The sequence below is a fragment of the Ruegeria profundi genome (genome assembly GCF_049800715.1).
GTDB classification, from domain to species: Bacteria; Pseudomonadota; Alphaproteobacteria; order Rhodobacterales; family Rhodobacteraceae; genus Ruegeria; species Ruegeria profundi_A.
Genome location: NZ_JBNAFO010000003.1, coordinates 1 through 229,907, shown reverse-complemented (window position 1 = coordinate 229,907; position 229,907 = coordinate 1). Strand labels below are relative to the sequence as shown.

Here is a 229,907-nt window from a genome sequence, read left to right as displayed (position 1 = left end):
TACGGTTCCGCTCAATGAGGGTTAGGGAAGTTTACGCCCATTTCGCGGCGCGACTAGTGTCGCTTTGCCTATGAGGTGGCATAGTCGGCTACCGCTGCCCGGCAACCATCTTGCCAGATTGTGGTCAGCCAAGCGTTGAAAGCTTCGGCAAACTGCGCGTTGCCAGCTAGCTCACCATAGTACTGGCGTTGCTCGATCCACATTTTTGGGTCGGCCTCGGAGGCCCGAGCGGTGTTCTGCAATTGCTCCCATTGGGGGTCGTTTGGCGCAATTTCCGAGCCGTCTTCGCGAACGCCTGCGCACATCCGGCACCAGAAGGCTTCGGCCAGTGCCAAACCAGTCAGAGAACGGCCGGAAGCAATGGCATCGCGCAACGAAGGCAGCAAGAACCCGGGATGTCGTGAAGACCCGTCAAATGCCACGCGACGTGTCGTGTCGCGGATGGTGCTGTTTGCAAATCGCTTTTCAACCAATCCAAGATATTCAGTTGGCGTGGTGCCGGGAACGGCTTCGACATAGGGCAAGATCTCTTCTGTCTGAACCTTCTTGAAAAACGCTACGATGTCCGGATCCTGCATGCAGTCTGAAATCGTCGGTACGTTCAGAATTTCCCCAATATTGGCAAGCAGCTGATGACCTCCGTTCAGGATGCGCAGCTTCATCATTTCATATCCGTGAACATCGTGGGTCATCGTGACCCCAGCCTGTTCGAGGGGCGGCCGTCCGGCACAGAAGTCATCCTCGACGACCCATTGCCGAAAATTCTCATGCGAGACCGGAGCGCGATCGTCAATTCCAAGCGCCCTGCATTGAGAAACGACTTGCTCGGTCGTCGCGGGTACGATGCAATCCACCATCGAGTTCGGGAATGCGCCCTCTTGGGCGATCCAGTCGGCCAGTTCCGCGTCGACCAAACGTGCCAAACTAACAATGCAGGTTTTTAGTATTGCGCCGTTGCCCTGAAGATTGTCGCAGCTCAGCGCGGTAAACGGTTCCAAACCATTCTCACGCCTTTGCCTGTATGCCTCGACCATCGCACCGAATACTGTGCGTGGCTGGTGCGGGTTCTCGGCGTCGTGCTGTATGTCTTCATGATCCAAGTTGAACATGCCGGTGTTGGCATCCAGAAAATAGCCGCCCTCGGTTACAGTCAGGGACACAATTCGGATAGATGGATCAGCCATCCGGCGGATGAGTGCTGCGTTACCTGCCTCAATCGGCAGATAGTCGATCATCGGGCCTATGACCTCTGCGGATATTCCTTGTGGATCCAACTCGATCAACGTGGTCAGGCAATCCTGCGCCAACAGCCTCTCACGCATCTCGGCGTCATAGCTGCGCACTCCGGCTCCGATAATACCCCAATCGTAGGCTTGGCCCTGCTGCAAGAGCTGATGAATGTACCAAGCCTGGTGGGCGCGGTGGAAATTTCCAAGACCGATATGAACAATGCCCTGCGTCAGCTCCGAACGCTGATAGTTAGGGGTGCCGACAGTCGCTGGGAGGTCTGCAAGCCTGTCTTGCCGCAGCTGGATCAGAGGGTTTGAGTGTGCCACAGGGTTCATCAGCTCATCCAATTTCCACCGTCGACATTGTAGGTTTGTGCAACGATGTATTTTGCCTCGTCCGAGGCGAGAAACACTGCCATCCCCGTCAGGTCTTCGGCCCGGCCCATGCGGCCATAGGGAACGGCAGCGGCCACTTCGCGTTTCTTCTGTCCCGGCAGTTTACCTTCGTGTTTGGCAAAGAACGCATCGACGCCGTCCCAATGTTCGCCGTCCACCACACCTGGCGCGATCGCGTTCACGTTGATCCCGTGCGCGATCAGGTTCAGGCCCGCAGATTGGGTCAGGGAAATGATCGCGGCCTTGCTGGCACAATAGACGGCGACCAGCGGTTCACCGCGCCGCCCGGCTTGCGACGCCATGTTAATGATCCGGCCTTTGGTGCCATGTGCGATCATATGGCGCGCAACGGCCTGCATGGTGAACAAGGCCCCGGCGACGTTGATGTCAAAAACGCGCTCGTAGTCGGCGCGCTCAATCTCGACAATCGGGGCGGCGGTGAAGATTGCCGCGTTGTTGATCAGGATGTCGATCGGGCCGAAATGCGATGCCGTGCGGGTGATGGCGTCGTCGATACTCTGCTGTTTTGTCACGTTCATTTCGACGGCCATGGCGGACGCGCCGATTTCGGCTGCGGCCTGTTGGGCGCGTTCGATGTCTATATCCGCGATGGCAACACGCGCGCCTTCCGCAACATAGGATTTGGCAAAGGCCAGCCCGATGCCGCGCGCGGCACCGGTGATCAGAGCGATTTTGCCGTTCAGACGGGTCATTCGATCCGCAGTCCTTTTTCGTCGAAGCGGTGGATGACGTCGGCCCGTGGCGTCAGGTGAATACGATCCCCGTGACGGAACCCAACCTCGCCATCGGCGCGAACCGTGATCGTCTCGGCCAGTCCGGTGTCGTGGACATGGAAGAAGGTGTCCGAGCCCAGATGTTCCGAGACACTGACAACCCCGGACCACTCGCCCTCGGTTTCCGAAACAGCGATATGTTCCGGGCGGATGCCGATGGTTTTCGCGCCATGTTTTGCGGCCTCTTCACCCTCGATGAAATTCATCTTGGGGGAGCCGATGAATCCCGCAACAAACAGGTTGCGAGGTGTGCGATACAGCTCCAGCGGGCTGCCGACCTGTTCGATCACTCCAGCCTGAAGGACGACGATCTTGTCGGCCATGGTCATGGCTTCGACCTGATCGTGGGTCACGTAGATCATCGTGGTCGCCAGGCGTTCGTGCAGCTCGCTGATCTCTAACCGCATGCCAACGCGTAGTGCCGCGTCGAGGTTTGACAGCGGCTCATCAAACAGGAACGCTGCCGGTTCGCGGACAATTGCGCGGCCAATGGCAACGCGCTGGCGTTGTCCACCCGATAGCTGGCCGGGGCGGCGGTCCAGATAGTCGGTCAGGTTTAGAACGCCGGCGGCACCTTCGACCCGCTTGTCGATCTCGGCCTGATCCAGCTTCGCCATCCGAAGGGGAAAGGCGATGTTTTTGCGCACGGTCATATGGGGGTAGAGCGCATAGGACTGGAAAACCATCGCCAGCCCTCGTTTGGCGGGTGGCACATCGGTGGCGTCCGCCCCGTCAATGTCGATGGAGCCCGAGGTGATATCCTCCAACCCCGCGATAAGACGCAACAGGGTGGACTTACCGCAGCCCGAGGGGCCGACGAAGACGGTGAACTCGCCATCTTCAATGGTCAGGTCAAGCGGTGGAATGACCTGCACGTCGCCGAAGCTTTTGGTCACGGACTTGAGTTGAATACGTCCCATGTGTCGTGTTCCTTATTTCACAGCGCCGAAGGTCAGGCCGCGGACAAGTTGTTTCTGGCTGAACCAGCCAAGGATTAGGATTGGCGCAATCGCCATGGTCGAGGCCGCGCTGAGCTTGGCAAAGAACAGACCTTCTGGGCTGGAATAGCTGGCGATGAACGCCGTTAGCGGAGCAGCGTCGACAGCGGTTAGGTTGAGGGTCCAGAACGCCTCGTTCCACGCCAAGATGAAGTTCAACAAAACGGTCGAGGCGATACCGGGGATGGCCATGGGGGTGAGGACGTAGAGGATTTCCTCTTTCAACGTTGCCCCGTCCATCCGTGCGGCTTCCAGGATCTCACCGGGAATTTCGCGGAAATAGGTGTAGAGCATCCAGACAATGATCGGCAGGTTGATGAGCATCAGCACGACGACCAGTCCTCCGCGCGTATCCAGAAGACCCAACCTAATGAACAGCAGGTAGATCGGGTAGAGAACGCCGACCGCAGGCAGCATCTTGGTGGACAGCATCCAAAGCAGAATGTCCTTGGTGCGCTTGGACGGAACGAATGCCATCGCCCATGCAGCGGGGACGGCGATGATGACGCCCAGAATGGTCGAGCCCCCGGCTATGATGACCGAATTCCACAGGAACCGCATGTAGTCCGAGCGTTCCTGCACGATGGCGTAGTTTTCCAACGTCCAGTTGAAGTTCAGGAACAGCGGCGGGCTGGCGATCGCCTGCGCCTCGGTCTTGAAGCTGGTCAGGATGGTCCAGAGGATCGGGAAAAAGATCAGCAAACCAACGGCCCAGGCGAGGGCGGTATTCAGCGATTTGCGGCGGGTTGTGACAGCGCGGGCCATGGTCCTACCTCCTCACGCGTCCAGGTTCTTGCCGACGATGCGCATCAGGAAGATCGCAACAATGTTGGCTAGGATGATTGCGTAGACACCTCCGGCTGATCCGAGGCCAACATTCTGGCTCTCCAGCACACGCTGGAAGATCAGGTAGGTGAGTGTACGGGTGCCGAATGCGCCGCCGGTGGTCACGAAAATCTCGGCGAAGATCGACAAAAGAAAGATTGTCTGGATCAGGATCACGATGGTGATCGCGCGGCTCAGATGCGGCAGGATGATGTGGTAGAAGCGCTTTAGGACTGGCGCGCCGTCCATCTCGGCGGCTTCCAACTGCTCACTATCCAGCGACTGGATTGCTGTCAGCAGGATGAGCGTCGCAAAGGGCAGCCACTGCCATGAGACGATCATGATGATCGAGGTCATAGACGCCTCGGACAGCCACGAGATCGGCTCGGCCCCGAAAAAGCGCCACAGATGGGCCAACAGGCCGTTTACCGGATCCATAAACATGTTCTTCCAGACCAGCGCAGACACGGTGGGCATGACGAAGAAGGGCGCGATCACGAGGATGCGGACAACCCCTTGGCCCCACATCGGTTGGTCCAGAAGCATCGCCAGAAGGATGCCCAGGATAACGGTGATGACCAGAACCCCACCGACGATCACAAGCGTTGCCTGAACCGCGGGCCAGAAGGAGCTGGACGATACGAACCGGACGTAGTTGTCGAAGCCGACCCAGCCCAGATCACCGCCACGCAGGGGAAGATATTTCTTGAAAGAAAAATACAGCGTCATCGTCAGGGGCACGAGCATCCAGCCAAGTAGCAGGACCACTGCGGGTGCCATCATCAGGCGCGCGACGGATCGGGAATGTTGAGTAGCCATTACGCAAACCCTCTCTGTTCAGGCGTAGCTTAGCCTGCGAGAAAAATGTGGGTTGTGGAAGGGGTGAGCGGGGGGCAGCTTACTGCCCGCCCGCGTGGGAGGATGCCTCAGTACCCTGCGGCTTCCATTTCTTCGGCGGTGAAGGCCTGTGCTTTGGCCAGCGCTTCATCCACCGTTTGCTGTCCGGCATAGACTGCCGAGAATTCCTGGCTGACCTGTGTCGCAATACCCGCGAACTCTGGGATCGCAGCGAACTGGATGCCAACATATGGGACAGGTTTGACCGTTGGGTTGTTTGGATCAGCGGACAGGATCGAGTCCAGCGTCATCTTGGCAAACGGAACCTTCTGGTATTCCGGGTTCTCATACAAAGAGGAGCGCGCGCCCGGCGGTACGTTTGCCCAACCTTCGTTTTCAGCAACTAGCTCAATATAGTCTTTAGACGTTGCCCATTCGATGAACTGCTTGGCTGCGTCTTCTTGCTGTGTACCGGCCGGAATGGCCAGTGCCCAAGCCCAAAGCCAATTGGAGCGTTTGCCCAATCCGGTGTCGGGTGCCAGCGCAAAACCAACGCTGTCCGCGACGGTCGAGTCGTCCGGGTTGGTCACGAATGACGCCGCAACAGTGGCGTCGATCCACATGCCGCACTTGCCTTGCTGGAACAATGACAGGTTCTCATTAAACCCGTTGGTAGCATAGCCTGCCGGACCGGATTCCGTCATCATTTCAACGTAGAAGTTCAGCGTGTCAGACCATTCGGGCTGATCGAACTGGGGCTTCCAATCTTCGTCGAACCAGCGCGCGCCGAAGGAGTTGGACATCGCCGTGATGAACGCGCCGCCTTCACCCCAACCGGCTTTGCCGCGCAGGCAGATTCCGTTGATGTCGGCGTCTCTGTCGGTCATCGCCGCCGCTGCCTCTTTGATGAACTGCCAGCTTGGCGCCTCAGGCATTTCCATACCCGCTTTTTCCATCAGGTCAGTACGGTACATGATCATCGAGCTTTCGCCGTAGAACGGCGCCGCATACAGCGTTCCGTCATGGCTTAGACCGCCCGACATGGCGGGCAAGATGTCACCGACGTCGTACTCTTCGGACAGACCGTCCAGCGGCACCAGCCAGCCATTTGCGCCCCAAATCGGGGTCTCGTACATACCGATGGTCATGATGTCAAACTGACCACCTTTGGTGGTGATGTCAGTGGTCACGCGCTGGCGCAGTACGTTTTCTTCCAGCGTCACCCACTCGACGTCAATGCCGGTCGCTTCGGTGAATTTATCGGTGTAGCCCTGCATCCGGATCATGTCGCCGTTGTTTACTGTGGCGATCGTGATGGATTGTGCGTGGGCCGCGGCCGTCGCGACGAACGTCAAAGCTGTCGCCGCACGAAGTGCGTGTTTCAAGTACATCCCTGTCCTCCCTGAGCTTGGATGCTGTGCAGAAAGACTAGTTCAAGAATTGTCGCGCCGTCAATAAAAACTTTACGCGCGTTAATTTTTGGTGCTATGCGGATTCCCTGAGAACCAATCGGGCCGGGAAGAGGGTTTCTGTCCGCCTCTCAAATTTCCCACCGTTTTCAATGAGTTCGAAGAGCGTTTCGACACTTCGGGCCGCCACATTGTCATAATCATGTGCTGCGGTTGTCAGTGAGGGGCATGTGAACTTTGCAAAGGGATGATCGTCGTTCGAGGCCACACGCAGTGCACAATCCTCTTTCCGCCCGACACGAATCCCCTGCTCAAAACACGCCGCCAGAAAGCCGATCGCCAATCGGTCATTGCTGCACAAAACCGAATCCGTGCGTAACTTGCGTTCATCCAACACCCTAAGCGCACCCTGTCGGCCAATCTCTTCAAAGGCCCAGCCCGTGCCTTCGATTTTGATCACGTGTGGTTCAAAACCCAAACGCTCCATCACCTCGACATAGGCGTTGCGCCGCTTGTTGGCATTGGGGTTTGCAGGGGTCCGCATTTCGAAGAACGAGGGCGGCTCGCCCGTGCGGGTCATGTATTCCACGGTCTGAGACACAAAGCTGAAATTGTCAGACCCGATAAACGCTGCGCCCAAACCATCGAGGTTACTGTCGAACAGAACCGTCGGCACACTGGCGCAGAATTTCTCGATCGCTGACTTGTCAGAGATACGCCCCAAAGGCGCCAACAACACGCCCGCAGGTTTAAGGGATTGCAAACCGTCCAGGATTTCGTTTTCCAGCTTTTGTTCACCGTGAGCGCTGAAAAGGAACGGACGATACCCGGCTGCGATACAGCTTTGTTCCAGATACCGGGCGATTTCAGCAAAGAACGGATCGGCCAGATAGGGCACGACAATGCCGATATTCTTGGTCAGTTTACGGTTCTGGTTCACCGCATAGATGTTCGGGCGATAGTCAAACCGCTCCAGCGCCTCTTCGATACGCGCTCTTGTCGTTGGGCGAACGCTATCGGGATCGTGGAAGTATTTGGACACAGTGGGCCGCGAGATTCCGCTGAGCGCCGCGAACTCTTCCATATTCTTGATTTTGGTCATGCCAGTCTGCCTGCGGATCACAGCCGCTTTGATCTTATCTTACTTTTACATATTCTTTGCGCGCGCTAAAAAGATCAATAGCCAGTCAAGTTCCGTGTATTTCTGCAGGCGCCGGGTTTGAATGTATCTCGGGATTGATAGCGGGACATCGGCGGTCAAGCTTGTTTGCGCGAATCCAGATCGAATTCTTGTGACGTCCTCAATGAGCATTGCAATGTCTTCGCAAAACCCCGGCTGGTCAGAGCAGCACCCAAACCTTTGGTAGAAGGCGACGCTTGATGCGTTGAACCAGCTTTCAGGGCCAATCACGCTATTAGTGCGGTCGAATGACCTTGTTTCAGTCATTTTCTTTGGGCACGTGGGTCGGTTTTCTACCCTCGTAGATAAACGCGTTTCAAACGCATTCGATCTGCTTGAATGTTTGCAGGAATTGGAACTCAGGGCTTTTTCACCTAAGTCGCCCCGCCTGACATTTCATTTCGATGAAATTGGCGACGAGCTGAAGACATACATGGCGGAGGACCGTAGTGAATTTTGGCAGCGAGCCCATACTGGAAGTGCTGTTGTCCAGCATTTCGCCGACGCAGAAAATTTCCGCCACCCCACCAGCCGCGTTTTAGGCAAAAAAAACAGCCATTGATTAAGAGTGCAGCGAATTTTAGGCGCTAACGTCCTGGTTGCAGAACAAGTTGCCTGATGTTGACGCGGCCAAATTCACTGCTGCATTGCTACGCTGAATAGACCGAAGCAATGCGGCACATTTCCCAAGCGCAGACGTTAAAGGACGTCAAAGTTCAACGAATATGATCTGCGTCAAGGCGGAAATGCTGAGATTATGTTAAACATCTACAACTCGGGATCGAAAATGAGGTCTCCGAGAAATGCCGCTACTTCTGGCAAATGCTTGAAAGTAAGGAGGCGTGAAATGACAGCCAGAATTCTAAACTCAGCCGCAGCAGTGCTTTTATCGAGCATTGTTTCGCAAGCCGCTGCCGAAATGGATGGCCGTACGCTTGTTGATATCTGCACAGACGGGGATGCGCTGCAACTGGGCTATTGTATGGGGTATATGGCCGGATATCGCGAAGGAAGAGACACGACTTGGCATACTGTCCGAACCACAAAAGGTTTGGGAAGCGAGCCAATTGAGAATACAGAAGAGTTTACTGATCCTCTTCGCTCTGGCAGGTGTGTTTTTCCCAGACTTCCGAACCACCAAATGCGTGAAATCGTGGTGAACTATATCTCGGATCACCCCGAGACATGGGAGGAGAGTGCTGGTTCAGCAATCTCAAAAAGCCTTTGGAGCGCGTTTCCCTGTGAAGAAAATATGTAGCCGTTTCAAAGGCTAAAGTGGTCATCGCCGTGCAGAAGCGGATAGCTCATACGTTTAGCACAAAACAAGCCGACAAACTCATTTCGACCCGCAGTCGCGAATTGCCAATTACTGCAAAGAGGTCCTCAGGCGCTTGCCGGAGTGCTTTGCGCGATTCTGCAAGACTTCTCGGAGGTTAAGAAAATAAAGTTGTCTGCGCTGGCCGAAAGTCAGCCGGACCTCAATGACAGCAGAGAATTGTCATCAACCGGTTGTGCCGATGATCCGAATGCCCGTCAGCGACTGCATGTTCCGCAACTAAGACATCCGACTCAAATGCAGCGAGCGACCAGTTTCGAGTTAAGTCAATTTGGCAGCTTTCGATGACCAATATCGGGAAATGACGCCGCATCGCGCCACTTCCGCATTTTGTGTTGTGGTCGCCGGCAAGCTTGCTGCAGCCGCTACAGGCCAGATTGACCGCATGGCTGACGACTGTCCAGAAGGCTCCACCGTATATTCCTGGGTCAGGACAGCTTGCCGTTTTGGCCCAATATTGCGCGATGGACTGTTCTGATATGTCCTAAAAACCTCTTACCGAGAGATGCGGCTGACAAGCTGGTCAAAGGTGTCAAACACAACCAAGCAGTACTCTGTTGATGAGAAGATCACGAGTGTTTTGACTGGACTCGGTGGAATGAAGAGCATTGTCGCCCTGTGCTGCTGCCACGGTATTTCCAAAAGCATGCATTTCTACTGATCGAAAGAGCTTCACGAAGCTGGGAAGAACCGTATGGCGGGTGACACAATCCGACAGGCGACCACGTCGGAGGCTAAGGAGTGGCGATCCGAAGCTCCAGCCCAGACACGCGGCGGCGGCTGCTATTTGCAATAGGCCTTTGAAGCAGGCAGGGCGTCCGAGCCTGCCTGCTTCTCCGGGTATTCAAGCGGTATTATGCGTCTGAGCGCAGGATGACAGGCGTGATCCGCGTGCCTTCGCCTTGGACATAAGCCATCTGAATGATCAACTCGGCCAGAGGTTCCAGATACCGTGCGCTCAGCATGGCTCCGCTATCGACCGGGTCATAGTTGATGGCACGAACCAGCTCAGCCACTGTTTCTTTTGCCCCCGCGTTATCCCCGGCAAGGAAGACCTGAGGGCGGATGCCGCCATAGGTCGGATCCGAGTCAACGACATCCGCGAAGATCGCGTTGAAGGCCTTTACGACCGGAACGCCCGGCAGCTTCGCCTGGCAGACCTCGCCGGCGGACGTGGAATGCCCCAGGGTCAGAGCCATGTAGTCATCGGTCAGAGGGTTGGTGCAGTCGACCACCACCTTACCTTCCAGCGAACCCAGAGCCTCTAATGTATCGTCCAGCGCCGTGAACGGCACGGCGATGAACACAACCTCGGCGTGTTGCACCAGATCCGCTGCAAGGCCACCTTTAACACCATGCCGGTCCGCAGCCTCGGCCCCCCGTCCGGCATCCCGCGAGCCGATATGAACCACATGGTCCGTTGCAGAAAACCGGCGCGCAAGCGCGTTGGCGACATTGCCGGTTCCGACGATAAGCAAATTTCTTGAGTTGGGCACGACGACGTTCTTCCCCTTGATAATGTTGCGATTCCGAGGATAGTGGAATCGGTATCATGATGATAATTGTTTTTTGCGCTCGCTTTCAGATTGCAGCGCTTCAGGCGGGCGGTTGGTGTGTTTCAGCCGTGCCGTAAGTGCCCGTTGGTAGGGTGAATGGTGAAAAAACACGATGGCAATTGATCTCGACGATTGGCTGCGCGCGCTTGGAATGGAGCGCTACATCTCGGCGTTTCATGACCATGATGTGGATGGCAGCCTGCTGCCGACGATTACTGCAGAAGACCTCAGGGATATGGGGATCGCGTCGGTTGGCCATCGCCGTCAATTGCTGAATGCGATTGCCTTGCTGCGCAGCGGGCAGGCATCGGACCTGGCAAACGGCCCTTTTGCGGAAAAGGCGGATCGTAGCCACTCGGTCGCGCCGCAACAGCGGCGGCAGCTGTCAGTGGTGTTTACGGATCTTGTCGGCTCGACCCAACTGTCCGAACAATTGGATGCCGAAGAGCTTTCGACCCTATTGACCAGCTACAAAAGCGCCGTGACCGAGATTGTCGAGGAATATGGCGGCTTTGTCGCGCAGTATCTGGGCGATGGCGTTCTGGCCTATTTCGGCTGGCCGCAGGCCTATGATCATGACGCCGAACGGGCGATCCGATCGGGGCTGAGCATCGCCGACTCGATGCATTTTCTGGGCCGCCCGCATGGGGTTAAGCTGAATTGCCGTATTGGCATCGCAACGGGCAATGTCGTTGTCGGGGATCTGATCCGGAACTCATACATCGAAGAAGATCAGGCTGTCGGACGCGCGCCGAATCTGGCCGCTCGAATTCAGTTGATGGCAAAACCGGGCACCTTGGCGATCTCGGATGAAACCAAGAAGATCGTCGAAGGCAAATTCGATCTGACCGATCTGGGAAATCACAAATTGAAAGGCTTTCGCGGCGAGGTGCGTATCTGGCGCGTCGAAGGTGCAACGGACGGCCCCACCCCCGATTTCAAACGTCGGTCAAAAGAAAAGCTGCCGATCATCAACCGCAAGGTTGAACTGGGCCAGTTGGATAGCGCGTGGGAGCGGGTCGCGCAGGGCGTTCCGCGCTCGATGCTCATTTCTGGTGAGCCGGGGATCGGCAAGTCCCGACTGGTGGAAGAGTTCGTATCGCATGTGCTTGAGGCCGAGGGCGACGTTTTGCGCTTTCAATGCTCGCCCTTTCATACCAATGACGCCTTGTATCCGGTACTGAACCAAATCTGGTCTATGGTTTTGGGCGGGGGGCAGCTTTCGGCCGGGGACACAGCCCAGCGGCTGGAACAGATTTTTTCGGCTACAAACCTGGACCCGGGCAAGACAGCCTCATTGGCGGATGCCTTGATGCAGTTTCGAGAACACGGGCGCGACACCACGCTGCCGCTTGATGCGCTGGGCCGGAAAGAGATGACGTTTCAGGCGCTGATCGCTCTGTTCGAATGGTATGTGCGCGACAAGAAAGTGCTGGTTGTCTTCGAGGACCTTCACTGGATCGACCCGACCACAAAAGAGCTTTTGGGACGGCTGCTTGAGACGTTCAAAGATGAGCAGGTCATGGTGCTGCTGACCGGCAGGCCCGCGTTTCAAACCGCGTGGGAGGTCAATACGCGCATCGAACTGACCCGGCTGTCCAACGAGGAAATCGGTGAGATTGCGGCGCATGTCTACGATCTGAAACCGGTGCCGATGCCGGTGCTGGAATTGATCGCGGATCGGTCCGACGGGGTGCCGCTTTTTGCAGAGGAGCTTTCCAAGTCGTTCATTGAAACCGGGGTCTTTGACCGAACCGATGGGGGCGGCACCTCGATTGATGAGACGGCGGTACCGACCACGCTGAACGAGTTGTTGGTCGCCCGCCTTGATCGTCACCCCGAATCCCGCCGGATACTGCAGACGGCTGCGGCCATTGGTCGGGATTTTTCCTTCGACGTTCTGTCTGCCGTGATTGATGAATCCGATCATGCGCTGTCGGCTCATTTAAACACGTTGGTATCGGCGCAGATTATTGTTCCCGCCCCGGCTGCGGCTCGCAGATACTCATTCCGTCACGCCCTGATGCGCGATGCAGCGTATGAGACCATGCTGCGATCCGTGCGTGCAATGGTGCATGCGCGTATTGCGGCTGTACTTGGTGCGCGGTTTCGCAAAATCACGCCCGCCCATGTTCTGGGCAGCCATTGGGGGTTGTCCGGCAACCATGCGGAAGCAACACGGTGCTTCCAGCAAGCGGCGGAGCAGGCAAGTTCGCGCTACGCGAATACAGAGGCCACTGCCTATTTCAAATCCGCGTTGAACCATCTGGAACAGGTCACCCTTTCGGACGGGTTACACCCCGGCACACTGCCGGAGCGTGCCGATCTGCTGGAACAGCTTGGCACCGTCTTGACCTTGGTTCACGACCTTGACGGCGCGGTTGCGGCTTATCGTGAGGCCGTAGGGTTGGTTCAAGACAACCCGCGGAAAACTGCTCGGTTACACCGTCTGACCGGCAATGCCTTGCAACAGGATCGCGCGGGATCACTGGCCGAACTTGCCGCCGCCGAGGCCGCGCTGGATCAAACCGCGTGGCGGGACGACGCCGAGTTACTGCGGGAGTGGATCGACATCCAACTTAATACGCTCAACGTTCACTACTGGAGCGGAGATGGCGAGGCGATGTCTCAACTGGCGGCCGGGCTGGCGCAGGATGTGGGCAGCATGACCGCTGAACAACGCGCCGAGTATTTCGATCAACTGGTGCTGCGTGACCTAAGAATGTCGCGCTATGATCCCACCGAGGACACGATTGAAACCGCATCGAACTATGTGTCTGCGGCTGAGGAAACCGGCAATCTGGCCATTATAGCCTCGGCTCGGTTTATCCTTGGATTCGTCAATCTGCACAGCATCCGCCTGCCACAGGCACAAGAGGCGATGAGCGCAGGATTGGAGGCCGCGCGCCAATCCGGTCACCGCAAGATCGAGTTGCGCTGCATGACTTATTTGTCCCTCGTCTACCGGCGCATGCACAACCCATCCGAGGCCACGCGCCTGTCTCATGAAAGCATCGCGTTGGCGCGGGAACTGCAGATGCATGAGTATATTGCATTGGCGACCGCCAACCTGTCGTGGGAGGCTTGGCAGCGCAGCGCGGACAGTACCGCGTGCAAGCTGGCCCGCGACGCGATGGTTCAGTTCGAGAAGACTTCGATCGCTTATCCGTTTGAATGGTCCGCGCTATTGCCTTTGATCGCATCCAGTCAGACGCAGAAAGACCTCTCCGAGGTGCCAAAGCTGTGCGCGCGCCTTCTGGACAGCAGCCAGCAGAACCTGCCCGAGACGCTGCGCAATGTCGTGGCAGATATTGTCACCCTGACTGGCACGGACGACGTGCCCCTGATCAAACAGCGCATCGCCGCGTTGATCGACGCTGCACGCTATTCTGGGTTCCTCTAACACGGCTCATTTGCGCAAGATTGCTCCGGCCCGAGGGAAAGCTTGCGGCACCGGGTTCGATTTGCTGTAGTGAACGTGCCTGTATTGAGTGGAGGAGACATAATGTCCGAAAGCGATATTGAGAACTTTAGACACGACCTGATTATTGCAAGCGATGATGGCACAGTGTTGCATATCCCGCGTGAGGTCTGGGACAACAAAGCCTATCAGGTTGATCCTGAGAAGTACCAGAACGACAAGGGCTGGGCCTTGGTCCGAGAGCTTCTGGAATGTGGTGTGAACCTTGCCACCATCCCGCCCAAAGACTTCCTGCCGCCTGACAAGTTCGAACCCGAAGGCACCTGCTATCTGGTCAATATCGACGGGCTGAAACAGAGGCACAAATTCACACGCAGCTAGGATCAGCCCCGCTGAAAGACATGGGGCAGGAGGGGGAAGACCAGCACCGAGCGCCTGCCCACGCGGTTCCGTCCGTACAGGTTCTGGACCGCGTCTTGCCCCATATGAAACGCCTTGGCGTCACCCGGTTGGCCGATCTGACCGGCCTGGATTGCATCGGCATTCCCGTCTACGCCGCGCATCGTCCGAATGCGCGGTCTCTGGCCGTGACGCAAGGCAAAGGCGCGACCATCGCGGATGCAAAGGTTTCGGCCTTGATGGAGGCGGTCGAGCTCAGCTGCGCTGAAACTCCGGTTTTGCCCCTGCGTTTGGCAAGCGCCGATGACTTGGCGAAGTCGGAAAACGTGATTGATCTTGAGAGTCTGCCCCGGATTTCAGATCACCCTATTTCGCGCGGCAAATCCGTGCTTTGGGCCGAGGGCAAGGCGCTCTCAGATGATCATTCGGTCTGGGTTCCTTACGAGCTGGTCCATATGGATTACACGCTGCCCCTGCAGCCCGGGTTGGGGTGTTTTCTGATGTCGTCGACCGGCCTCGCCTCAGGCAGCAGCGTTGATGAGGCTACCTGTCAGGCTCTGGCCGAAACGCTGGAGCGTGATGCGGTGACCTTATGGAAGCGCAACCCCAGCATCATGGCGTCCTGCCGGGTCGATCTGCACTCCGTCACAGACCCGACCTGCCAAGCGCTTCTCGACAGGTTCGACGCCACAGGCGTGGCTTGCGCGATCTGGGATGTAACCTCGGACCTTGGAATTCCCGCATTCTTTGCAACGATCATCGACCGTCAGGATGACTTGAGACGTGGCTTGCAGGCGGCCTCGGGGGCAGGGTGCCACCCTGCGCGGGGCATTGCCTTGTCTCGTGCCCTGACCGAAGCGGCGCAAAGTCGGCTGACCCTCATCTCGGGAGCGCGGGACGATCGGATGCGCGACTATTACGAAGCGCGGCGCAATGCAGAAACGCTACTGTCGCAGCGCGCCGAGATCGTCGAGGGGGACACGCCACACAGGTTCGATCAGGTGCCGTTGCATCAGGTCCGCTCCCCTCGTGATAGCCTTGATTGCATGCTGGCCGCGCTTGAACGAGCCGGGCTTGAGGTGCCGGTCGCCATTGATCTTTCGGTGCCCGACCTGCCCGCGACGGTCATACGGGTCATTGCGCCGGGGCTTGAGGGTACATCCTACGCGCCAGGGTACCGCCCCGGAGCGCGCGCGCGGAAGGTGTCATGAGCCAAGGTGACATCCTCCTCTTTGTCGGCCCTTCCTTGCCGCACCCATGTGATGTGGAAGACCGGTTGCCGATCCGACGTCTTGGGCCTGCAGCGCAGGGTGATCTGCTGAAGGCGGCGCTTGCCCGCCCACGTGCCATCATCCTGCTGGATGGCTATTTCGAGGCCTTGCCCGCCGTCTACCACAAGGAAATCCTGTGGGCTTTGTCCGAAGGTATCCCCGTTTATGGCGCCGCCTCGATCGGAGCCCTGCGCGCGTGTGAGCTTGGCAGTTTTGGCATGATCGGGGTCGGAGAGATCTTTGATGCGTTCACCCAATTTCGGCTTGAAGCCGATGACGAAGTTGCCCTAATCCATGCGCCCGAAGAGGTCGGTTTTGCCAACCTTTCCGAGCCACTGGTGAACATCCGCTGGACACTGGATGCCGCCATCGCCGCGCAGGTTGTTGAGCGGCAGTTGGCGGACGCCCTTTTCGCAGCCGCCCGTCGCAGGTTCTATCCCGATCGCAGCTTTGACAGCCTCCTGGAAGACTGTGCAGCTTTGGACCCAGCCGCCGCAGACCGCCTTGAGGCATGGCTTCCCGAGGGCCGAATTGATCAGAAAAACCGCGATGCACAGGCCTGTTTGCAGCGTGTCGAGAGCGACTGGCTTAACGATACGCTTCCAGTCGCGCCAGCGTTCGAGTTCCGGCATACGGATGCGTTCGAAACCCTTCTGACAGGCGTGCTGTCTCATAACCCGCTGAATGATCCTGAGGTCCTTGCGCGATGCAAGACCGCCTCCGGTGATCGGTTCGACGCGCTGCGCCTTGCCGCAGAGATCGACGCGCTGGCTCTTGCGCTGGACCAGCACTCCGGGCAACCCGTGCCGGGCGAAGACCTTGTGCGTGCAGTATCAGAGTTTCGACAGCAACACGGCCTGCTTGATCAGCAAGCGCTGCAGCACTGGCTGAGTCGAAACGGCGTGGATATCGACGCCCTGTCCCGCAAGTTGGAGGAAAGCGCACGGATCGCACGGGCGCGGCAACAGATTGAGCCCCACCTGAACGACCGCATGCGAGACTTGCTGGTCTTTGCACAGGGGTCGTCACAACCTGCGGGCAAAGGCTAGCGCTGACGCCGTTTCCGTTCGACCTTGCGCTTGATTTTGTCCTTCTTGCGCTTGGTGCTGACGGCCTTGCGTCTGGTTGCGCGTCCCTTCGGGCCGCGTCCTCGGGGCAGGGCCTGATCGTCGATGGAGAGCAGCTCCAACTCCAAGCCGCCCGTAACCGGCGTCGCCACGGTCAGGCGCACGGTGACACGTTGGCCTATCGCTATGATCAGGCCGGTATCCGAGCCCATGAGGGTTCCCGCCTCGCGGTCGAAATGGAAGAACTCACGCCCCAGCGATCGGACAGGCACCAGCCCATCCGCGCCGGTCTCGTCCATTTTCACGAAGGCCCCGAAGCGCGCGATGCCGCTAATCCGGCCCGTGAACTCATTGCCGACACGCTCGCTGAGATAGGCCGCTAGGTAGCGGTCAGTCGTGTCGCGTTCGGCCATCATCGAGCGCCGCTCGGTGTCCGAGATATGCGTCGCGGTTTCGTCAAGCCGCGCGATTTCATCCTCGGTCAGACCGTCATCACCCCAGCCATGGCCCGAGATCAGCGCGCGGTGGACAATAAGGTCAGCATAGCGCCGAATAGGCGAGGTGAAATGTGCATAGTTCCGCAGCGCCAACCCAAAATGACCGTAGTTTTCTGGGTTGTAATAGGCCTGCGCCATCGACCGCAGGGTCGTCAGATTGATCAGCTCCGCATCCTCGGTACCCGCCGCCGCGTTCAGCAGGGCGTTCAGGTGACGGGTTTGCAATACCTGTCCTTTGGCAAGGTTTAGGCCAGCGGCTTGGGCCGTTTCACGTAAGCTTTCCAGCTTTTCAGGCGCGGGTTCTTCGTGGACGCGGAACAGCAGGGGCCGACGCTTCGCAATCAGCGTTTCAGCCGCTGCGACATTGGCGAGTATCATGAACTCTTCGATCAGTTTATGCGCGTCCAAACGATCACGGAAGGCGACGCTGGTGACCTCACCCGTGTCGGACAGAACGATCTTGCGTTCCGGTAGGTCCAGTTCCAGCGGTTGGCGCGTCGCACGCGCGGTTTTCAGCGCAGCATAGGCGGCGTAGAGCGGTTTCAGAACCGTGTCCAACAGCGGTCCGGTACGGTCGTTGGGGGTGCCGTCGATGGCCTCCTGCACCTCAGCATAGTGCAGCGACGCGGCCGAGCGCATCAGGCCGCGCACAAAGCGGTGGCCGATCTTGTTGCCCTCGGCGTCGATCTGCATCCGCACGGCGATACAGGCGCGCGGAACGCCTTCGTGCAGCGAACACAGATCACCGGACAGGCGATCGGGCAGCATCGGCACGACGCGATCTGGGAAATAGCTGGAGTTGCCGCGTTTGCGTGCCTCGCGATCCAGCGCGGTGCCGGGCTGCACATAGGCGGCAACATCGGCGATGGCCACCCAGATCACATGGCCGCCGGGGTTCTTGGGATCGTCATCGGCATGGGCATAGCAGGCGTCATCATGGTCGCGCGCATCCGAGGGGTCGATGGTCAGCAGCGGCATGTCCCGCAAGTCTTCGCGACCCTTCAGACCAACGGGTTTGGCCTTGTCGGCCTCGGCGATGACCTTGTCGGGAAAGTCGTCGGGGATGCCGTGTTGATGGATCGCGATCAGCGACACAGCCTTGGGTGCGGACGGGTCGCCCAAACGTTCGACAATGCGGGCGCGGGGCAGGCCCATGCGGGATTTGGGTCCGGCCTGTTCGGCCTCGACCAGTTCACCGTCTTTGGCCCCATGCACCGCGCCTTCGGGCACTTGCCATTCGGTCTGGCTGGCTTTGTCGATGGGCACGATCCGCCCGCCCTCGGCCCCTTTGCGGAACAGACCTACGATCTTGCGCGGGTTGGTCCCGATGCGGCGGATCAGGCGGGCTTCGTAATTGTGGTCTTCTTCCTGCACCACGGTCAGACGGGCCAGTATCCGGTCGCCTTCGCCCAAAGCGGGGTCGCTGGCGCGGGTAATCAGCAGCACGACCGGCTCAACCCCTTCGCCATGCCACTCCAGAGGCCGCGCGAACAGGTCGCCATCCTCATTGGGGGCCTTCACCTGCAGCACGCTGACCGGGGGCAGACGATCCGGGTCGCGATAGCTGCGCTTGCGCTTTTCCAGATGCCCTTCGGCCTCAAGCTCTTTGAGGATGCGTTTCAGATCAATCCGATCCGCGCCCTTGATGCCAAAGGCCTTGGCGATATCGCGTTTCGAGGTCAGGGTGGGGTTCGCCGAGATCCAATCCAGGACCTCTTGCTTGGTGGGGATGCGAGTCATGGGTTTGGCCTAGCACGGTGGTGCGACGGCGTCATGACTAAAATCGCAGCCCCCAGATCCAGTCAGGCGAAGTAGTCTTTCAGGATGCGGGTGTAGATCGCCTTGAGTTGCTCGATCTGGGCTACCTCGACGCATTCATCTACCTGATGCATGGTCCGTCCAACCAGCCCGAACTCTACCACCGGGCAGTGGTTTTTGACAAACCGCGCGTCGGATGTGCCGCCCGTGGTCGACAGCTCGGGCGTGACGCCGGTCTCGGCTTTGACGGCTTTTGACACCAGATCGGAAAGCGCGCCCGGAGGGGTCAGAAAGCTTTCGCCCGAGATCTTGATCCGGGTCTCAACCTCGACGCCGAATTGCTGCGCCACCTGATCGGCCTCCTGCAGCAACCAATCGCTAAGGGCAGCTCCGGAATGCAGGTCGTTAAAGCGGATATTCACCGCCCCGCTGCATTGCGCCGGGATCACGTTGGTCGCGGCATTGCCGGTGTCGATTGTCACAACGGCCAGCGTAGAGGCATCGAAGTGATCGCTGCCCTGATCCAACTCGTGACTGGCCAGCCGATCCATCAGCCGCGCCATCGCCGGCAGAGGGTTCTTCGCCCGATGGGGATAGGCCGAATGCCCCTGCACCCCGGTTACCGTAAACCATGCGGTCATCGAACCGCGACGACCGATTTTGATCATCTCGCCCATATGGTTTGGGCAGGTCGGCTCGCCCACCAGACAGACCGACATCCTCTCCTTCGACTGATCCATATAGTCCAGCAGGGCCGTCGTGCCGTCCAACGCGTCGGCTTCCTCATCCCCGGTGACGGTCAGGATGATGGCCCCGTCGGGAGGCGTGTCGCGGACGAAATCCACAGCTGCGGCGGCAAAGGCCGCGACTCCGGACTTCATATCCGTTGTGCCGCGTCCGAACATGACGCCGTCATGCACCTCGGCCCCGAAGGGAGGCTTGGTCCATGCGGCCTCATCGCCCACCGGAACAACGTCGGTGTGGCCGTTGAAGCCAAAACTACGCGGATGCCCCTTACCCCCCCAACGAGCGAACAGATTGCAGATGCCACCGCGATCCACCCGCGTGCAGTCAAACCCCGCGTCTGACAGCAGATTTTCCAGCAAGACCAAAGCCCCCCCTTCAACGGGTGTGACCGATGGGCAACGGATCAAATCCGCCGTCAATTGAACTGCGTCCGTCATTTCGGGCCTCGGGGTTGGGTTTTCGTTCAGGTTCCCGCACAGATTCAACGAATTGGCCGGATTGCCAACCCCAATCCGCCAATTTCCCCCGGTAATTCCCACAATGTGTCGAGTTGAGACGCCAATAAAACATGGTGCTTTAGCTTGCGGTGACCTTGCTGTTTTGACCTCAATCGCGCTACAGGGCGGCGAAACAGGTAATTTGACCATGAAACGCGCCTTTTACGCATTGATCAGCCTGACTTTCGCCGTTCTCGCACAGCAAAGCCTGGCCCAAACCTTGAACGTCACCACGGTGACCCGCCCGCCGTTTTCCTATGTCGAGGACGGTGCCGAGGCTGGTTTTTCGATGGACCTGCTGGCAGCGCTCGCCGAGTCGCTGGAGTGGGAGTACTCCGTTACCCGGGTCGAGGCCTTCGCAGACATGCTGGGGGCCGTGCAGGATGGCACGGCGGATTTGGCGATCGCAAATATCTCGATCACCGCGCTGCGTGAGACGCAGATGGATTTCAGCCAGCCGATCTTCGAGGCTGGGTTGCAGATCATGGTGCCCTCGGATTCGGCGCGCAAGCCGTCGTTGCTGCAGGCGCTACTGTCGGCCGAGCTGTTCTTTGCCATCGGCCTGGCCTTTGCCATCCTTCTGGGGGGCGGCATGCTGATGTGGGGGTTCGAACGTCGCGCGCAGCCCTATTTCGACCGAAAATTGAACGAGGCATGGTTCCCATCCTTCTGGTGGGCACTGAACTTGGTCGTCAATGGCGGCTTTGAAGAGAGGATGCCCCGTACGCCCTTTGGCCGCATTTTAGGCGTCATACTGGTGGTGTCGTCCCTGTTCATCGTCTCGGTTTTCACCGCCCGGATCACCAGTGTCATGACGGTGGATGCGATCACCGGGAATGTGAATTCGGTCAATGACCTTTACGGCAAGAATGTTGGCACGATCGAAGGATCGACTGCTGCCAGTTTTCTCAACCGGCGCGAGATCGAATACGTCGCCTACCCCGGGCTTAATGAAATGTTGGAGGCATTCAAGGCCGAAGACCTGAACGCGGTCGTGTTTGACGCCCCTGTCCTGTCCTATTTCGCGGCCCATGAGGGTCGTCGGATCGCCACGATGACCGGAGGAATCTTCCTGCGCGAAAACTACGGCATAGCCTTCCCGACGGGATCACCCTTGGTGGAAGAGGTCAATCAGGCGCTTCTGGCTTTGCGCGAAGATGGAACCTATGACGAGATTTACCGCAAATGGTTCGGATCGCGAAACTAAGAAACTGGCCTCTGGTTTCGAAGGCACAGCTAGCTCAGCGGACCAGCTGAAATGCTACAATTATCGCCTATGGATACCAGTGGTGCGGGTGGAGGGACTTGAACCCCCACGCCTTGCGGCGCCAGAACCTAAATCTGGTGCGTCTACCAATTTCGCCACACCCGCAACCGGACGCTTATGCGTCGGACTGGAGCGCTGGATAGCAAAGCTTTTCCGCAAGCGCGAGGGGTAAAATCCATTCAAAGGCAAGTTTTTGCGCTTGAACAAAACGCCGTTGCGATTCGCTGGTATTTGCCAAGCGCTGCGGTATAGTCCGCCAACGTTGCCAATTTGCAGACTATGCGGTTTGTCGCGAGATAGGTGTTTTTGAAGAAGAACCCCGTACACGTAGGGGTTGAGGCATTCTTATGAATCGCGCGCCTTAATGGCGCCACATTTGAAACGCCAAAATATCTTATTCGCGTCAAAATAACACCGCCTTGAACGGGCTTCTTGGTCGCGTAGGAGTTAATGAGTCTTTTCTGCCACTTAGGCGCCCTTACGAGTTTTATTGCTCAACTCCAGTCTCGAGGTTCTTTGCTGTGACCGATCCGAACAACTCCGCTGCCCACGAGCAGGATGCCGTCATCTTTGCACGTGAGAGTTTTCTGGGTGAACTCAAAACCCTGAACCGTGACTACCCCAATACCGGCTTTGGAATTTCACTGCGCACCCATTCGGGCCAGCACTATCTGCTGGCAAACGCGCGGATGCCGCTGCCCGCCAGCAAGTCTGACGGCTTTCCGACCGGGCGTCGTGTGGCCTGCCTGGAAAACGGCGACCGCTTCAGCTCGATCGAGGTTCTGGCAGATTCCGAAGGCTATGAAACCATTACACCACGGGCCGAGGCTGAGATTCTGGGCAATGCCCTGAACCTGATCGCCCGTATAGACACCCTGACCGGGATCCCGGCTCAAGGCGCGGATCACGCGCACCGGATCGCGGCAACAGGAACCGGAGGCTGAACATGGCGCGCAATGACCACCTTTTGTCTGTGGGCAATGAAGCTCTGATGCCGATGACGTCGGCGATGACGTCGTTGACATCGCAGATCGACCAACTGACAGAGGTGGCGGATGCGCGCTCCTCGGCGCGTCTGGCAACGCTCAAGACGCGAATGGAAAACTTCACCGCCAGCGTTACGATGGTGGGGCAGGTCAAGGCTGGCAAGTCCTCGATCGTGAACATTCTGGCAGGCCGTCCTGCGCTGCTGCCGTCTGACGTCAACCCTTGGACCTCGGTGGTTACGACGCTGAACATCAATACGCGCCCGCCGGGTGACACCAAGTCCAAGTTCACCTTCTTCGAGCAGGAAGAATGGGACAACCTGATGGTGGGCGGCGGTCGTCTGGGTGAGTTGGCCAACCGCGCCGGTGCGGATGACGAGATGGACGATATCCGCCGCCAGATCGGTGAGATGAAGGCCAAATCGGAAGAACGTCTTGGCAAGCATTTCGACCTGATCCTAGGTCAAAGCCACCAATACGACTATTTCGACGAAGAGCTGATCCAGCGCTACGTCTGTCTGGGCGATGAGGACGATCCGGATATCGATCCCAAAACCGGACGGTTCGCCGATGTAACCAAATCGGCCGAGCTTTACATGGACATCCCGCAATACCCGATTGCGCTGAAGCTCTGTGACACGCCCGGTGTGAACGATACCTTCATGGTGCGCGAGCAGATCACGCTGCGCAGCCTGCGCGGGTCCGAGGTTTGTGTTGTCGTGCTGGCTGCAAGTCAGGCGCTGACCACGATGGATATGGCGCTGATGCGGATCATCGCCCAGTTCGAAAACCGTCAGATCGTCCTGTTCGTGAACCGTATCGATGAGCTGGCTGATCCGGTGAACCAGGTGCCCGAGATCCGCGACCGGATCCAGGACACACTGAAACAGAACAACATCGACGCCAACACAAGTGTCGTGTTCGGCAGCGCCCTGTGGGCCGAGGCCGCCTTGACTGGCAACCCCGAAATCCTGACCGAGGAGTCGCGTGAGGCCCTGAACACTTTCTACCTTGCTGCAGGGTTCGGAGATCAGGCGCCGTCACTGGACAAGATCTGGGCGCTTTCGGGCCTGCCCGATCTGCTACTGGCAATGAACGAACGTATCGCCGAAGGGGCAGGGGCCAGATTGCTGGACCGTGTGCGCCACCGGGCGCGCAACATTGCCAGCCAGATTCGCGCCACCGCGGTTGCAAAGACTCTGTCTGGGGGTGAGGGCGTCGTTCGCGATCTTGACGGCGCGTCGCCTGAAGATGCGATTGCCGCCGTGTCCGCCGAGTATGACAAAAAGGCCGCTGACCTGACCGCCAAGCTACGCGACAAGGTACTGGAGCGTTTGAACTCGGCCGAAACGAGCTTTGTCAAACGGGCCACGGACTCTCTGATTTCGCATCTGGAACAGAATGGTGAACAGGGTACGTGGCAGTATGACCCTGCAGGTCTGCGGACGCTGCAAAAAGCGGCGTATTTCAGTTTTGCCCGTTCGATGCGCAAAGAAGCCGGCGCGCTTTATTCGGCTGCGGCGGCGGATGTCGAGGCGCTCTACCAGAAACTGCTTGGCAATCATCTGGGTGAATTCAACATCGAAGCCCCGATTGTGCCCCGTGTACCGCCCCCGCTGGGGATCGGTCGCACCATCGCGCTGGACTTGCAAAGCACATGGTGGCGGCGCTGGTGGCAGCGGCGCAAAGGGTTTGAAGCTTATGCATCCGACTACACCCGTCTGATCGCGTCCGAGGCGAACTCAATCACCAAGGATATCGAGGAAAATCAGGTCGCCGCTGTGCTTGAAAACGTACGGGCCGTCCTGACCGACTTCCTGCGCGAGCAAAAGGAAACCCTGCTGAATATCTCGGCCACGGCCGAGAAGGATGCAGGGCAGAACCCGGCGCTGATGGCGGGTCTGCAATTGCAGAAATCCCGTGACGAGATTCTGGGCAGCATCCTCAAAGATCTAAGCAACGAAGCGGCGTAAGTAGAAAAATGGCAAAAGACATCCAAAACCGTTTCATCACCCCCAAGGCATGGGAGCGTATCGAGCAGTGGTCGCGCCGTAAGCCGGTTTTCGCCCTCATGGGCGAGTTCAGCGCCGGTAAATCGACGCTTATGAACTTTCTGCTGCGCAAGCAGGCCTTGCCGACGCAAGTCACCGCAACCCAGCTGCCGCCGGTCTGGTTCAGCTATGGCAACCGCTCGGCTTACGTCAAACGTCATGATGGCAGCACCGAAGATATCTCGCTGGATCAGCTTGAGAGTGTGGGTGTCAACGACGCGCAGTTCATTCGAATTTTCCTTGAGGCCGATATTCTTGAGGCGGTTGATCTGATCGACACGCCTGGTATCTCGGACCCCAAAATCTCAACCGATGTTTGGCAGCGCGCTGTCGGGCAGGCTAATGGCGTTCTGTGGTGTACCCATGCGACACAGGCCTGGCGGGAAACTGAACGTGCGACATGGGTCTCTCTGCCCGAACGGTTGCAGAACAATTCGATCCTGCTGATCACGCGCGCTGATGCGCTGGGCCAGAAGGACCGCCAAAAAGTTCTGCGGCGGGTCAACCGCGAGGCGGGGCATCTGTTTAACCGTTCGATCCTGTTTTCCGCCCGCGACGCGATTACCGCGCGTGACAAAACCGGCGACCCCGAGATGTGGGCGCGCAGTGGTGGCGGCAAGATGATCGACTGCTTCCTTGGGATCACCGAGCAGATCATGGACACCCGCGCCGGCCATCTGTCGCGGTACCAAATTGACAAGAGCCAGTCTGACGGCCCGCTGGTGCGCCCGACCCGGCCCAAGCGCAAGGATGAGACCGCTGAGGTCGCGCCGCTGCAGCTGGTGGATCCGGTTCCTTCGGAGACCCCGGAGGTGGCAGATCAGGACAGTGGCGTGGTCACCAATTTCCCAGTGCGCCCGTCCCGCGTCGAACGCCGCTCGGACGAGGTAGAGCGGGAGCGGATCAATGCGGACGAGGCCGAGCGCCTGCGCGCCGAAATGGTCCCGACGCCGGACCCTCAACCCGCCGAGACGGAAGAGGACCAGTTGCGCGCCCAGTTCAGAGAAGACCCCAAAGACCCGCTGGACCTGTCCTCTTTCGCTGATACCGAGGCGGACCTGGACGTGTTTGAATTCTCGGGTGCGGAAGACGAAGATGAGAATGTCTTTGCCGAAGAGGATGAAACACCCAGCCTCTCAAATGATGTGGCTGAGGCAGCGCCTGAGGCTGAGGAATCTGAAGACCTTCTGGAATCGCTCAACAAGACCTTGTCCAACACACCAGAGGTTGCGCCGACGGAGGCCACAGAAGACCAGTCTGATGCGCCCGGGATCGAGGTTTCGGTCTCGTCGATCACGGCATTGATGGCGGAACAGTCGGGCAGCGATGAAGATGACTTTGAACCGGAGCCCGAAACCAACGGCCTGGTCGAAGTGCGACTGATGCCGCAGCCCGAACCGGAAGAGGTTGAGGAAGATGCAAACGAGGGGCTGATGGACATCCCCACAGGTGAGCTTCCCAGCGCAGCCGCAATGTGGCGAGAGCTTGCCGCCGCCGGGGATCTGCCGACCGATGCTGAGGGTCTTCAACGCGCGTTCTTGGCCTTCCTGGCTGAGTTCGACCAGATTGCCCTTGAGCATATCGAAACTCAGGCCAAAGAGGCGATCAGGTCCATTCCCAAAGCCGGGGAACACAGAGGGGCAGAATGGCATGTTCTGTAGCCGACGCCGACAAGACATGAAGAAGGTCAGGGATTAAATGTCTATTCAAGTTGCTCTGACCGCGGCGATGGAGACCATACCCGACTGCGTTGCAGCCGGGTATGTCGACATGGAAACGGGGATGTTGCTGGGTACCAGCGTCAAGGACCCTGATGCCTCGGACGTGCTGGACACGCTGGCTTTGGCCGCGGCAAACCTGTTTCAGGGGCGCGGGGTGGTGGCTTTTGAAACCATGCTGCGCGAGGCAGGCGGGGACGCGTCTGAAACACCGGGATTTGGGGAAATCGCGGTGTTTTCCGGCGACAGGTTGATCATTTTCCAGCGGACCGGGGAGTATCCCGAACATGTGGTCTGCTACATCTGCAGCAACAGCGCGAATGTAGGGTTGGCGCTTACCAAATCTCATCTCAGCTTAGGGCCGGTTGCGGCCGCAGTCTGAACGGGACCAGAGGGGGTCACGGTATGATGGATACGAACATACTCGACATGCTCGACAATATCGGGCGGTCCTCGGTTGCACGTTTGTCGCCTGCCGTCCCGGTCGAGGGCGAAACCTCTGTTGCGCGCCGTGCGGGCGTTCTGCGCGCAATTCGCGGCACCGTTCTGCCGCGCCGGTTGGAGTTTACCGCGGCTAACGGGGACGTGCTAGCGATCGAGGTCAGCAATGCCCGCGTGACCGATGTGTTCCGCGTCCGGTCGGGAATGGTGCCTGATTTTGAAACCGAACCACGCGAAGGGCTGATCGGCAAACTTGCGCAACTGGTGTCGGACATCGCCGACGCGCCCGCGCCGCTGGAGTTTGTCTCGCTGAAACCGGATGCCGAGCTTGAAGCCGATGACGTCGGTGTCACGCTTGGCGAAATCGAAACGGCCTGTGACCGGATCGAACTCCCGGCCGAGCCTATTGTCTCTGTTGTACCGGATGTTGAAGAACCCGCGCCTCAGGCACCGGATGCCACTTCTTCCGCGCGGGGGTTCTTTGACAGTGCCGAGCGTTTCGCGCAGGCGCGTGGCCTTATCGACGGGGGTGATCCTCAGTTCGAAGGGGACGCTGCATTGAGCCCGGATGCCGATCTTTTAGCGCGTTTCATGGCGGATCTGACCGGATGGAACGATGATAGCCAGTCCGAGCTGCAGCAACCTCAACTGATTGTCATGCGTCCTTCGGGGGGTAAGGGGGCCGCCGTGGCGGTGGTGCAGGATCAAGGCCAGACCGCCATTGCCGTGCATGACGCGCGCAAGCTGGGTGCCGTTGTTGGCCTGTGGACCAAACTTTCCGGGGGTGACTCATGAGCGCCTCCCGATCCTTCAAATTTTCCATCAATTCAAACCAGTGTTTCTTGTTGCCAGGGTAAAAAGTTATGAGTGAAACCAGTCGCCGCGAGCTTATTCGCATCGCCGAAGACATGAACGAGACAAGCAATGACGAAACCCGTCAGTTCATCTCGCGCATTGTCGGAGACCTTTCGGGGTTGAAACCGTCGATCGCCTTTGTCGGGCAGATTAAGGCGGGAAAATCGCGTTTGATCAACGGCTTCACGGGGCAGGCCGAATACCTGCCCTCAGATGTGAACCCGTGGACGACGGTGATTACCGATATGCATTTCGGCCATCCTTCGGGCCGGACTGACGGGGCAGAGTTCCACTTCTTCGACAATCACCAGTGGCAGGCTCTGATCGCCGAGGGTGAAGAGCTGCGCAACATGTTCCCTGATGAAGAGGACAGCTATAAGCGCGAGATGATCGAAGAGCAGGTCGAGGCGATGAAAACCCGCGCCCGTCTGCGTCTGGGCGACAGCTACGAACAGCTGTTGGGTCAGCACCACGATCTGGAAGACCTGAACTCGGACGATCTGGCCCGCTATGTCTGCGCGGGTGATGATCCGAGCGATAGCGAAACCCACGACCCCGGCTCGGATCGGGGACTCTACAGCGATATCACCCGTAAGGCCGAGGTCTATTTTGACATCGGCCATTTCCCGTTTCCGCTGACTGTTACCGATACGCCGGGTGTCAACGACCCGCTGCTGATCCGCGAGGAAATCTCGCGCCAATACCTCAAGGAATCCGATTTCTTTGTGGTGGTTCTGTCCGCGCATCAGGCTTTGTCACGGGCTGATCTGAAGCTGTTCCGCCTGATGCAAGCGCTGGAACTGGGCCAGATCGTCGTCTTCATCAACCGCGTGGATGAGCTGGGCGGCGGGGCCGAGGATGCCGGCAAGGTGCGCAGTGATGTTCTGGACGGTTTGGAACAAGCGCTGGGGAACTCGGACATTGATGTGCTGATGGGCAGTGCCCAATGGGCACATTATGCGCTGACCGGGGATGAGACCGGCGTCAATCACGATGACGTCCTAGCCTGGCTGCGCGCCCATCCCGAGCAGATGAAGCAGTATTTGGACGGTGTGGAAGAGATCAAGCAAGGCCCCGGCCCGATCAGCCGCGAAGGCGTTCTGCGCTTTGCTGCCATGATCGCCTCTGGTCTGCCGGATCTGCGGCGGCATGTGACACAGGCCTTGGCCGACGGCCCTCGCAGCGAACAGCTGCGGATGGCGTGGCAGCATCTGAACAGTTTCGCGCAGGGCGAATTTGAACGGTCGCAGGCCGAGCTGCGCGCGCTTGAATCCGAGGACGGCTCTACTGCAGTTGATCTGGACGAAAACAACAAAACGCTTGGTGAACTCAGGGCGCTAGTCGCCGAGAAGACCGAGGTGATGACGCGCGACATGGATGACGTGCTGGCCAATTTGCGCGGCGTCATGGATGACACGGTGGCCGAGGCGGTCTCGGCCGTGGTGCGTGGCCCGGATGGCAATTCGCCTCTGCTGGCCAAAGGTGCTGAGACCGAGTTGAACTTTACCCCTCTACGCGACCGGATGCGCGAGTTGATCCAGGGGGCCACGCAGGTCGTCCGCCAGCGCATGCTGAGCGAGCTTTACGCGATCGACATGCAGGCCAACGCGGCCCTGCGCGCCTTGCCCGGATGGCAGGATCCCGTCGACAACCGCATGAACACCAGCGCGGTGCGGTGGTTCCGTCCGGACACAACGGCCCTGACCCGCGGTATTACGGTGGAGTTGAGGGTGAACTGGCTGTCGCGCCTGATTTCGCGCAAAAGCGTCGTCACGCGTGCAGAGCGGATGATCGTGCAGGAATTCGAACTGATCGGGGATGATCTGATCGACACGGCGCGTGAAAACATGATGGAGCGGCTGAAAACGGTTTTGGACCACTATGTGGCGCTGTTGGGCGGCTATCTTGAACACCGGACCGGATCGGGTGAAACTAATGCTCAGGCCGAAGCGCAGTATGCGTTCGACCGGGCCCGTCGCATCGCCGATGAACTGGAAACGGTGTTCGGCCCGGTGCGCGCGGATGAAGGACAAGCAAAGGCAGCGGAATGATCGAGTTTCCCGGAACCGAAAAGGAAGTCAGACAGCTTGAACGCTTTCTGAACGCAACCGAATCCCTGCCAATGGATTCGGCGCTGGAGGATATGCGCGCGAAGGCTCTGGCCCATGCCGAGCGTCTGTCCAACGCGGTCAATATCGGTTTTGCCGGGGAATTCGGCGCGGGCAAATCCAGCCTCGCCAATATGCTGGCCGGGGCGGATATCCTGCCCACCGGCCCTCAGCATCTGAAGCTGCCCCTCGTGATCGTTGCCTTTGCGGATGCGCCTGAAACCACCGTCGGCTGGTGGGATAAGGAGCCCAAGACTTACTCGGGGATCGTGCTTGAGAAAGCGGCCGAGGATAAGCCTGATTTCATTTCGGTCGGATTGAACACGCCCGCGCTGCGCGAGATCTCGTTGTTCGATTTGCCCGGCTCGGGCGCGCTTGACGAGACATATAAACCAACGCTCGACCTGCTTCGTTTCGTGGACTGCGCCATCTGGTGTACCAACGGCACAAACGCCTGGCGCGAGACCGAGCGTCATCTCTGGGCACAGGTTCCGCAGGAATTGCGTGACAATAGTCTGCTGGCCGTCACGCATACCGATTTGCCTCACGTCCGTGATGCTCTGGACCGTGTGCTTGCCCGGTTGAACAAGGAAAAAGAGGGCCTTTTCAACGCTGTGGTTCCAATCGGTACGCCTGTCGCCGTGAAAGCCATGGCGCAAGAACCTGAACCAGATTTTGATCTGTGGGAAAACTGCGGCGGTCAGAATCTGGCCGAGAAGGTGCTCGAGGCGGCCTCCGCGCGTCGGATGCATGACCTGAACGCAGCCCGTAAAGACATTGCCGAGCTGTTTCATCCATTTCTGGAAACTCTTGCGGGTCCCGAGCCAGAGCCGGAGGCCGAAAGCCCCTCGGTCCAAGCTGCGCTTGGATCGGCCCTGCCACCGTTGAACAACCCGATTCTTGAAGACTGGCTGGCCGCGATTGCCAGCATTTATGAGGACCTGCGTGAATCCTCGGATATCGAACCGGCCGCGTTCCTGCAAAGCTGTCAGGAAATCGTCGAAGACTTTGCCGAACGTCTGGAGCAGGGCGGCGAGATCGACCCCGATGCGGACTGGATTCCCGGTGAGTTCGAAAAGGCCACCGACCTTCTGCTGCTGCTGCAATTCGAAAGCGGCGACGCACCTTTGCGTGACGCCATCAGCATTCTGGCGCAGCTGAGCGACAACCTCGCCTGGGCTGGTAGCACTGTGGCGACCGAGCAGTCCAAGACCGGAACCTGACGCTCTCCACCTGGAATTGAGCTGCACTGCGGCGATTCGAGGCCTGTCCAAAACGATTCCCTATTGTTTCGAATTCGTAGACCAACCGCTTGTTTTGGTCGGTTCAGTTTTCGAATTATACATGTGAATTTACCATATCTATGATTGCAAAATGGGCCCAACACTATATGTTGATTTAGGGGAAATACGATCCATAGTGAAGCCATGAGGCGGCCCCAATAAAGTCAAATTTGAAACGTCTAACCGGACTTAAGTGTCCTGCGGTTGTTTTTGGTTATGAGTTCGCGGGCTGATTGCCCAGTTTTCTGTACCGCGATTTGAGAAATACGGGCGGATTGAAATGAGCCATAACCAGGCTGTCGGTGCATCGCACGACGAACCAAAAATTGAAGGTTTGCAACCCGGAGCCAAGCTCCTGCGGGGGCAGTATGAAATCCTGAGCTATCTCAGCAATGGTGGCTTCGGAATCACCTATCTGGCCCGTGACAGCCTGGAGCGGGACGTGGTTATCAAAGAATGTTTCCCCGGCGCGCTCTGCCGTCGCGATGGAGACCTGGTCGAAGCCGCTGATCCCTCCTACTCCGAAGACCTACGCGCGATCGTGGACCTTTTCATCCAGGAAGCGCGCAACCACGCGCGGCTGGTGCATCCAAACATCGTCGATGTCCATCAGGTGTTCGAGGACAACAACACCGCCTATATCGCCATGGACCTGATCCGCGGGTGCGACCTGCTGGACTACATGGATAAGCCCGAGAACGAAAGCGGCCCTGACTTCATCGTTCAGGTGACCGAAAAGATGCTGTCGGCGGTCTCGTTCATCCACCAGAGCGGTATGCTGCATCGAGACATTTCCCCCGACAACATCCTGATCGACGAGAATGGCGATCCGGTTCTGATCGACTTTGGCGCTGCGCGCGAGCAGGCCGCGAACAAGTCGGCGGCGCTGTTGACGCTGCGGGTGATCAAGGATGGCTACTCGCCCCATGAATTCTATGTGCGCGGTGCCGAGCAAGGCCCCAGCAGCGACCTGTATGTACTGGCGGCAACGCTGTATCACGCGATCAGTGGTGAGCGTCCGATTGATGGTCAAAGTCGCCTGAACGCGTTCAACAACGGTCAGGAAGATCCCTATTCCCCGCTGACCGGACGGTTTGCGGGTTATCCCGAAGGGTTCCTGGAAGCGATCGACAAGGCGATGGAGGTTCACGCCACCGACCGCTTGCAATCGGCGCTGGACTGGTTGCGCATGTTCCGCGGGCCGGGGGTGATGTTCGATACATTCGCCTATCGTCCGGTCTCGGTCATCGTTGGTATGGACCGCGAAGACAAAGAAGCCGAGAAAGCCCGGATCAAGGCTGAAAGCGAAAATGCCGAGGCGGTTGTGACCGCTTTGTTGGCGGGCAATTCCGACATTGTCATGGGCAATGAAGACAAGGCCGAAGAGGATCTGTCCAAGCTCTCACCCCGCGAGGAACCGGCGGTTGCCGTCGATACAGTTGTCAAAAGCGGATCGAGCGGCAATGGCAAGCTGCTGGCTGGCGTGGCAGTTGTGGCCATCGCTCTGGCCGCAGGTGGGTATGTGATGATGTCCGGTGATGCGGACAAGGTCGAGACAGCGGCGGTGGCCCCTGCGACGGAAGCGGCGGAACCCGCAACCGCAGCGGTGGAAACTGAAACGGCGGCGGTCGAACCGGCCCAAACTGAAGAGCCTTCACAGGAACTGGAACAAGTCAGCGCTGCAGTGCAGCCTGTCGAGCAGGAGCCGGTTGAAACTGCGGAGACGGTTGCCACAGAAGCAGCCCCCGCAGAAACGGTGACCGAAGAAGCACCGCCTGAAGAAACAGCAGTCGCGAACGAAGAAACCGCAGCTGTACCCGAAGAAACCACAGTCGCGCCCGAAGTGACTGCGCCTGAGGCTGAGGTCGCGGCAGCTCCGGTCAATCTGGCCGAGGCTCAGGTTGCGTTCTCGCACTGGGATGTTGAGGTTCCGTTTGACACGTCCCGCCGTCGCGCCTCGACCGGCAACATGTTCTCAATCACGGGTGTAGATGCCAATCAGGACATGTCGGTGATCGGCGATTGGGTTCAGCGCGGAGCTACCATCTTTACTTTGAACGGCAAGCCGGTACGCGATGATGCCTCGTTTGCGGCACAGGTGCTTGAGAACCTGCAGGTGGATCCCGACGGGTATCTTCGCGTGGCTGCGCGCTACCGTCCTCTGGGGGAGACACGGGCGCAGAACGGATTGCTCGCTTTGCCTGCATTCCGCACGATTGGTTTGGAAAACGGCTACGGCTTTAGCGTCAACGGCAATGGGGTCGGTGGCTGGCAGACAGTTGTGACAGAGGTGCCCGAGGGCGCGTCGGGCAGCTTGCAAACAGGGGATGTGCTGGTCAGCGAGGCCGAAACAGGGCTTGCATTCGAAGGGCCGGAAAGCCTCGATGCGGTGTTGGCGCAACTGGTCTCGGGCGAACAGCCTCAGGCGCGGTTTGCGGTATTGCGCAACGGTGCCGATGCTGACGCAACCATGCCCCTTGCGCAGGAGTGATCAGACCGGTTCGAACGTAATCTGCCAGCGTGTGTTTGCTGAGGGTGGCCCTCGAAAGACAGCCACCCTGACGGGACCCGGCCCGGCGCAGAAAGGTAAAAAGTTTCCTGGTTTCACGATTGAAGACCGCAGCGCGGACGGTCGCGGTGCGGGTAGCGAAACGGCACAGAATTGCGTGCCAACAAGTTGAAGGTGTCGACGCCATGTTCAAATACAAAAGCCCTCTCAGCCGGCTTCTAGAAGGTGCCGGCAAAGCCAAAGAAGAAGAAACGACTGAGGCAGCAGCCCCGGCCGAGGAAAAGCCCGAACCGATTGCGGATTTCAACGCGCTACGCGCGGCGCTGGGCGGCGGCAATCTGGCCTCTGAGGCGTATGAAGAGACGTATGACGAAGAAGATGAGCTGACCGTCGAAGGCGAGATGCCCGAGTTTTCGGATGCTGAGGACGCGGCAGAGGACGCCGAGGAAGAGGCGTCGATCTTCGCAGAAGAGGCTCCTGTGACCGAAGAGGTGGCCGAAGAAACACCGATTGCCGAGCCGGAAGCTGACGACCAGATCGTGACCCTCCATCTGTCCGAAGACGAGCGGGTCGAAGCGCCGGTTCAGGATGAGGTCGAAGTGGCGGAGCCCGAAGTGATCGAACCTGTCGCAGTCGAACCTACTCCGGAACCGACCCCCGCTCCGGTCGAGCCTGAGGTCGAAGTTCAGGAGCCGGCGGCGGAAGCCCCCGCACCGCAGCCTGAACCGCAGCCCGAACCCGAGGTGCAGGCAACAGCGGTTGAGCCGACACCGACACCAGCGCCAACTCCGGCCCCAGCCGAGGACCGCCGTTCGCGTGTAAAGACCACTTTCCTGGGCTTCGAACGCGCAGATACCCACGTTCAGGATCTGATCGAAACCGCCGAGCCGGTTGCCAAAACCGAAGCCGCGCAAGAGACCTTCCCGGTGGGTTGGCTGGTTGTTACCCAAGGCCCCGGCCGTGGGTCCAGCATCACCCTGACCGAAGGTCTGATGCAGATCGGACGCAATGATGATCAGGCCATCCAGCTGGATTTCGGCGACACTGGCATCTCGCGCAGCAACCACGCCGTGATTGCCTACGACCCGGAAGATCGCAAATGCTATTTGGGTCATGGCGGCAAGGCCAATCTGGTGCGCCTGAATGGCAAGCCGGTTCTCAGCACCGTGGCGCTGTCCAATGGCGATCTGATCCGCATCAGCGAAACCTCGATCCGTTTCATGGCCTTCTGCGACGAAGGTTTTGATTGGCGGGATTCCTGATAGATGCTCGCGACTCCGGCATATGACGTCGCGCTGATCCTGAATCAGGGTCAGCGGGACACGCAGGAGGATGCCATCGCTGCGCGTATGTTCGACGCAGCGGATGCAGGCTATGTGGTGATTGCCGACGGTATGGGCGGGCATGAGGCCGGTGAGGTCGCCTCAAGCCTCGTGGTTGCCGCCTGGCGAGAGGCGCTGGACGCTGAGCTGGAAAGCGACACTCTGTCGGAACGCGCGGCGATAGATGCGCTGCCTTTGGCGGCCATGCAGGCCAACGCGCTGATTTCGAACCGCAATGAAGAACAGGGCGATGGCTGCAACATGGGGTCCACCTTGCTGGGCACCTTGCTGTTGGGGCAGCGTTTGTTCTGGATTTCGATTGGCGACAGCCCGCTCTACCTGTTTCGGGACGGCGGGCTGATGCAGATCAATGAAGACCATTCAATGGCGCCGATGATCGACGCGCAGGTTGCCGACGGCACGCTGACCGAAGCGCAGGCGCGGTCTCATCCGGACCGCAATCAGCTGACCTCGGTCATTATGGGCGGTGCAATTCCCAAAGTGGATTGCCCGGAAGATCCGCTGGCAATGACGGCTGCAGATATCCTCATCCTCGGCAGTGATGGCCTGCAGACCCTGACGGATGACGAGCTTCAGGCGGTCGTAGGCAGCCACGCGCAGGCATTGGCGCAAGAAATCGCAGAGGCACTGCAGCAGGCGGTGCTGGCGAAGAACAACCCTGATCAAGACAACCTCTCAATCGCAGTCGTGAAACTTGCGAAACAATAATAAGGCAAAGCAACGGGACCCATGAAAAACACATTGATCATATCGAGCCTGGCCCTGGCGGCGGCTACAGGTGCAGCATCCGCACAAGAGGCGTGCTCGAACTACGAGATTCAGCGCGGCGACAGTCTGAGAGAGCTGGCGATTCAGGTCTATGCGACGGAAGACTTCCGCATCATTTTTGACGCCAACCGCGATGTGATTGGATCCAATCCGAACATCATTCGGGTCGGTGACGTGCTGGCAATGCCCTGCCTTGAAGATATCGGTCGCACTCCGGTTCTGGCTGATACCGAGGCTGAGCGTCTGGCCGCCGAAATGGCTGCCGAGCTAGTCAAAGCTGCCGAAGAGCGTGCAGAACAGGCGATCGCCGAGGCCGAAGCCCGTGTGGCCGCCGCCGAAGCTGAGGCCAAGCAGGTCAGTGAACAGGCCGTGGTTGAAGCAAAGGCCGCCGCGCGTGAGGAAATTGAGGCCGCACGCGCCGAAGGCGCCGCCCTGATCCGCGACGCCGGTACGGGCGAACGCCCTGAGGTGCGCGACCGTCAGGTGCTATTGATCACCGGCGGCGACTATCAACCCTTCACCGACGAAGCACTGCCGCACCGTGGCCTCTATACGCATCTGGTGGAAACCGCGATGCTGCGCGCCGCGCCCGAGCAGGCCTACAAGATTCAGTTCGTCAACGACTGGAACTCGCATCTGGATCTTCTGATGCCGACGCTTGCGTTTGACGGCACGTTCCCCTGGTCGCGTCCGAATTGCGAAGAACCCGCGGCGCTGTCCGAAAACGACCGCAACCGCTGTGAGACCTACAACTTCTCGAACCCGTTCTACGAAGTGGTCGACACGTTCTTCGCCCGCGAAGGCACAAGCTATGTCGAAGCGCTCAGCTACGCTGATTTCGCCGGAACGACGATCTGCCGCCCCGAAGGTTGGTCGCTGTCACATATGGATGCGGTCAGTCTGTACGAGCCGATCATCACCTTGCTGCGTCCGGAATCGCCGGACGAGTGCTTTGAAGCCGTGATGACGGGCGAGGCCGACATTGTCGCAATCGAAGCGCACCTGGCCGACGGGGCCATCGGTCGGCTTGGCTACGAACATCGCATTGTCGAGAACCCGAATTTGGCGGCGATCAAGTCGCTGAATGTCATGACGCACAAGGACAACCCGGACGGAGAAGCGATTCTGGAAACGCTCAACAAGGGTCTGGCGATCATGCAGCAATCCGGCGAATGGCGAGACATCGTCTCATCCGCTCTTCGCTATCAAATGGAAAACGGCTGAGAAAACTGAAAAGCCATCTCAAATTTTATCTGGAGAAAACACCGAATGCCCAACTTAACGCTCCATAGTGTTGCGCTGACAACCGCTGCCGTATTGACGGTCAGTGCCGGAGCCGCTGCCGCCCAACAAGCCTGTACGAATTATACCGTACAGGACGGCGATACCATGGCGTCCATCGCTTTGACCGCGTATGGCACGTCCAACTACCAGCCGATCTTCAACGCGAACCGCGATGCGATCAGCAACCCCAACGCGCTGGATCCCGGGCTGTCTCTGGTCCTGCCTTGTGAGGACGGAAACCTGCCAAACGGTCAGAGCGCAAGCGACATCATCGCGGCACAGCAGGAACGTTTTGCAAACTCTGCGCAGAGCAGTGCGTTCAAACGGCCGATCAAACTGGTGACCGGCAATGGCTGGGCTCCGTTCGCGGATGAAACCCTGAACGGTGGCGGGTTCATCACCCGTCTGGGCACCACAACACTGCAGCGTGGTGGCAATAACGAGCAATTCTCGATCAGCTTCGTAGATGACTGGAACTCGCATATCGAAACCCTGCTGCCGCTGGGTGCGTTCGACGTGTCTATGGCCTGGAACATCCCCGACTGCACCAACCGCAGCTATGAATGGTCATGGGAGACCGAGGTCCGCTGCACGCAGTTCCACGCCTCGGCTCCGGTCTATGACATCGTGTTCGGTTTCTACAGCGTGCCCGACGGCAAATACGCCGGAGCCACCAGCTTTGACGACCTGCACGGCGCCACGATCTGCCGTATGGAAGGCTGGCCTCTGCACGATCTGGAGCAAGAAGGTTTGCTGCGCGACGATACCATGACGGTTGTGCAGCCCGCCACCGCACGGGAATGCCTGGATGCGGTCATCACCGGAACGGCTGACATCGCCACGTTCGAATTGCAGCTGTTCGCAGACGCCATGAGCGAAATGGGCCTGAATGCCAACGACCTGGTCGAGAACCCCTATGTCTCGACGTTGTCGTCCCTTCGCTTCATTACTCACCGGTCCAATCCTCAGGGTCAAAGATACCTTGCCCTGATGAACAAGGGCCTCAACGAAATGCGTGAAACCGGGGAATGGTACGCCATCATCTCGGATAGCCTGAATGAGCATAACGAAAGACTGCTAGACGCAATCAACTGAAACCTCATCTCCACATTCCAACTTATGGGAGGAATAAAAAATGCTAAGAGAAAAACTCAATACCAAAGTGATGACGGCAACCGCCGTCCTCACACTCTCCGCAGGTGCTGCAGCAGCGCAGGAAGCCTGTTCAAACTACACCGTGCAGGACGGCGACACGATGGCAACCATCGCGATCGCAGCCTATGGCACATCGAACTATCAGCCGATCTTCAACGCGAACCGCAACGAGATCACCAACCCCAATTCGCTAGAGCCCGGCCTGGTCCTGGCTCTGCCGTGTGAGGATGGCAGCCTGCCCAACGGTCAGTCGGCGCAGGAAATCATCGCAGCGGAAGAACAGCGTGCGGCCAGCGTGAAACGGTCGAACGTCTATGCACCGCCGATCAAACTGGTTGCGGGCAACGGCTGGGAGCCGTTCACGACAGAATCCCTGAGCGGCGGCGGCATCATGACCCGTCTGGCAACGACCAGCCTGCAGCGCGCCGGCAACAGCCGCGACTTCTCGGTCAGCTTCGTGGATGACTGGTCTTCGCACCTGGACACTTTGCTGCCGCTGGGCGCGTTTGACATCTCGATCGCCTGGACGCTGCCGGATTGCACCAACCGGTCCTATGAGTGGTCCGAAGCAACCGAAGCCCGCTGCACGCAGTTCGTGGCGTCTGTTCCGATCTACGACGTTGTTGGTGGCTTCTTCACGCTGCCCGAAAGCGAATACGCCGCCGCAACAGAGTTTTCGGATCTCGAAGGTGCAACCCTTTGCCGTATGGCGGGTTGGAGCATGGTTGTTCTGGAAGAAGTTGGCCTGAACGGCAAAAATCTGAACCTGATTCATCCCAACTCAGCGCGTGAGTGCCTGGACGCCGTTCTCACCGGCACAGCAGACGTTGCTGCATTCGAGGTTGAGCTGTTTGCCTCAACCATGAATGACATGGGTTTGACATCGGACGATATCGTCGAAAACCCCTATGTTTCGACACTCTCGTCGATGAGCTTCATGGCCCACCGTTCGAACCCGTTTGCCCGCGAATACATCGCCATGATGAACAAAGGTCTGAACGAGATGCGCCAGTCCGGCGAATGGTACGCAATCATCTCGGACACGCTGCGTGAGCAGAACGAAAAGCTGAACGCCGGTTCGAACTGATCCCTCGGTTCAACTGACGCAGAAGGGCCGGTTGTTTCAACCGGCCCTTTTTCTTGTCATGGGGACAAAACCGGTGTTTGAATTCGATCTGTTCGGCACGTCTGTGCATGCTGTCCGAACGCATCGACTTTCCACAGGACTGACCCATGATCCAAGACAACCCCGCGCTTATTGATGCCATTCGTGACAGGTTCGCTCATGTCGACACGTGCCCGTTTCAGGGCGAACGCATTTTCTTTGAGAATGCAGGCGGCGCCCTGACGTTGAAATCGGTGGCTGAGACCTCGGCTTTTTATGCGGCGATCCCGGACAATCCGGGCCGTATCAACCCTGCGGGGCAGGGCACGCAGAATGTGATCAACCAGGCCAAACAGGATCTGGGCGTGTTCATGAACGCCTCAAGCGGCCAGTTCTTTGCTGGCGAAAGCGGGACCGAGCTGTTGTTCCGCTTGATCCGTACCGCGAGTTTGGCCGCACCCAAAGGGGCCAAAGTGATCGGGTCCTCCATCGAACACCCGGCCACCCGCAGCGCCGCGCGCCGCTGGGCCGAGATTGCAGGGCTCGACTACGTGAACGTGCCCCATGACAACGATACCGGTCTGGTCACGGCTGAGGACTACACCGCGCTGATGACCCCGGATGTGGCGGTTGCGACGATCCTGCATGCCTCACCTGTGACAGGCATGGGCATGGATGTGGCCGCGATCTCGGCCGCGATCCGGGCGGTTGCGCCGGATTGCATGATCATTGTCGACGGCATCCAGCACGCGGCCCATGGGCAGCTCGATCTGGATGCCTACAACGTCGATGGCTATGCGATCTCACCTTACAAAGTGTTCTCGCGCCACGGATACGGGATTGCTTGGATCTCTGACCGTCTAACCCATACGCCCCATGACATGCTGATCGACGCCCCCGCGACAGGGTGGGAGTTCGGCACCCGCGATACCGGTTCCTACGCGACGGTGTCGGATGTGGTGTCCTATTTCGACTGGCTGGGTGGGGAAGTATCGGACGAGACCGACCCGCGCGCGCGGATCGAGGCTGCGGGTCGTGCCATTCATGACTACGAGACGCACCTGACCGATACAGCAATCAACGGCAGCGGCAACCTGCCCGGTCTGCGCGATATGGACCACGTCACCATTCTGGCCGGGGCTGACAACCCAGCGCGTGAGGGGCTGGTGTCGATTGTGGTCAAAGGCAAGGCATCCGAAGATGTGGTCGAGACGCTGAATCAGCAGGGCATACGAACCCATACGCGCAAGGCCGACCATTACTCGGGCAATGTGCTGGGGCCATTGGGGCTATCGGACTGCATCCGCATTTCCTTCTGTCACTACAACACGGAACAGGAAATCGCCCGGCTCTTGGCCGCCGTCAAAGAGCTTGGGGAAGACGCGTAGCGCTAAAGTCTCTGCCCGTCCTCGCCAAAGGCGAGGACGTTGGCCTGATCGAATGCGATCCCGGTCTGCGCGCCCGGCTCAACCCTGTGTTGACCGAAGGCGCGGATGGTGAAGGGTTTTCCGGTTCCGATATCGACCATGATATTCGTATCCGCACCTAGGTTTTCCACATGCACCACGGTGCCGGATAGTGCCCCGGTTTCAGAATGGGTGGCATATTCCGGGCGGATGCCGAAATAGGTGCCCTTCGGGCCGCCGATCATATCCGCTGGGACAAAATTCATGGCGGGGGAGCCGATGAACTCGGCCACAAAGCGGTTGGCGGGGTTGTTGTAGAGGTCCATTGGGCTGCCGATCTGTTCCACACGCCCGTCCCGCAGGACCACGATCTTGTCGGCGAGTGTCATCGCTTCGGTCTGATCATGGGTCACGTAGATCATGCTGGCGTCAATCTGGCGGTGCAGATTGGCGATCTCGACCCTCGTGTTCAGACGTAAGGCGGCATCCAGATTGGACAGCGGCTCGTCAAACAGGAACAGTTTCGGGTTGCGCACAATCGCACGTCCAATGGCGACGCGTTGCCGTTGGCCGCCTGAGAGTTCGGCGGGACGGCGCTCCAGATAGTCCTCAAGCGACAGCATCCGGCTGGCCTCGGAAATGCGGCGCGAGATTTCGTCCTTCGGGTGCCCGGCTTGTTTCAGCCCCAGCGCCATATTCCCACGCACCGTGAGATGCGGATAGAGCGCGTAGGACTGGAACACCATCGCAAGCCCGCGTTTCGCCGGGGGGACGGAGTTGACCTGCTCGCCGTCGATTTCGACTGTGCCCGAGGTCGCATCCTCCAATCCCGCAATTACCCGCAGCAAGGTCGATTTCCCGCAGCCCGAGGGGCCGACAAAGACCACGAATTCGTTTTCCTCGACCGTCAGGTCGATGTTCTTCAACACCTCAACTGGCCCGAAGGATTTACACACTTTGCTCAGCTTCAGGGCGGTCACGTCACGCCTCCTTCAGGTCAACCGGTTGCCCGGTTCTAATGCTTTCATCAGCCGCCAAGCAGATCCGCAGGGATTGCACCGCGTCGCTCATGTGGCGGGTCAGGTCGATATTCTCGGCGATGACGCGCAGCATGTAGGCTTGCTCTGCATCGCACAGCTCCTGATGGCCCGGTTCGCCGTCCATTTCGATCAGAGTGTCCCGATCCGGGCGATGTACTAGAATGCCGCCCACTTTGGTGTGCCCGTCCACTTCGTCCGAAGCGCCTTTGTTGCCCTCGGTGATCGAAACGGCGCCATTGGGCGAGATGATGTCTTTCACGAAGAACGCGGTTTCGGACATCATCGGGCCCCATCCGGCCTCGTACCAGCCGACTGAGCCGTCCTCGAACACCACCTGGAACTGGCCGTAATTATACATATCCGGTGCGATCTCGTCCGATAGGCGCAGGCCCATGCCGTTGACCCGAACGGGCAGGGCGTCGGTGATCTGGCACATCACATCCACGTAGTGCACGCCACAATCGACGATGGGCGAGGTGGTCTGCATCAGCGCCTTATGCGTCTCCCAAGTCGGGCCGGTGGATTGCTGGTTCAGGTTCAGGCGGAACACGTAAGGGCCGCCCAAGCCTCGCGCCTCAGTGATCAAACGCATCCACGAGGGGTGGTGGCGCAGGATATAGCCGATCACCAGCTTGCGCCCCGTTTCGACCGCTTTGGCGACAACGCGGCGCGCATCCTCGACCGTGGTGGCCAGAGGTTTCTCGACAAACACATGCGCGCCAGCCTCCATCGCGGCGCAGGCATAGTCGGCGTGACTGTCGGAATAGGTCGCGATGACCACCAGATCAGGTGCGGTCTCTGCCAGAGCGGTGTGGAAGTCCGAGAAGGCGGGATAACCCTGCAATTCGGACTGGTCGACCTGGCCCGAGCGATTGACCAACCCGACAATCTGCGCGTCGGGATGATGGTGATGCGCCAGCGCGTGGCTGAGGCCCATATTGCCCAGACCTGCGATAAGGACTCGGATCATTTGACCGCCCCCGAAGTGATGCCGCGGATCAATTGCCGCGAGAAGATGACATAGAGAACCATGACCGGCAGGATCGCCATGCTGAGCGCGGACAGAACCGCGTTCCAGTCGGTGACAAACTGCCCGATGAAGACCTGACTGCCCAGTGTGAGCGTCTTGGTTTCCTCGGCCGGGGCCAGGATCAGCGGGAACCACAGATCGTTCCAGATCGGGATCATGTTGAACACGGCAACTGTTGCCATGGCTGGGCGCACAAGCGGCAGAACCAGACGGAAGAAGATTGTGTATTCGCTGAGGCCATCAATGCGACCCGCGTTTTTCAGATCGTCGCTGACCTGCCGCATGAACTCGGACAGGATAAAGACGGCCAGAGGCAGACCCTGCGCGGTATAGACCAAGATCAGCGCCATCAGCGTGTTCACCAGCCCGGTTGCGACCATCATCTCAAGGATGGCAACGGTGCCGATGCGGATCGGGATCATGATGCCCAAGGCCAGATAGAGGCCCATCAGGGTATTGCCGCGAAAGCGGTACTCGCTCAGCGCAAAGGCGGCCATTGCGCCGAACAGCAGGATGAAGAACAGCGACACCACCGTGACGATCATCGAGTTCTGGAAGTAGAGGAAGAAATCCCCCTGTTTCATCACTGTCTGATAGCCGATCATCGAGAATGTCTCGGCATCGGGCAGGGCCAGCGGCTCACGAAAGATCGCTTTGCGGGATTTGAAGCTGTTGATCACGATCACGAAGACCGGGAACAGCGCGATCAGGGTGTACAGGATCAGCGCGCCATGCATGGCGGCGATATTGAACGGGTTTCTGCGGGCTTTGTTCATCTTGCCACCCTCAGAACTGATACCGGCGGATGCGGGTCTGGATCAGGAACAGATAGACGCAGACGCCGGTTAGGATGATCGCAAACATCCCCGTCGCAATGGCCGAGCCCATATGCGGATCGCCCAGCTGCAACTGGAACCCGAAGAAGGTGCGGTACATGAAGGTGCCCAGAATATCCGTTGAGAAATCGGGGCCGGCCAGTGCGCCTTGCGCGGCATAGATCAGGTCAAACGCGTTGAAATTCCCCACGAAGGTCAGGATCGAGATGATGCCGATAGACGGCAGGATCAGCGGCAGTTTGATCTTCCAGAAGGCGGCCATACCGGTGATGCCTTCGACCTCGGCGGCCTCAAGGATTTCTTCGGGGATCGACAGCAGGGCGGCATAGATCAGCATCATCGGGATGCCGACAAACTGCCAGACCGACACAAGCGCCAGGGTGGTCAGGGCATATTCCTCTTTCCCCAACCACGGAGCATAGAGGGATTTCAGGCCAACAGCGGCCAGCATGTCCGGCGCAATGCCCCAGATCGGCGAGAGGATCAGTTTCCAGGCAAAGCCAACGATCACGAAAGACAGGATTGTCGGAATGAAGATGGCCGAGCGGTAGAAAGCGGCAAACCTCAGCCGCGGGTGGCTGAGCATGGCGGCCAGAGCGATGCCGATCGGGTTCTGCACCAGCATGTGAATGAAGAAAAACCAGAAGTTGTTACCTAACGCATTCCAGAACGCATCCGACCATAAGGGATCGCCGAACAGGGTACGGAAATTGTCCAGCCCGACAAAGACGCGGGATTGATCGACCTCGGTAAAAAGCGCCAGCCGCAGCGTGTTGAAAAGCGGCAGGATCATCACGGCAGTGTAAACCAGCACGGCGGGCGCAAGGAACACCACTATGTGCCATTTGATCCGGCTGTTGCCCATCTTATGCCTCGACTGTTCTGGGTGGGTCCGGCCCGAAGGCCGGACCCGTTGGTTTCGTGAGTGGTTATTGGTGCGGTGCGTACCAGGAGGCGAGGCCATCCTGCAGGCGCTGACCGGCGTCTTCGGGGCTTTCTTCGCCCTTGATGACCTGAGCCGAGGCATTCCACGTCTCGTTCTCAAGGTTCGGCGTGCCGCGCGACAGGATCTGGTAGGTCGAGCGGATAGTTGAGCCACACTCGCCACGCCAGCTTACGAACTCCTGCGCCAGCGGGTCGTCCATCGCCACGTCAAAGCTCGACAGCGAGAAGAAGCCTGGCAGGGCATTGGCGTAGATGGTCGCGAACTCTTCCGAGCCGACCCAATCCAGGAAGGTGCGCGCGGCCTCTGCGTTGGGTGACGCGGCGTTCAGGCCGATGGCGATGTCGGTGTGGTCCGAGATATAGCACTCATCACCTGCATTCTGGACGGGAGGCTTAAACGCACCCATTTCGAAATCGGCCAGATTGTTGAAACCGCTGATCTCCCAGCTGCCAGCGGGATAGACGGCTGCGCGGCCCAGAGTGAACAGGTTCTGGCTGTCCGGATAAGTCTGGGCTTCGAACCCGTCGCCCATGTACTCACCCCATTTCGCCAATTGGCGATAGGGAGCGACCCATGCCTCATCCGTCAGCTTCTGTGAGCCTTCGATCAGAGCCAGACGCCCCTCTTCACCTTTCCAATAGTTCGGGCCGATATTATTGTAGCCCATGGTGGCCGCTTCCCACTGGTCATTGGTGCCCATGGCCATTGGAATATAGGTGCCGTCCTCTTTGATCTTGTCGAGCGCAGCGAAGAACTCAGCCTCGGTTGTCGGGACTTCGATACCCAGCTCGTTGAAGGCGTCCTTGTTGTAGATAAATCCATGGATCACCGAGGCCATGGGAACGCAGAAGGTCGCCGCGCCGTCATCGGTCTGCCACGCAGATTTTGCCACGTCCGAGAAATTGGCCATGCCGCCCAAATCGGACAGATCCGTCAGGTGACCGGCCTCATAAAGACCAAGCGAGGTATCGAACGGACGGCAGGTGATCAGGTCTCCGGCCGACCCGGCATCCAGTTTGGCGTTCAGGGCCGCGTTGTATTCTGCAGGGGCCGAGGGCGTGAATCGGATTTTGATATCCGGGTTCTGCGCCTCAAACGCAGGGATGATCTTTTCCTGCCACAGCGCCAGATCGTCATTGCGCCAGCTTTCGATAGTCAGAACCGTTTCGGCATAGGCGGCGCCTGCAAGGGCCGACGACGCCAGCAAAACGGCGCTTAGTGATATCTTCTTCATGGTCTTTTCTCCCTTGATATTTTGTTTGGTTTTAAAGTTGTTTTAGCGCTGGGCGCAGGTGGCCATCAGATTGCGCCAAAAGCGCCTCGGCCCGGTCCGGGCTGTCGGCGCCCGCGGCCAGCAAGATTGCCTGTTTCACGTTACCGGACGCCTGCGTAAGCGCAGCACTGGCCTGCTCTGCCGAAACCCCGGCGATTTTTCCAACGATCCCTTCGGCGCGTTGCCGCAGTTTATGGTTGTCGGCGATGACGTTGATCATCATCCCGTCATGGACGTGGCCAAGGCGAATGCCCATCAGCGTGGACATCATATTCAGAGCCACTTTCTGCGCCGTCGCGGCCCCAAGGCGCGTTGAGCCAGCGATGGGTTCGGGTGGCGTGTTCAGGTGAACGGCGCAATCCACGTAGTCGAACAGCGGGGCCTCTGCGTTGTTGGCGATCCCGATGACCTTGGCACCCTGCGCGCGCGCATGACGGGCGAATTCGACGGCATAGGGCGTGCTGCCACTGGCGGAAAGGGCGATTACAGCGTCACTCGGTTGTACCTTGGCCGCCACAGTTTGCGCCGCAGTTTCATCATCTTCTGTATGACCGGGCATCGCCGCGCCCTGTGGCACCCCGCCTGCCATGCAGATCGCCATGGACTCAGGCGAAAGGCCAAAGGTTCCGGATAATTCAGCACCGTCCGCCAGCCCCATCAGGCCCGAGGAACCGGCCGCAGCGTAGTAAATCTTGCCGCCCTGACGCACCGTATCCGTAAGAATAGCAGCCCCCTCTGAGAGGGCATCCAAGCAACCGTCAAGCCCACCCAATGCTGCCTTCTGCGCCTCAAGCAGATAGTCAAGGATGTCGACATCTGGCCGCAGGTCAAGCCCTTCGACCTCGTCGCGCAGCATTTCCGTTTGCGGCAGCATTTGATTCCTCCCCAGATGAGAGTAATACCTATATAATACCTTTTGTCTACCTCTCCTTGGAAAAATATGCTAAAACCCCCGATTTGGCCGGCAATTCTCAGTTTCTATAAGCTGAGGTCTTTTTTTTCGGCAAAAGGTATCCTAAAGGTATCTATATGGATGAGTCCTTCCAATACCTGATTGCAATCGACGGCGGTGGCACAAAATGCCGGTTCGCGATGGTCACACCTGACGGTCGGGTCGAGGTGACATTGGGTAGTGCCAATGCCTTCTCGGATCGTCAGAAAGCGCTGCGCACCCTCGATGAGGGGCTGCAGGCTTTGGCCGATAAGGCGCAATTGCCCCGAGCGCATCTGGCCGAGATTCCGACCTACGCGGGACTGGCTGGGGTGACGGATGCCGTTGCGGCGTCGGAGGTTGCGCGCAGCCTTCCCTCGCGGATAGTCGAGGTCGAAGATGATCGCAGATCGGCGGTTGTGGGCGCGTTGGGCGCGCAGGACGGTTCTGTGATCGGCGTTGGAACGGGATCCTTTCTGGCCCGTCAGGCCGATGGGCGAACGCAGTTTATTGGCGGCTACGGAGCTTTGATCGGCGATCAGGCCTCGGGCAACTGGTTAGGCGTTCAGCTGCTGCAACGCGTTCTATTGGCGATGGACGGCATTCAACCGCACAGCGCGCTGACCCGAAAAATCAGCGCGGAATATGACGACGATCCCATGCAAATCGTTGCGTTTGTTGGCCAGGCGAATCCCTCGGATTTCGCAGGCCTCGCCCCCGAGATCATCGTGGCTGCGGCTGGTGGCGATCCCGTGGCGCAGGAACTGATGCAAGGCGGGGCCGACTATCTGGCGCAAGGGCTGCGTGCACTTGGTCACACCGACGAATCGCCCGTTTGCATGATCGGCGGGGTCGCACCGCATTACGCAGACTATCTGCCGCTTCACATGCAGGCCTGCATGACCGAGGCCAAGGGCTCGCCGCTTGACGGTGCCCTGATCCTGGCGCGTCACCTGGCCGAGCGGGCAAAGGTAGGGGCGGGCTGATGAGCGACACTATCGAGACATTCCTGAAATCTGCCGACTGGCTACAGGAGGCCACAGGCCCTCTTTACGTGCGGTTGCGCAAGCGACTTGAACAAAGCATCGAGGCCGGTGTTCTGGCCGAAAGCGCCCCGCTACCTGGCGAGCGTGAGATGGCCCATCTGACCGGCCTGTCCCGTGTTACCGTCCGGCGCGCGCTGCAGGATTTGGTCGAGCGTGGCATCATCGTGCAGCGTCAGGGCTCGGGCAGTTTCGTGGCGGACGGAACGCCTCGGGTCGAACAATCGCTGTCTCTGCTGACCTCTTTTACCGAAGACATGACCCGTCGGGGGCTGGATTCGACCAGCGAGTGGCTGGACCGTGGCATCCACACACCCTCACCTGAAGAGGTCATGGCGCTGGCCCTGTCCTCGGGCGAAGAGGTAGCGCGGCTGTCTCGGCTGCGCATGGCCAATGACCGGCCGATGGCGATTGAGCACGCGGCCTTGCCGGTCGATATCCTGCCGCATCCAGAAGGCGTAACATCCTCGCTCTATGAAGTGCTGGAACGCGACGGCAACCGCCCGGTACGCGCCATGCAGCGAATTTCAGCCATCAACCTTGAGGCCAACGATGCCGCCGTTCTGGGGGTCGAGCCAGGCGTGGCCGGGCTGCGGATCGTGCGGACCTCGTTCCTGTCCAATCGACGGGTGGTGGAATTCACCCGCTCTGTCTATCGCGGTGATGCCTACGATTTCGTGGCCGAACTGCGCCTTGCAAACAGCTAGGAAAGCACATGCAACAGCAGATCACCCGGATGCGCCGGGAAATCGATGAGATACCCGACGCGGTCGAACGGCTGCTCAGCCGGGGTCAAAAGGACATCGCGTCCACCGCCGAGGTCGCCCGGACCCTTGATCCCGCCTTTCTGACGAGCGTGGCGCGGGGGTCTTCAGATCACGTCTGCACCTATCTCAAATACGCGTCGGAAATCCTGTTGGGCCTGCCGGTGGCCTCGGTCGGCCCTTCTGTCGCGTCGATCTACAACGCGCCGCTCCGGCTGCAAAACAGCCTTTGTCTGGCCGTGTCCCAGTCCGGTCAAAGCCCGGATATCCTGGCGATGGTTCGCAGCGCGGATCGTGATGGCGCGCTGACCATCGGGCTGACCAATGACGCGGCCTCTCCGCTGGCGGCATCCTGCGCCCATACGATTGATATTCAGGCGGGCCCGGAACTGAGTGTGGCCGCGACCAAGACATTTGTGTCCTCGGCCGTAGCGGGCCTTTGGGTCTTGGCTGAATGGGCGCGGGACGAGGCGCTTTTGGCGGCCATTCGCGATTTGCCAGAACGGCTGGCGGAGGCTGCGCGTATCGACTGGCCCGAGGTACGGGCTGCGATTGGGGCGAACCCGTCGCTGTTCACCTTGGGGCGCGGGCAGGTGCTCGCCATGTCCAACGAGGCCGCGTTGAAGTTCAAAGAGACCTGCCAGTTGCATGCCGAAAGCTATTCTTCGGCCGAAGTGCTGCATGGGCCGGTCTCGATTGTCGAAGAAGGGTTTCCTGTCTTCAGCTTTGCTACTGCCGATGCTGCGGAATCCGCGCTGTCCGAAGTCGCCGATGCGATCAGCGCCAAAGGGGCCCGCGTTTTTGCCACTACGACCAAGGTCAAATCTGCGTCACCGGTCGAACATGTCCGCACGCTACACCCGCTGACCGACGCGCTGAGCCTGATCGTTTCGTTCTATTCCATGGTCGAGGTTTTCGCCGCCTCGCGCGGCATTGACCCGGATGCCCCCCGGCACCTCAAGAAGGTGACGGAGACGGTATGACTGAGGCAGCCCACGCCCTCATCGGAGCGGATATTTTGACGCCGGACGGCATCGTGAAAGACCACGCGCTGTTGCATCGGGGTGGGCGGGTTGATGGCGTCGTTCCCATGTCGGAACTTGGCTCTGGGCATGTGCCAATCACGCTGGAGGGTGGACTTCTCGCGCCGGGTTTCGTTGATCTGCAGGTCAATGGCGGCGGTGGGGTGATGTTCAACAACCAGCCGGATGTTGCCGCGCTGCAGATCATGGCTGGGGCTCATGCGCAGATCGGGGCGACCTCGATCCTGCCGACCTTGATCACGGATTCGCCCGAGGTCACTGCAAACGCCATCTCGGCCGCGATTGAGGCCGTGCGGCAAGGCGTTCCGGGGATCGTTGGCCTACATCTGGAAGGCCCGCATCTGGCCGTCTCCCGCAAAGGCGCGCATGACGCTGCCTTCATCCGACTGATGGAAGATGCGGACGTCGCGGTCCTGCTTGAGGCCGCCGCCCAATTGCCGGTGCTTAAAGTGACGCTGGCACCAGAAAGCGTCACAAGCGCCCAGATTGAAACGCTGACGGCGGCAGGTGTATTGGTCGCCTTGGGGCACACGGACGCCAGCTATGAGGTTTGCGTTGCTGCCGCCAAGGCCGGTGCGCGCTGTGTGACGCATTTGTTCAACGCGCAAAGCCAGATGCAAGGACGCGCGCCGGGAACCGTTGGCGCGGCATTGGCCGAGGGGGAATTCTCGGCGGGATTGATCGCGGATATGATCCATGTGCATCCTGCCATGATCCGCAATGCATTGAACGCCAAGCAGGGGCCGGGTGAGATTTTTCTGGTCAGCGATGCCATGGCGACGGCAGGGTCGGATATCCGCGTGTTTGAGCTCAACGGCCGTGAAATCCACCGGGAGGACAACCGGCTAACGCTGGCCGACGGAACATTGGCCGGCGCGCATCTGGAATTGTTGCAGGCGGCGCGGAATCTTACCACGCAGGTCGATGTGCCGTTTGCTAAGGCCCTGCAGATGGCCAGCCTTGTGCCCGCGAACTTGATCGGCAATCGCCAGATCGGACGTCTGGTCAAAGGCGCGCTGGCACATGTCTTGCATATCGGCCCTGAGGGGGATCTGCTGGCCGTCTGGCAGAACGGCCAGAAAATCCTCGGATGACCCTATCGGCAGAACCGGTCTGCGTGCTTTGAAAACCGCCCATTTTGCGCTATTCTGCGCCAGAGCAGTAATCAGGAAAAAACGGAATGCGTAAATGCATAGGCGGCGTCATGACCGCCGCATTGTGGGCATCCATGATGCAGGCAGGTTCAGCAGAAACTTCTCAAGGGTCAGAAAATCGACTTTTGGACAATACGATACAATTGGCCTCGGCGGATGTGGTGGTCTCCCTCCGGCCGGTGCCGCGACCCCCGGCTGAGGCCGTTCGGGTGTCGGTAGAAGGCAATGCCCGCTTTCAGGCATGGCTCGGCGCGTTTCAGCGGCGGGCGGTGGAGCAGGGGATCACTCAGCAGACCTTGGATCAGGCACTGGCCGGGCTGAGTTATGATCAAAAGGTTATCAAACGGGATCGCAATCAGGCCGAATTTTCAAAGCCGATCTGGGAATATCTGGACGCGGCTGTCTCGGACACACGCATCTTAAATGGTCGCGCGGGTTTGGACCGGCATCGGAAAGTCCTTCGCCAGATCGAGGCGCAATATGGCGTTGAAAAAGAGGTCGTGACCGCCATTTGGGGCCTTGAGACTTCCTTTGGCTCCTATCGTGGCACCAATCAGACGATCCGCTCACTGGCGACATTGGCCTTTGATGCCCGTCGCGCTTCGTTTTTCGAGACCCAGTTGATTGCCGCCTTGCGGATCATTCAGGCCGGGGATGTAAGTGCGGGTCGCATGGTGGGCAGCTGGGCTGGCGCCATGGGGCATACGCAATTCATGCCGACCTCGTATCTGGATCACGCGGTTGATTTCGATGGCGACGGTCGGCGTGATATCTGGTCTGAGGATCCGACAGACGCGCTGGCCTCGGCCGCCGCCTATCTGGCCCGGCATGGGTGGACCAAAGGGCAACCCTGGGGTGTTGAGGTGCAACTGCCCGAGGGGTTCGACTATGCGACGGCCAAGCGGGATTACACTCTGATGCCGTCTGACTGGGCGGCGCGTGGTGTGGTCGGGCTGGATGGCAAACCGGTGCGCGATCATGGTCGGGCTGCGATCTTGCTGCCTGCGGGCGGGCAGGGTGTAGCGCTGATGATCTTCGACAATTTCAGCGTGATTGAGGCGTATAACGGTGCGGATGCCTATGTAATCGGGATCGGCCATTTGTCAGACCGCCTGAGTGGAGATGCTCCGTTTCAGGCCAGTTGGCCGCGTGGCGACCGGGTGCTGAGTTTTACCGAGAAAAAGGAATTGCAAACGCGGTTGACGCAGGCCGGGTTCGATACTCAGGGCATAGACGGGCGTACCGGGCCGAATACGGTGAATGCAGTGCGGGCCTATCAACTGGCGCAAGGACTACTGCCAGATGGCTACGCGTCCATTCGTTTGCTTGAGCGGTTGAGGTAGAGGGGGGGGCTCTGCCCCCGCCGCCTATCGGCGTCTCCCCCGGGATATTTTCAGCCAGATGAAGAGCGGATCAGGAGGCCGCTTTCATCAGGCCCTGCGCTATGATCTCAGCTTGGGCTTCGTCCAGGGACTTGTGGATGCGCACGAACATTTCGTCGATATCCGCTGGGGTCAGGATCAGAGGCGGAGAGATGATCATCCGGTCGCCCACATGCCGCATGATCAGGTTGTTGGCAAAGCAGCGGTCGCGGCAGATATAGCCCACCGTGCCGGGGGCCGAGGCGAATTTGGCGCGGCTGGCTTTGTCGGGGGTAAGCGCGATCGACGCCATCATGCCGACGATCTTGGCCTCGCCCACCAGCGGGTGATCGGCCAGCGCCTCCCATTTCTGTTTCAGGTAGGGGGCGGCTACGTCGCGGACATGCTCGACGATCTTTTCCTCTTCGAGGATGCGCAGGTTTTCCAGAGCAACAGCAGCCGCGACCGGGTGGCCGGAATAGGTGTAGCCGTGGTTGAATTCCGTGCCGCCGATCACCTCGGCGATCTCGTCATTGACGATGGAGCCTCCGATAGGCGCGTAGCCCGAGCTGAGGCCCTTGGCGATGGTCATGATATGCGGCTTGATGCCGACGGTCTGCGATCCGAACCAGTTGCCGGTGCGGCCAAAGCCACAGATTACTTCATCGGCGATCAGCAGGATATCGTATTTGTCGCAAATGCGCTGGATTTCGGGCCAGTAGGTATCGGGCGCAACGATCACGCCGCCTGCGCCTTGCACGGGCTCGGCGATGAAGGCCGCGACGCGATCTTCGCCGAGTTCCTGGATGGCGTCCTCCAACTCGCGTGCGCGGGCGAGGCCGAACTCTTCGGGCGACATGTCACCGCCTTCAGCCCACCAGTTGGGTTGATTGATATGGTGGATGTTCGGGATCGGAATCCCGCCCTGCGCGTGCATTCCGGCCATACCGCCCAGTGAGGCAGAGCCCACTGACGAGCCATGATAGGCATTGTGCCGGCTGATGATTATGTTCTTGTCGGGCTGGCCTTTCTCGGCCCAATAAGTGCGCACGAGACGGATGTTGGTGTCGTTCGCCTCGGACCCGCCAGCTGCGAAGAACACATGGTTCAGATCGCCCGGGGCAAGCTCGGCCAGTTTGTTGGCCAGGGCAATTGCGGGCACGTGGGTCGTTTTGAAGAAGGTGTTGTAGTACGGAAGCTCGCGCATTTGGCGCGCGGCGGCGTCAGCCAGCTCATCACGTCCGTAGCCGATATTCACGCACCACAGGCCGGCCATCGCATCCAGGATCTGTTCGCCTTCGCTGTCTGTCAGATAGACGCCATTGGCGCGGGTTATAACGCGCGCGCCCTCTTTCCCCAGCGCTCCGTTGGCGGAGAACGGGTGCATGTGGTGGGCGGCATCCAGCGCCTGCAATTCGGCGGTGGGCATGTGGTTTGTGATCGTGGACATCCGAAAGACTCCTGCAACGGTGGTTGCGAGTCACAATATGATCAAATTATTTCCTGTCAATCGAATCGGTGTTTTCTAGATGTCCGAGGCAGACTCGATCATCAGCTCCATGCCTTGCTCGATATCCTGAGCGGTCGCTTTGGCCACTTTTTCCGCGTCCCCGGCGCGCAGTCCTTTGATGATGTCCTTGTGGCGATCAGGCAGGCTTTGAGTGCCGAAGCGGCCGCAGACCACACGCAAGGATGGCCCGAATCGGAGCCACAGACGCTCGGCCAGATCGCTCAGAACGGGCGCATCGGCATGTGCATATAGCGTTTCGTGGAATCTGTGGTTGAGATGCAGGTAGCCATTAACGTCACCATCCGCGATCATCTGGTCCAATTGCTGGTCGATAGATTCCAGTTGATCAATGTCGCTGGCGGACATTTTGGCGGTGGACCGCCTTGAAAGCTCTGATTCTATGGCAATTCTGGCGAAGATCACTTGCTCAACATCACCGCTGGACAACAGGGGCACACTGACCCTGCGATTGCCCTGAAACACCAATGCGCCGTCCGAGATCAGACGTCGAATCGCCTCACGCACGGGGGTCATGCCGACGCCGAGCGAATCAGTCAGGCCCTGAATGGTGACGGGCTGACCTGGGACCAGCTCGCCGAACATGATCATGGATTTCAGGGTGTGGTAGACCTGTTCATGCGCGGGCCGTTTCCCGGCGTCAATATTGGGCTTTGGTGCCTTATTTTTGATCAAATCCAATTGGTTTGCCTTGTCTCGATGGGTGCCGACTTGCCGGGCTGTTGACCTTTTGGAACCATAGTTCAGAAAGTCGAAAAACGCAAAACTTGATCAAATCCAAAAAAACGGGACAATACCCACCATAATCGCAGGGAGAACAAAAATGATGTTCAAGACGCTGACACTGACAGCGATTCTCGCATTGGGGACTTCGGCGGCCTTCGCCGAAGAGGTGCGAGTCTATAACTGGTCGGACTATATCGACGAGGAGCTTCTAACAAAGTTCGAGGAAGAGACAGGGTTGACCCTGATCTACGACGTGTTCGACAGCAACGAGGTTCTTGAAACCAAGATGCTGGCTGGAGGTTCAGGGTATGACGTTGTCGTACCTACTGCGGACTTCATGCAAAGGCAGATTCAGGCTGGTGTTTACCAGAAACTAGACAAGTCCAAATTGCCTAATTTGGCCAACATGTGGGACGTCATCGAAGAAAGGACGTCCAGATATGATCCCGGCAATGAGTACTCGATAAACTATATGTGGGGGACCACCGGACTGGGCCTCAATGTCAACAAGGTCAAAGAGGTATTAGGCGACGATTTTCCGTTGGACACGATGGACCTCGTGCTGAAGCCTGAAAATATGGAAAAACTGGCGTCATGTGGTGTGCATTTTTTGGATGCCCCTACTGAAATAATTCCAATGGTCCTACAGTACTTGGGTGAGGATCCCGATAGTTCCGATCCAGATGTCATAGCGAAGGCCGAAGCACCATTGTTGGCGGTGCGCCCACATATTCAGAAATTCCACAGTTCGGAATATGTCAACGCCTTGGCCAATGGTGAAATCTGCGTGGCAGTCGGTTGGTCGGGCGACGTTTTACAATCTCGCGATCGAGCTATTGAGGCAGAAAACGGAGTTGAAATCGCCTACAATCCTTTCGCCGAAGGTTCGCTAATGTGGTCGGACCAGATGCTAATTCCAGCGGATTCTCCAAATCCAGACGGTGCGCATCAATTCCTTAACTTCATAATGGATGCGCAAAACATGGCGACGGCCTCGAACTATGTGTACTACGCCAACGGCAACAAGGCGTCACAAGAGTTTCTATTGGAAGATGTAATCGGCGATCCGGCGATTTATCCGACGGAGGAAACGATGAGCAATCTATATACTAAGTCGCCCTATGACTCGAAAACGCAGCGGGTTGTGACCCGTCTGTGGACCAAGATCAAATCGGGCACCTGATCCGATTTCGCGCAAGGCGGCGGGGATCGCCTTGCGCCCACTTCCAGATTGTCGAACGGGGGCCGTTTTGAACTCTGACGTCTTTGCGCCGTGGGATGACCCGCAGGCGAAACCCTTGATCCAATTCCAGAATGTCACCAAACGGTTTGGAGATTTCACGGCCATAGACAATCTGTCTCTGGACATTTTCGAGAAAGAATTCTTTGCCTTGCTCGGTCCGTCGGGTTGCGGCAAGACCACGATGATGCGCATGCTGGCGGGGTTCGAAACGCCGACCGAGGGGCACATCATTCTGGGCGGTCAGGACATCGACCCGATCCCGCCAAACAAACGCGCAGTGAACATGATGTTCCAGTCCTATGCGCTGTTTCCGCATCTCAGCATCTGGGAAAACATCGCCTTTGGTTTGCGCCGGGACAACATGCCCAAGCATGACCTTGAAGACCGGGTGGAAGAGATGCTGCGCCTGACCCGGCTCGAGCAATTCGCTCGTCGCAAGCCGCATCAGATCTCGGGCGGTCAACGGCAACGGGTCGCGCTGGCGCGGTCGCTGGCGAAGGCGCCCAAGCTGTTGCTGTTGGACGAGCCTCTGGGCGCGTTGGACAAGAAACTGCGACAGGATACGCAGTTCGAACTGATGGATATTCAGGAGAAGACCGGCACAACCTTTGTGATCGTTACCCACGATCAGGAGGAAGCCATGACCGTCGCCAGCCGCGTGGCGGTAATGGATCAAGGTCGTTTGATGCAGGTCGCCACGCCCGATCGCATCTATGAAAACCCGAACTCGGTCTATGTCGCGGATTTCATCGGTGACGTGAATATCATCGAAGGCCACGCCACCGCGAATGGTGAGCAAACCTATCGGATCGACTGGGCCGAAGGGCAGGCTCCGCTGACGGCAACCTCGGCGAACGGCTTCTCGGAGGGTCAGGCCTGCCATCTGGCGATCCGGCCCGAGAAGGTGACGATCTCAACCGACCGCCCTGCCGAGGCAATCAATGCCGTGCAGGGCAAGGTGTTGGATATCGCTTATCTGGGCAACCTCTCGACCTATCATGTCGAGCTGCCGAACGGCACGATCATCAAGGCGCAAACGGCCAATACTCGCCGCATCTCGCGTCGGTCATTCACATGGGAAGACCCGGTCTGGCTGTCCTGGACAGCGACGGCTGCGGTCCTGTTGGCAAGCTGATGCGCCGCGCGCTGCTGATCGCACTTCCTTATGTCTGGCTGTTGGCGCTGTTTTTGGTGCCGTTTTTCATTGTCCTAAAAATATCACTCTCGGACACGGAACTGGCGATCCCGCCCTACACGCCGACGTTGGACCTGTCGCAGGGTTGGGCCGGGATCAAGGATTTCTTCAGCCAGCTGGATTTTGAGAATTTCGTCTGGCTGACCGAGGATGACCTGTATTGGAAGGCCTACCTCTCCAGCCTGAAGATCGCTGTGATCTCAACCTTTCTGACGTTGCTGGTGGGATACCCGATTGCCTATGGCATGGCGCGCGCGCCGGCCGAATGGCGACCGACACTGATGATGCTGGTGATCCTTCCGTTCTGGACCTCATTCCTGATCCGCGTTTACGCGTGGATGGGGATCCTGTCGAACGAAGGGTATCTTAACCAGCTCTTGCTGTGGACGGGTATCATCTCGACCCCGCTGACGATTCTGAACACCAATACGGCTGTCTATATCGGGATCGTCTACACCTATCTGCCGTTCATGATCCTGCCGATCTATTCGTCGTTGGAGCGCATGGATGAGTCACTGATCGAAGCCGCCGAGGATCTGGGGTGTTCGCGCCTCCAGGCCTTCTGGCTGGTAACGATCCCCTTGTCGCGCCCCGGCATCATTGCGGGCTGTTTCCTTGTCATGATCCCGGTGATCGGTGAGTTCGTGATCCCCTCACTTCTGGGCGGCTCGGGCACCCTGATGATCGGTAAGGTCCTGTGGGAGGAGTTCTTCTCAAACCGTGACTGGCCGGTGGCAAGCGCGGTGGCGGTGGTTCTGCTGCTGATCCTCGTGGTGCCGATTGTGCTGTTCCAGCGCAACCAGCAGAAACAGGCGGAGGCTGAGAAATGAACAGGTTAAGCTGGTTCAACACGGTTACCCTGACACTGGGGTTCGCGTTCCTGTACATCCCGATGATCATCCTGATCATCTTCAGCTTCAATGAAAGCAAGCTGGTGACTGTCTGGGCGGGGTTCTCGACCAAATGGTACGGAGAGCTGGCCCAGAACGAAGCGTTTCTGGACGCGGCATGGGTGACGATCCGGGTGGCCGTGTTCTCATCGACGCTGGCAACCATTCTGGGTACCGCCGCGGCCTATGTCCTGGTACGCGGAGGGCGCTTCTTTGGCCGCACCCTGTTCTCGGGAATGATCTACGCGCCGCTGGTCATGCCCGAGGTGATCACCGGCCTGTCGCTCTTGCTGCTCTTCATCGGCATCGGATTGGACCGGGGGATTCTGACCATCGTTCTGGCCCATACGACCTTCTCGATGTGCTTTGTGTCGGTGGTAGTCTCCTCGCGCCTTGTGACCTTTGACCAGTCGCTGGAAGAGGCCGCCTTGGACCTTGGCTGCTCGCCCGCGCAAGCGTTTCGACTGGTGACCCTGCCGATCATCGCTCCTGCGGTTATCTCAGGCTGGCTGTTGGCGTTTACCTTGTCGCTGGATGATCTGGTGATCGCGTCCTTTACTTCGGGTCCGTCTGCCACGACTTTGCCGATCAAAATCTTTTCGGCCGTGCGGCTTGGTGTTAGCCCTGAGATTAACGCGCTGTCGACCCTCATGATTGCTGTTGTGACCATCGGCGTCATCACTGCCTCATTGGTCACCAAGCGTGCCATGATGCGGCAAAAGCAGGATGAGATGGCCGCTATGCGCGCCGAATGAAACGGATATTTCCAGACTACACCTATGGTGATGGGCCAAGGCAGGGGTGCTGGTGGGACGAAACTATTGCCGCCCCCGATTGGCCCGAACAGCAGGGTGATTTGCAGGTTGATGTAGCCGTCATCGGCGGCGGTTTCACCGGAGCTTCAGCCGCATTGCATTTGGCGGATGCCGCCGTGTCTGTCGCAGTGTGTGAGGCCGAAACACCCGGTTGGGGGGCTTCGGGACGCAATGGTGGGTTCTGCTGTTTGGGTGGATCAAAACTCAGCTACAAGGCAATGTGTCGTCGCTATGGAGAAGTCGCGGCGCAAGCGTATTCCGAGGCTGAAAGCGACGCGGTGCAACTCGTCGAAAGCCTTCTGGACCGCTACGGGATCGACGTGGATCGGCACTCCAAAGGCGAGACGCAACTGGCCCATTCCCACCGCGCGATGGAGGCGCTGAGGCGCAATGCCGATGAGAACGGCATACTGCATGAAGCTGCTGACCTGTTCGGTCTAGGCCTGAACGGGCCGTTCCATGGTGGGTACACAACTCCTGTTGGCTTCGGCCTCAACCCCCGGAAATACCTTTTTGGCTTAACCCAAGCCGCGCGGGCGCAAGGCGCAGTGTTTTTTCAGAACAGCCCCGTTCTGAGCATTGAGAAGACCGCGTCAGGCTTTGCTGTTCAAACACCAAAAGGCCAAATCCGAGCCGACAAGGTCTTGGTCTGCACCAATGGGTACTCCAGCGAAGATATCCCGTCCTGGATGTCGGCGCGTTACATGCCTGCCCAATCCACTGTGCTTGTCACCCGTCCTCTGACACAGGTCGAGAAGGCGGCGCAGGGTTGGACCTCAGATCAGATGTCATATGATACGCGTAATCTTTTGCACTACTTCCGCGTGATGCCGGATGGTCGGTTCCTGTTTGGCATGCGGGGCGGGCTGCAGTCCTCACCCAAAGCCGAGGCGGCGATCCGCATGCAGGTGCAACGCGACTTCAAGCGCATGTTTCCGGCGTGGTCCGAGGTGGACGTCACTCATATCTGGTCGGGCATGGTGTGCATGTCGCGCGATCTGGTGCCTTTTGTTGGGCCGGTTCCGGGACAGGCAGGGATGTTCGCGGGCTTCGCCTATCATGGCAACGGAGTCGCCATGGGCACCTATAGCGGTCGGGCCCTGGCGCGGTTGGCCCTGGGTCAGACCAGCGGATTGCCAAATGTCATGTCCGAGACAGCCCGCCGCTTTCCATTGGGTCGTTGGCGGCGTGCCCTGATGCCGCCCGCCTATGCCGCTATGGGACTAGCCGATCTGTAATCCGCTTCTAAAAGCCGTGCGGAAACAACCCATCGGCGCTTGAGGCCTGCGTGAAAATACTGGAACGTGTGGCAGACCCCATGAAACCCGACCGGAGGGCAGAAGATGAAGATAGGCGGTGTTCACTACCACTCGATCTGGCGCGACGCTGAAAGCGGAGAGGTCAGGATCATCGACCAGCGCTGGCTGCCGCATGATTTCCGGATCGCCACCTTGTCCTCTCTGGCCGAGTTTGAGGCCGCAATCCGCGAGATGTGGGTGCGTGGCGCGCCTCTGATCGGGGCGACCGCTGCCTATGGTATGGCGGATGCGATGTCCCGCGACCCGTCTGATCAGAGTTTTGAACATTCAGCTTCGGTTCTGAACGCGACCCGGCCAACGGCGGTGAACCTGAACTGGGCGTTGCAGCGCTGCCGGGAGGCCTTGCTGCCTCTGCCAATTGATCAACGCGCCGCCGCGGCCTGGGCGCTGGCGGATGATATCTGCGAAGAGGATATCGAGATCAATCGCCGGATCGGAGAACATGGGCTTGCTTTGATCCGCGACATCGCCGCCCGCAAACCCGCCGGTGAGCCGGTGCGCCTGCTGACCCATTGCAATGCCGGGTGGCTGGCCACCGTAGACTGGGGCACTGCGACCAGCCCGATGTATCAGGCGCAAAACGCTGGCTTGCCGATCCATGTCTGGGTTGATGAAACGCGACCCCGGAACCAGGGGGCCTTGACTGCTTGGGAGCTGGGCGAACATGGCATCAGCCATCAATACATCGTCGACAATGCCGGTGGTCATTTGATGCAGCATGGTCTGGTCGATCTGGTGATCACTGGGACGGATCGAACAACCTCAACCGGCGATGTCTGCAACAAGATCGGCACCTATCTGAAAGCCCTGGCCGCACATGACAACAACGTGCCGTTTTATGTGGCCTTGCCCTCACCCACTATCGATTGGACGCTTCGGGACGGGGTCGCCGAAATCCCAATCGAGGACCGACCGGACCGCGAAATCTCGCATGTGTTCGGCATGACGGAGGGCGGCATTGGAGAGGTCTGTGTCGTCCCTGATGGCTCGGATGTAGGTAACCCGGCCTTTGACGTCACGCCGAACCGTCTCGTCACCGGCTTGATCACCGAGAGGGGCGTATGCGACGCCAGCGCCGAAGGTCTGGCGGCCATGTTCCCTGAAAAGGTTGGCCAAGCCGCCTGAGCGCAGAACGACAAGGATACAAAAGACATGATCGAAAACATGTACAAGGCGCAGGCCGCCGCAGACTGGCGTGCGGCTGCCGGCGCCGATCCGGCTGATCAGGAATTGGCAGAGCGGGTCTACACTTCGCGCCTCATCGGTCAGAACCCGGATCTGCTGATGCATGGCGGTGGCAATACCTCGGTCAAGCTAGAGCGCCCCGATTTGTTCGGCGAGATGCGGCCGGTTCTGCACGTCAAAGGCTCGGGCTGGGATCTGGACACGATCGAAGCGCCCGGACTGCCCGGTGTCTGGCAAGAGCCACTGTTGAAGCTACGCGCACTCGATAAGTTGTCGGATGAAGACATGGTGAACTATCAGCGCTCAAGCCTGCTGAATTCGGCCTCGCCCAACCCGTCAGTGGAAACGCTGCTGCATGCCTTCCTGCCACACAAATACGTCGATCACACCCACGCGACGCCGTTTCTGATCCTCGCCGACTTGCCCAATGCCGAGGAGATCTGTCGCGAGATTTTCGGCGACCGGCTGGGGATCGTGCCTTACATCATGCCCGGTTTTAGCCTCGCGAAAGCAGCGGCGGATGTGTACGACGCCAACCCTGATGTTGAAGGGCTGCTGCTCCTTAAACATGGTCATTTCGCCTTTGGCGCCACCGCGCAGGAAAGCTATGACAAGATCGTTCAGCATACCAATGAGGTCGCGGACTATCTCGGCCTGACCGAACTTACGCCAATTGGCGAACGTCTGCCTGCCAACGGGCTGGAAATGTTGCCCGTCTTGCGCGGTGTGATCGCCGAGGTCACGGCGGATCGGGACGGCGCGATGCCCGTCTTTGATCTGAGAAATGGCCCCGCGACACATGCGTTTATGGCGCGGGGCGATGTGGATGCGCTGGCGGCTCGCGGCATGGCCTCACCGGATCACGTGCTGCGTACCAAGGGCTGGCCGCTGGTGCTGAAACAGGCGGACCTAACCGACCGAGAGAGCATCAAAGCCAAGGTCGAAGCCTTCGCTGTGGATTACCGCGCCTATTTCGACCGTCAGGCCCCTCAGGCCGCGGAACCCAAGACCATGCTGACCCCTGATCCCAAACATGCGTGGATCGAAGGGATCGGTGTGCTGGGGATTGGGGTGAACGCTAAGGCGGCCGCGGCCTCGGCTGATCTGGCTGAGCAGAACATCCGCGTGCGCGCCGTCGCAGAAGATGCGGGCGGGTTCTATCCGATTGGCGAAAAGGACATGTTCGATTGCGAATATTGGTCGTTGGAGCAAGCAAAGCTGGGTAAAGGCACCCCACCGCCGTTTCAGGGCCGGGTCGTCATGGTGACCGGCGGGGCAGGAGCGATTGGTCTGGCAACCGCCAAAGCCTTTGCCGCCAAGGGGGCGAATGTCGTTCTGGTGGATCGGGATCAAGAGGCTCTGGATGCCGCCCTATCCCAGTTGGGTCGCTGGCATGCGGCCTGCGCGCTCGACATCACGCAAGCTGACGCTGCCGATACCGCGATGGCGGCTGCGGTCGCCGCCTTCGGGGGGCTGGATATTTTGGTGTCCAATGCGGGTACGGCCACAGGGGGCGCTCTGGTCGAGCTGGAGGATGATGCCTTCCGAGCGGCTTTCGAGTTGAACTTTTTCGCGCACAAGGCTTTTGCCACCGCCGCTGCCAAGTTGATGCAGGATCAGGGGCGGGGTGGACAGATCCTATTCAATATCTCCAAACAGGCGGTCAATCCCGGTCGCAACCTGGGCGCCTATGGAACCCCCAAGGCCGCGACGATGTTCCTGATGCGGCAACTGGCGTTGGAACTGGCGGGGTCTGGTATTCGGGTCAACGGTGTGAATGCGGACAAGATACGCTCCGGCCTGCTGACGGATGCGTTCATCAAGGAACGCGCCGCCGCGCGGGGTGTCAGCGAAGAGGTCTATATGGGCGGCAATCTTCTGGGCCGTGAGGTCGAGGCGCATCATGTCGCCGAAGGGTTCGTCAATCTGGCCTTGATGGAGCGCACTACCGGTCACGTCATCACAGTCGATGGTGGTAATACCGAAGCCGAACTGCGCTAGCTTCGCCCGCTGAAAACACTTGCGCGCGACCGATGAACGGCCGCGCGCAGCAAAAACTTGTCCAATGCGGCGTTAGAAATGCGCCGATTGAGTGGCTGGGTTTTTCGCAACTGGCGGGGCGAACTTGGTCAAGTCGATCCCTTCAACCGAGGCTTTGTATTCCTCGATCGTGGGTGTCCGACCCAGAATGGCCGACAGGACAACAACCGGGGTCGAGGCCAGCAGGGACTCACCTTTCTTGTCTGGCGCATCTGCCACAACGCGGCCCTGGAAAAGGCGGGTCGAGGTGGCTAGAACCGTGTCGCCCTTGGCGGCCTTTTCCTGGTTGCCCATGCACAAGTTACAGCCGGGACGTTCTAGATACAGGATGTTCTCGTACTCAGTCCGCGCCTTTTCCTTCGGGAACAGGTCGTCGAATTCGAAGCCAGAGTATTTCTCCAGCACTTCCCAGTCGCCCTCTTCCTTCAACTCGTCGATGATGTTGTAGGTCGGGGCTGCCACGACCAGCGGGGCCTGGAACTCGACCTTGCCGGTTTCCTTTTCAAGGTTCTTCAGCATCTGGGCCACGATCTTGATGTCGCCCTTGTGCACCATACAGGACCCGACAAAGCCCAGATCCACATGCTTCTCGGCATTGTAATACGAGATCGGGCGGATCGTGTCGTGGGTATAGCGCTTTGAGACATCAGCGTTGTTGACATCCGGGTCGGCGATCATCGGTTCAACGATCTGGTCCAGATCAACGACAACTTCGGCGAAGTATTTCGCGTTGTCATCGGGGCGCAGCGCTGGCTTTTCGCCCGACTTAATCTCGGCAATGCGTGCATCGGCGATGTTGATCAGCTTTTGCAGCATGCCGTTCTCGTGCTCCATGCCTTTGTCGATCATGATCTGGATGCGGGACTTGGCCAGTTCCAGCGAGCCAATCAGGGTCTCGTCATTCGAGATACAGACCGAGGCCTTGGCCTTCATCTCGGCAGTCCAGTCGGTGAAGGTAAAGGCCTGGTCGGCCAACAGCGTGCCGATATGAACCTCGATCACGCGGCCTTGGAACACGTTGTCGCCATGCTGTTCCAACATTTGCGCCTGGGTCGCATGTACGACGTCGCGGAAATCCATATGCCCGGCCATCGTGCCCTTGAAGGTCACCTTGACCGATTCAGGGATCGGCATCGAGGCCTCACCTGTGGCCAGCGCCAAAGCAACAGTGCCCGAGTCGGCCCCGAAGGCCACGCCTTTGGACATGCGGGTGTGGCTGTCGCCGCCAATGATGACCGACCAGTCATCCACGGTGATGTCGTTCAGCACTTTGTGGATCACGTCGGTCATCGAATGATAGACGCCTTTCGGGTCACGCCCGGTGACGAGGCCGAAGTCATTCATGAACTTCATCAGGCGGGGGGTGTTGGCTTGCGCCTTAGCATCCCACACCGAGGCCGTGTGACAGCCAGACTGATACGCCCCATCGACTATGGGCGAGACAACAGTTGCCGCCATCGACTCAAGCTCTTGCATGGTCATCAGGCCGGTTGTGTCCTGTGAGCCGACGATGTTGACCTTGACGCGCACGTCCGATCCGGCATGCAGGGTTTTGCCGGGTGTGGTTCCAACGGCGTTCTTGTTGAAGATCTTTTCAACCGCTGTCAGGCCCTGGCCCTCGTGGCTGATTTCTTTCGACGGAGCAAAGACCAGCGGTGCCTCAACACCCAGTGCTTCGGCCGCGAATGTCTGCAGTTTCTTACCGAAAACGATGGCGTAGGAACCGCCTGCCTTCATGAATTCAACTTTTTGCGGCGTGAAGGACGAGTTCACTTCGACTAGCTCTTCCCCGTCTTCGCTCAGCAGTTTGTGGTCTTTGGTGTTGATCTTCAGAACCGTACCAGTGGCGACCGAGTACTTCTCTTCCAGGATCGGGTTGCCGTCATTGTTCAGGATTACGTTGCCATCCTCATCGACCTTTTTGACCCAGTTCTTCAGGTCCAGTCCGATGCCGCCGGTCACGCCGACGGTGGTCAGGAAGATCGGCGAAATGCCGTTGGTGCCTGCAACGATGGGGGCGTAGTTGACGAAGGGCACATAGGGGCTGGCTTGTTTGCCGGTCCACAGGGCCACATTGTTCACACCCGACATACGGGACGATCCCACACCCATGGTGCCTTTTTCAGCGATCAGCATGACGCGCTTGCCGGGATGCTTCAGCTTGAGCGCTTCGATCTCTTGTTGCGCGGCCTCGGAGATCAGGCATTTGCCGTGCAATTCGCGGTCCGCGCGCGAGTGTGCCTGATTGCCAGGCGACAACAGGTCAGTCGAGATGTCACCTTCGGCAGCAACATAGGTGACGACTTCGATCTCTTCGTCGATGTCGGGCAGCTTGGTGAAGAACTCGGCCTTGGCGTAGCTTTCAAGGATGTCTTTCGCGACGGAATTGCCTGCATCGAGCGCTGCTTTCAGCCGGTCGGTATCCGCGTCATAGAGGAAGACCTGAGTCTTCAGAACCTCAGCCGCTTTGCCCGCAATTGCCGCATCGTCGCCCAATGCCAGATCCAGCAGTACCTTGACCGAGGGGCCGCCTTTCATGTGAGACAGCAGCTCGAACGCGAAATCCTGCGAGATTTCTTCGACATCGGCCTGACCCAGAATGATCTCTTTCAGAAACGCCGCCTTCTCACCCGCGGCGTTGGTTGTGCCAGGCAGGGTATTGTAGATGAAGAAATGCAGCGAGTCCGCGCGGTGTTCGTTTTGAGAGTCGCGGATCTGGTCGATGATCTCTTTTGTCAGGGCACCGTCGTCGACGGGCTTGGGGTTCAACCCCTGCTCTTTGCGTGTTTCGATCTCGGCAAGGTAATCAGTATACAGGCTCATGGCTATCCCGACGTATTGGCGTTAGAAGGTGCTTGAGGTCCCGGTCTCAGACATGGATCTGACGCCCGGACATGCTCTTTGTATGCGGCGGTATACTAAATCAACAGGGATTGCAAGTCGCGACACTAGGACAGGTTGCCCCAGGCGCGATGTGTTATTCCCGGAATGCTCGCGTGAAGTAGTCGGTCAGCGGCTTGGTCAGGTAGGACAGCGGAGTGCGCTCGTCTGTTTTGATCATGGCCTCCACCGGCATACCCGGAAGCAGAGTTTGGCCGTTCAGGCGATCCAGCTGACCGTCATCAGGGACCAGCTCGGCCCGGTAGAAGGTAAAGCCTGTGCCTTCATCGGTGAATGTGTCCGCCGAGACATTGATGACATGACCGTCCAGTTCAGGCGTTTCCCGCTGGTTGAAACTGGGAAAGCGCAGGGCGACCTCTTGCCCACGAAACAGCTGGTCTACATGGATCGCATCGACCTTGGCTGCCACAAGAAGCGGCGTATCCTGAGGCACCACATACATCATCTGTTCAGCCGGTTGGATGACCGACTGCAGGGCGAAAACCTGACTGTCATAAACGGTTCCTGAAACGGGCGCGCGGATATCCAGACGCGAGAGGCGCTCGGTCAGCGATAGGCGTCGTTCAGCAAGCTCGGCAATGCGCGTTTGCGCGTCACGCAGCGTTGTGATCGCTTCTTCCCGGCGGGTCGCGTTCAGTTCCAATATCTGGATCTCAGTCGATGCGATCTGCCCTTTGAGCCGGGCGATGGTCGCCTCGAGCCGTCCGATGGCGCCGGTCAAATTGGCCTCTTCCCGTTGCAGAGCCGAGACGCGGCTGGCCTGTGTCAGGCCGCGCTGCAACAGGCTTTCCTGATCCTTGAGCTCTTCACTGATCAACTCTATTTGCTTTTGAGCGGCGGTTAGCTGCGCCTGTGTGCCGTCGATTTCGTTTTCGATCTGGGTTTTCTGACGGGTCAATTGCTCAGTCTGTTGCGTCAACGTCTCGTTGCGGGCGTCAAAAAGGCGCTGCTGACCTGCGATCAGATCGTCTGGGATGTTTTCGCGTTGCTGTACCTCTCGCAGCTTTGCCGCCAACTCCTCGGAGGTGGCCCCATCGCGTTCCGCTTCCAACCGGGCCTGACGGCTGAGCAGTTCAAACAATTGCGTCTCGACCACGGTCTTTTCCGAAGCCAGAAACGTATCGTCCAGACGCAGGAGCAGATCGCCACTTTCCACCAGATCCCCGTCGCGCACAAAGATCTCGCCGACGACACCGCCATCGGGATGCTCGACCACCTGACGGTTGCTTTGCACCTCGATCACACCTTGTGAGATGATCGCACCGGCCAGTTGGGTCCGAACGCTCCAGATGCCGATGCCCACAACGAGGATGAGCAGCGCAACAAAGCCCACAGTTGCAGGGAAGGTTATGCGCCAACTGCGGCGCGCAGGAGGGTTGCTCATTTCTCACCCACTTTATTGAGGTGTCGTTTGATCGCACCGGCATTCTGGACCATCGAGCCCAGAACCTCGTCCCGGCTGCCTGCTTTGACGATCTGGCCTTTCTCGACCACGATCAGGTCATCACATTCGGAAATCGCCTGCGGGCGGTGCGTCATTATGATTGCGGCCTTGCCGCTTTTCTTGAGGCTGCGCACCGCGCGGTTCAACGCCTCGGTGCCGTCGGCATCCAAGGCCGAGTTCGGCTCGTCCAGGATCAGCAGAACAGGATCACCATAGAGCGCCCGGGCAAGCGCGATCCGTTGTTTCTGACCGCCGGACAACTGGCTGTCATTGCCTTCCAGAAAGGTGTCATAGCCCTTCTCCAAAGACATAATCAGCTCATGTGCGTTGGCCTTTTTGGCGGCGGCGACAACAGCGGCGTCATCGGGTTGTTGCGACATCCGGGCGATGTTCTCAGTTACCGTTCCGTTGAACAGTGTGACCTGCTGCGGCAGGTAACCGATGTAGTGGCCCAGATCATCTGCGGCATATTGGTCCAGTGTCGCGCCACCCAAGCGAATCTCACCCGCTGCGGGGGTCAGCAGACCCAAAAGCGCCTTGGCCAGAGTTGTCTTGCCCGAGCCACTTTTGCCGATCACACCCAGCGCCTTGCCGGGTTCCAATAGCAGCGAGGCATTGCGCAGGGTTGGCTTTTGAACGCCGGGCGGAATGACCGTCAGCCCTTTTGCGACGAGACGCGCCTCGGGCACCGGCAGCTTGGTTTTGGCCTGCTCGGGAGGGGTTTCATCGAGGAAGGTGCCAAGACGAGACCATGCGGTTCGCGCGTTTTCGATCAGCCCCCATTGGCCCACCGCCATTTCCACAGGTGCCAAAGCGCGGCCCAGCAAGATCGAACCGGCGATCATGGCCCCGGCTGTCATCTCGTTGCGCAACACCAGCCAAGCGCCAAGCGCCAACATCGCGGATTGCAGGAACAGGCGCAGCGATTTGGTCAAAGACGTGAAACTACCGGTCCAGTCGCTGGCCGATATGCTCTGTGACAAGGCGTTGCTACGCTGTGACAACCAGCGCTGTGCGACGTCGCCCTGCATGCCTTGCGACCGCACTACCTCGGCGGCTTGCCGCGCTTGTTCCGCAAAGGCATTGGCCCGGCCCGAGGCAACCTGTGCCTCGGCCACCTTCTGTTTGGTCAAGATCTGGTTGAGCAATGCGATGACGATCAGCAAGCTACCACCAGCAACCGCCAGCCAGCCGAGCAAGGGGTGAAACAGGAAGATCGCAGCCAGGAAAACGGGCGTCCACGGGATATCCATAACGGCGAGGAAAACAGGCGACGCGCAAAGCGACCGAACGGCCTCCAGATCGCGCAAGGCCGTTGCTGGTGCCGAGCGGATCTGTGGATACAGTGCCCGCCGAATGGTTCCGTCAAAAACCCTCTCGTCCAGCGAGGATTGGAATTTGGCGCCGAACCGCGCCACGATCCGGCCGCGCGCGTAATCCAGCATGGCCATTAGGCCGTAGAGCAGCCCAACCAGCAGAAAAAGCGCCGTAAGCGTCTCGACCGAGCGCGAACTGAGAACCCGGTCATAGACCTGCAGCATGAACAGCGGCCCGGTCAGCATCAGCAGGTTGACGAAGATGCTGAATAGAAACGCGACACCCAGAAACGATACGCTCTGGTTGCGCACGCTCTGAAGCTCTCGCCTCGGGTTGGGCGGTTTGCGGTTTGTCTGTTTCAAATCAATGTCCCCGACACGATGTCCAGCCTGATGCGGCTACGTTTTTTTACCGCGAACCGAGTCTCGAAGAAAGAGTTAGGGTATGCAACTCGATCGTCAAAGGACCAGCGAAATCCGGCCAAACGGCTAAAATCTGGCAGGTTCCCCTAGGGTCCAGCACCCCAATTAGGCATTGCAAGTTTCAGAATGATTTGGATTATCAAGGGCACGTTGATCGCGCTTCGTCGATCACCCGCCATCCGTGCGGGTTAAAAAGAATTGGGGAGATTACAATGAAAGTGAAACACTTGCTGGTAGCAGCCAGTGCCATGGCCCTATTGGCTGGCACTGCCTCTGCGGAAACGCTGCGCTGGGCACGCGCAGGCGACTCGCTGACGATGGACCCGCATGCGCAAAACGAGGGTCCGACCTCAGCCATGGCGCATCAGATCATGGAAACGCTGGTGATGCGCGACCATTCCGGGGCGCTTGTGCCGTCGCTGGCGACCGAGTGGGCCCCGTCTGAGGAAAACCCGAACGTCTGGGTGTTCAAACTGCGTGAAGGCGTGACCTTCCATGACGGCGCCGAGTTCGACAGCGAAGACGTTGTCTTCTCGCTCAACCGCGCGATGACGCCGGATTCCGACTACAAAGAGTTGCTCGCCTCGGTCAAAGAGGTGCGCGCGCCGGACAAATACACGGTTGAGATCGAAACCGACGGTCCGAACCCGATCATGCCTAACAACCTGACCAACATGTTTATGATGGACAAGGCCTGGGCCGAGGCGAACAACGCCGTGAAGGTGCAGGACTATGAAGGGGGCGAGGATACATTCGCCGCCAAGAACGCAAACGGTACCGGCCCGTACAAGCTGGTCAGCCGTGAACCCGACGTGAAAACCGTTCTGACCGCGAACGAGAACTACTGGGGCAAGGATGAGTTCCCCCTAGAAGTGACCGAGATCATCTATACCCCGATCCAGAACGCCGCGACCCGGGTTGCTGCTTTGCTGTCGGGGGAGGTCGATTTCATTCAGGACGTCCCCGTTCAGGATCTGGCCCGCGTTGCGGATACCGATGGTCTGGACGTGCGGACCGCGCCTCAGAACCGGGTGATCTTCTTCGGTATGAACATGGGTGATGCCGATCTGGGCTCGGACAATGTGGACGGGAAGAACCCGTTGGCAGACGTACGCGTGCGTCAGGCGATGTCCAAAGCCATCAACCGGGATGCCATCAAGCAGGTCGTTATGCGCGGCCAGTCGGCCCCTGCTGGCATGATTGCACCGCCTTTCGTGAACGGTTGGGATGAGGGCATGGACAGCTCGTCGACGACTGATATCGAAGGGGCCAAGGCGCTGATGGCCGAGGCTGGGTATCCGGATGGGTTCTCGATCACGCTGAACTGCCCCAACGACCGCTATGTCAATGACGAAGCGATCTGTCAGGCTGCCGTTGGCATGCTTGCGCAGATTGGTGTCACGGTGAATCTGGATGCCAAACCCAAGGCGCAGCATTTCCCGTTGCTTTCGAACCTCGAGACCGACTTCTACATGCTGGGCTGGGGCGTTCCGACCTACGACTCTGAGTATATTTTCAACTTCCTGGTTCACACCAAGGGTGAGAAATACGGCTCGTGGAATGCGACCCGCTACAACAACCCGGAACTGGATGCCAAGATCCAGGGGCTGGCCTCTGAAACGGACCTTCCGAAGCGCGACGCGCAGATCGCCGAGATCTGGCAAGTGGTGCAGGACGATCAGCTGTATATCCCTATCCATCACCAAGTGCTGAACTGGGGTATGAAGTCGAATGTCGGCACAATTGTTGAGCCGGAAGATTCGCCGAAGATCAAATACTTTACCATGAACTAAGGTTCAGGATCCAAGACAGGGCAGGGCGCAGATCAGCGCCCTGTCTTTTGGTGTTTCACGACTGTTCACTCAAAACAGAGAGGTATCGCCATGACCTTCAAGGCAACGGCCATTGGTTTGGCCTTTTTGGCCGCAAGCGCCGCTCAGGCAGCCGAGTTCAAATGGGCCTCGACCACCGATCCACAGACCATGGACCCGCACGCCGTCAACTCGGCCGCTGTTCTTGGGTTCCTCAACAATGTCTACGAAGGACTGGTCCGCCGCGGCAAGGACATGAGCGTTGAGCCTGCTTTGGCCACCAGTTGGGAATCGATTGGAGACGGCGAAGGCTGGCGGTTCACCCTGCGCGAGGGCGTGACGTTCCACGATGGCAGCACATTCGACGCGCAGGATGTTCTCTTCAGTTACCAACGCGCCTCGGATGAGGTCTCGGATACCCGCAGCTGGTTTGCACCGATCAGCGAGGTCAGGGTGGTCGATGACTACACCGTCGATTTCATGACCACTGCACCCAACCCGCTGTTTCCGTCCTCCATTGCAAACTGGATGATCATGGATCAGGGCTGGGCTGAGGCCAATGAGGCCGCTCTGCCCGACAAGGAAACCGGGAACCACGCGACGCTGAATGCCAACGGCACCGGTGCGTTTCAGATCACCGCGCGCGAACCCGGTCTGCGCACCGTTCTGGAACCTTTTGAAGGTTGGTGGGGTGACGCAGAGCACAACATCACTCGCGCCGAATTCAACCCGATCCAGAACTCTGCCACCGCCGTCGCGGCCTTGCTGTCCGGCGATGTCGATATGATTGAGCCTGTCCCGATTCAGGACGTGGCGCGCCTTCAGGGCAATGATGAGGTCGAGGTCATTCAGGGGATTGAGGCCCGCGTGATCATGCTGGGCTTTGACCATCAGGCCGACGCCCTGAAATACACCGACGATGCTGGCAAACCCAACCCGTTCCAGGATGCGCGTGTGCGTCAGGCCGTGGCGCATGCGGTGAACGTCGATGCCATCCTTGCCACGATCATGCGCGGCAATGCCGAGGCGGCGTCGCAACTTGTCAGCCCTGCGATGAGCGGTTACTCGGCGGCCAATGCAGAGCGCCCCGCCTACGATGTCGAGGCCGCAAAGGCCTTGCTGGCCGAGGCCGGATACGCGGATGGATTCTCGTTCGGCCTTAAATGCCCCAATGACCGCTACTTGAATGACGAGGCTGTCTGTCAGGCGATTGTCAGCATGCTGGCACAGATCGGTCTAACGGCTGAGCTGGACGCGATGCCGGTGCGCAACTACTGGCCCGAACTGCGCGAGGACAACTACGACATGTACCTACTGGGCTGGAGCCCCGGCACGTTCGACGCCGAACACCCCGTGCGCTTTCTGGTCGCGACACCCAACGAAGAGAAAAAGCTGGGCAGTTGGAATTTTGGAGGCTTCTCGAACGCGCGTGTAGATGAACTGCTGCCGCAGATTCAATCCGAACTGGATGAAGGCGCCCGTCAGGCCATGTTGGACGAGGTCACCAACATCATTCAGGATGAGCAGGTCTATGTTCCCATGTATGTGCAACCTCTGGTCTGGGGAACGCGCGGCAATATCGGGCTGACCCAACGCCCGGACAACTTCTTCATCCTGCGGTGGGTGACCGTAAACTGAAAACGCTGTTCGAGGGGCCGAGTCGTTCTGGCCCCAGTTTCGTTAGCGGTATCTTGACCATTTGGTCAGACGCGGCTTAGACAGGCCGATCAACCGGGGATTCTGAATGTTCGCATATATTGTTCGAAGGATGTTCCAATCCGTGATCGTTTTGCTGGTCGTGGGTCTGGTCGCGTTCTCGATGTTTCGTTTTGTCGGCGATCCGATCGACAACATGCTGGGTCAGGAACGCACTCAGGCCGATATCGACCGGCTGAGGACGGAACTGGGCCTCGATCAGCCATTTATCGTGCAATACGCCAAGTTCCTGCAGGGTGCGGTTCAGGGCAATTTTGGAGTGTCCTACCGTCAGGGCCGCCCGGTCTCGACCATCATCGCTGAACGTGCGCCCGCGACGCTTGAGCTGGCCTTCGTGTCAGGCTTCCTCGCCATCACCATGGGCATCGCGTTGGGCGTATTCACCGCGATCCGACGACAAGGGGTGGCGGCGAATATCATCATGACGGTCAGTCTGATCGGGGTCTCTCTGCCCACCTTCCTGATCGGGATATTGCTGATCTACATCTTCTCGGTCGAACTTGACCTCTTACCCAGTTTCGGCAGGGGTGAGACGGTCATGATCGGAGGTTGGTCAACCGGGTTTCTGACCACCTCGGGCCTGACGGCGCTGATCCTGCCCGCGATCACGCTGGGTTTGTATCAGATGACTCTGATTATGCGTCTTGTGCGGTCCGAGATGCTCGAGGTCCTGCGCGCCGACTACGTGCGTTTCGCCCGCGCCCGAGGGCTGTCGGACAGGGTGATCAACTTCCGCCACGCGCTGAAAAACACGCTGGTGCCGGTGATTACGATCACAGGTTTGCAACTGGGCTCGATCATCGCCTTTGCCATAATCACCGAGACCGTGTTCCAATGGCCCGGTGTCGGATTGCTGTTCATCAACGCGATCCAGTTCGTCGATATTCCCGTCATGGCCGCCTATCTGATGCTGATTTCGGTCATGTTCGTGACGATCAACCTGATTGTCGATCTTCTCTACTATGCCATTGACCCGCGCCTGCGTGTCGACGCGAGGGCCACATGACCGATACGATCGAAACCCCGCAACCCGCCTCTAAGTCGCGCTTTGCAAAAGCGTGGGACAGCGATTTCGCTTGGTCATTCCGGCATTCGCCCGTGGCTGTCATCGCCTCGGCCGTTGTGCTGATCCTTGTGTTTTGTGCCATTTTCGCGCCCCTGATCGCGCCCTACAATCCGTTCGACCCGGCGACGCTGAACCTGATGAACGGCTTTACACCACCGGGCACACCGAATGCGTTTACGCAGGAAACCTTCCTGTTGGGCACAGATGACCAGGGTCGGGACGTATTCTCGACCATCCTCTACGGGCTGCGCATTTCCTTGTTCGTCGGGGCTGCCGCCGTATTGCTGGCCCTGATCATCGGAGTCGTTCTGGGGCTGGTCGCGGCCTATTTTGGCGGCTGGGTCGAGACGCTGATCATGCGGATCGCCGACGTTCAGCTGACCTTTCCGGCCATTCTGGTCGCTATGTTGATCTTTGGCATCGCCAAGGGCGTGACCCCGCCGGAATATCGCGATGAGATGGCGATCTATGTGCTGATCATCGCCATCGCTCTGTCCGATTGGGTGCAGTTTGCGCGGGTCGTCCGCGGGGCTGCGCTGGTCGAGAAGAACAAGGAATATGTGCAGGCTGCGAGGCTGATCGGTCGCGGCTCGATTCCGATCATGTTCAGACACATCCTGCCTAATGTCCTCAGCCCGGTTCTGGTCATCGCGACGATCTCCCTGGCGCTGGCCATCATCGCCGAGGCGACGCTGAGCTTCCTTGGTGTCGGCGCGCCTCCGACCCAACCTTCACTGGGCACGCTGATCCGTATCGGGCAGGGGTTCCTGTTCTCGGGAGAGTGGTGGATTCTGTTCTTCCCTGCCTGCACTCTTCTGGCCCTCGCCCTGTCCGTGAACTTGCTGGGCGACTGGCTGCGCGATGCGCTGAACCCAAAACTGCGGTGATTTAATGAGCCTTCTGACCGTCCAAGACCTCACCGTCGAATTCCCGACCCGCCGCAAGCTGTTCACTGCGGTGGATCACGCAGACCTTTCCGTCGAGCCTGGTGAAATCCACGGTTTGGTGGGCGAATCCGGTGCAGGCAAATCCACCATCGGCGCGGCTGTCATGGGTCTGCTGGAACGTCCCGGACGGATCGCCAGCGGCCAGATCAAGCTGGGTGGCGAACAGATCAGTGGCCTTGACGCCGAGGCGATGCGTGGCCTGCGTGGCAAGAAGATCTCGATGATCTTTCAGGACCCGCTGACCTCGCTGAACCCATTGTTCACGGTGCGAGAGCAGCTGACCGAAACCATCCTGGCCCATTTGGGCTGCACTGACGCCGAGGCCAATCAACGCGCCCGCGACCTGATTGACCGGGTAGGGATTCCGGACCCGGATACGCGTCTGGACCAATATCCGCACCAATTCTCGGGCGGGATGCGCCAACGTGTGGTGATCGCCTTGGCGCTGTGTACCGAACCGGACGTTATCATCGCGGATGAGCCGACCACGGCGCTGGATGTTTCGGTTCAGGCGCAAATTCTGGACCTGATCAAGGAATTGGCGCGGGAACGGCAGGTCGGCGTCATTCTGATCACCCATGACATGGGTGTCATTGCCGATACAACCGACCGCGTGACCGTCATGTATGCTGGCAAGGTTGTCGAAACCGGGACAACGGCGCAGGTGATGGGGCAGCCGCAGCACGAATACACGCGCTCGCTGATTGCGGCGGTGCCACGGCCGACGCTCAAGCTGCACCGGTTCCCTCAGATCAGCTATGGCGGGCGTGAGACGCGCTTTGCGATCGAGGATATGGCGCGCCATTGGCCGAAAGTGGACAACGACACATCGAAGCCCGTGTTTGAAATTCGCAACCTGACCAAACGCTTCCTGCAACGGCGCGGTCTTTTGCCTTGGGATCGGACCTATTTCACCGCTGTCGATGATGTGAGCTTTGATATCCGTGCGGGCGAGGTGTTCGGCGTGGTGGGTGAATCCGGATCGGGCAAGTCCACCGTGGCGCGGATGATTGCTGGCTTGTACCCGGTCGATGGCGGCTCGATCACGTTTGATGGGCAATTGGTCAGTGATTTGGGCGACAAAGCCGTGCAGGACGCGTACCGCAAGAACATCCAGATGATCTTTCAGGATCCCTATTCCTCACTGAACCCCAGAATGCGCGTGGACGAGATCGTGGCGGAACCCATCCGTCATCACCGCCTCATGAGCGGTTCAGACGTCAAGCGTCGGGTGGATGAGCTGTTGGATCAGGTCGGGCTGGGTTCGGAAGCGGGCCTGAAATACCCTCATGAGTTCTCGGGCGGGCAGCGCCAGCGTATCTCCATCGCGCGCGCATTGGCGACGCAGCCTCGGTTCCTGATCTGCGATGAGCCGACCAGTGCGCTAGACGTCTCGATCCAAGCGCAGATCCTGAACATCCTGAAAGACCTGCAAGAGCATCTGGGCCTGACGATGCTGTTCATCAGCCACGACTTGCCGGTCGTGCGGCAGATGTGCGACCGCGTTGCCGTGATGAAGGCAGGGCAGATGGTTGAGATCCAAGAGACCGATGCCCTGTTCGCCAACCCGCAGACGGACTACGCTAAGGAACTATTGCACCTGATGCCGCGACTTGATGATCTGTCGACCGAAGGACTGGACGTTTAGGTCTTGGTTTTGGGGTCCACATAAGTCCAGCGATAGGCGGGCGGGGTCGGTCCCTTGTTGCGGCCACCTTGCTCCATCTGCTCCCATGCGTGAGTCAGGATGCCGACAGAACGGGACAAGCAAAACAACCCACGCGCCAAGGGTGGGGCAAAGCCTAACTCGGCATAGATCACGGCCGTCGCGCCATCGATATTCATGGGGACGGGTTTGCCTTTGCGATGGGCCAGCTCGGCTTCAATCGCCTGCCCGATCCGCATGAAATCACCGCTGCATGCCCCTTGACCGACGGCTTCGGCGACCAGCGCCATCAGGCGCGGGGCGCGCGGATCGGTCGGGGTGTGAAAGCGATGGCCAAAACCCGGCAGGATATTTCCGTGAGTGGTGATCCAGTCGTCCAATGCGACTGGCAGATCCTGCGGGTGCTCCGCAATAAAATGATAGAGCTGCACGGCCTGCTCTCCGGCCCCGCCATGCACATCGCCCAGCATGTTGACCGCGCTGGCCATCGCGTTGTTCAGGGGCAGTCCGCAGGTCACGGCCATTCTGGCGGCAGCGATTGAGGGTGCTTGCGGGCCATGATCAACGGCCGCAACCAAAGCTGCTTCGAACAAACGAGCTTGTGATTCAGTCGGTTTCTCGCCGCGCAGCATGAACCAGATCATTTCGACGAAACTCAGATTGCCGATCAAATCCTGGATTGGCTCTCCGCGCAGGTGTATCCGGCCAGGCTCCATGTCGATGATCGAGGTTTGCCACCAATCGGATACATCGCTCATATGATGCCCTCCTTTTTCAGGGCGTTGATCTCATCCTGCGACAGTCCGAGTTCAGACCAGATTGCGGAATTGTCTGCGCCCAATTCCGGCGGCGCGGTCCCAGGATGTCTGCGCGCGCCATCCATGACAATAGGGCTGCCAGCGAGCTGTAGGTCTTCACCGTGAATGTCCAGCTTACCGATCAAACCCCGCCCAGATAATTGCGGGTCGTCGAGCGCATCGGAGACGGTTAGAACCTGCCCGGTGGGCACTCCAATATCATTCAACTCTCGAACCCATTCCTTTGCCGGTCGCGTGGTCAGCGTGTGCTCCAATTCCGCGCGCAAGGCGTGACGGTTGGTCTTGCGATCCTCTCGTGTTGTGTAGGCTGGATCGTCCAGCAGGTCGTCCCGGCCCAGATGCTGAGCAAGCGCCTGCCATTGTTCATCGCGGTTGGCGGCAATGTTGATCGGACTGTCTGCAGTAGCAAAGGTGCCCGAGGGGGCCGAGGTTGTGTTTTCGTTCCCATGCGCGGCAGGCGTAACGCCACCGATCAGGTGGTTCGAGACGACCCAACCCATCGTAGAAATCACCGCCTCGGTCATAGCAACATCCAGAAACGCGCCACGTGGGGTCGCGTTCAGGGCGGATGAGATGGCGAATGCTGCGGTCAGGCCACCGACCGTATCCGCCAGTGGGTAGCCAACGCGGTAGGGCGCCGTATCTGGCGCGCCGGTGATCGACATGACACCGCTGACCCCTTGAACGATCTGGTCATAAGCGGGATCATCGCGGCGGGGTCCGTTCTGCCCAAAGCCACTGATCGCGCAGTAGATTAGTCGCGGGTTTTCAGCTTTCAGGGTTTCATAGCCCAGACCCAATCGATCCATAACGCCGGGCCTGAAATTCTCGACCAATACATCCGCCGAGTGAACCAGACGTTTCAGCAGCGCCTTGCCCCGGTCGGATTTCATGTCCAGCGTGACGGATTTCTTCGCGGCATTCTGCGCCAGAAAACTGATCCCCATGCCCGCCTTATTGCGCTCAGGATCGGCGCCCAACACCCGGGCAAGATCGCCCGAGCCGGGGCGTTCGACCTTGATCACCTCGGCGCCCATCAATGCGAGCTGGTAGCAGCAATAGGGGCCGGCAAGCACGTTCGTCAGATCTAGAACGCGGATGCCGGCCAGAGGGTCAGTCCCCATCCGCAATCCCCGCGGCCCGTGCCCGCGCACGGCGAGCGCGGTAGCTTGGCAGCAGAACCAGAAGGACGGCGATCACCAGCAGGCCTAGGGTCATCGGGCGTTCCCAGATGAAAGCGATACCGTCATAGAGCTGCATCGAGCGGGCAAAGTTGTCCTCCATCATTCCTCCAAGGATGAACCCGATCAGAAGCGGGGCGAGGGGGTAGTCCGCGAATTTCAATGCGGTGGCGCAGATGCCGAAACCGACGAGGAGCAGTAGCTCGGTCGCGTTGTTCTGGCCGATATAGGCGCCCATCAGGGTGAAGAACAGGATGAACGGGATCAAGAAGTTGCGCGGTACGGCCAGCACTTTGGCGATGTAGGGGATCAGCGGCAGGTTCAGGATCAGCAGCACCAGGTTGCCGATGAACATCGACATGATGACGGCCCAGAAGATCTGAGGCTCATCCACCATCAGGCGCGGGCCGGGTGTCACGTTCAGCGCGATTAGAGCGCCCAGCAGGATGGCCGTTGTGCCTGACCCCGGGATGCCCAGCGTTAGCAGGGGCACGAATGACCCGGTACAGGCCGCGTTGTTGGCGGACTCCGGTGCGGCCAGACCCTTGATCGAGCCTTTGCCGAACTCTTCCTGTTCCTGCTTAGGTGCAATATTGCGTTCGACAGCATAGCCGAGGAAGCTGGCAATTGTTGCCCCCGCACCCGGTAGGACGCCGATGAAGAAACCTTGCACGGATTGGCGACCGATCACGGGCGCGATGGCTTTTGCCTCATCTTTGGTGATGCGCAGGTCCTTGATCTCTCCGTCGTCGCCTTTCAGGTCTTTGGGCTTCAGCACTAAGAACAGCGCCTCAGGCAGGGCGAACATGGCCATGGCCAGCGTGATGAAGCCAAAGCCGGACTGCAGGTCCATGATCCCCATGGTGAAACGGGGCAGGTTGAACAAAGCGCCTTCGCCCACGGTTGCCATGATCAGGCCAAGGATCGTCATGATCATTGCTTTGGCGACCTGACCCGACCCTGCAAAGGCCGCAATGGCAGACAGTCCCACGACCATCAGCGCGAAATACTCAGCCGAGTGGAACAACAGCGCGACCGAGGACAGGGCAGGGGCGAAGACCATGAGCAGAATGGCCCCCAAGGTACCGCCTGCGAAACTGGCGATGGCCGCAATGGTCAATGCCTTACCGGCTTTGCCTTGTCGCGCCATCGGATAGCCGTCGAAGCTTGAGGCGACTGTACCCGCGACCCCCGGCGCGTTCAGCAGGATGGATGAGGTCGATCCGCCGAAAATCGCGCCATAGTAGACGCCTGCCAGCAGGATCAGGGCTGCCGACGGATCGCCCATCGAAATCGCGACCGGGATCATGATGGCGATGATCGACATCGGGCCGAGGCCCGGAAGCATGCCGATGAAGGTGCCAATCAGACAGCCGGCGATGACCATCAGCAGGTTTTGGATTGAGAATGCCGTTTGCAGGCCGATCAGAAGTCCTTCAAGCATGTCAGCCTCCGAAAATGCCCGGCAGGGGGCGCATGTAGATGCCCAGGACTTCCTGAACCAGATACCAGACCGCGCCGGTGGCGATGAACGCAACCGGCAGCATGATGTGCCATTTGCGCTCGCCCAGGATGAAGGAGCCGAGGATAAGGAAGGCAGAAGTTGAGATCAGAAAGCCGACGGGACGAAGGCACAGGGCGTAGATCACCATAAGGGCCAGCAGCATCAAAGCTTGATCAAGGTGGTAGTCGCCCAGTCGGCGGTAGTCGATATCCGCCGCTTTCGGTTCGGATTTTTCGAAGCCCAGCAGGATGATCGTGCAGGCGATGATGCCCAGAACAGATAGCACTTTAGGGAAGGTGCTTGGCCAAATGGGGTTGCGCTGCATGAAGGGGGGCAGGCTGCCATCCATCGTAAACCAGGCGGCGTAGCCATAGGCCAGACAGACCCCAAGCAAAACAAGCGCGATCCAGCGATCCAGCGCCATGACATCCCCTCCCTCGTGTTTTTTGTTGATTGTGGCAGAGCGGACGGGCCACTCTGCCGTGAGTGGTGCTTAGAGGAAGCCCAGTTTTTTCATCAGATCGCTTATCTGCTGCTCTTGCTGCTCGAGGAAGGTCGAGAAATCGTCGCCCGAGTTGTGGATGTTCACCCAGCCGTTACGGGCACGCACTTCTTCCCACTCGGGGGTGTCGTACATCTTGGCGATGGCATCCTGATAGGCGGCCAGCTTGTCTTCGGGTAGGCCGGGCGCTGCGAAGAAACCGCGCCAGTTGACGAAGGTGGTGTCGATGCCTTGTTCCTTCATGGTCTGCGCGTCGGGCGCTGCGTCCACACGCTCATCCGCAGTCACGCCGATGATCTTCACCTCGCCTGCATTGGCCAGATCAACCGCTTCCGAGAAACCGGTGGACAGCGCTGCGATCTCACCCGACAGCAAGGCTGCCATGGCTTTGCCGCCTGCATCATAAGGAATGTACTTGACGCCAAGCGCGTCCTTGCCTGCTGCTTCCATCACCATGGCCGCAACCAGATGGTCCATGCCACCCGGAACCGAGCCACCGCCGATTGCTGTTGCACCTGGGTCCGCGTCATAGGCGGCCAGCAGGTCCGCCATCGAATTGATCGGGCTGTCCTTACCGACAACAATGGCCGCGTAGTCGCCGATTGTGCCCGAGACCAGCGTCAGGTCGCGGAAGTTATGCGGGAACACACCCGTCAGTGAGCGAATCACGATGGGCGTCGAGTTCACCATCAGCGTGCCATGGTTGCTGTCGGCGTTCTCGATCAGGTAGCCAATGGCTTTACCGCCGCCGCCGCCCGACATGTTCTCGTAGGAAGCGGTGCCGACAAGACCTGCCTTGGTCAGCGCCTCTCCGGTGCCGCGTGCAGTGCCGTCCCAGCCGCCGCCTGCGCCGCCGGGGATCAGGAAGTGGATGCTGTCCACGACTTCGTGCCCGTCAGCCAGAACAGGTCCCGCAAGACCAACAGCGGCCACAGCCGCGATCAGGGCGCGACGGCCCAGTTTGAAAGTTGTCATGATGTCCTCCCATTTGACAACTGGCCGCTTGGCGGCACAGATTGTGGTCAAGAAAACACATTAACCTGACATCAACCTGTCATGCGCGAAAATACTGCGAACGCCTCATGAAATTCCTGCTGGTCGAAGACAATATGGACCTCGCGAACGCTATCGGTTCGCGGATGCGACTGGACGGCCATGTCGTTGATCATGCTGCAACTTTGGACGATGCGACCGCGTTTGTCGAGGCCGAGGAATACGACCTGATCCTGCTGGATATCATGCTGCCCGATGGGGATGGGCGCGATTTCCTCAAACGCCACCGCGCCAGTCATCTGGACACACCTGTCATCGTTTTGACCGCGCGCAGTCAGGTCTCGGATCGAATCGGATCGCTGGATCTGGGGGCGGACGACTATGTCACCAAGCCCTTCGATCACGCAGAGCTTGAGGCCCGCTGCCGCGCCGTTCTACGCCGCAAATCCGGGATCGCCAAATCGACGATCGAGATCGGCGGTATCGTCTTCGACCCGGTTGCCGGTCACCTGATTGTCGGCGGTGAGACGCTGTCGCTGCGTAACCGGGAACTGCGCCTGTTGGAGTTCTTCATCAATGCGCCCGGTCAGGTGTTCTCGAAACAAAAGCTGGCGGACAGGCTGTTTTCCTACGATGACGATGTCTCGGACAATGCTATCGAGGTGTATGTCGCCCGCCTGCGCAAACATCTCGAGCGTTCGGAGTTGAAAATTACCACGTTGCGTGGCCTGGGCTACAGGCTGGATCATGTCAGCTAGCCCCGCGGTTTCAGGATCTCTTCGTAATCGTCTGGTGCTGACCCTGATTGGCGGCGCGGCCATTCTGGCGTTGCTTTTGTTCTTTACAGTGCGCAGTTATGCCGCTCGAGTCGCGCAGCAAGGGCAGGACAATATCCTTGGTGCCTCCGTCACCTCGATCCTCGATGCCGTCGCCCTTCGGGACGGAGAGCTTGAGGTCGACATCCCCTACGCCGCCTTCTCGATGCTAAGTACGCCGTCGGATGATCGGGTGTTTTACGCCATCTTTCAGGACGGAGAACTGTTGTCCGGCTACGACGATCTTTCAGCCACGAATGGTACGCCCAACGGCGAATGGACCTTTCAATCGGGCGAGGTGCGCGGAGAGACCATTCGCCAGGTCAGCGCCAGCCGCACTTTGGTAGGGCTAGGAACCCGGACCGAAGTCGAAGTGGCCCTTGGTCAAACGCAAGACGCATTGGCCGAAACCCTCAGGCAGATTTCACGAAACGCGGCGTATCTGGGGATCGGCTTTTTTACCTTGGTCGCCGGGTTATCATTCTGGGCAACGTCAGCCACCATCGGACAGTTGAACAAGCTGACGACGTCGGTGACTCGCCGGGGCCCACAAGACCTCAGCCCATTCAGAAAACCGGTGCCGCGGGAAATGGCCCCGCTAGTGTCGTCGCTGAACTCTTTGATGGGGCGTTTGGATCAGTCGCTCAGCCAGTCCGAGGATTTCATAGCCGAGGCGGCACACCGGGTCCGGACGCCATTGGCAACGGTTCGATCCTATGCGGATACAACCTTGCAACGTGTTGAAAAAGAAGAGAATAGAGAGGCTTTGCGTTCAATGGTTCGGGCGATTGACGAAAGCTCTCGGGCGGCGGGGCAATTGCTGGATCACGCAATGATCACTTTTCGCGCCGATCATCTGGAGCGGGAAGAGATTGATCTTGTCGCCCTCGTCCGCGATCTGGTTCAGCGCCTCACACCCATTGCCGAGATGAAGGACCTTTCCCTGACATTGGTCGGAGACCCCGTTGTGATCTATTCGGGCGATCCGATCCTGATCCAGAATGCGGTACGCAACATGGTCGACAACGCGCTAAAATATGCCCCTGCCGAAAGCGTGGTCGAGATCGAGGTCTCGCAAGGGACGCAAGCGCAGATCAGCGTGCGCGATCAGGGGCCGGGCTTTCCACCAAGCGAAATTGACACGCTCACCCGGCGGTTCGAGCGCGGTAAGAATGCGGCCGGGACTATTGGCTCGGGGCTTGGTCTGACCATCGTTCAGGATGTCGCGAAGGCCCATGGCGGCGATCTGATCCTGACCAACCGAAAAGGCAAAGGCGCATGCGTTACCTTATTGCTTTGATCCTCACACTTCTGGCCTCAGTCTGCGCGGCCGAGGAGTGGGAAGACCAGCGGGTGTTCAACGCTGCCGCTGATGGTCCGCGTTTGCGCATCATCTCCAGCACCGACACCGCGCTTTTCGCGCCGTTGATAGAGGGGTTCCTGACGCAAAACCCGGACGTCTCCGTAGAGTATCTAGTGACCGGAACCGCCGATCTGAATGCGCGTGTGCGGTCAGCGCCCGAGGCGTTTGATGTTGTCATTTCCAGCGCGATGGATCTGCAGCTGAAACTTGCCAATGATGGGTTCGCAATGCCGCTGGAGAATATGCCGGGTTCGGACTGGGCGCAGTGGCATGACAGCTTGTTTGCCTTTACCCAGGAACCGGCGGCCATCGTCATCAACCGTGCGGCCTTCGCAGGGCATCCCGTTCCGCAAACCCGGCAGGAACTGATCGAGGCCTTGCGCGCGCGCCCCGAAGCCTTCCGTGGGAAGGTCGGAACCTATGATATCCGCCAATCCGGCTTGGGCTATCTGTTCGCCACGCAAGATGCCCGCGCCTCTGAGACCTTTTGGCGCCTGATGGAGGTCATGGGCGGGCTGGACTTGCGTCTTTATTGCTGCTCGGGCGACATGATTGACGATCTGACAAGCGGTTCAATCGCGGTCGCTTATAACGTGCTTGGCAGCTACGCAACGGCGCGGGTCGACGGCAAAGAGGTGCTCGAGGTCATTCTGCCCAGCGATTTTCAGACCACCATGATGCGCACGGCAATGGTGACGAAAAACACGCAACACCCTGCTGCCGCCGAGGCGTTTGTCCGCCACCTGATCGTTGCAGGGCCTGAGCTGGCACCTTTGCCCTTGCTCACGTCACTGCAGGCGCAGGAGAGCGCGGTAATTACGCTGGAACCTGCTTTGCTGACCTACCTCGACACGCTCAAACGCAGGAAATTCCTGACGGCCTGGGAAGACGCCGTCATCCAGAAATAGCGTGGTCCTCAAGCGCCTCTAGCTCAAGCTGCAGGCCCTTTTCATAGTCTGTTGATCCGTTCTCAAACCGCCACAAGCAATAGGCCGCCATTCGCCATGCATACCACGGACGCAATGCTTCGTAGCGGGCAACTGTTTCGTGCTCGCCATACGCGGTTAGGAACTGCGCGTGCTCATCTGGGTTCAGTGGCGCGCCGCGATAGAGGTGCTGCATGGCAGGCGATAGGAACAGGGCCAGATCCTCGCAGGGTTCGCCAATTGCCGGGCATTGCCAGTCGATCAGGGTCAGGTTGGAGCCATCCACCAGAATGTTTCCGGCCACAGGGTCGCCGTGGATCAGACACGTTCTTTTTGTTGGCGGCACAGGGTCCTCGGGCCGCATTGCGGTGACGCGATCTCGCAAGCTGGAGGAACACAACGCCAAAAGCTCGGCCCCGTGGCGAGCCAAATCGGGGCTGCCGTTCCGTCCCGCGGGCAGCGGTAAATCGACCGTCGAGCCATGCAATTTGCGTAGCAAAGAGGCGACCTGAGCCGTGTCACTTTCCCACGGGCGACCCGGCGCGTGATCGTACAGAACCCAGGCGTCGCCCTTATGCTGCCCTGTTGCCTGCAATCTGGGCACGAACCCTTCCTGCTCAAACGCGCGCAAGCACAGCGCTTCGAGTTGGGCGTCATTGCGGAACATGGGGTTGCGCAGTTTGGTTCGGTAAAGCTTCAATACCGTGTCGCCACTCTCCCCCAGAACCTTCCACACCATATTGGTCCGACCCCCAAACAGAGGTTCGAACTGCACGGACCCCGTGATCAGCCCGCGCGTGCGCAGCTGGTCAATCAGGTCTGATGGAGGCGCGTTAACGTGGGGCAGGAGACGTACCGCTCAGCAAGGGAATCGTGATTTGCCAAGGTTTGGACTGCCAGCCCGGTCAGATCAAGCGCCTGTTCGGATCGCCGTCACCTCATCCGAGCGGACGGTGGCCCCGCTTTGCAGGGACAGATGCACGACGCCATCGGAAATTTGCGCCTCAACCACGCGGTTGTAGCTGGCGGCCAGACGCTGAGACAACAGCTCGTCATCCTTGAAACTCTCCAACGTGGCAGAATAGGTGCCCTGGCTCAGAGGATTGCCCGAAGCGTCGGTTCCGGCCCAGAGGAATTCAGTGTCTGTGTGATTGACCGGAATGCGGTCGATCACCGTATCGGTTGAGTTGCGGATCACCATGATAGCTTCATCACTTGTTGCATCGGCCTGAGCAAACAGAGTGACCGGCTGGCCTTCGAATCGAAAGGCCGAGGCTGATCGAACATCAACGCCTACCCAATTGGACAGCTCACTCAGCTTTTGTCCGCCCATCGCCGTGTTTAGGGAAGACAGCAGGTCATTGGTCTGAACCTGCTGTTCAACCATCGAGAATTGGGCCAGCTGAGATGCGTATTCCGAGGAATCCATAGGTTCCAACGGGTCCTGGTTTCGCGCTTGTGCGGTGAGCATCAGCAAAAAGGTCTCAAAATCTGAAGTCAGCTTGGACGCTTGCGATGCGGCCGAGGTCGGGGTCTGTGTTCCAGTCTGCGCTGAACTTGTTGGAGTGATCATCTGTCAAAGCCTCATATCAATGCCACGACCCGAGAGATTTCGGGGAATGATCGGAGCGTTTGGCGTGTCCGGTTCTGTCGAATGGAGAGAGCCATCGTCGCTTGCCTTCGGGTTTGCGGAATCATCCTGCGCATCGTCCTTTGTGCTCAGGTCAAACGAGATGTCGCTATATCCAAGGCTTTGGAATTCAGCCTCCAACACGGCAAGGTGCCGGCGCATCAGGTCCAATGTTTCGGGGCGCTCGGCAGCAATGGTCAAAATCATGCCATCCTCGCGACCGTTGAGCGTGACGGAAACCCGACCCAATTCCTCGGGGCTGAGCGCGATTTCGATCGTACCGGAACCAGTCCGAACCTGAATTTCCGCTGCCATCTGCCCGGCGATGGCCCGGGTGATCTCAGCCTTTGCAGACTGCGTTGCGGGCTGCGCAAGCGAAGCCGTGTCGCGGACGTTTTGAAACAGCGGTTCTTCGCGCGTGGCAATCACACCATTAGTTTCAGGAATCGTCGTGGTGGTTTCGGCATCGGCGCTCCGCACAGACGCCATCACCTGCATCTGCGCAAGAGTTGGCGTTGGTTTGGAAGGTTGAGGCGCAGTTGGAGTCGCATTTGTCTGGGGCGCAGCCCCTGTTTCAGCAGGTAGCGCCGAAACTGAGGATTGTGCACGCTCAGTTGGAACAGGCTGCCCAGCGATTGGCCTTGCGGGCAAGACCTGACCGTCCGACGCTTTGGCAGACGCCGGCTGGGCTATGCTGGATTGTGACTGAACAGGCGAACCGCGCGTGTTTTCGACCTCGGGGCGCTGCGGTGCCGCAATCGTAACCTGGTGCATTGCGCCTGTGTCGGTTTTCGGCGCCTCTGCACCCTCGAGATTTGAGGGAATAGGCGCAGTTTCAGACCCTTGCGGTACCTGCGTCGCGCTCGGTACGGGCAGTGCGGTCAGGTCCTCAAACACCCGTTCTTCAGGAGTGTCGGGCTTGATCGGCAGGGGGCCTGCGAGAACCTCTTCGAGTGCAGGATCCTCGGGCATGATGTCCTGCTCAACGGCGGCTTCATCCTCGGCTTCTGGCTGCGGCGTCTTTTCCTCCAGAACATCCTGAAAGCGCGTGGACATCTCGGATGTGGTTTCGCGCGTCCCCGGTTTCGTGGCCGCGGTTTGCGTGGGTGTCATCAGCGTAAGAGGGTTGGGCATTTTGCTCCGGCTCCGTCGTGGTTGACCGTCAAACTGCCCAAAGGAGGTTACGTTTATTTTAACCGCTTTCGTCTTTGATCAAGAAAGTTCGATGCAATTTTCGGAGAAGCCGATGAAAATCCCTCCCCTCCAGTCGATGCCGCCGCCGCCCTCAACCCATGACCGCCTGCAAGCCGCCGCAGTCGAGCTCGAGGCGGCGTTTTTGGCCGAAATGCTGAAATCCGCAGGCTTGGGAAAAGCACGCGTTTCGTTCGGTGGCGGCGCCGGAGAGGACCAGTTCTCGTCCTTTCTTGTGCAGCAACAGGCCCGGCAAATGGCGCAATCCGGTGGCGTTGGCCTGTCTGAACTTCTGTTCCAATCCTTGATGGAGAATTCCGATGACACATGAACCCAATCTTCTGATCAAATCACTGGAAGAGGTTCTTGATCTTGAGCGCGCCGCGCTTGTGGACGGTGATCTTGAGCGTCTCAATCATATGGTCCCTGAAAAAGAGAAACTGATCGGTGCGATCAACGATCTTCAGGTGCTAAGCAGCGATGATCTGCTTCGCGTCCATCAAAAGGTGGAGCGCAATCAGGCGCTGCTGAACAGCGCGGCCGAGGGGATTCGCGCGGTTGCCACCCGCATGGCCGAGCTGCGCCGTGTCCGTCAGGAATTCAGCACCTATGGAGCCGACGGGCAGCGCAACGGGTTTACCGTGCGGGGTCAGGCAAAGCTGGAAAAACGCGCATAGGACCAGAGTTGATTCAAATCTGAAATTTCGAGTTGGGCCGCTTTAGCACTCCGTTAGGGGATCAAGGTCAAAGGTGGTTCTGCACCTGAAACAGCGGGTGGCGCGAAGGGCCGGACGGCGCATCGCACAGGTCAGAAAGACACCAAAGCCCGCTGATCTAGCGGGGTGATCTTGGGCGCTGAAGCCCTAACGCAAAAGGATGGAACTATGTCCAGTATTCTGACAAATAACGGCGCGATGGTTGCGCTGCAGACCCTGAAATCGGTCAACAAAAACCTCGAGATGACCCAGAACGCGATCTCCACCGGCAAGGATGTCGCAACAGCAAAAGACAACTCGGCCGTCTGGGCGATTTCCAAAGTAATGGAATCGGACGTCAAAGGCTTCAACGCGATTAAAGACAGCCTCTCGCTGGGTGAATCGACGGTAGCCGTTGCGCGGAACGCGTCTGAAACTGTCACCGACCTTCTGACCCAGATGAAGGAAAAGATCGTTGGGGCGCAGGAAGACAACGTGGATCGTGCCAAGATCAACGCTGACGTGAGCGCGCTTAAGGATCAGATCGAATCTGTTGTTGGTGCGGCTCAGTTCAACGGTCTGAACCTGGTGAACGGGTCGTCGGGCCCGGCGTCGATACTGGCGTCTCTGGATCGTGATGCGGCGGGTGACGTGACCGCGTCTTCGATCAGCGTCGCTGCTCAGGATCTTTCGGTTGGTGGCTACACCGCAAAGGGTGTTCTGGCAGGTTCGGACAACGTGACAACTGACAACGACACTGCTGGTTTCACCATGGATAAGACTGGTGGCAGCGGTGACATCGTGATCGACAGCTCGACCGACAACTTCGAAGCGGGCGACAAGATTTCGATTGCGGTGGGTGATCAGGTTGCGACCTATACCGTTCAAGACTCTGATCTCGATCCCTCGGGCACCTATGATGCAGCCTACACGGATGCGATCGTCGCCGTGGGTCTGAAGAACAAGATCGACTCTTTAGGCATCACGGGTGTCGCGATCGACTATGACTCGGGCAGCCCGGGAACCCTGAGTTTTGTGACCGGTACCGCAACGGCTGGTGCTGATGCCGATCGTGACGTGACCATCGCGGCCCAATTCACAAATGCCGGCGCGGGGGGTCTTGGTGCTCTGGACTCGATCGACGTTTCGACCGACGCAGGGGCACTGGCTGCTTTGGGTACCATCGAGGGTCTGATCGACACGGCCATCGATGCTTCGGCCTCTTTCGGCTCGGCGCAGGGCCGGATCGAGACACAGAAAGAGTTCATCTCGAACCTGTCGGACTCGTTCAAATCGGGCATCGGCTCTCTGGTGGACGCCAATATGGAAGAAACCTCGGCCCGGTTGCAGGCGCTGCAGGTGCAACAGCAGCTGGCCACCCAGTCGCTGTCGATTGCCAACCAAGCGCCGCAGTCGATCCTGTCTCTGTTCCGTTAAATCCGGAACCTGGCCGGGGCGTGAACGCCGCGCCCCGGTCGTGACTGCCTGAAGACGGCCTATTGGAAGGATTTCAAGTGACACTGCAAAGCTACGCTCAACGCGCTTATGCGCAATCTGCCACTCCTACCCGCACGCCGCGGGATACCGAGTATGAGGCGATCTCGAAAATCACGCATCGGCTCAAAGCAGCAGCGGCCCGGAAGGCAACGGATTTTTCCGGATTTGTTCAGGCATTGCATGAAAATCGGCGGTTGTGGACAGTGCTGGCGACCGGCGTGGCGGACTCGGATAACTCGCTGCCGAAGGATTTGCGCGCGCGGATCTTCTACCTGGCCGAATTTACGGAGCAGCACAGCGCACAGGTTTTGGGAAACACCGCGACGGTAGAACCTTTGCTGGAGATCAACATGGCCGTTCTGCGTGGCCTGCGACACATGAGGGCCGCCGGATGAGTGGCCTGGTCCTGAAACTTGCCCCGAAAGAGCGGGTGTTGATAAATGGTGTGGTGATCGAGAATGGAGACCGCCGCAGCCGGTTTTCGATCATGACACCGCAAGCCAACGTTTTGCGTCTGCGAGATGCGATCCACCCAGACGAAGTCACAACGCCTGTGCGCCGCGTTTGCTATGCCGCGCAGTTGGTACTGTCCGGTGATATGGAGCCTGATCAGGCGCGTCAGCAATTGCTGCGCCGGGTTGAGGAGTTGAGCCAGGTGTTCACGGATTCAGACAGTCGCCGTGTCCTGAGCGAGGCGACCGAAGCGCTGGTGGCCGAACAATACTATAAATGCCTCAAATCACTCCGCTCCTTGCTGCCGCGGGAAGAGCGGCTGATGGCGTACCAGCAATGACGTTCCAGCCTGTCATACCCTCTGGCGGCATTGTGGGCTGGCGTTTTTTGCAGCGGACCTATGACGCGCAACTTGAGGGCTTTACGAACTCCAGCGTCAACCAGAGGGACAGGCAGTATTTTCTGGAAAACATAAGCAAGGTTCAATCCGCTGAAGATCTGGTGTCGGATCGCCGGCTGTTACAGGTGGCCTTGGGCGCCTTCGGGTTGGAAGAGGACATCAACAATCGGTTCTTTATCCAAAAGATATTGGAGGATGGAACCAGAGCCGATGATGCCCTGTCCAACCGATTGTCCGACAAGCGGTATCGCGAGTTTTCTCAAGCCTTCGGTTTTGGCCCCGGAGAGGAGCGCAAGACCGGACTGATTGCGAATATGGAGCAGATCGTCGAAGACAATCTGGTGTCCCGTTTCGAAGTTTCCGTGGGTGAGACGAATGAGACCATGCGGATTTCCCTCTATGCGCAACATGCGCTTGGCGAATTGGCTGCCGGTGACAGCAGCGCGGATACGAAATGGTTCGATTTGATGGGCTTGCCGCCCTTACGCAGCATGATGGAGACTGCACTTGGCCTGCCATCCTCGTTTGCGCAGCTCGATCTGGACAGGCAGCTTGAGGTGTTCAAGGACCGTTTGTCAGGCTTGACTGGATCGGATGATTTGGCCCAATTCACAGAGCCTGAAGCTATTCAGAAACTGACGGATACCTATCTGGCCCGCAGTCAGATATCGCAACTGCAAAGCACCATATCACCGGCGCAGACCGCTTTGATCTTGTTGGGTGCGGGCTAGAGCTGGTGCATTTTGCACCAATCCTCAGGGCGGTGAGATGGGCCCTAGCTTACATTGCGTACCATTTTGTCGAAGCAGATCAAACACAGCGAATTTTACAAACCGCCAAGGTTAAGCTGGATCACCGACCTCAACATCAGCCGCCGTACGCAAGGCAAAACACGTGACTGGCTGAGACACGTTGCGCAGTTTGATATCGCCGAGCGGGATCGCATTGCTGCAGGAAGGCTCAATGTCTTGCGAGACGACAATACGGTAGCCGGTCGATTTGCTATGCTCACCCAGACGCGCAGCGACGTTGGCGGCTTGACCGACAACGGTGAAATCCAACCGTTCGCGCGAGCCGACATTGCCGTAGGTCACCCGGCCATAGGACACGCCGATTGAGCAGTCGCAGTGGATATCAGGATCCGCTGAACGCAGTTCGGCGAGTTTTTCGACGATTTCTGTTGCCGCCTGTTGGGCATTCGCACGGGCCTGCGCGGGTTCCTCACCCGCTGGGAAAACGGCCAGAACGGCGTCGCCGATGAATTTCAGAACTTCGCCCCCGTTTTCATCCACGATACCCGAGACCGTTTCAAAGAACTCGTTCAGCAGATTGATATAGGCATCCCGGTCAAGGCTCTCCTCCAGGCTAGTCGAGTTTCGCAGATCGCAGAACATGATGGCCGCATCAATCTCATCTCCGTCGCCGCGTCGGATCTCTCCGCCCAGCACACGCGCGCCTGAGCGTTTGCCTACATAGGTTTCCAGCAGAACCTGTGCGTTTTCACGCTGCATAAACACCTCGTAAAAGCGGGCGATAACGGCAGAGCATTCGAACACCAGACCAAGGTTCTCCGTCGTGAAGCCGTCGGGATGATCGCAGCTGAGCGTTAGTACGTTAGTTCGCCCGTCCGAGAAGGGCAGCGGCATGGCGACATAGTCCGTGGCCCCTTTGGCGCGCAGATCCTCGATGATGGGAAAGCTGTTATGCGGGTTTTCGTCATTTACCCTTTGGCGCACGCCGCCCAATCCGTTCGAGACATGGCGCAAAGGGCTGTTGATGAATGCGGGGTGGTCGTAGATTTCATAGGTGGGCGCGCGGGTCAGGATCTCATCCTCACCCTTTTCCCATATGAAGTGTTTGCCTGCGATCAGGGGGTGCAAGGACCATGCCAGAATGCTGAGGCGCTGGATCGCTATCCCGTGTTCCAGCATCTTTTCGGCCAACGCCTTGGTGAACGCTTCTGGTGTATCCGACAGGGACGCCCCACGCATCAGCCAGTCGATCAGCGGACCGCTGATATTGGTGTTTTCGGTGTCGCGTAGTTGGTTCTTGCCCAGGTCGATATCCGTATAGGCACTGGGCATAAAACCAATATGCCCCCGAATTGCAGCACTCTCTGGCAGGGCGTCATCATAGGCCCATACCGAATTGGCCAAGCGATCTCCGGGCAGATTTATATCGTGATAGGTGGCGGTTCCTTTGAAAGGGCAAAAGGTCTGCAGGCCGGTTTCACCGCTCAGGTCGACGCAAACATCCGCACGCGGGACGTAGATCGTCGGCGGTAGCCGGGTTTCATACATCACCTTGGCGTTCCGGCTTTCGGCCAACAGGATGCCATCGCGAAAAATCGCGATCCTGTCGGACAGATGTTCGACCGAGATGTCATAACCGTTGGATTTTGGTGTGGTGTGGACGTTCATCGCCATCCCTCCCTTGCCCGGGGTCCCTATAGAATGGGCGTTTTGGTCGGGCATTCCAAGAGGGGCGCAGATTCTAAACCATCTGGATGACGTCTTTTTCGATCGAAAGCATATAGCCCTTTTTGGCGATATTCTTGACCAGCAACTCACTGACCATCTGATTGCCCAAGGCGTCGCGCAGCCGTTTGATGCGGGTGGCGCCTGCGGCCTCGTCACAATCGGCGGCATCTCGACCCGAGATCGTCGCCTCGATCTGCGCGCCTGACAGGACCTCATCATCCAATCGGGATTCCGCCAGAACCGAGAGGGTCTCCATGGCCGCTGGGGTCAGTTTGAAGTCCATGTTGTTCAGGTAGACGGTGTTTTCCTCGCGGCTGATCAGCAGCGATGTCACCTGGATGCCGGTGCGTTCGATCTGTGCCATGCGCCGGTTCAGTAGCGCAAGCATCACCAGAAACACAAGGGCTGAGATCATCATCGCGCAGGCAAAGACCAGCAGCACGTAAATCACCATGCGGTAGCTGGACAGCGTATCGGCAAAGGCCGTCCCCGATTGGGCCAGAATCTCAAGCAACCGGATTTCGGTTTGTGAGGTCAGATCTGCCTCGATAAACAACCGTTCGACGCGAGCGTTGAATGCGTTGGCATCGGGCAGTGTCCAGAACAGGAACAGCGCGGCGGTGATCAGGATCACGACAATGGCGGCAATGCCCAGACCGACAAGGCGCACGCCCGAGCGTCGCGCCTCAGAAACGGAGATAGAATTTTCCGGCATTGGCCTTCCTTTGATCCAACCCTTCCGGCCCGAAAACGGACTGGACATTCAGCAGGGTCCACCCCGAACCGCTGAGGCGCAGGGCGACTTCACTCGTTGCCTGCCCCTTGTCGCAGGACGACACCTGCATCACGCCGTAGTGCAGGCGCAGCGGGTTGTCCTGTTTAGCCTTGTAGTCGGCATAACATTCTGCGGCCAAAGCCACCGGGGCCACCGATATCAGCGCAGCTGCGACCAGAGAAGAGAAGATCTGTTTCATAAGCTGCATCCTGCGCACGGCTTGGGCTGATATTCAATGACCAAAGGGGTTTGCAGCGCCTGATATCCAATAACACGCGGCCGATATTGCTTGTCTGACAGGGGTGGACCCAGTGTTGAGGCATCAAAGACGCGGTCCATCACGGGGTCGCTAAAATCTCGGAAAGGACAGGCATCATGCATAAGAAATTCATCGCTCTGATCATCGCAACGGCTATGGCGATTACCGGCGTGTCGGCCTCAAAGGCGCGTGCTGCGGATACGGGAGATATTCTCGGGGGGCTGGCCGCGATCGCGATTATTGGCGCGGGGGTGCATTACTACAACAAGGAAAAGCGCAAGGATCGTGAGAAGGCCGCGCGGCAGTACAACCACGTGCAAACTGCGCCTCAGGTCAAACACCACAAGGTGAAGCCTTTGCCTAGGCACGTGGCACGCTATGACCTGCCACAACGCTGCTTGCGCCAGCATGACAATTACGGGAAACGTCCGCTGCTGGGAACAAACTGTCTCAAGAAGCACTACAAACATGCCAACAGCCTGCCGCAAGAGTGCAAGGTCGGGTTCTGGAATGGCAACAAGGTGAAGCGGGCGTATGAACCTGCATGCCTGCGCCATCACGGATACCGCGTCGTTTACAAGTAACACGGTCGAGCAGGAGCGGTGCGAAACAGCACCGCGCTGAGAGAGGGTGCGCAAGCTGCCCTCTCTTTTTTGTTGCGGCGGCTGTGAAAACGCGGTTTTCCGAAGGGATGACAAAACCGACTTATGAACTTGAACAGGGGCTGCAGGCGCAGGGCCATATCCGGATAGCAGGCGTGGATGAGGTCGGGCGCGGCCCGTTGGCTGGACCTGTGGTTGCCGCCGCTGTGATCCTGAACCCAGACGATATTCCTGACGGGCTGAACGATTCCAAGAAGCTCTCGCTCAAGCGACGCACAGCGTTGGAGGCAGAGTTGCGGGACCGGGCCGAGATCGCCGTGGCCGAGGCCTCGGTCGCGGAGATTGATGAGCTCAATATCCTGCGCGCCTCGCATCTGGCCATGTTTCGCGCGGTGCAGGCACTGGAACCAGCGCCTGATTACCTTTTGATCGACGGGAACATGATTCCCAATGACCTGCAGATCCCGTCTGAGGCCGTGATCAAGGGGGATGGCAAATCTGTGTCGATTGCGGCGGCTTCGATCATCGCGAAAAACTGGCGCGATCAGCTGATGGTGGATTTAGCGCAACAGCATCCCGGCTACGGCTGGGAGGCAAACGCCGGATATCCGACAAAACAACACCGCGAGGCGCTGCAAAATCTTGGCGTGACCCCACATCATAGGCGTTCGTTCAAGACGGTACACAATATCTTGTATCAAGAGTAAATCGTAAGTCGCTGATTCAAAAAAGAAATTGACGGCGAATCGTCTTTGACTCATCCTTGTCTCAACCAAATGAGCGCAAAAGCGCCGTGGATACTTGAGGCAGTGATATGACAACGACCACCAAAAAGGGCGCAAAAGCGCTCCCTTTAAACACGATTCTATCTGGGGACTGCATCGATGTGATGAACAGTCTGCCTGAGGCGTCGGTTGATCTGATCTTTGCGGATCCGCCTTACAATTTGCAGCTGAAAGGCCAGTTGCATCGCCCCGATAACAGCCAGGTGGATGCGGTCGACGATCACTGGGATCAATTCTCAAGCTTTGGTGCTTATGACCAGTTCACGCGTGAGTGGCTGAAGGCGGCGCATCGTCTGCTGAAACCCAATGGCGCGATCTGGGTGATTGGCTCGTACCACAACATCTTCCGCGTGGGCTCGGCCCTGCAGGATGCGGGATATTGGATTTTGAATGACGTCGTATGGCGCAAGTCGAATCCGATGCCGAATTTCCGCGGTAAGCGGTTCACCAACGCGCATGAGACGATGATCTGGGCCTCGAAGCGCGAAGGGGCGAAATACACGTTCAACTATGAAGCTCTGAAAGCGCTGAACGAGGGCGTGCAGATGCGCAGTGACTGGGTTCTGCCGATCTGCACCGGACATGAGCGCCTGAAGGACGAAAACGGCGACAAGGCGCATCCGACACAGAAGCCCGAGTCTCTGTTGCACCGCGTTCTGATTGGCTCGACCAATCCGGGCGACGTGATTTTGGATCCTTTCTTTGGCACCGGCACAACAGGCGCCGTCGCCAAGATGCTGGGCCGTGAGTTCATCGGCATCGAGCGCGAAGAAAGCTATCGCAAAGTGGCAGAGAAACGCATCTCGAAGGTGCGCAAATTCGACCGCGAAGCACTGGAGGTCAGCGCCAGCAAACGCGCCGAACCGCGTGTTCCTTTCGGTCAATTGGTCGAACGTGGGATGCTGCGCCCGGGCGAAGAGCTTTACTCGATGAACCAGCGCCACAAAGCCAAGGTTCGCGCGGATGGAACGTTGGTTGGCGACAACGTCAAAGGCTCGATCCATCAGGTTGGCGCGCATCTTGAGAACGCCCCTTCCTGCAACGGTTGGACTTATTGGTGCTTCAAACGCGATGGCAAGACCGTGCCGATCGACGTTCTGCGCCAGCAGATCCGGGCCGAGATGCACAACTGATATCACGAAAACCGCCGGTGCCTGTGGCCTGACACAAGGCACTACGCCTTGCCCCGCCGTTCTCGGCGGGGTCTTTTGTTTTGCAGTCAGAGGTGATTGCATGGGCGCGTCGCCTGCACCGCCTCAGAGGTTCCTGTCATGAGCGAGATAACTGCCAGCCCATCCAGACTGGAACGGTTCGCCGTTACGCAGCCGGATGCTGTGGATCTGGACAACAAATACACCGAAGCAGCAATGCAACGGCACAAGCAAGAGGGTCTGGAACTGGCCGTCCGCGCCCGGTGGATCGCCATGGCTTTGACCGGGGTTTTGTTGATCTTTCTGAACCCGCAATGGGAGGTACTGTGGTATCATTTCATCCTGCTTCTCATCTGCGCCAACGGCTGGTTGATCCGTCGCGCAGGGCGGGTTGGGCAATCACGGACCGAGCTGCTGCTGATCTTTGTCGATCTTCTGATCATGACGCTTGGGATGATTGTGCCGAACCCGTTCAGCGATGATGTGCGGCCTTTGGCCATGCAGTACCGGTTCGATAATTTTCAGTATTTCTTCATCATTTTGGCTGCTGGGACGCTGGCCTATTCGTGGCGCACGGTTGTCGCGATTGGCTCCTGGACAGCATTGATCTGGACGGCGGGTTGGATCATTGCCTGGTGGGTAGCCACGCCGATTCCGGGGATCAGCCAGAAGGTGGCCGCGGCTCTGCAGGGCTATCCGGACGTTGCAGAGCTGTTGGATCCCAACAGTTTCGATATCCCACAGCGCATTCAGCAGGTGATCGTGTTCGTCATGGTTGCGGTGACGCTTGGGGTTTCGATGCGACGGCTAAATCGCTTGTTGATGAGCAATGCAGGGCTGGAGCGGGAGCGGGCGAATCTGTCGCGTTACTTCTCGCCCAATGTGGTCGATGAGCTCAGCCAGAATGACGAGCCGCTAAAGCAGGTGCGCAAGGCGGACATCGCGGTGCTGTTCATAGACATTGTGGGCTTTACGAAATTTGCGGCCGGACGGGACCCCTATGAGGTGATCGAGGTGTTGCGCGGGTTTCACGCTCGGATGGAGGCTGAGGTGTTTCGCCACCATGGCACGTTGGACAAATATCTGGGTGACGGGCTGATGGCGACTTTTGGCACTCCGGTCGCAACGCCTTTGGACGCCACCAATGCGCTGAGCTGCGCGCGGGCGATGGTTGGCGTCATCGACGATTGGAACCAGGAACGGCTTCGTTCGGGAGAGCATGATATCCATGTCGGGATCGGCGTGCATTTTGGTTCGGTCGTACTGGGGGATATCGGGGCCAACCGTTTGGAATTTGCCGTGATTGGGGATGCGGTGAATGTATCGGCAAAGCTGGAGGCAATGACCCGTGATTTTAACGCCCGGATTGTGGTCAGTGATGCGTTGCGGGAGCAGGCGTTGCGCGAGAATCCGAATGGTGGAGCGTTGATGGATGGGTTCCAGAAACGTCAGGGTCAGACGGTGCGCGGTGTCGAAACCCCTATGGATATCTGGGTGTTGTGAACGGCTCCCGCCTGTTTGGGCAGCATCAAAGATGCGGACCCTCCATTTAGGCCAGGCAGCGCGCGGTGCGCGCTGCGGTCACGCCCTTGGGCCGGGGTTCAGTGCTTTGTTGTAGGGGTGCCAGTCCGTGATCTCGGGGTAGTAGTGCCGCCGCCAGGCGCGGACGCGAGGGTTCATGACGCGGCGCCATAGCGGCGGGAACATCGCAGCGATGGTCATGACCGGGTAGCCGTATGGCAGTTGTGGTGCGTCTTCTTGCGCGTGGTTCTGCAGCAGCGGGAAGCGACGATTGGGTTTGTAGTGATGGTCTGAGTGGCGCTGCAGGTTGATCAGCAGCCAGTTTGACGCTTTTTGCGAGGCATTCCACGAATGCCGGGGCAGAACGTGTTCGTATTTGCCCTCGCCCAAGTGTTTTCGGGTCAGCCCGTAGTGTTCTACGTAGTTGACCAGCTCTAACTGCCAGATCGCGATGCCCGCTTGCAGTAGGAACAGGGCGAGGCCGGGCCACCCTCCGATCAGGGCGGCGAGGGCTAGCATTCCGCCTTGCAGCGCCCAGTAGCGCCAGAACGGGTTCGAGCTGTCAGTCCAGGGGCGATCCCTGCGGGCAAGCTTATCCCGCTCGGCCCGAAAAGCTGAGATCAGGCATTGCCAAAGGGCACGGGGGTAGAAACGGTGGAAACCTTCGTTGTAGCGCGCCGTGACCGGGTCGCGCGGAGTGCCGACATGACGGTGATGGACCAGTAGATGCTCGGACCGGAAATGAGAATAGAGGACCATCGCCAGAAGGAGATCGCCCAGCCAACGCTCAGATCGGGATTTCTGGTGCATCAGCTCGTGGCTGTAGTTGATCCCGATCGTGCCTGAGATGACCCCCATGCCGAAGAACAGCCCGATCTTCGACCAACTCGACAGGTGATCGCTATGGGTTGCGTACCAGATCAGGCCAAACAGCGTGACGAATTGGACAGGCGCCCAGAGTTTGGTCAGCAGGATGTACCAATGCAGCGCGTCATCGGGGGTTTCAGGGTCGGCGTTTTGTAGGTTTAGGCCGGTCAGGCGGTCCAGAACCGCAAAGGCCCACCATGTGGAGAGCGGGATCAGCAAAACCCACCAACCCCCTGCAAAGGCCGTTGCCCAGATCAGCGGGATCAACAGGAAGGACACCCAATAGGGCAGAGCGGCTTGCCAGCGCGAAAGGGTTTGAGTCGCGATCATCCATGATGCTCCAATTAGGCAGATGCACCCTAGCCGGACGGACAGGGCTTGCCCAGCGGGCTTATTGACCCCGCCACATGTCGTAGGCTTTGCGCATCACCGTCGGCAGGTCGCCGGGTTTGAAGTCATGTTTGGGCAATAGGGTCAGCCCGTCGGGTTCGGTGCCCTCGGGCAGCGGTGCGGTCCAGATTCGCAGTACCAGATGGAAATGCGTGAACGTATGACGTACCTCGCCGTTCAGCGCGCGCCACTCTGCCGAAAACGGCGGGGCCTCGGGCGGGGTCTCGGACCAGTCCGAGCCGGGCCAGCCCAACATACCACCCAGCAGACCCTTGTCGGGGCGGCGTTCCAGCAGGAACGCTCCGTTTGGGTGTTGCGCGATGTAGACATGGCCGAATCGCGTGGGTTTGGGCTTTTTGGGCGACTTCTTCGGCAGCTCAGGTTGCGTGCCTGCAGCGCGGGCAAGGCAGGGGGTCTGCACGGGGCAGATTCCACAGGCCGGGGATTTGGGTGTGCAGATTGTGGCTCCCAGATCCATTACGGCCTGCGCGTAGTCTCCGGGGCGCAGCTCTGGTGTCAGTGCGGCTGCTCTCTCCTTCAGAACAGGTTTTGATCCGGGCAACGGGTCGTGAATATCGTAAAGCCGTGCCATCACCCGCTCGACATTGCCATCCAGCACAGTTTCGGGCCGGTCAAGCGCAATGGCCGAGATCGCGGCGGCGGTATAGGGGCCTATACCGGGCAGGTCCAACAGCGCGTCATAGGTGTCGGGGAACCGTCCGTTGTGCTTATCCGCCACTACACGGGCGCATTTCAGCAGGTTGCGGGCGCGGGCGTAGTAGCCGAGGCCCGCCCATTCTCCCATGACCTGATCATCGGGGGCGGCAGCCAGCGCCTGCACGGTCGGCCAGCGCGTGGTGAAGCGGGTGAAATAGTCCCGGACGGCGGCGACGGTTGTCTGTTGCAGCATGACCTCGGACAGCCAGACCCGGTAAGGGTCCGGCACCACGCCTGCGGCGCGATCGGCAGGGCCGACACGCCATGGCATCTCACGCGCGTGGCGGTCATACCAGTCGAGCAATTCAGCGCTCAGGTTAAATTGGGGGCTGTCACGCAAGTTTTATCTATCTCACTGTCGGGTTTCGCTGGCGCCTGCTGGCCTGCCTACTACAATAGCGGTGCAGGAGTTGGAAACCAGATGCAGCGCAGACGTTCTTCGACCCGCGGGTTCAAACGCACCGCGACATTGCTGAACGATCAGATCAGGCGCGTCGGCGAAAGCCGGGGCTTTGCCGTTTCGCGCCTTCTGACCCACTGGGCCGAGATCGTGGGCCAAGACACTGCCGCCATCGCAAGACCCGTGAATGTGGGCTATGGCAGGAACGGGATGGGGGCGACCCTGACCGTGCTGACAACCGGGCCGCAGGCCCCCATGCTGGAAATGCAGAAAGAACAACTGCGCGGCAAGGTGAACGCCGTTTACGGCTACAATGCGATCAGCCGAGTGCGCATCACTCAGACCGCTCCGACCGGATTTGCCGAGGGGCAGGCCAGTTTCGAGCATAAGCCGAAACAAGCGAAACCAGAGATCAAACCTGAAATCATGGCCGAAGCGGGCAGAGTCTCGCAGGATGTACATGATGAAGATTTACGTGCGGCCCTTGAACGTTTGGGCCGCAACGTTTTATCCAAGCAGAAACGCTGAGAAAGGGCTGAGAATGAGCCGTATTGCAACCGTAATCTGTGCGGCTGTCGCCGTAGCCGCTGGTGGCTATTGGATGACAGCTTCGAACGCGACCTCCGTCAATCCTCTGGTCGGCAGCGCCATTGCGCAAGAAGCCAATCTCGACACCTCTACGATTGTTGAGATGGTGCAGGGGGCCGAGGATGCGCCGGTCGAGATCATCGAGTATGCCTCCTATACCTGTCCGCATTGCGCCACCTTCCATCAGGGGGCGTATAAGCAGCTGAAGAAGGACTTCATCGACACCGGCAAGGTCAAGTTCATCTATCGTGAGGTCTACTTTGACCGCTATGGCCTGTGGGCGTCGATGGTTGCGCGCTGCGCAGGGCCTGAGAAGTTCTTTGGCATCACCGATCTAATCTATCAGGGTCAGTCCGAGTGGACCCGCGCCGGTGGTCCAACGGAGATCGTGGATGAACTGCGCAAGATCGGCCGTCTGGCGGGTATCGACAATGACCAGCTGGAAGCCTGCCTGCAGGACGGCACACGCGCCCAGACTCTGGTGGCGTGGTATCAGGAAAACGCCGAGCGTGATGATGTGACGGGCACCCCGTCCTTTGTTGTGAACGGCAAGAAGGTTTCGAACCAGTCCTATGAGGACTTCAAAAAGCTGATCGAAGACGAATTGGGCAGCTAGCTACCCATTGGTCGGCCTGTGCTCGGGCCGATCATTTCCGTCACTTAGGAGATGGGGCCGCTTTCAGGATCATCTCTTTGACCTGCCAGGGGTCGTTCACTTGCAGCCGGACGGGCAGGGTGACGACCTTGTTGCGGAAAGCTTGCGGCAGGCGCACTGCGTCTTTTTCCGTTGTAACCATCTGAGCGCCAAGCAGGCGCGCCTCGTTTTCAAGTCGGGTCATCAGAGCCGGGGTTAGCGGTTGATGATCGTCGAGTGCCTCAGCGCGCAAAAGCTCAGTCCCTTGCTGGCGCAGGGTCTGGAAGAACTTCTCAGGGTGGCCGATCCCGGCAAAGGCCAGAACCCGCGATCCAGCCCAGTCCATGCCGGTTTGCAATGGCGCGACAACGCCCGTTGCATGAGGCACCGTTAGCTTATGTCCCCATTGCGCCGCGAAGTCTTCTTGCGCTTGCGTATCGCCCAATGACAGAACCAGATCGGCGCGTTTCAGGCCGACCTCTACGGGTTCGCGGAGAGGACCGGCGGGTAGGCACAGGCCGTTGCCGAACCCACGCTGGGCGTCCACTACGATAATCGAGAAATCTTTAGCGACCGCCGGATTTTGGAAGCCATCATCCAGAACGATCACGCTTGCGCCCCCCTCGGCCGCAGCGCGCGCACCTGCGGCACGGTCCTTGGCGACCCAGACCTCGGCGAACATGGCCAGCAGAAGCGGCTCATCCCCGACCTGCGCGGCGCTGTGTTTGGTGGGGTCGACCCGAACCGGGCCTTCCAGCGAACCACCATGGCCGCGCGTGACGACATGCGGCTCGTGCCACGCGTTGCGCAACTGTTCCAGTACCCAGATCGCCGTGGGTGTCTTGCCGGTTCCGCCTGCATTCAGGTTGCCGATGCAGATAACTGGCACTCCTGGCTTCAGTCCGGGATCAGAGCTGACCCGGCGCGCCGTCGCCGCCGCGTAAAGCCGCCCCAATGGGCTGAGCAATCGCGCGCGCAGCGCCGGGCGCGCGGGGTCCGAGTTCCAGAAGTCAGGGGCGCGCATCGTGGTTACTCCGCTGGTCCAGAAGGTCCTGCAGCATGTCGACTAGCCGCTCGGCCTGAGGAGCCCCTTCGGTGATCGCCTGCCATCCCGCCAGCGCCATCCCCGCCGCGCGATCCGGGGCCAGAAGGGCGACGACCGCATCGCCAAGCTCGGTCGCGGTTTTGACCGGATGGGCGGCACCAGCCTCGGCAAGACGGGCATAAACCGTCTGATAGATATCGACATGAGGGCCATAGATAACCGCCGATCCCAGCGCGACAGCATCCAGCGGGTCCTGCCCGCCCGCGCCGCGTTCCAGTGAGCTGGCCATGAAGGACACAGGTGACACACGCTGCCAAAGGCCAAGATCTTCGGGCTCAGAGCTGACAATCACCTGCGTCGTGTCCTCGATAGGGCCACCGTCATCCCAATTGGAACAGCGCAAGTCCATGGTTTCAAGCCGTCGTTGCAGCGGCGCGGCCTCGGCCCGATCCGCCACGTGCAGGATCAACGCCAATCGCGGCAGAATGCGCAGCGCCTGCCGATGGGCGCTGAGAACCGAGATGAACTCTTTCGCCTGAACCCGCGCCGCCAACCAGACCGGACGTCCGGCGAGGGCGTGGTTGGTCTCGATCAATTCGTCCTCAGGCCAGGGGTGCGGGTTCGGACTGAACTGCAGTGGGGGCGCCTTGCGCACTTTGGAGGAGGCAACCCCCATTCGCCTGATCTGGCGGGCCGTTTCGTCGGTGGTGGTGAGGATATGCTCGAAGCAATCGAACGTATATCTGCTGATATCCGGCAGCCACCGCGCATTGCGGGACAAGACGACATCCAACTGCGCCTCGATCAGAAGCATCGGGATTTTGCGCTCTTCCGCGCGGGTGATGATGCTGGGCATCAATCCCCCTCCGACCCACAGACCCAGATCGGGTTTCCAATGGTCCAGAAAAGCCCGCGCCGCGCCGGTTTGTTCGGCGGGCAGGTTGACCATGGGAAAGGGGCTACCGGTCCAGCGGCTCAGGTCGATCTCTGGCGGGGCGCTCAGCAGGAGCGACAGGCCGGGTCGGGCCTGTTGCAGTCTAAGGCAAAAGTCACTGATCGCGCGCAGGCGATCGCGGGTTGCGATGTGAACCCAGACAAGTTCTCCGTCCGGGCGGGGCTGATCCGGTCGGATGCTTTGCTGCGCACCCCCCCAGGACAGGACCCGGTAGGCCGCAAGGCTCAGAGATCGCGGTTTGCTCATGGGGCGATGCCGGGGCCGTTCGGATCAAGCCGGGACGAAAGCTGGTTGTGGATATCCTGCGCCGCGGCGAGAACGCCGTTTAGCCGTGGCTGCGCGTTGTTGAACCGCAGGGGCTGGCCTGCGCGATCAGTGCAGACCCCTCCGGCCTCGCGAATGATCAGGTCGCCCGCCGCGATATCCCATTCCCAACTGGGTCGCAGGGTCAACATGCCGTCAAAACGCCCCTCACCGACCAAGGCCATGCGATACGCCAGCGACGGGCGATAGGCACGGTCAAACCCCGGCACCTCGCCACCGCGCCAATGGTGGCTGTTCATGTTGGGCTTGGCAGCAAGAATTGTGGCAGCCCCAAGCGTCGAAGCCTCCGAGGCGCGGATTGGCGCACCGTTCAGGGTGGCGCCCTGACCTTTCGCCGCCGCATAGAACAGGTCGCGAAGGGGCAGGTAGATCACAGCTGCGGTGACTTCTCCGTGCTCAGTAACGGCCAGCGAATGTGCCCAGGTGCGCGAGCCTTCGGCAAAACTGCGGGTGCCGTCAATCGGGTCGATGATGAAGGCGCGGTCCCGCGACAGGCGCTTCGGACTATCCTCGGTCTCTTCGCTGAGCCAGCCATAGTCGGGCCGCGCCGTGGGCAGCATCTGCTCCAGCATGTCGTTGACGGCCAGATCGGCCTCCGTCACCGGTCCGGCACCGTCGGGCTTGTCCCAACGCTGGGCCTGCGCGCCCGAAAAACGGGTCGCGATCTCTCCGGCCTTGCGTGCGGCGTCAATCAGGAGTGGCAGGTCAGTTGCCGGCAAGGGTCATCCCTTCGATCAGCACCGAGGGCACAACGCGCGACAGATAAGGGCGCGCATCATTTGCCGGGATGATCCGTTTCAGCATGTCGCGCAGGTTGCCCGCGATGGTGCATTCATTGACCGGATGCGTGATTTCGCCATTCTCGACCCAAAAGCCAGAGGCCCCGCGCGAGTAATCCCCGGTATTGGGATTGATCGTCGATCCGATCATCGAGGTCACCAGCAACCCGGTACCCATATCGCGCACCAGGTCGGCGCGGCTTTGGGTGCCCTGGGTCAAGCTGAGGTTCCAGTTGCTTGGCGATGGCGGCCCCGAGACACCGCGCGCTGCATTGCCGGTTGAGCTCATGCCAAGCTTACGTGCGCTGGCCAGATCCAGCGTCCAGCCGGTCAGTACTCCGTTCTCGACAATCGCCCGACGGCGCGTTGCCAGCCCTTCGGCGTCAAACGGGCGCGAACCTGAAATACGTGGGCGGTGCGGGTCTTCGATCAGCGACAGATGCTCGGGCAATACCTGTTCGCCCAGACAATCCTGCAGCCACGACGCCCCACGCGCGATCGCCGCGCCGTTGCTGGCGGCCAGTAAGTGCCCGATCAATGATGATGAAATGCGCTCGTCAAAGAGAACCGGAAAACTGCCCGTTGCGGGCTGGCGCGCGCCAACCTGTTCGACCGCGCGTTCCCCTGCCTTGCGCCCAATCTCCTCGGCGTCCCGCAGGTCGGCTTGGAAGGTGCGGCTGTCGCCGTCATAGTCCCGCTCCATCCCGGTGCCTTCGCCCGAGATCGCAACGCAGGATGTTGACCGGCTGCTGCGCGCATACCCGCCCGAGAATCCGTTGGTGGCCGCCAGATGCACCCGATGTGTGCCATAGCCCGCCGCCGCATCCGAGACTTGCGATACGCCGGATACGGCCAAAGCGGCGGCCTCAGCCGCCAGCGCATCTTGCATCAGCGCCTCGGCAGAGGGTTCCGGGGAGGGATCAAACAGCTCAAGCGCGTCGAGATCCCAGCCGTTGGTCAATTCCTCGCTGGCCGCCAGACCGGTGAAAGGGTCCTCGGGCGCTTCGCGCGCCATGGCGACGGCCCGTTCGGCCATGGCCGTCAACGTTTCGGGACGGCTGTCAGAGCTTGAAACAATGGCCTGCTGCTTTCCCAGAAACACCCGCAGCCCCAGATCGGTGCCCTCTGAGCGTTCCGCATGTTCCAGCGCGCCGCCACGTACCTCGACCGAAACGGAGGATCCGTCGATCACGATGGCATCTGCCGCCTCGGCCCCGGCGAGGTTTGCGGCGTCAAGCAATTGCTGGCTGATTTCTTCTGGTGTGCGGGTCATGCGGCCTCCGGATGTGCTGCCAAGGACCTAGCCTTGCACCGCGCCTCTCGCAAGACCCTGACGGTATTGTGTGGGAGGGCCGATCACTAGCGGCCCTCCCGGATATCATTACTTAATGCGCTGACCATTGGCCTTGATCTGACCGTCTTCAGTGAATTCGATTGTCGAATTCAGCGTGTCGGGTTCATCACCCGGAACAGCCATCATGCCCATCATCATACGCGCACCCAAGGCGTCGTTGTCGGACATCAGGCCCATGCCGATCAGCTTGTCGATCAGTGCATTGGCCCCAACCAATTGCAGGTTCGCAACGCCAGTCGGAATGGGCATCCCGAATTCGTCGAGGTTCTCGTTGTCCAACGTGAAATCACCGTCCCCGGTCAAGCGCGCGCCAACCATCGAGACCAGCAATTCGTTGATTTTCAGCGAATGCAGCTCGGCAGGGACTTCGCCTTCTTCTTCAAGCGCAGCGGCCTGTTCCGGATCGAAGATGTTCAACAGAACTTTCGCGGTGCCGGTGGTGTCCAACGCAATGGTGGCCGGATCGCGTGGTAGGTTGCCCGCCGGGTCGAAAATGCTCCAAAGGACGTCAGACATGGTGAAATCGGTCAGGTTCAGGCCGAAGGCAAAGGGCGCGGCTTCCTCCGATTCTTGCACTGGGATGTCTAGGTTCAGTCCCGCCTTAGCCATTGCTATCTCGATCGGGAAGGGCAGGTCACCGGTGGTCACTGCCAGTTTCGCGTCATTCTGTTCAAGGTCATAGGCCACACGTTCGCCATCTACGCTGGCCTCAAGTCGGCCACCTTGCGACGAGCTTGCCATGGTGAATTGCTCACCTTCGCTAACGCCGCTGATGTCTGTCTTGCCCGAGCCATAGGCGACCATGCCGGAAAAGGCGAAGCCTGCGTCATACAGTGCCTGCGGGTCGGCCAGATCAAACCCAGAAGGCAGGACACTGTCGCCGCTGGATGTCAGGCCGTTCAGTACCCCATCAATCAACCCCGATTCCCCGGTTTCAGGGTCTTTGAAGCTGAACTTATAGGCCATTTGGTCGGCGTCGAGCGTCTGCGTGATCTCGCGATTTTCGCCGATCAGCATGCGCGATGTGCCAGCCATACCTGTAAATTCGATACCACCTTCAAGCGCATCTTCAGGAATTGGCTCGTCGCCGCCTTCGATCGAATCCAACACAATCCCGAGGGCTGCCGCCGAGTAGTCATAGGTCATGTCGGACGGATCACCTGACACAACCATTTCCAAATCTGTCTGGCTGTAGGTCAGGTTTGCTGTGAACTTTTCATCTTCAACGCCGCCCGAAATGACCATCGGAAAGCTACCGGGGAAGCCGACGTTGACGGTGCCATCGCCGTTTTCGGTCAACGTGACCTCGGGCATGGTCATCTGGAACTGTCCGTCCTCTTCGGGGAAGTCCATGGACAGGGTCATATCGTTGATGGTCATGACATCGCCAGCACTGCTGGGTTCGCCCTCGACCGTGTAACCTACGGATCGGAAATACTCTTGCCAGTCGTTCCAGACGTCATTTGCAGTCAGGTCGGCATATGCACCTTGAGTTGCGACGGCATAGGCCAGAGCGGCGCCACAGCTGCGGCGGATGAAAACAGACATAAGGTAACCCTTCTTGATCAATTTGCGCGCATGGTCGGGCTTGTGGCAGGCATCGTCAAGGGGGCAAGGGCTGGACCCATTCCCCGTTTCCGCGTTACGCCTGTAGCCAAAGGTCAGCCCAAGACGTGAGGAGCGTTAAATGCAGGGAAAAACAGTACTCATAACAGGGGCCAGCCGTGGAATCGGCGCCGAGGCCGCGCGCGTGTTTGCCGCAGCGGGGGCGAATGTCGCGCTGGTGGCCCGTAGTCATGATCAAATTGATACGCTTGCGGCTGCGTTGGGCGACAATGCGATGGCACTGGCCTGCGACGTCAGCGATTTCGCGCAGGTCGAACAAGCGGTGGCCGATTGCGTCGCGCGTTTCGGCGGTTTGGACGTTCTGATCGGCAATGCCGGTGTGATCGAGCCAATCTTTCACCTGTCAAATGCCGATGTCAGCGCCTGGAGTCAGGCCATTGATATCAACCTCAAAGGTGTTTTCTACGGAATGCGTGCCGCTCTGCCAGTGATGCGGGCGGCGGGCGGCGGGACCGTTCTAACCGTTTCTTCAGGCGCAGCCTCGAACCCGGTTGAGGCCTGGAGCCACTATTGCGCCTCGAAAGCCGGGGCCAAGATGCTGACGGAATGTCTGCATCTGGAAGAGGCTCATAACGGCATCCGCGCCATGGGCCTGTCGCCAGGAACAGTGGCAACCGATATGCAGCGTGTCATCAAGGCCAGCGGCATCAACCCCGTCAGCCAGCTGGACTGGGATGTTCACATCCCGGCGGACTGGCCTGCACGGGCATTGCTCTGGATGAGTTCTTCTGACGCCGATGAATACCTGGGGGCCGAAATTTCCCTGCGCCAGGACGACATTCGCCAAAGGATCGGCCTGACGTGATCGAACTGACCAAGGAAGACGGGTTGTGGACCGTCACGATCAACAATCCGGGCAAGGCCAACGCATTGACAGGCGCGATGCTGACTGAGTTGGCCGAAATTTCTGAGGCCGCAACCGAGGCTCGCGCCCTGATCCTGACCGGCGCAGGCAAGGTCTTCAGCGCCGGTGCTGATCTGGAAGAAGCCCGCGCGGGGCTTGCGACCTCGGACGTCTGGGAGCGGTTGTCGGGTTCAATCGCGGCGCTGCCATGCTTGACCGTTGCGGCATTGAACGGAACGCTGGCGGGTGGTGCAAACGGCATGGCGTTGGCCTGCGACCTTCGAATCGCGGTGCCTTCGGCCAAGTTCTTCTATCCGGTGATGAAGCTGGGCTTTTTGCCGCAGCCCTCCGACCCCAAGCGCATGGCCGCATTGATTGGTCCGGCGCGTACCAAGTTGATTCTGATGTCGGGCCAGAAGATCTCAGCTGAGGAGGCTTATGCGTTCGGTCTGGTGGATCGCATCGTCTCGCCGGACGATCTTTTGCCGACGGCGCGCGAGCTGGTGGCCGACAGCCTGGCGGCCAAACCAGAGATCGCAGCGGGGATTGCAGAGCTATGTCGCTGAGGTTGTCCGCAGTCAGGCTGCGCGTCGCTGATCCGGCGCGTCTGGCCGGGTTTTATCGGGATGTTTTGGGTATGTCCGTGCAGGAAATCGGCGAATCCCGGCGTGTAGGATATGCCGGTGAAGATGCTGATCTGTTGCTGCTACCGGGGGGCAGGGGGTATTCCCATGATCAGGGGCATCGCTATTGGAAGATTGGGATCACTCTGCCCGATGTCGATCTGGCCGCCGAGGATCTGCGGGCCAAAGGTTATGCTGTCAGTGAGCCGCGTCAGTTCCTCGATATTGGGTATATGGCGCATCTGAGCGACCCCGAAGGCTTTGTGATTGAGCTTTTGCAGCATGATTTTGAAGGCAACCGCCCGGAAAATGCCGCCGACCCTGCGGCCCCGTTCGCCGAGGCGCGCGTGGGTCAGATCACCTTGCGCACAGGGGATATCGCCTCCGAGGATGCGTTCTGTCGTGCTCAGGGTATGAAGCTTCTGTCGATGCAGGATGTGGCGGCCTATGGGTTTGACCTGCATTTCTATGCCTTCGCGCAAGAGGCTCCGCCCGATCCTGACCTTTGGGCGGTCGAGAATCGCGAGTGGCTCTGGAAGCGGCCCTACACGACGCTCGAGTTCCAGCATGTGCAAGGAGCCCAATTCGCGCCTGTTCCAGACTATCAGGGGATCGAGGTCGAAGGGCTGCCCATCGCACTTTCGGATGCGTTTGGCGATCCGGTTCTGCCCAGCTAACGCGTTTTGCGTTTTTTTGACGCAAAGCTATCGAAATGCGCGTTCGACCGCAGGGAGAGGCAGTGTATTTCGATTCAAATCAAACGCAGAGCGATCTGATCAGCGCCCGCGCCGTTTGCCCGGAACTTTCGACCGGAAACCGGGTGGACGTTTGCGCACCCAGTTCAGGAAATTCTCAAGCCTTGGATGGGCGCGCAGGGCCTCGACCGTGTTGAAGCTGCGTGCCAGCTCGGCCTCGGACAGGGTGGCGTGGACCTCTTTGTGACAGATCTGGTGCAGCAGAACGGTTGGTCCGCCCTTGCCTCCTTTGAGTTTTGGGATCAGATGATGCAGGCTACCGCCGCCATCGGGAATGGGGCGGTCGCAAAGCGGGCAGATCGGATCACTGTTCGTCATAGTTGGGAATGATGCGCCTGCGGGCGGCGAAGGCAAGAGGGCGAGGATGGCGCAGGCAGTGGTGATCGGGGCAGGACCGGCCGGGTTGATGGCGGCCGAGCAGCTTGCCCTTGTCGGTCACTCGGTTCTTGTGGCCGAGGCCAAACCCTCGGTTGCGCGCAAGTTCCTGATGGCCGGAAAGTCGGGTCTGAACCTGACCAAGGAAGAACCCCTTGAGACCCTGATCCAATCGTATGATGAAGCCGCAGACTGGCTGCGCCCGATGCTGGCCGAGTTTGATGCGCAGGCCGTGCAGAACTGGGCGCGCAAATTGGGGCAAGAGCTTTTCACTGGCTCCACAGGCCGTGTTTTTCCGACCGTTATGAAGGCCTCACCCTTGCTGCGTGCATGGCTCGCGCGTCTGGCTGATCGCGGTGTCGAGATCCGAACCCGCTGGCGATGGACCGGGTGGGAGGGGGAAGCGCTGGTTTTTGATACCCCGGATGGTCCGCAACGGCTGCAGCCCGACGCAACCGTGCTTGCCATGGGCGGGGCCAGCTGGGCGCGGTTGGGCTCGGATGGAGCCTGGGTGCCATGGCTGGCAGATAAAGGTGTGCAGCTTGCGTCATTTGCACCCGCAAATGCTGGGCTTTTAGTCGACTGGTCGGATCACATTACCGCGCATTTCGGCGCGCCGATCAAAGGGGTCGCGCTGCAAGCCGGAACCCAGCGCACACGGGGCGAGGCGGTGATTTCGGCCCGCGGGTTGGAAGGCGGGGGTATCTACTCTATCTGCAAGCCCGTGCGAGAGGGCGCGCCCCTGACGATCGACCTGATGCCTGACCTGCCTGTCTCAGAAGTGGCCGCACGCCTGGCAAAACCGCGCGGCAAGATGAGCCTGTCCAATCACCTGCGCAAAGCTCTGAAACTCGGGCCGGTGCGAACCGCGTTGTTGATGGAATTTGCCCGGCCCCTTCCAGACGCACCCAACGATGTGGCCGCATTGATCAAAGGCCTGCCGGTACGCCACGCAGGATTGCGCCCGATGGATGAGGCGATCTCAACCGCCGGAGGCCTCACGCGCGCTTCTGTGACCGACGAATTGATGCTAACCGCGATGCCCGGAGTGTTCTGTGCCGGTGAGATGTTGGATTGGGAGGCGCCTACTGGCGGCTACCTTCTCACGGCCTGCCTGGCGACGGGGCGATGGGCAGGAAGGTCGGCGGGCGACTGGCTGAGTCGCTAACGCGACCGGGCCAGCATCGCCAGCCGGATCATCGCGCGTTCGACCAAGGCCATCGCAGGGGCCGTTTGTCCGGCCGAGCGCAGCGACAGGTCGGTATCTGTCAGTACTGTCAGCGCCGTCTGTAGCTTTGGCGCACCCCATCCTTGAGCCTGCCGCAAAATACGGTCGCGTCGTTTGCCATAGACGGGCGGGCGCAGTTTGCCGATGCCTTGTGCCGCCCCACCGGGGTCTGAGGCACAGGCGTAAAGCGTGCGGAAATGCCGGGTCGCGCCGATGCACAGCGTCACCCCATTGGTGCCCTGCGCCTGCAGGCGACGGATCAGCGGCCCGATCTCTCCGGCGCGACCTTCGGCGACCACGTTCAATACATCATCCAGCGCCGCTTCGGTCGAGCGGGGCGCGCAGGCTTCGATGTCTTCAAGGCTGAGTTCGCTCTCGTCGCCGCGTTTATACAGCGACAGCTTCTCGACCGTTTGGGTGAAATCTCCGGGGCTGAGGCTGACCGCCAACTCTCCCAGCGCCGACATCGCGTCGTGCGGGATGTTCTGCAATCCGGCTTGGGTCAGAATCCGTTCGACCTCGGCCCGAGAGGGCGGATCGTCATAGATGCCCACCGCATAAGCTGCCGGATGCGATTCGAAGGCCTTGCGGATTTTCGAGCTGGCTTTCAGCTGGCCCGCTGTCACAATGATCTGAGCATCTCCGGGGGTCCAATCCTCAAGCGCGGCAAGGATCGAGGGGGCGGCGGTATCGGTTGCCTCTTCCACGAACACTGCGCGGGGACCGGGGAAAAATCCAACCGCCTTGACCGCATCCAGCAAGAGCGCCGGGTCGCCGCGCAGATCGCTGCCGGGCATCCGGGTCAGACGCATCTCTTCTTCGGCATTTGCCCCAAGCAAGGCGATCAGCACCTGTTGGCGCTTCAAAGCCACGCGCATGGTGTCGGCGCCGTAGATCAGAAGCCCGGTTTTGTCCGCGTCCGGTCTGGCAAAATACCCGTCAGCCTCGCGCGGGCTCAACTTCATGAGGTCAGGCCCGGCGTCGCATAGAGGCGATTGACGATCTGGTCGGACAGAATCACCATCAGGCGCTCTCGGGCGTCGCGCTCATCCGCCAGGGTCGAAACGGTGGACCCTGCCGCCGAATAGCCCACGAAATCCGTAGCTTCGCCCGAGGCCAAAATCTGACCCGTTTCATTCGATTTCAGCGTGTATTCGGCGCGCCCGTCGATGGACAAACGGTTGATTTCGTTGGTGGACGTGATTGCAGCAGCCTGGACGGCGGTCTCAACACGGACATCCAGACGGTAGGCATTGCCTGAGGTCGCGCTGCGCCCCAGCTTTTGTTCGAGGTTTTGAACCAGCAGGTAACTCTCGACCGTGTTCGGGGCCGATACCTCAACCTTGCCAAAGAGTTCTGAGCCCGCCCCACCGGGCGCATAGATCGGTTCAAACCCGCAGGCGGCCCCAAGAAAACAGGCAGCCAGCGGGGCAAACAAGAAACTTCTGCGGTTACACGACGACATTCACGATCCGGCCCGGGACAACAATCACCTTCTTCGGCGCGGCTCCCTCCAACGCCTTTTGCACAGCTTCGGTGCTGAGCGCGATTTTTTCAACCTCATCCTTGGGCATATCCTTGGGAACGCTGATTTCCGCGCGGCGTTTGCCGTTGATTTGGATCGGCAGAGTGATGGTGTCATCGACCAGCATCGCCTCATCCGCGACCGGCCAAGCAGCTGTTGCCACTAGACCCTCACCACCCAGTAGCTGCCAGAGTTCCTCGGACAGGTGCGGCGTCATCGGCGACATCAACTGTGCCAAAGTCTTAGCGGCTTCGCGCTTGGCCTCGGTCCCTGCTTTCGACTTCGCCAGCGTGTTGGTGAAGGCATAAAGCTTGGCGATGGAGGCGTTGAAGCCGAAGGATTCGACACCACCCGACACATCATGGATCGCTTTGTGCATCTCGCGCAGCAGGGTTTCGTCTTCTCCTTTGGCCGGAACGTTCGATTCGGCGATCTCGGAGGCGATGCGATGCACACGGCTCAGGTGCTTGAACGCGGCCTCGGCGCCGGAAGCTGTCCATTCCACGTCCCGCTCGGGCGGCGAATCGGACAGGACGAACCAACGGGCAGTATCTGCGCCGAAGGCCGAGATGATGCTGACTGGGTCCACGACGTTTTTCTTGGATTTCGACATCTTGGCCGAAGGGATGATCTCGACCTCGGTGCCATCGGCCAATTTACCGTCGGTCACGTCCTCGGGCAGGTGATAGACCGGGCGGCCGTTAGCGTCGCGGGTCTGGTAGATCTCATGCGTGACCATGCCTTGGGTGAAGAGAGCGTTGAACGGCTCAATGGCCTTTTTTGGCAGGTGGCCGGTGATTTGCATCGCCCGGGCGAAGAACCGGGAATAGAGCAGGTGCAGAATGGCATGCTCAATGCCGCCAATATACTGGTCGACATTCATCCAGTACTCGGCTTCTGCCAGATCGGTCGGGGTTTCCGCGCGCGGAGCGGTGAAACGGGCGTAGTACCAGGACGAATCGACGAACGTGTCCATCGTATCAGTTTCACGCTTGGCCGGAGCGCCACAGGACGGGCAGGGCGTATCCCGCCAGCTAGGGTGACGGTCGAGCGGATTGCCCGGGATCGAGAAGTCGATGGCTTTGCCGTTGCCGTCATCATAGGGCAGCTCAATCGGCAGGTTCTCTTTCTTCTCGGGGACCGTGCCGCATTTTTCGCAGTGAACCACGGGAATCGGGCAGCCCCAGTAGCGCTGGCGGCTAAGACCCCAGTCGCGCAGGCGGAATTTGGTGACACCTTCGCCCCAACCGGCCTTTTCGGCAAAATCGACGGTGGCGTTGATGGCCTCTTCGCCGGTTGCCTCGGTCAGACCCGCAAAATGGTTGACCCAGCGGACTTTCTCGGTTTTTGGCGGAACGAATGCGAGCTTGTCGACCGGAGACTCATCGTCCAGCGCAAAGAACGTATCGACCACGGGCAGGCCGTATTTGCGACAGAAATCCAGATCGCGCTGGTCGTGGGCCGGGCAGGCGAAGATCGCGCCGGTGCCGTAGTCCATCAGGATGAAGTTTGCGATCCAGACCGGCAGTTCCCAATTCGGATCGAGCGGGTGCTTAACCTTGATGCCAGTATCATAGCCCAACTTCTCGGCGGTCTCGATCGCTTCTTCGGTGGTGCCACCTTTGCGGCATTCAGCAACGAATTCAGCGACTTCTGGGTTTTCAGCCTCAAGCTGTTTGGCAATCGGGTGATCTGGCGAGATGCCGACAAATGACGCGCCCAGCAGGGTGTCGGGGCGAGTCGTGTATACGGTGATCGGCTCACCACCGTCGGTGCGTTCAAAGCCAAATTGCAGGCCACGCGACTTGCCGATCCAGTTCTCTTGCATCAGGCGGACTTTAGCGGGCCAGTTTTCAAGCGTGTCCAGGGCGTCCAGTAGCTCCTCAGAATAGTCCGATATCTTGAAGAACCATTGAGTCAGCTCGCGGCGTTCGACCAAAGCGCCCGAACGCCAGCCGCGCCCGTTTTCGACCTGCTCGTTGGCCAGAACGGTCATATCGACCGGGTCCCAGTTCACGACGGCGTTCTTGCGATAAACCAGACCGGCCTCGAGCATATCGAGGAACAGCGCCTGCTGCTGGCCATAATATTCGGGGTCACAGGTGGCGAATTCGCGCGACCAGTCGATCGACAGGCCCAGAGGCTTCATCTGACCGCGCATGTCGGCGATGTTGTCATAGGTCCAGTCTTTGGGGTGGCCGCCAATTGCCATCGCGGCGTTTTCTGCCGGCATCCCGAACGCGTCCCACCCCATTGGGTGTAAGACGTTGTGGCCGGTCGCCAGCTTGTGCCGCGCGATCACGTCGCCCATCGTGTAGTTGCGCACGTGACCCATATGGATTCGGCCGGACGGGTAGGGGAACATCTCAAGCACGTAGTATTTCGGCTTGTCCGCCGTGTGGTCGGCGGTGAAGATTCCGGCCTTGTCCCAGGCCTCTTGCCATTTTGCTTCGATTTCACTGGCCGAGTAGCGCGACATCATGCGGTCCTTCGTAACTGAAAACGCCGGGTAGGAACCCGGCGTGGTCTTTAGAGCGATTTTGATCGGGTTGCTAGAACTTGTTGTCTGCAATCCGTAGCTGTCTTGCGCGCGAGAGGATCGCATCCTCAACCGCGCGGGTGGTTGCGGCGCTGACCGGAGAGCCCCCGCTGGACTGCAGCGCAACCGAAAGGGACCGCGCGGCAAGCGCCGGGTCACTTATATGCACGGTGGCGCGATACTGCCGCCCACCGCCCGGAGGGGTGCCGTAACCTGTTACGATTACTCCGGTAAAGGGATCAACCTCTTGCACGGGCAGGAAATTCAGAACATCTAGCGACGCCGCCCATAGGTAGCGGTTTACGTTGGTGGTCTGTTCGGCATTGTTGGCACTGAAAAGATCCCAAAGGGAGGTGCGTTCGGGATCGGACAGTTCGCGCTCGTCCGAGCGCGTGCCTGTAGATAGAATATCCGGATTGTTGACGACGCTCCGATTCTGCCCACATGCCGCCAGTGTCGCAGTCAGAATGATTAAACCCAAAGTCGTCGGCAAACGCATCGTCTATTGGTCCTATTTCACTAGTATTGCGGTCTTTGGGAGCTACTCCTAGCCAAGCAAACCGCGCGCAACAAGCCTATTCTTCTCGATTACCAGTGTATACATCCAATCCGCGTTGAGCAGACTGTGGCATCCTTGCACCAATCCAACCTCAATGCGGTCAGCTTCTTTAGGCTGAGCTTGCGCAAAGGGGGGTAAACAAGCGAAACGATGTCCGTGCTGAGACGCATGCCTAGGTATGTGTCGAGTAGAAAACTCTTAAATGAAACCGAGGGTAACAAGATGAAAAAAGTTCTTCTCGCAACGACAGCGCTGGTAGCGACCGCAGGCGTTGCAGCAGCTGAAGTCAGCTTCAGCGGTTTTGGCCGCTTTGGTCTTCAGTACATTGAAGACAACGCGTCCACTGAAATCGTTTCGGACACCAACACCACAAGTGGTGACACCGAGCGTACAGTCGTGACGACTGAAAACGATGATGCGTTCCTGGATTCGCGCTTCCGCCTGAACATCGACGCGAACGCAGAAACCGACGGCGGCGTAGGCTTCTCGGGTCGTGTACGTCTGCAGGCTGACGACAATGCTGACGGTTCTGCCGGTACCGCAGGCCTGAACGGCGCAGTCTTCACCACCACATACGGCGGTCTGCGTGTTGACGTTGGCAACATTGCCGGCGTTATCGACAACCTTCAAGACTACTACGGTTTTGAACCTGGCCTGACACTGTTCACTGGTCAGTACGTTGGTGCCAACTTCGCGTTTGACGCTTACACCTCGACTGGTGCTGGCGAAAACGGCGTGTACGCTGGTTACACCTTTGGCGACTTCAACGTCGCTGTTTCGTACTCGGGTGACGACGCTGGCGACGATTATGAAATCATTGCGGACGATTTTGTCTGGGAAACAGGCGATTCCGAACAGTGGGGCATCAGCGCAGCTTACGCAGGCAGCAACTGGGGTGTGGCAATCGGCTACGCACAATCTGACGACCTGAATGCAACAATCGCTGACTACGATCCCGCGACCGGTGTCATCGATGACGCAAACGCGACAACCGTAGAAGCTGACGCAGACATGGTCGTTCTGACCGGTCACGTCACGTTTGGCGATCTGACCATCACTGGTCTGGTCGGTGACGAAAGCTCGGACGGTGACCCGGACAATCTGGTATTCGACACCTTCTGGGGTCTGTCGGCTGGCTACAACCTGGGCGCAGCGACTCAGATCCTGTTCTCGTATGGTGACGGTAGCGCCGAGTTTGACACTCAGGCCTTCGGCCTTGGTGCAATCTACGACCTGGGCGGCGGTGTATCGCTGCGCGGCGGCATCGGCAGCAACAAAGTTGGTGATGGCGACACCACCACGGTTGCTGACCTGGGCGTCCAGTTCAACTTCTAAGTTGATCTGAACCACACGGTTCTAGGGCGGGTCTTCGGACCCGCCCTTTTCTTTTGCGCCGACTTGGTGTTTGTCTCGCTGCAAACCAGATTTGAGGATCATCATGTCGCTGTCAGAGATTTCCGCCCGTATCGCAAAAGCCGAAGCCAAAGCAGGGCGGGCTGCCGGGTCGGTGAAGCTGATCGCCGTATCCAAGGTACAGCCAAATGAGCGTGTGCAGGATGTGCTAGAGCAAGGCCACCGGTGCTTTGGAGAGAACCGCGTGCAGGAAGCGGCCGGTAAATGGCCCGCGTTCAAGGAGCAATTCGAAGGCGTTGATCTTCACCTCATCGGCCCGCTGCAAACCAACAAAGCCCGTCAGGCGATGGAGCTTTGCGACGCTATCCACTCGGTCGATCGCCCGAAACTGGCCAAAACTCTGGCGCGCTTGGCGCAGGAGCTGGGGTCCTGCCCAGACCTCTTCATCCAGGTCAATACGGGGGAAGAGGAACAGAAGGCCGGTATCCTCCCCGCAGATGCGGATGGGTTCATTGCAGAATGCCGGGCGCTGGACCTGCCCATACGCGGTCTGATGTGCATCCCGCCGGTCGAGGAAGAACCCGCGCTGCATTTTGCCTTGCTGGCGAAGATTGCCTCCCGAAACGGCCTCAAGGGTCTTTCAATGGGTATGAGCGGCGATTTCGAACAGGCGATTGCGCTGGGGGCCACCCATGTGCGCGTCGGCTCGGCCATCTTTGGCGAACGGGTCAGACCTCAGGAATGATCAGGCGGGTGCCGGGTGTGATCCGCTCGGCGATCCAGCGCAGATGATCGCGGCGGAAGGCGACGCAGCCTTCGGTCGGGTAACCCGGTCTCCGCCATTGGTGCAGGAAGATTGCCGAGCCCTTGTTCGGCACCGCATTCGGCCAGTTCCAATCGGTCAGCAGCACCAAGTCATAGAGAGGGTCCGCGCGACGCAACCGTTCATGACTGAACGGATAGGGGGCAGTGACCAGTTGGTTGTAACGACTGTCTTTCGAATCGTCCGACCACAGGTCTTGCGGGCCGATTGGAATGGCCCATGACGCAGGCGCCGATATCCGATCCGCGCGGTAGAGCATTCCAACCATGCGATGAACACCGACTGGCGTGGCGCCATCGCCTTCGCGTTTCGCGGTGCTCCGCCCGCCTTTTCCGATTGAGCAGGGAAAGGACCGTCCCCGGAACCGAATACCCCGGGGGGTCAGCACCAAGTCTGCGGGTGTCACAGCAAATGCCCGGATTTCGCGGCCTTGGTCTCAAGATATCCGCGGTTATGCGCGGTTTCCCCGACCTTCAGCGGAACCCGCTCTGCGACGGCGATTCCAGTGCGCTCCATCATGGCGATCTTCGCAGGATTGTTGGTCAGCAACCGGACAGAGCTGAAGCCCAGCGATTTCAGAATATCCGACCCGAGGCGGAAATCGCGCTCATCATCTTCAAACCCAAGGCGGTGGTTGGCTTCGACCGTGTCAAAGCCCTGATCCTGCAAGAAATAAGCGCGCATCTTGTTGGCCAGCCCGATTCCGCGCCCTTCCTGATTCAGGTAGAGCAAAACTCCGGCGCCCTCGGCACCCATCTGGGCTAGAGCGCCGCGCAGCTGAGGGCCGCAGTCGCATTTCAGACTGCCCATGATGTCGCCGGTAAAACAGGCCGAATGAAGCCGAGCCAAGACGGGCTTGCTGCGATCCGGTCGCCCGACCTCGACCGCATAGTGCTCTTCCCCGCCGTCTTCGGGGCGGAAAACGTGCAACCGACCGGCCTCGGACACTTCCATCGGCAAGCGCGCGGCGACAACCGGGTGTAGGGCGCTGCGATCTGCCAGATGCGGCGCGGCGCGTGTGTGATCGATGCAGGTCAATCCGTGGGTTGCCACAAAATTGCGGCCGTCTTCGACTGGAAGCACCACGGCAGCAGGCAGCAATCGGGCGGATTTGGCCAGAGCGATGGCAATGCGATGCAGATTGGCATTGCCCTGCCTTTCGGTCATCAGCGGGCCTTTCATCGGCGCATTCAGATCGTCCGATGGGTCCGCTACGGCTTGTACCCATGCCATGTCAGCATCTGCTGGGATCAACACCCGTGCCAAATCACCATCGTAAGCGCGTGCTTTTAGCGTTTCCGCCCGTCGCCCAGTGATGGCCACCACAGGTGTCCCACCCAAACTGCGCAGATCGGCCAGTCGCTGGGGCGTGATCGTCTCGGCCGAGATGGCCAGAACGCTGCCGCCATTGTCATCCAGCAGCACGATTGGCACGCCCATCCGCAGGTCAGCCCGCGCGCGCGCCAGCAATTCGGTGATATCGGGGATGAGACTCATCTATGTTACCCTATAACGTTCGACCCTTTTCCTAGCGCTTTCGGCTGGAATTGTGAAACATTTCCGCTGCGTCTGACACGAAGGCGTGAGACGGTTGCAGTAAATCTTGTTGATTGCATATTCCACACGCAAGTGATGGGAAAGGCTTTGGAGGACCCAAGAATGGCTCAGCTCAAGAAAATCCTATTGGTGGATGATGACGAGGACCTGCGCGAGGCGCTCAGCGAGCAACTTGTGATGACTGAGGATTTCGACGTGTTCGAAGCCTCTGATGGAGCGTCCGCGATGGAGCGCGCGCGCGAAGCGATCTATGACCTCGTGATTCTGGATGTGGGTCTTCCCGACACTGACGGTCGAGAACTGTGCCGCCTGATGCGCAAACAGGGTGTCAAAAGCCCGATCCTGATGCTGACGGGCCATGATAGCGATGCCGACACGATCCTGGGTCTTGATGCCGGTGCCAATGATTATGTTCCCAAGCCGTTCAAATTCCCGGTTCTGCTGGCCCGCATTCGCGCCCAGTTGCGCCAGCATGAACAGTCGGAAGACGCCGTATTTGTGCTTGGCCCCTATACGTTCAAGCCTGCCATGAAGATGTTGATCACCGAGGAAGACCGGAAAATCCGTCTGACCGAGAAGGAAACCAACATCCTCAAGTTCCTCTACCGCTCGACCGATGGCGTGGTGGCGCGCGATGTCCTGCTGCATGAGGTCTGGGGCTACAACGCGGGTGTTACGACCCACACGCTTGAGACGCACATCTACCGTCTGCGCCAGAAAATCGAGCCTGACCCGTCAAATGCGCGCCTTTTGGTCACAGAGTCAGGTGGATATCGACTGGTATCCTGATCGCCTATGGATTGATTTGGATCAAAGTGATACCCTGAAGTCATAATTAGGTTACTCCCAACCCGTGCATGTCCGGGTAATGACATGTACCTCCCTGTTGGACTGCCGGGCCAGATGGCCCGGCTTTTTTTCGTTGAGCGCGTTCGCGATCGCTCATGCCTAGGTTGCGGGCTGCCTATCACTACACGCTCAATAAATGCTTGTTTCACTCGGCAAGATGCGTCTCTTGAACCAGCGCCTGAGTTATAGGTCATTTCGTGGCCTACGCATTTCGGGGTTGCGCCAAGGTCGATGGGATGTCATTTGTTCCCGATATGTTCCATTTATTTCGTGAGGTATACTATGTCTCTTAATTACGTGATGATCGGTTCAAACGATGTGGCAAAGGCGAGGGAATACTTTGATGCCGTCCTGCCCCTGATTGGTGGAACGGTGGTCATGGAATTCATGCCCCATGGATTTTGCTATGGTCTGCGCGGTGGTGGGCGGATTTGGGTCACGCCGCCGTACAACAAGGAAGCAGCAACGCCTGGCAATGGAAATATGGTCGGTTTGCTGTGCGATAGTGAGGCTGAAGTACAGGCAGCCCATGCGGCGGCACTCTCTGCTGGCGGAACCAGTGAAGGGGAGCCGGGCCCACGCCCGCAATATGGCCCTGACTTCTACGGAGCTTATGTCCGGGATCTTGATGGCAACAAAATGAGTTTCGTCTATTTCGGCGACGTGGATTGATCGCAGCAAAAGCACGTATCACCCGCATATCGGTCATTGACGAACCCTAACCGTATGTGTCCTGTTCCCGTGGCGCCCAACGCCGTGCTACGCCAAGCCCAATCGCGACAGAGGATTCCCCAATCATGCCCTTCACACTTGCCACCTGGAACATTAACTCGGTCCGCCTGCGCGAGCCTATTGTGCTGAAATTGCTGCAGGAAGAGGCACCGGATGTGCTGTGTTTGCAGGAATGCAAATCTCCGGTCGAAAAAATTCCGACCGAAGGGTTTGCGGAACTGGGCTACACCCACATCGTGGCCCGTGGGCAGAAGGGGTACAACGGTGTCGCCATCCTGTCGCGCATCCCGATGGAGGAAGTGGGCGACAAGGATTTCGCCGGTCTCGGCCATGCTCGTCACATCGCAGCGCGGTTGGAAAATGGCGTCACTATCCAGAACTTCTACGTCCCTGCAGGCGGAGATGTGCCGGATCGTGAGGTAAACGAGAAGTTCGGGCAAAAGCTCGACTACCTCACCGACATGCGCGACTGGTTCCATGCGGAAAAGCCTGAGAAGTCCATTCTGGTGGGTGATCTGAACATCGCCCCGCGCGAGGATGATGTGTGGTCACACAAGCAACTGCTCAAGGTCGTCTCGCACACGCCGATCGAGGTTGAGGCGCTGGCCGAAACGCAAGATGCGGGCGGTTGGGTCGATATCACGCGGCAGGACATCCCTGAAGGGCAGCTTTATAGTTGGTGGTCCTACCGGGCGCGCGATTGGGACGCCGCTGACAAGGGCCGGCGACTGGATCACGTTTGGGCCACGCCGGATATCTCGAACGCGGGGCATTCCAGCCGTGTCCTGCGCGATGCGCGCGGATGGGAAAAACCAAGCGATCACGCCCCCGTTTTCGCCAGTTTCGACCTTTAGACCTGCAACTCGGCTCTTGGTTTCTGCAGCAAGGGACTGCATATAGGGCGCACGTTTGAACCGGAGAGTGAATGCCATGGACCTTCTGAGCGGCGCGGAAAGCACCTCAGCCACCGATCTGATCAAGGACAGCAGCGAAGCCACCTTCATGGAAGATGTGGTCGAGGCGTCTCAGGATGTTCCGGTGATCGTGGATTTCTGGGCACCTTGGTGTGGGCCTTGCAAGACGCTTGGGCCCGCGCTTGAAGAGGCGGTGACCGCGGCAAAAGGCGCGGTCAAAATGGTCAAAATTAACGTAGATGAGGCGCAAATGATCGCGTCTCAGATGCGCATTCAGTCGATTCCGACCGTCTATGCATTCTTCAAGGGTCAGCCGGTGGACGGCTTTCAAGGCGCGTTGCCGGGGTCCGAGATCAAGGCCTTTATTGACCGCGTGATCGAGGCGGCCGGTGGCGAAAGCCCCGGTGGTCAACTGGAGGACGCCGTGCAGGCGGCCGAGGAAATGCTGGCTGAAGGTGCAGCCGTAGATGCAGCGCAAACCTTTGCCGCGATTCTGGGCGAAGACCCCAACCATGCCGCTGCCTATGGTGGGCTGGTGCGTGCGCATATAGCCTCGGGCGATCTGGAACAGGCCGAGGCGATCCTGAACGGTGCGCCTGCCGAGATATCCAACGCTCCGGAACTCGAAGCCGCTCATGCCCAGTTGGAGCTGGCCAAGCAGGCGGCGGATGCGGGCCCGGTAGCCGAGTTGACGGCAGCGGTTGAAGCCGAGCCGGACAATCATCAGGCTCGTTTCGATCTGGCGCAGGCCTTGCACGCCAATGGCGATGTAGAAGATGCTGTGACACAGCTGTTGGAGCTGTTCCGCCGCGATCGTGAGTGGAACGAGGGTGCTGCCAAAACACAGTTGTTTACGATCTTCGATGCGCTCAAGCCCAACGATCCGATTGTTCTGAACGGGCGGCGCAAACTCAGCTCGATGATATTTGCCTAATTTCGGATCAGAGCTAGACTCGGGTCTATGATTCATCCCGCCGACTTGCCGGATACGATATCCGTGTTTCCACTGCCCGGGGCGCTGCTGCTGCCCCGCTCGCGACTGCCGTTGCACATCTTCGAGCCGCGCTACCTGCAGATGCTTGACGATGCCTTAAAAACAAAGGAACGGCTGATCGGAATGGTTCAGCCGAACCCCTCGCTGAGCGATGACACAAAGCTGCATCGGATCGGTTGCGCCGGTCGCGTCACGCAATTCTCCGAGACTGAGGATGGCCGCTATCTGATCACCCTGACCGGTGTGTCCCGGTTCCGTATCAAATCCGAACTGGACGCTTTTACGCCGTATCGCAGGTGCGAAGTGTCCTGGGAAGGGTTTGACCGCGATCTGGGCAAGGCCGAGAAGGACGACGTGTTCGACCGCAGCCGCTTTCTGAACCTGCTGGAACGCTTCTTCGACTCGCGTGATCTGTCGACCGATTGGGATTCGCTGAAAGAAGCTGATAATGAGCTCTTGGTGAATTCGCTGTCGATGCTGATGGATTTCGATCCCGAAGACAAACAGGCCTTACTAGAAGCCCCCTGTCTGCGCACAAGGCGTGAGACACTGGTGACATTGATCGAATTCGCGCTGCGGGGCGGATCAAACGAGGAAAAATTGCAATGAGCGAGCCTGAACACGCTTTTGACCGCCACATGCTTGAGGCGCTGATTTGCCCTCAGACGCATACGACGCTGCACTATGATGCGGACAAGCAGGAGTTGGTGTCGAAGGCTGCCGGTCTGGCCTTTCCGATCCGCAACGGCATCCCGGTGATGCTGGTCGATGAAGCCCGCGCGTTGGACTGAGCGTTTTTGAACGCTAAAGAACGCTCTAGATCGGCCGTCCTTGCAACAGCTTCGGCAGGTCGCCGGTCAACCCGGCGGCTTCGCGAACAAAGCCCCGGCGCAGGCCGGGCAGGGATCCGACAATGCCCATCCCGATGTCCCGCCCAAGGCGCAGCAGCGGGTTGTCGTTCGAAAACAGCTTGTTGAACATATCGGTCGCCATCGCCAGCGAGGCCGTGTCGAACCGCCGCCATTCCTGATAGCGCTCCAGCACCAGAACCGAGCCGATATCCTCGCCGCGTCGTCCGGCCAAGGTCAGCACTTCGGCCAAGGCGCCCACGTCCCGCAGCCCGGCATTCAGGCCCTGGCCTGCAATAGGGTGCATCCCGTGTGCGGCGTCGCCAACAAGGGCCAGTCGATCCGAGATGAAGGAATTGGCGATGGTCAGGTTCAACGGATAGGTGAAGCGGTCGCCCTGCAGACGAATGTCGCCCAGAAAATCTCCAAACCGGGGGCGCAAGACCTGCAGATACTCGGCCTCGGGCAGGGTGTTGATACGCTGTGCGACTTCGGTGCGTTCGCTCCAGACGATCGAGCTGCGATTGCCGGTCAGTGGCAGGATCGCAAGTGGGCCGGGAGGCATGAAGAACTGATGGGCAATGCCGTGATGCGGCAGTTCGTGTTCAATCGCGCAGACAAGGGCAGTCTGGCCGTAATCCCAACCGGTACGCTTGATCCCGGCGCGGGACGCGGTTCCGCTGCTGCGCCCGTCGCAGCCTACGATTAGATGACCCACAACACTCGCACCATCATCCAGCTTCAACGTCACGCCGGTTGCATCGACCTGTTGCGAAACGACCGTTCTGCCGTTGATCTGGGTGATCGCTTTGTCTTGCGCCATCGCCTCAAGAAACGCGCGGCGCAGGTGGCGATCTTCGACCATGTAGCCCATCGGGCCTTCCTCGATCTCGGTATGGTCGAAATGCATGAAAAAGGGCGACGGCCCGATACCCGCATGGCCGTCGGTTACCTTGATCTCAAGCATGGGCTGGGCATGGTCCTCGACCCGCTCCCACACGCCGATTGCATCGAGCAACCGCTTTGACGCCAGCGCCAGCGCATAAGACCGCCCGTCGAATGCCGCGTTTTTGCGGACCTTTTCGCCCAACGTGTCTATCACGCAAACAGAATGCCCGGTTTGCGCCAGTGCCAATGCCAGGGCCGCGCCGTTCAGGCCTCCGCCCACGATCAGGATTTTCGATGCCTGTGTCATGCCCTGCAATATGCGCGCCCTTTCGGGATTGTCCATGTGCGGTCCTGTCGCTACCGTCCCAGAAAGTCAGACGCAAGGAGGGGTGTGATGCAGGAATGGCTAACCATGACGGCCTGTGATTTGGGCCGTGGTATCGGTATGGGGCAAATCGACCCCGTTGAATTGACCGAGACCTATCTGGCCGCCATTGACGCCCATCCCCATCGCGACCGTATCTATGCGCGCGTCACCCATGACCGCGCCCGGTCTGAGGCGAAAGCCGCGAAAGAGCGCGCCGCCTTAGGCTTGCGTCGATCCTTGCTGGATGGCGTGCCGATCAGCTGGAAGGATCTGTTCGACACGGCTGGTATTGGAACCGAGGCGGGCTCGGCCCTGTTGAAAGGGCGCGTGCCGGACGCGGATGCGGTGGTTTTGCGCAACGCAACGGCCATGGGCACCGTTTGCCTTGGTAAAACCCATATGAGCGAGCTGGCGTTTTCAGGGCTTGGCCTGAACCCGATCACGGACACCCCGCCTTGTGTGGATGATGAGGACGCCGTGCCGGGCGGCTCATCCTCGGGGGCCGGGGCCTCGGTGGCCTGGGGGCTGGCGGCCTGCGGGATTGGCTCGGACACGGGTGGGTCGGTGCGCATACCGGCGGCTTGGAACAATCTGGTGGGGCTGAAAACCACGGCCGGTCGGCTCAGCCTCGAAGGGGTCGTGCCGCTCTGTCTGCGGTTCGACACGGTTGGCCCTCTGGCGCGTTCCGTCGAAGACGCCGCGCATATGCTGGCCTTGCTGGAAGGCAGCACACCTGCGGATCTGCGTGGTGCCAGCCTGAAAGGCCGCCGCTTTGCCGAGTTGCAAAACGTCGCCAAGGACGACCTGCGCGATGCGCCGCGACAGGCCTTCGACGATGCGCTGGACCGTTTGCGCGATGCCGGGGCCGAGATCGTGCCGCTGGAGGTGCCTGAACTGCACGATGCAATGGCGCTTTCGGGTGTGCTCTACACGACTGAGGCCTACGGGCTGTGGAAAGACGTCATCGAAGCCAACCCCGAGGCGATGTATCCCGAGATTCTTGAGCGGTTCCGCACCGGCAAAGATGTTTCAGGCCCCGACTATGTGGCCGCGTGGTCCAAGCTCAAGGCCTGCCGCGCGGCATGGGATGCGGCGACCGCTGAGTTTGATGCGGTTCTGGCGCCAACCGCTCCCATCCTACCGCCCAACCTAGAGCGGCTCCTCAGCGATCACGACTACTACGTAACCGAGAATCTGTTGGCCCTGCGTAATACGCGTATCGGCAATCTGATGGGGCTTGCGGCGCTGACGCTACCAACAAGAACTGCGGGTTGTGGATTGATGATGCTGGGTTATCCCGGCTCGGAAGAAGCACTGCTGCGGTTGGGTTCGGCGGCGGAAACCGCATTGGCGTGAATGCCACAATCCCCTGATTCGGAACCTCTTTGTCTGGACGGGGCGGGGTCTGATCTGTAATCTGCCATTCAAACGGGGCGAAAACGATCCCGATATTGAGGCAGTAGATATGAATTTCCCCGAGCGGTTTTCGAACCTACCGGAATACGCATTCCCGCGTCTGCGCACCCTGTTGGACCACCATCAACCGGGCGGAGACGTGATTCACATGACCATCGGCGCGCCGATGCATGACTTTCCCGCTTGGGTCACTGACGTCATCACGGAAAATGCCGCCGGGTTTCAGGGCTATCCCCCGAATGAAGGCTCGCCCGAGCTGCGCGGTTCGATCACCGACTGGATCAAGCGCCGCTATGGCGTGACGATGGACCCCGATATCAACGTGATGGCCCTGAACGGCACGCGTGAGGGGCTGTACAATGCTGCCATGGCGTTGTGCCCCGAACAGAAGAACGGGCAAGATCCCATCATTCTGTGTCCGAACCCGTTTTATCAGGTCTATATGGTCGCCTCGATCTCGGTCAGGGCGCAGCCTTATTTTGTGTCCGCCACCGCCGCGACCGGCCATTTGCCGGACTATGCCAGCTTGCCTGACGATGTGCTGAACCGAACGGTTGCCGCCTATATCTGCTCGCCTGCGAACCCGCAGGGGGCCGTCGCCTCGCGCGACTACTGGGCCGAGTTGATCGGGTTGGCCGAGAAATACGATTTCCGCATTTTCGCTGATGAATGCTATTCCGAGATCTACCGCGATGAGGCTCCGACAGGTGCTTTGACCGTCGCACAAGAGCTGGGCGCTGATCCTGAGCGGGTCTTGCTGTTCAACTCTCTGTCCAAGCGTTCGAATTTGGCCGGGCTGCGCTCGGGCCTGATTGCGGGCGGGCCGGACAGTATCAAACGGGTCAAACAGCTGCGAAATTACGCGGGTGCGCCATTGCCGCTGCCGCTGCAAGCTGCTGCCGCGCGCGTCTGGGCCGATGAGACGCATGTGATCGAGAACCGCGCGCTCTATCAGGACAAATACGCCATCGCGGATGAGGTATTCTCGGGCCTGCAGGGCTACATGCCGCCCGAGGCCGGGTTTTTCCTGTGGCTGCCAGTCGAGAACGGCGAAGAAACCGCATTGAAGCTGTGGAAGGAGACCGGCGTTCGGGTTCTGCCGGGCGCATATCTTTCTCAAGGTGATCCGGGGCAAAACCCGGGCGAGCAATTTATCCGGGCCGCTTTGGTGGCTCCAAAAAAAGAGTTGCAGCAGGGGCTGATCAAGCTTCGTGACTGCATCTATTCGTGAGGTACGAGGGCAAAATGGCATCATTGAACGCGCGCAACCGCGATCCATTACTGGACAGCACGACTCAGGCCGCGATTGAGCGGCGCACCAAGGAACTGATCGGAATCGCTCTGATCCTGTTGGGGCTGGCCGCTGCGGCAATGATCTGGTCCTACACGCCGGAAGATCCGAACTGGATGGTCTCGACCGACGCGCCGGTGCAGAACTGGATGGGGCGGATCGGTGCCTCGATCGCTGCGCCGTTGTTCATGATCGTTGGCTGGGGCAGCTGGGGGATCGCGCTGGTTCTGATCGGCTGGGGTGTGCGTTTTGCCGGTCATTTCGGCGAAGATCGCGCCGTGGCACGGCTGATCTTTGCGCCGATCTGGATTGCCATTGTCTCGGTCTACGCCGCCACTCTGGTTCCAGGCGAGGTTTGGCGCGCGACCCATAGCTATGGGTTGGGTGGCCTGTTTGGCGACACCGTCATGGGGGCTTTGCTGACGCTTCTGCCGATCTCCTCGCATTTCCTGGTTAAGCTGATGTCGCTGGCCATGGCAGTCGGAATGCTGGCGCTGGGTATTTTTGTTCTTGGCTTCACCAAAGTTGATGTAACGCGTGGAACGCGTGCTTTCCTACTGGGGCTGGTGATGTCCTACGACATGCTGATGAACCTGCTGGGTCGGGGTGCCTCGGCCACGGTACAGTCCGCGCGAGAGCGTCGTGAACAATGGAAAGAGCACCGCGCCGCGCGGGTTGAACCCGTTTTCGACGATGAGATCGCGTTTGACGACCCAATCTTCGAAGAGACCGAGGAAGAGCCCGAACCCGCCCCCAAAACCGGCCTGCTGGCCCGGATGCCAGCCCTGATCCGTCGCCCCGAGCCGCTGCCAGAACCTGAACTGGTCGAAGCTATGCCTGTTCAGGGTTTTGATGAAATGCCGGGCGAATATCGTATCCGCTCGAAGATTTCGGCCGCTGTGCGCAATCGCAAGGTGGCCACGGGTGAGATGGCCCCGGAACATGACCCCAACCTGCCCCTGACTAAGGGCCGGGGTCGTGGACCGGACCCGCTGATCTTCCATCCCAGAGGGGCGGATGAATTGCCACCCGAGCCGCCCATGACCGCTGCTGGCCTGCCACCCGAGCCTGTTTTGTCGGCTGAACCGACGTGGCAAGACACGACGCATGATTATCAGCCCGAGCCCGACTATGTGCCCGAGGCGAACTACATGCCTGAAGATGACTACGCCGCGCATGATTTCGACGATGACGCGGTGTTCGAAGACACGGCGACACCGGAACCCGTTGTGCCACAGCGCCCAGCCGTGAAGATCCCAGTGGCCGAGCCGCGCAAGCCAGTTGTTGCCCAACCTGTCCGTCGCACGCCGCCGCCGTCCCGTCGTGCACAGGCCGAGGCGCAGCCGACCCTGTCTTTCGAAGAACGGCATTCCGATTTCGAGCTGCCCCCCTTGGGCCTGTTGTCCAACCCGGCCAGCATTCAGCGTCACCACCTGAGTGACGAGGCGCTGGAAGAAAACGCGCGGATGCTTGAGAACGTGTTGGACGACTACGGCGTGAAGGGTGAGATCGTCAGCGTTCGCCCCGGTCCGGTTGTCACCATGTACGAGCTGGAGCCTGCTCCGGGCCTCAAAGCCAGCCGCGTGATTGGTTTGGCCGATGACATCGCGCGGTCTATGTCGGCGCTTTCGGCTCGTGTTTCGACCCTGCCCGGACGCTCGGTGATCGGGATCGAACTGCCCAATGAAAACCGCGAGATGGTGGTGCTGCGCGAAATACTCGCCAGCCGTGATTTCGGCGATGGCAACCATGCTCTGCCTCTGGCGCTGGGCAAGGATATCGGGGGCGAGTCCGTTGTGGCCAACCTGGCCAAGATGCCTCACCTGCTGATCGCGGGGACGACCGGCTCGGGTAAGTCGGTGGCGATCAACACCATGATCCTGTCGTTGCTTTACAAACTGAGCCCTGATGAATGCCGCCTGATCATGATCGACCCCAAGATGCTGGAATTGTCGGTCTATGACGGCATCCCTCATCTGCTCTCGCCCGTTGTGACCGACCCGAAAAAGGCGGTAGTCGCGCTGAAATGGGTCGTGGGCGAGATGGAGGATCGCTATCGCAAGATGTCCAAAATGGGTGTCCGCAACATCGCAGGCTACAACGGCCGGGTGAAGGACGCGCTGGCGAAGGGCGAGATGTTCAGCCGCACGGTCCAGACGGGCTTTGACGATGAGACCGGCGAACCCACCTTCGAGACCGAAGAGTTCGCGCCTGAAGCGATGCCCTATATCGTCGTCATCGTCGACGAGATGGCCGACCTGATGATGGTCGCAGGCAAGGAGATCGAAGCCTGCATTCAGCGTCTAGCGCAAATGGCGCGGGCTTCGGGTATCCACCTGATCATGGCCACGCAGCGCCCCTCGGTCGACGTGATTACCGGTACGATCAAGGCGAACTTCCCGACCCGGATTTCGTTCCAGGTGACATCGAAGGTCGACAGCCGCACCATCCTGGGTGAGATGGGCGCTGAACAGCTGCTGGGGCAGGGTGACATGCTGTATATGGCGGGCGGTGCCAAGATCACCCGCTGCCACGGCCCGTTTGTCTCGGACGAAGAGGTCGAAGAAATCGTCAACCACTTGAAGCAATTCGGTCCGCCCGATTACATGAGCGGTGTGGTCGATGGCCCGGCTGAGGAAAAAGCCGACAACATCGACGCCGTATTAGGCCTGAGCACCGGTGGCAACACGAACGGCGAGGATGCACTGTACGACCAAGCGGTAGCGATTGTTATCAAGGATCGCAAATGCTCCACCTCTTACATCCAGCGGAAACTTGCCATCGGCTATAACAAAGCCGCCCGGTTGGTCGAACAGATGGAGGACGAAGGCGTTGTTTCGGCGGCAAATCACGTGGGTAAGCGGGAAATCCTCGTCCCCGAGCAGTAGGATATTTAATAACAAGGGCAGAAGCCTTATCTGAGTCGTATGAAACAGATTGCTTTTGCCCTTGCTTTGACACTGGCCGCGCCTGCCGCATGGGCGGCGGACAAGCTGCCGCTGTCGGAGATCTCCAATTATCTGAACAAGATGAAAACGGTTCAGACCAGCTTTACCCAAGTGAATGATGATGGCTCGCTCAGTACCGGCAAGCTATGGATTCAACGGCCCGGTAAGATGCGGTTCGAATATGATCCGCCCGACAGTGCTGTTGTTCTTGCGCGAACTGGCAGTGTTCTGATCTTTGACCCGAAATCCAACCAGCCACCCGAACAATACCCGCTGAAACGGACGCCTCTGTCACTTGTGCTGGCTCGGAACGTGAATCTGGGGCAGGCCAATATGGTCGTCGGACACGACTTTGACGGGACCGCAACCGTTGTGACGGCACAGGATCCTAAAAACCCCGAGTCCGGGCGGATTGAGCTGATGTTTACGGACAACCCCGTCGAGCTGCGGAAATGGGTGATTCACGATAATGCAGGCACTCAAACCACGGTTCTTCTGGGGGAACTGACCGAGGGCGGACGCCTCGATCAGAGCTTGTTCTCGAACAGCAAACGGTTCGGGTCTAGCGACCGCTGACCCGCCCAAGTCAGTAGCGGCAGCTGGCCAGCTGAGCTTGATACAGGTTGGCCCGTGCATCGACATCGCTGGCCACATTCAATAGCCAGGATTTCTGGTTGTAGCTGCCGCGCGCATAGCCTGTATGACCTTCGTGATAGGCCAGATACTGGTTGCGCGTGTCGCCCAGGTTGATGCCGTTTCGCTCGTAGGTTTTGTTCATGTACCAGCCGATGAAATCGGACGCGTCGCGAATTCGGTCCCGCTTGGCGCGGCGTTTTCCGGTTTCACGCTGGTATTCTTCCCACGTGCCGTCCAGAGCCTGGCTGTAGCCAAAGGCGCTGCTCTGCCGACCCATCGGGATCACGCCCAGCACATAGCGGTGCGGGGTGCGCGCATCATGACGATAGCGGCTTTCCTGATAGATCGTCGCCATCTGAACGTGAACGGGGACACCCCATTTCCGCTCGGTTTTTTTGAAGGCTTTGATGTAGTCAGGTTTCTCGCGCGCAATGCTGCACGCGTCATTTAGTCTGCTGGGTGGCTGTTTAGACCCGCCACCACAGGATGCCAAAAGCAGCACCCCTAGGAGTACGAATAGAATTCTGCTCATGTGCCTCGTGCCTTTTTTCTGGCATTCTAGCGCAGATTGAGCGCTGAGGAAATCACAATCGTTACAGAACGATAGCCAAAACACCCGGTAACGCGGCGACAGACAGCACCGTTGAGACCATAACCATGCCTGCTACGGCGTCTGCGTCGGCCTCAAACCGCTCGGCTAGCAGGTATGAAGTGACAGCGACCGGGGTACACATTTGCAAGACCAGAACACCGAATGCGATGGTTTCAAGCCCGAAGAGGATGGCAACGCCCCATCCGAGGGTAAAGCAGACCGCCAGCTTGAGAAGTGACAGCCAAATGGCCTGGCGAAGACTGCGAGAGGTTAGGCGCGCAATCGCAACTCCAACGGTCACAAGCATCATCGGAACAGCCATTTGCCCCAGCAAATCCAAGGTGTTGGTCAGGAACAGAGGTGTTTCCCAATCCTGCCACAGGAAAAGCGCCCCCAGCAGCGTGGCCCAGACCATGGGTTGGCGGATGACCTGTCCGAACGCGCCTTTGCCCGCGACCAGATAGATCCCGTAGGTAAAGGAAAACAGCGCGGTCACGGCCAGAAAGATAACCGCATATCCCAAACCGGCCTGACCAAACGCAAAGATGCATAGGGGAAGGCCCAAATTGCCGGTGTTTCCGAAGATCAGCGGCGAAAGGTAGGTGCGTTGCTCAAGCTTTAGCACCTTTACAATGACCCAGAAAACGACCGCGAGAACCAGATTGGCCGCAATGGTGGCCAGCGTGAACCGTGACAGGTCACCCCCCGGAATTTCGGTCTGCATCAAGGCCACGAAAATCAGGCTGGGGACTGCCAGCGTCATCGCAAAACGCGTCACAAATTGTAGGCGGTATTCAAAGCCAAGCTTGACCCAGACAAAGCCGATTGCTGACAAAAGGAACACCGGTGCTGCAATTTCGAACACTGTCAGTAAGAGGTTCACAGACTGTTTCCCTTAATTTCACATCAATGATTGGCTTTTCTGCCCGGAAAGAGGTAGTAACCTCTTTGGGGGCTGAAACAATGCTAAAGACACATGCCAAGTACGGCCTGGGACAAGTTGTGCGACATAAGAAACATCCCTTCCGAGGGGTGATTTTTGACGTGGATCCAGAGTTCTCGAATACCGAGGAATGGTACGAAGCCATCCCCGAAGACAGTCGGCCGATCAAGGACCAGCCGTTCTATCACCTGTTGGCTGAGAACGATCAATCCTTCTATGTAGCTTATGTTTCTGAACAAAATCTGATCGAGGACCGTTCGGGTGAGCCGGTTGAGCATCCCGACATCCCCAACATGTTCGGCCCATTTGAAGATGGATCATACCCGCTGCACTTCCATCTGAACTGAGCGGGGCGTTGCATCTGCGCGTTGATCAATATCCCAACGCGCAACCGTCTTTTCTAGGGTCACTGGCCCCCTCCAAAACACCGTCTTCACGGATTCGTATGGCCTGTGCGCCACCCAGTGGAGTTTCTGGGACCTCCACAGTGTGACCCATTTCGCTTAATTGTTGAGCAACCGCTTCGGGGAACCCGCGCTCGAGCTTCAGGATGCCTCCGTCGGCGAAGGCACGGGGGGCGTTGATGGCCTCTTGCAGGTCAAAACCGAAATCCATCAGGTTTGACACGAACCGCGCATGTCCTGTGGGTTGATACGCCCCACCCATGACGCCGAAGGGCATCGTAACGCGGTTGTTCTCGGCCTGCATGCCGGGAATGATCGTGTGCATCGGGCGTTTGCCGCCACCCAGCTCATTTGGGTGCCCGGCTTGCAGGGTGAAGCCTGCGCCTCGGTTTTGCAGCAAGATGCCATATTTCTCGGACGCGATCCCCGAGCCGAAGCTGTGGAAGATCGAATAGATCAACGACACGGCCATCTGATCGCGGTCGACGACGGTAATGTAGACGGTGTCCTTGTGAATCGCTTCGGTCAGCGGGGCGGCGGCGGGCATGGCCCGTTTGGGGTCGATCAAAGCCGCGAGGGATGCGGCGATGTCTTTGTCCAAAAACCGTTCGGCCCGCGCCATATGGTCGGGATCTGCGATGAAACGGTTGCGTGCGTCATAGGCCAGTTTTGTCGCTTCGGCCTCGATATGCACTCGTTCCGCGCCCAATGGGTCCATGCTGGCAAGGTCAAAATGCTTGAGGATATTCAGTAGCAAAATCGCCGTTGCGCCTTGGCCGTTGGGGGGGTGCTCGACCAGATCAACGCCGTGATAAGTGCCGCGGATCGGTTCGGAGGGGGTGCATTGGGTCGATTGGAAATCCTCGGCGGTGTGGAGGCCCCCCAAGGCGGAAAGGGCGGCGATCATATCCTCCGCGATTTCACCTGAATAGAAGGCAGCCCGGCCATCCTTTGCGATCCGTCGTAGAACCTCGGCCTGTTTTGGCGCGCGGAAGACCTGACCTGTCTTGGGGACTTGCCCGTGGATCAGAAAGTGATCCCGCGCGGCCCCTTGGAGGGTCGGTTCGCCGTTGTGCCAGTCGAAAGAAACGCGTGGAGCAACCGGCACACCCTGTTCTGCATAGTGAATGGCCGGTTGCAGAATTGTATCAAGTCCCAGTCGGCCTTCGGTTTGGCTGAGATGACAGAACGCGTCGACCGCGCCCGGGATCGTAACCGCGTCTGGGCTGGTCAGAGGCACCGAGGTCAAGCCCCGATCCCGCAGCGTGCTGGCCTGCGCAGCAGCAGGTGCGCGGCCCGAGCCATTTACTGCGCGGATCCGGTTTTCCCCCGCGCGATTGTAGAGGACAAAGCAATCGCCGCCCAAACCGGTCATCTGCGGCTCGCAAATTCCCAGCAAGACCGCCCCGGCAATGGCTGCATCCATGGCATTGCCGCCGCGTTCCAGAATGTCGACGGCGGTTTTCGCGGCAAGGGGGTGCGAGGTCGCACACATCCCGTTTGTGGCCAGAACTTCGGACCGGCCCGGCTTGTGTAAATCCCGCATCATCATCCCCTTGCCTTGAACACAGCGAACCTATCGCGCAGGGAATGATTGTCCAGTTCTTCAATGAGGGGAGGGAGGTTCCTCGGCGCCGTTCACTGGGTGGGGGCTGTGACACTTGGCGCCGAGGGAAGCTATCTGAGCTACGGTGATATGTTTGACAGTCGTTTAGGGCGGCGCAATGGTTCGAAAAAGGCCTTATTGTGGCCATTTCGCGTCAAATCCCTTGGTTCATTCTGGTATTGGGACGTCAAACCGTAGCGACAACAGATTGCAACCATCGCGACGCTCATACCGAATCTCGCTTGTCAGTTCGTGAATCAGATACCACCCGAAACCCCCTTCTGGCAGGTCCTGCAGGCTGGTCTCAACCGAGGCCGGGGTCCCATCCGGAGGTTTGCAGCCGGGCAGCGGACGCCCCGTATCCGATATCAGAATGTCCAACTGGTTGTGCTCCAACCGGCAACAGACCTGCACTTTGGCGGGTTCAATGTCAGAATAGGCATGTTCGACGACGTTGTTGATCGCTTCCGCCAAGGCGATCTTCACATCGTCCGCTTTTTCAACAGGCAAGCCGTGTTTGGCCAGGCCTGCGCTCAATTTCGCAATGCCAGCGCTTGCTTCCGTTTCTATCGCTGGAAAACTCAGTTGCAGGCAGGTTTGATCACTGGACGGCGTTACACACATCTACGTTGGCCGCGTTACTCTGCTTGCGCCGACAGCGCGTCGTCGAGGGAATCGAACAACCTGAAAACGGTGTCCATTCGTGTCAGGCGAAACACTTTTTCGACCACGGGTTGCAGCCCGGCCAGATCCAGTCGGCGCTCGCTTCCGATTTGTTTCATCGAGGCGACGATGGCCCCCAATCCGCTTGAATCAATGAATTCCACGCCTGCCAGATCCAGAACGATGCGAGCTGCGTCACTTTCTGTTTCGCGGCGCATGTCTTCCTTGAACTGGATGGCGATGGCCGCATCTATCCGTTCCGAATGAACGGTGATGATCTGTGCCCCTTCGGTAGTTGTGCTGGTCAGCGCCATGATTGACCGCCCTTTTCAGCTGAAATTGCGTCGTAGAAATACGCTAGACGGCAATTCTTAACATTCGGTATTCAAGTTCCGGCAAGAGGAGGGGTTTTCGATGAAAGACGTAGTGATCGCAGGCGCGGCCCGTACACCCATGGGAGGGTTCCAGGGCATGTTTGATGGCGTTCCCGCTGCCGAACTTGGTGGAACCGCGATTCGCGCCGCCTTGCAGCAGGCGGGTGCGGAGACTGTCGACGAAGTCCTGATGGGCTGCGTGCTTCCGGCGGGGCAGGGACAGGCCCCAGCGCGTCAGGCGGGGTTTGCCGCCGGGTTGGGTGAAGAGGTGCCCGCCACGACCCTCAACAAAATGTGCGGCTCGGGTATGAAGGCCGCCATGATCGCGTTTGATCAGATCGCATTGGGCCACACAGATACCATGATCGCGGGCGGGATGGAGAGTATGACGAACGCGCCGTACATGCTGCCCAAGATGCGCGGCGGTGCGCGGATCGGGCACGGGCAGGTTGTGGATCATATGTTTCTGGATGGGCTTGAAGATGCCTATGACAAAGGCCGTCTGATGGGAACTTTTGCCGAAGACTGCGCCGAGACCTATCAGTTCACCCGCGAGGCGCAGGATGAATATGCGCTGCGATCCCTTTCGAACGCGTTGGCTGCCCAAGACAGTGGCGCGTTTGATGGGGAAATTGCCGCGGTTACGGTGCAAACCCGCAAGGGGGCGCTGGTGCTTGAGGCGGATGAGCAGCCCAAATCCGCCCGACCCGAGAAAATCCCGACGCTGAAACCAGCCTTCCGCAAAGACGGCACTGTAACGGCGGCAAATTCCTCCTCCATTTCTGACGGAGCGGCCGCTCTCGTTCTGGCCTCTGTAGACACCGCTGAGGCGAAAGGACTAACCGTCCGCGCGCGCGTTTTGGGCCACGCCAGCCATGCGCAGGCCCCGGGCCTGTTCACAACCGCTCCGGTTCCTGCGGCGCAAAAGCTGCTTGAGCGTCTGGGCTGGACCAAAGATGATGTGGACCTGTGGGAGGTGAACGAGGCCTTCGCCGTGGTTCCGATGGCTTTCATGCACGAATTGGGCCTGCCGCGCGACAAGGTCAACGTCAATGGCGGAGCCTGCGCCCTGGGTCACCCAATCGGCGCATCTGGTGCCCGGATCATGGTCACCCTTCTGAACGCTCTGGAAAAACGCGATCTGAAACGCGGGATCGCTGCGATCTGTATCGGAGGCGGAGAGGGCACGGCGATCGCCATCGAACGCATTTGACCCTCTGAGCTTTTGCAAATACTCCGGGGACTGGGGGCGTCGCCCCCCAAGACCCGGATCGGAGCAATGCCAATATGACCGTCGACTATGACACCCTTGCCAAAACCATCGCCTCGCTGACCGAAGGCGAAACCGATCGGATCTCTCTTATGGCGACCATCGCGTGCGAGGTGCACCATGCCGATGATCGCTTTGACTGGACAGGGTTCTATCGCGTCACCGAACCGGGCCTGCTGAAAATCGGCCCGTATCAAGGCGGTCACGGCTGTCTGGTCATCCCATTCGAGCGCGGCGTATGCGGCGCAGCCGCGCGCACGGGTGAGGTGCAGCTGGTTCCGGATGTGGATGCCTTTCCTGGTCATATCGCCTGCGCGTCTTCCACAAGGTCAGAGCTTGTTTTGCCCGTACGCGATGCCTCGGACGCAGTTATTGCCGTGTTTGACATCGACAGCGACCAGCCGGATGCTTTCACGGAAGTGGACGCGTCCGAATTGACCAAAATTCTTCAAAACGTGTTCTCCGCCTGGCGGCAACCCTAACTAAATCCTTGTGGTTCTTGGATTTGGTCGCTGGTCTATGATTTGTCGTGAAAAAATGCTTTGAAATTTCACGGAACTGAGGCATCGTGAAAAACATAAAAGGAATTTCACGAGAATCGGAGTCCGGCTTTGAACACGCAAACCCCTCAACGCGCGACGCTCGGAGCGGACTTGCGAGCGTTGCGCAAGGCAAGGGGTTTGACGCTGACTGAAATTGCCGACCGCCTGAACCGCTCGGTCGGGTGGCTGAGTCAGGTCGAGCGGGACATGTCCGACCCTTCAATCTCGGACCTGCGTCAGATTGCGGAATGCCTGGGCGTTCCCATGTCGATGCTGTTTTCACATTCCGCCGCCCCGGTCGAGGAGCAAGGCTATGTGGTTCGCGCTGTGTCACGACGTCCAATGGGCTCGGGTGAAGAAGGTCTGATCGAAGAACTGCTGTCGCCAGACCTGACCGATGATTTTGAGATGGTGCATTCCACCTTTGAGCCCCGATCCAAAATGCAAAAAACCGCTGACCGACCTACGCAGGAGGTCGGATATATGATCTCGGGCCAACTGGACCTGACGATCGGCGCGCGGCACTTCACGGTCGGCCCGGGCGACAGTTTCCGGATCAAGCACGAACCCTATCAATGGGCAAACCCCTATGATGAGCCCGCCGTGGCCATCTGGGTCATTGCACCACCGGTATACTGATGAGCTTTGAGGCCTGGACCATATTCGCGCTGTTCTGGGTGGTGTTCGTCACCACTCCGGGGCCGAATGCGGTCAATTGTATCTCAAACGGTATGAGCTTGCCTTTCCCAAAGGCGATGCTTGGAGTGCTTGCGATCCTGACACAGGCCAGCGCGTTTCTGATTTTGTCGGCGCTGGGTGTAACGGCCTTGATCGCAGCCTCACCTACCGCCTTCTTCATTGCCAAACTGGTCGGGGCGGGGTTCTTGATCTGGGTCGGTATTCGCGGATGGATCAACGCGAAACGGCCGGCGCCTGCCACTGAGCGCCCTGCGCGGCATGTCTATCTGCATGCGCTTGCGGTGGCGACAATCAATCCAAAAAGCGTTGCTGGCTATCTGGCGGCCTTTTCGCAATTCGTGCAGCCCGACGTGCCGATCTGGCAGCAGATGGGGGTGATCATGCCGACCGCTCTGATCATCACGACGCTCAGCTATACCGGCTTTACCCTGCTGGGCGCGCTGATGGGCAAGGCGGCATTGGGGGCTGTGTTCAATATCTGGGTCCGCCGGATCATGGCGACCTGTTTCATCATCTATGGCGTGTTGCTGGGTGCCAGCTCTGCGCCCGCAGCAAGGGGGTAGCTATATGCAGACGGGATCCTGCCTCTGCGGCAAAGTCGCGTTTACGATCGACGGAGACCTCTCGCCGCCCTCCGTCTGCCATTGCGGTCAGTGCCGCAAACAATCGGGTCATGTCTGGTCATCGACATGGACGCATCAGGACAACCTGAGCTTCACCGCCAGTGACACGCTGCGTTGGTTCCGCGCCTCAGAGACCGCACGGCGCGGATTCTGCAGCGAGTGCGGCTCATTCCTGTTCTGGCAGCACAATGAAGAAGACACGATTTCGATCTCGATGGGGGCGCTCAGCGAACCGACGGGACTGAAACTCTCAAAGCACATCTTTGTCGCGGACAAGGGTGACTACTACGACATCTCAGACGATCTGCCCCAGCGGGCACAGTAACAGAGGATCAAAACACATGAGTGATTTTCCAACCAAGGCCCGTGTGGTCATCATCGGTGGCGGCGTTGTCGGCTGCTCGTCCTTGTATCATCTGGCGAAAAAGGGCTGGACGGACTGCGTTCTGCTGGAAAAGAACGAACTGACTGCGGGGTCTACATGGCACGCGGCGGGTAACGTGCCGACCTTCTCGACTTCGTGGGCGATCATGAACATGCAGCGCTATTCGACCGAGCTGTATTCGCGTCTGGCCGAAGAAGTCGACTATCCGATGAACTACCACGTTTCGGGGTCTATCCGTTTGGCGCACAGTAAAGAGCGCATGCAGGAATTCGAACGCGCGATGTCGATGGGTCTGTACCAGGGCATCCCGATGGAGATGTGGACCCCAGAGCAGGCGAAAGAGCGCTACCCGTTCCTTGAAACCCATGATCTGGAAGGCGTGCTGTACGACCCGACCGATGGCGACATTGATCCGGCGCAGCTGACACAAGCCTTCGCCAAAGGCGCGCGTGATCTGGGCCAAAAAATCATCCGCTTCTGCCCGGCCACCGATGTAACGCAACACGATGACGGCACTTGGACCGTTCACACCGAAAAGGGCGACATTGCCTGTGACTATGTCGTCAACGCAGCCGGATATTACGCGCAGCGTGTGGGTGAGATGTTCAAACCCTATGGCGGCCGCATGGTGCCTGCCATGGTCATGAGCCACCAGTACCTGCTGACCGACGAAGTCCCCGAGGTTGAGGCATGGTCGAAGGAAAACGGTGGCAAACTGCCTCTGCTGCGCGACGTGGATATCTCATACTACCTGCGTCAGGAAAAGAACGGCTTCAACCTTGGCCCCTACGAGCCCAATTGTAAGGGCGAGTGGATGACCGAAGACGATCCGATGCCCGAGGATTTCAGCTTCCAGCTTTGGAACGACGATCTGGACCGGATTGAGGACATCATCACCGACGCGATGGAACGGGTTCCGCTGATGGCAACCTCGGGGGTTGGTCGCGTGATCAACGGCCCGATCCCTTACGCGCCGGACGGTCTGCCGATGATCGGCCCAATGCCCGGGGTGAAGAACGCGTTTGAAGCGCACAGCTTTACCTTCGGCATCGCGCAAGGTGGTGGTGCAGGCAAAGTGCTGGCCGAATGGATCGTTGATGGCCACACCGAATGGGATATGTGGGCCGTCGATCCGCGCCGCTACACCGACTACACCGATCAGGACTACTGCAACCAGAAGGGCATGGAGGTCTATGGCAACGAATACGCCATGCACTTCCCGCACCACGAATGGCCTGCTGCGCGCGACAAGAAGCTGTCGCCAGTCCATGCCAAGGTCAAAGAACTCGGCGGTGTCATGGGGGCCTATAACGGCTGGGAACGTGCCAACTGGTTTGCCAAGCCGGGCGACGACACCTCGCTGGAAGCAACGCATACATGGGGCCGCTCCGGCCCGTGGGAGCAGCGCATCAAGGAAGAGTGCGAAGCCGTACGAGACAATTGCGGCGTGCTGGACCTGCCGGGCTTCTCGCGTTTCATGGTCAAAGGTGAAGGAGCGGCAGAAGCTCTGCGTGGCCTAGTCACCGGTGGTCTGCCCAAGATTGGCCGCATCAATCTCGTCTACATTTCGGACGACCGTGGCCGTATCCTGACCGAGATGTCCTGTATCCGTCTGGGCGAGGATGAGTTCGTGATGATCACTGCTGCCACCGCGCAGTGGCACGACCGCGACATCCTGATGTCCGCCATGCCCTCCAGCGTTTCGGTCGAAGACGTCACCACCACCCGCGACACGCTGATCGTGACCGGCCCGAAATCGCGCGAGATCCTCTCGGGCCTAAGCGATGCGGATCTGTCCACCGGCTGGCTGACGCATCAGTCCGCGACGGTTGCAGGCAAACCGGCCTTCCTGATCCGCGTATCCTTCGCCGGAGAGCTGGGTTGGGAGGTTCACGCCCTCAACGAAGACATGCCCGCGATCTACGAAGCGATCCTCGACGCGGGCGCGACCCCGTTCGGCATGTACGCCCTGAACTCGCTGCGTATCGAGAAAGGCTACCGTGCGTGGAAGGGCGATCTGTCGACCGACTACTCGCTACTGGAAGGCGGGCTGGAGCGGTTCGTCAAACTGGACAAACCGCAGGACTTCCCCGGCAAGGCTGCGATCCTGAACGAAAAGCAGCAGGGCGTGAAGAAATCCTTTGTCACGCTGACAGTGGACGCAGGCGATTGCGACGCGCCTTACATGTCTTGCATCTGGCAGGGCGATCAGATCGTGGGCGAGACGACCTCGGGCGCATGGGGCTATCGTGTTGGCAAGTCTATCGCGCTGGGCATGGTCAAGACCGAGGTCGCAAACCCGGGCACAGAGCTTGAGGTTGAGATCTACGGCCAGAAGTACCGGGCTGTGGTGCAGGAAGACCAGCCGCTCTGGGATCCCGCCAACGAGCGTCTGCGCGCCTGATCCCTTTGGGGATTGCCAAATTGGCACAAAACTCCAAGCTGGGGCCCATGGCGGGCCCCAGTCTGCCTTTCACCAAAGTCCAAATCGGAAGGCTGAAATGACGATCCCTGCACATATGTCCGGCGTTTACCTCACTCATCACGGCGGGCCGGAGGCTTTGCAGTGGCGCGAGGATATTCCCGTTCCAACGCCCGGTCCCGGGCAGGTTCTGGTCCGCGTCGCAGCTGCCGGGGTCAACAACACCGATATCAATACGCGGGTCGGGTGGTACTCTTCGGACGTGACCGGGGCCACCGATGACGTCGATCAGGATATCGATGCCGGAGGGTGGGGCGGCGCGCTTCAATTCCCTCGAATTCAAGGCGGCGACCTGTGCGGCATTGTCGAAGCAGCCGGTCCGGGTTCAGGGTTTCAACCCGGTCAGCGCGTGACCTGCCCGATCAATCTGCCGCGCCCGCGACCTGGCCATCCACAGGGGTTTATTGCCTTAGGCTCTGAGATTGATGGCGCCTTTGCCCAATACTGTCTGGTCGAAGCGAATGATCTCTACGATGTCTCTGCCTCGCCATTGTCAGATACCGAGATCGCGGCCATTCCCTGCGCCTTTGGCACGGCCGAGAACCTTTTGACCCGCGCCGGGGTCACCGCTGGCCACAAGGTGCTGATCACGGGCGCTTCGGGCGGTGTCGGTCTGGCGGCGGTGCAACTGGCCCGCCTGCGCGGCGCGTCCGTCTGGGGCATAACCGGTGCCGCCAAGGCCGAGGTTGTGAAATCCCAAGGCGCGGTTGAGACCTTTGATCGCGATGCTGCGTTACCTGCAGACATGTTCGACGTCGCGATTGACGTGGTTGGAGGCCCTAAATGGGCGCGCCTCGTGCTGGCCCTGAAACCCGGCGGGCACTACGCTGTATCAGGTGCGATTGCAGGCCCGATGGTGCAGGCCGATCTGCGCGACATCTACCTGCGCGATATTACCATTCACGGCTGCACTCACCAATCGCCTGAGGTGTTTGGCCGTCTGGCTGAGCTGATGAATGCCGGTCGGATCAAGCCTTTGATTTCCCGCACCTATCCCCTAAGGGATATTGCTAAGGCACAAGAGGATTTCCAATCCAAAGCGTTGCCGGGGAAATTGGTGCTGATCCCGTAAGGAGTTTATGACATGGCCGAAATTACTCTGTTAGATGGCTCGATCGGGCAGGAGCTGGTCAATCGCAGCGGTAATCAACCGACGCCGCTCTGGTCGACGCGGGTGATGATGGATCAACCGGAATTGGTGCGCGAGGTTCATGCCGAATACTTCCGGCGCGGGGCCACAGTTGCGACAACCAACACCTATGCCGTCCACCGCTCGCGCCTTGTGCGCGAAGGGATCGAGGACCAGTTGGCGCAATTGATCCACACCGCCGTGTCTCAGGCCGATCTGGCGCGCGCAGGTAATGGCGGGCGCATTGCCGGAGCGCTCGGGCCGCTATTGGCCTCCTACAGACCCGATCTCGAGCCTGATCCGGAGGAGGCCGGACGCAAATTCGCTGAACTGGTCGCGCTTATGGGGGATGGTGTGGACCTGATCCTGATCGAAACCGTCTCGTCGGTGATGGAGGCCGAAGGCGCCCTGAGGGGCACTGCTGGCTGCGGGAAACCTGTGTGGCTGGCCCTGTCTCCGATGGATGAGGACGGAACGCGTCTGCGATCCGGTGAGCCGTTGGATCAGATTGCTCCCTTGGTCGAGCGCTACAAACCGCAAGCCGTGCTGATCAACTGCACCCGTCCTGAAGCGGTTCCAGCCGGGCTTGAGATATTGTCAGGGATGGGGCTGCCCTACGGCGCCTATGCCAACGGCTTCACCCATATCGCCGAGGGGTTTTTGCAAGACGCCCCCACGGTTGATAGTCTCGCACAGCGCCACGATCTCAGCCCCGAGGCCTATGCCGACCACGCGATGGCCTGGGTCGAGCAAGGCGCAACAATCGTTGGCGGATGCTGCGAGATCGGCCCGGATCATATCGAGGCCCTCGCGCGTCGCCTGGAATCAGCCGGTCATCGGATCGTCTGAACCGACAAGGGAACGGTATGTCCGAGACACCATCGCCAGCCTCCGACACGCGTCAGACCAGTCCCGTGCATTTCGACATTCTGGTCGCGCCGGGCTTTGTGCTGCTGGAACTCGCGTCGCTGGTGGATGTTCTGCGGATTTCCAATCGGGTGTCTGCAACACCGCCGTTCACCTATACCTACCGATCCCTGCGTGGCGGTCCGGTGGCAAGCAGCAGCGACGCAACGGTCCAGACCGAAACCATCCCGAACCAACCCGATGCCACCTATCTGTTTGTGATCGGCAATTCGGACCCGGATCACCCCGACCTATCTTTGGGTCGGGTGGTGTCGAACTATACCTATCGCGGCGCGCAGGTGTTTTTGTTGGCCGAGGCGGCAAGCCGGTATATCGACGAGCAGGGTACAGCCGATCTGGCAACTCATTGGGAAAACGCCTCATTCCTGCGTGAGCGCGGTGCACGGTTCGAAGCGAAACTGTCCATCGCAACCGAGCGCGGCGCAGTCGTCACTTGTGCAGGTATGGGGGCCACCACCGATATCGCACTGGTCGTGATCGGGCGGCATATCTCGGGGCCCACGCAATTGACCGTGGCGGACGTCATGCTGCATGAAAATATCCGCGATTTTTCGTCGATGCAGCCGTTCTCGGGCGCGAAAAACACCGCGACTGGGGACAAGAAACTGGATCAGTGCATCAAGCTGATGCAGGCCAACATCGAAGACCCTTTGCCGATCCAGGACCTTGTGGACAGTCTGAATATCTCGAATCGATCGCTTGAGCGGAAGTTCAAAGCGTTCTTCGGCACCACACCCAACGGGTTCTATCGTGAAATGCGGCTGGCCAAAGCGAACAACCTTTTACTGAATACCACCATGAGCGTGCGCGAAATAGGTTTGGCCTGCGGTTTCCCGAACGGGTTCTCATCAGTTTACCGGAGTTTTTTCGGCGTGACGCCCTTTGTGATGCGCCAACAAAAGAGACAAGCCGCGCAGAGATGATTTTTGCGGATACGATGACGTTTTTGATAGATTCCGCGCCGATTTTTCATGCCATTCAGGGACAAACCTGAACGAACGGAGTCTGCATTATGGTTGATCTTCCCAGCAAGGCCCGCGTGGTCATCATCGGCGGCGGCGTGATCGGATGCTCGGTTGCCTATCACCTGACCAAGAAGGGCTGGAAAGATGTTGTGCTGCTTGAGCGTAAGCAACTGACCAGCGGCACGACCTGGCATGCGGCTGGTCTGATCGCCCAGCTGCGCGCGACGGCGAACATGACCAAGCTGGCGAAGTACAGTCAGGAACTCTATGGCTCGCTCGAGGAAGAAACCGGCGTTGCGACAGGTTTCAAGCGCTGCGGCTCGATCACTGTCGCTCTGACCGAAGAGCGTAAGGAAGAGATCTACCGCCAAGCCGCCATGGCACGCGCCTTTGGAGTCGAAGTCGAAGAAATCTCGAACGAGCGCGTAGCCGAGCTGTATCCGCATCTCAACATCGAAGACGTCAAAGGGGCTGTGTATCTGCCGTTGGACGGGCAGGGTGACCCGGCGAATATCGCGCTGGCGCTGGCCAAGGGCGCGCGCCAACGCGGTGGTATTGTGAAAGAGCGTGTGAAGGTCACCGATGTCGTCAAGCAAGGGCGCAAGGTCACCGGCGTTGACTGGGTTGCCGACGACGGCAGCGCCTCAGGCCATATCGAATGCGATATGGTGGTGAACTGCGCCGGGATGTGGGGCCACGAAGTGGGTCGCATGGCGGGCGTGAACGTTCCGCTGCATGCCTGCGAGCATTTCTACATTGTCACCGAAGGCATCGATGGCCTTACACAACTGCCGGTTCTGCGCGTTCCGGACGAATGCGCCTATTACAAGGAAGACGCGGGCAAAATCCTGCTGGGTGCGTTTGAACCCAACGCCAAGCCTTGGGGCATGAATGGTATCCCTGACAGCTTTGAGTTCGATCAACTGCCCGAGGATTTCGACCATTTTGAACCAATCCTCGAAGCGGCGGTGAACCGTATGCCGATGCTGGCCGAAGCCGGTATCCACACCTTCTTCAACGGACCTGAATCTTTCACTCCCGATGATGCCTATCACTTGGGTCTTGCGCCCGAGATGGACAATGTCTGGGTCGCGGCGGGCTTCAACTCGATCGGTATCCAGTCGGCCGGTGGCGCGGGCATGGCGTTGGCCGAATGGATGGACAGCGGTGAGAAGCCGTTTGATCTGGGCGATGTCGACATCAGCCGGATGCAGCCCTTCCAAGGCAACAAGCAGTACCTGTTCGAGCGCTCGAAAGAGACTCTGGGCCTGCTCTACGCCGATCACTTCCCCTACCGTCAGAAAGCCACGGCACGCGGAGTGCGGCGAACTCCGTTCCACCATCACCTGTTGGAACAAGGCGCGGTCATGGGGGAATTGGCCGGTTGGGAACGCGCCAACTGGTTCGCCAATGACGGGCAGGAACGCGAATACCAATATAGCTGGAAGCGTCAGAACTGGTTCGAAAACTCTGCCGCAGAACACCGCGCCGTGCGCGAAAATGTCGGCATGTATGACATGTCCTCCTTCGGGAAAATCCGCGTCGAAGGCCCCGACGCCGAGAGTTTCATGAACTACATCGGCGGCGGCGACTACTCGGTGCCGAGTGGCAAGATTGTCTACACCCAGTTCTTGAACCGCGCCGGCGGGATCGAGGCCGACGTAACCGTGACCCGCCTGACCGAGACCGCCTACCTGGTCGTCACGCCAGCCGCGACCCGTCTGGCGGATCAATCATGGATGCAGCGCCATGCGGGCAACTTCAACGTCGTCATCACAGATGTGACCGCCGGCGAAGGCGTTCTGGCCATCATGGGGCCGAACGCGCGAGCTTTGCTCGAGAAAGTCTCGCCCAACGATTTCTCGAACGCGGCCAACCCATTTGGTACGGCACAAGAGATCGAGCTTGGCATGGGCCTCGCCCGCGCGCACCGCGTCACCTATGTGGGTGAGCTGGGGTGGGAGATCTATGTCTCCTCAGACATGGCAGGACATGCGTTCGAGACGCTGCACGCAGCCGGGCAGGACATGGGTCTTAAGCTGTGCGGCATGCACATGATGGACAGCTGCCGCATCGAAAAGGGCTTCCGCCATTTTGGGCATGACATAACCTGTGAAGATCACGTGGTTGATGCCGGGCTTGGTTTTGCCGTGAAGGTCGACAAGGGCTGTGACTTCATCGGCCGCGAAGCCGTGATCGCGCGGAAAGAGAGCGGTCCCAAAAACCGTCTCGTGCAGTTCAAGCTTACCGATGCCGAGCCGCTGTTGTTCCACAACGAACCTATTGTGCGCGATGGTGAGTATGTCGGCTACCTGAGTTCCGGCAACTACGGCCACACTCTGGGTGGTGCTATCGGTCTGGGCTATGTGCCGTGTGAAGGCGAAAAAACTGCGGATGTTCTTGCATCGAGCTACGAAATCGACGTTTGCGGTGTCAAAGTAAAGGCCGAGGCGTCTTTGAAGCCCATGTATGATCCCAAGTCCGAGCGCGTGAAAGTCTAACCCGCAGAACAGGGGGCTCTGCCCCCGCCGCGGCAAGCCGCGACTCCCCCGGGATATTTAGGGCCAGATGAAGCAGGGGATCCAGTCTTCATCTGGTTAAAAATATCCCGGAGCGCGAGGCAAAGCCTCGCTTAAAAGCGCGGTTTCGAAGTCGACCCATCACAATTCGTTATGTGCGACTTCACTGTTTTCAGAGTTTTCAACCCTTCCGGAACTGCCGTAAATGGGTCCGATACTTATCGGAGATTTCTCGTGGCGACTGCCTCCTCACCTTCACAGAATGCGGACACTCCAAAAGGGTTTGTGCTGGCGGTTTCTGCCTATGTCATGTGGGGTTTCCTGCCACTTTATATGAAAGCGCTTAGCCATATTGGCCCGGTCGAGGTTGTGGCGCATCGGGTCATCTGGTCTGTGCCGGTGGCGGGGCTTCTGCTGGTCTATCTGGGGCGGACACGCGACCTCAAGGCGGCGTTGGGCAATCCCAAGATGTTGGGAATGGCGGCTTTGACGGCGGCGCTGATCTCGGTGAACTGGGCGATTTATGTCTGGGCGATCTCAACCGGGCATGCGCTGGATGCGGCACTCGGGTATTATATCAACCCTTTGTTCAGTATCGCCTTGGGCGCTGTATTGCTGCGAGAACCTCTGACGCGCGTGCAACTGGTTGCTGTTGGTCTGGCGGCTTTGGGCGTTTTGGTTCTGGTGGTCGAGGCTGGGCGTCTTCCCTGGGCGGCGCTGGGTTTGATGGTGAGTTGGGGATTCTACGCCTTCTTCAAAAGGTCTTTGCCGATTGGCCCCAATCAGGGGTTTCTGCTTGAGGTTCTGATCCTTTTGATCCCCGCGATCGCCTATGTGACGTGGCTGGGGGTTCAGGGAACCGGGCATTTCGGAATACTGGCCTCGGATACTGTCTTGCTGTCCTGTGCAGGCGTCGTGACGGCGGTGCCTTTGCTGGTCTATGCCAATGGGGCCAAGCTCGTCAGGCTGTCGACGATGGGTATCCTGCAATACATCGCGCCCACCATGATCTTCATAACCGCAGTTACCGTGTTCGGAGAACAGATTGACCGGGCCCGAATGATTGCCTTTCCTCTGATCTGGGCGGCGCTTGTGGTGTATTCGATCCCGATGATCCGACAGGCGAGGGCTCAGGCCTGAAGCAGAAGACGCGCGGCGCTTTCGGCCCAAATCGCGTAGGTTTTGGGGCTGGGGTGGTATCCATCCGGCGCGGCCAGAGCGGGATCATTCGGTAAATCCAGTGACAAGTGTCGGAGTTGCGGATGGGCAGCAACGACCTGTTGCAGACCACGATCCAGGCGCTCGGATTGTCGACCCAATACCCATGCCAAAGGATGGGGCAGGGACGGAAAGCGGTTCATCTGCGGTACTGCCGTTACCACAACGCGTCGCGCACCGAAGCGTTGGGTCAGCATCCTGGCCAACTGGTTTTGCCGTTCAACGAAGCGTTCATAGGTCACGCCTCGGGTCACGTCGTTCACGCCGAGCGCGGTGACGACCGCATCGTATGTGCCTCCAATCGTTTGCAACCTCTCAAGCGTATCTCGTGTCGTGTGTCCGGTTGTTGCCTCCAACCGCCATTCGACCGAGTGATGCCGCTCCAAGTGTTTGACCAAATGGCCTGACAGCGCCTGTTCTTGCGTGCCCGCGCCTACGCCGGCGGCAGAACTGTCGCCCGCAATCAACAGGCGCAGGCGAGGCCCACGGCCCGTTCGCCCTTCGCGCGGACCAATCGGTTCCGGCAGCAGCTGGGCCTTGCGGCGCACAGCCAAGCCCTGCGCCGCCAGAACTGGCAGCAGGGGCACACGCAGAATCTGATCGGCGGCAAGCGGATTTGACATGATCAGCTTAGGGCGGATTTGAATTCCAGAAACCGGGGGTCGGTCATCACCCGGGCCATCATCGCTTCACGCAGGGCACCAATGGTCTTGTGAGGGCGCATCACAACCTCGAACTGCTGGATCAAACCCTCGTCGTTTAGCGTGATCAGGTCCACGCCGACCGCATCCAGATCTCCGACCTTGCATTGAAACTCCAGCGCCCAGTCATTGCCGCTGCCCATGATCCGTCGATAGCGGAAGTCGGAAAATACCTTACCCACATGGCCCAACACCGCCGCAACCGGCGCGCGGCCGGTCCATGTGCTGTAGTAGGTGGGCGGCATGAAGCGGACGTCCTCGGCCAAAAGCTCGTGAATGAGGTCTTCGTCCCCTTTGGCGACAACCTCTTGCATGCGTTCGATTGTTGGATGCATGACCTCTCCCCTTTTGCCTCAACGGTTCACGATACGCGTGCCGCGCGCAAGGACGACGTTGCGGGAAGTGGCGCTGTGGGATAGGCACGCGGGCATGAATGAGACCTACGATCCCCCCCAGACACCGCTGGATGTGCTGCATGAAGATGCGCAACTCATTGTGGTGAACAAGCCCTCGGGCTTGTTGTCGGTGCCGGGGCGAGGTGCGCATTTGGCGGATTGCCTGCTGACCCGCGTGCAGGCGGTGTTCCCTCAGGCCCTGTTGGTGCATCGGTTGGATAGGGATACCTCGGGCGTGATGGTGTTTGCGCAGACACCCCACGCGCAACGCAACCTGAGCATGCAGTTCGAGCAGCGCCAAACCCGTAAAACCTACATAGCGCGCGTTTGGGGGCGGCTGGAGGCCAAGACGGGCACGGTTGATCTGCCGCTCATCGTCGACTGGCCGAACCGACCGCGTCAGATGGTGTGTCATGATACAGGCAAGCAAGCCGTCACTGACTGGCGTGTTGTCAAATACGAAGGTGATACGACGCGCGTACGTCTGTTTCCGAAAACCGGCCGCTCGCATCAGTTGCGCGTTCACATGCTGGCCTTGGGTCACCCGATTCTGGGTGACCCGTTTTACGCCGAAGGCGCAGCGCGCGATTTCCCGCGCCTTATGCTGCATTCTGAAGAGCTGCGCCTGAAAAGCCCCGAAGGGGGCGTGGCGATGAAGTTTCGTGCCAAGGCGGATTTCTAAGTTCAGACCACGTTGGTCCACAACAGTTTCAGGTTCCCGAGGGAAAACCGCCGCGAACGTTTGCGGCGCGCGGGTTGTGCGCGGTGTCGATCTGCGGCTAGTTCACGCTCGATCTCATAGGCGCGAAGGGTGTGATCCTGCGACCAACGTTCAAGTTTCAGGTGCATCAGAACATGGTTGTCTAGACTGGGCATATTGGGCCTCCGGGTTTTTGAAATCTGACCCAATCTCGCGCACCACTCCTGACACCCCCTTGTCAGGGGGATGTGCTAGGTTGTCAGCAGTTTGACAGGAGACCCCGACATGAGCCGCTCGACCCGGTTGTTCGAAATCATCCAGATGCTCAGGGCCGCAGATGCGCCCGTGACGGCCGATCAACTGGCCGAAAAGCTCGAGGTCTCCACGCGCACGGTCTACCGTGATATCGCCGAGCTACAGGCGCAGCGCACGCCGATCGAGGGCGAGGCAGGCGTTGGCTATCTGATGCGGCGCGGCTATGATCTGCCACCGTTGAATTTCGACGCCGAAGAGGTTGAGGCGCTGTGGGTCGGGCTATCGATGCTGGCGCGCACCGGTGACAGTCATCTGCAACGGGCAGCGCGGCGCATCTGTGACAAGATCGACGCGCTTCATTGTCCTGCCGATTGGCTGCAGGTCTCGACCTGGGGTGCGCCGGTTGATGATCCCGCGAAAGGATGCATCCCTGTGGCCAGTTACCGCGAAGCGATACGGGCCGAGCAGAAACTGCGCATCACCTATGTCAACGGTGCGGGCGAACGCTCTGAGCGAGTCATTCGGCCTGTGGCTCTGATCTACCACATCGAATGCACGATGCTGGCCGGGTGGTGCGAGCTGCGGGGCGGGTTCCGGCATTTCCGGACCGACCGTATCTGGGCCTGTGAAGACACGGGCCAAAGTTTCCGTGGCCAAGGCAGTTCGCTCCGGGATTTGTGGAACGAGCAGGAGGGCAAAGATCCGGCCGCGCAGACCGTCTGAACAAGTATGGGCGGGGATTCGCCGACTTCACCGCTTTGTTGCTTGAGCCCGCGCAACGCTGCCGTGATATACTGATCTGCAACAAGGCAAACCCGATCAACGGGTGCCCGAGCAGAAGGTGATACCATGACGATTTCCAAGTTTTTTCTGGCAACCGGGCTATGCTCGGCCATGACTCTGGCGGCCTGTACCGATCCGGGCACGTTGAACCTGCCCTCCGATCCGAATCAGAATGCCAAGCAGGGCGCGGTTTTGGGTGGTTTGGTTGGTGCTGGTGTCGGCGCAATCGCGAACAACTCGAACCCTCTTTTGGGCGCGGTAGCAGGCGGTGCGATCGGTGCGGCTGGTGGAGGCCTGATCGGCAACCAACTTGATAAACAGGCGGCAGAGTTGCGTCAGCAGCTGGCCAATGACGGGATCACCATTGTCAACTCGGGCGACCGGCTGATTGTGACCGTTCCCAATGACATCACCTTCGACACTGACAGTGCGACGGTCCGCCCGGCCTTGCGCGCCGATCTGGTGCGGGTTGGTCAGAACCTCGTGAATTATCCGAACTCCAACGTGCAAATCATCGGTCACACCGACAGTGACGGCGAGGCCTCGTACAACCAAGGCCTGTCCGAGCGTCGCGCCAATGCGGTTGCAGACGTCCTTCAGGCGAACGGTGTGAACTACAGCCGGATCGTCACCATCGGGCGCGGTGAAGATAACCCGGTTGCCTCAAACCTAACGCCGGAAGGCAAATCGCAGAACCGCCGGGTCGAGATCGTTATCGTACCCAGCGCGAACTCGTAATCCCGTGAGCATTTCGGGCGGCCTTCTGGCTGCCCCTGTGCGCGCACGATCTGTGCAAGAAATGGGGTTTGGATCGGGCGCGTCTCGGTCTACCTATTGGGAAACACTGAAACGGAGTTTCCCGCAATGTCCCAACCGACCCTCCTTGGCCTGTCCGGTTCCCTGCGTCAGTCAGCAACAAACCGTAAGCTTCTGCGCGAGGCGGCACGCCTTTTTGATCCTGCCAGCTTTGTCGAAGCGGATCTGAACCTGCCCCTTTATGACGGGGATCTGGAAGAGGGTGAGGGTATCCCAGCCGCCGTGCAAACGCTGGCCGACCAGATCGCGCAAGCGGATGCGGTGATTATATCCACACCGGAATACAACAAGGGGCCGTCGGGCGTGCTGAAAAACGCGCTGGACTGGGTCAGCCGCACGTCGGGCAAACCTTGGGCCGACAAGCCGGTTGCAGTAATGTCAGCCGCAGCGGGTCGGGCCGGAGGGGAGCGCGCCCAGATGGTCCTTCGCGCCTATTTGGTGCCGTTCCAGCCGCGCATTCTGCAAGGTCCCGAGGTCCATCTGGCCGACAGCTCCAACGCGTTTGACGACGGGGGACGACTGACAAGTGAGCGCTATGAAAAGACCATCCATGCGTTGATGCAAAAGCTGCGGGCCGAGGTCGAGCGTCTTTAGGCGGGTACGGTATGCGTGAGGATCGGCAAAGCGATGTGATGGACCCGGCCCGGGCAGCGGCCTTGCAGGTTGCGCTGGGGTTAGAGCCTACGATCTCTGACGGTTCTGCGTTGCCGCCGTTCTTTCATCAGCTTTATTTCTGGTCCCCGCGCGCGCCGTCTGATTTGGGGCGCGACGGGCACCCTCGGGTCGGGATTGGCCTGATTCCGGACATGAGCCTGCCGCGCCGGATGTGGGCCGGAGGGCGGTTGCACTTCCATACCCCCCTGCGGGCAGGTGCAGAGGCCGAGCGGCATTCCGTTCTCGAGAAGCAGAGCCGCAAAGCCGGGCGAACTGGGCCATTGGGGTTTGTCACGCTCAAGCATGAGATCTGGCAGGATGGGGCGCTCTGCGTCACCGAATGGCAGGATCTGGTCTATCGTGAAGATCCCGCTCTGGACGAGGTGAAGCCAACGCCGCCCATGGCGCGACGTGACGAAACTGAGCGCCGCGAGGTGCGCTTCGACAGCACCCTTTTGTTCCGGTATTCCGCGCTAACCTTCAACGGCCACCGTATCCACTACGATCTGGACTATGCGCGCGATGTCGAAGGGTATGGCGGGCTGGTCGTACACGGGCCGCTATTGGCGCAACTTCTGATGCTGTTTGCGGAGGAGATGGCCGGCCCGCTGACGCGCTTTTCGTTCAGGGCAACCGCGCCGCTTTTACACTTCGAGACCGCCACACTCTGCCGCAATGGGCCGGACCTATGGGTTCGAGGCCCCGATGGGCGACAGTGCATGCAGGCAGAAGCGCGGTCAGAGTGACGCTTCGGGTCGGAAATCCTCGGGGATTTCATCGCGACCGTCCAGCATGAGGTTCGCCATCACCTCGGCCACTTTCGGGGCCATGCCGAAGCCGATTTTGAAGCCGCCATTGGCGATGAACTGACCGTCGTGCAGCGGGTGCGCGCCCAGCATCGGAGCGCGGCTTTTGCTGCGGGGGCGAACACCGGCCCACCGCTCGATCACCTCGGCTCCGTGCAACACAGGAACGGCGCGGGTGGCGCGGTCGATCAAATCGTTAAGCGCGTCGTCAGTGCTGGTCGGATCATTATAGTCTCGCTCAGAGGTCGAGCCGATGGCAAGCGTACTGTCTGCATGCGGCACGATATGGATCGCATCGGCGAATAGCTGCGGCACCGCGCCCGCATCAAAGCGCAGCAATGCCGCCTGTCCCTTGACGCCATTGCCGACAGTTTTTCCGAAACTTTGGCTGAGCTCCTGCAACCCGGCGACACCTGTCGCGTGCAGTACATGGCCCTTGTCCGGGGCCTCGGCGACCACCTCAACCCCCATGACCGAGAGCGCCGCAACCAGCGCGGCACAGGCCCTGCGCGGGTGCATCCGCGCGGTCAGGGTGTCTTGGATGACATAGCCGGTCGGGCTGGGCGGGCACCATTGGCCTGCCTCCGACGTAGACAGCACCTGCCATTCGGCCATACCTTGCCACAGCTCTTGCGCGGTGGCGTGCCGTTGGTGCGCCAGCTGCAGGCTGCGCTCATCCATGATGGGTTGAAGACGCCCCAGACGCCCATAGCCGGCTGAGACCCCTCCGGTCGTTTCGACCTGCGCCCAAAAGGGTTCGGCCATGATCAGGCTATCGAACTGAAAGGCTTTCTTTGCATTCCAGTTCTCGGGCACATGCGGGGCCAGGGCGCCGACCAACCCACCACTGGAGCCCGCGCCGGGGCCAAAGGGATCGACAACCTGCACCTTCGCGCCGCGCCGGGCGCAGGTCCAGGCGATGGACAGGCCAAAAATGCCAGCGCCGCGTACCGTCACATCGACCATTGCCAAACCCCTCTTCCTTGTTCAGTGTCGCGCCGCTTAGCTACAGGATTCCCCGATGGCAGACCAGCACGCCGAATTGACATGGAGAGAGGACAGGATTCCGGTTTCTGACCAGTTCGATGACCCATATTTCTCGTTGCAAAACGGGTTAGAAGAGACGCGGCATGTCTTTCTGTCGGGCAACGAGCTGCCTGCGCGCTTTGCGCCAGGGTTTCATATTGCCGAACTGGGCTTTGGCACCGGCCTGAATCTGCTGACCGCCTGGTCCGCGTGGGAGGCCGCAGGCCAGACCACCCCGCTGCGTTTCACCAGTTTTGAGGCCTTCCCAATGGCCCCCGAGGATATGGCGCGCGCCTTGGCCGCTTTCCCCGAATTGCAACCTTGGAACGACCGCTTCCTGTCGCAATGGCGCGGCGGGTCCTGTCAGTTCGACACGCTGCACCTTGAGGTGATCGAGGGCGACGCTCGCCAGACGTTGCCCGGCTGGACTGGCAAGGCCGATGCGTGGTTTCTGGACGGCTTCTCACCCGCCAAAAACCCAGAACTCTGGGGCGCGGAGTTGATGCAGCAGGTATCCGATCATACGGCACCGGGCGGCACCGCGGCCACCTACACCGCAGCAGGTTTTGTCCGCCGCGGGTTGGAAGAGGCCGGTTTCGCAGTCGCCCGCGCGCCTGGATACGGTCGCAAACGGCATATGACACGGGCGGTGAAAGCGTGACGCAGCAGAACAATATCTCGGCCGGGATCGCGCTGATGGTCGCCTCAACAGTGGTTTTTGCCCTGCAGGACGGGATATCGCGCCATCTGGCCGGAACCTATAACACTTATATGGTGGTGATGGTCCGCTACTGGTTCTTCGCCGCTTTTGTCATCGCACTGGCGGCCCGCGCTCCGGGTGGGTTGAAGGCTGCGGCGCGTACCGATCAGCCGAAACTCCAGATCTTTCGCGGCGTTTTGCTGGTGACTGAGATTTGCGTCGCCGTTTTCGGCTTCACCAAGTTGGGTCTGATCAACAGCATGGCGGTCTTCATCTGCTACCCTCTTCTGGTCGCGGCTCTCAGTGGCCCGGTTCTGGGAGAAAGCGTGGGCTGGCGGCGTTGGACTGCAATCGGGGTCGGCTGCGTCGGCGTGTTGATCATCCTTCAACCGGGGGTCGGTGTGTTTAACCCTTGGGCGATCATTCCGTTGATCTCGGCCTTTCTGTTTGCGGTCTATTCACTGCTCACCCGCTATGCCGCGCGTCAGGACAGCGCCGCTACCAGTTTTTTCTGGACCGGCGTCAGCGGTGCCGTTGCCATGACGCTAGTCGGCATGTGGTTCTGGGAGCCGATGGCAAAGGCGGACTGGGCCTGGATGGCAACGCTCTGTGTTAGCGGTGCCTTTGGCCATTGGCTGCTGATCAAATGCTATGAGGCGGCCGAGGCCAGCGCGGTGCAGCCCTTTGCCTACCTCCATCTGGTATGGGTCGCGATCCTTGGTATCGCGATCTTCAACGAGGTCCTCCGCCCCGAGGTCGTCATCGGCGCAGGGCTGGTTGTTGCAGCGGGGCTGTTCACACTATGGCGCGAACGCCGCAAGGGTTGATCCGGTCAGTTCCTGCGAGAAGGGCACGGGCAGGGCTGGTTTCCCCAGACGCGCGCGGTAGACCGGCAGGCTTTCGGTCACGCGCATCACATAGTTGCGCGTTTCGCTGAAGGGGATGGTCTCGATCCAGTCGACCACATCCACCTCACCGGCGCGGGGGTCGCCGTAGCGCTCCATCCATGAGATCGGCCGCCGCGGTCCGGCGTTATACCCGGCGGACATCATGACCACATTGCCGTTGAAATCCGCCGCAAGGCTGGACAGGTAGTTGGCCCCTAACTTGGCATTATACTCCCAGTCCGCGGTCAGTCGACCAGTCTTATGTCCGCTTAGTATCCCCAGCTCCTGCGCGACCAGTTTGGCGGTCGCTGGCATCACCTGCATCAAGCCGCGCGCGCCTGCGCCGCTGATCACCACCGGATCAAATTCGCTTTCACGGCGGGCGATGGCCAATGTCATCTCTTTGGCCATCGGCAGGCCGATATCCGCGACCGGATGCACGGGGTAATAGGCAGCGGGAAGAACCGTTCCCGTGGTCGCCGCGCGTTTGGCGATCATTACGGCCAAATGCGGCTCTTTCAACTCGATGACCAGATCACCCAGTTGATTGGCTTGCGCTGAATCGAGGCTTTCGACCAGGTGGGTCAGAAACCGTTCGGAGAGATTGTCCTCCCCTGCCTTTAGCAGCAGCAGACCGGCCTCCAAAACGCTGGAGTTCGCAAATTCGGCTTGCCGCCAATGCGCGGCGCGGGGCGGGTTGGCGAGAGTGCTGTCAAACGGTCGCCCGATCTGCTCGGCTGCCAGAATGCCGTAGAAAGACGTCTGATAATCTGCACCCATTGCATAAGCGTCATAGGCTTTCTCGGCATCCCCTTGCGCCGCGTAAGCGCGACCCAGCCAATAGCCAGCACGGCCCCTTGAAATCGGCGATTTCACCGCGGCTTCAAAGTTTTGAAAATGCCGAACTGCCGTTGCCGGGTCGTTCAACTTGCGCAAAGCCAGGAACCCGGCCAGCCATTCCAGATCGGCGTATCCATAGCCCATTTCGGGCGTCATATGGTGATTGGCGGCAACCTCGTAGGCGCGGGACGCACTGCCCTGCCGCATCTCAAGCCGGGCCAGTCGGCGTCGCCCCTCGGCCCATTTGTCGGGCTCACCCAAGGCGTCTGGGCCAGTTGAGCGTGCCAGCATCAAATCAATGGCACTGTCGTCCAGCTCTTTCTTGTCGCGCCAGACAAAGCGATCAAACGCCAACCCCGGAGACCCTGCCAGAGCCTTGGGTACGGCAGAAATCTTACCGTCCACGCCCGGTTCGCGTTTTTGCAGGGCAATTCGGGCTTCTGCCAGTTTGCGCTGATCGGCGCTGACCAGTGGCAGCATACGCCCGGCGCTGACCAGATGATTGTCCCACAGCATCCGATCCAGTCGGGCAGTGTGGTGCGGTTTTAGCAACTTGCCGAAATTCTCAAGATAATCCTTTTGCAAGCCCGACCCCATGGGCATGGTGCGCCAGGCTGTTACGATATCGGCCTCGGCGTCCCCAATCCGGCCCTTGGCTTTCAGCGCAACGGCATAGTTCAGCGCGCCTTCGGCCGTTTGCGGCGGCTGATCGGCGTAGAAGTTCACCGCTCGATCCGGATCAGCCCCGGTAAAGGACGGCTCGCTCTTGCGGCGCAACCAAGCCAGTCCGGGCCAGTCGGGGCGGCGCTCAAGAAACACAAGCACATCGCCTGAGCTGCCAAAGCCCTCTCGCAGCCAATGCCACACTATGATGTCACGCGTAACCGAGCCGCGTGCGCCAGAAACCGCTAGCGCTTCGTTCCAGTCACCTTTGCGCATTTCGGCCAGCCCGGCGCGCAGATCACCGGCGGCATCGGCCCGCGCGGCGCTTGCCTGCATCCCAAAACACAGAATCACTGTTGCCAAAAAGGCCAGAACGCGTGTCATCCCTTGCATTTCCCAACCAACCGAGGATAGAGCCATTCAGGATAAACCTTGCGCCGCCAGTATCAACTCACAAAGCCAAAAACGTGAGCGAGGATGGCGCAAATACTGCAACCGCACTTCAAGGAGCGCGACCCATGTTCAAAGGCTCAATGCCAGCCCTCGTCACCCCGTTCAGCAACGGCGAGTTGGACCTGGATACGCTCAAACACTTGGTAGAATGGCAGATAAAGGAAGGTTCGACCGGTCTGGTTCCCGTGGGCACCACTGGCGAAAGCCCGACGCTGAGCCATGAAGAGCACGAAACGGTCGTGGCCGAAGTGGTCAAAGCGGCCGCAGGTCGGGTGCCGGTGATTGCGGGCGCAGGTTCGAACAACACGGTCGAGGCAGTTCGATTCGTCCAGTTTGCCAAAAATGTCGGGGCCGATGCGGCGCTGGTGGTCACGCCTTACTACAACAAACCGACACAGAAAGGCCTGCTGGCCCATTTCCGCGCCCTGCACGATTGCGCCGAGATTCCGATCATCATCTACAACATCCCGGGCCGTTCGATCATCGACATGACCCCCGCGACCATGGGTGAACTGGCAAAGCTGCCACGCATTGTCGGTGTCAAAGACGCGACGGGCGATCTGGCCCGTGTCAGCCAGCAGCGCGCAAGCTGTGGCGCCGACTTCTGTCAGCTGTCGGGCGAAGATGCCACCGCGCTGGGCTTCAACGCGCATGGCGGGGTAGGCTGTATTTCGGTCACGGCCAACGTGGCTCCGAAACTTTGCGCCGAGTTCCAACAGGCCACGCTGGCGGGCGACTATGCCAAGGCTCTGGACTATCAGGATCGCCTGATGCCTCTGCACGAAGCGATCTTCATCGAGCCCGGCCTAGTCGGCGCTAAATACGCGCTGAGTAAACTGGGCCTGTGCAGCACCGAAGTTCGCTCACCTCTGACTGAACTGGAAGACAGCACCAAGACTGCGATCGAAGCCGCGATGGCGCATGCAGGTCTGATCTAAATTAAACGTTCTATTGAAAAGGGCGGCCTCGAATATCGAGCGCCGCCCTTTTTCGTTTGCTGCAAAGGTGCTCAACGTTTGCCGTAGTAGAGCCCAACCACATGCTCCGCCTGCGCGAAGAACAGCCAGCGTGACGCGGCAACCCCAGCCAGGTGAGAAACCACTGCCAGCAGCGCAAGCAGGTGTTTTAGCGCGAGCCCTTCTAACGGGATCGCGATGAAGACGACGGGCAGCGCAAAGGCCAACAGGAATGAGATGATCCGCAGCTTCTCGGCATGTTTGCGGCCAACCACGTGGACGAACTCTCGTAGCAAGTAGTTGGTTCCGGTATGCGGAGGCTCAAACGCCCGCACCGACCCGCGCTGACCCAATCCTGTTGCTGTCCCAAGGTCAGTCCCCGAGCTGGAAAGCGCCTTGTCCCCCTGACGCCAGTACAGAATCTGCACAAGAGCGGCGATCAACAGCAAAGGCAGGGCGACCGAGGTTTGTCCGGCCATCAAGGCCCCTCCGGCCAGGCTGAAGCTGAGGAACATGGCCGGTGTCAGCTTCATGTTCCAACGAGGGATTGTCTTGAGTTGAGTGTAGATCATCGACGTGGTGAACACCGTGGCGAGCGAGAACAACGCGCCGAGCCAACCCAAAAGGCTCCACCTTTCGCCCAGAAAGACCGAGCCGATTGCGAACAGGCCCATCAGGACCAGTGCGATCACCGCGCACCAGCCCTCGCGGCTGAGCCAACTAGAGCGCCATTGCGTGAACGCTTTCCAAGCTCGCTCCGGGTGACCGAGGTGAAAGGTTGATGCAAGCAATCCGCTGACAGCTAACCCATAGGCGATCAGGAAAAAGACAAAGGCGACCCAGCCTGTAACCTCGGGCATTCCGAGGCCAAGGAAGAACAGCAGCCCAAAGCCGAGGCCGGACAAGGTGGTGAAGATGATAACGGAAGGGGCCGGATGCATCAGAGCTTCTCCAGAGTTTTGTCGAGCCAGCCGAGGAACCCTTTGGGTTCTTCCGCGACGGGGGCCAGCAGTGGGGCCAGAATGTCGATCTGGTCCTCGATCTGATCCTTGGGTCTGGGCGGTAGGTATTTGTTGACGGGTTTGGTGCCCATTTCGGGCATCAGGTCCATGCCGTCCCGTTCAGCGACCAGCTTGCTGACGTCGCTGTCTGGATCACCGAGGTCCCCGAAATGTCGAGCGCCGGCTGGGCAGGTGCGGACGCAGGACGGTACCCGATCCACTTCGGGCAGGTTTTCGTTGTAGATGCGATCCACGCAGAGGGTGCATTTCTTCATCACGCCCTCGGCCATATCCATTTCCCGAGCGCCATAGGGGCAGGACCAGGCGCAGAGGCCGCAGCCGATGCAGTCGCTTTCGTTGACCAGCACGATCCCATCCTCGACGCGTTTGTAGCTGGCCCCGGTTGGGCAGACCGTGACGCAGGGCGCGTCTTCGCAATGCAGGCAGGATTTGGGGAAGTGGATCAGTTGGGCAGGGCCCTCGGCCGGAGTGACCTCGTAGGAGTGGACACGGTTCAGGAATGTGCCCGAGGGGTTGCCGCCATAGGCATCCTGATCAGACAAGGGTGCACCGTAGTTTTCGGTGTTCCAGCCTTTGCAGGAAATCACGCAGGCGTGGCACCCGACGCAGGTGTCGAGGTCGATGACGAGACCCATTTTACGTTCAGTAGATTGGGGAAGTTGAGTCATAGCAAGGAACCTCGGCTTTGGTGAGCGGGGCAGGGGGCCAGCCCCCTCTTGAGCCTTCGGCTCAATTCACCCCCGAGATATTTTTGGCCAGATGAAGATTGGATCATTTGCCTACCTTCCACGCGATATCCTTCGGGCCGGTGCCTACGGGGGAATTGATCGGCGCAAATTCGGGTTGGCTTTCGGTATCCGCTGGAGGGGCGGCTTTTTCGATCCTGACTTTCAGGTCGAACCACGCGGCCTGACCGGTGATCGGGTCTGAGTTGGCCCATCGCATACCGTCCCCCTTGGGCGGCAGCAATTCGTGGATCAGGTGGTTGAGCAGGAAACCTTTGGTGGCCTCGGGCGCGTCCTCTTGCAGCGCCCATGCGCCTTTGCGTTTGCCAATGGCGTTCCAGGTCCAGACGGTGTTTTCATTCAGCGCGGCCATTTCCATCACAGGTACGGTGATTTCGCCGTGGGGAGAGGTGACCTTGGCCCAATCGCCGTCTTGCAGCCCGTGTTCGCGCATCAGCTTGGTGGGGACGTAGAGCGGGTTGCGCCCGTGCAGTTGCCTTAGCCACGCGTTTTGGGTGCCCCAGCTGTGATACATCGCCATGGGCCGTTGAGTCAGGGCGTTGACGGTGAAGCCCTCGTTGCCTTGCTGGTCGGTCTCGTACCAAATGGGCAGAGGGTCCATGGCATCCTTGATGCGTTGTCGCAGGTGGTCGGGGGGCTGGTTCGGTCCGTGTCCTTCGGCGGCCAGTTGGAACTTGCGCATCGGCTCAGAGTACAGCTGAAACAGGTAGGGCTGCGGGCTGTCGTAGAGGCCCATGCCGACGGCCCAGTCCTGATATGCGGCGTTCCAAGGTTTGTAGTAATCCGCGCCTTCGGGGATATGCGCGACGTAGAAGCCTCCGTTTTCGATATATCGGTTCAACTGGTCCGGGTTGACCTCTCCGCGTCCTTCCTTGGTGCCATCTTCGCCTCTGAACCCGGCCAGTGGGCCGATGCCGGGTTTGCGCTGGTGATTGACGATATAGTCGGCATAGTCCTTCCACTTGGGTGTGCCGTCTTCGTTGGTGAAGCCCGGCAGGCTCATGCGGTTGGCGAGTTGAATCAGCACCGATTGGAACCCGCGCACGTCACGGTCGGGTTCGACCACTGGCCAGCGGATGGCATCGGCGGCGGCGTCGGCCTCACAGATCGGGCGATCCAGCAGCGAGATACAGTCGTGCCGTTCCAGATAGGTGGTATCTGGTAGGATCAGGTCGGCATAAGCGACCATTTCCGATGAATAGGCATCCGAGTAGATGATATGCGGGATGACGTATTTGCCGTCCTCGGTCTTGGCCGACAGCATCTCCATCACACCTTTGGTGTTCATGGAGGAGTTCCACGACATATTCGCCATATACATGAACAACGTGTCGATCTTGTAGGGATCACCCGCGGCTGCGTTCGAGATCACCATGTGCATCAGCCCGTGGGCCGACATCGGGTTTTCCCATGTAAAGGCCTTGTCGATACGCTGAGCGGTGCCGTCTTCGTCTAGCAACAGGTCCTCGGGGCCGCGCGGGAAGCCAAGGTGAGGGCCTTCCAGTGGGCGGCCCGGGCGGCGGTCTCCGTGCGGAGTGGGGTGCGCCTCGACGGGTTTGGGATAGGGCGGTTTGAAACGGAAACCGCCGGGGACCTCGACCGTACCCAGCAGGATCTGCAGCACATGCAGCGCGCGACAGGTCTGGAAGCCGTTGGCATGGGCCGAGATCCCCCGCATGGCGTGGAAGCTGACCGGGCGGCCCGTCATTTTGCTGTGCTTTTCGCCCCGGAAGTCGGTCCATTCCTGGTCAAGCTCGATGGCCTCTTCAAAGGCGACGCGGGCGATTTCGGCGGCGATGGCGCGGATTTTCTGTGCCGGAATGCCACAGCGCTCGGCCACGTTTTCGGGGGCGTGATCGTCCGAGAGGTATTTCTCGGCCATCTGATGGAAGACCGGGCGGTGAGTCACACCGCCCTTGTCGTAGGTGGCGGACAGATCCGGGCGCACGCCGGGTTTGTCAAAGGCGGTTGGTTCACCGGTCACACGGTCGATCACCAATGGCTTTCCGTCGGCATCGCGCAGGAACAGGCCCTTCTCCGGGCCGTCAGAAGCATTCACCAGAACCGGCGCGTTGGTGTAGCGGGCAAGGTAGTCGAGGTCGATCTTGCCAGCCTTCATCAGCACATGGATCAGCGACAGGATAAACATCCCATCGGTGCCCGGCGTGATCCCGACCCAATCATCGGCAACGGCGTTATAGCCCGAGCGGATCGGGTTCACCCCGATCACCCGCGCGCCGCGCGCCTTGATCTTGCCGATGCCCATCTTGATCGGGTTGCTGTCGTGGTCCTCGGCCACACCGAACAGCATGAACAGCTTTGTATGGTCCCAATCGGGCTGGCCGAACTCCCAAAACGCGCCGCCCATTGTGTAGATGCCGCCCGCTGCCATGTTGACCGAGCAGAACCCGCCATGGGCCGCATAGTTGGGTGTACCAAAATTCTGTGCCCAGAAGCTGGTGAAGCTCTGGCTCTGATCACGCCCAGTGAAGAAGGCCAGCTTGTGCGGGGCAGTCTCGTGCAACTCGTTCAGCCAACCGACGGCAGTGCTGATCGCTTCGTCCCATTCGATCTCGCGGAACTCACCCGAGCCGCGCGGGCCAACGCGGCGCAGGGGTTTGCGCAGGCGCGAGGGCGCGTTGACCTGCATGATCCCAGCGCTGCCCTTTGCGCAAAGCACACCTTTGTTGACCGGGTGGTCGCGGTTACCTTCGATATAGGCAACCTTTCCGTCCTTCATGTGGACATTAATGCCGCAGCGACAGGCGCACATATAACAGGTGGTGCGCCGGATCTCGTCCGAGACTTTCGGGCTGGTGTCGATCTTCGGTTGCTGGATTGTCATCTGGCGTCCTTATGTCGGGGCGGCGGGTCAGGTTAGGAATGTTAGTCCGGCGAGGATAATTCCTGCAATAAAAAGAGTTTCCACGACGATCAGGGCGATGGCTGCGCCTCCGACCGAGAGGATTTGTTTCAGGTTCGTCTTCATTCCAACCGCAGCGATCGCGATCAGAAGCAGCCAGCGGGAGGTCTGGCTGAGCAACTCGGACAGGAAGGGCGGGATCAAACCGAACGAGCTGGCTGCGGCCAGTACCAGAAACCCGATAACAAATCCGGGCAGGATGGGAGGGCGCTTGCCCGCTTCGTCCATGTCAGTGACGTTGCGGATGATCAGCGAGGCGACCAGAACCACCGGGGCCAGCATCGCCACTCGGAACAGTTTGACCAGCGTGGCGGTGTCGCCGGTTTGCTCTGAGATTGAAAACCCTGCGCCCACAACCTGGGCGACATCGTGGATCGTGCCACCCAGAAACACACCGCCCGCCACGTCATCCATGCCCAGCGTGCGCACCAGAATCGGATAGGCGATCATGGCGATGGTCGACAGGACGGTGACGCCCAGAACGGTGAAAATCAGGCGCTCTTCGGATCGTTCATCCTTGGGCAGGATGGCACTGATTGCCATTGCCGCGGACGCGCCACATATAGCGACAGAGCCCGCCGTCAGGAACGCAAAGCGCCATTTGTGACCAAAGAACCGCGCGATCAACAAGCCAAATGCGATGGTGGCCAATACGCCGCCAACCACAAGTGCGATCAGGTCCCAACCCAACCCCATCATCAGCGTCATCGAGATACGCACACCCAAAAGCGCCACGCCAAGGCGCAGCAGGGATCTGGCTGCAAAACCAATGCCGGGGACGGTTTTTCCGTCTTCGCCCAGAAAACTGAGCGCGATGCCAAGCAGCAAGGCCATCAGCATGGCTGGGGTCGCGTAATGCTCCGACAGGAATTTTGCCGTTACAGCAACAGTGATTGCCACCATAACCCCGGGGAACAATGTTCGAGCCGTCTGGGCGACATCCGCGCCGAAGGAGCTTTTGAGTTCAGTCTTACCCAGCATCGGTTCGTTGATCTTTCTTGAACACGTTTATAGTTAAGCGGCAAAGCCGCAGAGGTTATGCAGTAGCTGGATGAGCTGGCTCTTGCGATGAACCCACTTGTTGTGCCTGCACGGCGGTCACGGCGATCATGTGCAGCACATCGTCCGAAGAACAGCCGCGCGAGAGGTCGTTTGCGGGTTTGGCCAAGCCTTGTAGAATGGGCCCAATGGCCTCGGCCCCGCCAATGCGTTGGGCGATCTTATACCCTAGGTTGCCCGCATCGAGGTTGGGGAAGACAAACACGTTTGCTTTCCCTTCCAGTGGCGAATTCTTGGCCTTTTTACTGGCGACCTCTGGCACATAGGCCGCGTCGAACTGCAACTCTCCGTCGATGATCAGGTCCGGCTTAGCGGTTTTGGCAATTTGTGTAGCCTCAACCACCTTGGACACTTTCGGATGGCTGGCACTGCCGCTCGTCGAGAAAGACAGCATCGCAACACGAGGCTCTTTTCCGGTGAGTGTAAGATAGGACGCAGCAGAGGCCTGAGCGATCTCAGCCAACTCGCGTTCGTTCGGATCAACGACCAATCCGCAGTCGGCGAAAATATGGGCGCCCTGAACTGTGTGATGGTCGCGGTCATAGATCATCAGAAAGAAACTGGACACCATATGGGCGTCAGGTGCTTTGCCGATGATCTGCAAAGCGGCACGAACAGTGTCCGAAGTGGTTTCCACAGCACCGCCGACCGTGCCGTCAGCCAGCCCGAGATGGACCAACATGGCGGCGTAGTTCAGACGGTTTTGGACCAGCGACTTCGCAGTCTCAGGCGTTACGCCTTTGTGTTTGCGCAGTTCGAAATAGGCATCGGCAAAGCGATCCAAGTGGGGCGAAGTTGCCGGATCGTGAATGTCTATCCCGGCTACATCGGTTCCGCCTTTTTCAGCCAGCAAAGAGGCAACTTTGGTCTGATCGCCGACAAGGATAATATCGGCTGCATCTTCGGCACGTGCTTTCAACGCACCTTCTACAACACGTGGATCATCGCCCTCAGCAAGGGCGATGATCTTTTTGGAACTGGTCGCAGCCCCGAGAATTTGATGTAGGGGCTTCACCGCGATCAGGCCTCGACTTGCGGCTTCATGTCTGCTGCTTCGATACCCGCAACCGCAACCGGCTTTTTCATCGCGTCGCGGCGGAAAGGCTCACCCAGTTCCTGGTTGATCATGGCTTCGATCAGGGTGGTGATGCCGTTCTTCTGATCTTCGATGGCCTGGTTCAGGGCCGCTGTCAGTTCGTCCTGAGTGCGGGCGACGACGCCTTTCAGGCCACAGGCCTCTGCGATACCGGCGTAAGAGACCTTGGTGTCCAATTCGGTGCCGACGAAGTTGTCGTCGAACCACAGGGTCGAGTTCCGCTTTTCCGCGCCCCACTGGTAGTTGCGGAAGACGATCTGGGTCACGGCGGGCCATTCTTCACGGCCGATTGCCGTCAGCTCGGTTACGGCGATGCCAAAGGCACCGTCGCCCGAGAAACCAACAACGGGCACATCCGGGCAGCCGATCTTGGCGCCGATCACCGACGGCAAACCATAGCCACAGGGGCCGAACAAGCCAGGGGCCAGATATTTGCGGCCTTCCTCAAACGAGGGGTAAGCGTTACCGATGGCGCAGTTGTTGCCGATGTCGGACGAGATGATCGCCTCTTTCGGCAGTGCTGATTGAATCGCTCGCCATGCCATGCGCGGGCTCATCCAGTCCGGCTTGGCGGCACGGGCGCGTTCGTTCCAGGTGGTGCCCGGGTCGTCCTGCTCGTGGTCCATCGAGGTCAGTTCCTGCGCCCAACGCGACTTGGTTTCGGCAATTTTCGCCTTACGCGCATCGCGGCCTTCATCGCCCGCGGTTCCCGAAAGCTGTGCCAGGATACTGGTTGCAACGGTGGCTGCGTCGCCAACGATACCAACCGAGACCTTCTTGGTCAGGCCGATGCGGTCTGGGTTGATGTCGACCTGAATGATTTTTGCGTCAGTCGGCCAGTATTCCATACCGTATCCGGGCAGGGTCGAGAACGGGTTCAGACGGGTGCCAAGGCACAGGACAACGTCCGCTTCCTTGATCAGCTCCATCGCAGCTTTCGAGCCGTTGTAACCCAGAGGGCCGGCAAACAGCGGGTGCGAGCCGGGGAAAGCGTCGTTGTGCTGGTAACCAACGCACACGGGGGCATCCAGACGCTCGGCCAGTTCTTTCGACGCTTCGATGCCGCCTGCTGACAGCACCGTGCCAGCACCGTTCAGAATGACCGGGTTCTTGGCATCGGACAGCAGAGCGGCAGCTTCGGTCACGGCAGAGGCGCCGCCCGAAGGCAGTTCGAATTCGACCACGGCAGGCAGCTCGATATCGACGACCTGAGTGAAGAAGTCACGCGGCACGTTGATCTGTGCCGGGGCCGAGGCGCGCTTGGCTTTGGTGATCACGCGGCTGAGGACTTCGGCCATGCGCGACGGGTCGCGCACTTCTTCCTGATAGCAGACGCAGTCTGCGAACATCCGCATTTGCTCCATTTCCTGGAAACCGCCCTGACCCATGGTCTTGTTCGCGGCCTGAGGGGTGACCAGCAGCAGCGGGGTGTGGTTCCAATAGGCAGTTTTGACGGCGGTAACAAAGTTGGTGATGCCGGGGCCGTTCTGCGCAATCATCATCGACATTTTGCCGGTGGCGCGGGTGTAGCCGTCGGCCATCATGCCGCCAGAGCCTTCATGCGCGCAATCCCAGAAGGTGATGCCAGCTTTCCCGAAAATATCCGAGATCGGCATCATGGCAGAACCGATGATGCCAAAGGCATGCTCGATCCCGTGCATCTGCAGAACCTTAACAAAGGCTTCTTCCGTGGTCATTTTCATCGGTGGCTCTCCAAAACTGAATGCGTGAATTGGCCGGGGGGGTTCAGCCCGGCCTTTGATACGGTTTTGGCGTATGGGTGCGGATGGCGTTAGGGCCAGATGAGGCGGCGGAATACGTCCAGCCGAGGGCTAACTGGCCCGGATCGCATCCGCGATCAGTTTCACCCCGGCCTCGATGCGGTCGGGTGCAATCGAGGAATATCCCAGACGGTAGAAATTCCCAGGCGGCCTTGGCCCCGAAAAGAACGGCGCGCCAGGTTCGATATGCACCCCTTGCGCCTGCAACGTGGCCGCCAGCTGCGCGGTGTCCACATGCGCGGGGGCCTGCATCCATATGGAGGACCCGCCGAGCACGCCGCGCCCCGCGACCTGCAGCGCATGGGTCTGAACGGCTTCGTCCAACGCCTCGCGCCGTTGGGCCAGGGCGTTAGACATGCGCCTGATCTGAGCGTCGTAGTGCCCGAGTGACAGGAAATAGGCTGCCGTGCGCTGAACATGCCCGGGTGGATGCCGCAACACGAGCGACCGCAGCGCGCGTGCCTCGCGGATGAAGGTCTCGGACCCGACCATGTAGCCCAGACGCAACCCCGGAAACAGCGATTTCGAGAAGCTGCCCACATAGACCACCCGCCCGTCGCGATCCATCGACTTGAGCGCGGGTGAAGGTGCGCCTAGATAGGCCATCTCGAACTCGTAGTCGTCCTCAACGATCATGGCGTTCAGCGCGGACGCGCGTTCCAAGAGGGCGGTTCTGCGGCTGACGGGCATGGTGGCCGTTGTGGGGCTTTGGTGGCTGGGGGTGGTAAAGATAACATCGGTGTCGTCTGGCAGGGCCTCGGGCGGCAGACCGTCACCATCCACGCGAATCGGGGCCATGGTGCAATCCGAATGGCTCAGCAGCTCACGCAACGCGTAGTAGCAGGGGTCTTCGATTGCCGCTGTGCGCCCTTTTTTCAAAAGAATGCGCGAGGCCAGCCACAACGCGTTCTGCGCGCCAAGCGTGATCAGGATCTCTTCGGGACGAGCGGTGATGCCTCGGCGTGGCAGGGTGTGGCGGGCAATGAACTCGACCAGCAGCGGGTCGTCCTGATCAGCGTAGTCAGTCGTTAGGGACTCGAAATCCTTGTGTCCCAGCGCCCGAACCGCACATAGCCGCCAATTCGCGTGGTCAAACAGTGTCCGGTCAGCCTGCCCGTAGATGAACGGGTATTTGTAGTTGCGCCAGTCCTGAGGTTTGGTCAGCACATTACCGCCCGAAAACCGCCGGGCCAGCGCGTTGTCCCAGTCGACCGTCTCTTCGCTGCGCGGGACGGGTGTGTATTTCGGCGGGACCGGCGCATTTTCTGATACATAGTAGCCCGAACGCCCTTTGGCGGTCAGGTAGTCATTGGCCAGAAGTTCGGTATAGGCCAGTGTCACCGTAATCCGACTGACGCCCAGATGGGTTGCCAGCTTGCGGGACGACGGTAGCTTTTCCCCAATGTGGAACCGACCCGACAGAATGCCTTCGGCGATCATCTGCTGGATTTGCGCCTGCAGAGTCCCCTGTCCGTTCAGCTCAAGAAAGAAAGTGTCAACCGAGATAGCCATGAGCGCTTATAGATTGGACTTAAGGCGGTGGCAATCTGGACTTACATGCCTCGGAGTGAATTTGTGATGCGGCTTGACGAGTAAATTCGAATCACTTAAATAACTAGAAATCTAGTTTAATGGAGATTTCAGATGTGGGAAACCGCTGCAGCAGGATTTTCGGCCATGGGGTCCGAGGCCCGGTTGAAGGTTCTGAAAACACTTGTGAGGGCCGGGCAGGCCGGTCTAACCGTGGGTGAGATCCAAACGCGCACCGGCATCGCCCCCTCCACCCTTGCGCATCACCTTCGGTTTCTGGCCGCAGGAGGTGTGGTTGAACAGGAAAAGATCGGGCGCACGACGATCAATCGCGCCTGTTTCAACGAGTTGCGAAACCTGGCGCAGTTTATTCTAAGCGAATGCTGCGCAGACGAAGTAGGAAAGGCCGCAAACGATGGCTGAACTATCACAAAACCCAAAAGCCTCGGCCAAACTCGCGCTGGATGTGATCAAAACGCCTTGGGCTTTGATCGTCGCGATACTGGCGTTGGTCGCAGTTTTCGATCCGGGCAACTGGGCTGAGGTCGTAACCTTCGCCGCCAAGGCGCTGGCGCATACGGGCCAGTATATCCTGTTCGCCGTCCTTCTGCTGTCCTATCTCAAGGCCACTGGGGCCGAGGTTATGGTGGCGCGCGCTTTTGAGGGGCGGGAAACCAGGATGATCTTTCTGGCCGCCCTGTTCGGAGGGCTTGCGCCGTTTTGTTCCTGTGAGGTGATCCCGTTCATCGCCGGGCTTCTGGCACTGGGCGCGCCGCTCTCGGCCGTGATGGCCTTCTGGCTCAGCTCACCACTCATCGACCCGCCGACATTGCTGATCACCGCAGGCGCATTGGGGTGGCCCTTTGCCATCGGCAAGGCCGTTGCAGCGGTTGCCTTAGGTCTGTTCGGCGGGTTCGCCGTGCGCCTTCTGATGCGCAACGGAGCCTTCGTTCAGCCTCTGCGGGAATACAAACCCGCCGGTTGCTGTGGCTGCGGCCCCAAGCTGGATGACAAACCCGTCTGGAAGTTCTGGCAGGAACCCGAACGACGTCAGCGTTTCCGCTCTGAGTTCGTTCATAACGGTATCTTCCTGCTGAAATGGTTGGCTCTGGCCTATGTGCTTGAGGCGCTTCTGGTCAGCTATGTGCCAGCAGACCTGATCGCACGCGTTGTCGGCGGAGAAGGTGTGCTGCCCATCGTCGTGGCCGCGCTGGTCGGAATGCCCGCCTACCTGAACTCCTACGTCGCGCCGCCGCTTCTGGCGGGGCTAATGGAGCAAGGCATGACGGCAGGGGCTGCGATGTCCTTCATGGTGGCAGGGGCGGTCAGCTCAATCCCGGCCATGGCTGCGGTCTGGTCACTGGTAAAACCGCGCGTCTTTGCCACCTATTTGACCCTCGGTGTTGGGGGCGCGATTGTCGCTGGAATCCTGTTCCAGATGCTCTGAAATAGAAAACGCCCGGCGTATTGTCCGGGCGTTTTCCTCCGGTTCGTTGGGATCACCCAGCCTCGCAGAACCGAGGCAGTTTGAACCTGTATCGTGCCTCTCCGCTGTCCACGTAGACGCGTTTTTCCACGCAGGCGCTTGTGCCCACCGATTGGGATACTGGCGCCTCGGTCGAGGTGATCGACGTGGCCGTCCCATCCGGCAGGCGAACCGAAGCGATGACCCCGTTCTTGAGATCGCCATTGATCGCTGTGGCCGACAAAACCGGGACGGTCATGAAGGAATGATGCTCATGCTCGCCGTCATCCCCCAGCAGGAACAGGCCGCCGACGATGCAAGCCATGACCGCAGCAGCAGCCAGACCCAAACCCCAGGTTTTCAGGAAGGCGTAGATCGTTACGGCGCGGTGTGGGCCAAAGATGGCAGATAGAATGCTGAGCATGAGAGGTCCCAAGAAAACGCCCCAGTCAGTTTAGACCGGGGCGGGTCAGAAATCAGGGGCGCAGATCGTCTTCGTCTTCGTCGTCCCCACCGCCTTTGGGCAGGTTGAAGAAGCTGTCGGCGTCCACGATCGGATCACTGTCTTCCTTCTCGGCTTCCGGCTCGTCCGACAGCGAGAAGGTTTCCAGACCTTCAATCGCGGTCGGGATCTTCGGCGCTGCATCCATTTCCAGCGACTGCTCGGTCGAGACCAGCTTGCGGCGCTCGTCATCGCTCATCACGCCGCCTTCGGCGGCTTTCTTCGCGGCGGCCTTCTGCACCACGGCGTCCAGTTCGGACTGTTTGCACAGGCCCAAGGCAACCGGATCGATGGGCTGCATGTTGGCGATGTTCCAGTGCGTACGCTCGCGGATCGACTGGATGGTCGGCTTGGTGGTGCCAACCAGCTTGGCGATCTGACCGTCGCTAAGCTCGGGGTGGAACTTGACCAGCCACAGGATCGAGTTCGGACGATCCTGACGCTTGGACAGCGGGGTATAGCGCGGGCCACGGCGCTTTTCCTCGCCCGTTGCCGACGGGTTGAACTTGAGCTTCAGCTTGTGCAGCGGGTTGTTCTGCGCTGCATCGATCTCTTCCTGCGTCAGTTGGTTGTTGGCAAGCGGGTCGAACCCTTTTACGCCAGCGGCCACATCGCCATCGGCAATGCCCTGCACTTCAAGCTCGTGCATTCCTACGAAATCCGCGATCTGCTTAAAGCTGATCGTGGTGTTGTCCACCAGCCATACGGCTGTTGCCTTGGCCATAAGCGGTTTTGCCATCAGCCCGTCTCCTATACATACATCTGTCCCGTCGCCGGAATTCGGCGGCCCCGGGTTTTGGGGCAGGTTTCCGTTGTCGGGGAACTTGGGGTGTATATAGTCGCCGCGACGCAAGAAGGGAAGAGGCGAATGCGCCATGGGTTTTTAGCGCTGGTTTTGTGGGCCATAAGCGCCGTTGCCGCGCTGGCCGAGGGCGAAAAGGCCGGTGAGTTCGACTACTACGTTCTGGCGCTGAGCTGGTCTCCGAACTGGTGCGCGCGCGAAGGGGATGCCCGCGGATCGGACCAATGCGACGCCCGGCATGACCACGGTTGGATTTTGCACGGGCTCTGGCCGCAGTTCCATCAGGGCTGGCCTTCCTATTGCCGCACACCCGAGGCCCCACCGTTGCGCGCAATGACCCGTGCGATGGAAGATATTCAGGGCAGTGCCGGCCTTGCATGGCATCAATGGAAGAAACACGGCACCTGTTCGGGCCTGTCGGCGCGGGGTTATATGGATCTGTCGCGCGAAGCCTATGGTCGCGTGACCCGCCCCGAGGTGTTCCGCCAGCTTGATACCTCGGTCAAACTGCCCGCGTCGATTGTCGAAGAGGCCTTTCTAAAGGCCAACCCTAAGCTCGAGCGCGACATGATCACCATCACCTGCAAACAGGGCTACATCGAAGAGGTGCGCTTGTGCTTGTCCCGCGACCTTGATCCTGTGCCCTGCGGCCGCGATGTCATCCGGGACTGCACGGCCAAAGACGCCCTTTTCGACCCGATTCGTTAAAGCTTTCTGTTCTGACAGTCTCGCGCGTATTCCAGCGCCTTTGCAGTGCCTTTGAGGTCGATGGCCATCACTACTTCGCCTGCCGGGTTGTAAACCGTCATCGTCTTGTTCTGAGCGATCGCAGTGACGAAATTCCGGTCAGTGAAAAAGACGGTCGCGCCGGGGACGTCACGCTCGTTGAAGCCAATGGCGGTGGCGTCATAGCTTTTGCCGTCCAGAGCAAATCGGATCGGATAAGTTTTACCCTGTTCTATATCGCCCCAAGCTTTGTTGTAGACGGCGAAATACCCGCGATTGCCTAGCGCGTCATAACCGATCCGAACGACCGAGAGGTCCTGATAAACCGTCTGGATCAGGCATCCATTGCCCAGCTCGGGGTCCATCATGATGTTCCAGCCATCGACAAAGCCCTTGTCGATCAGTTGCTGCGAAAACGCTGCAGTGGCTGTAAAGGCGGCAAGTGTGAGGGCAAAAAGGCGTTTCATAACTGTTCCCAAAATCAAACGGATAAGGTCATGGCCATAGTACACGCCGCGTGCGGCAGGCAAAGGCCATTCTTGACTGAGGTCGCCGCGAAAGAACACCTATGTGCATGGCTGAACCCGGCTATGCCTCGCTGGGTAGGCGCTTGAAACTCGGCTGCGGCACAATGGCTTTCGCCCCATAAAACAAGGAGCGAGCCATGCCGCAACATCCAAGAACATTCTCCCATATCGGATTGTCCGTCCCAAACGTTGACGAGGCCGTAAAGTTCTACTCCGAAGTCCTTGGTTTCTACGTGATCATGCCACCGACTGATGTGGTAGAGGATGACACGGATATTGGTGTCATGTGCACTGATGTGTTTGGTCCTGAGTGGAAAAAGCTACGTATTGCGCATCTCGCGACTGCTGATCGCATCGGGTTCGAGCTTTTCGAGTTTGACGGGAATTATGTACCGGAAAACAATATCGATTTTCGCCAGAATGGGACGTTCCATTTTTGCGTCCAAGACCCGGATGTCGAAGGCCTGGTAGAAAAGATCGTTGCAGCGGGTGGCAAACAACGGATGCCGATTCGATGTTATTACCCCGGAGAGAAACCCTACCGTATGGTCTATGTCGAAGACCCCTTTGGTATTGTCTTCGAGATTTATAGCCATTCCTATGAATTGACCTACTCGTCGGGTGCTTACACCTGACATGCGAGGCGGATTCTCGTGTGCAACCGGAAGGGGTGAAAGCGTTCCGGTTGCTGTCATATCGCAATGCTCAGAGCTCTTTTCGGGCCCTCAGTGCTGCTGTAATCGTTCCGTCATCCAGATAGTCGAGCTCGCCTCCAATCGGCACGCCTTGCGCTAGTGAGGTCAGGCGGACCTGCCCATCCAACTGATCAGCGATGTAGTGTGCAGTGGTCTGGCCGTCGACGGTGGCGTTCAGGGCCAGAATGATCTCGGTGACGCCTTCGGCCACCACCCGATCCTTGAGGCGGGGAATGCGCAGCTCATCCGGGCCAACACCATCCAGCGCCGACAGCGTGCCGCCCAACACGTGATAGCGGCCTTTGAACACGCCTGAACGCTCCATCGCCCACAGGTCGGCGACGTCCTCGACTACGCAAAGCTCTCCGGTCGCGCGGGCCTCATCGTTGCAGATGTCACAGATGTCGGTTGTGCCCACATTGCCGCAATTCAGGCACTCGCGGGCGGTGATGGCGACCTGCTGCATCACGTCGGACAGGGGCGTTAGCAGCAGGGAACGCTTCCGGATCAGGTGCAGCACCGCGCGGCGGGCCGAGCGGGGGCCGAGGCCAGGGAGCTTGGCCATCAGGTCGATCAGATTGTCGATGTCGCTGTTGGAACTCACGGCCTGTCCTGTCTGGCGCCGGAGGGAGCCTCCGGCGGGAGTATTATTGAAAAGATAAAGATCAGAACGGCAGTTTGATGTCCGCGGGCAGGCCCATGCTTTCGGTCAGCTTTGCCATTTCGGCCTGCGAGCGTTCGGCGGCTTTGGTCTGAGCGTCCTTGATGGCCGCAAGAATCAGATCCTCGACCACTTCCTTGTCGTCGCCATTGAAGATCGACGGGTCGATATCCAGGCCCTTCAGCTCTCCTTTGGCGGTTGCGGTTGCCTTGACCAACCCTGCGCCGGACTCGCCTACAACCATCAGGTTGTTCAGCTCTTCCTGCATCTCGGTCATCTTGGTCTGAAGATCCTGCGCGGATTTCATCATCTTGGCCATATCGCCCAGGCCGCCTAGTCCTTTAAGCATTTAGTGTCTCCTCAAGTGTGATCGCCTCAGGCGAATATATGCTGTGTAAAGTGTCATCCCAGCACATAGCGCAATTGCCAAGCGAATGAACAGGGTAGAATGGCCGACGCACCCGAGGTCGGTGGCCGTGCGGCGCGCATCATTCACTATGTCGGCAACGAAAATATGGCCCGTCCAGATCGCCCACAACAGCGATGTCGCCAAGGCGATCCAAAGGCTCCTTCGCCAAATGGCAAATGCAGAAATGATCAGCAAGGACAGCGACACGGGATGAGACGCTAGAGCAAGTGCCTCGTGCCATTCGCTGACCGTTTCGCCGTTCCATCCGGGGTTAAAGACGTCACATGCTTCGTGATAGACCGCATCGATACGTGCGAAATGCACCTATCAATCCTCCTCAAACGGATCCCATTCATCTTCGACCTCGGGCAGCGCTTCGGTCTCGACTTGGGCGGCGCGTTGTTCTGGTGTTTCGATACGGGTGATTTTGGCCTTGGGGAAACTTGCCAGAACGGCCTGAACAAGCGGATGCGCCGTGGCCTCTTCTTTCAGCGCCAGTTCGGCTTTGTCGCGGATTTCGGCGATCGTCGGAGCGTCACCATCCGACACGATGGATACCGCCCATCTGTTGCCAGTCCAACGTTGCAGGGCCGAGCCCAGCCGTGGTGCAAGATCGGTCGGGGCTTGCGAAGATGGGGTGAATTCGATCCGTCCCGGCTGATAGGAGACCAGCCGCACGCCGTTTTCGACCTCGACCAAAAGTTTGACGTCTCGGTTGTTCCGGATCAGCTCGACCACATGTTCGAAACTTGGGTATCGCGCCAGTGCCGTCTGTGTATCTTGCGCCAAGGCGGCGACTGGTGCGCCGCCGGACCCGCGTGGCGCAGGGGTGTAGCTTGTAGCGGCGCGGGCTTCGACCGGAGCTGCGCCGTTGCTTTGAATGGGCATCCCACCACCAGGGCCGCCACTGGGGGGAGGAGGCGTATCCTGCAACCGTTTTATCAGCTCTTCCGGGCTGGGCAGGTCGGCCACGTGAGTCAGTCGGATCACAGCCATTTCGGCAGCCATCATGGCGTTGGGGGCGGCTGAAACTTCCTCAAGCGCTTTCAACAGCATCTGCCACATCCGGGTGAGAACCCGCATGGGGAGGGCCTCAGCCATTTGCTGGCCGCGGGCGCGTTCATCCGGGGAAACAGTGGGGTCTTCGGCCGCATCGGGGGTGATCTTCACGACCGAAACCCAATGAGTGATTTCAGCCAGATCACGCAGCACGGCCAGTGGGTCAGCCCCTTCGGCATATTGGCCACCAAGCTCGGTCAGCGCCCCAGCTGCATCGCCCCGCAGGACCATGTCCATGAGGTCCAGAACCCGGCCACGATCCGCCAGGCCTAGCATCGCGCGTACCTGATCTGCCGTCGTCTCTCCGGCCCCGTGCGAGATCGCCTGATCGAGCAATGAGGTCGCGTCGCGAGCAGATCCCTCGGCAGCACGGGTGATCAGCGCCAAGGCGTCTTCGGCAATCTCAGCACTCTCCGCCGAGGCGATCTTGCGCAGCAGGCCGATCATATCCTCGGGTTCGATCCGGCGCAGGTCGAAGCGCTGGCAGCGCGACAGAACCGTGACGGGAACCTTGCGAATTTCGGTTGTGGCGAAGATGAACTTCACATGCGCCGGCGGCTCCTCGAGCGTCTTGAGCAGCGCGTTGAAGGCGCTGGTCGACAGCATGTGGACTTCATCGATGATGTAGATCTTGTAGCGGGCCGAGGCAGCGCGGTAGCGGACACTGTCGATGATCTCGCGAATATCATTGACGCCGGTGCGGCTGGCGGCGTCCATCTCCATCACGTCGACATGGCGACCTTCCATGATGGCAACGCAGTGTTCACATTGGCCGCAAGGTTCGGTCGTGGGGCCGCCATTTCCGTCCGGTCCGATACAGTTCATGCCTTTCGCAATGATCCGCGCGGTCGTGGTTTTGCCGGTTCCACGAATGCCCGTCATGACAAAGGCTTGCGCGATGCGGTCCGCCTCGAACGCGTTTTTCAGCGTGCGGACCATCGCATCTTGACCCACCAGATCGGCAAAGGTTTCCGGGCGATATTTGCGGGCGAGAACCTGATAGGCGGGGCTGTCTGAGTCGGTCATGTCTGCTCTGGCGGATTCGGGACGTCACCGCAGCGTAGAGGCCTGCGCCGCCCGCGTCCACATGAGTTGAAGAACGATTTTGTTTTGGAAACCGGCGCGTCAGGGGTACACTCTGCGGATTGTGACTCAAGCCTAGAGCGTTTCGGGTTTAACTTGAGACACGAATACCCTGCCACGCCTGCGGCGTTCTCGGGACATTCGTGTCGCAGGGTGATTCAGATAAAACCCGAAACACATTAAAGTCAGGATCAACGCTTCCGGGGGGATGCTGTCATGACGAATTTGGTCATTCATGCTTTGCAAGTGGGCGGGGGCACACTTGCCCTGACGTCGATGCCGGGAAAGGGCGGCGACTATGCAGGCGACCTTGAAACGATCGGAGATTGGAAGCCGGGCCTCGTGTTGTCGATGACAACCGAGGCCGAGCTGGTCCAGTTCGGAGCCCGCGATTTTGGCCGCGACGTTCAGGGTCGCGCCAGCCGCTGGGTGCACTTGCCGATTCAGGATTTCGGCGTTCCACCGTCAGAGGTTGATGCGCAATGGCCCGATGTCAGTGCCGCGGCGCGTCAGGCTTTGTCTGGCGGAGGGCGCGTGCTTGTCCATTGTCAGGGCGGATGCGGTCGCTCTGGCATGGTTGTGCTGAGATTGATGATCGAATGCGGTGAGGCTCCAACCCAAGCGCTGGACCGGTTGCGCAAGCTGCGCCCCTGCGCAGTCGAAACCGATGCGCAGAAGCACTGGGCCATCTTGCCCGCCCGAGTTTTGGCGGATTCTTAAGCCGACAGTTGCAGTTCCGCCGGGGCCGGTTTGCGCGGCGCAATCACTGATGCCTCGAGCATGGCGCAGGGCAGGGATGTCATCGCTGCGCTCGGCAGGCCGCTCGCGTCGGTACCAAACATCAGGTCGGCATAGCGATCGAGTGTCTCGCTGTCGGTATCAGGGTCCGCTCCGCAGTAGACCCGCACCTGAGACTGGCTGGCCCGGAATCGCGCATGGCAGCCGTCCGAGCAATGGGTCAGGTCACTGCTGCCTTCGATTTCAAAGTCCGATGTGGTCGCCGGACCAGCTTGGTCCAGTGCATCAACCATTGAACGCGCCAGCCGCGCCAGTGCCGGGCAAGTTTTGCCCGTATGTTGGCAGATGGTTGCTGAGAACCTATGTGTCTTCGTCTTCCAGATCATCCTGCGCCCTCCGCGCGGTGGACAGGGGCTGGGATCAGGTGGGGCAGATAGGGTCTGTCACGGCCTGCCCGGACACCCCGCCCGAGTTTGGGTTATGTTGACGATGGCAGGTCTCCTGACTTGCGGGTCACTGCTCTGCCGACCTTCCCGGCCTTTCGGCCAGTGGCTCTTCGACATCGCTCACCGCTTACAGTTGCGGGGGCAGTCGCGGATTTGGTTCGTCCCGAGCAAGCCGGGGAAAACCGCACCGTGTTCCCTTTTCATCCCGACCTCTTGTGACAGCCGGGAACCATCACACCATCGCTAGCGTTCAAAACCATTCTGAGTCAAGTTGAACTTTCTGCGCTGCGGAAAGCCGATCCGCAAAGTGGACGCGTGGTCAAGCTGGATCGCAGTTGACTCGCATGGGCTGTCTGAGGTCAAGTTGTGATGTGAACTCATCAGTTCAGTTTTCCGCCGAGGATGCCCATGTTGGATTCAAACCAAACAGAGCTGATCGAAGATGTTCAGATCCCGGTGGGGGATGGCGCCCTGTCCGGGCGGATCTACCGACCCGTGGGGCAGCCCGAAACCGTAGTGGTGATCAACAGTGCGACGGGAGTTCCGCGTGACTACTACAAGCATTTTGCAAAGTGGTTGGCATCGGATCGGGATATTGCCTGTCTGATCTATGACTACCGGGAATTCGGGCATTCGAAATCGGGTCCGCAGCGTCGGTCGAAAATCTCGATGGCGGATTGGGCGTTGCAGGACATGCCAGCCGCGCGGGCCGAGATGCGCCGACGGTTTCCGCTGGCGCAACAATGGTCGGTTGGGCATTCGCTTGGAGGGATGCTGGGGCCGGTGCAGCCGGATATCGACAAGATTGATCGCATGATCTGCGTCTGTTCCGGCCTTGTGAAATTGGGTGATCACCCTTGGCCATACCGCGCTCTGGCAGGGTTGTTCTGGTACGGTCACGTGCCTCTGGTCGTGCGCGGCATGGGGTATTTGCCGGGCAAGGCACTGGGGTTTGGAACAGACCTACCGCCTAAGGTCTATTGGCAATGGCGCAAGTGGTGCACCGCACCGCAAAGCTATCTGCCCGAGATCGGAGACACCCTGCCGCAAGCTACATGGAAAGAGGCTAACGTTCCCGTCGACCTGTTTGCCTTCACGGATGATGAGATGGTCCCCGAAGCTGCCGTTTGGCGGTTGGCCGAACTATACGGGCCTAAAGCTCGGCGGCACCTGTTGGCACCAGAAGAATTTGACGTTCCGGAAATCGGCCATATCGGTGTGTTTGCCCGCCGCAATGCGGCGCTCTGGCCCCGATTGATCGCTTGATTGGGGGCGCCGGCGGACCGGCGCCCTTGTTTCAATCGCCGCGCCGCGCGGATTTTCCGTGCATCGCGGACCGGACCATTTTGCCGAAGGCTTTGTCGCGTGCCCGCGCTTCGGCCACGGTTTCAGAGTTACGCTGATCCTCGCGCCTCAGCTTGCGCCAGCGTTCCAACCGATCTGCATCCAGTGTGCCTGCTTCAATCGCCGCCTGCACAGCGCAACCGGGCTCGGCCTCATGCTGGCAATCCGAGAACCGGCAGGTTTCGGCCAGCTCCAGAATGTCCGAGAACACTTCGTCCACCCCGTCCTGCGCGTCGAGCAGGCGCAGGGCGCGCATGCCGGGGGTGTCGACCAGCCAACCGCCATTTTGCATCGGATGTAAGGCGCGAGACGTCGTGGTGTGGCGGCCTCGCGCATCATCCTCGCGGATTGCCGCAGTTGTCTGATCCTGACCGGTCATTCCGTTGGCGAGCGTTGTTTTGCCAACCCCGGATGACCCGACCAAAGCCGCTGTCTGACTCGCCGGACACCATGCCAGAACCTGCTGCAGGTCTAACGCGTCATGCGCGTTGACCGTCAGGACTGTCAAAAACGGTGCCAGCGCTTCGGCCTGCTTGGCATAGGCTGCGGGGTCCGAGTAGCTATCTGCTTTGGTCACAACCACGACAGGATAGCAGCCCGCCTGATGCGCCAGCGCCAGATACCGTTCGAGCCGGGGCACATTAAAATCCGCGTTGCACGAGCTGACGATGAACAGCACGTCAACATTGGCTGCGATCAACTGCGCCTCGGCCCCGGTTCCGGCAGCACGGCGTTGCAAGAGGCTGCGCCGATCAAGCAGATGCTGAACCCGATTTTCGTCATCGGCCAGCACCCAATCTCCAACAGCAAAATCGCCGGTAGAGTGACCAGGGGCAAACAGAGATGTTTCACCGGTCTCGTTCATCCCGACCAGACGGTCCCGGTGAACGGCGGTGATACGAAAAGGCATGAATTGTGCGTGCGCCGCGTGCTGTGCGGCGAAGTAAGAGGACCATCCCAGGTCTGAAAGAGTAAAAGACATTGGTTTGCCTGTGTTCAGATATAGCAATCCCATCGGATGGCAGGCGCGCATCCGTTGGTGATGTGTTCAGGCAATCGGAGAGTTGGGTTTAGAACCGATCTGCCCGAAGGGTATTTGCTACAATCATAAAGCCCTCCTGCGGCTAATGGTTCCCATAAAGTGAGAGGTTGGACATCGACCCAAGCGGGGCTCGTTGTGGCTGCTTCCTTCCGGACCTGACCAGGTTGGCGAGGCGCTCGCCCGCGCCAACCTCTCACGGCTTGATATAGGGAAGCGATGTGAAAATGACAACCCGTCACAAGGTCAGTCGTATCCTTTCAAAGCCCTCGGTGTCAGGCCCCAGCAATTCGGGGGAGTATCTGCTTAGCTCGGGCAAATACTTCAACGCTCCGCTGCCGGTTCTTAGGATCGTGCGAATACCATAAAGCGGGGCTAAGGAGAATGGGTAAGGCGCCTGATCCAGAGGGTCCGCGGGCAGGCGATCTGACAGGTAGTCCCGCAGTATCTCTTTGATATCCCTGGACGGCAGAGGAATGGCCCGGGCTTTTGTGACGAAAGGGAAATGCCCACCACCGCTGGCGCGATAGTTGTTGAGGGCGACCACAAAGCTCTGGTCGTCGCGGACTATTTGCCCGCCAAAGCACAGGTCGCGGACGCGCTGGGCGGTTGGATCGGTCAAGGCGCCGTTGCTATCGAACCGCGCCGGGCTGGACAGGTCGATCTGATAGGTTACGCCAAACACGACGTCAAAGTTATGCCCCGCCCGGTGGGAATCGGTTAGCTCGGCTTCGGCGTCTGGGTGGATCTGGTTGAAAACACCCGCCGACATCTCAAGCCAATCCCGCAGTTGCGCGCCGGTGATTTCGACGGCCCGCAATTCGTTGGGAAAGACATGCAGGTCAGCGACGTGACGCAGGCAAATCTTACCTACAGACACGTCCGTATAGTTCCTCGGTCCGGCACGTCCGCCGAATTTGTAAGGAGATACCGCAGACAGAAGCGGCAGTTCGGCGAACGCGGTGCCGTGTAGAAACGGGCGCAAACCCGCCGCTTGTGCCGCCGCGACCAGGGCTAGCCCCCGATCCGGCGCGCAGAAGCTGAAATAGCTGTGCAGGCTCTGCGCGGTATGACTGACAGGTTCGGCCATCATTACGCGCGTGGCCAGATGCGCGGGCTTGAGCATCTCGCACAGGTCCTTGTCTTCGACCTCATCGGCTGTGGCGACCAAGCTGCAGTGGCGATCCGTGATCTGCCAGCGCCCCTCGGGTACTTTGGTCAGGTGCAGGTCTATGACCCCCAGATAAGACCCAGCGGACCCGGCCATAACCACAGGTGCGCCATGGACCAGGGCATTTTCGGCATCAACGCCGTCAAGCCCGAGATGCCCCGCGCCGGGCAGTGTCAGATGCGTATGACCGGCAATAATCGCGTCAATGCCCTCAATCGCGGCAAGGGGGATGACGGCATTCTCAAGCCCCAGCTGAGCTGCCGATTGCTCCAACCCCGAATGCGCCAGCGCGATGACCAGATCACAGCCCTGCGCGCGCAACGCCTCAGCCGTTCGTCGGGCGGCGGTCAGGATATCCTGGGCAATGACCTTGTCTTGCAGATGATGCGCCTCCCACATCGTGGTTTGAGGCGGAAGCACGGACAGGACGCCGATTCGGATTGGCACTTCCTGCGCAATGGACCGTGTCAGGACAACACTGCGCAGCCAGGGCTGTCGATTGTCCACATGGGTCAGATTGCTGCAAATCACGGGGCAAGGGGCTTGGCCTATGAAGCGCTCCAGAACATCCAGCCCGAACCCAAAATCATGGTTGCCCAAGCCGATCGCGTCATATTCCAGCGCCTTGAAAGCCTGCATCATCGGGTGCGGGACATCGTTTTCCACCGCCCAGTCCCCAATCGGCGTTCCTTGCAGCGCGTCGCCATTGTCGAACAAAAGAGTCAAACCGACCTCGACCTGTTGACGGGCGTTTCGGATCGCCGACGCCGTACGAGTCAGCCCGATGGTCGGGTCCGTTTTATCAGCATAATAGTCGAACCCGGTCAGGGTCATATGCAGATCTGTGGTTGCCAGAATGCGGATATGCATTCCTGCGTCCTGCGCGTCTTTCCTGCGCGGGGAAATTGCGGTCACGTTCGGTTGTCTACTTTTGCGCTATGAGAGTTAAGAAAATTTACCAAGAGGACAAATAAGTGAAAAATCCGAGGCGGTCATGCGGTGTTTCGGTGGCACCTGTCGATATGCCGCAGTAGTGAATTGACATTGCAACACATTCGCGGACATGGCAGCCCTAGGCGTAAGAGGCCGAGGGGACCCCAATGAAAAACGCAGAGAACGTGACATTCGGCAGCTCAGGCCTTGATCGTGCGGCCCATCTTCGGGGGGATGCAGACAAGCTGACCGAAGCGGCCCAAGATCCAAACGCTCGTTGCATGCTGCTGTGGCGTGGCAAAGTGCTGGTACAGGGCGAGGCTCTGGATCGGTTGGGGCTGGTCAATATGGCGCATCCTCTGGTCGCGAATGGCCCAGGTGGAGTGGTTGAGACTCCGATCTTGCTTGGCTGTTCCGATGACGGGGCGGCGGTGTTTGCTGCCGATATCTCCGAATGGCAGGCCGAGGGGCTGGATCTGTCGAGCTTGGGCAATTTCATCGACCCATCCGAGCAACAGCATCCCGATCTGCCTGAGGGCCATGTGTTTGCCGAGCTGCGTCGGATCATGACGCGCCTGTCTGCTCGCGATGCCGAGCTTGCGGCGACAGCCAAGGCGGTGATCGGCTGGCACGAGACGCATCGCTTCTGTGCCCGCTGCGGCGCGCCAAGCGACGTATCGCAAGCAGGATGGCAGCGCAGTTGCCCGGCCTGTGGTGGCCAGCACTTCCCGCGCACCGACCCGGTTGTGATCATGTTGATCACCCATGGCGACAGCGTGCTTATGGGGCGCTCGCCGGGGTGGCCCGAGGGCATGTTCTCGTTGCTTGCAGGGTTCGTCGAGCCGGGCGAGACGCTTGAGTCCGCCGTCCGGCGCGAGGTGATGGAGGAGGCGGGCGTTCCCGTGGGTGCCGTGTCCTATCTGTCAAGCCAGCCCTGGCCGTTTCCGGCGTCGCTGATGTTCGGCTGTGCCGGCGAAGCTTTGTCTCGGGACATCCAGATCGACCCGGTTGAGATCGAAGAGGCAATGTGGGTCAGCAAATCCGAGATGATGCAGGCCTTTGCGGGGGAGCATCCGCGCCTGCTGCCCGCTCGCAAGGGGGCGATTGCGCATTTCCTGCTTCAGAACTGGCTTGCAGATACGCTGGACTAAAGAAACACTGGCAATAAAGAACGAGCAGCAAGGGCCCACATGCAGTTTTCAGCGCGCGAAGATATCGAGGCTCCCATCCACTCGGTTTTTGACATGGTTGCCGATTTCGATCGGTTCGAACGTATGGCGATGCGCCGTGGCGTTGACGTGCGCCGCACCACTGGCGGGGTTACACCTGCTGCAGGCATGGCGTGGGAGACCGAGTTCAAGCTGCGTGGCAAACCCCGCCAGATGTCGGTGCTGCTGACCGATTGCGACCACCCCTCGCAAATGCGATTCGAGGCGACGGGCAAGGGCATGATCGGGGTTACAGTGGTGGACTTTATGGCCCTTTCTCAGCGTCGGACCCGCTTGAATGTGGACTTGTCACTCAGCGCCAAGTCCCTGCCTGCGCGGTTGCTGCTGCAGTCGATGAAGCTGGGCCAAGCGCGGTTTCGCAAACGCTTTCAAATGCGCCTGGCGGAATTCGCCCGAGAACTGGAGCAGCGCCACCGGCATGGCGCCTAGACTCGCCTTGGTCTAGTGAGCAATCCTAGCCGCGTGGTTGGGCCGCCGGGTAGACGCCAAGTATTTCCACATTGGTGGTGAAATGCTCAAGCTCATCCATGGCCAGCTGCACGTTCCGGTCTTCCGGATGTCCGACGATATCGGCATAGAACTGGGTCGCCGTGAACGAGCCATCGACCATGTAGCTTTCCAGCTTGGTCATGTTAATTCCGTTGGTCGCAAACCCACCCATCGCCTTATAGAGCGCCGCTGGAATATTGCGGACCTGAAAGACAAAGCTGGTGATCATGCCATGCTTGCCCCGACGCGACAGGTCGGCCTCGGGTGACATGACCAGAAAACGCGTGGTGTTGTCGCCATGATCCTCGATATGGCGGGCCAAGACGTTCAGGCCGTAGATTTCTCCGGCCAGTTCGCTGGCCAGAGCGGCGGAATGGATTTCACCCGCCTCTGAGACCTCGCGCGCGGCGCGGGCGTTGTCGGGGCTGACCCGTCCGTGAATACCGTGCTGGCGCAGGAAGCCCGCGCATTGGGGCAGCAGGACCAGATGGGAATGCGCCTCGGTGATGTCGTCCAGCGCCGCGCCGGGCACGGCCAGCAGGTTAATGTGAACGCGCACGAAGGCCTCATCAATGATTTGCAGACCACTATGAGGCAACAGCCGGTGGATATCGGCCACCCGCCCATAGGTCGTGTTTTCGACCGGCAACATCGCCAGATCAGCCGCACCGGAACGAACCGATTCGATCACATCCTCGAAAGTACGGCAGGGCAGCGCCTCCATTTCCGGGCGCGCGTTGCGGCAGGCCTCGTGGCTATAGGCGCCGGGTTCGCCTTGAAAGGCAATGCGTTTGGTCATTTGGTCGGTCCCGTGCAACAAGTTACAAAATTGGGCGTTTCGTCGCGGTGTCTATACCTTGCCTCTCGCAAGGGGAAGCCTTAGACACCTTTTCAGACAGCTGAAATGGACTAGCGATCAATGTTCGACACGATGACAGTTACAAAGGCCGCTGCGGGCCTGTTCGGCACGTTCCTTGTGCTGCTTCTTGCCAAATGGGGTGGTGACATCCTGTACCATTCGCATGGGGGCCATGGGGATGCACAGGCTGCCTACATCATCGAGACCGAAAGCTCGGGTGAAAGCGCCGATGGCGAAGAGGTGGTCTTTGAAGACCTGCTGGCCGCCGCGGACCCTGAAAAGGGCGCCAGAGTTTTCCGCAAATGTACTGCGTGCCACAAGCTAGAAGACGGTGCGAACGGCACCGGACCCTACCTGTACGGCATTGTAGACCGGCCCGTTGCGTCGGCAAAAGGCTTCACCGGCTATTCGGCGGCGATGCAGGCGCATGGTGGCAACTGGACCCCCGAAGCGCTTGATGCCTTCGTTGAAAGACCCAGCGCCTATATCTCGGGTACATCCATGAGCTTTGCTGGCCTGAAAAAGCCTCAAGAACGCGCTGACCTGATTGCCTATCTGCAAACCATTGGCAACTGATTGCCATCACGTTTGCGAAAAAACCCAAAGCCGCTGCCTTGTGCAGCGGCTTTTTTTATGTCGAAAATCTTCACAAAGCGTTCACGCATTCTAAACTTGAATCAGCCAGGACTGGCGATTTAGCTGGCGGAACAAACATAGATGACGACAACAATCCAGAGGATGAGCCATATGAAACCCCTCCTGCCTGCTGCGCGCGACATGAGTATTCGGCATTGGGGGGTGGTCTTAGGGTTGGTCGCCGTAACGCTCGGATCAGCCGAGGTCGCCCAAGCAAATGATGAAAACGTTACAACCAGTCATGGGTACTCCTATTTTGGAAATCTGGACTACCCGGCGGACTATCCGCATCTGAATTACGTCAATCCCGACGCTCCCAAGGGCGGTGAGATGTCACTGGCAGCCTCTGGAACCTTTGACTCGCTGAATCCTTACTCACGAAAGGGTCGGAGCGGAGCGTTAACCACAATCCAATATGACCGCCTGTTTGAAAGCGCGGATGACAGCGTCGGTCAGTACTACGGTGTTCTGGCGGAAAGCCTCGAGTACGACGAAGGGCGCAACTATGTCATTTTCAACTTGCGCCCTGAGGCCATGTTCTGGGATGGAACACCGGTCACGGCTGAAGACGTTGTTTACAGCCACCGTTTGTTTATCGAGCAGGGCCTGCCGTCTTACGCGCAGGCCGTCGGGCGTATGGTCACCGGGGCTGAGGCGCTGGATGATCACACCGTGAGGTTCACTTTCAACCCAGAAGTCACGCGCCGTAGCTTGATCGAAACCGTAGGATCGACGCCCGTTTTCTCGAAAGCGTGGTTTGAAGCCGACGAGTCGCGTCGTCTGGATGAACCTCGTCTGGAAGTGGCGGTGGGGTCGGGCCCATACAAACTGGACAGTTACGATATCAACCGCCGTATCGTCTACAAGCGCCGCGACGACTATTGGGGCAAAGACCTGCCATTCAACGTAGGCCGCAACAACTTTGACACTATTCGCGTCGAATATTTTGCTGACCAGACTGCCGCGTTCGAAGGTTTCAAGGCGGGCGAATATACGATGCGGATCGAGAGCGATCCCAAGCTCTGGGCGACAAGCTATGACTTCCCCAAGCTGACAGAGGGTTCGGTTGTGCGCGACGAAATCATGGATGGCAGCCCGCCGACGCCGTCTGGTTTTGTGTTCAATCTCGGCAAGCCCCAATTCGCAGATAAGAACGTCCGCAAGGCGTTGGCACTGGCATTCAACTTCGAATGGGCAAACGAATCCCTGTTGTTTGGATTGAATTCGCCTCGCAACTCTTTTGTGCAAGGCACACCGCTTGAAGCGCAGGGCGCCCCAGCGGGCCCAGAGCTGGCCTTCTTGGAAACGCTTGGCGATGTCGTCCCAGCCGATTTTATATCCGAGGATGTCGTTGTCGCTCATGAATCCAACCCAGCGCGCCTGAACGACCGGCGCAACCTGCGCAAAGCGTCGAAGATGCTGGACGAGGCGGGCTGGCCCGTGGGCGAAGGCAACGTGCGTCGCAATACCGAAGGGCAAACACTGAAGGTGAATATCCCATACCCTTCGAACTTGCCGACATCGACGGCGACGATGATCGAAACCTATGTTCAGAATCTTCAGGCACTGGGTGTAGATGCATCTGCTGAAAAGGTTGATCCGGCACAATATACATTGCGTAGCCGAGAGCGCGACTACGACATGGTCTATTCCACGCGGTATGGTTCGTTCCTGTCGACCGGCGGCGGATTGAGCCAGATGTATGGGTCCGAAGAGGCAGCCTTTAGCCTGTTTAATCCCGCTGGCCTGGCAAGCCCGTTGGTCGACGCGATTATTGAAGCGTCTTTTGAAACCGACAATCAGGCTGATCAGGACGCAGCACTTATGGCTTTGGATCGTTCCCTGAGGTATGAGTTTTTCGTGATCCCCGTGGGATACATCGCGGACTACTGGACAGCCTATTACGACATGTACGAATACCCTGAGAACCTGCCGCCCTATTCGTTAGGTCATTTGGACCTTTGGTGGATCAACCCCGAGAAAGAAGCCGATTTGAAGGCAAAAGGCGCGCTGCGGTAAAATGGGCGCCTATATTCTAAGACGCCTGCTTTTGGTCATTCCGACCTTGCTGGGCATAATGGTCGTCAACTTCACGCTGGTGCAGTTTGTTCCGGGTGGACCCGTTGAACAAATCATCGCTCAGATCGAAGGACAGGGCGATGTCTTTGCGGGCTTCGCCGGGGGTGGAGACGCAGGTGCAGGGTCCGAGCCTGCAGGCGGTGTATTCGACGACAAATATGTGGGTGCGCGCGGCCTGCCTCCGGAGTTCATTGCCGAATTGGAAAAGGAGTTCGGTTTCGACAAGCCGCCGCTTGAGCGTTTTCTTGGAATGATGGGCAACTATCTGACGCTCGATTTTGGTGAGAGCTATTTCCGGTCGATCAGCGTGATTGATTTGGTGCTGGAAAAGATGCCCGTGTCGATCTCGCTGGGTCTATGGTCGACGCTGATCGCCTATCTGGTCTCGATCCCGCTAGGCATCCGCAAAGCGGTTAAGGACGGGTCGCGGTTTGATACCGTAACGAGCGGAGCCATCATCGTGGCCTACGCGATCCCCGGTTTCCTATTTGCCATCCTGCTGCTGGTGCTGTTTGCCGGTGGATCCTACTGGCAGATCTTCCCGCTGCGAGGGCTGACCTCGGACAATTGGGACAGCCTGAGCCTTTTGGGCAAGATCGCCGACTATTTCTGGCATATCGCGCTGCCGATCATTGCCTTGACCATTTCTGCCTTTGCGACGCTGACGCTGCTGACCAAGAACTCGTTTCTGGATGAGATCAAGAAGCAATATGTCATGACCGCCCGTGCCAAGGGATTAGGGGAACGCAAGGTCCTCTATGGCCATGTCTTCCGCAACGCGATGCTGATCGTGATTGCGGGATTTCCGGCGGTTTTCATTGGCGTCTTCTTTGGCGGGTCGATCATTATTGAAACGATCTTCTCTCTGGATGGTCTGGGCCGTCTTGGATTCGAGGCCGCGGTGGCGCGGGACTATCCGGTGATCTTTGGCACTCTGTTCATCTTTGGTTTGATGGGGCTGGTTGTCGGTATCATTAGCGACCTGATGTATGTGCTCGTCGATCCGCGTATCGATTTTGAGAAGAGGGAGGGGTAAATGGCGCTTTCTCCCCTGAATCAGCGGCGATGGCGCAATTTTCGACGCAATGGCCGGGCCTTCTGGTCGCTGATCATCTTCTCAGTGCTGTTCGGCCTGTCGCTATTCGCCGAGTTCATTGCCAATGATAAACCGATCCTGGTGCAATACCGTGGTCAATTCTACACGCCGATTTTTAACTTCTATCCCGAAACTGAATTTGGCGGCGATTTCCAGACCGAGGCGATCTATCGCGACCCCGAGGTCCGCTGCCTGATCGACAGCGGCGGGCTTGAGGACTGTTTCGACGACCCCGAAGGTATCATCGAGCAGATCGAGGCAGGGACATATCAGGCCGAAGGGTTCGAGCGCGGCTGGGCGATCTGGCCGCTGATCCCCTATTCCTACAACACCAGTGTCGATCGCCCTGGAGCGGCCCCCTTGCCGCCGAATGGTCAGAACCTACTGGGGACGGATGATACCAAACGGGACGTGCTGGCGCGGGTGATTTATGGTTTCCGCCTGTCGATCCTGTTCACGCTGATGGTAACCGGCGTGGCCAGCCTGATCGGTATTTTCGCCGGGGCCATTCAGGGCTTCTTCGGTGGCTGGCTCGACCTGATTTTTCAACGGGTCATCGAGATATGGTCCGCGACCCCGTCGCTCTATGTCATCATCATTATGTTCGCCATTCTGGGCCGAAGTTTCTGGCTACTGGTGATTCTGATGATCCTGTTCAGCTGGACCGGATTGGTCAGCGTTGTGAGGGCCGAGTTCCTGCGGGCGCGCAATCTGGAATATGTCCGCGCCGCGCGGGCGCTGGGTGTTGGTAACATGACGATCATGTTCCGCCACATGCTGCCAAATGCGATGGTTGCGACGCTGACCTTCATGCCCTTTATCGTGACCGGCACGATTGGCGGGCTGGCTTCGTTGGATTTCCTTGGCTTCGGTCTGCCCTCTTCGGCCCCGTCGCTGGGGGAACTGACATTGCAGGCCAAGCAAAACCTGCAGGCCCCATGGCTTGCCTTCACCGCCTTTTTCACCTTCGCCATCATGCTGTCGCTGTTGGTCTTCATTTTTGAAGGCGTCCGCGATGCGTTTGATCCCAGAAAGACCTTCTCATGAGCCTCTTGGATGTAAACAACCTCAAGGTCTCGTTCCGCCAGGACGGCGAGGTATCGGCTGCGGTCAAAGGCGTCTCCTTCACCGTGGATCGAGGTGAGACGGTGGCACTGGTGGGTGAGTCCGGCTCGGGCAAGTCGGTGACGGCATTGTCGACAGTGTCGCTGCTGGGCGACAGCGCCATGGTCGAAGGTTCGGTCAATTATGACGGGGCCGAGATGATCGGGGCGTCCGAGGACAAGTTGATGGAGGTGCGCGGCAACGATATCAGCTTCATCTTTCAGGAGCCGATGACCTCTCTCAACCCGCTTCATACGATCCAGAAGCAGATGGCGGAATCGCTGGCGCTGCATCAGGGCTTGGCAGGGGATGCCGCGCGCGACAGAATTGTGGAGTTGCTGAACAAGGTTGGCATTCGCGACCCTGAGGATCGTCTGGACAGCTATCCGCACCAGCTGTCGGGCGGGCAGCGGCAGCGTGTGATGATTGCCATGGCGCTGGCCAACAAACCGGATGTTCTGATCGCGGATGAACCAACGACCGCCTTGGATGTGACCATACAGGCGCAGATTCTCGAACTTCTGGCCGAGCTGCAGAAATCTGAGAACATGGGGATGCTGTTCATCACCCATGATCTTGGCATTGTACGTCGGATCGCCGACCGGGTCTGTGTGATGAAAGACGGTGAGATTGTCGAAACCGGGTTCACGGCTGAGATTTTCAACAACCCACAGCATCCCTACACGCGTAAATTGCTGGAGGCCGAGCCTTCAGGACATCCCGACCCCGTCGCCGCAGACGCGGAAGAGGTCGCTCGGACTGATCACCTGAAGGTCTGGTTCCCGATCCAGCGCGGCTTTCTGAAACGCACGGTCGGCTATGTGAAAGCCGTCAACGATGCAACGTTCAGCGTACGGGCAGGGGAAACCCTTGGCATTGTCGGCGAAAGTGGCTCGGGCAAGACAACGATGGCGCTGGCCATCATGCGGCTGATCGCGTCCGAGGGTGGGATCACCTTCCGCGATCAGGATGTGCGCAGCTGGTCCACGCGAGAGTTGCGGCGCCTGCGCAAGGACATGCAGATCGTGTTTCAGGACCCGTTCGGCAGCCTGAGCCCACGTATGACATGCCAGCAGATCATCTCCGAGGGGCTCTCTATTCACAATGTCGACCCCCATCGCGCCCCGCGCGAGCTAGTGGCCGAAGTGATGACAGAGGTGGGCTTGGACCCGGCCTCAATGGACCGCTACCCGCATGAGTTTTCGGGCGGGCAGCGTCAGCGGATTGCAATTGCGCGGGCCATGGTGCTGCGTCCGAAACTACTGGTACTGGATGAGCCGACAAGCGCGCTGGACATGACGGTGCAGGTTCAGATCGTTGATCTCCTGCGCGATCTGCAGCGGAAATACGGGCTGGCGTATCTGTTCATCAGCCACGACCTGAAAGTTGTGCGGGCGATGTCCCACAACGTCATCGTCATGCGTAACGGCGACGTGGTTGAGATGGGCGCATCCGAGGATTTGTTTGAAAATGCGCAAACAGATTACACTCGTGAACTGATTGCGGCGGCGGGCTAAGGCCCGCCTCGCGTTTCCCTCAAGCGCTGGCTTTCTCGCGATCGGCGGATTTTGGGACCGGGCCGCGCAACTCTTCATAGTGATCGAAGCTCAGATTGACCCACCCCGTTCCCCGCGTGGCACTGGCGAGAGTTCGGTGCAACTCATCTTGCGCCACGGCCGGAAGTTGGGCGTTGAAGATTTCCCAACCTGAGGCATCCGGATTGCCCTCGAACCCCAAAACCTGCCCTTGCAGCGAACTGATCGTGGGAACCAGATCTCCGACGAAATCTGACGGCAGATGAATCTCGGCCGTGAGAATAGGCTGCAGTACCACGGGCTTGGCCTGCGGCAGTGCCTCACGCACTGCATTCTTGCCCGCCGTCCGGAACGCGTAGTCCGAACTATCGACATTGTGGTGTTTGCCGTCGCTTAGGGTAATTTTGACATCCACGACCGGGAAGCCTTCGGGGCCTTGTACCAAAGCGTCTCTGGCCCCGTGCTCCACGGATGGGATGTAGTTCTTCGGCACCGCACCGCCCTTCACAACCTCTTCGAATTGAAAGCCCGAGCCACGGGGTAGAGGCGCGACCGAGATCACAACGTCGGCGAATTGTCCGGCGCCGCCCGATTGCTTGCGATGACGGTGGCGATGTTCGACCGGCATACGGATGGTTTCGCGATAGGCGGTCTCGACGGGGTCGGTTTCGATCTCGATCCCGAAATCCTCCAGCAGTTTGGCCGTCACGCGCCGCATGTGTTGCGGACCCTGCGAACCCAGTACGGAATGACCGCTCAGCTCGTCTTGTTCCATATGCAACCCCGGGTCTATCTCGACCAAACGGCTCAGAGCGTTTGACAGGCGCACGTCGTCGCGCTCATGCGCGGGTGAGACGACCTGTCGGTGCGCAACCGGATGCGAAGACGCCCAGTCCGGAAGCGGCGTGGCCGACCGGCTGTCATAGATGTATCCGGGGTTCAGGTGATCAGACTTGACCGCAAGTCCGATCTGTCCGGCCTCCAAAGCGCCGATCTGTGTTTTGGCGTCCAGGCTCGTCAAATTGCCGACCGTTTCGCCTCCCAAAGCCTCGTGCGCTTTGACGCCATCGCCCAGCCCACGCAGCACGGTGATCTTGCCGATATGTTTCTTCACATCAGCAAAACCGGCAATGGCACGTGCATTGTCCGCGGCCTCATCCCGCCCGGCGGCGATATCGAACTCAGGCGCTTCGTGCCGTAGCGCTTTCATCAAGCGGGTGAGCCCATTGCCATGTTGCGCGGCTCCCAGACAGGCCGGAATCAGCTGGTGATTTTGCAGGACCTGAGCGGCCAGATCGTAAATCTCGGCGCTAGGGGGCTGCTTGTCTTCTATAAGCTGCTCCAGCAGATGGTCATCGAAATCCGACAGCGTTTCCAACAATTCAGTACGCGCTTCCTGTTCGCGGTCCTCGACGGATTGAGGCAGTTCGATCAAGGCCGAGGGCTGGCCCTCCTGATACTTCCAAGCGCGTTCCGAGATCAGATCGACCGCGCCAATGATCGTTTCGCCGTCACGGATCGGGACCTGCCGCAAGGCGATGTGATGGGTGCAATAGGTCTGCAGGGCCGCGATGATGTCACGGATACGGCCGTTGGGGTTGTCCATTCGGTTGATGAATAGAAAGCAAGGGATGCCTGCCTCTTCCACGAGCCGCAGGTACGGCGCGCATAGTACGGCCGCATCGGGGTCTGGCGGGACGACGACCACGGCGGCGTCCGATATCGCCATGGCTGGTCCCACATAGGCCAGCGCATCGCCGCCGCCATCCACGTCAACCGCGCACCACGGTTCGTCCAAATAAGAAAAACCGTGCAAATGCACGGTTCCGGAGATGTCGAATGTTGTCGGGCGCCCGTCGAGGCGGCTGATGGCCTCGACCAGAGTTGATTTGCCCGATTGACTGGGGCCTAGGACGGTGAAAACGCGCATATGTGCTGTCCCTCTTTCAGGTTGCAGAGTGGCTGCACGAAAGGGGCTGCCTTGCGCAAATGCGTTGGCATGGTTTGTCTGCGGATTTGCCTGCCTCGGGCTGTGGATCTGATCGAAGACCCACGCCCCGAGTGTGGAGAAAACACCAGCCTTGCGTCAAGCCCCCGTTCGGGATCGGCTTGGAGGTGCCGAAACCCGACCCTAATACCCTAGGTCAGATCGCAGAGCTATGTCCGGCTTTGCTCAGGTCATAGGCATCGAAGCTGCGGGCGATCATCCGGGTCAGGGCACGCGCCTCGGGCGGGATGAACAGCCCGTCTTCGGTGACACGCAAAAGGCCGTCAAATCTTGCGTTCACCTCGGCATACATCTTGTTCAGCTCTGCGCTGGATACATCATAGCCACGCAGAATCTCGGCCGAGTCGACACGGAAATCGCACATCAACGCTTCGATCAGACGGGCGCGCAGCACGTCCTGTCCCTTGAACAAATGCCCGCGCGAGGTCGAGAACTGACCGTCGCGGATTGCCTTGGTATGGGCCGAGGTCGCGGGGTTGTTCTGTGCATAGCCCTGCGGAAAGCGCGAGATCGAGCTTGCACCAACGCCGATCAGAACTTCGGCCTGATCATCGGTATATCCCTGGAAATTGCGTTTCAGCTGGCTTGCTTTCAGCGCTTTGGTCAGGCCGTCCTCTTGCGTTGCGAAGTGGTCGATTCCGATCTCGGCGTAGTTGTCCCACATGAACAGCCGGCGGGCGGTGTCGAAAAGATCCAGGCGCTGCTCGGGCGTTGGCAGAGCCTCGGACGGGATCAGTTGCTGCCGTTTCGCCATCCACGGCACATGGGCATAGCCATAGAGCGCGACGCGATCCGGGCTGAGCGACAGAAGCTTCTGCACACTTTCAGTCATCCGCGCCTTGGTCTGATGCGGCAGGCCAAACAGGATGTCGGCATTCAGGCTGGTGATCCCGCGCGCGCGGATCATATCCACCGCATCCCGCGTGGTATCGTAGCTTTGGATGCGCCCGATGGTTTTCTGGATCTCATCATCGAAATCCTGCACTCCGATCGAGGCGCGGTTCATGCCCGCTTCGGCAAGGACGTCCAGACGCGCTTCGTCAATCTCATTCGGGTCGATCTCGACCGAGAACTCGGCATCCGGTCCCAGCGGCACGATATCCAGAATGTAGCGCGCCAGATCGCGCATCAGGTCTGCATTCAACAGGGTCGGGGTGCCACCGCCCCAATGCAGGCGGGATAGAACCACCCCCTCGGGCAGGCGCGCAGCCAATAGGTCCAGCTCGGCCTTCAGCACGTCGACATAGGCGACCACGGGGCTGTCGGTTTGCGTGCCTTGCGTGCGGCAGGCGCAGAACCAGCATAGACGCCGACAGAAGGGGACATGGACATAAAGCGAAATGGCGCTGCCGGGTTTAATCCGGGCGATCCAGTCACCAAAAAGATCAGCCCCCACGTCATTGCTGAAATGGGGGGCGGTCGGGTAGCTGGTGTAGCGAGGCACCTTCGCGTCAAAAAGTCCAAGCCTTGCCAATTGTGATTTATCTATCATGGAGATACCTTTAAGGGACCCAAGTCTTGGTTGCTTTGATAGAGATCAAGTAGGAAAGCGAATGTCAGTAGAGATAAAGTTTGATCATTCCAACTGTGACGAATGCCCGATTCGTCATCGGGCCGTCTGTGCCCGTTGCGATGCGGATGAGCTGCAGTCCCTTGAAGAGATTAAATATTATCGCAGTTTCGAAGCGGGTCAGACAATCATCTGGTCCGGCGATCAGATGAACTTTGTCGGCTCAGTCGTGTCGGGTATCGCATCCCTGACCCAGACGATGGAGGACGGGCGGACCCAGATGGTGGGTCTGTTGCTGCCCAGTGATTTCGTTGGGCGTCCGGGGCGTGATTCTGCGCCATATGACGTTCAGGCCACCACGGATGTGGTGATGTGCTGCTTTCGCAAGAAGCCGTTCGAAGGGTTGTTGAGTGAGACCCCTCATATCGCGCATCGGCTTTTGCAGATGACTCTGGACGAACTGGACGCCGCGCGGGAATGGATGCTTGTTCTGGGCCGCAAGACGGCGCGGGAGAAGATCGCCAGCCTGCTTTCGATCATCGCGCGCCGGGATGCGTCGATCACGCAGAAGGGGCTTTCAGGCCCGCTCGTGTTCGACCTGCCGCTGACGCGTGAGGCGATGGCGGACTATCTCGGTCTGACGCTTGAAACGGTGAGCCGACAGATCTCGGCCCTGAAAAAGGACGGGGTTATCTTACTTGAAGGCAAGCGCCACGTGACCATCCCCGATCTTGGTCGCCTGATGGAAGAGGCAGGAGACGACTCTGACGGAGGATTCCTCGTTTAGCGACGCCACCTGCCAGTCACTTACAAAAGCGATCGAGCCGCCCCGCAGGGCGGCTTTTTTGTTCGGGTCAGGACTCGATCAGTGTGCCATGAAGACCGGTACAGCGGATTGTTCCAGCATGTTGCGCGTAGCACCGCCAAGGATCGCTTCGCGAAAGCGAGAATGGCCGTAGGCGCCCATGACAATCATATCTGATTCCGTGTCCATAGCATGGCGGTTCAGAATGTCCGACACGCGCGTCATGGTTTTGCTGAGGACTTCGATGTCGCACCGGACACCGTGCCGCGCGAGCATCTGGGACAGCATACCGCCCGGGTCAGAGCGGTCGGGCCCATGGCGTGGCGGGTCGATCACCACGATACGTGCCAGATCGGCCTCTTTCAGAAACGGCAGAGCGCAGCGTACTGCGCGCATGGCCTCGACGCTTTCGTTCCAGGCGATCATGATGTTTTTGGGTTTCGAAACAGGTTGCCCCGCGTTTGGGACTACCATGACCGGAGCGTGACCTTCGAACATGGCGGCTTCGACAATCGGTTCCGCCTCGGCACCGCGCCCTTCGCCATAGGGATGCGGAAGGACAACCAGATCCGAGAACCGCGCCCGATGGGCAACGTGGCGTCCTATGTCTGCGATCTGGGCGACTCCGTTTTCGGCCGACCACCGCACGCCGGTTTTTCCCAGAAAATCCTCGGCATAGCTAAGCAACTCATCGGCCTCGGCATTGGCCCGGCTGAGGGTTTCCTGAAGGATAAGAGCGTTCGCCCCGGCGTAGTAATACCCTGTCTGACTGCGATCGACGCCCAGGCACAAAGCCTCGGCATGACCATCCTGCGCTTCGGCCAATGCCGCTGCCTGGGACAGCGCTGCCTGCGCATTCGTAGTTTCCGTCATGATTGTGAGAATTGATTTGTAAGCCATATCGACCTCGTCTTTCGAGCAGCCGATCCAATGCGACCAGCGCCCCTCCACTTGACTATGGGTGTCACAGAAAACAACGGATTGTCTTGACTCAGATCAAAGCGGCAGAGGGTGTTCTTCGACATTACGGGGGACAGTCAAAAAGGTTCTGTGCGGCACGTAAATCGCGCAGGGCAGGGTAAAGGGACGCAATATGTCGAATTACATCAAGCTGATCGTGCTTGGTCTGGTCGTGCTGTTTGCCGCGATCGGGTCCAATTATGCACGCGATTTGGCGTATCAGGTGCATGCGATACTGGTGATGATCATCGCCGGTGGTCTGTTCATCTGGACGCTTCGAAACACGGATGAGCCAGATATTCTTGTCGATCGCTCCGGCGAGTACATGGACGGGGTGATCCGCTACGGCGTGATCGCAACTGCCTTCTGGGGCGTGGTCGGGTTCCTTGCGGGAACTTTTATTGCGTTCCAGCTGGCATTTCCAACGCTCAACTTCGAATGGGCGCAAGGCTATCTGAACTTTGGGCGGTTGCGTCCGCTGCACACCTCGGCGGTGATTTTTGCCTTTGGGGGCAACGCTCTGATCGCGACCTCGTTCTACGTGGTTCAGCGCACCAGCGCGGCACGTCTGTGGGGTGGAAACCTGGCATGGTTCGTGTTCTGGGGCTATCAGCTGTTCATCGTTCTGGCCGCGACCGGATATGTTCTGGGCGGCACGCAGTCCAAGGAGTATGCCGAGCCTGAATGGTATGTGGACCTGTGGCTGACCATCGTCTGGGTGGCTTACCTAGCCGTGTATCTGGGCACGATCATCAAACGCAAAGAGCCGCATATCTATGTGGCCAACTGGTTCTACTTGGCCTTTATCGTAACCGTTGCGATGCTGCACCTCGTCAACAACATGACGATCCCGGTCAGCATCTGGGGTTCGAAATCGGTTATCGTCTGGTCGGGTGTACAGGATGCCATGATCCAGTGGTGGTACGGCCACAACGCTGTGGGCTTCTTCCTGACAGCGGGCTTCTTGGGCATGATGTACTACTTCATCCCGAAACAGGCCGAACGTCCGGTATTCTCGTACAAGCTGTCGATCATCCACTTCTGGGCGCTGATCTTCCTGTATATCTGGGCCGGTCCGCACCACCTGCATTATACCGCGTTGCCGGATTGGGCCTCGACGCTGGGCATGGTGTTCTCGATCGTACTGTGGATGCCGTCTTGGGGTGGTATGATCAACGGTCTGATGACCCTGTCGGGCGCATGGGACAAGCTGCGCACTGACCCGATCATACGTATGATGGTCATCTCGGTCGGCTTCTACGGCATGTCCACCTTTGAGGGTCCGATGATGTCGATCCGTGCGGTGAACTCGCTCAGCCACTACACCGACTGGACCATTGGTCACGTACATTCGGGCGCGCTGGGCTGGAACGGCATGATCACCTTTGGTGCGTTGTACTATCTGGTGCCTGTCCTGTGGAAGCGTGAGCGTCTGTACTCGCTACAGATGGTCAGCTGGCACTTCTGGCTCGCCACGATCGGTATCGTTCTCTACGCCGCGTCGATGTGGGTCACCGGTATCATGGAAGGCCTGATGTGGCGCGAAGTGGATGCCAACGGCTTCCTGGTGAACTCGTTCGCTGACACCGTTGCCGCCAAGTTCCCGATGTATGTGGTCCGCGGTCTGGGTGGGGTTCTGTTCCTCGCTGGCTCGGTGATCATGTGCTACAACCTGTGGATGACTGTGCGTAAGGCACCGGCCAAAGAGGCCAGCCTGACCGTCGCAGTCCCGGCTGAATAAAGGAGGCCGGAGCAATGGCAATTCTTGACAAACACAAAGTGCTTGAGACCAACGCGACCCTTCTGCTGATCTTCAGCTTTCTGGTCGTGACCATCGGTGGCATCGTTCAAATCACCCCGCTGTTCTACCTTGAGAACACCATCGAGAAGGTGGAGGGCATGCGCCCTTACACCCCTCTCGAGATGGCGGGCCGTGAGATCTACATCCGAGAAGGCTGCTATGTCTGCCACAGTCAGATGATCCGGCCGATGCGGGATGAGGTTGAACGCTATGGTCATTACTCGCTGGCGGCCGAGTCGATGTATGACCACCCGTTCCAGTGGGGATCCAAGCGGACCGGACCTGATCTGGCACGTGTCGGCGGCCGTTACTCGGACGATTGGCATGTACGCCACCTGCGCGACGCGCAATCGGTGGTGCCGGAATCGGTGATGCCGAAATATGGCTTCCTCGAAAACCGCAAGATCGACGGCAAGTATATCGGCGACATCATGGCGGCGAATGCGGTGGTCGGTACACCCTACACCGACGAGATGCTGGAGAACGCGCAAGCCGACTTCCGCGCTCAGGCCGATCCCGACAGCGACTATGACGGGCTGCTGGAGCGCTATGGTGACAAGGTCAATGTCCGCAACTTCGATGGTCAATCCGACCTGACCGAGGCTGACGCACTGATCGCCTATCTGCAAATGCTGGGCACGCTGGTCGACTTCTCGACCTTCACGCCTGACGCAAACCGCTGAGGGAGGGTGCAATGGAAGAATATACTCTCCTGAGGCAGTTTGCAGATAGCTGGATGTTGCTTCTGCTGTTCGCCTTCTTCGTTGGCATCATTGTCTGGGTGTTCCGCCCAGGCGCCAGCAAGGAATACAGCGACACCGCCAACATCCCTTTCCGGCACGTTGATGCACCCGCACCGCAGCAAGACCAACCCGCCACATCCGAGGAGGCGCGGAAATGACTAAGACACCTGAAAAACAGCCGGGTGACCCGAATACAACCGGTCACAGCTGGGACGGCATCGAAGAATTTGACAACCCGATGCCCCGCTGGTGGCTGTGGACCTTCTACGCCACGATCTTCTGGGGTGTGATTTACACGATCATGTATCCCGCATGGCCACTGGTTCAGTCGGCGACGGCAGGCGTCATGGGTTGGTCATCTCGGGCCGAAGTCCAGCAGGAGCTGGTCTCGTTCGAAGAGGCCAACGCTCCGTGGAACGCCAAGCTGGTCGAAACCCCGCTCGAGGAAATCTCGGCGGACCCTGAGTTGCAGCAATATGCCGTCAACGCAGGCAGCGCTGTGTTCCGCACCTGGTGTGCACAGTGTCACGGCTCGGGCGCGCAGGGCGCGGCTGGCTTCCCGAACCTGCTGGATGATGCATGGCTGTGGGGTGGCACGATGGAGGATATCCATTTCACCGTCAGCTATGGGATCCGGAACGAGGAAAGCGACGATGCGCGCTACTCCGAGATGCCGGCCTTTGGTGAGCTCCTCGAAGGCGAAGAGATCACTCAGGTGGTTCAGTACGTGATGTCGCTGACCAATGCACAGACCGACGATGCGGCCGCGCAGGCAGGCAAGGTTGTCTTTGAGGACAATTGTGCCGCCTGTCACGGCGAGGATGGCAAAGGCGACGTCTTCCAGGGCGCGCCGAACCTAACAGATGCCATCTGGCTCTATGGCGGCAGCGAAGAGGCCCTGACTGAAACGGTGACCTACAGCCGTTTTGGCGTGATGCCCCCCTGGGATACCCGCCTGACCGAGGCGCAGATCCGTGCCGTGACCGCCTATGTCCACCAACTGGGTGGCGGTCAGTAAGGCTAAAAGAATACCTTGGGGCGGCTTGCTGCCCCCAGGTCCCGGCACCGGCTGTTCCATCTGTTCGCGCGTTTCCTGAACAGCCGGTGCCTATTTCCAAAACCATCATAGGGCCATTGGCCAATCCAGAACAGACCGCGTTTCAAAGGTCTTCAAGATCGACCGTGCGCGGGTGTTTCCTCCACCAATGATGCTCGGGCAACCAGCGCGATTTGTTGCGGGCTAGCTTTGGTGCGTCCCTGAGATGGGGCTCGTTGATCCGTGTCGCGGTCATGAACGATTTCGCAAAAACACTCAGCATGGGGTTTTCCTTTCGCGTTTTCTGTATGCGCCTAGGATGATGTTTCCCTGTACAGGATGCGAGCCAATTGCTATTTCTATATGTAAGCTAGGATTACATATGAACTGGTTGAAACTGCCTCCGCTCTCGTCCCTTCGCGCTTTCTCCGCCTTTGCTGAAAAGGGGGGTGTGGTGCAAGCCGGCGCTGCGTTGAATGTGAGCCACGCTGCCATAAGCCAGCAGTTGCGCGTGCTGGAGAAGCACATGGGTGTGGCTCTGGTCCGGCGCGATGGGAAGTCCCTCTCCCTAACAGCAGAAGGCGCGAATCTGGCGCGTGCGGTGCAGCTTGGGTTCGGTTCAATCGGCGCTGCCGTGGAAGAGGTGATGAGCGCAGGCGGCACCCGTCCGGTTCATGTGTCGCTGACACCAACCTTCGCCGCCTCGTGGTTGATGCCGCGACTGCCGGAATTTCAGGCCAAATACCCTGAAATCAGCCTGACGATCGATCCTTCACCGCATCTGGTGGAACTCACGCCAGGCGGTGTCGATGTTGCGATCAGATACGGGTCCGGAGGGTGGCCCGGTGTGGACTGCGAAATGCTGCTGGAAACCCCTTTTGTTGTGGTTGCGGCCCCCAGCCTGCTGGGCGGTCGGTCGGATTGGACACCGGAAGAATTGAGCCAGCTGCCTTGGCTGGAAGAGTTTGGCACCACCGAGGCCTCGACCTGGCTGGCCAGACGTGGGGTGGATCACCCGCCTCAGGGGCGGCGCATCTCGCTGCCGGGGACCTTGCTGCTTGAAGGGCTGCGGGCAGGGCAGGGTGTCACAGCCACGGTGCGACATTTCGTCGAGCAGGACATCAAGGCGGGCCGACTTGTCGAGCTCCATACTGAGCCTGAAAGCAGCGGATACCACGTTTTGACGGCCAAAACGCCTCTAAGACCGGCGGTAAAGACATTTGTCAGCTGGTTGAGGCGGCAGGCGGGTGACGCGCGGTAAAAGGTGTTTGTCCGATGCGCGTTTTGACCCATGTCAATGTTTGCGCGTCCATGATCTGGAAGAACACACTTCCATAAGACCCATCCTTGGAGCCAGCCAGTGAGCGATTCCGATCCCGCCCCCAGCTTGTATGCCGCCCGAGAACCTATCTTTCCTCGGCGCGTCTCAGGTCCGTTCCGGAACCTGAAATGGATTATCCTGATTGTGACCTTGGGGATCTACTACGTCACCCCATGGATCAGATGGGACCGAGGGCCCAGCCTCCCGGATCAGGCTGTGCTGCTGGATCTGGCTAACCGCCGCTTCTATTTCTTCTGGATCGAGATTTGGCCGCACGAATTCTACTTTGTTGCGGGCCTTCTGATCATGGCCGGTCTTGGGCTTTTCCTGTTCACATCGGCCTTGGGCCGGGTGTGGTGCGGATATGCCTGCCCGCAGACCGTCTGGACCGACCTGTTCATTCTGGTCGAACGCTGGATCGAGGGCGACCGCAATGCCCGCTTACGCCTGCACCGGCAAGAGAAGATGGACCTCCGCAAGGCCCGTTTGCGTCTGACGAAGTGGACCGCTTGGTTCCTGATCGGCCTCGCAACCGGCGGAGCGTGGGTCTTCTACTTTGCCGACGCGCCGACCCTTCTGCGTGATCTGGTGACCGGCAACGCACACCCTGTTGCCTACACGACCATGTTGATCCTGACCGGCACCACTTTCTTGTTTGGTGGCTTCGCGCGCGAACAGATCTGCATCTATGCCTGCCCATGGCCGCGCATTCAGGCCGCGATGATGGACGAGGACACTCTGGTCGTCGGCTACCGCGAATGGCGCGGTGAGCCGCGCGGCAAGGGCAAGCGCACGGCCGATTCCGAGCTGGGCGATTGCATCGATTGCATGGCCTGTGTGAATGTCTGCCCCGTTGGTATCGACATTCGCGATGGTCAGCAGTTGGAGTGCATCACCTGCGCCCTTTGCATCGACGCCTGCGACGACATGATGGCCAAGATCGGCAAACCGCGGGGTTTGATCGACTATATGGCGCTGAGTGACGAGGCGCATGAACGCGCAGGTCAGCCACCTAAGAATATCTGGAAGCACATTCTGCGTCCGCGCACGATCATGTACACCGCGTTGTGGTCTCTGGTCGGTTTCGCGCTGCTGTTTGCCCTGTTCATCCGGTCCGATATCGACCTGACGGTCGCGCCTGTGCGCAATCCGACCTTTGTGACGATGTCGGACGGCACCATCCGCAACACCTATGACGTGCGCCTGCGCAACAAACATGGCGAAGAGCGTCCGTTCGATCTGTCTCTGACCGGCGACTCGGCCTTGGCTCTGGAAATCGAAGGTGTTGACGGGCAAACTGTGACTGTGGCCCCCGATACTGCGCAACTGGTGCGCGTTTATATTACGGCGGCGCCTGACACTGGGCCTGCGGGTGCGGATACATCTGCCGTTCGGATCTGGGTCGAGGACCTCGACAGCGGTGAGCGCGCCTATAAAGACACAAGCTTCAACGGACGAGGGAACTGATCATGTCCGAGCGGAAATTCACCGGTAAACACGCCCTTGCGGTGTTCGTGTGTGCCTTTGGCGTGATCATCACGGTGAACCTGATCCTGGCCTATAGCGCGGTCAAAACCTTCCCGGGGCTGGAGGTCAAGAACTCCTACGTCGCCAGTCAGGAGTTCAATGACCGCCTCAAGGAACATCAGGCGCTGGGTTGGGAAGTACGCGCAGAAAACACGGGCGGTCTGCTTATCCTGCATATAACAGATGCCACCGGCGCGCCGGTACAGGTGGCTGAGTTGCAGGCCGTCGTGGGCCGTGCAACCCATGTTCGCGATGATTTCTCGCCCGATTTCACATTTGACGGGCTTACCTATGCAACGCCTGCGACGCTGGGCAAGGGGAACTGGAACATCCGTCTGGTCGCCCGCGATCATTCGGGGGCCGAGTTCGCTCAGCGGGTTCCTTTGTACGTGAAAGGGTAGGGCGGTGACGGCTCATCTATCCTCAGGTACGGCGGCTTGTCCGGGGTGTATCGCCGCCCCGGCGGAAGCTGCGCGGCCGATCCCTGAGGATGTGCAGATCGCGCTGTCTCTTCCCGGTATTCATTGCTCGGCTTGTATTGCCAATGTCGAGCGGGCTTTGAACGCCCATCCCGGGGTCGAGGACGCGCGCGTCAACCTGACCCTGAAGCGTGCGATGATCAAAGCCGCGCCTGAAATGCGCGCTGCTGATCTGATCCCGGTGCTCGAGCACGCGGGTTATGAGGCGCATGAGCTGGACGCCGGAGCCCTGTCGGCCACCAGTGTGGACAAGGCGGGACGCGACCTGTTGATGCGCTTGGCGGTGGCCGGGTTTGCCTCGATGAACGTGATGCTGCTGTCCGTCTCGGTCTGGTCGGGTGCGACGGACGCGACGCGGGATATGTTCCACTGGATCTCTGCCGCAATCGCCCTGCCTGCGATAGCATTCTCGGCGCAGCCCTTTTTTGCCAATGCATGGTCCGCTTTGCGTGTGCGTCGGCTGAACATGGATGTGCCGATCGTTCTGGCAATTCTGCTGGCGTTGGTGACATCGCTTTGGGAAACAGCACTCAGCGGCGAACATGCCTATTTCGACGCCGCCCTGACGCTGACCTTCTTCTTGCTGGCAGGGCGGTACTTAGACTACCGCACCCGCGCCGCCGCGCGGTCGGCGGCTGAGGAACTGACAGCGCTGGAGGTCCCTCGTGCCCTTCGGTTGATCGACGGCACCGAAGAAGAAGTTGCCGTATCTGCTCTGGCCGTTGGCGACTTGATCCTTGTGCGGCCCGGAGGGCGGATGCCGGTGGACGGCCAAATCGTCTCGGGCCAGTCGGAATTGGACCGCTCCCTGCTGACGGGTGAGACTCTGCCGGTGTTTGCCGAGGCAGGGCAGATCGTCAGCGCGGGCGAGGTCAACCTGACCGGGCCTCTGACTATCCGCGCCACGGCGGTTGGCGAAGATACATCCCTGCATCGTATGGCCGATCTGGTCGCCATCGCTGAATCCGGCCGGTCTCGATACACCTCTCTGGCGGACAAGGCGGCCAAGCTCTATGCGCCCGGCGTCCATATCCTGTCGGCGCTCAGCTTTGTGGGCTGGTACATCTATTCCGGCGACCTGCGCACGGCTCTGAACATCGCGGCAGCGGTGCTGATCATCACCTGTCCTTGCGCGCTGGGGCTGGCGGTTCCTGCAGTGACCACCGCGGCCTCGGGCCGGTTGTTCCGCAAGGGGATGCTGATCAAACACGCCACCGCGCTGGAGCGTCTGGCTGAGGTCGACACGGTTGTCTTCGACAAAACCGGCACGCTGACCTCCGGCGCGCCCGAGGTGACCAATCTGGGCGATCACACCACGGCCGACCTTGAAATCGCACTGGCCCTGGCCGAGGCATCGGCGCATCCCTTGTCGGTCGCTCTGGCTAAAGCGGCGCGAGAGGCCGGGATCAAACCCGCCAAGCTGCGGGACATCACCGAGGTTCCGGGCTATGGCACAGAGGCCCAGTATCGCAACCAGCGCGTGCGTCTGGGACGCGCGGCTTGGGTCGGTGCGGAACAAGGGGCCGAGACCTCTGCCTGGCTTTCGGTTGGGTCCAATGCGCCGGTGGCCTTCCGGTTCACTGATGCCTTGCGACCGGGCGCGGCTGAGGCGGTCTCGGGCTTCTCTACGGCCGGAAAGCAGGTGATCCTGATTTCGGGCGATTCGACGGGTGCTGTGAAAGCGCTTGCCGAGAAACTGGGGATCGAGAACTGGATTGCCGAAGCGCTGCCTCAGGACAAGGCGCAGCGCATTCAGGAGTTCAGTGAGAATGGCCACAAGGTCCTGATGGTGGGCGATGGCTTGAACGATACAGCTGCCCTTGCAGCAGCGCATGTGTCGATTTCGCCTGCCTCGGCGTTGGATGCGGCGCGCGTTGCGTCCGATATCGTTCTGCTGGGGACGGACCTGTCCCCCATCGCCGATGCATGTGAAACCGCCGTCAAAGCCACGAAACGGATTCGCGAGAATTTCCGTATTGCCACCGTCTATAACGTGATTGCGGTGCCGCTGGCGGTGATCGGGCTAGCCACACCTTTGATTGCGGCGTTGGCGATGTCGACCTCGTCCATTACCGTATCTTTGAACGCCCTGCGGCTGAGGTAACTGCCATGGAAGTGCTCGCCTATCTGATCCCGATTTCCCTGTTTCTGGGCGGAATTGGCCTGGTTGCTTTTGTCTACACGGTCCGCTCGAACCAATACGAGGACCCCGAGGGCGACGCGCGCCGTATCCTCAGCGATGAATGGGACGACAAACCCAAGCAGTAGCTGGCTGAGGATGCAAAATCACAGTTGATCTCAACCGCCCTTGAAATTGCCGCAATGCCCGGCTATGTCCGGCCTATCCGCTAGCAGAGAGAACCCGCCAAATGGCCACCACCAACCCGATCCAGTTCATTCAGCAAGTTCGAGCCGAAGTTTCCAAGGTCGTCTGGCCGACCCGGCGCGAGGTGCTGTTGACCACGGTCATGGTGTTCATCATGGCTGCTCTGACCGCTGTTTTCTTTGCCTTGGTCGATCTGGGCATTCGTGGCGGCTTGCAACTGATCCTGGGCGCGTTCAGCTAACCGCACTCAGGCGCGGAAACACCGCAGCCCCCCTTGCACAGCGCGGAATCTCAGAGTAGTTCACACGGGACTATTCGGAATGGGCGTGTGGCGATTCGGGCTGCGCGCCGCTTTTTATTCCGGAACACGCGGACAGGCCGCGACAGGATTTCAATACAGGGCGAACCCGCAACGCGGGGCTTGGCCCAAGACAAACAAGGACGACAGGTTCATGGCGAAACGGTGGTACTCGGTCAGCGTTCTTTCGAATTTCGAAAAGAAGATCGCAGAGCAGATCCGCACGTCGGTGGCTGAACAGGGCCTTGAGGACGATATCGACGAAGTACTGGTCCCCACCGAAGAGGTGATCGAAGTGCGCCGGGGCAAGAAAGTCACGACCGAGCGTCGCTTCATGCCCGGCTACGTGCTGGTGCATATGGAAATGTCGGATCAGGGTTATCACCTGATCAACTCGATCAACCGCGTCACTGGCTTCCTTGGTCCCCAAGGCCGCCCAATGCCAATGCGCGACGCCGAAGTGAACCAGATCCTGAACCGCGTTCAGGAAGGTGAAGAAGCGCCTAAGCTGATGATTAGCTTCGAGGTCGGCGAGAAGGTCAAGGTCAACGACGGCCCGTTCGAAGATTTCGACGGCATGGTCGAGGGCGTGGACGACGAGAACCAGAAGCTCAAGGTCTCGGTTTCGATCTTTGGTCGGGAAACGCCGGTCGAGCTGGACTTTACGCAGGTCACCAAGCAGGGCTAAGCACGATCACGTTGCAAGCGGATGTTTGTGGCGTTTTGTGGTGCGAGGTATTTTGGTGATTTTGAGTCTTAAGGAGTGCACTGCCACTAACGGAAAAGAGCTCGAGCAACAAACCTATCTATTGGCGTATTTAGTAAAAAGAGTGCTCCAGAAAAGGGGTTTATTCAGTCGTTATCAAGTAAGTACTTTAGCGAGTCTGTGCTCTTAGCAAGCTAGAGTAAGAAAAGAACTCTGGCTTCTGCAGCGAACAAGTAGGAGCATGCGTTTGAAATCTGACTATGGTGCATATTGCGTCGTCGATAGTACTGTCTAAAGAATATTTTAAAAAGCTACTGCTTTACACGTATTTCGCTATGTGGCTATTCTTACTTATGGCTTTTCGTTCACGCAGATTTTTTATTGGTTCCTTTGGCGCGCTTGCCGTGTTTGCAGCTGGGGGTGCGGCTTACGTCGGGATTAGTAGATTTTACTCATCTACAGAACGCCTCCTCATCGATCCAGAGGGAAAGGACTTTGTGTACAGAGATGGTTTTCTAGTGAAAGTCTAGCATGTTTGTTAGTCAAAATTTTTTCGACAGTGAAACCCTACCTCCAGTAATTATTGTTGGTAGCGGTCCAGCAGGTATGACGCTGGGGTGCTCGCTGTTAGAAAAGAAAATTCCTTGCCTGATACTCGAAGCTGGAGACAGAGACTATGAGTCTGATATTCAAGACGATTACATTGGTGAGACTTCGGGTGACATTTACCACTCACTTGACATTACAAGACTCAGGCAGTTTGGAGGCAGTTCCAATCATTGGTCCGGTTGGTGCCGACCATTGGATGCTTGGGATTTTGATCCGGTCCCAAGTTTGGGAATTCCGGGTTGGCCGATAAGAAAGAGTGATCTGGACCCATACTCGGCTAAGGCAAACGAAATACTCGAAATCCCAAGCCCGATTGATCAACGGGTAAGCGATTCTATATTTGAATCTCGGTTTGTGCGCAGCCCGCCAGTAAGATTTGGAGAAAAGTATGAGGGATTGGTTAGGACTTCGAAATACTTAAATGTGGCGCTCCGCACCGCCGTAACTGCCATGTATGCGGAAGATGGGCGGATAGTTAGTTTAGAGTTTGTGGATTCAAGTGGATCAGTACGCAGGATTTCGCCAAAATTTGTGGTCCTCGCCTGCGGAGGCATCGAGAATTCTCGTTTACTATTGTGGTCAAATTTTGTGTCTTCGCAGCGTGTGGTCGCTCAACCGGGTTCTCTCGGCCGATACTGGATGGAGCACCCTCATGAAGTTGTTGGTAGGGTCAGCCTTTCGCGGCTAATTCACCAAAGGCAATTGCCTTCAGACTTGTTTTCCGTTTCGGTGACGGCCGATCGCTTAGTGAAACACGGAGCACTCAACGCTTCAATACGTTTACCTTATCCACGCGACCTTGGATTAAAGCAACGCATTAGGAAAGGATTCTGTGAACTCGATCCAGAACTCCTCGAGCTAGTCAGTTCTACCTTTGGAACAACGGCTAGGTGCACAGACCAACCATTGAAAGCTGTTTGGGAGCAAGCGCCTGATTTCGGCAATAGAGTAGCACTTTCCGAAACATCTCGTGACAGCTTTGGCAAGCCAAGATCTCACTTAATTTGGCGCAAAACGGCTCAGGACTATCGAACTGCTAGAGTCGCTTTCGAATTGGTCGCGACGCATATTGTGCGCACCGGTGCGGGGGTGGTTTGGGCTGCTCCACATCTTATTAAGTTGGGGGAATATCCGGAAGATGGTGAGATCGGCGGGCACCATCATATGGGTGGTACAAGAATGTCGAACTCGGCTGAGCATGGTGTAGTGGATGCCAATCTAAAGATACACGGAACCTCTAATGGGTATGTTGCGGGTTCTTCTGTTTTTGTCCGCGGAGGTCATGCAAATCCAACATATACGATCGTGCAACTCTCGCTGAGACTCTCCGATCACCTTGCAACGAAGTTGAGTAGCTAGGAAATTGCACACGATTGTTAGACTTAACTGGCGTCGAAACGGCCCTGATTTCAGACGCAACGCTCAGGTTGGTTAAAAAAGTCAAAGCTAAACTTGCCAACCTTGCCATTCCACTGTAAGCGACGCCTCTATCGTCTTCGGGCGAGATTCTCTCGTGGGAGGTTTTAGGGATCGCGATCCCGGATCGGACCACGCAACATAAACCGGGTGGGACGCGTCCTGCCTACGTTGAAAGGAAAACCAAATGGCTAAGAAGCTTGCTGGTACAATGAAACTGCAGGTTCCTGCAGGTCAGGCGAACCCGTCGCCGCCAGTTGGTCCAGCGCTGGGTCAGCGCGGCATCAACATCATGGAATTCTGCAAGGCGTTCAACGCCAAGACCGCAGACATGGAGCAAGGCGCTCCTTGCCCGACCGTCATCACCTATTATCAGGACAAGTCCTTTACCATGGACATCAAGACGCCGCCCGCGTCTTATTACCTGAAAAAAGCAGCTGGTCTGAAGCCGGTTGGCAAGCGTAACCGCCCTCGTGGTGCCGAGAACCCTGGTCGTGAGACCGTGGCCACCGTGACCACCAAGCAGGTTCGCGAAATCGCCGAAGCCAAAATGAAAGATCTGAACGCCAACGACGTCGAAGGCGCAATGCAGATCATCCTGGGCTCGGCCCGCTCTATGGGCATCGAGGTGAAGTAAGATGGCAAAACTCGGTAAACGTACCCGCGCTGCGCGCGAAGCTGTCGCCGGCAAAGAAAACCTGTCGGTTGAAGAAGCAGTTGCCCTGGTAAAAGGCAACGCGACCTCGAAATTCGACGAGACCATCGAAATCGCGATGAACCTGGGCGTTGACACGCGTCACGCAGACCAGATGGTTCGTGGCGTTGTTGGCCTGCCGAACGGCACCGGTAAAGCGATGCGCGTTGCAGTATTCGCGCGTGGCCCCAAGGCGGACGAAGCGAAAGAAGCTGGCGCAGATATCGTTGGCGCAGAAGACCTGATGGAAACCATCCAGGGCGGCACCATCGAATTCGATCGCTGCATCGCGACCCCTGACATGATGCCGATCGTTGGTCGTCTGGGTAAAGTTCTGGGCCCGCGCAACCTGATGCCGAACCCCAAAGTTGGCACCGTGACCATGGACGTGAAAGCGGCCGTGGAAGCAGCCAAAGGTGGTGAAGTTCAGTTCAAAGCTGAAAAAGGTGGCGTTGTGCACGCAGGCGTGGGCAAAGCGTCCTTCGACGAAGCCAAGCTGGCTGAAAACGTCCGTGCCTTCATCTCGGCTGTTGCGAAAGCCAAGCCGTCGGGCGCCAAAGGCACCTACATGAAGAAAATCGCACTCAGCTCGACCATGGGCCCGGGTGTGACTCTGGACGTGGCGGCTGCTGCGGGCGAATAAGCCCTAAAGCAGACGAAACAATCTTTGAAACCCGAGTAGCGCAAGCTGCTCGGGTTTTTTGCTGCCTTAGCGGAAGGTCTGTTGCAGGCGCAATTGCAGTCGGTCGCGTTTACGCAGTTCGAAATCGCTACAGGTGATGTCCGGTTGCCAGAGGCGAAGCCAGTCCTTCAGCAACCGGCCCCGCAGGCAGCAATCGAGAATCTGCGTGTCGATCGGGTGGCGATACTGGCGGAAGAACATCTCTTTGTTGCGGGTCAGAGCGCCGCTTCGGTCGACGTCCCTATCGGCCCCGTCCCGGAAGATATCCGCCTTCAGAAAGTCGACGATATCATAGACGGCGAGCTTGTCGCGGGCCTCGGTGAAATCCAGCCCGATGGCAGTTCCTTGGCCCATGATCAGGTTCAGGCCGTGAAAATCCCCATGTGAAAATACACGCAGGTCAGGGCGGTTTTTCAAGGATGCGGCTTCGGCCAGAAACACCTCGACCATGGGCTGGCTGATGTCTGAGATATGCGAGGGAACTTGGGTTGACTGCTCGCGTATGTTGTCGGTCATCCAACGCGGTCGAAATGCATAGTCGGTGGCGTTTTGAACCCCGTGGAGATCATGCAGCCACGACCCCGCACGGCGATAGACTTGCGCCACCTGGGCGTCGTCGTCGCTGTTGTAGATGATATCCGTCGCGGTTGGGCGTTCGACAAACTCGGTCACCATGAACGCGCCGCTTGGCGACATGTAGACGGGACGAACGACCCGATTGTTTTTGGACGTCTTGAAGTGTTCGGTCAGTTGCACCAGTTGGTTGAACTCTTTGCGGAGGCGTTCTGTTTCCGGCGACAAGGTATCAAGCTTCAGCGCATAGGAACGGTTCGCTGTTTCGACCTTCCACACTAGGCGGGTATCGGGAAAGGCATGGGATCGGCAGTGGAACCGGATCTGCGTGATGGGCGTGTTCAAACAGGCCTGCGTCAGTTCTTGAGCACAGGCGCTGGCCTTGTCGAATTCTTCCAGAGTAACCGCCGTCATTTTGCCTCAAGCCCGGAGTGTTTTCGGGCATTCATACCTGAGGTGACCGTAGCTGAAACCCACTGTCAATGACATTGCTGGCGTCTATTGACCCCTGGGCAGATCGTCCCGCATACAAAGGGTGTATTCCGCCTTGATGCCGCAAGCGCAAATAGGGGCAATTTACCCCTTGGAAACCCCTGCCATCTGCCCTAAGTAAGGCTGCGAAGTAAAGCGTGCGATTCGTCGTGCGCTTTATTTCGTTTCGTCCAAGACGGTGGGTGGTGCCATATGGCCCCTTAATTCCCTGCCTGAGACGGGTAAGACCAAAGAATTCTGAGGGTCCCACCCTCGGGCGCATTTTGGCCAATCCCGTAACAACGGACCTGAACGCCGGGGTTAACCCCTCGGCAAATATGAGCCGGGGTGAGTGATCGCCCCAAACTTGGAGAGAACTGTGGATAGAGCCCAGAAAGAGAAAGTGGTCGAGGAACTCGGCCAAATCTTCGAAAGCTCTGGCGTCGTAGTGGTTGCTCACTACGCCGGTCTGACAGTTGCCGAGATGCAGGACCTTCGCGCACGTGCTCGTGACGCGGGTGGCTCCGTGCGTGTTGCCAAGAACAGGCTCGCCAAAATCGCCCTTGAGGGTAAGCCGTGTGAAAGCATGGCCGACCTGCTGACAGGGATGACCGTTCTGACCTATTCCGAGGACCCCGTGGCAGCAGCCAAGGTGGCCGAGGACTTCGCCAAAGAGAACCAAAAGTTCGAAATCCTTGGCGGTGCAATGGGCGAGAACGCTCTGGACCGGGCTGGTGTTACAGCCGTGTCGAAAATGCCGTCGCGTGAAGAGCTTATTGCTACGATCGCTGGTATGCTTGGCGCGCCTGCTTCGAACATCGCCGGTGCAATTGGCGCACCTGCAAGCAACATCGCAAGCATCCTTTCCACCATCGAAGAGAAGGCGGAAGCTGCGTAAGCGGTTGGCACTGAATGATCTGCGTAGGGGATACCCCCTGACGTTGGAACACACACTGTAAACGGAAAGAGCTGATAAAATGGCTGATCTGAAAGCACTCGCAGAAAGCATCGTGGGTCTGACCCTGCTGGAAGCACAAGAACTGAAAACCATCCTCAAAGACGAATACGGCATCGAGCCCGCAGCAGGCGGCGCAGTTGTCATGGCTGCTGGTGGCGACGCCGGCGGTGCAGCTGAGGAAGAAAAAACCGAATTCGACGTCGTTCTGAAGAACGCCGGCGCATCGAAAATCAACGTCATCAAAGAAGTTCGTGGCATCACCGGCCTGGGCCTGAAAGAAGCCAAGGAACTGGTCGAAGCCGGCGGCAAGATCAAAGAAGGCGTAGACAAAGCAGAAGCAGAAGACGTCAAAGCCAAGCTGGAAGCAGCTGGCGCCGAAGTCGAACTGGCCTAAGCTTAGTCTCTGGCGCATCGCTGATGTGCCGAAAAATTTGGCTGGGTCCGGAGAAATCCGGATCCAGCCGAACCTGTCTTAGAAAGGGCCTCAATTCGTGGGGCGTTTTTTAAGACACGGTTTTCGGATCGGGAGGCCGCCTTCGGGACGGTGGCCACGAATTGATCCGGGCGTGTCGTCTCGAATGTGCAAGATGCCGGGGCCCGACGGTGTCTTTGCCCGCTGAGAACATCGAAAGGTGACATCTGACATGGCTCAAACGTTCCTTGGCCAGAAACGTCTTCGTAAATATTACGGCAAAATCCGCGAAGTGCTGGAGATGCCGAACCTCATTGAGGTACAGAAATCTTCTTATGATCTTTTCCTGCGCTCCGGCGATGCAGAACAGCCCACAGACGGCGAAGGCATCAACGGTGTGTTCCAGTCGGTTTTCCCGATCAAGGATTTCAACGAAACCTCCGTTCTGGAGTTCGTGAAATACGATCTGGAAAAACCGAAATACGACGTCGAAGAGTGCATGCAGCGCGACATGACCTACAGCGCACCGCTGAAGGTCACTCTGCGTCTGATCGTGTTTGATGTCGATGAGGACACCGGCGCGAAATCGGTCAAAGACATCAAAGAACAGGACGTGTTCATGGGCGATATGCCCCTGATGACACCGAACGGGACGTTCATCGTGAACGGCACCGAGCGTGTGATCGTGTCCCAGATGCACCGCTCGCCCGGTGTGTTCTTTGACCACGACAAGGGCAAGACCCATTCCTCGGGCAAACTGCTGTTTGCCTGCCGCATCATCCCGTATCGCGGCAGCTGGCTGGACTTTGAGTTCGACGCCAAAGACATCGTCTTCGCCCGTATTGACCGTCGCCGCAAATTGCCTGTGACCACCCTGCTGTATGCACTGGGTCTGGATCAGGAAGCGATCATGGACGCGTATTACAACACCGTGTCCTACAAGCTGGACAAGAAGAAGGGCTGGGTCACACCGTTCTTCCCCGAGCGTGTGCGCGGCACCCGTCCGACCTATGATCTGGTTGACGCCAAATCCGGTGAAGTGATTGCCGAAGCGGGTAAGAAAGTCACTCCGCGCGCGGTCAAAAAGCTGATCGACGAAGGCACCGTCACCGATCTGCTGGTTCCGTTCGACCATATTGTTGGCAAATATGTCGCCAAGGACATCATCAACGAAGAAACCGGTGCGATCTATGTCGAAGCCGGTGACGAGCTGACGCTGGAATATGACAAGGACGGCGAGCTGATCGGCGGCACCGCGAAAGAGCTGATCGACGCAGGCGTCACCGATATTCCGGTTCTGGACATCGACAACGTCAACGTGGGTCCGTACATGCGCAACACCATGGCGCAGGACAAGAACATGAACCGCGAAAGCGCGCTCATGGACATCTACCGCGTCATGCGTCCGGGTGAGCCGCCCACCGTCGAAGCGGCCTCGGCCCTGTTCGACACCCTGTTCTTCGACGGCGAGCGTTATGACCTGTCCGCCGTTGGCCGCGTGAAGATGAACATGCGTCTGGCTCTGGATGCACCCGACACCCTGCGCACCCTGCGCCGCGAAGACATCGTGGCCTGCATCAAGGCGCTGGTGGAACTGCGTGACGGCAAAGGCGACGTGGACGACATCGACCACCTCGGCAACCGTCGTGTGCGTTCGGTCGGCGAACTGATGGAAAACCAGTACCGCGTTGGCCTGCTGCGCATGGAGCGCGCGATCAAAGAGCGTATGTCGTCGGTCGAGATCGACACCGTCATGCCGCAGGACCTGATCAACGCGAAACCGGCTGCTGCTGCTGTTCGCGAATTCTTCGGCTCGTCGCAGCTGTCGCAGTTCATGGACCAGACCAACCCGCTGTCGGAAGTAACCCACAAACGCCGCCTCTCGGCGCTTGGCCCCGGTGGTCTGACGCGCGAGCGTGCGGGCTTTGAGGTGCGCGACGTACACCCGACCCACTATGGTCGGATGTGCCCGATTGAAACGCCGGAAGGTCCGAACATCGGTCTGATCAACTCGCTGGCCACCTTTGCCCGGGTGAACAAGTATGGCTTCATCGAAACACCCTACCGCGTCGTTAAAGACGCCGAGGTGACCGATGAGGTTCACTACATGTCCGCGACCGAGGAAATGCGTCACACCGTGGCGCAGGCGAACGCGACTCTGGATGCCGATGGCAAGTTCATCAACGATCTGGTGTCGACACGTCAGGCCGGTGACTACACCCTCGCCCCGCGCGAGAATGTGGACCTGATCGACGTGTCGCCGAAACAGCTGGTTTCGGTCGCTGCATCGCTGATCCCGTTCCTTGAAAACGACGACGCTAACCGCGCTCTGATGGGCTCGAACATGCAACGTCAGGCGGTTCCGCTGCTGCGGGCCGAAGCGCCGCTGGTCGGCACCGGGATCGAGGAAAAGGTTGCGATCGACTCGGGTGCTGCGATTCAGGCGAAGCGCGCAGGTATCATCGACCAGGTTGATGCCCAGCGTATCGTTATTCGGGCCACCGAAGATCTGGAACTGGGCGACGCTGGCGTTGACATCTATCGTCTGCGCAAATTCCAGCGGTCGAACCAGAACACCTGCATCAACCAGCGTCCGCTGATCAAAGTGGGTGACACTGTCCAGAAGGGTGAGGTCATTGCCGACGGTCCGTCGACCGATATGGGTGAACTGGCTCTGGGTAAGAACGTGGTCGTCGCGTTCATGCCGTGGAACGGCTACAACTACGAAGACTCGATCCTGATCTCGGAGCGTATCGCGCGTGACGACGTCTTCACCTCGGTCCATATCGAGGAATTTGAAGTCGCCGCCCGTGACACCAAACTGGGTCCGGAAGAGATCACCCGCGACATTCCGAATGTCGGTGAAGAAGCGCTGCGCAACCTCGACGAGGCGGGCATTGTTTACATCGGTGCGGATGTTGAGCCGGGCGATATTCTGGTCGGTAAGATCACTCCGAAGGGCGAAAGCCCGATGACCCCGGAAGAAAAGCTGCTGCGCGCCATCTTTGGTGAAAAAGCATCTGACGTGCGCGACACATCGCTGCGCGTGAAGCCGGGCGATTACGGTACGGTCGTGGAAGTCCGCGTCTTCAACCGTCACGGTGTCGAGAAAGACGAACGTGCGCTGCAGATCGAGCGTGAGGAAGTCGAACGTCTGGCCCGTGACCGGGACGACGAGCTGGCGATCCTCGACCGCAACATCTATGCGCGTCTGCAAGGCCTGATCCTGGGTAAAACCGCTGTCAAAGGCCCGAAAGGCGTCAAGGCAGGCTCGGTGATCACCGAGGAACTGCTGGAAACCCTGACCCGTGGTCAGTGGTGGCAGCTGGCACTGGAAGGCGAGCAGGACGCACAAATCGTTGAGGCTCTGAACGAGCAGTACGAAGTGCAAAAGCGTGCTCTGGACGCCCGTTTCGAAGACAAGGTCGAGAAAGTCCGTCGTGGCGACGATCTGCCGCCGGGCGTGATGAAGATGGTCAAAGTCTTCATCGCCGTGAAGCGCAAGCTTCAGCCGGGCGACAAGATGGCCGGTCGTCACGGGAACAAGGGTGTGATCTCCAAGGTTGTTCCGATGGAAGACATGCCGTTCCTGGCAGATGGTACTCCGGTAGACTTCTGTCTGAACCCGCTTGGTGTGCCTTCGCGTATGAACGTTGGTCAGATTTTGGAAACCCACATGGGTTGGGCCGCACGCGGTCTGGGTCTGAACATCGATGACGCTCTGGGTGAATACCGCCGCTCCGGCGACCTGACCCCGGTGCGCGAAGCGATGAAGCTGGCCTATGGCGAGAATGTCTACGAAGAAGGCATCACCGGTCTGGACGAGGATGGCCTGATCGAGGCTGCGGGCAACGTGACCCGTGGTGTTCCGATCGCCACCCCGGTCTTCGACGGTGCCAAAGAGGCTGACGTCAACGACGCGCTGGTGCGTGCGGGCTTCTCGGAAAGCGGTCAGTCGGTTCTGTTCGACGGTCGTACCGGTGAGCAATTCGCGCGTCCGGTGACCGTGGGCATCAAGTACCTGCTGAAACTGCACCACCTGGTGGACGACAAGATCCACGCGCGTTCGACCGGTCCGTACAGCCTGGTGACCCAGCAGCCGCTGGGTGGTAAGGCGCAGTTCGGTGGTCAGCGCTTTGGTGAGATGGAAGTCTGGGCTCTGGAAGCTTACGGCGCCGCCTACACCCTGCAGGAGATGCTCACCGTGAAATCGGATGACGTCGCCGGCCGGACCAAGGTCTATGAGTCGATCGTCAAGGGCGAGGATAACTTTGAAGCGGGCGTACCGGAATCGTTCAACGTTCTGGTTAAAGAAGTCCGTGGCCTCGGCCTGAATATGGAACTCCTGGATGCGGAGGTTGAGGAGTAAGGGCGCTGCCCTTTCTCCCGTCCCCCCTTCCGCAAGATTTGAGGTAACAAATGAACCAGGAAATCACCAACAACCCGTTCAACCCGCTGACGCCACCGAAGGTTTTCGACGAGATCAAGGTCTCGCTGGCGTCGCCTGAGCGGATTCTGTCTTGGTCCTATGGCGAGATCAAGAAACCCGAAACCATCAACTACCGAACGTTCAAGCCCGAGCGTGACGGTCTGTTCTGCGCGCGTATCTTTGGCCCGATCAAAGATTACGAATGTCTGTGCGGCAAATATAAGCGAATGAAGTATCGCGGCGTTGTCTGCGAGAAATGCGGTGTGGAAGTCACCCTGCAAAAAGTCCGCCGCGAGCGTATGGGCCATATCGAACTGGCTGCGCCCGTCGCACACATCTGGTTCCTGAAATCGCTGCCGTCCCGCATCGGTCTGATGCTGGACATGACGCTGCGCGATCTGGAACGCGTTCTGTACTTTGAAAACTACGTCGTCATCGAGCCCGGTCTGACTGACCTGACCTACGGCCAGATGCTGACCGAAGAAGAGTACATGGACGCGCAGGATGCCTATGGCATGGACGCGTTCACCGCGAATATCGGTGCTGAAGCCATCCGTGAAATGCTGGCCCAGATCGATCTGGAAGCCGAAGCCGAGCAGCTGCGCGCTGATCTGGCCGAAGCAACCGGCGAACTGAAGCCCAAGAAGATCATCAAGCGCCTGAAGGTTGTCGAATCCTTCCTCGAGTCGGGCAACCGACCCGAGTGGATGGTGATGACCGTGATCCCGGTCATCCCGCCGGAACTGCGTCCGCTGGTTCCGCTGGATGGTGGCCGTTTTGCGACCTCGGATCTGAACGATCTGTATCGCCGCGTCATCAACCGGAACAACCGTCTGAAGCGTCTGATCGAACTGCGCGCACCTGACATCATCGTCCGCAACGAAAAGCGGATGTTGCAGGAATCCGTGGATGCTCTGTTCGACAACGGCCGTCGTGGCCGCGTGATCACCGGCGCCAACAAACGTCCGCTGAAATCGCTGTCGGACATGCTGAAAGGTAAGCAGGGTCGCTTCCGTCAGAACCTTCTGGGTAAGCGGGTCGACTTCTCGGGCCGTTCGGTCATTGTGACCGGTCCGGAACTCAAGCTGCACCAGTGTGGTCTGCCCAAGAAGATGGCGCTGGAGCTGTTCAAGCCGTTCATCTACTCGCGCCTTGAAGCCAAGGGTCTGTCTTCGACCGTGAAACAGGCGAAGAAACTGGTCGAGAAAGAGCGTCCCGAGGTGTGGGATATCCTCGACGAGGTGATCCGTGAACACCCTGTCATGCTGAACCGTGCGCCGACGCTGCACCGTCTTGGCATTCAGGCGTTTGAACCGGTCCTGATCGAAGGCAAAGCCATCCAGCTGCACCCGCTGGTCTGTTCGGCCTTTAACGCTGACTTCGATGGTGACCAGATGGCCGTTCACGTCCCGCTGAGCCTTGAGGCCCAGCTGGAAGCCCGTGTTCTGATGATGTCGACGAACAACGTTCTGTCGCCTGCAAACGGCGCACCGATCATTGTTCCGTCGCAGGATATGATCCTGGGCCTCTACTATGTGACGCTGGAACGCGAAGGCATGCCGGGTGAAGGCAAGGTCTTTGGTTCGATCGACGAAGTTCAGCACGCGCTGGATTCCGGCGAAGTGCATCTGCACTCGAAAATCACCGCGCGGATCACGCAGATCGACGACGAAGGCAACGAAGTTCAGAAGCGCTATGAAACCACTCCAGGCCGTCTGCGTCTGGGTGCGTTGCTGCCGATGAACAACAAAGCGCCGTTCGATCTGGTCAACCGCCTGCTGCGGAAGAAAGAAGTGCAGCAGGTTATCGACACCGTCTACCGTTACTGCGGTCAGAAAGAGTCGGTTATCTTCTGTGACCAGATCATGTCGATGGGCTTCAAAGAAGCGTTCAAGGCGGGCATCTCGTTCGGTAAGGACGACATGGTTATCCCGGACGACAAGTGGGGCATCGTCGATGACACCCGCGGTCAGGTGAAGGACTTTGAACAACAGTACATGGACGGCCTGATCACTCAGGGCGAAAAGTACAACAAAGTTGTCGATGCATGGTCGAAGTGTAACGACCGCGTCACCGAGGCGATGATGTCGACGATCTCGTCGTCGGATCGGGCTGAGGACGGCTCCGAGCAGGAACCGAACTCGGTCTACATGATGGCCCACTCGGGCGCGCGTGGCTCGGTCACTCAGATGAAACAGCTTGGCGGTATGCGCGGCCTGATGGCTAAGCCGAACGGTGACATCATCGAAACGCCGATCATCTCGAACTTTAAAGAAGGTCTGACCGTTCTCGAGTACTTCAACTCGACCCACGGTGCCCGTAAGGGTCTGTCGGATACCGCTCTGAAGACGGCGAACTCGGGTTATCTGACCCGTCGTCTGGTGGACGTGGCGCAAGACTGTATCGTTCGTGAGATCGACTGTGGCACCGAGCGTGCGATCACTGCCGAAGCAGCCGTGAACGACGGTGAGGTTGTTGCCTCGCTGGCTGAACGTGTGCTCGGTCGTGTGGCGGCTGACGATGTTCTGCGTCCGGGCACCGATGAGGTGATCGTGGCCGCAGGTCAGTTGATCGACGAACGTATGGCTGACACCATTGATGAGGCCGGTGTTGCCTCGATGCGCATCCGCTCGCCTTTGACCTGTGAGTCCGAGGAAGGTGTCTGTGCCACCTGCTACGGTCGTGACCTTGCGCGCGGAACCATGGTGAACACAGGTGAAGCTGTCGGCATCATCGCTGCGCAGTCCATCGGTGAACCCGGTACACAGCTGACCATGCGGACCTTCCACATCGGAGGTGTTGCGCAAGGTGGCCAGCAGTCGTTCCAGGAAGCCAACCAGGAAGGCGTTGTCGCGTTCGAGAACCCGCAGATCCTGGTCAATGCCGCAGGTGAAAGCCTGGTCATGGGCCGGAACATGAAGCTGGTGATCAACGACGAACATGGCGAAGAGCGGGCCAGCTTCAAGCTGGGCTATGGCTCCAAACTGTTCGTCAAGGACGGCACCAAGGTGGCCCGTGGCGACAAGCTGTTCGAATGGGATCCCTACACCCTGCCGATCATCGCCGAGAAAGCCGGTACCGCGAAATATGTCGACCTGGTTTCGGGCCTTGCTGTCCGCGACGAGACCGACGAAGCAACCGGTATGACCCAGAAGATCGTGATCGACTGGCGCGCGGCCCCCAAAGGCAGCGACCTCAAGCCCGAGATCATTCTGGTCGGCGAAGATGGCGAACCGGTCCGCAACGATGCGGGCAACCCGGTTCACTATCCGATGTCGGTGGATGCGATCCTGTCGGTCGAAGACGGTCAGAAAGTCGAAGCCGGTGACGTTGTCGCGCGTATCCCGCGCGAAGGTGCCAAGACCAAGGACATCACCGGTGGTCTGCCGCGTGTGGCCGAACTGTTCGAAGCACGTCGTCCGAAAGATCACGCGATCATCGCAGAAGCCGATGGTTACGTGCGCTTTGGTCGCGACTACAAGAACAAGCGCCGCATCAGCATCGAACCGGCTGACGAGTCCATGGAGACCATCGAGTACATGGTACCCAAGGGCAAGCACATCCCGGTCGCCGAAGGGGACTTCATCCAGAAGGGTGAGTACCTGATGGACGGTAACCCGGCTCCGCATGACATCCTGTCCATCATGGGTGTCGAAGCGCTGGCGGATTACATGATCGACGAAGTGCAGGACGTGTATCGTCTGCAGGGCGTGAAGATCAACGACAAGCACATCGAGGTCATCGTGCGCCAGATGCTGCAGAAGTGGGAGATCCTGGATTCAGGCGACACCACCCTGCTGAAGGGCGAACATGTCGACAAGCAAGAGTTCGACGCAGCCAACGAGAAGACCATTGCCCGCGGTGGTCGTCCGGCACAGGGCGAGCCGATCCTTCTAGGGATCACCAAAGCCTCGCTGCAAACGCGTTCGTTCATCTCGGCGGCGTCGTTCCAGGAAACCACTCGTGTGCTGACCGAAGCTTCGGTTCAGGGCAAGAAAGACAAGCTGGTTGGCCTTAAAGAGAACGTCATCGTTGGTCGCCTGATCCCTGCCGGTACCGGTGGTGCAACTCAGGCCGTCCGCCACATCGCGCAGTCGCGTGACAACGTGGTCATCGAAGCCCGTCGGGAAGAGGCCGAAGCCGCCGCTGCTCTGGCCGCGCCCAGCTTTGACGATGACATGGTAGGGGATGAGCTGGACGTTCTGGTGGAAACACCGGAAAGCCGCGAGTAACCCTCGGATCTGAGAGACAGAAAAGGCCCTGCGATTTCGCGGGGCCTTTTTGTTTGCGCCCACCTCGAAGCGCGTCTTCGCAAAGAAAATTATCAATGTGACCCGGTTTGTGGCATGGTTGCGCAAAGCAGAGGAGGGGGCCGCCATGACAACCCGGCAAACGCAAGGGCGCAAGCGCCTGTATGACAGCATTCTGGACACTGTCGGAGACACGCCCTGCGTGCGCATCAACAGAATCGCGCCCTCAAACGTGACGGTTTACGTGAAGTTCGAAGCGTTCAATCCGGCCAGTTCCGTGAAGGACCGTCTGGCGTTGAACATCATCGAAGCGGCCGAGCGGGACGGTCGGCTGAAACCGGGGCAGACGGTTGTTGAGGCAACCTCGGGCAATACCGGGATCGGATTGGCGATGGTCTGCGCGGCCAAGGGCTATCCTCTAGTTGTGACCATGGCCGACAGTTTTTCGGTCGAACGGCGCAAGCTGATGCGGTTCCTGGGGGCCAAGGTTGTCCTGACCCCGCGCGCCCAGAAAGGCTTCGGCATGTATACCAAAGCCAAAGAGCTGGCCGAACAGAATGGGTGGTTCCTCGCCAGCCAGTTTGAAACCCCGGCCAATGCCGACATTCATGAAAACACCACGGCGCGAGAAATTCTGGCGGATTTCGACGGGCAGAAGCTCGACTATTGGGTGACGGGTTATGGCACCGGCGGAACCGTCTCGGGCGTGGCGCGGGTTCTGAGGAAAGAACGCCCGGAGACAAAGATTATCCTGACGGAACCTGCGAATGCAGCGATTGTCTCGTCAGGCTATGTGAATACCCGCAACGACACGCACCAGCCGACCGAAAGCCATCCAAATTTCGAACCGCATCCGATCCAGGGCTGGACGCCTGATTTCATTCCTTGGGTCCTGCAGGAGGCCATAGACAACGTCTTCTATGATGAGTTGATCCCTGTGCCCGGCGCAGACGGTATTGCCTGGTCGCGCCGTCTGGCTGCGGAAGAGGGGATTTTTACCGGCATATCAGGTGGATCCACATTTGCGGTTGCGATGAAACTTGCAGAGACCGCTCCGGACGGATCGGTGATGCTGGTGATGCTTCCAGATACCGGTGAACGGTATCTTTCGACCCCGTTGTTTGAAGGGGTGGAGGAAGAGATGACGGAAGAGGAGATCACGATCTCCAAATCAACGCCATCGGCTCAGATGACGGACTGAAGCGACTGGAAAACAACCGGTTATAGTTGCTCTTCGTGAAAAAATTTTAGGATTGAGGCGCGCGAATTGACTTTGCGCCAGTTTGAAGCGTGAATACCGCCATTGTTTGAAGGCCGAGTATTGTTTGAATGAGTCCGAATGTTAAAGGCGCACTGCTTATGATGGCCAGCATGGCCGCATTTACAGTGAATGACACGCTGGTCAAAATCGCGCTGCGAGAACTGCCCTTGTTTCAGTTGGTTGCGATCCGAGGGGCTTTGGCGACGCTACTTGTTTATGGATTGGCGCGCCATCTTGGGGCGTTGCACCTGAATTTTTCACGGCATGACAAATGGCTGGTTTCCATTCGCTGTGTTGCCGAACTATCTGCGACGTTTTTCTTTCTGACCGCGCTCAAGAACATGCCGTTGGCGAATGTGACTGCGGTTCTTCAGGTGTTGCCGCTGACCGTGACCTTGGGGGCAGTTCTGTTCTTCTCGGAACATATAGGCTGGCGTCGCATCATGGCGATTGTTGTCGGGTTCATGGGCATGCTGCTGATCGTTCGGCCCGGCCCGGACGGGTTCAGCGTCTACGCGATCTATGCGTTGCTGGCCGTGGTCTCGGTGACGATCCGAGACTTGATCACCCGGCGCATGTCACCGCAGGTTCCATCACTGGTGGTGACCCTTGCCACTTCGCTGTCGATCTCGGTCGCGGCGGGTTTGGTGTCGATGTTTGAGGGCTGGGTCAACCTGTCCGGCGGCAATGCTGTTCTGGTGGCCTCGGCGGCTGTATTTGTCCTGATCGGATATCTATGCAGCGTGATGGTGATGCGAGAAGGCGAGGTTGGGTTTATCGCCCCTTTCCGATACTCCAGCCTGATTTGGGCCTTGGGGCTGGGCTGGGTGGTGTTTGGCGAATGGCCCGATGCGGTGACCTTGTTCGGCGCCGGGCTGGTTGTCGCGGCTGGCTTGTTTACCCTGTTCCGCGAAAGGACAACTCAGGGCGCGCCGTGAACCTGCCGGACGATGCTTTGATCAATGGCAAATCGGGCGATGAACTCTCCCTCAAGCTCGGGGCTGAGGGCCGAGAGTTCGCGGTCATAGTTGCGCGCCCCGCGTGAGTCGTTGAACCCGTTGAGCGAACGCACCCACATTGGTGCATCTGTATAGCTGACGATGGGCATGAAGCGGCCCATGCGATGATGGGTAAAGCTGATGATCGTCTGTTTGCAGCCGCCTGCGATATGCATCCCAAGACCCACGCCCAAAAGTGGTTTATGCGTCGGTTTCGCCGTGATCCCATCGGCATTCAGCCGGGCAAAGAAGCCTTGGTTGAAATCAATGCCGACAATGGTGTTGCGCTCCATCAGGCCTTTGCTGTCGCGGGCGGCTTCGCGCAGTCGCTCGACGAAATCCACGGATACGGCGTCGTCATCGTCATGGCGGAATTGGATGCAAGGCTGATCCGGATCCTTGCGGGCTGCGTTCAGAATATCCTTCATGATATGGCGATGCGATTTGTCGGCCCGGGGCGATTCCTGAACGATCCGGACTTGTTTCACATCTGCTGTCAGGTCGTGCAGCCGGTCATAGGCGTCTTTCGGCAGGCAGTCTCCGATCACCACCAGCAACTCGAAATCCTCATCGGTGTGTTCGCGAAAACAGGGCAGGGTTGAGGATTCAAACAGCCGGAATCTCTCTTCCAGACGGGCGGGGCTGTAGAGGTGACGACGCCGATCATCCAGGGTTTCATGTTCGGTCTGAAAGCTGCCAAGGGCCGGAAAGGAAAAGCGGCAAAGGCCGATAACCTGCATTTGTCATCCATCGCAAATCTGTTCTGCGCGCACTATGCCGGGCGATGCCTGCACCCGCAACGCCAGAAGAGGCTGGCCCGTGCTCGCAATCGTTGATATCACAGCGCAATCCGGCCAGTTTGGCGCCCAGATTTTCGCGCTGGGGTAAGTGCTGTTGACACTTGGGCCGACTCCCCCTATTACGCGCGTCATCTCGGTACCGGGGGCCGCCCCAAAACCGATTTCAGTAATGAACTGGTCAAGACCCGGACAATTTTGCAGTTCGCGTCCTCTGATAACCAACCGCGACGTTCACCTCGGAATGGGAACGCTCGCGGGTTTTGCGCTTGTGGACGCATAAGTGCAGCAAATTTAACCGCACGCAATGCGCGTGCATGTCATGTGTGTTGCAAAACGGGGAAGAAACCGGAATGCCAACTATTCAACAGCTGATCCGCAAGCCGCGGCAGCCCAAAGTAAAACGCTCGAAGTCCATGCACCTGGAGCAGTGCCCGCAGAAACGCGGCGTCTGCACCCGCGTGTACACCACCACACCGAAGAAGCCGAACTCGGCGATGCGTAAGGTTGCCAAGGTGCGCCTGACCAACGGGTTCGAGGTCATCTCGTACATCCCCGGTGAAAGCCACAACTTGCAGGAACACTCGGTTGTTCTGATCCGTGGCGGCCGTGTAAAAGACCTTCCCGGTGTGCGTTACCACATCCTGCGCGGTGTTCTGGATACTCAGGGCGTCAAAGATCGTAAGCAACGTCGTTCGAAATACGGCGCGAAGCGTCCCAAGTAAGAAGGAGAGGCTGATATGTCACGTCGTCACGCCGCCGAAAAACGCGAAGTCCTGCCTGACGCCAAATTTGGCGACAAGGTACTGACCAAATTCATGAACAACCTGATGATCGACGGCAAGAAGTCGGTTGCAGAGCGCATCGTTTACAACGCGTTTGACCGCGTTGAGAACAAAATCAAGCGCGCACCTGTCGAAGTATTCCACGAAGCACTCGACAACATCAAACCGTCGGTCGAGGTTCGCTCGCGCCGCGTTGGTGGTGCAACCTATCAGGTTCCGGTCGAAGTGCGCCCCGAGCGCCGCGAAGCACTGGCCATCCGTTGGCTGATCACTGCTGCGCGTGGCCGCAACGAAAACACCATGGAAGAACGCCTCGCCGGCGAACTGCTGGACGCTGTACAGTCCCGCGGTACCGCCGTGAAGAAGCGCGAAGACACCCACAAGATGGCCGAGGCGAACAAAGCCTTCAGCCACTACCGTTGGTAATTCAGAGGCTTATCAAAAATGGCACGCGAATATCCGCTCGAACTATACCGTAACTTCGGTATCATGGCGCACATTGACGCAGGTAAGACCACCTGCTCGGAGCGTATCCTGTATTACACTGGTAAATCCCACAACATCGGTGAGGTGCACGATGGTGCAGCCACCATGGACTGGATGGAGCAGGAGCAGGAACGCGGCATCACCATCACTTCGGCTGCGACCACCACTTTCTGGGAGCGCACCGAGGACGGTCAGACCGCCGATACCCCCAAGCACCGCCTGAACATCATCGACACCCCCGGCCACGTTGACTTCACCATCGAGGTTGAGCGTTCGTTGGCGGTTCTCGACGGTGCCGTCTGCGTTCTGGACGCAAACGCAGGTGTTGAGCCCCAGACCGAAACCGTGTGGCGTCAGGCTGACCGCTACAAAGTTCCGCGTATGGTTTTCGTCAACAAGATGGACAAGATCGGCGCAGACTTCTTCAACTGTGTTCGCATGATCGAAGACCGCACCGGCGCACGCGCTGTTCCGGTTGGTATTCCGATCGGCGCCGAATCCGAGCTGGAAGGTCTGATCGACCTGATCACCATGGAAGAGTGGCTGTGGCAGGGCGAAGATCTGGGCGCAAGCTGGATCAAAGCTCCTATCCGCGACAGCCTGAAAGACATGGCTGACGAATGGCGCGGTAAGATGATCGAAGCGGCCGTCGAAATGGACGACGATGCGATGATGGAATACCTGGAAGGCAATGAGCCCGACGTTCCGACCCTGCGCGCCCTGTTGCGCAAAGGTACTCTGGACATCGCGTTCGTTCCGGTTCTGGGTGGTTCGGCATTCAAGAACAAAGGCGTTCAGCCTCTGCTCAACGCTGTGATCGACTATCTGCCCAGCCCGCTGGACGTTGTTGATTACATGGGCTTCAAGCCCGGCGACGAGGAAGAAGTTCGTGACATCGCACGTCGTGCAGACGACGCGATGGCCTTCTCGGGTCTGGCGTTCAAAATCATGAACGACCCCTTCGTTGGCTCGCTGACCTTCACTCGGATCTACTCGGGCACCATGAACAAGGGTGACTCGATCCTGAACTCGACCAAAGGAAAGAAAGAGCGCATCGGTCGTATGATGATGATGCACTCGAACAACCGGGAAGAGATCGAAGAAGCGTTTGCAGGCGACATCATCGCGCTTGCGGGTCTGAAAGACACCACCACCGGTGACACCCTGTGTGACGCGAAGGATCCGGTGGTTCTTGAAACCATGACCTTCCCCGATCCGGTGATCGAAATCGCGGTTGAGCCCAAAACCAAGGGCGACCAAGAGAAGATGTCCCAAGGTCTGGCCCGTCTGGCCGCCGAAGACCCGTCCTTCCGTGTGGAAACCGACCTGGAATCGGGTCAGACCATCATGAAGGGCATGGGTGAACTTCACCTGGACATCCTGGTTGACCGTCTGAAGCGTGAGTTCAAGGTTGAAGCGAACATCGGTGCTCCTCAGGTGGCCTATCGCGAAACCATCTCAATGCCGGTCGAGCACACCTACACCCACAAGAAACAGTCGGGTGGTTCGGGTCAGTTCGGTGAGGTTAAACTCGAGATCACTCCGACCGAGCCGGGCGAAGGTTATTCGTTCGAAAGCCGCATCGTTGGTGGTGCCGTTCCGAAGGAATACATCCCGGGTGTCGAAAAAGGCATCCAGTCGGTTATGGACAGCGGCCCTCTGGCTGGCTTCCCCGTGATCGACTTCAAGGTTGCCCTGCTGGACGGTAAGTTCCACGACGTTGACTCGAGCGTTCTGGCGTTCGAAATCGCGGCCCGTATGTGTATGCGTGAAGGCATGCGCAAAGCTGGCGCGAAACTGCTGGAACCGATCATGAAGGTCGAAGTGATCACCCCGGAAGAATACACCGGCGGTATCATCGGCGACCTGACCTCGCGTCGTGGCCAGGTGTCTGGTCAGGAACCGCGCGGCAACGCGATCGCAATCGACGCGTTCGTTCCGCTGGCGAACATGTTTGGCTACATCAACACTCTGCGTTCGATGTCGTCGGGCCGTGCCCAGTTCACCATGCAGTTCGACCACTACGATCCGGTTCCGCAGAACATCTCGGACGAGATCCAGGCGAAATACGCATAACCAAAGATTTGAGGGAGCGTGGGTATCACGCTCCCTTCATTACCGAAAAAGGAGGCCATCATGGCAAAGGAAAAGTTTGAGCGTACAAAACCGCACGTCAACATCGGCACGATTGGGCACGTTGACCACGGCAAGACGACGCTGACCGCAGCGATCACCAAGTATTTCGGTGACTTCAAAGCGTATGACCAGATTGACGGTGCGCCGGAAGAGAAAGCGCGCGGCATCACCATCTCGACCGCCCACGTGGAATACGAGACCGAGAACCGCCACTACGCGCACGTTGACTGCCCCGGCCACGCCGACTACGTCAAGAACATGATCACCGGTGCTGCTCAGATGGACGGCGCGATCCTGGTTGTGAACGCTGCTGACGGCCCGATGCCGCAGACCCGCGAGCACATCCTGCTGGGCCGCCAGGTTGGCATCCCGAAGATGGTCGTGTTCCTGAACAAAGTTGACCAGGTTGACGACGAAGAGCTGCTGGAACTGGTTGAGATGGAAGTTCGCGAACTGCTGTCCAGCTACGAATACCCTGGCGACGATATTCCGATCATCGCAGGTTCGGCTCTGGCCGCGATGGAAGGCAACAAGCCTGAAATCGGCGAAGAGAAGATCAAGGAACTGATGGCGGCCGTTGATGAGTACATCGACACCCCTGAGCGTGCTGTTGACCAGCCGTTCCTGATGCCGATCGAAGACGTGTTCTCGATCTCGGGTCGTGGTACCGTTGTGACCGGTCGTGTTGAGCGCGGCGTGATCAACGTTGGTGACGAAATCGAAATCGTCGGCATCCGCGACACTTCGAAAACCACCTGCACCGGCGTTGAAATGTTCCGCAAGCTGCTGGACCGCGGTGAAGCGGGCGACAACATCGGCGCGCTGCTGCGTGGTGTTGACCGTGACGGCGTTGAGCGTGGCCAGGTTCTGTGTAAGCCGGGTTCGGTTACACCGCACACCAAGTTCGAAGCCGAAGCCTACATCCTGACCAAGGAAGAAGGCGGTCGTCACACTCCGTTCTTCGCGAACTACCGTCCTCAGTTCTACTTCCGTACAACTGACGTGACCGGCACCGTGACCCTGGCGGAAGGCACCGAGATGGTCATGCCCGGCGACAACGTGTCGTTCGGCGTTGAGCTGATCGCGCCGATCGCGATGGAGCAGGGCCTGCGCTTTGCGATCCGCGAAGGCGGCCGCACCGTCGGCGCCGGCGTTGTATCGAAAATCACTGAATAATTCGCGCAAGCGAATAATCAGACGGAAAGGGCGTCCCTCGGGACGCCCTTTTTCGTTTGAGC

The 229,907-nt window shown here is 59.0% G+C and carries 208 protein-coding genes, 1 tRNA gene, 1 other RNA gene and 1 riboswitch; of the genes, 127 read left to right on the top strand and 83 right to left on the bottom strand.

What is annotated here, in order from left to right:
• Nucleotides 1-68 precede the first annotated feature (68 nt).
• From ACP15L_RS07215 to ACP15L_RS07185, 7 genes are all read right to left on the bottom strand, one after another.
• Entirely contained in the window at nt 69-1,565 is a 1,497-nt protein-coding gene (locus ACP15L_RS07215; protein ID WP_425083656.1) for a mannitol dehydrogenase family protein, read from the bottom strand.
• On the bottom strand, nt 1,565-2,338 hold the full coding sequence (locus ACP15L_RS07210; protein ID WP_425083655.1) for an L-iditol 2-dehydrogenase: 774 nt from the start codon (nt 2,336-2,338) through the stop codon (nt 1,565-1,567). Before ACP15L_RS07210 ends, ACP15L_RS07215 begins: the two co-directional genes overlap by 1 nt.
• Entirely contained in the window at nt 2,335-3,339 is a 1,005-nt protein-coding gene (locus ACP15L_RS07205) for an ABC transporter ATP-binding protein (protein ID WP_170642572.1), read from the bottom strand. Before ACP15L_RS07205 ends, ACP15L_RS07210 begins: the two co-directional genes overlap by 4 nt.
• 12 nt (nt 3,340-3,351) lie before the next feature.
• Nucleotides 3,352-4,182: a carbohydrate ABC transporter permease gene (locus tag ACP15L_RS07200; protein ID WP_068333782.1), complete on the bottom strand. Its 831-nt coding sequence runs from the start codon at nt 4,180-4,182 to the stop codon at nt 3,352-3,354.
• 12 nt (nt 4,183-4,194) lie between these two features.
• Nucleotides 4,195-5,061, bottom strand: a complete 867-nt coding sequence (locus ACP15L_RS07195; RefSeq protein WP_170375757.1) for a carbohydrate ABC transporter permease — start codon at nt 5,059-5,061, stop codon at nt 4,195-4,197.
• Between the two features lie 107 nt (nt 5,062-5,168).
• Nucleotides 5,169-6,470, bottom strand: coding sequence for an ABC transporter substrate-binding protein (locus ACP15L_RS07190; protein ID WP_425083654.1), 1,302 nt, complete (start codon nt 6,468-6,470; stop codon nt 5,169-5,171).
• Between the two features lie 94 nt (nt 6,471-6,564).
• Complete coding sequence (locus ACP15L_RS07185; RefSeq protein ID WP_425083653.1) at nt 6,565-7,590, bottom strand: LacI family DNA-binding transcriptional regulator; 1,026 nt, start codon at nt 7,588-7,590, stop codon at nt 6,565-6,567.
• Nucleotides 7,591-7,873: 283 nt separating this feature from the next.
• Here ACP15L_RS07185 and ACP15L_RS07180 point away from each other — a divergent pair, with 283 nt between their 5' ends.
• Together ACP15L_RS07180 and ACP15L_RS07175 are read left to right on the top strand one after the other, a co-directional pair.
• Entirely contained in the window at nt 7,874-8,230 is a 357-nt protein-coding gene (locus tag ACP15L_RS07180; protein WP_425083652.1) for a hypothetical protein, read from the top strand.
• A 285-nt stretch (nt 8,231-8,515) separates the two neighbouring features.
• On the top strand, nt 8,516-8,926 hold the full coding sequence (locus ACP15L_RS07175) for a Rap1a/Tai family immunity protein (RefSeq protein WP_425083651.1): 411 nt from the start codon (nt 8,516-8,518) through the stop codon (nt 8,924-8,926).
• Nucleotides 8,927-9,858: 932 nt separating this feature from the next.
• Here ACP15L_RS07175 and ACP15L_RS07170 read toward each other — a convergent pair.
• The gene (locus tag ACP15L_RS07170) at nt 9,859-10,500 is read right to left on the bottom strand and encodes an NADPH-dependent F420 reductase (protein ID WP_425083650.1); all 642 of its coding nucleotides are present in this window, start codon (nt 10,498-10,500) and stop codon (nt 9,859-9,861) included.
• Between the two features lie 172 nt (nt 10,501-10,672).
• Here ACP15L_RS07170 and ACP15L_RS07165 point away from each other — a divergent pair, with 172 nt between their 5' ends.
• The 4 genes from ACP15L_RS07165 (at nt 10,673) to ACP15L_RS07150 (ending at nt 16,700) form a co-directional block, all read left to right on the top strand.
• Nucleotides 10,673-13,963, top strand: a complete 3,291-nt coding sequence (locus ACP15L_RS07165) for an adenylate/guanylate cyclase domain-containing protein (RefSeq protein WP_425083649.1) — start codon at nt 10,673-10,675, stop codon at nt 13,961-13,963.
• 102 nt (nt 13,964-14,065) lie between these two features.
• The gene (locus ACP15L_RS07160) at nt 14,066-14,362 is read left to right on the top strand and encodes a hypothetical protein (protein WP_419739375.1); all 297 of its coding nucleotides are present in this window, start codon (nt 14,066-14,068) and stop codon (nt 14,360-14,362) included.
• Between the two features lie 20 nt (nt 14,363-14,382).
• The gene (locus tag ACP15L_RS07155; protein ID WP_425083648.1) at nt 14,383-15,591 is read left to right on the top strand and encodes a YcaO-like family protein; all 1,209 of its coding nucleotides are present in this window, start codon (nt 14,383-14,385) and stop codon (nt 15,589-15,591) included.
• Nucleotides 15,588-16,700, top strand: coding sequence for a TfuA-like protein (locus ACP15L_RS07150; RefSeq protein WP_425083647.1), 1,113 nt, complete (start codon nt 15,588-15,590; stop codon nt 16,698-16,700). Before ACP15L_RS07155 ends, ACP15L_RS07150 begins: the two co-directional genes overlap by 4 nt.
• On the opposite strand, the gene rnr is transcribed toward ACP15L_RS07150, so the two are convergent.
• Nucleotides 16,697-18,955: a ribonuclease R gene (gene rnr, locus ACP15L_RS07145; RefSeq protein WP_425083646.1), complete on the bottom strand. Its 2,259-nt coding sequence runs from the start codon at nt 18,953-18,955 to the stop codon at nt 16,697-16,699. The two genes, ACP15L_RS07150 and rnr, sit on opposite strands and share 4 nt — an antisense overlap.
• Before the next feature lie 62 nt (nt 18,956-19,017).
• Nucleotides 19,018-20,157 carry a succinyl-diaminopimelate desuccinylase gene (gene dapE, locus ACP15L_RS07140; protein WP_425083645.1) on the bottom strand — a complete coding sequence of 380 codons (1,140 nt, stop codon included), beginning with the start codon at nt 20,155-20,157 and terminating at the stop codon, nt 19,018-19,020.
• 208 nt (nt 20,158-20,365) lie between these two features.
• On the opposite strand from dapE, the gene ACP15L_RS07135 reads away from it, so the two are divergent.
• On the top strand, nt 20,366-21,424 hold the full coding sequence (locus ACP15L_RS07135; RefSeq protein ID WP_419739370.1) for a transporter substrate-binding domain-containing protein: 1,059 nt from the start codon (nt 20,366-20,368) through the stop codon (nt 21,422-21,424).
• 80 nt (nt 21,425-21,504) lie between these two features.
• Here ACP15L_RS07135 and ACP15L_RS07130 read toward each other — a convergent pair.
• Nucleotides 21,505-21,589: transfer RNA gene (locus tag ACP15L_RS07130), tRNA-Leu, on the bottom strand.
• Between the two features lie 416 nt (nt 21,590-22,005).
• Between ACP15L_RS07130 and ACP15L_RS07125 the strand changes: the two genes are divergently transcribed.
• From ACP15L_RS07125 to ACP15L_RS07060, 14 genes are all read left to right on the top strand, one after another.
• Nucleotides 22,006-22,428: a hypothetical protein gene (locus ACP15L_RS07125; protein WP_170459901.1), complete on the top strand. Its 423-nt coding sequence runs from the start codon at nt 22,006-22,008 to the stop codon at nt 22,426-22,428.
• A gap of 2 nt (nt 22,429-22,430) precedes the next feature.
• Nucleotides 22,431-24,443 (top strand): dynamin family protein, encoded by a 2,013-nt coding sequence (locus tag ACP15L_RS07120; protein WP_170638089.1) that lies wholly within the window; start codon nt 22,431-22,433, stop codon nt 24,441-24,443.
• A gap of 8 nt (nt 24,444-24,451) precedes the next feature.
• Nucleotides 24,452-26,182, top strand: a complete 1,731-nt coding sequence (locus ACP15L_RS07115) for a dynamin family protein (RefSeq protein WP_425083644.1) — start codon at nt 24,452-24,454, stop codon at nt 26,180-26,182.
• Between the two features lie 37 nt (nt 26,183-26,219).
• Entirely contained in the window at nt 26,220-26,621 is a 402-nt protein-coding gene (locus ACP15L_RS07110; RefSeq protein ID WP_425083643.1) for a hypothetical protein, read from the top strand.
• A 23-nt stretch (nt 26,622-26,644) separates the two neighbouring features.
• A complete protein-coding gene (locus ACP15L_RS07105) occupies nt 26,645-27,475 on the top strand; it encodes a hypothetical protein (protein WP_425083642.1) in 831 nt (276 codons plus the stop codon).
• Nucleotides 27,476-27,543: 68 nt separating this feature from the next.
• Nucleotides 27,544-29,586 carry a dynamin family protein gene (locus tag ACP15L_RS07100; protein ID WP_425083641.1) on the top strand — a complete coding sequence of 681 codons (2,043 nt, stop codon included), beginning with the start codon at nt 27,544-27,546 and terminating at the stop codon, nt 29,584-29,586.
• Complete coding sequence (locus tag ACP15L_RS07095) at nt 29,583-30,866, top strand: dynamin family protein (protein WP_425083640.1); 1,284 nt, start codon at nt 29,583-29,585, stop codon at nt 30,864-30,866. The genes ACP15L_RS07100 and ACP15L_RS07095 overlap by 4 nt, the downstream gene beginning before the upstream one ends.
• A gap of 340 nt (nt 30,867-31,206) precedes the next feature.
• Nucleotides 31,207-33,417: a protein kinase domain-containing protein gene (locus tag ACP15L_RS07090; protein WP_425083639.1), complete on the top strand. Its 2,211-nt coding sequence runs from the start codon at nt 31,207-31,209 to the stop codon at nt 33,415-33,417.
• A 203-nt stretch (nt 33,418-33,620) separates the two neighbouring features.
• Nucleotides 33,621-34,697 (top strand): FHA domain-containing protein, encoded by a 1,077-nt coding sequence (locus ACP15L_RS07085; protein ID WP_425083638.1) that lies wholly within the window; start codon nt 33,621-33,623, stop codon nt 34,695-34,697.
• Between the two features lie 3 nt (nt 34,698-34,700).
• Nucleotides 34,701-35,486: a PP2C family protein-serine/threonine phosphatase gene (locus ACP15L_RS07080; protein ID WP_425083637.1), complete on the top strand. Its 786-nt coding sequence runs from the start codon at nt 34,701-34,703 to the stop codon at nt 35,484-35,486.
• A gap of 21 nt (nt 35,487-35,507) precedes the next feature.
• Nucleotides 35,508-36,770 (top strand): transporter substrate-binding domain-containing protein, encoded by a 1,263-nt coding sequence (locus tag ACP15L_RS07075; RefSeq protein WP_170375717.1) that lies wholly within the window; start codon nt 35,508-35,510, stop codon nt 36,768-36,770.
• A gap of 45 nt (nt 36,771-36,815) precedes the next feature.
• Nucleotides 36,816-37,925: a LysM peptidoglycan-binding domain-containing protein gene (locus tag ACP15L_RS07070; protein WP_425083636.1), complete on the top strand. Its 1,110-nt coding sequence runs from the start codon at nt 36,816-36,818 to the stop codon at nt 37,923-37,925.
• Between the two features lie 40 nt (nt 37,926-37,965).
• Complete coding sequence (locus ACP15L_RS07065) at nt 37,966-39,072, top strand: LysM peptidoglycan-binding domain-containing protein (protein WP_170471522.1); 1,107 nt, start codon at nt 37,966-37,968, stop codon at nt 39,070-39,072.
• 146 nt (nt 39,073-39,218) lie between these two features.
• Nucleotides 39,219-40,478 (top strand): aminotransferase class V-fold PLP-dependent enzyme, encoded by a 1,260-nt coding sequence (locus ACP15L_RS07060; RefSeq protein ID WP_425083635.1) that lies wholly within the window; start codon nt 39,219-39,221, stop codon nt 40,476-40,478.
• A gap of 2 nt (nt 40,479-40,480) precedes the next feature.
• Here ACP15L_RS07060 and ACP15L_RS07055 read toward each other — a convergent pair whose 3' ends face one another.
• From ACP15L_RS07055 to ACP15L_RS07030, 6 genes are all read right to left on the bottom strand, one after another.
• Nucleotides 40,481-41,476 carry an ABC transporter ATP-binding protein gene (locus ACP15L_RS07055; protein WP_425083634.1) on the bottom strand — a complete coding sequence of 332 codons (996 nt, stop codon included), beginning with the start codon at nt 41,474-41,476 and terminating at the stop codon, nt 40,481-40,483.
• 1 nt (nt 41,477) lies between these two features.
• A complete protein-coding gene (locus ACP15L_RS07050; protein WP_425083633.1) occupies nt 41,478-42,506 on the bottom strand; it encodes a Gfo/Idh/MocA family protein in 1,029 nt (342 codons plus the stop codon).
• Nucleotides 42,503-43,342, bottom strand: a complete 840-nt coding sequence (locus ACP15L_RS07045; protein WP_170375704.1) for a carbohydrate ABC transporter permease — start codon at nt 43,340-43,342, stop codon at nt 42,503-42,505. Before ACP15L_RS07045 ends, ACP15L_RS07050 begins: the two co-directional genes overlap by 4 nt.
• A 10-nt stretch (nt 43,343-43,352) precedes the next feature.
• Nucleotides 43,353-44,267: a carbohydrate ABC transporter permease gene (locus ACP15L_RS07040; protein WP_425083632.1), complete on the bottom strand. Its 915-nt coding sequence runs from the start codon at nt 44,265-44,267 to the stop codon at nt 43,353-43,355.
• Between the two features lie 64 nt (nt 44,268-44,331).
• On the bottom strand, nt 44,332-45,582 hold the full coding sequence (locus ACP15L_RS07035; RefSeq protein WP_170690753.1) for an ABC transporter substrate-binding protein: 1,251 nt from the start codon (nt 45,580-45,582) through the stop codon (nt 44,332-44,334).
• 31 nt (nt 45,583-45,613) lie between these two features.
• A complete protein-coding gene (locus tag ACP15L_RS07030) occupies nt 45,614-46,495 on the bottom strand; it encodes an N-acetylmuramic acid 6-phosphate etherase (protein WP_425083631.1) in 882 nt (293 codons plus the stop codon).
• 155 nt (nt 46,496-46,650) lie between these two features.
• On the opposite strand from ACP15L_RS07030, the gene ACP15L_RS07025 reads away from it, so the two are divergent.
• The 5 genes from ACP15L_RS07025 to ACP15L_RS07005 all read left to right on the top strand — a co-directional run bounded on the left by ACP15L_RS07025 (nt 46,651) and on the right by ACP15L_RS07005 (nt 51,899).
• Complete coding sequence (locus tag ACP15L_RS07025) at nt 46,651-47,538, top strand: BadF/BadG/BcrA/BcrD ATPase family protein (RefSeq protein ID WP_425083630.1); 888 nt, start codon at nt 46,651-46,653, stop codon at nt 47,536-47,538.
• Complete coding sequence (locus ACP15L_RS07020) at nt 47,538-48,302, top strand: GntR family transcriptional regulator (protein ID WP_170666175.1); 765 nt, start codon at nt 47,538-47,540, stop codon at nt 48,300-48,302. Before ACP15L_RS07025 ends, ACP15L_RS07020 begins: the two co-directional genes overlap by 1 nt.
• 8 nt (nt 48,303-48,310) lie before the next feature.
• Nucleotides 48,311-49,342: an SIS domain-containing protein gene (locus ACP15L_RS07015; RefSeq protein ID WP_425083629.1), complete on the top strand. Its 1,032-nt coding sequence runs from the start codon at nt 48,311-48,313 to the stop codon at nt 49,340-49,342.
• Complete coding sequence (nagA, locus tag ACP15L_RS07010) at nt 49,339-50,496, top strand: N-acetylglucosamine-6-phosphate deacetylase (protein ID WP_425083628.1); 1,158 nt, start codon at nt 49,339-49,341, stop codon at nt 50,494-50,496. The genes ACP15L_RS07015 and nagA overlap by 4 nt, the downstream gene beginning before the upstream one ends.
• Nucleotides 50,497-50,582: 86 nt before the next feature.
• Nucleotides 50,583-51,899, top strand: coding sequence for a lytic murein transglycosylase (locus ACP15L_RS07005; protein ID WP_425083627.1), 1,317 nt, complete (start codon nt 50,583-50,585; stop codon nt 51,897-51,899).
• Between the two features lie 70 nt (nt 51,900-51,969).
• Here the strand turns inward: ACP15L_RS07005 and ACP15L_RS07000 are convergent, their stop codons facing one another.
• Nucleotides 51,970-53,367 (bottom strand): aspartate aminotransferase family protein, encoded by a 1,398-nt coding sequence (locus ACP15L_RS07000; protein WP_425083626.1) that lies wholly within the window; start codon nt 53,365-53,367, stop codon nt 51,970-51,972.
• 75 nt (nt 53,368-53,442) lie between these two features.
• Entirely contained in the window at nt 53,443-54,126 is a 684-nt protein-coding gene (locus ACP15L_RS06995) for a GntR family transcriptional regulator (protein ID WP_425083625.1), read from the bottom strand.
• 142 nt (nt 54,127-54,268) lie between these two features.
• Here ACP15L_RS06995 and ACP15L_RS06990 point away from each other — a divergent pair, with 142 nt between their 5' ends.
• The 7 genes from ACP15L_RS06990 to ACP15L_RS06960 all read left to right on the top strand — a co-directional run bounded on the left by ACP15L_RS06990 (nt 54,269) and on the right by ACP15L_RS06960 (nt 62,819).
• Nucleotides 54,269-55,354, top strand: coding sequence for a polyamine ABC transporter substrate-binding protein (locus ACP15L_RS06990; RefSeq protein ID WP_425083624.1), 1,086 nt, complete (start codon nt 54,269-54,271; stop codon nt 55,352-55,354).
• A gap of 67 nt (nt 55,355-55,421) precedes the next feature.
• A complete protein-coding gene (locus tag ACP15L_RS06985) occupies nt 55,422-56,549 on the top strand; it encodes an ABC transporter ATP-binding protein (protein ID WP_425083623.1) in 1,128 nt (375 codons plus the stop codon).
• Entirely contained in the window at nt 56,549-57,439 is an 891-nt protein-coding gene (locus tag ACP15L_RS06980; RefSeq protein WP_425083767.1) for an ABC transporter permease subunit, read from the top strand. Before ACP15L_RS06985 ends, ACP15L_RS06980 begins: the two co-directional genes overlap by 1 nt.
• A complete protein-coding gene (locus ACP15L_RS06975; protein ID WP_425083622.1) occupies nt 57,436-58,254 on the top strand; it encodes an ABC transporter permease in 819 nt (272 codons plus the stop codon). The genes ACP15L_RS06980 and ACP15L_RS06975 overlap by 4 nt, the downstream gene beginning before the upstream one ends.
• Complete coding sequence (locus tag ACP15L_RS06970; RefSeq protein WP_425083621.1) at nt 58,251-59,552, top strand: NAD(P)/FAD-dependent oxidoreductase; 1,302 nt, start codon at nt 58,251-58,253, stop codon at nt 59,550-59,552. The genes ACP15L_RS06975 and ACP15L_RS06970 overlap by 4 nt, the downstream gene beginning before the upstream one ends.
• A 105-nt stretch (nt 59,553-59,657) precedes the next feature.
• A complete protein-coding gene (gene mtnA / locus ACP15L_RS06965; RefSeq protein WP_425083620.1) occupies nt 59,658-60,758 on the top strand; it encodes an S-methyl-5-thioribose-1-phosphate isomerase in 1,101 nt (366 codons plus the stop codon).
• A 27-nt stretch (nt 60,759-60,785) separates the two neighbouring features.
• On the top strand, nt 60,786-62,819 hold the full coding sequence (locus tag ACP15L_RS06960; protein WP_425083619.1) for a bifunctional aldolase/short-chain dehydrogenase: 2,034 nt from the start codon (nt 60,786-60,788) through the stop codon (nt 62,817-62,819).
• A 72-nt stretch (nt 62,820-62,891) separates the two neighbouring features.
• On the opposite strand, the gene ACP15L_RS06955 is transcribed toward ACP15L_RS06960, so the two are convergent.
• The 3 genes from ACP15L_RS06955 to ACP15L_RS06945 form a co-directional block, all read right to left on the bottom strand.
• Nucleotides 62,892-65,681: a bifunctional aconitate hydratase 2/2-methylisocitrate dehydratase gene (locus ACP15L_RS06955; protein ID WP_425083618.1), complete on the bottom strand. Its 2,790-nt coding sequence runs from the start codon at nt 65,679-65,681 to the stop codon at nt 62,892-62,894.
• A gap of 154 nt (nt 65,682-65,835) precedes the next feature.
• A complete protein-coding gene (locus ACP15L_RS06950) occupies nt 65,836-67,143 on the bottom strand; it encodes an HlyD family type I secretion periplasmic adaptor subunit (RefSeq protein ID WP_425083617.1) in 1,308 nt (435 codons plus the stop codon).
• Nucleotides 67,140-68,882, bottom strand: a complete 1,743-nt coding sequence (locus ACP15L_RS06945; protein WP_425083616.1) for a type I secretion system permease/ATPase — start codon at nt 68,880-68,882, stop codon at nt 67,140-67,142. The genes ACP15L_RS06950 and ACP15L_RS06945 overlap by 4 nt, the downstream gene beginning before the upstream one ends.
• A gap of 272 nt (nt 68,883-69,154) precedes the next feature.
• On the opposite strand from ACP15L_RS06945, the gene ACP15L_RS06940 reads away from it, so the two are divergent.
• The 5 genes from ACP15L_RS06940 (at nt 69,155) to ACP15L_RS06920 (ending at nt 76,130) form a co-directional block, all read left to right on the top strand.
• A complete protein-coding gene (locus ACP15L_RS06940) occupies nt 69,155-70,735 on the top strand; it encodes an ABC transporter substrate-binding protein (protein WP_170375664.1) in 1,581 nt (526 codons plus the stop codon).
• 90 nt (nt 70,736-70,825) lie between these two features.
• Complete coding sequence (locus ACP15L_RS06935; protein ID WP_425083615.1) at nt 70,826-72,391, top strand: ABC transporter substrate-binding protein; 1,566 nt, start codon at nt 70,826-70,828, stop codon at nt 72,389-72,391.
• A 106-nt stretch (nt 72,392-72,497) separates the two neighbouring features.
• Nucleotides 72,498-73,475: an ABC transporter permease gene (locus ACP15L_RS06930; protein WP_425083614.1), complete on the top strand. Its 978-nt coding sequence runs from the start codon at nt 72,498-72,500 to the stop codon at nt 73,473-73,475.
• Complete coding sequence (locus ACP15L_RS06925) at nt 73,472-74,422, top strand: ABC transporter permease (protein ID WP_170471477.1); 951 nt, start codon at nt 73,472-73,474, stop codon at nt 74,420-74,422. Before ACP15L_RS06930 ends, ACP15L_RS06925 begins: the two co-directional genes overlap by 4 nt.
• A 4-nt stretch (nt 74,423-74,426) precedes the next feature.
• A complete protein-coding gene (locus tag ACP15L_RS06920) occupies nt 74,427-76,130 on the top strand; it encodes an ABC transporter ATP-binding protein (RefSeq protein ID WP_425083613.1) in 1,704 nt (567 codons plus the stop codon).
• On the opposite strand, the gene ACP15L_RS06915 is transcribed toward ACP15L_RS06920, so the two are convergent.
• From ACP15L_RS06915 to ACP15L_RS06895, 5 genes are all read right to left on the bottom strand, one after another.
• The gene (locus ACP15L_RS06915) at nt 76,127-76,906 is read right to left on the bottom strand and encodes a citryl-CoA lyase (RefSeq protein ID WP_425083612.1); all 780 of its coding nucleotides are present in this window, start codon (nt 76,904-76,906) and stop codon (nt 76,127-76,129) included. The two genes, ACP15L_RS06920 and ACP15L_RS06915, sit on opposite strands and share 4 nt — an antisense overlap.
• Nucleotides 76,903-78,090: a CaiB/BaiF CoA transferase family protein gene (locus tag ACP15L_RS06910; RefSeq protein WP_425083611.1), complete on the bottom strand. Its 1,188-nt coding sequence runs from the start codon at nt 78,088-78,090 to the stop codon at nt 76,903-76,905. The genes ACP15L_RS06915 and ACP15L_RS06910 overlap by 4 nt, the downstream gene beginning before the upstream one ends.
• On the bottom strand, nt 78,080-79,591 hold the full coding sequence (locus ACP15L_RS06905) for a tripartite tricarboxylate transporter permease (RefSeq protein ID WP_170471470.1): 1,512 nt from the start codon (nt 79,589-79,591) through the stop codon (nt 78,080-78,082). Before ACP15L_RS06905 ends, ACP15L_RS06910 begins: the two co-directional genes overlap by 11 nt.
• Nucleotide 79,592: 1 nt before the next feature.
• Nucleotides 79,593-80,075, bottom strand: a complete 483-nt coding sequence (locus ACP15L_RS06900; protein ID WP_170460001.1) for a tripartite tricarboxylate transporter TctB family protein — start codon at nt 80,073-80,075, stop codon at nt 79,593-79,595.
• A 69-nt stretch (nt 80,076-80,144) separates the two neighbouring features.
• Entirely contained in the window at nt 80,145-81,128 is a 984-nt protein-coding gene (locus ACP15L_RS06895; RefSeq protein WP_170375647.1) for a tripartite tricarboxylate transporter substrate binding protein, read from the bottom strand.
• 107 nt (nt 81,129-81,235) lie between these two features.
• Between ACP15L_RS06895 and ACP15L_RS06890 the strand changes: the two genes are divergently transcribed.
• Genes ACP15L_RS06890 through ACP15L_RS06880 form a run of 3 tightly spaced genes read left to right on the top strand, consistent with a single transcriptional unit; the run spans nt 81,236 to nt 84,232 of the window.
• Complete coding sequence (locus ACP15L_RS06890; protein ID WP_170460004.1) at nt 81,236-81,904, top strand: response regulator transcription factor; 669 nt, start codon at nt 81,236-81,238, stop codon at nt 81,902-81,904.
• Nucleotides 81,894-83,261, top strand: coding sequence for a sensor histidine kinase (locus ACP15L_RS06885; protein WP_170552269.1), 1,368 nt, complete (start codon nt 81,894-81,896; stop codon nt 83,259-83,261). The genes ACP15L_RS06890 and ACP15L_RS06885 overlap by 11 nt, the downstream gene beginning before the upstream one ends.
• The gene (locus tag ACP15L_RS06880; protein ID WP_425083610.1) at nt 83,240-84,232 is read left to right on the top strand and encodes an ABC transporter substrate-binding protein; all 993 of its coding nucleotides are present in this window, start codon (nt 83,240-83,242) and stop codon (nt 84,230-84,232) included. Before ACP15L_RS06885 ends, ACP15L_RS06880 begins: the two co-directional genes overlap by 22 nt.
• Here ACP15L_RS06880 and ACP15L_RS06875 read toward each other — a convergent pair.
• From ACP15L_RS06875 to ACP15L_RS06865, 3 genes are all read right to left on the bottom strand, one after another.
• A complete protein-coding gene (locus ACP15L_RS06875; protein WP_425083609.1) occupies nt 84,219-85,025 on the bottom strand; it encodes a phosphotransferase family protein in 807 nt (268 codons plus the stop codon). The two genes, ACP15L_RS06880 and ACP15L_RS06875, sit on opposite strands and share 14 nt — an antisense overlap.
• 135 nt (nt 85,026-85,160) lie before the next feature.
• On the bottom strand, nt 85,161-85,823 hold the full coding sequence (locus ACP15L_RS06870) for a flagellar hook capping FlgD N-terminal domain-containing protein (RefSeq protein WP_425083608.1): 663 nt from the start codon (nt 85,821-85,823) through the stop codon (nt 85,161-85,163).
• 3 nt (nt 85,824-85,826) lie between these two features.
• Nucleotides 85,827-87,014, bottom strand: coding sequence for a flagellar hook-length control protein FliK (locus ACP15L_RS06865; protein ID WP_425083607.1), 1,188 nt, complete (start codon nt 87,012-87,014; stop codon nt 85,827-85,829).
• A gap of 112 nt (nt 87,015-87,126) precedes the next feature.
• Here ACP15L_RS06865 and ACP15L_RS06860 point away from each other — a divergent pair, with 112 nt between their 5' ends.
• The 6 genes from ACP15L_RS06860 to ACP15L_RS06835 all read left to right on the top strand — a co-directional run bounded on the left by ACP15L_RS06860 (nt 87,127) and on the right by ACP15L_RS06835 (nt 90,847).
• Nucleotides 87,127-87,402 carry a rod-binding protein gene (locus ACP15L_RS06860; protein ID WP_425083606.1) on the top strand — a complete coding sequence of 92 codons (276 nt, stop codon included), beginning with the start codon at nt 87,127-87,129 and terminating at the stop codon, nt 87,400-87,402.
• On the top strand, nt 87,392-87,748 hold the full coding sequence (locus ACP15L_RS06855) for a flagellar biosynthesis protein FlgN (protein ID WP_170483155.1): 357 nt from the start codon (nt 87,392-87,394) through the stop codon (nt 87,746-87,748). Before ACP15L_RS06860 ends, ACP15L_RS06855 begins: the two co-directional genes overlap by 11 nt.
• Before the next feature lie 207 nt (nt 87,749-87,955).
• Nucleotides 87,956-89,203 carry a flagellin gene (locus ACP15L_RS06850; protein WP_170460017.1) on the top strand — a complete coding sequence of 416 codons (1,248 nt, stop codon included), beginning with the start codon at nt 87,956-87,958 and terminating at the stop codon, nt 89,201-89,203.
• 77 nt (nt 89,204-89,280) lie between these two features.
• Nucleotides 89,281-89,658 carry a flagellar biosynthesis regulator FlaF gene (flaF, locus tag ACP15L_RS06845; RefSeq protein ID WP_425083605.1) on the top strand — a complete coding sequence of 126 codons (378 nt, stop codon included), beginning with the start codon at nt 89,281-89,283 and terminating at the stop codon, nt 89,656-89,658.
• A complete protein-coding gene (flbT, locus tag ACP15L_RS06840) occupies nt 89,655-90,056 on the top strand; it encodes a flagellar biosynthesis repressor FlbT (RefSeq protein ID WP_170375637.1) in 402 nt (133 codons plus the stop codon). Before flaF ends, flbT begins: the two co-directional genes overlap by 4 nt.
• The gene (locus ACP15L_RS06835; protein WP_425083604.1) at nt 90,053-90,847 is read left to right on the top strand and encodes a DUF1217 domain-containing protein; all 795 of its coding nucleotides are present in this window, start codon (nt 90,053-90,055) and stop codon (nt 90,845-90,847) included. The genes flbT and ACP15L_RS06835 overlap by 4 nt, the downstream gene beginning before the upstream one ends.
• Before the next feature lie 111 nt (nt 90,848-90,958).
• Here the strand turns inward: ACP15L_RS06835 and ACP15L_RS06830 are convergent, their stop codons facing one another.
• From ACP15L_RS06830 to ACP15L_RS06820, 3 genes are all read right to left on the bottom strand, one after another.
• The gene (locus ACP15L_RS06830) at nt 90,959-92,536 is read right to left on the bottom strand and encodes a DUF427 domain-containing protein (protein ID WP_425083603.1); all 1,578 of its coding nucleotides are present in this window, start codon (nt 92,534-92,536) and stop codon (nt 90,959-90,961) included.
• Between the two features lie 73 nt (nt 92,537-92,609).
• Nucleotides 92,610-93,311 (bottom strand): winged helix-turn-helix domain-containing protein, encoded by a 702-nt coding sequence (locus ACP15L_RS06825; protein ID WP_425083602.1) that lies wholly within the window; start codon nt 93,309-93,311, stop codon nt 92,610-92,612.
• Nucleotides 93,283-93,570 carry a hypothetical protein gene (locus ACP15L_RS06820; protein ID WP_425083601.1) on the bottom strand — a complete coding sequence of 96 codons (288 nt, stop codon included), beginning with the start codon at nt 93,568-93,570 and terminating at the stop codon, nt 93,283-93,285. The genes ACP15L_RS06825 and ACP15L_RS06820 overlap by 29 nt, the downstream gene beginning before the upstream one ends.
• 176 nt (nt 93,571-93,746) lie before the next feature.
• On the opposite strand from ACP15L_RS06820, the gene ACP15L_RS06815 reads away from it, so the two are divergent.
• The 4 genes from ACP15L_RS06815 to ACP15L_RS06800 all read left to right on the top strand — a co-directional run bounded on the left by ACP15L_RS06815 (nt 93,747) and on the right by ACP15L_RS06800 (nt 97,671).
• Nucleotides 93,747-94,214 (top strand): hypothetical protein, encoded by a 468-nt coding sequence (locus ACP15L_RS06815; protein ID WP_419738427.1) that lies wholly within the window; start codon nt 93,747-93,749, stop codon nt 94,212-94,214.
• 107 nt (nt 94,215-94,321) lie between these two features.
• A complete protein-coding gene (locus ACP15L_RS06810) occupies nt 94,322-94,939 on the top strand; it encodes a ribonuclease HII (RefSeq protein ID WP_425083600.1) in 618 nt (205 codons plus the stop codon).
• Between the two features lie 107 nt (nt 94,940-95,046).
• Entirely contained in the window at nt 95,047-96,150 is a 1,104-nt protein-coding gene (locus ACP15L_RS06805) for a site-specific DNA-methyltransferase (protein WP_170471442.1), read from the top strand.
• A gap of 138 nt (nt 96,151-96,288) precedes the next feature.
• Nucleotides 96,289-97,671 carry an adenylate/guanylate cyclase domain-containing protein gene (locus ACP15L_RS06800; RefSeq protein ID WP_425083599.1) on the top strand — a complete coding sequence of 461 codons (1,383 nt, stop codon included), beginning with the start codon at nt 96,289-96,291 and terminating at the stop codon, nt 97,669-97,671.
• 78 nt (nt 97,672-97,749) lie between these two features.
• On the opposite strand, the gene ACP15L_RS06795 is transcribed toward ACP15L_RS06800, so the two are convergent.
• Both ACP15L_RS06795 and mutY read right to left on the bottom strand, forming a co-directional pair.
• A complete protein-coding gene (locus tag ACP15L_RS06795) occupies nt 97,750-98,886 on the bottom strand; it encodes an alkane 1-monooxygenase (protein ID WP_425083598.1) in 1,137 nt (378 codons plus the stop codon).
• Nucleotides 98,887-98,947: 61 nt separating this feature from the next.
• The gene (mutY, locus tag ACP15L_RS06790) at nt 98,948-100,003 is read right to left on the bottom strand and encodes an A/G-specific adenine glycosylase (RefSeq protein ID WP_425083597.1); all 1,056 of its coding nucleotides are present in this window, start codon (nt 100,001-100,003) and stop codon (nt 98,948-98,950) included.
• Nucleotides 100,004-100,084: 81 nt separating this feature from the next.
• Between mutY and ACP15L_RS06785 the strand changes: the two genes are divergently transcribed.
• Entirely contained in the window at nt 100,085-100,591 is a 507-nt protein-coding gene (locus ACP15L_RS06785) for a DUF721 domain-containing protein (protein WP_425083596.1), read from the top strand.
• Between the two features lie 13 nt (nt 100,592-100,604).
• On the top strand, nt 100,605-101,267 hold the full coding sequence (locus ACP15L_RS06780; RefSeq protein ID WP_425083595.1) for a DsbA family protein: 663 nt from the start codon (nt 100,605-100,607) through the stop codon (nt 101,265-101,267).
• Between the two features lie 40 nt (nt 101,268-101,307).
• On the opposite strand, the gene lpxK is transcribed toward ACP15L_RS06780, so the two are convergent.
• The 5 genes from lpxK to ACP15L_RS06755 form a co-directional block, all read right to left on the bottom strand.
• Complete coding sequence (gene lpxK / locus ACP15L_RS06775) at nt 101,308-102,309, bottom strand: tetraacyldisaccharide 4'-kinase (RefSeq protein ID WP_425083594.1); 1,002 nt, start codon at nt 102,307-102,309, stop codon at nt 101,308-101,310.
• Nucleotides 102,296-103,531 (bottom strand): 3-deoxy-D-manno-octulosonic acid transferase, encoded by a 1,236-nt coding sequence (locus ACP15L_RS06770; protein WP_425083593.1) that lies wholly within the window; start codon nt 103,529-103,531, stop codon nt 102,296-102,298. The genes lpxK and ACP15L_RS06770 overlap by 14 nt, the downstream gene beginning before the upstream one ends.
• Complete coding sequence (locus tag ACP15L_RS06765; protein WP_425083592.1) at nt 103,528-104,328, bottom strand: inositol monophosphatase family protein; 801 nt, start codon at nt 104,326-104,328, stop codon at nt 103,528-103,530. Before ACP15L_RS06765 ends, ACP15L_RS06770 begins: the two co-directional genes overlap by 4 nt.
• Nucleotides 104,315-105,661 carry a TldD/PmbA family protein gene (locus ACP15L_RS06760; protein ID WP_425083591.1) on the bottom strand — a complete coding sequence of 449 codons (1,347 nt, stop codon included), beginning with the start codon at nt 105,659-105,661 and terminating at the stop codon, nt 104,315-104,317. Before ACP15L_RS06760 ends, ACP15L_RS06765 begins: the two co-directional genes overlap by 14 nt.
• A 108-nt stretch (nt 105,662-105,769) precedes the next feature.
• Nucleotides 105,770-107,290: a DUF2125 domain-containing protein gene (locus tag ACP15L_RS06755; protein WP_170638223.1), complete on the bottom strand. Its 1,521-nt coding sequence runs from the start codon at nt 107,288-107,290 to the stop codon at nt 105,770-105,772.
• 139 nt (nt 107,291-107,429) lie between these two features.
• Here ACP15L_RS06755 and ACP15L_RS06750 point away from each other — a divergent pair, with 139 nt between their 5' ends.
• Genes ACP15L_RS06750 through ACP15L_RS06740 form a run of 3 tightly spaced genes read left to right on the top strand, consistent with a single transcriptional unit; the run spans nt 107,430 to nt 109,512 of the window.
• Nucleotides 107,430-108,173 (top strand): SDR family oxidoreductase, encoded by a 744-nt coding sequence (locus ACP15L_RS06750; protein WP_425083590.1) that lies wholly within the window; start codon nt 107,430-107,432, stop codon nt 108,171-108,173.
• Nucleotides 108,170-108,778, top strand: coding sequence for an enoyl-CoA hydratase/isomerase family protein (locus tag ACP15L_RS06745; RefSeq protein WP_425083589.1), 609 nt, complete (start codon nt 108,170-108,172; stop codon nt 108,776-108,778). Before ACP15L_RS06750 ends, ACP15L_RS06745 begins: the two co-directional genes overlap by 4 nt.
• Nucleotides 108,769-109,512 (top strand): VOC family protein, encoded by a 744-nt coding sequence (locus ACP15L_RS06740; RefSeq protein ID WP_425083588.1) that lies wholly within the window; start codon nt 108,769-108,771, stop codon nt 109,510-109,512. The genes ACP15L_RS06745 and ACP15L_RS06740 overlap by 10 nt, the downstream gene beginning before the upstream one ends.
• Before the next feature lie 99 nt (nt 109,513-109,611).
• On the opposite strand, the gene ACP15L_RS06735 is transcribed toward ACP15L_RS06740, so the two are convergent.
• Nucleotides 109,612-109,908, bottom strand: coding sequence for an HNH endonuclease (locus ACP15L_RS06735; protein WP_425083587.1), 297 nt, complete (start codon nt 109,906-109,908; stop codon nt 109,612-109,614).
• 46 nt (nt 109,909-109,954) lie between these two features.
• Between ACP15L_RS06735 and ACP15L_RS06730 the strand changes: the two genes are divergently transcribed.
• The gene (locus ACP15L_RS06730; RefSeq protein ID WP_425083586.1) at nt 109,955-111,133 is read left to right on the top strand and encodes a TIGR03862 family flavoprotein; all 1,179 of its coding nucleotides are present in this window, start codon (nt 109,955-109,957) and stop codon (nt 111,131-111,133) included.
• Here ACP15L_RS06730 and holA read toward each other — a convergent pair.
• The 4 genes from holA to ACP15L_RS06710 all read right to left on the bottom strand — a co-directional run bounded on the left by holA (nt 111,130) and on the right by ACP15L_RS06710 (nt 115,756).
• Nucleotides 111,130-112,158, bottom strand: a complete 1,029-nt coding sequence (gene holA / locus ACP15L_RS06725) for a DNA polymerase III subunit delta (RefSeq protein ID WP_425083585.1) — start codon at nt 112,156-112,158, stop codon at nt 111,130-111,132. The two genes, ACP15L_RS06730 and holA, sit on opposite strands and share 4 nt — an antisense overlap.
• Nucleotides 112,155-112,658, bottom strand: a complete 504-nt coding sequence (gene lptE, locus ACP15L_RS06720; protein ID WP_425083584.1) for an LPS assembly lipoprotein LptE — start codon at nt 112,656-112,658, stop codon at nt 112,155-112,157. Before lptE ends, holA begins: the two co-directional genes overlap by 4 nt.
• Nucleotides 112,645-115,197, bottom strand: coding sequence for a leucine--tRNA ligase (gene leuS, locus ACP15L_RS06715; RefSeq protein WP_425083583.1), 2,553 nt, complete (start codon nt 115,195-115,197; stop codon nt 112,645-112,647). Before leuS ends, lptE begins: the two co-directional genes overlap by 14 nt.
• A 73-nt stretch (nt 115,198-115,270) precedes the next feature.
• A complete protein-coding gene (locus ACP15L_RS06710; protein WP_170493328.1) occupies nt 115,271-115,756 on the bottom strand; it encodes a DUF3576 domain-containing protein in 486 nt (161 codons plus the stop codon).
• Nucleotides 115,757-116,038: 282 nt separating this feature from the next.
• Here ACP15L_RS06710 and ACP15L_RS06705 point away from each other — a divergent pair, with 282 nt between their 5' ends.
• Complete coding sequence (locus ACP15L_RS06705) at nt 116,039-117,151, top strand: porin (protein WP_425083582.1); 1,113 nt, start codon at nt 116,039-116,041, stop codon at nt 117,149-117,151.
• Between the two features lie 103 nt (nt 117,152-117,254).
• Complete coding sequence (locus tag ACP15L_RS06700; RefSeq protein WP_425083581.1) at nt 117,255-117,914, top strand: YggS family pyridoxal phosphate-dependent enzyme; 660 nt, start codon at nt 117,255-117,257, stop codon at nt 117,912-117,914.
• Here ACP15L_RS06700 and ACP15L_RS06695 read toward each other — a convergent pair.
• Together ACP15L_RS06695 and ribA are read right to left on the bottom strand one after the other, a co-directional pair.
• Complete coding sequence (locus tag ACP15L_RS06695; RefSeq protein WP_425083580.1) at nt 117,898-118,398, bottom strand: L,D-transpeptidase family protein; 501 nt, start codon at nt 118,396-118,398, stop codon at nt 117,898-117,900. The two genes, ACP15L_RS06700 and ACP15L_RS06695, sit on opposite strands and share 17 nt — an antisense overlap.
• Entirely contained in the window at nt 118,395-119,489 is a 1,095-nt protein-coding gene (gene ribA / locus ACP15L_RS06690) for a GTP cyclohydrolase II (RefSeq protein WP_425083579.1), read from the bottom strand. The genes ACP15L_RS06695 and ribA overlap by 4 nt, the downstream gene beginning before the upstream one ends.
• Before the next feature lie 162 nt (nt 119,490-119,651).
• Here ribA and ACP15L_RS06685 point away from each other — a divergent pair, with 162 nt between their 5' ends.
• The 6 genes from ACP15L_RS06685 (at nt 119,652) to ACP15L_RS06660 (ending at nt 123,829) form a co-directional block, all read left to right on the top strand.
• A complete protein-coding gene (locus ACP15L_RS06685) occupies nt 119,652-120,338 on the top strand; it encodes a response regulator transcription factor (protein ID WP_170375588.1) in 687 nt (228 codons plus the stop codon).
• A 342-nt stretch (nt 120,339-120,680) separates the two neighbouring features.
• Nucleotides 120,681-121,070, top strand: a complete 390-nt coding sequence (locus ACP15L_RS06680; protein ID WP_425083578.1) for a VOC family protein — start codon at nt 120,681-120,683, stop codon at nt 121,068-121,070.
• Nucleotides 121,071-121,195: 125 nt separating this feature from the next.
• Nucleotides 121,196-121,984: an exodeoxyribonuclease III gene (locus tag ACP15L_RS06675; RefSeq protein ID WP_209252986.1), complete on the top strand. Its 789-nt coding sequence runs from the start codon at nt 121,196-121,198 to the stop codon at nt 121,982-121,984.
• A gap of 76 nt (nt 121,985-122,060) precedes the next feature.
• A complete protein-coding gene (gene trxA, locus ACP15L_RS06670) occupies nt 122,061-122,978 on the top strand; it encodes a thioredoxin (protein WP_425083577.1) in 918 nt (305 codons plus the stop codon).
• Between the two features lie 27 nt (nt 122,979-123,005).
• Nucleotides 123,006-123,647 carry an LON peptidase substrate-binding domain-containing protein gene (locus ACP15L_RS06665; protein WP_425083576.1) on the top strand — a complete coding sequence of 214 codons (642 nt, stop codon included), beginning with the start codon at nt 123,006-123,008 and terminating at the stop codon, nt 123,645-123,647.
• Nucleotides 123,644-123,829 carry a Trm112 family protein gene (locus ACP15L_RS06660; protein WP_170460087.1) on the top strand — a complete coding sequence of 62 codons (186 nt, stop codon included), beginning with the start codon at nt 123,644-123,646 and terminating at the stop codon, nt 123,827-123,829. The genes ACP15L_RS06665 and ACP15L_RS06660 overlap by 4 nt, the downstream gene beginning before the upstream one ends.
• Before the next feature lie 25 nt (nt 123,830-123,854).
• Here the strand turns inward: ACP15L_RS06660 and ACP15L_RS06655 are convergent, their stop codons facing one another.
• On the bottom strand, nt 123,855-125,117 hold the full coding sequence (locus tag ACP15L_RS06655) for an FAD-dependent monooxygenase (RefSeq protein ID WP_425083575.1): 1,263 nt from the start codon (nt 125,115-125,117) through the stop codon (nt 123,855-123,857).
• 51 nt (nt 125,118-125,168) lie between these two features.
• Here ACP15L_RS06655 and ACP15L_RS06650 point away from each other — a divergent pair, with 51 nt between their 5' ends.
• The 4 genes from ACP15L_RS06650 to ACP15L_RS06635 all read left to right on the top strand — a co-directional run bounded on the left by ACP15L_RS06650 (nt 125,169) and on the right by ACP15L_RS06635 (nt 131,372).
• Nucleotides 125,169-126,497, top strand: a complete 1,329-nt coding sequence (locus ACP15L_RS06650; RefSeq protein WP_170375574.1) for an amidase family protein — start codon at nt 125,169-125,171, stop codon at nt 126,495-126,497.
• A gap of 109 nt (nt 126,498-126,606) precedes the next feature.
• The gene (locus ACP15L_RS06645) at nt 126,607-127,788 is read left to right on the top strand and encodes an aminotransferase class I/II-fold pyridoxal phosphate-dependent enzyme (protein ID WP_425083574.1); all 1,182 of its coding nucleotides are present in this window, start codon (nt 126,607-126,609) and stop codon (nt 127,786-127,788) included.
• Nucleotides 127,789-127,802: 14 nt separating this feature from the next.
• Complete coding sequence (locus tag ACP15L_RS06640; protein WP_425083573.1) at nt 127,803-130,736, top strand: DNA translocase FtsK 4TM domain-containing protein; 2,934 nt, start codon at nt 127,803-127,805, stop codon at nt 130,734-130,736.
• Between the two features lie 39 nt (nt 130,737-130,775).
• A complete protein-coding gene (locus ACP15L_RS06635) occupies nt 130,776-131,372 on the top strand; it encodes a LolA family protein (RefSeq protein WP_425083572.1) in 597 nt (198 codons plus the stop codon).
• A gap of 10 nt (nt 131,373-131,382) precedes the next feature.
• Here ACP15L_RS06635 and ACP15L_RS06630 read toward each other — a convergent pair whose 3' ends face one another.
• Together ACP15L_RS06630 and ACP15L_RS06625 are read right to left on the bottom strand one after the other, a co-directional pair.
• Nucleotides 131,383-131,964, bottom strand: coding sequence for a lytic transglycosylase (locus ACP15L_RS06630; protein ID WP_170375559.1), 582 nt, complete (start codon nt 131,962-131,964; stop codon nt 131,383-131,385).
• 61 nt (nt 131,965-132,025) lie between these two features.
• On the bottom strand, nt 132,026-132,907 hold the full coding sequence (locus ACP15L_RS06625) for an AEC family transporter (RefSeq protein ID WP_170471381.1): 882 nt from the start codon (nt 132,905-132,907) through the stop codon (nt 132,026-132,028).
• Between the two features lie 80 nt (nt 132,908-132,987).
• Between ACP15L_RS06625 and hspQ the strand changes: the two genes are divergently transcribed.
• Entirely contained in the window at nt 132,988-133,314 is a 327-nt protein-coding gene (gene hspQ, locus ACP15L_RS06620) for a heat shock protein HspQ (protein ID WP_170375556.1), read from the top strand.
• A gap of 25 nt (nt 133,315-133,339) precedes the next feature.
• Here hspQ and ggt read toward each other — a convergent pair whose 3' ends face one another.
• The 3 genes from ggt to ACP15L_RS06605 form a co-directional block, all read right to left on the bottom strand.
• Complete coding sequence (ggt, locus tag ACP15L_RS06615; RefSeq protein ID WP_425083571.1) at nt 133,340-134,917, bottom strand: gamma-glutamyltransferase; 1,578 nt, start codon at nt 134,915-134,917, stop codon at nt 133,340-133,342.
• A gap of 228 nt (nt 134,918-135,145) precedes the next feature.
• Nucleotides 135,146-135,514, bottom strand: coding sequence for an ATP-binding protein (locus tag ACP15L_RS06610; RefSeq protein WP_425083570.1), 369 nt, complete (start codon nt 135,512-135,514; stop codon nt 135,146-135,148).
• A 101-nt stretch (nt 135,515-135,615) separates the two neighbouring features.
• Nucleotides 135,616-135,954 (bottom strand): STAS domain-containing protein, encoded by a 339-nt coding sequence (locus ACP15L_RS06605; RefSeq protein ID WP_425083569.1) that lies wholly within the window; start codon nt 135,952-135,954, stop codon nt 135,616-135,618.
• A gap of 100 nt (nt 135,955-136,054) precedes the next feature.
• Between ACP15L_RS06605 and ACP15L_RS06600 the strand changes: the two genes are divergently transcribed.
• The 11 genes from ACP15L_RS06600 (at nt 136,055) to rarD (ending at nt 148,695) form a co-directional block, all read left to right on the top strand.
• The gene (locus ACP15L_RS06600; RefSeq protein ID WP_425083568.1) at nt 136,055-137,227 is read left to right on the top strand and encodes a thiolase family protein; all 1,173 of its coding nucleotides are present in this window, start codon (nt 136,055-136,057) and stop codon (nt 137,225-137,227) included.
• Between the two features lie 74 nt (nt 137,228-137,301).
• Nucleotides 137,302-137,766, top strand: coding sequence for a GAF domain-containing protein (locus ACP15L_RS06595; RefSeq protein ID WP_425083567.1), 465 nt, complete (start codon nt 137,302-137,304; stop codon nt 137,764-137,766).
• 129 nt (nt 137,767-137,895) lie between these two features.
• Nucleotides 137,896-138,465, top strand: coding sequence for a helix-turn-helix domain-containing protein (locus tag ACP15L_RS06590; RefSeq protein ID WP_425083566.1), 570 nt, complete (start codon nt 137,896-137,898; stop codon nt 138,463-138,465).
• Nucleotides 138,465-139,088, top strand: a complete 624-nt coding sequence (locus tag ACP15L_RS06585; RefSeq protein WP_170638275.1) for a LysE family transporter — start codon at nt 138,465-138,467, stop codon at nt 139,086-139,088. The genes ACP15L_RS06590 and ACP15L_RS06585 overlap by 1 nt, the downstream gene beginning before the upstream one ends.
• A gap of 4 nt (nt 139,089-139,092) precedes the next feature.
• The gene (locus ACP15L_RS06580; RefSeq protein ID WP_425083565.1) at nt 139,093-139,473 is read left to right on the top strand and encodes a GFA family protein; all 381 of its coding nucleotides are present in this window, start codon (nt 139,093-139,095) and stop codon (nt 139,471-139,473) included.
• Between the two features lie 16 nt (nt 139,474-139,489).
• Entirely contained in the window at nt 139,490-141,937 is a 2,448-nt protein-coding gene (locus ACP15L_RS06575) for a GcvT family protein (RefSeq protein ID WP_425083564.1), read from the top strand.
• A gap of 97 nt (nt 141,938-142,034) precedes the next feature.
• Complete coding sequence (locus ACP15L_RS06570) at nt 142,035-143,087, top strand: alcohol dehydrogenase family protein (RefSeq protein WP_170690658.1); 1,053 nt, start codon at nt 142,035-142,037, stop codon at nt 143,085-143,087.
• 12 nt (nt 143,088-143,099) lie between these two features.
• Nucleotides 143,100-143,993 carry a homocysteine S-methyltransferase family protein gene (locus ACP15L_RS06565; protein ID WP_170375535.1) on the top strand — a complete coding sequence of 298 codons (894 nt, stop codon included), beginning with the start codon at nt 143,100-143,102 and terminating at the stop codon, nt 143,991-143,993.
• A 17-nt stretch (nt 143,994-144,010) separates the two neighbouring features.
• Nucleotides 144,011-144,994, top strand: a complete 984-nt coding sequence (locus ACP15L_RS06560) for a helix-turn-helix domain-containing protein (RefSeq protein ID WP_170375533.1) — start codon at nt 144,011-144,013, stop codon at nt 144,992-144,994.
• Nucleotides 144,995-145,083: 89 nt separating this feature from the next.
• Entirely contained in the window at nt 145,084-147,537 is a 2,454-nt protein-coding gene (locus ACP15L_RS06555; protein WP_425083563.1) for a GcvT family protein, read from the top strand.
• 252 nt (nt 147,538-147,789) lie between these two features.
• Nucleotides 147,790-148,695 (top strand): EamA family transporter RarD, encoded by a 906-nt coding sequence (gene rarD, locus ACP15L_RS06550; RefSeq protein WP_425083562.1) that lies wholly within the window; start codon nt 147,790-147,792, stop codon nt 148,693-148,695.
• Here the strand turns inward: rarD and ACP15L_RS06545 are convergent.
• Nucleotides 148,686-149,396: an SGNH/GDSL hydrolase family protein gene (locus ACP15L_RS06545; RefSeq protein ID WP_425083561.1), complete on the bottom strand. Its 711-nt coding sequence runs from the start codon at nt 149,394-149,396 to the stop codon at nt 148,686-148,688. The genes rarD and ACP15L_RS06545 overlap by 10 nt on opposite strands.
• Before the next feature lie 2 nt (nt 149,397-149,398).
• Entirely contained in the window at nt 149,399-149,809 is a 411-nt protein-coding gene (locus ACP15L_RS06540) for a nuclear transport factor 2 family protein (RefSeq protein WP_170719697.1), read from the bottom strand.
• A 94-nt stretch (nt 149,810-149,903) separates the two neighbouring features.
• Here ACP15L_RS06540 and ACP15L_RS06535 point away from each other — a divergent pair, with 94 nt between their 5' ends.
• A complete protein-coding gene (locus tag ACP15L_RS06535; RefSeq protein WP_170677963.1) occupies nt 149,904-150,551 on the top strand; it encodes an RluA family pseudouridine synthase in 648 nt (215 codons plus the stop codon).
• A 2-nt stretch (nt 150,552-150,553) separates the two neighbouring features.
• Here the strand turns inward: ACP15L_RS06535 and ACP15L_RS06530 are convergent, their stop codons facing one another.
• On the bottom strand, nt 150,554-150,745 hold the full coding sequence (locus ACP15L_RS06530; RefSeq protein ID WP_425083560.1) for a hypothetical protein: 192 nt from the start codon (nt 150,743-150,745) through the stop codon (nt 150,554-150,556).
• A gap of 109 nt (nt 150,746-150,854) precedes the next feature.
• On the opposite strand from ACP15L_RS06530, the gene ACP15L_RS06525 reads away from it, so the two are divergent.
• From ACP15L_RS06525 to ACP15L_RS06510, 4 genes are all read left to right on the top strand, one after another.
• Complete coding sequence (locus ACP15L_RS06525) at nt 150,855-151,547, top strand: helix-turn-helix transcriptional regulator (protein ID WP_170375494.1); 693 nt, start codon at nt 150,855-150,857, stop codon at nt 151,545-151,547.
• Between the two features lie 126 nt (nt 151,548-151,673).
• A complete protein-coding gene (locus ACP15L_RS06520) occupies nt 151,674-152,345 on the top strand; it encodes an OmpA family protein (RefSeq protein WP_170471320.1) in 672 nt (223 codons plus the stop codon).
• A gap of 126 nt (nt 152,346-152,471) precedes the next feature.
• Nucleotides 152,472-153,017 carry an NAD(P)H-dependent oxidoreductase gene (locus ACP15L_RS06515; RefSeq protein WP_170471319.1) on the top strand — a complete coding sequence of 182 codons (546 nt, stop codon included), beginning with the start codon at nt 152,472-152,474 and terminating at the stop codon, nt 153,015-153,017.
• A gap of 11 nt (nt 153,018-153,028) precedes the next feature.
• Nucleotides 153,029-153,823: an FAS1-like dehydratase domain-containing protein gene (locus ACP15L_RS06510; RefSeq protein WP_425083559.1), complete on the top strand. Its 795-nt coding sequence runs from the start codon at nt 153,029-153,031 to the stop codon at nt 153,821-153,823.
• Here ACP15L_RS06510 and ACP15L_RS06505 read toward each other — a convergent pair.
• Nucleotides 153,815-154,849, bottom strand: coding sequence for an NAD(P)/FAD-dependent oxidoreductase (locus ACP15L_RS06505; RefSeq protein ID WP_425083558.1), 1,035 nt, complete (start codon nt 154,847-154,849; stop codon nt 153,815-153,817). The two genes, ACP15L_RS06510 and ACP15L_RS06505, sit on opposite strands and share 9 nt — an antisense overlap.
• Nucleotides 154,850-154,904: 55 nt before the next feature.
• Between ACP15L_RS06505 and mnmD the strand changes: the two genes are divergently transcribed.
• Together mnmD and ACP15L_RS06495 are read left to right on the top strand one after the other, a co-directional pair.
• On the top strand, nt 154,905-155,570 hold the full coding sequence (gene mnmD, locus ACP15L_RS06500; protein WP_425083557.1) for a tRNA (5-methylaminomethyl-2-thiouridine)(34)-methyltransferase MnmD: 666 nt from the start codon (nt 154,905-154,907) through the stop codon (nt 155,568-155,570).
• The gene (locus ACP15L_RS06495) at nt 155,567-156,436 is read left to right on the top strand and encodes a DMT family transporter (RefSeq protein WP_425083556.1); all 870 of its coding nucleotides are present in this window, start codon (nt 155,567-155,569) and stop codon (nt 156,434-156,436) included. The genes mnmD and ACP15L_RS06495 overlap by 4 nt, the downstream gene beginning before the upstream one ends.
• Here the strand turns inward: ACP15L_RS06495 and ACP15L_RS06490 are convergent.
• Entirely contained in the window at nt 156,410-158,383 is a 1,974-nt protein-coding gene (locus tag ACP15L_RS06490; RefSeq protein ID WP_425083555.1) for a transglycosylase SLT domain-containing protein, read from the bottom strand. The two genes, ACP15L_RS06495 and ACP15L_RS06490, sit on opposite strands and share 27 nt — an antisense overlap.
• A 134-nt stretch (nt 158,384-158,517) precedes the next feature.
• On the opposite strand from ACP15L_RS06490, the gene dapA reads away from it, so the two are divergent.
• A complete protein-coding gene (gene dapA, locus ACP15L_RS06485; protein WP_425083554.1) occupies nt 158,518-159,390 on the top strand; it encodes a 4-hydroxy-tetrahydrodipicolinate synthase in 873 nt (290 codons plus the stop codon).
• 71 nt (nt 159,391-159,461) lie between these two features.
• On the opposite strand, the gene ACP15L_RS06480 is transcribed toward dapA, so the two are convergent.
• The 7 genes from ACP15L_RS06480 to ACP15L_RS06450 all read right to left on the bottom strand — a co-directional run bounded on the left by ACP15L_RS06480 (nt 159,462) and on the right by ACP15L_RS06450 (nt 169,547).
• Nucleotides 159,462-160,349, bottom strand: coding sequence for a dimethyl sulfoxide reductase anchor subunit family protein (locus ACP15L_RS06480; RefSeq protein WP_425083553.1), 888 nt, complete (start codon nt 160,347-160,349; stop codon nt 159,462-159,464).
• Complete coding sequence (locus tag ACP15L_RS06475; RefSeq protein ID WP_425083552.1) at nt 160,349-161,098, bottom strand: 4Fe-4S dicluster domain-containing protein; 750 nt, start codon at nt 161,096-161,098, stop codon at nt 160,349-160,351. Before ACP15L_RS06475 ends, ACP15L_RS06480 begins: the two co-directional genes overlap by 1 nt.
• A 103-nt stretch (nt 161,099-161,201) precedes the next feature.
• Entirely contained in the window at nt 161,202-164,021 is a 2,820-nt protein-coding gene (locus tag ACP15L_RS06470) for a molybdopterin oxidoreductase family protein (RefSeq protein ID WP_425083551.1), read from the bottom strand.
• A gap of 27 nt (nt 164,022-164,048) precedes the next feature.
• Nucleotides 164,049-165,080: a YeiH family protein gene (locus ACP15L_RS06465; protein WP_425083550.1), complete on the bottom strand. Its 1,032-nt coding sequence runs from the start codon at nt 165,078-165,080 to the stop codon at nt 164,049-164,051.
• Nucleotides 165,081-165,135: 55 nt separating this feature from the next.
• Nucleotides 165,136-166,173: a phosphate acetyltransferase gene (gene pta / locus ACP15L_RS06460; RefSeq protein WP_425083549.1), complete on the bottom strand. Its 1,038-nt coding sequence runs from the start codon at nt 166,171-166,173 to the stop codon at nt 165,136-165,138.
• Between the two features lie 5 nt (nt 166,174-166,178).
• Nucleotides 166,179-167,957 (bottom strand): sulfoacetaldehyde acetyltransferase, encoded by a 1,779-nt coding sequence (gene xsc / locus ACP15L_RS06455; RefSeq protein ID WP_425083548.1) that lies wholly within the window; start codon nt 167,955-167,957, stop codon nt 166,179-166,181.
• A gap of 129 nt (nt 167,958-168,086) precedes the next feature.
• On the bottom strand, nt 168,087-169,547 hold the full coding sequence (locus ACP15L_RS06450; RefSeq protein WP_425083547.1) for a PLP-dependent aminotransferase family protein: 1,461 nt from the start codon (nt 169,545-169,547) through the stop codon (nt 168,087-168,089).
• Between the two features lie 132 nt (nt 169,548-169,679).
• Between ACP15L_RS06450 and ACP15L_RS06445 the strand changes: the two genes are divergently transcribed.
• Both ACP15L_RS06445 and ACP15L_RS06440 read left to right on the top strand, forming a co-directional pair.
• On the top strand, nt 169,680-169,988 hold the full coding sequence (locus ACP15L_RS06445) for an ArsR/SmtB family transcription factor (RefSeq protein ID WP_170375462.1): 309 nt from the start codon (nt 169,680-169,682) through the stop codon (nt 169,986-169,988).
• On the top strand, nt 169,981-171,012 hold the full coding sequence (locus ACP15L_RS06440; RefSeq protein ID WP_170375460.1) for a permease: 1,032 nt from the start codon (nt 169,981-169,983) through the stop codon (nt 171,010-171,012). The genes ACP15L_RS06445 and ACP15L_RS06440 overlap by 8 nt, the downstream gene beginning before the upstream one ends.
• Nucleotides 171,013-171,064: 52 nt before the next feature.
• On the opposite strand, the gene ACP15L_RS06435 is transcribed toward ACP15L_RS06440, so the two are convergent.
• Complete coding sequence (locus tag ACP15L_RS06435) at nt 171,065-171,454, bottom strand: hypothetical protein (RefSeq protein WP_425083546.1); 390 nt, start codon at nt 171,452-171,454, stop codon at nt 171,065-171,067.
• Nucleotides 171,455-171,506: 52 nt separating this feature from the next.
• The gene (locus ACP15L_RS06430) at nt 171,507-172,271 is read right to left on the bottom strand and encodes a DUF1013 domain-containing protein (RefSeq protein ID WP_170666041.1); all 765 of its coding nucleotides are present in this window, start codon (nt 172,269-172,271) and stop codon (nt 171,507-171,509) included.
• Between the two features lie 129 nt (nt 172,272-172,400).
• Between ACP15L_RS06430 and ACP15L_RS06425 the strand changes: the two genes are divergently transcribed.
• Entirely contained in the window at nt 172,401-173,042 is a 642-nt protein-coding gene (locus ACP15L_RS06425; RefSeq protein ID WP_425083545.1) for a ribonuclease T2 family protein, read from the top strand.
• Here the strand turns inward: ACP15L_RS06425 and ACP15L_RS06420 are convergent.
• Nucleotides 173,039-173,527: a hypothetical protein gene (locus tag ACP15L_RS06420; protein ID WP_425083544.1), complete on the bottom strand. Its 489-nt coding sequence runs from the start codon at nt 173,525-173,527 to the stop codon at nt 173,039-173,041. The genes ACP15L_RS06425 and ACP15L_RS06420 overlap by 4 nt on opposite strands.
• A 197-nt stretch (nt 173,528-173,724) precedes the next feature.
• Here ACP15L_RS06420 and ACP15L_RS06415 point away from each other — a divergent pair, with 197 nt between their 5' ends.
• On the top strand, nt 173,725-174,222 hold the full coding sequence (locus ACP15L_RS06415) for a lactoylglutathione lyase family protein (RefSeq protein WP_425083543.1): 498 nt from the start codon (nt 173,725-173,727) through the stop codon (nt 174,220-174,222).
• Nucleotides 174,223-174,292: 70 nt separating this feature from the next.
• Here the strand turns inward: ACP15L_RS06415 and recR are convergent, their stop codons facing one another.
• The 4 genes from recR to ACP15L_RS06395 form a co-directional block, all read right to left on the bottom strand.
• Entirely contained in the window at nt 174,293-174,886 is a 594-nt protein-coding gene (gene recR, locus ACP15L_RS06410; RefSeq protein WP_425083542.1) for a recombination mediator RecR, read from the bottom strand.
• Between the two features lie 61 nt (nt 174,887-174,947).
• Complete coding sequence (locus ACP15L_RS06405; protein ID WP_170328851.1) at nt 174,948-175,292, bottom strand: YbaB/EbfC family nucleoid-associated protein; 345 nt, start codon at nt 175,290-175,292, stop codon at nt 174,948-174,950.
• Entirely contained in the window at nt 175,293-175,676 is a 384-nt protein-coding gene (locus tag ACP15L_RS06400) for a hypothetical protein (protein WP_425083541.1), read from the bottom strand.
• A gap of 3 nt (nt 175,677-175,679) precedes the next feature.
• Nucleotides 175,680-177,437: a DNA polymerase III subunit gamma/tau gene (locus tag ACP15L_RS06395; protein WP_425083540.1), complete on the bottom strand. Its 1,758-nt coding sequence runs from the start codon at nt 177,435-177,437 to the stop codon at nt 175,680-175,682.
• A gap of 273 nt (nt 177,438-177,710) precedes the next feature.
• Between ACP15L_RS06395 and ACP15L_RS06390 the strand changes: the two genes are divergently transcribed.
• Nucleotides 177,711-178,214 carry a protein-tyrosine phosphatase family protein gene (locus ACP15L_RS06390; RefSeq protein ID WP_170666034.1) on the top strand — a complete coding sequence of 168 codons (504 nt, stop codon included), beginning with the start codon at nt 177,711-177,713 and terminating at the stop codon, nt 178,212-178,214.
• Here the strand turns inward: ACP15L_RS06390 and ACP15L_RS06385 are convergent.
• Complete coding sequence (locus ACP15L_RS06385) at nt 178,211-178,618, bottom strand: hypothetical protein (RefSeq protein WP_170666032.1); 408 nt, start codon at nt 178,616-178,618, stop codon at nt 178,211-178,213. The two genes, ACP15L_RS06390 and ACP15L_RS06385, sit on opposite strands and share 4 nt — an antisense overlap.
• Before the next feature lie 87 nt (nt 178,619-178,705).
• A riboswitch (cobalamin riboswitch) is annotated at nt 178,706-178,927 on the bottom strand.
• A 159-nt stretch (nt 178,928-179,086) separates the two neighbouring features.
• Here ACP15L_RS06385 and ACP15L_RS06380 point away from each other — a divergent pair.
• Complete coding sequence (locus ACP15L_RS06380; RefSeq protein WP_425083539.1) at nt 179,087-179,944, top strand: alpha/beta fold hydrolase; 858 nt, start codon at nt 179,087-179,089, stop codon at nt 179,942-179,944.
• Nucleotides 179,945-179,975: 31 nt separating this feature from the next.
• Here the strand turns inward: ACP15L_RS06380 and rsgA are convergent, their stop codons facing one another.
• From rsgA to ACP15L_RS06365, 3 genes are all read right to left on the bottom strand, one after another.
• Complete coding sequence (gene rsgA / locus ACP15L_RS06375) at nt 179,976-181,004, bottom strand: ribosome small subunit-dependent GTPase A (RefSeq protein ID WP_425083538.1); 1,029 nt, start codon at nt 181,002-181,004, stop codon at nt 179,976-179,978.
• A gap of 157 nt (nt 181,005-181,161) precedes the next feature.
• Nucleotides 181,162-181,260, bottom strand: an RNA gene (gene ffs, locus ACP15L_RS06370) — signal recognition particle sRNA small type.
• A 39-nt stretch (nt 181,261-181,299) separates the two neighbouring features.
• Nucleotides 181,300-183,102, bottom strand: a complete 1,803-nt coding sequence (locus tag ACP15L_RS06365; RefSeq protein ID WP_425083537.1) for a bifunctional 2',3'-cyclic-nucleotide 2'-phosphodiesterase/3'-nucleotidase — start codon at nt 183,100-183,102, stop codon at nt 181,300-181,302.
• A gap of 230 nt (nt 183,103-183,332) precedes the next feature.
• Here ACP15L_RS06365 and nudC point away from each other — a divergent pair, with 230 nt between their 5' ends.
• A complete protein-coding gene (nudC, locus tag ACP15L_RS06360) occupies nt 183,333-184,316 on the top strand; it encodes an NAD(+) diphosphatase (RefSeq protein ID WP_425083536.1) in 984 nt (327 codons plus the stop codon).
• Nucleotides 184,317-184,355: 39 nt separating this feature from the next.
• Nucleotides 184,356-184,823 (top strand): SRPBCC family protein, encoded by a 468-nt coding sequence (locus ACP15L_RS06355; protein WP_425083535.1) that lies wholly within the window; start codon nt 184,356-184,358, stop codon nt 184,821-184,823.
• A 25-nt stretch (nt 184,824-184,848) separates the two neighbouring features.
• Here the strand turns inward: ACP15L_RS06355 and ACP15L_RS06350 are convergent, their stop codons facing one another.
• Nucleotides 184,849-185,682 carry a prephenate dehydratase gene (locus ACP15L_RS06350; protein WP_425083534.1) on the bottom strand — a complete coding sequence of 278 codons (834 nt, stop codon included), beginning with the start codon at nt 185,680-185,682 and terminating at the stop codon, nt 184,849-184,851.
• A gap of 120 nt (nt 185,683-185,802) precedes the next feature.
• Here ACP15L_RS06350 and ACP15L_RS06345 point away from each other — a divergent pair, with 120 nt between their 5' ends.
• From ACP15L_RS06345 to ACP15L_RS06325, 5 genes are all read left to right on the top strand, one after another.
• Nucleotides 185,803-186,318 (top strand): c-type cytochrome, encoded by a 516-nt coding sequence (locus ACP15L_RS06345; RefSeq protein WP_170638357.1) that lies wholly within the window; start codon nt 185,803-185,805, stop codon nt 186,316-186,318.
• Between the two features lie 171 nt (nt 186,319-186,489).
• Nucleotides 186,490-188,397 (top strand): extracellular solute-binding protein, encoded by a 1,908-nt coding sequence (locus ACP15L_RS06340; RefSeq protein WP_425083533.1) that lies wholly within the window; start codon nt 186,490-186,492, stop codon nt 188,395-188,397.
• A 1-nt stretch (nt 188,398) separates the two neighbouring features.
• Nucleotides 188,399-189,493, top strand: a complete 1,095-nt coding sequence (locus ACP15L_RS06335) for a microcin C ABC transporter permease YejB (protein WP_170460207.1) — start codon at nt 188,399-188,401, stop codon at nt 189,491-189,493.
• The gene (locus tag ACP15L_RS06330) at nt 189,494-190,600 is read left to right on the top strand and encodes an ABC transporter permease (RefSeq protein WP_170719660.1); all 1,107 of its coding nucleotides are present in this window, start codon (nt 189,494-189,496) and stop codon (nt 190,598-190,600) included.
• Nucleotides 190,597-192,174 (top strand): ABC transporter ATP-binding protein, encoded by a 1,578-nt coding sequence (locus ACP15L_RS06325; RefSeq protein WP_425083532.1) that lies wholly within the window; start codon nt 190,597-190,599, stop codon nt 192,172-192,174. Before ACP15L_RS06330 ends, ACP15L_RS06325 begins: the two co-directional genes overlap by 4 nt.
• A gap of 19 nt (nt 192,175-192,193) precedes the next feature.
• Here ACP15L_RS06325 and ACP15L_RS06320 read toward each other — a convergent pair whose 3' ends face one another.
• Complete coding sequence (locus ACP15L_RS06320) at nt 192,194-194,122, bottom strand: elongation factor G (protein ID WP_425083531.1); 1,929 nt, start codon at nt 194,120-194,122, stop codon at nt 192,194-192,196.
• 214 nt (nt 194,123-194,336) lie between these two features.
• Nucleotides 194,337-195,692 carry an oxygen-independent coproporphyrinogen III oxidase gene (gene hemN, locus ACP15L_RS06315; RefSeq protein WP_425083530.1) on the bottom strand — a complete coding sequence of 452 codons (1,356 nt, stop codon included), beginning with the start codon at nt 195,690-195,692 and terminating at the stop codon, nt 194,337-194,339.
• A 61-nt stretch (nt 195,693-195,753) separates the two neighbouring features.
• Here hemN and fnrL point away from each other — a divergent pair, with 61 nt between their 5' ends.
• Nucleotides 195,754-196,497 carry a transcriptional regulator FnrL gene (gene fnrL / locus ACP15L_RS06310; RefSeq protein ID WP_425083529.1) on the top strand — a complete coding sequence of 248 codons (744 nt, stop codon included), beginning with the start codon at nt 195,754-195,756 and terminating at the stop codon, nt 196,495-196,497.
• Between the two features lie 78 nt (nt 196,498-196,575).
• Here the strand turns inward: fnrL and ACP15L_RS06305 are convergent, their stop codons facing one another.
• A complete protein-coding gene (locus ACP15L_RS06305) occupies nt 196,576-197,415 on the bottom strand; it encodes a universal stress protein (protein WP_170375415.1) in 840 nt (279 codons plus the stop codon).
• Nucleotides 197,416-197,608: 193 nt separating this feature from the next.
• On the opposite strand from ACP15L_RS06305, the gene ccoN reads away from it, so the two are divergent.
• Genes ccoN through ccoP form a run of 4 tightly spaced genes read left to right on the top strand, consistent with a single transcriptional unit; the run spans nt 197,609 to nt 201,037 of the window.
• Nucleotides 197,609-199,216 (top strand): cytochrome-c oxidase, cbb3-type subunit I, encoded by a 1,608-nt coding sequence (ccoN, locus tag ACP15L_RS06300; protein ID WP_170375413.1) that lies wholly within the window; start codon nt 197,609-197,611, stop codon nt 199,214-199,216.
• Nucleotides 199,217-199,230: 14 nt separating this feature from the next.
• Nucleotides 199,231-199,959, top strand: a complete 729-nt coding sequence (gene ccoO, locus ACP15L_RS06295; RefSeq protein WP_170375411.1) for a cytochrome-c oxidase, cbb3-type subunit II — start codon at nt 199,231-199,233, stop codon at nt 199,957-199,959.
• An 11-nt stretch (nt 199,960-199,970) separates the two neighbouring features.
• The gene (locus tag ACP15L_RS06290) at nt 199,971-200,177 is read left to right on the top strand and encodes a cbb3-type cytochrome c oxidase subunit 3 (RefSeq protein ID WP_170375409.1); all 207 of its coding nucleotides are present in this window, start codon (nt 199,971-199,973) and stop codon (nt 200,175-200,177) included.
• On the top strand, nt 200,174-201,037 hold the full coding sequence (gene ccoP / locus ACP15L_RS06285) for a cytochrome-c oxidase, cbb3-type subunit III (protein WP_170638375.1): 864 nt from the start codon (nt 200,174-200,176) through the stop codon (nt 201,035-201,037). The genes ACP15L_RS06290 and ccoP overlap by 4 nt, the downstream gene beginning before the upstream one ends.
• 142 nt (nt 201,038-201,179) lie before the next feature.
• Here the strand turns inward: ccoP and ACP15L_RS06280 are convergent, their stop codons facing one another.
• Nucleotides 201,180-201,338: a hypothetical protein gene (locus tag ACP15L_RS06280; protein ID WP_170677897.1), complete on the bottom strand. Its 159-nt coding sequence runs from the start codon at nt 201,336-201,338 to the stop codon at nt 201,180-201,182.
• Nucleotides 201,339-201,437: 99 nt separating this feature from the next.
• On the opposite strand from ACP15L_RS06280, the gene ACP15L_RS06275 reads away from it, so the two are divergent.
• From ACP15L_RS06275 to rplA, 10 genes are all read left to right on the top strand, one after another.
• Nucleotides 201,438-202,316, top strand: a complete 879-nt coding sequence (locus ACP15L_RS06275; protein ID WP_425083528.1) for a LysR family transcriptional regulator — start codon at nt 201,438-201,440, stop codon at nt 202,314-202,316.
• A gap of 99 nt (nt 202,317-202,415) precedes the next feature.
• Complete coding sequence (ccoG, locus tag ACP15L_RS06270; RefSeq protein ID WP_425083527.1) at nt 202,416-203,843, top strand: cytochrome c oxidase accessory protein CcoG; 1,428 nt, start codon at nt 202,416-202,418, stop codon at nt 203,841-203,843.
• A gap of 2 nt (nt 203,844-203,845) precedes the next feature.
• Nucleotides 203,846-204,304, top strand: a complete 459-nt coding sequence (locus tag ACP15L_RS06265; protein WP_425083526.1) for a FixH family protein — start codon at nt 203,846-203,848, stop codon at nt 204,302-204,304.
• 4 nt (nt 204,305-204,308) lie between these two features.
• Entirely contained in the window at nt 204,309-206,486 is a 2,178-nt protein-coding gene (locus ACP15L_RS06260; RefSeq protein WP_425083525.1) for a heavy metal translocating P-type ATPase, read from the top strand.
• A 5-nt stretch (nt 206,487-206,491) separates the two neighbouring features.
• Entirely contained in the window at nt 206,492-206,650 is a 159-nt protein-coding gene (ccoS, locus tag ACP15L_RS06255) for a cbb3-type cytochrome oxidase assembly protein CcoS (protein ID WP_170375394.1), read from the top strand.
• A 101-nt stretch (nt 206,651-206,751) separates the two neighbouring features.
• A complete protein-coding gene (secE, locus tag ACP15L_RS06250; protein WP_050605011.1) occupies nt 206,752-206,949 on the top strand; it encodes a preprotein translocase subunit SecE in 198 nt (65 codons plus the stop codon).
• Nucleotides 206,950-207,160: 211 nt separating this feature from the next.
• Nucleotides 207,161-207,694: a transcription termination/antitermination protein NusG gene (nusG, locus tag ACP15L_RS06245; protein WP_117872965.1), complete on the top strand. Its 534-nt coding sequence runs from the start codon at nt 207,161-207,163 to the stop codon at nt 207,692-207,694.
• Nucleotides 207,695-208,243: 549 nt separating this feature from the next.
• Nucleotides 208,244-209,680: a GMC oxidoreductase gene (locus ACP15L_RS06240; protein WP_425083524.1), complete on the top strand. Its 1,437-nt coding sequence runs from the start codon at nt 208,244-208,246 to the stop codon at nt 209,678-209,680.
• 244 nt (nt 209,681-209,924) lie between these two features.
• A complete protein-coding gene (rplK, locus tag ACP15L_RS06235; protein WP_113791694.1) occupies nt 209,925-210,374 on the top strand; it encodes a 50S ribosomal protein L11 in 450 nt (149 codons plus the stop codon).
• 1 nt (nt 210,375) lies between these two features.
• Nucleotides 210,376-211,074: a 50S ribosomal protein L1 gene (gene rplA, locus ACP15L_RS06230; protein WP_170375389.1), complete on the top strand. Its 699-nt coding sequence runs from the start codon at nt 210,376-210,378 to the stop codon at nt 211,072-211,074.
• A gap of 66 nt (nt 211,075-211,140) precedes the next feature.
• On the opposite strand, the gene ACP15L_RS06225 is transcribed toward rplA, so the two are convergent.
• Nucleotides 211,141-212,100, bottom strand: coding sequence for a phosphotransferase family protein (locus tag ACP15L_RS06225; protein WP_425083523.1), 960 nt, complete (start codon nt 212,098-212,100; stop codon nt 211,141-211,143).
• Between the two features lie 436 nt (nt 212,101-212,536).
• On the opposite strand from ACP15L_RS06225, the gene rplJ reads away from it, so the two are divergent.
• The 6 genes from rplJ to ACP15L_RS06195 all read left to right on the top strand — a co-directional run bounded on the left by rplJ (nt 212,537) and on the right by ACP15L_RS06195 (nt 224,405).
• Nucleotides 212,537-213,055, top strand: a complete 519-nt coding sequence (rplJ, locus tag ACP15L_RS06220) for a 50S ribosomal protein L10 (protein ID WP_170375385.1) — start codon at nt 212,537-212,539, stop codon at nt 213,053-213,055.
• 79 nt (nt 213,056-213,134) lie between these two features.
• Nucleotides 213,135-213,509, top strand: coding sequence for a 50S ribosomal protein L7/L12 (gene rplL / locus ACP15L_RS06215; protein WP_008204003.1), 375 nt, complete (start codon nt 213,135-213,137; stop codon nt 213,507-213,509).
• A 250-nt stretch (nt 213,510-213,759) separates the two neighbouring features.
• Nucleotides 213,760-217,896, top strand: coding sequence for a DNA-directed RNA polymerase subunit beta (gene rpoB, locus ACP15L_RS06210; protein WP_425083522.1), 4,137 nt, complete (start codon nt 213,760-213,762; stop codon nt 217,894-217,896).
• A gap of 50 nt (nt 217,897-217,946) precedes the next feature.
• Entirely contained in the window at nt 217,947-222,188 is a 4,242-nt protein-coding gene (gene rpoC, locus ACP15L_RS06205) for a DNA-directed RNA polymerase subunit beta' (RefSeq protein ID WP_170471243.1), read from the top strand.
• 145 nt (nt 222,189-222,333) lie between these two features.
• Nucleotides 222,334-223,407, top strand: coding sequence for a cysteine synthase A (cysK, locus tag ACP15L_RS06200; protein WP_425083521.1), 1,074 nt, complete (start codon nt 222,334-222,336; stop codon nt 223,405-223,407).
• Between the two features lie 170 nt (nt 223,408-223,577).
• Nucleotides 223,578-224,405, top strand: coding sequence for a DMT family transporter (locus tag ACP15L_RS06195; RefSeq protein ID WP_425083520.1), 828 nt, complete (start codon nt 223,578-223,580; stop codon nt 224,403-224,405).
• Here ACP15L_RS06195 and ACP15L_RS06190 read toward each other — a convergent pair.
• Complete coding sequence (locus tag ACP15L_RS06190; protein ID WP_425083519.1) at nt 224,390-225,205, bottom strand: putative rhamnosyl transferase; 816 nt, start codon at nt 225,203-225,205, stop codon at nt 224,390-224,392. The two genes, ACP15L_RS06195 and ACP15L_RS06190, sit on opposite strands and share 16 nt — an antisense overlap.
• Before the next feature lie 410 nt (nt 225,206-225,615).
• Between ACP15L_RS06190 and rpsL the strand changes: the two genes are divergently transcribed.
• The 4 genes from rpsL to tuf are packed head-to-tail and all read left to right on the top strand — an operon-like array spanning nt 225,616 to nt 229,845.
• Nucleotides 225,616-225,987 carry a 30S ribosomal protein S12 gene (gene rpsL / locus ACP15L_RS06185; protein ID WP_005621086.1) on the top strand — a complete coding sequence of 124 codons (372 nt, stop codon included), beginning with the start codon at nt 225,616-225,618 and terminating at the stop codon, nt 225,985-225,987.
• 15 nt (nt 225,988-226,002) lie between these two features.
• Nucleotides 226,003-226,473: a 30S ribosomal protein S7 gene (gene rpsG / locus ACP15L_RS06180; RefSeq protein ID WP_039529242.1), complete on the top strand. Its 471-nt coding sequence runs from the start codon at nt 226,003-226,005 to the stop codon at nt 226,471-226,473.
• An 18-nt stretch (nt 226,474-226,491) separates the two neighbouring features.
• On the top strand, nt 226,492-228,609 hold the full coding sequence (gene fusA / locus ACP15L_RS06175; RefSeq protein ID WP_425083518.1) for an elongation factor G: 2,118 nt from the start codon (nt 226,492-226,494) through the stop codon (nt 228,607-228,609).
• 60 nt (nt 228,610-228,669) lie between these two features.
• Complete coding sequence (tuf, locus tag ACP15L_RS06170; RefSeq protein WP_170381019.1) at nt 228,670-229,845, top strand: elongation factor Tu; 1,176 nt, start codon at nt 228,670-228,672, stop codon at nt 229,843-229,845.
• The last annotated feature ends 62 nt before the right edge of the window (nt 229,846-229,907 follow it).

Excerpts from the sequence above, each read along its gene's own strand:
- ACP15L_RS06395 (WP_425083540.1), bottom strand. The coding sequence starts at position 177,437 with ATGACCGACTCAGACAGCCCCGCCTATCAGGTTCTCGCCCGCAAATAT.
- ACP15L_RS06825 (WP_425083602.1), bottom strand. The coding sequence starts at position 93,311 with ATGCCGGAAAATTCTATCTCCGTTTCTGAGGCGCGACGCTCGGGCGTG.
- ACP15L_RS06190 (WP_425083519.1), bottom strand. The coding sequence starts at position 225,205 with ATGCAGGTTATCGGCCTTTGCCGCTTTTCCTTTCCGGCCCTTGGCAGC.
- ccoN (WP_170375413.1), top strand. The coding sequence starts at position 197,609 with ATGTCGAATTACATCAAGCTGATCGTGCTTGGTCTGGTCGTGCTGTTT.
- ACP15L_RS07210 (WP_425083655.1), bottom strand. The coding sequence starts at position 2,338 with ATGACCCGTCTGAACGGCAAAATCGCTCTGATCACCGGTGCCGCGCGC.
- ACP15L_RS06655 (WP_425083575.1), bottom strand. The coding sequence starts at position 125,117 with ATGGACAATCCCGAAAGGGCGCGCATATTGCAGGGCATGACACAGGCA.
- ACP15L_RS06225 (WP_425083523.1), bottom strand. The coding sequence starts at position 212,100 with ATGACGGCGGTTACTCTGGAAGAATTCGACAAGGCCAGCGCCTGTGCT.
- ACP15L_RS07100 (WP_425083641.1), top strand. The coding sequence starts at position 27,544 with ATGAGTGAAACCAGTCGCCGCGAGCTTATTCGCATCGCCGAAGACATG.
- ACP15L_RS06915 (WP_425083612.1), bottom strand. The coding sequence starts at position 76,906 with ATGAGCGATGTATCCGATTGGTGGCAAACCTCGATCATCGACATGGAG.
- ACP15L_RS06415 (WP_425083543.1), top strand. The coding sequence starts at position 173,725 with ATGCCGCAACATCCAAGAACATTCTCCCATATCGGATTGTCCGTCCCA.
- fnrL (WP_425083529.1), top strand. The coding sequence starts at position 195,754 with ATGTCAGTAGAGATAAAGTTTGATCATTCCAACTGTGACGAATGCCCG.
- rsgA (WP_425083538.1), bottom strand. The coding sequence starts at position 181,004 with ATGTCTTTTACTCTTTCAGACCTGGGATGGTCCTCTTACTTCGCCGCA.
- ACP15L_RS06525 (WP_170375494.1), top strand. The coding sequence starts at position 150,855 with ATGAGCCGCTCGACCCGGTTGTTCGAAATCATCCAGATGCTCAGGGCC.
- ACP15L_RS07095 (WP_425083640.1), top strand. The coding sequence starts at position 29,583 with ATGATCGAGTTTCCCGGAACCGAAAAGGAAGTCAGACAGCTTGAACGC.
- ACP15L_RS06760 (WP_425083591.1), bottom strand. The coding sequence starts at position 105,661 with ATGACCCGCACACCAGAAGAAATCAGCCAGCAATTGCTTGACGCCGCA.
- ACP15L_RS06505 (WP_425083558.1), bottom strand. The coding sequence starts at position 154,849 with ATGGTCGATGTGACGGTACGCGGCGCTGGCATTTTTGGCCTGTCCATC.
- ACP15L_RS06490 (WP_425083555.1), bottom strand. The coding sequence starts at position 158,383 with ATGACACGCGTTCTGGCCTTTTTGGCAACAGTGATTCTGTGTTTTGGG.
- ccoS (WP_170375394.1), top strand. The coding sequence starts at position 206,492 with ATGGAAGTGCTCGCCTATCTGATCCCGATTTCCCTGTTTCTGGGCGGA.
- fusA (WP_425083518.1), top strand. The coding sequence starts at position 226,492 with ATGGCACGCGAATATCCGCTCGAACTATACCGTAACTTCGGTATCATG.
- ACP15L_RS06335 (WP_170460207.1), top strand. The coding sequence starts at position 188,399 with ATGGGCGCCTATATTCTAAGACGCCTGCTTTTGGTCATTCCGACCTTG.
- ACP15L_RS06890 (WP_170460004.1), top strand. The coding sequence starts at position 81,236 with ATGAAATTCCTGCTGGTCGAAGACAATATGGACCTCGCGAACGCTATC.
- ACP15L_RS06575 (WP_425083564.1), top strand. The coding sequence starts at position 139,490 with ATGAGTGATTTTCCAACCAAGGCCCGTGTGGTCATCATCGGTGGCGGC.
- ACP15L_RS06440 (WP_170375460.1), top strand. The coding sequence starts at position 169,981 with ATGGCTGAACTATCACAAAACCCAAAAGCCTCGGCCAAACTCGCGCTG.
- ACP15L_RS06540 (WP_170719697.1), bottom strand. The coding sequence starts at position 149,809 with ATGCATCCAACAATCGAACGCATGCAAGAGGTTGTCGCCAAAGGGGAC.
- ACP15L_RS06355 (WP_425083535.1), top strand. The coding sequence starts at position 184,356 with ATGCAGTTTTCAGCGCGCGAAGATATCGAGGCTCCCATCCACTCGGTT.
- ACP15L_RS06365 (WP_425083537.1), bottom strand. The coding sequence starts at position 183,102 with ATGCATATCCGCATTCTGGCAACCACAGATCTGCATATGACCCTGACC.
- ACP15L_RS06935 (WP_425083615.1), top strand. The coding sequence starts at position 70,826 with ATGACCTTCAAGGCAACGGCCATTGGTTTGGCCTTTTTGGCCGCAAGC.
- ACP15L_RS06685 (WP_170375588.1), top strand. The coding sequence starts at position 119,652 with ATGGCTCAGCTCAAGAAAATCCTATTGGTGGATGATGACGAGGACCTG.
- mnmD (WP_425083557.1), top strand. The coding sequence starts at position 154,905 with ATGGCAGACCAGCACGCCGAATTGACATGGAGAGAGGACAGGATTCCG.
- ACP15L_RS06785 (WP_425083596.1), top strand. The coding sequence starts at position 100,085 with ATGCAGCGCAGACGTTCTTCGACCCGCGGGTTCAAACGCACCGCGACA.
- ACP15L_RS07090 (WP_425083639.1), top strand. The coding sequence starts at position 31,207 with ATGAGCCATAACCAGGCTGTCGGTGCATCGCACGACGAACCAAAAATT.
- ACP15L_RS06970 (WP_425083621.1), top strand. The coding sequence starts at position 58,251 with ATGAAACGGATATTTCCAGACTACACCTATGGTGATGGGCCAAGGCAG.
- ACP15L_RS06885 (WP_170552269.1), top strand. The coding sequence starts at position 81,894 with ATGTCAGCTAGCCCCGCGGTTTCAGGATCTCTTCGTAATCGTCTGGTG.
- ACP15L_RS06530 (WP_425083560.1), bottom strand. The coding sequence starts at position 150,745 with ATGCCCAGTCTAGACAACCATGTTCTGATGCACCTGAAACTTGAACGT.
- ACP15L_RS06425 (WP_425083545.1), top strand. The coding sequence starts at position 172,401 with ATGCGCCATGGGTTTTTAGCGCTGGTTTTGTGGGCCATAAGCGCCGTT.
- hemN (WP_425083530.1), bottom strand. The coding sequence starts at position 195,692 with ATGATAGATAAATCACAATTGGCAAGGCTTGGACTTTTTGACGCGAAG.
- ACP15L_RS07015 (WP_425083629.1), top strand. The coding sequence starts at position 48,311 with ATGCAACAGCAGATCACCCGGATGCGCCGGGAAATCGATGAGATACCC.
- rpoC (WP_170471243.1), top strand. The coding sequence starts at position 217,947 with ATGAACCAGGAAATCACCAACAACCCGTTCAACCCGCTGACGCCACCG.
- ACP15L_RS06480 (WP_425083553.1), bottom strand. The coding sequence starts at position 160,349 with ATGCATCCGGCCCCTTCCGTTATCATCTTCACCACCTTGTCCGGCCTC.
- ACP15L_RS06565 (WP_170375535.1), top strand. The coding sequence starts at position 143,100 with ATGGCCGAAATTACTCTGTTAGATGGCTCGATCGGGCAGGAGCTGGTC.
- ACP15L_RS07060 (WP_425083635.1), top strand. The coding sequence starts at position 39,219 with ATGATCCAAGACAACCCCGCGCTTATTGATGCCATTCGTGACAGGTTC.
- trxA (WP_425083577.1), top strand. The coding sequence starts at position 122,061 with ATGGACCTTCTGAGCGGCGCGGAAAGCACCTCAGCCACCGATCTGATC.
- ACP15L_RS06640 (WP_425083573.1), top strand. The coding sequence starts at position 127,803 with ATGGCATCATTGAACGCGCGCAACCGCGATCCATTACTGGACAGCACG.
- dapE (WP_425083645.1), bottom strand. The coding sequence starts at position 20,157 with ATGACGGACGCAGTTCAATTGACGGCGGATTTGATCCGTTGCCCATCG.
- ACP15L_RS06910 (WP_425083611.1), bottom strand. The coding sequence starts at position 78,090 with ATGGGGACTGACCCTCTGGCCGGCATCCGCGTTCTAGATCTGACGAAC.
- ACP15L_RS06665 (WP_425083576.1), top strand. The coding sequence starts at position 123,006 with ATGATTCATCCCGCCGACTTGCCGGATACGATATCCGTGTTTCCACTG.
- ACP15L_RS06740 (WP_425083588.1), top strand. The coding sequence starts at position 108,769 with ATGTCGCTGAGGTTGTCCGCAGTCAGGCTGCGCGTCGCTGATCCGGCG.
- ACP15L_RS06830 (WP_425083603.1), bottom strand. The coding sequence starts at position 92,536 with ATGAACGTCCACACCACACCAAAATCCAACGGTTATGACATCTCGGTC.
- ACP15L_RS06470 (WP_425083551.1), bottom strand. The coding sequence starts at position 164,021 with ATGACAATCCAGCAACCGAAGATCGACACCAGCCCGAAAGTCTCGGAC.
- ACP15L_RS06340 (WP_425083533.1), top strand. The coding sequence starts at position 186,490 with ATGAAACCCCTCCTGCCTGCTGCGCGCGACATGAGTATTCGGCATTGG.
- ACP15L_RS06385 (WP_170666032.1), bottom strand. The coding sequence starts at position 178,618 with ATGATCTGGAAGACGAAGACACATAGGTTCTCAGCAACCATCTGCCAA.
- ACP15L_RS06960 (WP_425083619.1), top strand. The coding sequence starts at position 60,786 with ATGATCGAAAACATGTACAAGGCGCAGGCCGCCGCAGACTGGCGTGCG.
- ACP15L_RS06325 (WP_425083532.1), top strand. The coding sequence starts at position 190,597 with ATGAGCCTCTTGGATGTAAACAACCTCAAGGTCTCGTTCCGCCAGGAC.
- ACP15L_RS07030 (WP_425083631.1), bottom strand. The coding sequence starts at position 46,495 with ATGCTGCCGCAAACGGAAATGCTGCGCGACGAGGTCGAAGGGCTTGAC.
- lptE (WP_425083584.1), bottom strand. The coding sequence starts at position 112,658 with ATGTCGTCGTGTAACCGCAGAAGTTTCTTGTTTGCCCCGCTGGCTGCC.
- ACP15L_RS06710 (WP_170493328.1), bottom strand. The coding sequence starts at position 115,756 with ATGCGTTTGCCGACGACTTTGGGTTTAATCATTCTGACTGCGACACTG.
- lpxK (WP_425083594.1), bottom strand. The coding sequence starts at position 102,309 with ATGCGCGCCCCTGACTTCTGGAACTCGGACCCCGCGCGCCCGGCGCTG.
- ACP15L_RS06975 (WP_425083622.1), top strand. The coding sequence starts at position 57,436 with ATGAACAGGTTAAGCTGGTTCAACACGGTTACCCTGACACTGGGGTTC.
- ACP15L_RS06815 (WP_419738427.1), top strand. The coding sequence starts at position 93,747 with ATGCATAAGAAATTCATCGCTCTGATCATCGCAACGGCTATGGCGATT.
- ACP15L_RS06595 (WP_425083567.1), top strand. The coding sequence starts at position 137,302 with ATGACCGTCGACTATGACACCCTTGCCAAAACCATCGCCTCGCTGACC.
- ACP15L_RS06195 (WP_425083520.1), top strand. The coding sequence starts at position 223,578 with ATGGCCGCATTTACAGTGAATGACACGCTGGTCAAAATCGCGCTGCGA.
- ACP15L_RS06730 (WP_425083586.1), top strand. The coding sequence starts at position 109,955 with ATGGCGCAGGCAGTGGTGATCGGGGCAGGACCGGCCGGGTTGATGGCG.
- mtnA (WP_425083620.1), top strand. The coding sequence starts at position 59,658 with ATGAAGATAGGCGGTGTTCACTACCACTCGATCTGGCGCGACGCTGAA.
- nagA (WP_425083628.1), top strand. The coding sequence starts at position 49,339 with ATGACTGAGGCAGCCCACGCCCTCATCGGAGCGGATATTTTGACGCCG.
- holA (WP_425083585.1), bottom strand. The coding sequence starts at position 112,158 with ATGAAGTTGAGCCCGCGCGAGGCTGACGGGTATTTTGCCAGACCGGAC.
- ggt (WP_425083571.1), bottom strand. The coding sequence starts at position 134,917 with ATGCGGGATTTACACAAGCCGGGCCGGTCCGAAGTTCTGGCCACAAAC.
- ccoP (WP_170638375.1), top strand. The coding sequence starts at position 200,174 with ATGACTAAGACACCTGAAAAACAGCCGGGTGACCCGAATACAACCGGT.
- ACP15L_RS06805 (WP_170471442.1), top strand. The coding sequence starts at position 95,047 with ATGACAACGACCACCAAAAAGGGCGCAAAAGCGCTCCCTTTAAACACG.
- ACP15L_RS06520 (WP_170471320.1), top strand. The coding sequence starts at position 151,674 with ATGACGATTTCCAAGTTTTTTCTGGCAACCGGGCTATGCTCGGCCATG.
- ACP15L_RS07035 (WP_170690753.1), bottom strand. The coding sequence starts at position 45,582 with ATGAAGAAGATATCACTAAGCGCCGTTTTGCTGGCGTCGTCGGCCCTT.
- rpsG (WP_039529242.1), top strand. The coding sequence starts at position 226,003 with ATGTCACGTCGTCACGCCGCCGAAAAACGCGAAGTCCTGCCTGACGCC.
- ACP15L_RS07085 (WP_425083638.1), top strand. The coding sequence starts at position 33,621 with ATGTTCAAATACAAAAGCCCTCTCAGCCGGCTTCTAGAAGGTGCCGGC.
- ACP15L_RS06280 (WP_170677897.1), bottom strand. The coding sequence starts at position 201,338 with ATGCTGAGTGTTTTTGCGAAATCGTTCATGACCGCGACACGGATCAAC.
- ACP15L_RS06560 (WP_170375533.1), top strand. The coding sequence starts at position 144,011 with ATGTCCGAGACACCATCGCCAGCCTCCGACACGCGTCAGACCAGTCCC.
- ACP15L_RS07135 (WP_419739370.1), top strand. The coding sequence starts at position 20,366 with ATGAAACGCGCCTTTTACGCATTGATCAGCCTGACTTTCGCCGTTCTC.
- ACP15L_RS06855 (WP_170483155.1), top strand. The coding sequence starts at position 87,392 with ATGACACATGAACCCAATCTTCTGATCAAATCACTGGAAGAGGTTCTT.
- ACP15L_RS06305 (WP_170375415.1), bottom strand. The coding sequence starts at position 197,415 with ATGGCTTACAAATCAATTCTCACAATCATGACGGAAACTACGAATGCG.
- ACP15L_RS07065 (WP_170471522.1), top strand. The coding sequence starts at position 37,966 with ATGCTAAGAGAAAAACTCAATACCAAAGTGATGACGGCAACCGCCGTC.
- ACP15L_RS06930 (WP_425083614.1), top strand. The coding sequence starts at position 72,498 with ATGTTCGCATATATTGTTCGAAGGATGTTCCAATCCGTGATCGTTTTG.
- ACP15L_RS06405 (WP_170328851.1), bottom strand. The coding sequence starts at position 175,292 with ATGCTTAAAGGACTAGGCGGCCTGGGCGATATGGCCAAGATGATGAAA.
- rplK (WP_113791694.1), top strand. The coding sequence starts at position 209,925 with ATGGCTAAGAAGCTTGCTGGTACAATGAAACTGCAGGTTCCTGCAGGT.
- ACP15L_RS06880 (WP_425083610.1), top strand. The coding sequence starts at position 83,240 with ATGCGTTACCTTATTGCTTTGATCCTCACACTTCTGGCCTCAGTCTGC.
- rnr (WP_425083646.1), bottom strand. The coding sequence starts at position 18,955 with ATGACTCGCATCCCCACCAAGCAAGAGGTCCTGGATTGGATCTCGGCG.
- ACP15L_RS07040 (WP_425083632.1), bottom strand. The coding sequence starts at position 44,267 with ATGGGCAACAGCCGGATCAAATGGCACATAGTGGTGTTCCTTGCGCCC.
- ACP15L_RS07110 (WP_425083643.1), top strand. The coding sequence starts at position 26,220 with ATGTCTATTCAAGTTGCTCTGACCGCGGCGATGGAGACCATACCCGAC.
- ACP15L_RS06580 (WP_425083565.1), top strand. The coding sequence starts at position 139,093 with ATGCAGACGGGATCCTGCCTCTGCGGCAAAGTCGCGTTTACGATCGAC.
- ACP15L_RS06835 (WP_425083604.1), top strand. The coding sequence starts at position 90,053 with ATGACGTTCCAGCCTGTCATACCCTCTGGCGGCATTGTGGGCTGGCGT.
- ACP15L_RS06320 (WP_425083531.1), bottom strand. The coding sequence starts at position 194,122 with ATGCGCGTTTTCACCGTCCTAGGCCCCAGTCAATCGGGCAAATCAACT.
- ACP15L_RS07070 (WP_425083636.1), top strand. The coding sequence starts at position 36,816 with ATGCCCAACTTAACGCTCCATAGTGTTGCGCTGACAACCGCTGCCGTA.
- rplL (WP_008204003.1), top strand. The coding sequence starts at position 213,135 with ATGGCTGATCTGAAAGCACTCGCAGAAAGCATCGTGGGTCTGACCCTG.
- ACP15L_RS07005 (WP_425083627.1), top strand. The coding sequence starts at position 50,583 with ATGCGTAAATGCATAGGCGGCGTCATGACCGCCGCATTGTGGGCATCC.
- ACP15L_RS06990 (WP_425083624.1), top strand. The coding sequence starts at position 54,269 with ATGATGTTCAAGACGCTGACACTGACAGCGATTCTCGCATTGGGGACT.
- ACP15L_RS06675 (WP_209252986.1), top strand. The coding sequence starts at position 121,196 with ATGCCCTTCACACTTGCCACCTGGAACATTAACTCGGTCCGCCTGCGC.
- ACP15L_RS06545 (WP_425083561.1), bottom strand. The coding sequence starts at position 149,396 with ATGTCAAATCCGCTTGCCGCCGATCAGATTCTGCGTGTGCCCCTGCTG.
- secE (WP_050605011.1), top strand. The coding sequence starts at position 206,752 with ATGGCCACCACCAACCCGATCCAGTTCATTCAGCAAGTTCGAGCCGAA.
- ACP15L_RS07000 (WP_425083626.1), bottom strand. The coding sequence starts at position 53,367 with ATGTCCACGATCACAAACCACATGCCCACCGCCGAATTGCAGGCGCTG.
- ACP15L_RS07045 (WP_170375704.1), bottom strand. The coding sequence starts at position 43,342 with ATGAACAAAGCCCGCAGAAACCCGTTCAATATCGCCGCCATGCATGGC.
- ACP15L_RS06865 (WP_425083607.1), bottom strand. The coding sequence starts at position 87,014 with ATGCCCAACCCTCTTACGCTGATGACACCCACGCAAACCGCGGCCACG.
- ACP15L_RS06380 (WP_425083539.1), top strand. The coding sequence starts at position 179,087 with ATGTTGGATTCAAACCAAACAGAGCTGATCGAAGATGTTCAGATCCCG.
- ACP15L_RS06850 (WP_170460017.1), top strand. The coding sequence starts at position 87,956 with ATGTCCAGTATTCTGACAAATAACGGCGCGATGGTTGCGCTGCAGACC.
- ACP15L_RS06330 (WP_170719660.1), top strand. The coding sequence starts at position 189,494 with ATGGCGCTTTCTCCCCTGAATCAGCGGCGATGGCGCAATTTTCGACGC.
- ACP15L_RS06735 (WP_425083587.1), bottom strand. The coding sequence starts at position 109,908 with ATGACGAACAGTGATCCGATCTGCCCGCTTTGCGACCGCCCCATTCCC.
- ACP15L_RS07215 (WP_425083656.1), bottom strand. The coding sequence starts at position 1,565 with ATGAACCCTGTGGCACACTCAAACCCTCTGATCCAGCTGCGGCAAGAC.
- ACP15L_RS06860 (WP_425083606.1), top strand. The coding sequence starts at position 87,127 with ATGAAAATCCCTCCCCTCCAGTCGATGCCGCCGCCGCCCTCAACCCAT.
- ACP15L_RS06925 (WP_170471477.1), top strand. The coding sequence starts at position 73,472 with ATGACCGATACGATCGAAACCCCGCAACCCGCCTCTAAGTCGCGCTTT.
- ACP15L_RS06350 (WP_425083534.1), bottom strand. The coding sequence starts at position 185,682 with ATGACCAAACGCATTGCCTTTCAAGGCGAACCCGGCGCCTATAGCCAC.
- ACP15L_RS06950 (WP_425083617.1), bottom strand. The coding sequence starts at position 67,143 with ATGAGCAACCCTCCTGCGCGCCGCAGTTGGCGCATAACCTTCCCTGCA.
- ACP15L_RS06475 (WP_425083552.1), bottom strand. The coding sequence starts at position 161,098 with ATGACTCAACTTCCCCAATCTACTGAACGTAAAATGGGTCTCGTCATC.
- ACP15L_RS06750 (WP_425083590.1), top strand. The coding sequence starts at position 107,430 with ATGCAGGGAAAAACAGTACTCATAACAGGGGCCAGCCGTGGAATCGGC.
- dapA (WP_425083554.1), top strand. The coding sequence starts at position 158,518 with ATGTTCAAAGGCTCAATGCCAGCCCTCGTCACCCCGTTCAGCAACGGC.
- ACP15L_RS06555 (WP_425083563.1), top strand. The coding sequence starts at position 145,084 with ATGGTTGATCTTCCCAGCAAGGCCCGCGTGGTCATCATCGGCGGCGGC.
- nusG (WP_117872965.1), top strand. The coding sequence starts at position 207,161 with ATGGCGAAACGGTGGTACTCGGTCAGCGTTCTTTCGAATTTCGAAAAG.
- rpsL (WP_005621086.1), top strand. The coding sequence starts at position 225,616 with ATGCCAACTATTCAACAGCTGATCCGCAAGCCGCGGCAGCCCAAAGTA.
- nudC (WP_425083536.1), top strand. The coding sequence starts at position 183,333 with ATGAAAAACGCAGAGAACGTGACATTCGGCAGCTCAGGCCTTGATCGT.
- ACP15L_RS06515 (WP_170471319.1), top strand. The coding sequence starts at position 152,472 with ATGTCCCAACCGACCCTCCTTGGCCTGTCCGGTTCCCTGCGTCAGTCA.
- ACP15L_RS06810 (WP_425083600.1), top strand. The coding sequence starts at position 94,322 with ATGACAAAACCGACTTATGAACTTGAACAGGGGCTGCAGGCGCAGGGC.
- ACP15L_RS06265 (WP_425083526.1), top strand. The coding sequence starts at position 203,846 with ATGTCCGAGCGGAAATTCACCGGTAAACACGCCCTTGCGGTGTTCGTG.
- ACP15L_RS07050 (WP_425083633.1), bottom strand. The coding sequence starts at position 42,506 with ATGATCCGAGTCCTTATCGCAGGTCTGGGCAATATGGGCCTCAGCCAC.
- ACP15L_RS06895 (WP_170375647.1), bottom strand. The coding sequence starts at position 81,128 with ATGACAACTTTCAAACTGGGCCGTCGCGCCCTGATCGCGGCTGTGGCC.
- ACP15L_RS06510 (WP_425083559.1), top strand. The coding sequence starts at position 153,029 with ATGCGTGAGGATCGGCAAAGCGATGTGATGGACCCGGCCCGGGCAGCG.
- ACP15L_RS06600 (WP_425083568.1), top strand. The coding sequence starts at position 136,055 with ATGAAAGACGTAGTGATCGCAGGCGCGGCCCGTACACCCATGGGAGGG.
- ACP15L_RS06445 (WP_170375462.1), top strand. The coding sequence starts at position 169,680 with ATGTGGGAAACCGCTGCAGCAGGATTTTCGGCCATGGGGTCCGAGGCC.
- ccoO (WP_170375411.1), top strand. The coding sequence starts at position 199,231 with ATGGCAATTCTTGACAAACACAAAGTGCTTGAGACCAACGCGACCCTT.
- ACP15L_RS07150 (WP_425083647.1), top strand. The coding sequence starts at position 15,588 with ATGAGCCAAGGTGACATCCTCCTCTTTGTCGGCCCTTCCTTGCCGCAC.
- cysK (WP_425083521.1), top strand. The coding sequence starts at position 222,334 with ATGACAACCCGGCAAACGCAAGGGCGCAAGCGCCTGTATGACAGCATT.
- ACP15L_RS06535 (WP_170677963.1), top strand. The coding sequence starts at position 149,904 with ATGAATGAGACCTACGATCCCCCCCAGACACCGCTGGATGTGCTGCAT.
- ACP15L_RS06585 (WP_170638275.1), top strand. The coding sequence starts at position 138,465 with ATGAGCTTTGAGGCCTGGACCATATTCGCGCTGTTCTGGGTGGTGTTC.
- ACP15L_RS07175 (WP_425083651.1), top strand. The coding sequence starts at position 8,516 with ATGACAGCCAGAATTCTAAACTCAGCCGCAGCAGTGCTTTTATCGAGC.
- rplA (WP_170375389.1), top strand. The coding sequence starts at position 210,376 with ATGGCAAAACTCGGTAAACGTACCCGCGCTGCGCGCGAAGCTGTCGCC.
- ACP15L_RS06680 (WP_425083578.1), top strand. The coding sequence starts at position 120,681 with ATGTCTCTTAATTACGTGATGATCGGTTCAAACGATGTGGCAAAGGCG.
- ACP15L_RS07155 (WP_425083648.1), top strand. The coding sequence starts at position 14,383 with ATGGGGCAGGAGGGGGAAGACCAGCACCGAGCGCCTGCCCACGCGGTT.
- ACP15L_RS07120 (WP_170638089.1), top strand. The coding sequence starts at position 22,431 with ATGGCGCGCAATGACCACCTTTTGTCTGTGGGCAATGAAGCTCTGATG.
- ACP15L_RS06770 (WP_425083593.1), bottom strand. The coding sequence starts at position 103,531 with ATGAGCAAACCGCGATCTCTGAGCCTTGCGGCCTACCGGGTCCTGTCC.
- ACP15L_RS06275 (WP_425083528.1), top strand. The coding sequence starts at position 201,438 with ATGAACTGGTTGAAACTGCCTCCGCTCTCGTCCCTTCGCGCTTTCTCC.
- ACP15L_RS07160 (WP_419739375.1), top strand. The coding sequence starts at position 14,066 with ATGTCCGAAAGCGATATTGAGAACTTTAGACACGACCTGATTATTGCA.
- ACP15L_RS06705 (WP_425083582.1), top strand. The coding sequence starts at position 116,039 with ATGAAAAAAGTTCTTCTCGCAACGACAGCGCTGGTAGCGACCGCAGGC.
- flbT (WP_170375637.1), top strand. The coding sequence starts at position 89,655 with ATGAGTGGCCTGGTCCTGAAACTTGCCCCGAAAGAGCGGGTGTTGATA.
- ACP15L_RS06870 (WP_425083608.1), bottom strand. The coding sequence starts at position 85,823 with ATGATCACTCCAACAAGTTCAGCGCAGACTGGAACACAGACCCCGACC.
- rpoB (WP_425083522.1), top strand. The coding sequence starts at position 213,760 with ATGGCTCAAACGTTCCTTGGCCAGAAACGTCTTCGTAAATATTACGGC.
- ACP15L_RS07185 (WP_425083653.1), bottom strand. The coding sequence starts at position 7,590 with ATGACCAAAATCAAGAATATGGAAGAGTTCGCGGCGCTCAGCGGAATC.
- ACP15L_RS06390 (WP_170666034.1), top strand. The coding sequence starts at position 177,711 with ATGACGAATTTGGTCATTCATGCTTTGCAAGTGGGCGGGGGCACACTT.
- ACP15L_RS06780 (WP_425083595.1), top strand. The coding sequence starts at position 100,605 with ATGAGCCGTATTGCAACCGTAATCTGTGCGGCTGTCGCCGTAGCCGCT.
- ACP15L_RS06940 (WP_170375664.1), top strand. The coding sequence starts at position 69,155 with ATGAAAGTGAAACACTTGCTGGTAGCAGCCAGTGCCATGGCCCTATTG.
- ACP15L_RS07025 (WP_425083630.1), top strand. The coding sequence starts at position 46,651 with ATGGATGAGTCCTTCCAATACCTGATTGCAATCGACGGCGGTGGCACA.
- tuf (WP_170381019.1), top strand. The coding sequence starts at position 228,670 with ATGGCAAAGGAAAAGTTTGAGCGTACAAAACCGCACGTCAACATCGGC.
- ACP15L_RS06430 (WP_170666041.1), bottom strand. The coding sequence starts at position 172,271 with ATGGCAAAACCGCTTATGGCCAAGGCAACAGCCGTATGGCTGGTGGAC.
- ACP15L_RS06660 (WP_170460087.1), top strand. The coding sequence starts at position 123,644 with ATGAGCGAGCCTGAACACGCTTTTGACCGCCACATGCTTGAGGCGCTG.
- ACP15L_RS06435 (WP_425083546.1), bottom strand. The coding sequence starts at position 171,454 with ATGCTCAGCATTCTATCTGCCATCTTTGGCCCACACCGCGCCGTAACG.
- ribA (WP_425083579.1), bottom strand. The coding sequence starts at position 119,489 with ATGAGTCTCATCCCCGATATCACCGAATTGCTGGCGCGCGCGCGGGCT.
- ACP15L_RS06700 (WP_425083581.1), top strand. The coding sequence starts at position 117,255 with ATGTCGCTGTCAGAGATTTCCGCCCGTATCGCAAAAGCCGAAGCCAAA.
- ACP15L_RS07200 (WP_068333782.1), bottom strand. The coding sequence starts at position 4,182 with ATGGCCCGCGCTGTCACAACCCGCCGCAAATCGCTGAATACCGCCCTC.
- ACP15L_RS07080 (WP_425083637.1), top strand. The coding sequence starts at position 34,701 with ATGCTCGCGACTCCGGCATATGACGTCGCGCTGATCCTGAATCAGGGT.
- ACP15L_RS06570 (WP_170690658.1), top strand. The coding sequence starts at position 142,035 with ATGACGATCCCTGCACATATGTCCGGCGTTTACCTCACTCATCACGGC.
- ACP15L_RS06630 (WP_170375559.1), bottom strand. The coding sequence starts at position 131,964 with ATGAGCAGAATTCTATTCGTACTCCTAGGGGTGCTGCTTTTGGCATCC.
- ACP15L_RS07075 (WP_170375717.1), top strand. The coding sequence starts at position 35,508 with ATGAAAAACACATTGATCATATCGAGCCTGGCCCTGGCGGCGGCTACA.
- ACP15L_RS07205 (WP_170642572.1), bottom strand. The coding sequence starts at position 3,339 with ATGGGACGTATTCAACTCAAGTCCGTGACCAAAAGCTTCGGCGACGTG.
- ACP15L_RS06635 (WP_425083572.1), top strand. The coding sequence starts at position 130,776 with ATGAAACAGATTGCTTTTGCCCTTGCTTTGACACTGGCCGCGCCTGCC.
- ACP15L_RS06290 (WP_170375409.1), top strand. The coding sequence starts at position 199,971 with ATGGAAGAATATACTCTCCTGAGGCAGTTTGCAGATAGCTGGATGTTG.
- ACP15L_RS06920 (WP_425083613.1), top strand. The coding sequence starts at position 74,427 with ATGAGCCTTCTGACCGTCCAAGACCTCACCGTCGAATTCCCGACCCGC.
- ACP15L_RS06465 (WP_425083550.1), bottom strand. The coding sequence starts at position 165,080 with ATGCTGGGTAAGACTGAACTCAAAAGCTCCTTCGGCGCGGATGTCGCC.
- ACP15L_RS06650 (WP_170375574.1), top strand. The coding sequence starts at position 125,169 with ATGCAGGAATGGCTAACCATGACGGCCTGTGATTTGGGCCGTGGTATC.
- ACP15L_RS06900 (WP_170460001.1), bottom strand. The coding sequence starts at position 80,075 with ATGGCGCTGGATCGCTGGATCGCGCTTGTTTTGCTTGGGGTCTGTCTG.
- ACP15L_RS06645 (WP_425083574.1), top strand. The coding sequence starts at position 126,607 with ATGAATTTCCCCGAGCGGTTTTCGAACCTACCGGAATACGCATTCCCG.
- ACP15L_RS07190 (WP_425083654.1), bottom strand. The coding sequence starts at position 6,470 with ATGTACTTGAAACACGCACTTCGTGCGGCGACAGCTTTGACGTTCGTC.
- ACP15L_RS07165 (WP_425083649.1), top strand. The coding sequence starts at position 10,673 with ATGGCAATTGATCTCGACGATTGGCTGCGCGCGCTTGGAATGGAGCGC.
- ACP15L_RS06820 (WP_425083601.1), bottom strand. The coding sequence starts at position 93,570 with ATGAAACAGATCTTCTCTTCTCTGGTCGCAGCTGCGCTGATATCGGTG.
- ACP15L_RS06905 (WP_170471470.1), bottom strand. The coding sequence starts at position 79,591 with ATGCTTGAAGGACTTCTGATCGGCCTGCAAACGGCATTCTCAATCCAA.
- ACP15L_RS06800 (WP_425083599.1), top strand. The coding sequence starts at position 96,289 with ATGAGCGAGATAACTGCCAGCCCATCCAGACTGGAACGGTTCGCCGTT.
- ACP15L_RS07115 (WP_425083644.1), top strand. The coding sequence starts at position 24,452 with ATGGCAAAAGACATCCAAAACCGTTTCATCACCCCCAAGGCATGGGAG.
- ACP15L_RS07020 (WP_170666175.1), top strand. The coding sequence starts at position 47,538 with ATGAGCGACACTATCGAGACATTCCTGAAATCTGCCGACTGGCTACAG.
- leuS (WP_425083583.1), bottom strand. The coding sequence starts at position 115,197 with ATGTCGCGCTACTCGGCCAGTGAAATCGAAGCAAAATGGCAAGAGGCC.
- ACP15L_RS07195 (WP_170375757.1), bottom strand. The coding sequence starts at position 5,061 with ATGGCTACTCAACATTCCCGATCCGTCGCGCGCCTGATGATGGCACCC.
- ACP15L_RS06450 (WP_425083547.1), bottom strand. The coding sequence starts at position 169,547 with ATGGCTATCTCGGTTGACACTTTCTTTCTTGAGCTGAACGGACAGGGG.
- ACP15L_RS06955 (WP_425083618.1), bottom strand. The coding sequence starts at position 65,681 with ATGAGCCTGTATACTGATTACCTTGCCGAGATCGAAACACGCAAAGAG.
- ACP15L_RS07105 (WP_425083642.1), top strand. The coding sequence starts at position 26,645 with ATGATGGATACGAACATACTCGACATGCTCGACAATATCGGGCGGTCC.
- ACP15L_RS06605 (WP_425083569.1), bottom strand. The coding sequence starts at position 135,954 with ATGGCGCTGACCAGCACAACTACCGAAGGGGCACAGATCATCACCGTT.
- ACP15L_RS06795 (WP_425083598.1), bottom strand. The coding sequence starts at position 98,886 with ATGATCGCGACTCAAACCCTTTCGCGCTGGCAAGCCGCTCTGCCCTAT.
- ACP15L_RS06240 (WP_425083524.1), top strand. The coding sequence starts at position 208,244 with ATGTTTGTTAGTCAAAATTTTTTCGACAGTGAAACCCTACCTCCAGTA.
- xsc (WP_425083548.1), bottom strand. The coding sequence starts at position 167,957 with ATGAAAATGACCACGGAAGAAGCCTTTGTTAAGGTTCTGCAGATGCAC.
- ACP15L_RS06755 (WP_170638223.1), bottom strand. The coding sequence starts at position 107,290 with ATGTCTGTTTTCATCCGCCGCAGCTGTGGCGCCGCTCTGGCCTATGCC.
- ACP15L_RS06345 (WP_170638357.1), top strand. The coding sequence starts at position 185,803 with ATGTTCGACACGATGACAGTTACAAAGGCCGCTGCGGGCCTGTTCGGC.
- ACP15L_RS06420 (WP_425083544.1), bottom strand. The coding sequence starts at position 173,527 with ATGAAACGCCTTTTTGCCCTCACACTTGCCGCCTTTACAGCCACTGCA.
- hspQ (WP_170375556.1), top strand. The coding sequence starts at position 132,988 with ATGCTAAAGACACATGCCAAGTACGGCCTGGGACAAGTTGTGCGACAT.
- ACP15L_RS06980 (WP_425083767.1), top strand. The coding sequence starts at position 56,549 with ATGCGCCGCGCGCTGCTGATCGCACTTCCTTATGTCTGGCTGTTGGCG.